Here is a 166,385-nt window from a genome sequence, read left to right on the forward strand (position 1 = left end):
CTCGAGCCCCGCCTATCAGCGGCTCTTCGGTGCCCGTGCAAGCTCGACGCTGGCGGTCTATGAGCATCGCCACGACCACACGCATCTCCCCGACGGTCGCGTGCGCCATGCGGACGGTTCGATCTCCGAGGATTGCCACCCGAACGACGGCCATCACGGGCACCACGACCAAGGCGGGGCTCACGATCATTCCCGCCCTCATGTGCAGGAAACCGCAGGCGAGACGGAGACCGGCCATGCTCGATGACTTCTTCACCAGGGCGCTTGTCGCCGGCCTCGGCGTGGCGGCGGTTACAGGTCCGCTCGGTTGCTTCGTGGTCTGGCGCAGGCTGGCCTATTTCGGCGACACGCTGTCCCACGCGGCGCTGCTCGGCGTTGCCATCGCCTTTTTGCTGGAAATCAACGTCACGCTCGCGGTCTTCGTCGTCGCGACGCTGGTGGCGTTGCTGCTGCTTCTCCTGCAGCGGCGCGCGACGCTCTCTTCCGATGCGCTTCTGGGGCTGCTCGCCCACTCGTCGCTTGCCATCGGTCTGGTGGCGCTCGGCTTCATGAGCTGGGTGCGGATCGACCTGATGGGATTCCTCTTCGGCGATATCCTGGCGGTGTCGAAGTTCGACATCCTCGTCGTTTATGTCGGCGGGGTTGCAGTTCTTGCGGTTCTGGCCGCGATCTGGACGCCGCTTTTTGCCGCGACAGTCAACCGCGACCTGGCCGAAGCAGAGGGACTGCGGCCAGACCGGGCCAATCTCATCTTCATGTTGCTCATGGCGACCGTCATCGCCATCTCCATGAAGATTGTCGGCGTGCTTCTCATCACGGCAATGCTGATCATCCCGGCGGCGACCGCGCGACGCATCGCCTTCGGGCCGGAGCAGATGGCCGTCGTCGCCGCTCTTGCCGGAATGGCGGCGGTCGCCGGCGGGCTCTTCGCCTCGCTGGAGTGGGACACGCCCTCGGGACCGTCGATTGTCGTCGCCGCGCTCGTGCTCTTCGTGCTCGCCATGTCGCCGGCCGCCGGTGTTCTCACGCGGCTGGCACGGGGCGCGCGCCCGACGCGCGGCGCGGCGCCGCAACAGGAAAGGCCGGAGCGATGAGCGCTCATCATGACCATCACCACGCCCCGACGGAGGGGCTCACCCGCAACCAGGCGCTGGTGATGCGCGCCCTGTCGCAAGCCAGGGCGCCGCTCACCGCCTACACGATCCTGGATGAATTGCGCGCCGAGGGTTTCCGCGCGCCGCCGCAGGTTTACCGGGCGCTTGAAAAGCTCGTCGAGATCGGCATGGTGCACCGGCTCGAGAGCCTCAATGCCTTTGTCGCCTGCCGTCACCCGGACTGCGACGGGCACGAAACGGTCGCCTTTGCCATCTGCGACGACTGCGGCCAGGTGGCGGAACTGAGCGACGACCGGCTCGCTGGCCACCTGAAGGCGATTGCCGGCGAGACCGGGTTTATCCTGCGCAAGTCCATGGTGGAACTGCGGGGGCGCTGCGCCGATTGCGCCCGCGCCGCTGCGGCGCCAGCCTGAACCAAGAACGCTGGAGCGTTGGTGGGGAGCGGGTTCAGCCCTTCGCGACCGCGCGCGGCGTTTCCGCCGCCGCTGCCCCGCCTGTCTGCGGAAGAATAAAGGGCATGCCCGGCGCGGGCACCGCGCCGACCCTCAAGGGATGGTCGAAGACCTTTGAAACCAGCCCGTCTGTAATCACTTCCCGGGTGCTTCCGTCGGCAAGCAGGCGGCCCGCCTTCATCGCCAGCACCTGATCGGCATAAAGCGCCGTGAGATTGAGGTCGTGCAGCACCGCGACAACACCGCCGCCGCGACGTGCGAACCCGGCGGCGATGTCCATGATCAGGATCTGGTGACGGATGTCGAGGCTCGACACCGGCTCGTCCAGAAACAGCCAGCGCGGGCCTTCTTCGGTGACCGGCTCCCAGACCTGGCACAGAACGCGGGCAAGCTGCACGCGCTGCTGCTCGCCGCCCGACAGGCTATGGTAGGGGCGCGGGGCAAAGCCGTCGAGATCCACCTTCTCCAACGCTTCCAGAACCCGTTCCCGGATATGGGCGCGGCTGGTGCGCAGGCGCAGGATGCCCAGACGCACCACCTCGGCGACGGTGAGCGGGAACGCAAGCGTCGTGTGCTGGGCAAGGACGCCGCGCTGGCGCGCCATTTCCTCCGGCGACAGATCGCTCGTTGGGCGACCGTTCATCATCACCTGTCCGCCAGCCGAAAGCTCGCCGGTGACGGCGCGCAGCAGCGAGCTCTTGCCGGAGCCGTTGGGGCCGATGATCACCGCGAGCTGGCCGGCGCGTGCGCGGAAGCTGACCCCGTCGACGACCTTGTGCGTGCCGTAGCGCACATCGAGGTCACGGATGTCGAGGCTCTCGAGGGGGAGGGGCGTTGTCATGTTCATGCCTGGGTCAGTCCCTTGCGTCCGAGAAGGATCCACAGGAAGACGGGTGCGCCGGCGATCGCCGTGACAATGCCGATGGGCAGTTCCGCCGGCGAGACGATGGTACGGCTCACCGTGTCGGCAAGGATCAAAAGGCTTGCGCCGAGCAGCGCGGATGCCGGCAGCAGATGGCGATGATCGGGCCCGATGCTCAGCCGCAGCAGGTGGGGCACCACAATGCCGACGAACCCGATGCCGCCACTGACCGCGACCGAGGCGCCGGTGGCTGCGGCGACAGCGACGATGCAGACGATTTTCAGCCGCTGCACCCTGACGCCGAGATGTCCGGCGGCGGCTTCCCCGAGCACGAGGCCGTTGAGGCCGTTGGCGAAGACAGGGATAGTCAGGAGAACGATGCCGATGATCGGCGCAACGGCGGCGAGCTTTTGCCAGGTGGAGCCGGCCAGCGAGCCGAGCAGCCAGAAATTCAGGTCGCGAAGCTGCTGGTCGTCGGCGACATAGACGAGAAGCCCGGTTGCCGCGCCCGCGAGGGCTGCCAGCGCGATGCCGGCCAGAAGCATGGTGGCGACAGACGTGAAGCCGCCGCGCGTGCCGATGCGGTAGAGAACGAAGGTCGTCAGGAGACCTCCGAAGAAGGCAGCGAGCGGCAGTGCGTAGATGCCGAGCAGCAGGTACAGCGGGGCCAGGGCGGTGCCGCCGAGCACGATCATCGACGCGGCGCCGAGGCCCGCGCCGGCGGACACGCCGACAATGCCGGGATCGGCGAGCGGGTTGCGGAAGAGCCCCTGCATCATTGCGCCCGAGACGGCAAGCGCCGCGCCGACGAGCGCCCCCAGCAGCACGCGCGGCAGGCGAACCTGCCAGAGGATGACGCTGTCGCGCAGGGCATCGGCCGCTTCCGCGCTGGCGTTGCCGAAGAGTGCGCCGATCTCCCGGGACAGGTCGATATCGAGCGGGCCGATGGCAAGCGAGAACCCTGCCACCAGAACAAGGAACACCGCGAGACAGGCAATCGCGAGCCGGGCGAGCGGCTCGCGATTGCCGAAGCGCGCCTCGGCCAGCACGCCGGAGCGTGCTGGCCGGGTTGGCAGGGTGCTGATGGCCATGACCGGCGTGTGCTCCCTCAAAGGCCGTCGGCGGCAAGCTTTGCCGAAAGGTCGCGCACGGCCTTGGCGGTGCGCGGTCCGAAGCCCAGAAGGTAGAGGCCGTCCATGCGCACCAGCCGCTTGTCGCGTCCGGCCGGGGTCTGAGCCAATGCCGGATTGGCGAAGACGGCTTCCGGTGCGACCGCATGGCCCTCGCCGCGATCGATCATCAGGATCGCGTCGGGCGCTGCGGCGATGATCGCCTCGTCGGAGATCTGCTTGTAGCCCGAAAAGCCCTCGATGGCGTTTGTCAGCCCGGCAAGCCGGAGCACGCCGGCGGCCGCCGTGCCTTCGCCGGAGGCAAGCACCCGGCCGCCCTGCAGCGACAGCACGAAGATAACCTTCGTCTTGCGGTCGAGCGCGTGCGCCTCGGCAACGGCTGCGTCCAGGTCGCCGGCAACCTCGTCGGCAAGGCTCGCGGCCTTGTCCTGCACGCCAAGCGCGCCGCCGACTGCGACGATCTTGTCAAGGATTGCCTGGCGGTCGTAGCCCTCGTGCACGCTCACCATGGACACGCCGGCCGCCTTCAGCACGTCAAGCGCCTGCGGCGGGCCGCTGCCGTCGATGGCAAGGATCCCGTCGGGCTTCACCGAGAGCACGCCCTCGGGAGAGAGCGCGCGCATGTATCCTACATCCGGGAGGTCGAGCGCCTCGGCGGGAAAGGAGCTGGTGGTGTCGCGCGCCACCAGCCGCTCGCCTTCGCCGAGCGCATAGACGATCTCGGTTACATCGCCGCCGATGGAAACGATCTTCTCCGCCTTGGCGAGCTCATCGGCCGCCAAGGCCGGCGACAGGGCGGCAAGACCGACCAGTACGGCGCCGAAAGCCGCACGGGCAATCCCCGACGCCAGGACGGGGGATGCGGTGCGCGTGCGCGTATGTGTCTTTTCCATGATCTTCGTCCGCCTCACGCCGGCTCGAGCGCGGGCTGGCTGGAGGCGGCGCGCGGCAGTCCCTCGACCAGACCGCGCCAGTCCACGAGTTCGTCGAGCCCTTCCTTGCGCTTCCCGAAGAACTGGATGATCAGATCGCCGTTGGCGTCATAGGCCTCGACCGAGGTCACATGGCCGGCTTCGCACGGCTTGCGCACGGCCCAGACCTCGACGATGTGATCGGTGCGCAGATGCAGGTGAAAGCCCGGGTCCATCACGTTGATCCAGGGGCCCATGGTGGCGATCTTGCTCACCGGGCCCGTGTGGATCTGGATGCAGCCCTTGCTGCCGACGAAACACATGATCGGCAGGCCGCTTTGCGAGGCGCGCTCCATCATCGCCGTCACCGCATCGGCCTCCAGCTTCCACGCCAGCTCATCGCCCGCCATGCCGAGCGCGTCGAGGCGATGCAGCTTCATGTCGCGCAGCAGGCCGAAGAAGTCGTGCGTGTCGTTCATTGCCTGCCAGCGGGTGCGCAGCTCGGGCGCGCGCGCCGGATCGGCCGGCACGCGCTCGTGCACTTCGCGCGGGGTCACATCCTCGAGCAGGCCCGGGTCCTGGTCGACGGCGATCAGGCTCTCGACCAGCGCATCCCAGGCGGCCATGTCGGTCGCGTCGCGGGTGTGGATCTTGTGAACGGCGTCGCCATGGGCGTCGAAGAACTGCAGGCTCTTCTTCACCGACCCGTCGTCCTGCGGCTTCTCGACCGCGAACCCGTGCTTCCAGACCGAGGGGAACATGCGCATGTCGATGTCTTCGCCGAGCATCATCGCGGCGCCTTTGCCGGGGATGAACTTGTCGTAGACGCCCGGCTTCTCGTGCACGGCGCTTTCGTTGCGGGTCAGCGCCAGAACCTCGCCGACCTCGGCCAGTCCCTTGAAGATGTCATCGAAGCGCACGTCGACGCGGCGAACGCCGTGTCCGCAGAAGGCGGCGATGAATTCGGCCTCGCTGAGCTCGAGCATGTGAGCGAGATCGCGCTCGCGCATCTTCGGGTTTTCCGAACGCATGTGGCGAACGTGGGCGAAATCCGTGGCTTCTCTTCTCATAGGTCACCTTTTCGGGAACGGATGGCGAGCACGGGACCGGGGCTTGCGCAGGCGCATCCCATGTCTGGCTGTCTCGGCACATGCCGGTTCGGACCTATGCTGGCATCCCTTTGGCCGGTCGCGTGGCACGCTGTGGCGAAAGGGAGTCGCTGGCTGGCTTCGGGGGCCGAACGCTTTGTGGACAAGATCGGCAACGCGATCTGTTACTTGACTGAATAACTCATGTTTTGTATCGAGTTCAATACCTGAGTTGAGTGCTCAAGAATTATCAACAATCGAACAGCAAGCAAGCAAGCGCCAGCTAGCCGTCGAATCAGTGTGTGTGTGAGGGCGTGAAATGGGGCTGGCTAGCTCGCGAGAATTGAATATTCGGGCACGGCATCGCGTGCTGCTGTGCAGTGGCGTGGCGCTCGGTGTGCTGATGACGGCCTCGACGGCCATGGCGCAGAGCGCCGATGGCGCGCCGGCGGGGGCTAAGGCGTCGAAGCGTGACGAGGCCACCAGGCTCGAGCGCATCGTCGTCGGCGCGGGGATCGAGAAGGTGGCCATCGACACGCCGCAGGCGGTCACCGTTCTCGACCAGGAGGCGATCGACGCCGAACAGCCGATGACCATCGGCGAGATCTTCCAGCAGGTGCCGGGCGTGACCGTCGTCGGGTCGGATCGAATCGGCGGCCAGTCCTTCAATATTCGCGGCATTGGTGACTTGTCCTCGGCGGACGAGTCCAAGATCATCGTCACTGTCGATGGGGCGCCCAAGTTCTACGAACAGTACCGTATGGGCTCTTTCTTCTCCGACCCGGAGCTCTACAAGCGCGTTGAGGTCCTGCGCGGCCCGGCGTCTTCGACGCTCTACGGATCCGGCGCGCTCGGTGGCGTCATCAACTTCACGACCAAGGATGCGTCGGATTTCATCAAGGATGGTGAAACCGGCGCGGTTCGTCTGAAGACGATGTATGATTCCAACAAGGCCGGTGCGCTTGCCTCGATCACCGCGGCGCTTGCCTTCTCCGAGCAGACCGAGATGCTGCTCAACGGCAACTTCCGCCGCGCCGACAACTACGACGCCGGCGGCGGTGTCGAGGTGACGGGTTCGGAGTTCTCCTCCTTCTCGGGCCTTGCCAAGCTGACGCACCGCTTTGGCCAGGACAACGAGCAGGTGCTGCGCGTCTCCTACGAGCGCTGGCAGAGTGACGGCGACAACACCGAATACTCGCAGACGGGCACGTTCCCCGTGTTCGGCACGATCGACCGGGACATCACGGACCAGACCTTCGTGGTCTCCTACGAGAATCCGGCGAGCGACACCCCCTGGCTTGACTTGAACGTCAATTTCTCGATCTCCGACACGCAGGTGTGGCAGGGCAATTCAAGCTCCTTCATTCCCAGCCCGCTGTTCCAGGATGGCGACTACGGATATCGGACCTATTCCGCCAGGGCCGACAACACGATCGAGCACCTTGGAGAGAACTTCACCAACCACTTCACGTTCGGCGCGCAGACGAGCTACCAGGAGCGCACGGCCGAGACGACGTCGGGCGCGATCAGCTTTCATCCGGAAGGCACCGACACGAAGTTCGGTGTCTTTTTCCAGAACGAGTTCACCTGGAACGACCGGCTGACGATCATCCCGGGCGCGCGCGTCGATTTCATCACGTTGGAACCTGACTCCTCCGTCGCCGGCGCGTCCACCCGTCACGAGACGGCTTTCTCGCCCAAGCTTGCGGTCATGTACAAGGTGACGGAGGCGTTCTCGCTGTTCGGCTCCGTCGCTCACACGGAGCGCGTTCCCACGCTTGACGAGCTGTTCTCGACCAATCCGCCCGACGGCACCTACCCGGGAGGCCGGGGAATGAGCCTTGGCCTGCAGAAGGAAAAGTCGAACGCGGCCGAAATCGGCTTCTCGATGTCCGCCTATGACCTGGTGCGTGACGGCGACAGCGTTCAGCTCAAGACCACGGCGTTTTACAACGACCTGCGCGACATGATCGTGCCGAACCCGAATACGGGTCTGGCGACGCCGGTGTCCTACTACCAGAACGTCACCCATGCCGAGATCTATGGCATCGAGGTGGAGGCAGCCTATGACGCCGACTATGCCTTCGCCAACTTCGGCTACAGCCATGTTCACGGCGAGAACAAGTCGACTGGCGCGACGCTGAACACCATTCCGGCCGATACCCTGACGGTGACCCTCGGCGGCAAGCTGCCGCAATACGACCTGTCCTTCGGCTGGCGCGGTCTTTTCGCCGGGTCGATGTCGACGGGCGCGACCACGGGCCCCTTCGCCGGATACGCGGTGCACAACCTCTTCGCCGACTGGAAGCCTGATGACGGCGCTCTGGCCGGGCTCGAGTTCCGCGCCTCGGTCGATAACCTCTTCGACAAGCACTATCGCAACAATCTGGCCGGCGACGACGGCAAGGGGCGGACGTTCAAGCTGACCCTTGCCAAGACGATCGGCTGGTAACGCCAAGCGGGAGCGGACAATGGGACGACGGATCGAAATCATGGTGGCGGCGGCTCTGACCGCCTCCGCCATCTGGGCGGGGCAGGCCCGAGCCGGGGAGGCCGAGGCGAAGCCGGCGGAGGAAAAATCCGCTTCCGAGCTGCGCATCGAGCTCAACAAGCTGGCCGACACCGGTGCCGGCGGCTGCCGTTTGACATTCGTCGTCTCCAACGCCACCGGCGGGGATATCCCGCAACCGCGCTACGAGTTCGTGCTCTTCGACGCGGACGGGCTCGTGGAGCGGCTGACCACCTTCGACTTCGGTGCACTCGAGGCCAGCAAGACCTCGGTGCGCCAGTTCGATCTCGCCGGCATCGGATGCGCCCGCCTCGGGCGCATCCTCGTCAACGGTCCGTCCCAGTGTGGTGAGGGCGCGGCGGCGCATTGCAGCGCCACCCTTGCCCTTTCGAGCCGGTCCGCCATTCCCCTCGTTCAGTAGGAAGCGCTCCCATGTCCTTCGCCGACATTCTCGCTCAAATCGTCGGTTTCCTCGAGCTTGGCGGCCCGGTTGTCGCGATCATCGGGGCGCTGTCCGTCGTGGCACTGGCGATCATTCTGATCAAGCTGGTCCAGTTCGCGCTCGAGGGCGTCGGTCGCCGCCGGCGCGCCGAGCGGGCCGTCTACCTCTGGGTGCATGGCCGGCGCGCCGAGGCGCGTCAGCTTGTTTCCGACGCGCGCGGCCCCACCGGCGCGTCTGTGGCCGTCGCGATGGCCACGGCCGAGCGGGCGAACACCGACAAGTCCCTTGCCGAAGACGAAGTGGGGCGCATCGCCGCAATCCGGCTGCACCGGCTGGGCCGTGGCCTGCGTCCGCTCGACACCATCGCCCAGATCGCGCCTCTGCTCGGCCTCTTCGGCACCGTGCTCGGCATGATCGAGGCGTTCCAGAAACTTCAGGGTGCCGGCAATGCCGTCGATCCCTCGCTGCTCGCCGGCGGTATCTGGGTCGCGCTGATGACAACGGCGGCTGGCCTCGCGCTCGCCATGCCGGTCTCCATCGTCGTCACCTTTTTCGAAGGCATGATCGACAACGAGCGCATGGCCATCGAGAGCCTGTCCTCGGCCGTGCTCATCGATAGCGCGCTGAATGCGGGAGACCTGCGCGAAGCCGCGTTCGACGCCGGCGACACGGTCAGCCCGGTGAAGCGGCTCGTCCATGCGCATTGACCTGCCGCGACCGAGCCGGCGGCGGCTTTCGCTCACGTCGCTCATCGATGTGATCTTTCTGCTGCTGCTGTTCTTCATGCTGTCCTCGACCTTCACCCGGTTCGCCAGCGTCGAGATCGCTGCGCCGGGCGGTGGCGGGGGCACCGCGCCGCGCCCGAAGATCTTCGCGACCGTCGACGCGGAAGGGCTCGCCATCAACGGCGAGCGCTTCGCCGACGCTGAGGCCGTGCGCGCCAAGATCGAGCAACTTGCCGAAAGCGGTGCGGACACCGCGCTGCTGGTTCCAAAGGAGGGCGCGCGCGCCCAGGATCTGGTCACCGCCCTGGAGCGCCTTCGGGCGGGCGACCGGCTCAAGGTCGTTGTTGCGAGGTAGGACATGATCCGTCTTCCAAGGCCCGCTGTGAAACGCCAGGCCGAGAGCACGATCTCGCTGATCAACGTTGTGTTCCTGATGCTGATCTTCTTCCTGATCGCCGGCCAGCTTTCGCCTCCGGTCGATCCTGAGGTCGACCTCGTCGAAACCGAGGACGCGCCGCCGCTTCCTCCGCCGGACGCGCTTTTCGTCGATGCGCAGGGGGCGCTGCGCTATCGCGGCGCCGTCATCACCGCCGAGGCCTATCTGGCCGAACTGGCCAGCGAGGGTGCGGCAGAACTGCCGCCGCTTCCTGCCGACACGGCGGAGGCGCAAGCCGCGACGCCCGCCGGACCGCCGGTTCTCCTGGCGGCCGACCGGGAGCTGGATGCCAGTGTGCTGCTGGAGACGGTCGACACGATTTATCGGGCGGGTGCCTCGAAGGTTTCGCTCGTCACCATGGGCGAGACGCCAGAAGCGGCAGGTGACCTGCCGGCCGACACGCCGGAGGGCACCGCGAACGCAACCCCGGATGCGGGGGTGGGAGCTGATCAATGAGGCTTAGGAGCTATCATATCGCCGGTGCGCTGGTGCTGTCGCTTGCCGCCCATGCTGGTGCCGTTGGGTGGTTTACCTCTGGCGAGGAGCCGACGCTGCTGGCCGGCGGCGGACCGGTTGTCTCGGCCGAACTCGGCCAGGTCTTCGTCGACGCGATCCAGGCCGGCAACATGGACGAGGGCGAGGAGGTCGGCGAGGTCAAGCCCGAGGAAGTGCAGCCCGTCGATGCGCCCGAGGCCGACAAGGCGAGGGAGGAGTCGACCGCGCTGGTCGAGTCGCTTGAGCCGGAAGCTTCGGACCCGACGCTGGCGCCGGAGGTCGAGGAGGCGACCGAGGTTTCCGCGGCCCGACCGGTGCAGGAGGCCACCGTGGCCGATCAGGTGCCCGCCGACATGGCCGTGCCCGAACTCACCGCGTCTGTTCCCGCCGAGATTGCCTATGCGGATGCGACGGTCAGCGAGCCGGTGAGCGAAGTCACGGAGGCGGTGCAGGCGGCCCCCGCCGAAGTCGCCGAGACCGCACCGACGGAAACTGTCGAGGCAGCGGTTGTCGAGGCGGCGCCGACGCCGCGCGGCCGGCCCAAGGATCTCAAGATCGCCGAGGTCAAACGCGAGGCCCCGGCTCGCAAGGCGAAGGAAGTCAAGCGACGCAAGGAAAAGCCGGCGCGCGCCCGCAAGGCCGGCGGACAGAAGGGGGCCGGCGGTCAGTCGAACGCCACGGCAAGCCGGGGGGGCGCATCGCGGACCGGCAGGACCAGCGAGATGGGCAACGCCGACGTCTCCAACTATCGCGGCCTCGTCCAGCGCAAGCTGGAGCGCGCGCGCCGTCGCAGCCGCGATGCCGGCAACCGCCGGGGAACGGTGACTGTCTACTTTGTCGTACAGACGTCGGGTTCGGTGTCGGCGATATCGATCCGCAGTAGCTCCGGCGATCCGGTTCTGGACCGGGTGGCGGTCAAGATGGTGCAGAAGGCTGCCCCTTTCCCGCCGATCCCGGCTGGTGCGGGACGTCGTACCTGGCCCTTCACCGTGCCGATTGCCTACAACTGATCGCACGGGAGCGACACCGAACGAAGACGCCGCCGGGAGATACCTGGCGGCGTCCTGCGTTTCAGTGGCGACCGCGCGCGGCGTGAATCGATCGCCGGGCGCGTCGGATCAACTCGGCGATGGCGGTGCGATCTTCGCGCGTATCGACGGATCTGCAGGCTCCGGATGCGATCAGCAGGAGGTGCTCGGCCAGGATCGGCGCGTGATGGCGCCGCGTCACCAGCGCCATGCGCCCGACCGCATCGACGAGACGCATGGTGACCATGACGTTGCCGCGCGTGACGCGACGCAGGGGGTGCAACGCCGTGCCGACCATGTCTTTCACCTCCAGGAGCTCAACCCAGACGCGCGGCTTTCCGTCGCTGTCGCAGATCAGCGAGGACGGCACGCCGCGCTGCAGGATGAGGGCGAGCGAGGCTGAAAGCTGGTCGATGGAACTGATCGCCGTATAAGAATCGTTGATGCCGGGAGAAAGCGCCCTGAGCGCGATCTCGAGGGTCAGATGGATGGCGAACTGCATGTCGCCGTCCGGAGTGCGGGCATCCTCGATCCGCACGGCTCTGCGCACGCGGTCGCCCTCGATCTCGCCATAGACATAGGCGATCGGCTGGCCCTGGATGACAAAATGCCCGGGCACCGCCACAATGCGGATGAAACCGTCCTTGGCGGAGGCTTCGCTGAGAAGCGGGGCGGTCCCGATAGCCGTGATGTAGCCGGAGCGGGCCGCCGGCACGGGAGCCCCGTCTTCTTTCGGAAGCGCTTCCCTATCGTCGGGTTCCTCGCGGGGTTCGTCCGACAGGAGCCGTTCGATTGTCGAACGCAGTTTGCGTTGCGTACGGGCGATCTCGTTGTCGACCATGACCCGACGTGCCGTGTCGTGAACGAAATAGACAAGCCAGAAGAAGCTTACGGTCGCCAGCACGATAGCGGTTGCCACCGCGAAGCGCGGAACGTCGTCATCGCCGACGATGTAGAGGACGATGAGCGCGTGCAGGAACGTCGCCCCGAGCAGGCCGATGGTCGTCTGGTTTACGCGGTTGTCGGTGAATGTCTCAAGAAGGCGCGGTCCGATGTTGCCGGCGGCCAGGGTGAAGACCACCAGGGTCAGCGAATAGACGAGGCTGAGCACCGTCATCATGGCGCCGGCAATGGTGCTGAGCACTGACCGGGCGCCATCGGCGCTGATGTTCAGGAAGGCGACGTAGTCGAACAGGCTGGTGGCGATGCTGCTGCGGTCGACCGCGACCGTGGCAACCGCCAGAAGCACGCCCAGAACGGCCAGCAGTCCCGGCAGGAAGAAGAAACCGCGCACCAGAACGTGTATGCGTGCCGTGAAAGCGTTGAAGTACACAATACCCCCTTTGCCGGGAAGAGCACGCAAGCGGGCTCTTCCTCCATGTGTCCCGTCTGCGGTGCACGGGCTTTGCGCAAGAGGATATACGCAAGCGCGCGCCTGTCCATCGCGTCGCCTTGCCATTGCTGCAAGGGCGCGCGAGGTTCCGAGTGCGCGCGATTGCAGGTGCTCGCGGAACAATACGACGGCGTCAGGCGTTTCCTTCAGGCGGGGCAAAGGAATGAGCAGAGCGGGCGCGCATCGGCGGTACGCTGAAATAGGAGCGGCGAGAGGAATGACTGAACGCAGGACGCGGTGCGAAGATCACGGCGGATATGGCGGCGCGATTGCCTCTCGCGCGCGGCTGCTTGTGGGCTTGTCTGCCCCATGGAGTGGATTGCTTGCTCTGGCGCTGGTCGCCGGCTGCCTGTCCGTCCTGCCGGCGGAGGCTGCCGATACGCCGCACCCGCGTGACAAGCCAGCGGAAGACGCAGTCGACAATCCTCCCGCTCTGCCCGAACCGGCTCCGGCGGAGAAACCCGCTGGAAAGCCCGCGGAAAAGCCCAGGGACAAGCCTTTGCCGCTCGGCTCCGCGGCTCCGACACCCGAGCCGGCCCCGGAAGCGGAGGCTACGAAGCCTGAAGCCGCCTCCTCATGTCTTGGCGACCTGAGGGCAAGGGGGGCCAAGGTCGTCGCCCGCCCGGATGCGGTGACACAGGCGCGCTGTGGCGTCGAGGAGCCGGTGGAGCTTTCCTCGATGGGAGCGGTGCTGTTCGATCCGGCGCCGATCCTTGCCTGCGACACGGCGCGAAAGGTTGCGGATTTCGTATCCGGAACCTTGTCGGAACTCGCCAGCAAGCACTACGGGACAGGCATCTCAACGATCCGCGTTGCTGGTGCGTATGAGTGTCGCGGGCGCAACCGGCAGCCGGGCGCCCGGCTCTCCGAGCATGCCTTTGGCCGGGCCCTCGACATGCGCGGAGTGACGCTGGCGGATGGTGGCAATTTTTCGGTGCTCCCGCGTGCGGACAAGGACATGACGGTTGACGCAAGGTTCCAGCGCGCCGTGCGCAAGGCGGCCTGCGGCCCGTTCACGACGGTTCTTGGGCCGGGAAGCGATGCCTATCACGACGACCACATGCACTTCGACACCAAGCCGAGGCGGAGCCCTTACTGCCGCTGATCCGGATGTGTCCCCCCGTAAGTGCGGGGAAACGCGTACATATTGTCGCAGTGGCGGGCGGTCGCATGGGATTGGATGCGCGTCCACGTCAAAGTTGGTTCCGCGCCCCAGGAGGGCTGGCCTGATTTCGCCTGAAGGGCGAACCGGCTGGTTGGGGCGCACGAACGCAACCAACGCAACGGACGGACAATCCAATATGACGACCCCTGCCAGTGCCGCGGCCGCGACGCCCGCGCCGGGTGGAGCAATCCGCCTTCTCGAATACGTTCCCGTCTTCGGCTTCTTTCTGAGGAGCGCCCGTCTGGGTGGTGAGATGGAGCGTTGGGCGTTCGCCGCCAACATCTTCGCCTTGTGGCTGATCGCCGTGTTCACATTCGGCTACCCGGTTCTCATTGTCACGGTTCTGGGCGCGGCCTGGCTCTATCTGCTGATGCTGGTGGTTCTTACCTCGCAGGGCCTTTGGTCCCGACGCGACGAGGAGTGATCCTGTCCGCCTGTCTCAGAACGTCGGCGGCGTGCAGGCGCTGACGACGACGCAAGGGGCCGGGCCGACAGCGCGAAAGCGATGCGGGCTTGTGCTTGCGAAGAGATAGGCATCTCCCGGGCCAAGGATCTTGCGTGTCTCGCCGACGGTGACCTCCAGCCTGCCGCTGATGACGACGCCGCCCTCTTCGCCGGCATGGGTTAGCATGACGCGACCCGTGTCGGCGCCCGGCTGGTAGGTTTCATGCAGGATCTGCAAGCTGCGGGCGAAAAGCGCGCCGCCGACCTGGCGGTAGGAAATTCCACCCTTGCCGATTTCGGTCAGTTCTTCGGCGGCGAAGAACACCTGCTCTTCCGGTTCGGGCTCATACGCGAAGAACTCGGCTATCCCGATGGGCACGCCGTCGAGCACCCGCTTCAGCGCGCTGACCGACGGGTTCATGCGCCCCGATTCGATCAGCGAGATCGTCGCGTTGGTCACGCCCGCCTTGCGCGCCAGCGCCCGTTGCGAGAGCCCGCGCGCAAGGCGGATGGCCTTGAGCTTCGGCCCGAGGGTGCGCACGAACCCGTCTTCGTCCGTCATTGCCGGCATTTGTCGATTTTCCTGTTCACGATCCTGAACGTTTGCGGCTCGTACCAAGTTATATCAATATGTTGCGCGAGAGAAGAAACAGGCTGTTTCCCGATCTCTTTGCGTGTTCATTGGTGGCAGGGGAATTTTCTGGAGGATCGATCATGGATCACATGTCTGCCGACGCCGGCCACAACCGCCCGCTCGACGCCTACTGGATGCCGTTCACGTCGAACCGGCGCTTCAAGGCCTCTCCCAAGCTCCTCGCCGAGGCGAAGGGCATGTACTACAAGGCCGCCGACGGTCGCGAGATCCTCGACGGCACCGCCGGCCTTTGGTGCTGCAACGCCGGCCACGGCCGACAGGAGATCGCTGACGCGGTCCACAAGCAGCTCATGACGATGGATTATGCGCCGTCGTTCCAGATCGGCCATCCGATCGCCTTCGAGTTCGCCGAGCGCCTGACGCATCTGGCGCCGGGCGGCTACGACCATGTCTTCTTCACCGGGTCGGGCTCGGAGTCGGCCGATACCGCGCTGAAGATCGCGCTTGCCTACCACCGCGCCCGTGGCGAAGGCACGCGCACCCGGCTGATCGGCCGCGAGCGCGGCTACCATGGCGTCGGCTTCGGCGGCACTTCGGTTGGCGGCATCGTCGGCAACAGGCGTCAGTTCGGCACGCTGCTGGGCGGCGTCGACCACATCTGCCACACCCACGATCCGGCGCGGAACGCCTTCTCCGTCGGCCAGCCGGAATACGGCGCCGAATTCGCCGATGACCTGGAGAAGCTCGTCACGCTGCATGGCGCTGACACGATCGCCGCCGTGATCGTGGAGCCGGTTGCCGGCTCCACCGGAGTTCTGCTGCCGCCGAAGGGCTATTTGGAGCGCCTGCGCGCAATCTGCGACCGCCACGGCATCCTGCTCATCTTCGATGAGGTCATCACCGGTTTCGGCCGCCTCGGCGCACCGTTCGCAGTGGACCGTTTCGGTGTTCGTCCGGACATCTTCACGACGGCGAAGGGGCTGACCAACGGCGTCCTGCCGATGGGCGCGGTCTTCACGCAGGGCCACGTCCACGATGCGCTGATGCAGGGTGACGAGGCGGCCATCGAGCTTGCCCATGGCTACACCTATTCGGGGCATCCGGTCGCCTGCGCCGCCGGCATGGCCGTTCTCGACATCTACGAGCGCGAGGGGCTTCTCACACGCGGTTCCGAGCTTGAGGAGACCTGGGCGAAGGCGATGCACGCGCTTCGTGGCAAGCCGAATGTGGTCGACATCCGCACCATCGGCCTTGTCGCCGGTGTCGAGCTTTCGGCTCGTGACAACAAGCCCGGTGCGCGTGGCTATGATGTCTTCACCCGCTGCTTCGACGAGGGTGTGATGGTTCGCTTCACCGGCGACACCATTGCCATGTCGCCGCCGCTGATCGTCGAGCCGGGGCAGATCGCCCGCATGGCCGAGACGCTTGCCGACGTGCTCGACCGGGTCGACTGATCCCGTCTGGCCGGGACTGAACGACAGAGCCCCGCGCGGTCCGTACCGCGCGGGGCTTTTGCATGCTTCTGGCGACCTGCCGACCCTGGGCGGTGACGACGGGGAGGGCTCAGGCCCCGCGTTTGCGGACAATCACGGCGTCTTCCCAGTCCGGTTCCACGCGCGGATAGAGCGTCACGACATCTGGATCGTGGCCGGGGAGGATCTCCGCTCCTTCGTCCATCATCTCGCGCAGCACGCGGTATCCCTCGACTGTCTCGAGGTAGTTGCTGAACATCGGGAAGATCTCGTCGGTTTGCAGGTATTTTCTGAGATGCACGGCGTCGGAGGCGATCACGAGTGGTGCATCACCGTCGACGACCAGGATCTGAAGTCCTTTCGAATGTCCACCGACGTGTTTTGCCTGAAGCCCCGGGAACAACCGGTAGTCGCCATCGTGGAATCGCACCCTGTCGCGATAGACCAACTCGACGGCAGTCGTGACATCCGCGACGGCAAAGGGTTTTCGCATGCGTGCGTGACACATGCAGCGCCCCGTTGCGTAGCTCATCTCGGAATCTTGAAGATGAATGGTGGCGTTCGGGAAATATTTCAGGTTTCCTGCGTGATCGTAATGCAGGTGAGTTATGAAAATGTCGGTAATGTCCGCTGCGGCAACGCCGATTCTGGCGAGCGCGTCGACGGGATGGATCTGCATGACACGGCCACGGCTTTCGCCCTCGACCCGGTCGAATCCGGTGTCGACCAGCACCGTCCGCTCGCCGTTGCGGCAGAGCCAGACGAAATAGTCGAGCTGGTGTTCGCACTCGTGTGGATCAGGGTCGAGAAGGGCGTGGCTGGCGGGAAGCTTCTTGGATGCGTAGCGCAGGGCGATGACCTCCCAGTCAGCGGACCTGGGCGAATTCTTCTGATCTGACAGGGTCATATGGGTTCAGCCTGTGTTCGTCCCGGAAGTCGTGCTAAGACATGACACATGTGCAGTTTGTCTGACAATGCGATAAATCAGACAAAATACGAAATGACATCCGAGTGGGTCCCGCCGGTGGGTTATGCCGGTGAGGGGCGGGGATGCACGGGGCGCGTGCCTCGAGACGAAGGAGTTGAGCAGTTCATGGACAAGCCGGTGCTGAAAATTTCCAAGCAACGCGCCACGATTCGGCATCTGGTTGAGGAAAAGCTGCGGGAATTGATCTCGCTCGGTCATTTCCGGCCGGGGGACCGGCTGGTTGAACGCGAGCTTTGCGAGATGTTCGATGTCGGACGCACCTCGGTTCGCGAAGCGCTGCGCCAGCTTGAGGCGGAGGGCCTGATCCAGACGGAGCCGCATCGCGGTCCCTTCGTCAGCAAGGTGACCTACGAGGAGGCGCAGCAGCTCTACACCTTCCGGGCCCTGCTTGAGGGGTTCTGCGGGGCTGAATTCGCAATCCATGGCACGGACGAGGAGCACCGCCGCTTGCAGGAGGCCTGCGACGCCTTTGCCCGCGCGGCAAAGGACAAGGCCGACACGGCGGAACTGGTCGCGCGAAAGACGGAATTCTATCGCTGCCTGATCCAGGGCGCGCGAAACACATTCGTGGAAAGCGTTCTGACCTCGCTGCACAACCGGGTGACCCTCCTGCGCTCGACAACCATGACACAGCCGGATCGGTTGCCGAAGAGTGTGCAGGAGATCCGTGAGGTGACGGCGGCAATCTGTGCGCGCGACGCCGATGCGGCGCGCCTTGCAAGCGTCCGCCATGTCGATGAGAGCAGCAAGGTCGCCCTTCATATCCTGAGCAAGCGATAGCCGCCACGACGCCGCTCCGGCGGGGTGGTTCTGTCCGCGAGACAGATTTTCAGCTTGCAAGTTTGTCAGACAATCTGCTAGCCATCCCTTGCACGCGGCCGTCGTGGCTGCTCAATGGGAGGTGCATGGATGTCCGCGCAGGTTGGCAAGCTCACTGGATCGGTCGCTTTCATCGGTCTTGGCCGGATGGGTCTGCCAATGGCCGCAAACCTGGTCGCCGCCGGGTTCGACGTCACCGGATACGATCGTTCGGAAGCGGCGCGGGCAAGCTTTGCGGCAAAGGGCGGCAAGGTGGCCGACAGCGCCAGGGCCGCTGCTGCCGGCAAGGCCATCGTCATCACGATGCTGCCGACCTCGGCCATCGTCGCCTCCTGCCTGATCGGCGATGAGCAGGCGCTCGCCGATGTCGCGCCGGGCGCGCTTGTCATCGACATGAGTTCCTCCGTTCCCGGCGATACGCTGAAACTCGCCGAGGTGCTCGAAGCGCGTGGGCTTTCCCTTGTCGACGCGCCCGTCTCCGGCGGCGTGAGCAAGGCTGTCGACGGCACTCTGGCCATCATGGCCGGCGGCGATGCTGTCGACCGGGCCATGCCCTGCCTCGAGGCGATGGGGGCTCGGGTCTTTCGCGCCGGCAAGCTCGGCGCGGGCCATGTGATCAAGGTACTGAACAACTATGTCTCCGCCGCCGGCGCGCTCGCCGCTGCGGAAGCCCTGATCGTCGGGCGGGACTTCGGCCTGGATCAGGACGTCATCACGGACATTCTCAACGCCTCCACCGGCCGCAACAACACCACCGAGAACAAGGTGAAGAGGTTCATCCTGTCGGGGGCCTTCAATTCCGGCTTCGATATGTCGTTGATGTCGAAGGACATCGGCATTGCGGCGGGACTTGCGCGGGACATGGGCCTGCAGATGGGCCTCCTGTCCCTGACTTCGCAGGAGTGGAACGCCGCAACGGAGGCGCTGGACAACGGTGCCGATCACACCGAAATCTACCGCTACGTCGATGCGATTTCCCACCGTGGCTGAGCTCTTCGATATCCTTGTCGGGCGTCTTGCCGGGATCTCGGGCGATGCCGAGCTCGAGCGGCTTTCATCGGGTCTGGATTGCACGCTTGCAATCCGTTGCGGCCCGGATCGCGCGGTTGTCGTCATTCGCGATTGTCGCTTCGGTCTCGCCGATCCGCAGGCACCTGCGGGTCTGGAGCTTGTGCTTGATCCCGACGTGCTTCGACGGATGGTGGAAACGCCGCCGCCGCCGCGCCATCAAGGGTTCACGGCGTTGCAGATCGCCAATCCGGCTGTCGCGACCAGCGGGGACGCGCTTTTGCTCGCCCAGGCGCGCGCCGCGCTGGAACGCGTCTTCGAACTCGCGCTCGCAGCCCCGGAAAAAGCCGCGCCGGTGCGTTCCCGCAGCCTCACAGGGGTCGCTGGGCGCTATCTGACGCTCGAATGTGCCGAGGGGCCGCTCGAGATCTATACGGATATTTCCGGCAAGCCGGGCGCCACGCCGCTGGTGTTCCTGCATACGGCCGGGGCGGATGCGCGCCAGTTTCAGGCCCAGCTTGCCGATACGGCGCTTGGGGCCGGCTATGAGCTTCATGCCCCCGACATGCCGTTTCACGGAAGGTCGCTTCCGCCGCTCGATTGGGACGGCGCGCCCTACCGGTTGACCGCCGCACGCTATCTCGACTGGGTGAAGGCCTATCTGGCGCAGGTCGTCGGTCGGCCGGCGATCCTTGCCGGGTGTTCCATGGGAGCGGCAGTGACGCTGCTTTGCGCCGCGCGCGCGCCGGAGTTGCTGTGCGCGGCGCTGCCAATCGAGCCGCCGTTTCGCGCCACCGGCCGGATCAACCGCGGGCAGAACGATGTCGCGGTTCATGCCGGTCTTCACAATGGCGCCTTTGTGCGCGGCTTGATGGCGCCGACTTCGCCGGAAGGCTACCGCCGCCGCGCTGGCTGGATCTACTCCCAGGCCGCGCCGGGCATCTATCAGGCGGATCTGGCGTTCTATTCGCTCGAGTTCGATGGCGCCGAGGTTGCCCCGGCCATCGATGCGCGACGGCTTCCCGTGGTTCTTCTATCGGGCGCCTACGACTATTCCGCGACGCCCGAAGATGGCGCGCGGCTCTGTGCACTGATGCCGGGTGCCCGGCAGATCGTCATGCCCGATCTCGGGCATTTCCCGATGAGCGAGCACCCCGATCTTTTCGCCAGCTACCTGGATGAAGCTCTGACGTTGCTGGCTGCCGGCCCCATCGACACACCCCTACCTGAGAGAAACTGAAGGAAATTGAGATGAGCACGACGACCAAGCGCCCTGACGGCACGCCGGCTGGCGAGAAATTCGACGCCGGCCTCAAGACCCGCCGCGAGGTGCTGGGGGAGGATTACGTCAACGCCTCCGTCAACAAGGCGACCGACTTCAACTGGCCGATGCAGCAGCTCGTGACCGAATACTGCTGGGACGAGGTCTGGAACCGCCCCGGCCTCGGACGCCGCGAGCGCTCGATCCTCAACCTCGGCATGATCTCGGCTCTCGGCCGCAGCCACGAACTGCGCCTGCACGTGCGCGGCGCGATCAACAACGGTCTCACCAAGGATGAGATCCGCGAGATCATGTTGCAGATCGCCATCTACTGCGGCGTGCCGGCCGGCATCGACAGTTTCCGTACCGCCCAGGACGTCTTCGACGAAATGGGAATCTGATTTGCGCAACGCCCGGCGCGACAGTCCGGGCAACCTATCTTGGGAGGAGACGAGATGACCAAGGACAAGTCGAAATCAGGATTCCGCCTGTCGCGCCGGCAGGTTTTGGCCGCCGGTGCCGCAACGGCCGTGGCCATGCCGTTCTATGCGCGCCGAGGGTTTGCTGCCGACACGATCAACGTCGGCGTGATTCAGCCGCTGTCGGGAGCCAATGCCCAGTTCGGCATCAACTCGCGCAATGGCATCCAGCTTGTGGCCGACGAGATCAACGCCGCCGGCGGCATCAAGTCGCTGGGCGGAGCGCAGATCAATCTGATCGTCTCCGACGCCACGTCGAACCCGACGCAGGCCGCCACGGTGGCGCAGAGAATGATGTCTCAGGACGGCGTCTGCGCCGTGCTCGGTGCGTTCGCCTCGTCGCTGACGCTGGCGATCTCCGAGGTCACCGAAAGGCGCGGCGTGCCGCTGCTGACCATGTCGTTCTCGGATCAGGTGACCGGCCGCGGCTTCCACAACATCTTCCAGGTGGTGTCCAAGGCCTCGCAGCTGGGCGACGCAACGATCACCCACACGCTGGACCTCGCCCAAAAGGCCGGTGATAAGATCACCAAGATCGCGATCATGTACGAGGACACGGCCTACGGCACGTCACAGGCCAAGGGATTGCGCAACTCGGCGGCGGCGCATGGCGTCGAGGTGGTGATGGACGAGGCCTATCCGCTCGGCATCACCGACGTCTCGCCGCTGATCAACCAGCTGCGCCGGACCGAGGCCCAGGCGGTGTTCCCGGTCTCCTATCTCAACGACAGCCTCCTGATCATCCGCAACATGCGGCAGCAGGGCATCAACCTGCCGACCATTGGCGGCGCGGCGGGCTACATCATCCCGGACTTCCGCAACGGTCTCGGCGAACTGGCGGACGACGTCCTGTCGATCTCGCCTGCCGCCTACGATCAGGCGCCGGAATACACCGACCGGTTCCGCGAGCGCTTCGGCTACTTCATGGTCCACGAGGCACAGGAACACGCGGCCTGCATGGGCGTTCTTGCCTCGGCCCTCGAGAAGTCGGCCTCGACCGACCCGCGCAAGATCCGCGATGTGATCGCCTCGGAGACCTTCGACGAGGGCTGGGCCACGGTGATGTCGGGCGGAAAGATCAAGTTCGACGAGACCGGCCTCAACATCCACGCCGTGCCGATGATGGTGCAGTGGCGTGGCAACGAGCTCGTCACCGTCGCGCCGGCCGAATACGCCAAGGCCGAGGCTGTCTGGCACAGCCTCTGATCCCGACCATCTGCGCCCCGCGCGAGCGGGTATCCAGGCTGCCGGGGAGGGGGCACCCTTCCCGGCGAACCTCGTGAGGGGATAATGGAACAATTGATCATCCTGCTACAGACATTGCTGGACGGGATCATGATCGGCGGCGTCTACGCGGTGCTGGCGATCGGTCTCAGCCTCGTTTTCGGCGTGATGCACATCGTGAACTTCGCCCACGCTGAATTCATGATGGTCGGCATGTTCATCGGTTGGCTTTGCTGGCACTTCCTTGGCATTGATCCGCTGCTCGGCGCCTTTATCGCGCTGGCGGTCACCTTCGCCTTCGGAATGCTGGTGCAGCGCGTCTTGATCCGCCCGGTTCTCGGCGCCCCGCAGGTCGCGCAGATCTTCCTGACCGTGGGAATGATGTTCGCGATGGAAAACGCCGCGCTCATGATCATGGGCGCGGAATACCGCTCGGTTACCACGGCCTATCAGACCCAGTCGCTCACGCTGTTTTCCTACGGCGGCGAGCGCGTGCTGGTCGGCATGGACAAGCTCTATGCCTTTCTGATGGCACTGCTGTCGGGCGGGTCGGTTTGGCTTTTCCTCAACAAGACACGCTTCGGCACCGCGATGCGCGCCACCTCACAGGACCCGATGGCGGCCAAGCTGATGGGGGTGAACACCGACCTGATGTATGCCGTCGCCTTTGGTCTGGGCGTTGGTACCACCGCTTTCGGCGGTTCGGTCGTTCTGCCCTATATCACCGCCTCGCCGTCCGTCGGCTCTGGCTATGCGGTGCTGATGTTCACCGTCGTGGTGCTTGGCGGGCTGGGGTCGGTCACCGGCGCGATCATCGGCGGCATCGCCGTGGGCGTCATCCAGTCCTTCTCGGCATTGTTCATGCCGATCCAGTTGCAGAACCTGGCGCTGTTCACCGTCTTCATCCTCGTGCTTGCACTGCGGCCGGAAGGCATCGTTGCCCGGAGGCGCTCATGACACGCACGAATACCCTTTCCCTGGCCGCGCTTGCAGCGGTTGTCCTGATCCTCATCGTCATGCCGCTGTCGATGGACCCCTTTGGCTACACGCTGCGTATTCTCTGCCTGATGCTGCTGTTCTGTGCCATGGGGCAGGCCTGGAACATTGTCGGCGGGCTGGCAAACCAGATCTCGCTGGGGCACGCGGCCTATTTCGGCATCGGTGCCTACAGTTCCACCATCCTGTTCAGCTCCTTCGGTGTGTCGCCGATCCTTGGCTCCCTTGTCGGCATGGTGCTCGCGGCACTGTTCGCCCTGGTTCTTTCGTTGCCGACGCTTCGGCTGAAGGGCCACTATTTCGCGCTGGCCACGCTTGCGGCCGGCGAGGTCGCCCGGGTCGTCGCCAACTCCTGGACCAGCCTGACCGGAGGGCCGGTTGGCATCTCGGTTCCCTACCGGCCGGACGCCGGCATCTGGGCGCTCCAGTTCCAGACCGTGTTGCCGAACTACTATCTGTTCCTCGGGGCGATGCTGCTGGTCTCACTTGTGTTCTGGCTGGTCCAGACATCCGCGTTCGGCTACCGCCTGCGGGCGATCAAGGAAAACGAGGTCGCCGCCGAGGTGATCGGCGTCAACACCTACCGGGTGAAGCTCTACGCCTCGATCCTTTCGGCCATCCTGACGGCGATGCTGGGCACGCTCTATGCGCAGTTCCAGTTCTTCTTCGACCCGGACACGATCTTCGGGGTTGCGACGATATCGGTGAAAATGGCGCTGATCGTCATCCTGGGCGGCGCCGGGCGGCTTTACGGCCCATGGGTTGGGGCGTTCGTGATCATCCCGCTTGAGGAGATGGCGAATTCCTATCTGGGAGCCTCCGTGGCGGGCCTGTCGCAATTCGCCTATGGCGTGCTGCTGATCGTCGTCATCCTTCTCAACCCGCATGGCCTGATCGCGATGATCGAGTCCCTGCGAGACCGGTTTGTCAGGAGGAGCCGGGCATGAGCGAATATCTTCTTGAAGTCAGGAATGTCACCCGGCGCTTCGGCGGGCTGGTGGCCAATTCCGACGTGAGCTTCTCTGTGTCGCCGGGCGAGATCATCGGCCTGATCGGTCCCAATGGCGCTGGCAAGACGACGCTCTTCAACGTGCTGGTCGGCATCTACCCGCCGAGCTCCGGCGAGGTGATCTTCGACGGACAGAGCATCGGCGGGTTGAAGCCGCACCGGGTGGCCAAGGCCGGCCTGACCAAGACATTCCAGAACGTCGCGCTTTTCGCGGAATCGACCGTTCTGGACAATGTGGTTACCGGCGGTCTCGTAAACCGCAGCCTGTCGGATGCGCGCGCCTTCGCCGCCGAAACCCTGGAAAGGGTCGGCATCGGCGCGATCTCGGACAAGCGTGCCGGGGACCTGTCCTTCCCGGAGCGTGCCCGTGTCGAGGTTGCGCGCGCGCTGTGCACCTCGCCGAAACTCCTGCTGCTGGACGAGGTGATGGCAGCGCTGACGCCGGCGGAGATGGAGGAGATCATCGAGCTGGTTCGCGGCCTGCGTGACGAGGGGATGACCTTCATCGTCGTGGAACACCACATGAAGGCCGTGATGAAGCTTTGCGAACGCCTGATCGTGCTGAACTTCGGCGAGAAGATCGCCGACGGGACGCCCGAGGAGATCGCGAGCAACAAGAAGGTGCTCGATGCCTATCTCGGCGCCAATTTCTCGACTGAAGGGGAGGGGCACTGATGCCGGCGACTGTTCAAGGGCGGGAGATCCTGCTGGAGGTGAGCGGGTTGACCGCCGGCTACGGCGCGCAACCGGTGCTTCACGGGGTGTCGCTCGAGGTGGCGCGCAACGAGTTCGTCGCCGTGATCGGGGCGAACACCGCCGGCAAGAGCACGCTTCTGCGCGCAATCTCCGGACTGCTGCCGCAATGCAGCGGCCGGATCGCCTTCGAGGGAGAGGACCTGACCAGGCTCAAGGCGCATGAGATCGCGGGTCTCGGCATCGCCCATGTGCCGGAGGGGCGTCATGTCTTCGCCGACATGACGGTCGAGGAAAACCTCAAGATGGGGGCCTATTCGCACGCGAATCCGGCCTTTGCCCATCACGCGCTGGAACGTGTCTACGAGCTCTTTCCGCGGTTGAAGGAGCGACGCGCGCAATATGCCGGCTCCATGTCGGGAGGCGAACAGCAGATGGTGGCCGTCGGCCGCGGCATGATGCTTGAGCCGAAACTTCTGATCCTCGACGAGCCGAGCCTCGGGCTTGCGCCGCTGGTCGTGGAGGAAATGCACCAGAGGTTCCTCGACATTCACCGCTCGGGCGTTACCGTATTGCTGGTGGAGCAGAACGTTTCGCTGGCGCTGCACAGTGCCGAGCGGGCCTATGTCATGGCCTCCGGCGCGATCGAGATCGAGGGCGCGGCGCGCGAGTTGCTCAACGACGACCGGATCCGGCGGGCCTATCTGGGCATCTGAGGCCGGATCGCAAGCAACAGGACTGAAACAGCAATGAGGGACGGTATGTCGACCAATCCGCTGCGTCTGAAGGATGCGAGCCTGCTGGAAACGCGCGCCTACGTGAACGGCGCATGGGTTGCCGGGGAGCGGAGCTTTCCGGTTCACAACCCGGCCTCCGGCGATCTGGTTGCCGAGGTCACCGACCTGAACCCCGGCGACGCCGCCCGTGCCATCGACGCGGCCCACGCCGCACAGCCCGGCTGGGCCGCCCGCACCGGCAAGGAACGGGCCGCTGTCCTGCGTCGCTGGTTCGACCTGATGGTGGAAAACGCCGACGATCTGGCGACCATCCTGACTGCCGAGATGGGCAAGCCCTGGCCCGAGGCGCGCGGCGAGATCCTCTACGGGGCCTCGTTCATCGAGTGGTTTTCCGAGGAGGCCAAGCGGATCTACGGCGAGACGATCCCCGGGCATCAGCCCGACAAACGTATCGTCGTTATCCGCCAACCGGTGGGGGTGGTCGGTTCGATCACACCGTGGAATTTCCCCAATGCGATGATCGCCCGCAAGGTGGCTCCGGCGCTGGCGGTGGGGTGCTCCTTCGTTGCCCGTCCGGCCGAACTGACGCCGCTTTCCGCGCTCGCGATGGCGGTTCTGGCCGAGCGCGCGGGCGTTCCCGCTGGCATCTTCAACGTCATCCCGTCATCGGATTCCGCCGCTATCGGCGCCGAGCTTTGCGCCAATCCGAAGGTGTCAAAGATCACCTTCACCGGCTCGACCCGCGTCGGCAAGATCCTGATGCGGCAGTGCGCGGACACGGTGAAGAAGATGTCGCTGGAGCTGGGAGGCAACGCGCCCTTCATAGTCTTCGACGATGCAGATATCGATGCGGCGGTCGAGGGCGCGGTGATCGCCAAGTACCGCAATGGCGGTCAGACCTGCGTTTGCGCCAATCGCATCTATGTCCAGTCTGGCGTCTACGATCAGTTTGCGGAGAAGCTTGCCGCGAAGGTGCGCGAACTGAAACTCGGCAATGGCCTTGAAGACGGTGTAAATCTGGGGCCGCTGATCAGCGAGGCTGCGCTTGCCAAGGTCGAGGATCATGTCGCCGACGCCCTGGCCAAGGGCGCGCAGGTTCTGGAGGGCGGCAGCCGTTCGAACCTTGGCGGCACCTTCTACCGCCCGACCGTGCTGGGCGGCGTCACCAGCGACATGAAGGTGGCGCGCGAGGAAACCTTTGGCCCGGTCGCCCCGCTGTTCCGCTTCGAAGACGAGGCGGAGGCGATCGCCCTGGCCAACGACACCGAGTTCGGCCTGGCATCTTACTTCTACAGCAAGGACCTGGGACGGGTCTGGCGTGTCGCCGAGGCACTCGAGTCCGGGATGGTCGGGATCAACACCGGCCTCATCTCGACCGAGGTCGCGCCGTTCGGCGGCATCAAGCAGTCAGGCCTCGGGCGCGAAGGGTCGCGGCATGGTGCCGAGGATTACCTCGAGATGAAGTACCTGTGCATGGGGATCGACTGAGCACCTCTCACCGGGCGGCTCAAGCCGCCCGGTGAGGCATCCTGCGGTGGCGGGGCTGCTCAGGCGATCAGCACCGTCGCTCCGCTCGTGCCGCCGGTCTCGAGCTGGCGATGAGCCTCGGCCGCATCCTTCAGGGCAAAGACCTGCTGGACATTCGGGCGCAGAATGCCGCTGGCGACAGCGTCGAACAGATGCGAGGAAATCGCCTCCAGCTCCGCCCGTGTCGCGGTGTAGGCGCCGAGCACGGGGCGGGTGACGTAGAGCGAGCCCTTTGCGGCCAGCGTCGCGATGTTGACGGGTGCGACCGCGCCCGTGGTGTTGCCGAAGCTGACCATCGTCCCGCGACGCCTCAGACAGTCGAGGGAGGTATCCCAGGTATCCTTGCCGACTGAATCGTACACGACCGACACGCCGTCGCCATTGGTGATCTCGCGGACCCGCTCGGCGACGTTCTCGCTCTTGTAATTGATCGTGTGGGTGCAGCCGTTCCGCTTCGCCAGAGCGGCTTTCTCCTCGGAGCTGACGGTGCCGATCGCAATCGCACCGATGCTCTTGAGCCACTGGCAGGCAAGAAGCCCGACGCCCCCGGCGGCGGCATGGAAAAGCACCGCGTCTCCCGTCTGAACCCTGAAGCATCGGTGCAGAAGAAACTCGGCGGTCATCCCCTTCAGAAGGACGCCGGCCGCATCCTTGTCGGAGATCGCGTGGGGCACCTTGAGCAGGATGGCGGCCGGCACGACGCGTTTTTCGGCATAGGCTCCCGCCGGCCCGCCGGCATAGGCGACGCGGTCGCCGACCGCGAAGTTGGTGACGCCAGGACCAATGGCCTCGACGACGCCGGCGGCTTCCGAGCCCAGTCCGCCCGGCAAGGGGATCGGATACAGGCCTGTGCGGTGATAGATGTCGATGAAGTTGACGCCGATGGCCGTTTGCCTCAGCAGGACTTCTCCGTCGCCGGGCGCGCCGGGATCGACGTTTTCCCAGCTCAGGACATCAGCGCTGCCGGTTCGTGCGAGGCGGATCGCTCTCGTCATTGCTATCTCTCTTTCGTGCTTCTTGAGGGGTAAGGCGGCCCGCGCGTGTCAGACTTCGCCTGCGGCGGCGATCGCCTTCAGGTGCTGGCGGAATCCGTAGGAGGGGGTCGCCTGCCGTTTGGCCAGATACTCGGCGAACCGTGTCTGGCTGCGGTAGCTGAGGCCTTCGCGCATTGCCTTGAGCTGGGTGGCCTCGACATCCCGGTATGTCATCGCCGCCCGGATTACGTCCTCGAGCTTGTCCTCGGCGATGAAAAGCGCGCCATTGGCGTCAGCGATGACAAAGTCGCTGCGGGTGACGTCATTGCGTCCGAATGTGGCGCGCGACAGCGCGTCGCCGGGGCGAGGTGCGGAACGCTGCGGACCGGTGGGAAGCGCCCCGAGGCTGAAGACCGGAAAGCCGATCTCTGCAAGCTCCTTGCTGTCGCGGTGACATCCCCACACGACGAAGCCGGTCGCGCCCGCGGCTTCTGCCTCAAGCAGGACGATGTCGCCGATGCAGGCTTCGTCGAGGCGCCCGCCATTGTCGATGACGACGACGTCGCCCGCCGTCATCTGCTCGAACGCCTCGAAGAAGATATCTATGCTGCCAAGGTGCTGAACCGGGAGAGCGCGGCCAAAGCAACGCATGCCCTCGACCAGAGGCCGCGTCCCCGCGGGCGCGATGCGGATCGGGTTTCCGGTGACAAGACATCCATCTGCCAGATGCGGGGTGGTCAGGTTCGCCAGTTCATCCAGTAGCGTTCTGTCCAAGATCGTTCCTCCCTGATGAGCTCCGGCGGGCAATTCTGTGCCGCCTTGCGGAGGCCCCCATGCCGGGCATCGGTTGTGTCGAACGGCTCCTGTCTAGACAGTCGAGTGGAATTGGAATAACGAATAATATGGATATTTCGCATTCGAAATGATGAAGTGATGATCTGTAATTTCGATATGGAAGCCCTGCGCACGATGGTTGAAGGTGTCGAGCAGGGCAGCTTCACCCGCGCCGCCTCGAGATTGGGCCGGTCCCAGTCGGCGATCAGCATGCAATTGAAAAAGCTGGAAGAGCGCGCCGGCGTGCCGCTTTTCGTGCGCAAGGGCAGGGGACTGGTGCCGACAGAGGCGGGCGAGGTGCTGCTGACTTTCGCGCGCAAGATCATCGCTTTGAACGACGAAGCGGCTTTGTCCCTTGGTGTCATCCAGGCCGAGGCCAGTGTGAAGCTTGGCCTGCCGCAGGATTTCTTCGAGGACATTTTGCCGGACACCATCACGGCATTCGAGGATCGCCTCGAGAATGTGCATGTCGAGGTGCGGGCGGGGCGCAATTTTCTCCTGGAGGAGGAAGTCAACGCCGGACGCCTCGACGCGGCCATCGCCTTTTTCCCGCAAGGCTCCCATGCGCACGGGGACCTGATCGCGACGCTTCCGACCTTCTGGGTGGGCGGCGACGGTTGCCGCGTTCGTCCCGGCAAGGACAGGCTTCCACTGGTGCTCTTCGATCACCCGTGCCTGTTCAGGTCGACGGCCCTGAAAGCCCTTGAGGATGGCAATCTGAACTGGCGCGTGGTTCTGACGACGCCCAGTCTTCCTGGCATCTGGGCGGCGGTGCGCGCGGGAAAGGGCATTTCGCTGCGGACACGCCACGGGATACCCGAGGGGGTGAGCGTTCTGCGAAACGACACCGGCTTTCCCAAGCCGCCGCCGGTGGAGGTGCGCCTGCTCACGGCGGCGGACATGTCCGCGTCGGGAAGGAAACTGGGCGAGATCCTGCGTGAGGTCGCGGCGTCGCACCTGGCGCCGCTTGCCCTGTCTTCGTGGATGGACTGACCGGCAAGGAGTTCCCTCCAGGCGGCGCTTGGGATATTCAGGTCGCGTTCTTGCCTGCCTGCGCGGGCGCGGGCGGCGACATGCGGGACACGAACGGGACTGCCAGAGCATCATGGAACGATCTGAAAAGACCAAGACAACAAGCCAGCTCCGTGCGCGTCGGGTTACCGTGGCGCCCATGATGGAATGGACCGACCGGTTCTGCCGCGCCTTTCACCGGAGTCTGAGCCGCGACACGCTGCTCTACACCGAAATGGTTGCCTCCGCCGCGGTGATCCACGGGGATCGCGAGCGGCTTCTCGGGTTCCGCGACCTTGAGCATCCGCTGGCCTGTCAGCTTGGCGGTTCCGATCCCGTGGAACTGGCCGAGGCCGCGCGCATCGTCGAGGATTTTGGCTACGACGAGGTCAACATCAACGTCGGCTGCCCCTCCGACCGGGTGCAGTCGGGGCGTTTCGGAGCGTGCCTGATGCGCGAACCGGGGCTTGTCGGAGAGTGCGTCGCGGCGATGAAGGATGCTGTTTCCATCCCCGTGACCGTGAAGTGCCGCATCGGCGTGGACGACCAGGACCCGGAGCCGGCGCTCGACGCCGTGGCCGATGCGGTCGTGGCGGCGGATGTCGACGCGCTTTGGGTTCACGCCCGAAAGGCCTGGCTGAAGGGGCTTTCGCCCAAGGAAAACCGCGATATTCCGCCGCTTGACTACGACCGGGTCTACAGACTCAAGCAGCGGTTGCCGGACCTCTTCATCGGCATCAACGGCGGCATAACCGATCTCGATGAGGCGGAGACGCATCTCGCCCGGGTCGATGGCGTGATGCTCGGCCGTGCCGCTTACCATGACCCCTGGGTGCTGGCGCGCGCCGACACTCGGTTTCTCGGCGCGCAAGATGATCCGGCCGCTGACCGTTTCGCCGCGGTGGAAGCCTTCCGCCCCTTTCTTCACGAGGAATTGTCGAAGGGCGTGCGCGCCAACCAGGTGATGCGCCATATGCTCGGACTGTTCCACGGCATGCCCGGCGCGCGGGCCTGGCGGCGGCGGCTCACGGTCGATGCGGTGAAGCCTGGAGCCGGCATGGAGGTGCTCGATGCGGCGCTGCGGGAGATCGCCTGCGTGGATGTCGAGACCTCGGACAGGCTGGACAAATCCGCTCCGCTGGGTCAGACAAGCGCAACGAGGGCCGCCGCGCGGTAGCTCGCCGCCCGCTTCTCCCGGTTCCTTCTGACCGCTCATCCCTTGGCGAGCCATTCGGGGGCATTCATGGATTTGTCGTCAATCAATGGCGAGGTGATCGGCCTCGTCTTCGCGCTTGTTGCGTCCGGAGCGGTGGCGGGTCTTCTCGCCGGTGTGTTCGGCATCGGGGGCGGGGCCGTGCTTGTGCCCGTCCTGTTCCAGTTCCTCACCTGGTTGGGTGTCGATGAATCCGTGCGCATGCACGTCTCCGTTGCCACGTCGCTGGGTATCATCGTTCCGACGTCTATCCGCTCCTTCATGGCGCACAAGAAGCGCGGCGCGGCTGATCTCGAACTGCTCAAGAGCTGGATCATCCCGGTTCCCGCCGGTGCGCTGGTTGCCAGCCTGGTTGCAGCGCATGTGTCTGGCGACGGGCTCAAGGGCATCTTCGCCGGCATTGCCGTCGTCGTCGGTCTCAGGATGCTTCTGAACCGCGACAGCTGGAAGCTCGGCAACGATATTCCCGGCAATCCGGTCCGCGCCATCTGCGGGATGCTGATCGGTTTCTTTTCCACGCTGATGGGAATTGGCGGCGGCGTCATGAACAACACCTTCATGACGCTCTTCGGCCGACCGATCCACCAGGCCGTTGCGACATCCTCCGGCACGGGCGTTCTGATCTCCATCCCGGGCGTTCTGGGCATGATCTGGGCCGGCTGGGGGCACCCTGATCTGCCGAACTTCTCGCTTGGCTACGTCAATCTGCTCGGCGTCGCGCTGATCATTCCGATCACCACCTTTGCTGCGCCTTTCGGCGTGAAGATCGCCCACGCGCTGCCCAAGCGCGCGCTGGAAATCTTCTTCGGCGTGTTCCTGCTCTCCGTGGCAGCACGCTTCGGCTGGAGCCTCTGGGGCGGCTGAACCACCTCCCGGCGCGCCATCGCATCGTTAAAACGCCCCGTCCATCGACGGGGCGTTTTTCGTTTCCGCGTGCGCTGTGGCGAGGCAGCCTCAGGGTTGGAGAATGAGCCTGTCGCCCTCGACCCGCCAGCTCTTCAGCCGATCAAGGACGCTCATGCCGAGCAGGCTTGTGTCCAGCGCCCCGTCGCGGGCGACGAAGGCGCGCAGGTTTCCCAGGTGCAGCGTATCGATCGTCAGATCCTGGACCCGCACCGAGGCGACCATGGTCATCCCGTTGGCTGTCGAGACCGGCGTCGTATAGGTCAGCGCATCGGGATCTATCCCCGCAGCTCGCGCGTCCTGCGCCGTCAGCGTCATGGCCGAAGCGCCGGTATCGAAGAGGAAGTCCACCGGCGCGCCGTTGACGCTGGCGCGGATGCGATAATGGCTCGACCGGTCGCGGATCACCGTGATCGTGCCTTTTTCTGTGTCGGCGATGGGATGGCCGGGAAGCAGCGTTCCAACAATCCTGCGCCCAACGACTTCAAGCTCGCCGCGATAGGCGTATCCGCCAACGAGCAGGAAACCGAGGGAAAGCCATATCACGATGTTCTTCAGCAGATCCGGCACGGCCGGTGGGGCGGCAAGCATGCCTCCGGCGACGACGATCAGGATCGCGACCAGCGAGACGATGCGCGGTGCCTTGTCCGAGGCCCATGTCTCGGCACCCGGCATGGAGTTGCCGGCGAAAAAGGCGATCACCGCGCCGATCATGGCGACGAGTAGGAGGCCGAGCACCAGGGTGCCGACAATCTGTCCACGTCTCATGCCGGTTGCTCCGGAATAAGCCGGCGGCGGGCGGGCAGGGCGGCCAGGACCTTGGCGCGTGTGGCCGCGCTCATGCCGCTCCACCCGGCAATCTCATCGAGATCGCGCAGGCATCCGATGCAAAATCCGCTGTTGTCATCGATGCGGCAGATATCGACGCAGGGGCTTTCTGTGGAAGCGGTCATGGGCTCCGTTTCGTCGCTTGTTCCCTCAGACCCGCTTCATGTGGGGCGGTCGTGCTAGCGCGACAAGGCAGTGAGCGGCGCGGTCAGGATCTTGAGCGGGAATGTTACCGCGGCCTTCGCGGTGTCGCCGATCGTGTTGTTGAAGGTGTCGACACCCGTTCGCGATCCCTGCGAGTTGCTTTCGATACGCAGCGAGCGGAGTGCCTGCTGGAGCTCGGGCGCCGCCTGGGCGAGTTGGGTGTATTTGCCGTGATTTGCTGAATCTCCGGCCTTCACCTGTGTCAGGTCAACGATGACCGCGCCGAGCCGGGCGAGCTCTTCCTCGTCCTCATAGGCGCCAAGCCGACCCTTGCCCCCGGCGAGGTAGTTGGACGCCCGCAGCGCCCGGTCGTCCTTGGACACGAGGATGACGAACGGCTTGTCCGGCTTGCCGACACGTTTCATCTGCGCCTTGAAGACCTCGACATCGACATCCGGCGCGGCCATCGCGATAAGGCCCATCTTTGCTGCGGGCAACGGTCGCCCGGAGATGCGGATCTGCCGCATCGTTTCCGTCAGCACCCAGTTCCCCATGGAGTGGGCCAGCACGTTGACCTTTTCCGCCTTGGAAGCGGTGAGCGTGCGCAGCGTTTTCTCCAGTGCATCGCGGGCGATGGTGGCGCTGTTGGTGTCATAGAGATAGTCCGACACACGGCCGGCCGACGCCCATGTGAAGAGCACCGGCACCTGCGGCAGGCCGGAATCGTGGCGAAGCTGAACGATACGGTAAAGCGCTTCCGGATAGGTCGTGTTGAAGCCGTGAACGAAGACGAAGACCTCTCGCTTGCCTTTGGGAAGCTGCATGACCTGGCGGTTGACCTCCGCAAGGAAGGCGGCATCGCTCAGAAAGCGGCTGGAGCGCAGGGTGAAATCCGTTCTCGGATCTCCAGGCGGGATCGAGGCCCATTCGATCTCGCCGGGCTTGTGCGTCGGCGGAACGGAAACGGTGGCCATCGCATGATCAAGCACATCGGCGCGCTGGCCGTTGTAGATTGTGTAGGGCGTTTCGGCACGCTCGCGCGTAGTCGCCACAAGCACGGTGTGGTCGGTCGCGCCGTCGAGCGGCTTGTCGGATACCTTCAGCATGCCGACACCCGGGCGCACCGCGCAGGCCGCGAGGAGGAGAAGCGTTGCGACCAGCGCCGTCGCCCTGCCGAGGCGGCGACAGCCGATCCGCGCAGTTTCCCGAAATTCCCCGACTGGAGCTGCGCCCATGCGCTCTTCCTCTCGATTACCGCACTTTGCGGCTTTCCTTAGCACAAGCTGGCCAGCCACGACACGCAAGAGGTTCGCGTGCTTAACCAAATGCTGCAAGCGCGAAGAGCGCCGCCAGGCCGCACAGTTGCTGGGTCGCGCCGAGCACGTCCCCGGTCTGGCCGCCGATGCGGGATGTTGCGAGCCGGGCGACGCCCAGCCCTGTAACGATTGCCGCGCCCATCGCCGTTGCCGTGGCTGTCAGGGAAAACAGCGGTGCAAGCGCCAGCATCGCGGCAAGGCCGATCAGCGCGGCAACCGATGCCGCCTTGGCCGAAGGCATGCCGCAGGCCGCTGCAAGGCCGCCCGGGCGCGCAGGCGGCAGCCGCGACCACAGCACCACCAGCGCCGAGCGGGAGCCGGCCTCGATGGCGAGGAGCGCCGCTGCCGCCGCCGGCCCGCCGTGGCGGTCGAGGAGCGCGGCGAGGAGGCTTGCCCGCGCCAGCACGGTGACGGCAAGCGCCAGCGCGCCAAAGGCGCCGATGCGGCTGTCCTTCATGATTTCCAGGCGGCGCTCGGCGCTTGCCCCGCCGAAAAAGCCGTCGACGACGTCCGCCAGCCCGTCCTCGTGCAGGGCACCGGTGAGCGCCATTGTCAGCCCCAGCGCGGTGAGCGCCACCGCAAGTGCCGGCAGCGACGTCTGGGCCAGAAGTGCCAAGGCGAGGGCGCCGGGAAGGGCTATGAAGAAGCCCGCCAGCGGCGCCACGGCGCCGGCGCGGCGGAAATCGGGGAGCGCGGCAGGGTCATCGAGAGCGTTCGCCGCCGGCACGGGAATGCGGGAGAAGAACCGCGTTACCCCGGCCGCGTCGGCGACGGTTTGCGCAAGGCCTCCGGCGGGGCTTCTGCTGGCCGTGTCCGGTGCTGTTTCCGGAGCCTGGTTCATTTTCCCGTCCCTGATGCTGTCGTCGGTCTTGCGAGGTTTGCGAGGCGAAGGCTCCCGGTTTATAGATCGACCCCCGCCTGTGGCCAATGCCTTGTGCGCCCACGCTGGCGCGCCCCATGTTGCGACCGGAGTTTCCCGAATGTCCATGTCCCCGTCCGCGCTTCCCTTCGACGACATCCGCAATCTGGTGCGCCAGATGCCCGGGCCGGACGAGGACGCCGTGGCCGAGGTTCGCGCGCGCGAGGTGCAGCTCACCAAGCCCGCCGGCTCTCTCGGACGTCTGGAGGAACTCGCCGAATGGGTGGCCGGGTGGAGCGGACACGGCCGCCCCCGTGTCGCACGCCCGGTGGTCGCGATCTTTGCCGCGAACCACGGCGTCGCCGACAAGGGGGTCTCGGCCTTTCCCGCCAGCGTGACGCGCCAGATGGTGGAAAACTTCTCGGCCGGTGGCGCGGCGATCAATCAGCTCTGCATCGCCCATGACCTGGGCCTCAAGGTGTTCGATCTGGCGCTCGATCTGCCGACGCCCGACATCACCGAGGAAGATGCGTTCGACGAGGCCAATTGCGCGGCGACCATGGCCTTCGGCATGGAGGCCGTCTCTGGCGGCACCGACCTTCTCTGCATCGGCGAGATGGGCATCGCCAACACAACGGTGGCGGCGGCGCTGCTTGCCGCGCTCCACGGCGGCGAGCCGGGCGACTGGGTTGGCCCGGGCACGGGCGTCGACGACGAGGGACTTGAGCGCAAGCGCGCCGCGGTCGCCGCCGCCGTTGCCCGCGTCAAGGGCACAAAGGATCCGCTCGAGGTGCTGCGGCGTGTCGGTGGACGCGAGATCGCCGCCATGGCTGGCGCGGTGCTCGCCGCGCGCCTTCAGCGCATTCCCGTGATCGTCGACGGCTATGTCGCCACCGCTGCCGTCGCCGTTCTTCATGCGATGGACCCGGAAGCACTCGATCATTGCCTCTTCGCCCATCTCTCCGCCGAGCCGGCGCATGGGCGCATTCTCCAGATCATGGGCAAGACACCGCTTCTCGACCTCGGCATGCGTCTTGGCGAGGGCACAGGCGCCGCGCTGGCCGCCGGCATCGTCAAGGCGGCTGTCGCCACCCATTCAGGCATGGCGACCTTCGCCGATGCTGGCGTGTCTGGAAAGGCCGACGCCTGAGCGAGACTGGTTATAGGCGGATGATTGGTGGGGCAGGGGCGGCTTGGCGGGGCGTTTTCCCTCGGTGCCCCGCTGGCGACGGGACACGCGGCTGAAACTCGACGTCGTGTTGAAGTCGCCGCTGGATCGAACTGATGGAGCGTCGGCTCTCAGGAGGCCTTGCGCAACAGGCGGGCCGAGGCGCGCCTGGCACGCGGCAGTCCGGCGTTGCCGCCCTCGTCCAGCGCGGGCATCGCTTCCAGCACGCGCGAGGCGGGGAAGGTGACAAGCGCTTCCGTGCCCTCGCGCAGGCGCGAGCGCAACTCGAACTTGCCGCCGTGCATCTGGATCAGGGCGTTGACGATGGGCAGGCCGAGGCCGGTTCCCGCTTCGGCGCTCTTGATGGCGATGGCACCCTGGCCGAAGGCCTGCATGACGATCGGGATTTCCTCTTCGGGAATGCCCGGGCCATTGTCGCGAACCGAGACATATTGTCCGCCGCCGGCCGTCCAGCCGGCCTTGATATGGACCTCGCCGCCGGTCGGGGTAAACTTCACCGCGTTGGAGACCAGGTTCAGAATCACCTGACGGATGGCGCGCTCGTCCGCCCAGAGTTTGGGCAGGCGCTCCTCCACCGTCTCGGAGATGGTGATGTTCTTCTTGCGGGCGCGGATCGACATCATTCCGCGGCACTCGGTCAGCAACTCCGAAAGCTGGATCGCCTCCTCGGAGAGCTCGTAGCGGCCGGCCTCGATGCGCGAAAGGTCGAGGATTTCGTTGATGAGGTTGAGCAGATGCTCGCCCGAGCTGTGGATGTCCCCGGCGTAGTCGCGATAGGTATCGTTCTCCATCGGCCCGAGCAACTGGCTCTTCATGACCTCGGAGAAGCCGAGGATGGCGTTGAGCGGCGTGCGCAATTCATGGCTCATGGTCGCCAGGAAACGCGACTTGGCGAGATTGGCTTCCTCGGCGCGGCGGCGGGCCTCGTCGGAGATTGCATTTGCCTGTTCCAGCTCGCTGATCAGATGGTCCTTCTCGGCACGGAAGGCGAGCATCGTCAACGTCGAGACGTGGAGCTGGTTGCCCAGCATGACGAAGAACCCCTGTGCGCCCATCGCCATGGCCATCATCGCGTAGTGGATCGCTGTCTGCTGGTTCAGGAAGGAAACGACGATGGCAATGGTGATCGGCAACGTGCCGGCGAGCAGCGCGCGCGGCAGGCTGGAGGACAGCATCGTCAGCATCGCGATGACGATCAGCATCGTCGCGAACTGGAAGATCTCGGAGCCGTCATGTCCCGGAGCGGCCGATTGGAGCAGGAAAAAGCCTGCCCAGGTCAACCCGTAGAGCAGATCGCCGATGACGAACTGACGCCGCCACACCGGGATCCGAACGCTGCCGGGGGCTTCGCGCTCGAAGCGGCGGCAGGCCATCATCAGCAGCGTGTGGGCGATGAGCGAGAAGGCGAGCCAGCCGACGATCATCGCCAGCGGCATCCACAGCAGCGATATGCCCGCCACGATGAGCGAGAACAGAGGCAGGGCGATTGCCGCGCTCAACCGGTTCTTGGTGAAGGTGAGGAGAAGCTCGTATTCGAAATTTGGCTGCACGCCGTCGACCGTCGACAACCGTTCGCGCACGGTTTTCACCGTCTTAGCGACGTCGCGTCGGCGTTGCGCCCGCTCGCTGTTGGAGGCGGTGCGCGCATCGCTGTCTCGTGTCTCCGCGCTTGCCATCTGATTCCCGGAGCAACTCTTGCCGGTCGTTTGACCCGACCGCTTGAACTTGCTCCATCATGCTCACCAACTCTTAATAAGCACCTCAGGGACGTGGTTAACGTTTTCTCATCGCGGGCTTGCAAATGCTGCAAAATGACAGGAACAGGAGCCATGGCAACGGCAGAGGACACCAACGCCGCGCGCGGAGTGCGCGATGAGGCGGACGCGGAAATCGAAAGGCTGGCTGTGGACATCGGCGCCTGCCGTGCCTGTGTCGAGGCGCCCTTGCGCTCGCCGTTGCCGCATGAGCCCCGCCCCGTCTGCGTGCTGTCGCCGACAGCGCGGATCGTCATCTGCGGACAGGCGCCAGGCACCCGCGTGCATGCCAGCGGGCGTCCCTTTACCGACCCGAGCGGAGACCGTTTGCGCGACTGGATGGGTATCGGGCCGGAGGTCTTTTACGATGCGGCGCGGATCGCCATTGTCCCGATGGGGTTCTGCTTTCCCGGCCTCGATGCCAAGGGCGGGGATCTTGCGCCGCGCCCGGAGTGCCGACGCCTATGGCATGACAAGGTATTCGCCGCCATGCCGCGGATCGAGCTCCGGCTGGTGATCGGCGGCTACGCGCAGGCCTATCACCTGGGTGCGCATCGGCATCGCACGCTCGGCGGTACCGTCGCCGACTGGCGGGCGATCCTGTCTGCAACGCGCGCCGAGGGGCGCGCGGCGCTCCCGCTGCCGCATCCGTCCTGGCGCAACAATGCCTGGTTGAAGCGTAATCCGTGGTTCGAGGCGGAGTGTCTGCCGGTGCTCAGGTCAGAGGTTGCGCGTCTTGTCGGATGAGGTCGCGCGCGCCCGCGCGCAAGCCGGCGCGCAGCGCATCGATCACGGCGCGCACAGGGGCAGCGTCCTTCATGTCGGAATGGACGACGATCCAGACGTCTCGCACCAGCGCGGTCTCATCCGGCCACACCCGTTGTAGCCGCTCATCCCCCTCGGCCAGGAACTCCGGCAGCACCGCGACCCCGCCGCCGGCCCGCGCCAGAGCGGCCTGTATCTCGATCTGGTCGGAGGCCAGGCCGATATCGCGTCCGGCCGCCTGCTTGGCAAGGATGGCCTGCTGCGGGGCTCCCGCCATCGGCCCGGCCGATCCGATGAAGCGCCACTCCTCCTCGCCGCCCGCCCGCAGATAGTCGGGGCTTGCGTAGAAGCGAAAGGGCATCTCGCCCAGCCTGGCGGTGGTGAGGTCGCCCGATTGCGGACGGCTGAGGCGGATGGCGATATCCGCCTCGCGCCGTTCCAGCGAAGCGGTGCGGGCTTCGCCAAGAAGCGTGATGCGGAGCTCGGGATGGCGGCCTCCAAGGTCCGCCAGGAGCGGCGCGAGCAGCGCCGCAGCGTAGGCTCCGGGAGCGCTGATCACCACCTCGCCACCGAGTTCCGATCGCGCGCCCCGTGCCAGCCGCGCCAGCGCCTCCTCGCCGGCCGCCATGCGTTCGGCTATCGCCGCCACGCGTTCGCCGTCCTGGGTCAGAAGCAGCCGTCGGCCCCGGCGGTCGACGAGCTTCAGTCCCAGCTTCATTTCCAGCGCCGCGATCCGGCGCGCGACGGTTGCGTGCTCGACCGCCAGAAGACGCGCCGCCCCCGACAGGCTGCCGCCGGACACGAAGGCGGCGAAATGGCGAAGGTCGTCCCAGTCCATATGTGAATTATCTCCCATTATATGAGAAAATATAGTGAATTTATAAATCATGCGCCATGGGCGAGTCTCCGCTGGAAAGTGAGGACGACATGACCATTGCCATCAAGCTTCAGCGCCCCGGGTCCCCCGATATGCTTCATGTCTCGGACTGGGATCCTGGGGAACCCGGACCCGACGAGGTCCGCATTCGCCAGCACGCCATCGGCCTGAATTTCATCGACGTCTACCAGCGGATCGGGCTTTACGGGCTGGAAGCCCCTGCCATTCCCGGCGTCGAGGGGGCCGGGGTGGTGGAGGCCGTTGGCGCGAATGTGCACGACCTCGTCGTCGGTCAGCGCGTCGCCTATGCGGGAGCCTCCGGTGCCTATGCGGCGGCCCGGCTGCTGCCCGCATGGCGCGCGGTGGCTCTGCCGGAGGCAATCTCTTTCGCCCATGCGGCTGCGACGCTGCTGCGCGGACTGACCGTGCGGATGCTGCTTGCCCGGACCTATCCCGTTTCGCGCGACAGCGTGCTCCTTGTCCATGCCGCCGCCGGCGGTCTCGGGTCGCTTCTGACCCGTGTCGCGACCCGACTTGGCGCCTGTGTGATTGCAACGACGGGATCCTCGGAAAAGGCGGAGCGGGCGCGGGAGAATGGTGCGCGTCACGTCATCGTCGGTCGCGATGCGGATCTCGAGGGTGAGGTCGCGCGCCTCACCCGGAACAGAGGCGTCGACTTCGCCGTCGACGGTATTGGCGGCGACATGCTTGCCCGGACGCTCGCCTGCGTACGCCGTTTCGGGACGGTCGCGAGCATCGGTCAGGTTGCCGGTCCGATCCCGCCGTTGGCGGTCGAGGACCTCGGCCCGCTGCGCTCGCTGACGCTGGCCCGGCCGAGCGTCATGGCGTTCGCCGCCGAACGGGAGACCTATGGCGAGGCCATGCACGATGTCTTCGCCATGATCGCCAGCGGCGACGCGGAGTCGCCGACACAAACCTATCCGCTCGCGCGCGCGGCCGACGCACACCGCGATCTGGAAGCCGGACGCACCGCCGGTGCCGCCGTGCTCATTCCCTGAAGGGACAGGAAGGACGCAGGATCATGACAGCTGCCAAGACACTGTTCGAACTCGCCGGGCATGTGCCCGAAGCGGCATCGCTGGAAGAGGCGGTGTTGGTGTTGATCGATTATCAGAATGAATACAGGGAGGGGCCGCTCGCGCTTCCAGGCGTTGAGCCCGCGCTGGAACGCGCCGGTGCATTGTTGGCGGCGGCGCGGCGCGTGGGAGCGCCGGTCGTGCATGTCGTCCACCGTGGACGGCCCGGCGGCCTGTTTGACCGCTCGCGCCAGCGCGGAGAGATTGTCGAGGCGCTGGCGCCGCGCGCCGGAGAGCCCGTGGTGGAGAAGACGCTGCCCAACGGTTTCGCGGGCACGGACCTTGCCAGCTGCATCGGCGCTGCGGGAACGCGGATAATCGTGGCGGGCTTCATGACGCACAATTGCGTGTCGTCGACGGTGCGCGCCGCGCTCGATCTCGGCTATGCGATCACGCTTGCCGGCGATGCCTGCGCGACCCGCGACCTGCCGCTGCGCGGCGGGATCGTGCCCGCCGCGCAGATCCATGAGGCGACGCTTGCCGCGCTTGCGGACCGGCATGCCCGTGTGGTTGAGGTCGCGGACCTCTTGAAGGCTCGTGTCAGCTGAAGATGTTGCTGAAGAAGGCCTTCACATCGTCCATCATCGTGCGCTCGGAGGCGATCGGCAGGCTCTCATCCTGCGACCAGCCGACCATGCTCTCGTCGTAGAGCGAGACGTTCTTGTAGCCGAGCAACTCGTGCATGACGAACCAGTTGGTTGCTGCCCAGTGGCCTGTGTTGCAATAGGAGACGATGTCGACATCCTTGTCGTCGAGCCCCTGAGGAACCAGTTTCGCGATCTCCGAAGGGGCCTTCAGTCGGCCGGCCTTGTCGTCGTAGAAGACGCCCTGGTCGAGGCTGACGGCCCCTGGAATGCGCCCGAAGCGGGTTGCCTTGGAGTGCTTGGCCTGGCCGGCGAATTGCGACGCGGGCCGACCGTCGATCAGCACGGTGGAGGTGTTCATCCGCCTGGCGACGTCGGAGGTGCCGGTGAGATAGTCGGCACGCGGTTCGGCGACGAACATGTCGCCCACCGGTGTGACCGCCCCGGTCTCGAGCGGGCGTTTCTCTTCCGTCCAGCGGCGGTGACCGCCGTCGAGAATGGAAACCTCGTCATGGCCGAGGTACTTGAGCGTCCAGTAGATCCGCGCCGCGGCGCTGAACTCCGAGCTGTTGCCGCCAGCGGGAACGATCACCACTGTTTTGCCATCGGCGACGCCGAGTTCGGACAAGGCCGCCTCGAGCTTCTCGACGGAGGGCAGGACGCCGACGACATCGCCGCGGTCCGTGCGCCAGTAGCCGGGATACTCGCTCCACAGCGCGCCGGGAATGTGTCCCTTGAGATAGGCCTCCCGGCTCGAACCGGCGAAGGGTGAGCGGATGTCGAGGACGATCGTGTCGTCGCGCTTCAGGTTCTCCGCCAGCCAGTCGGTCGAGACCAGCGGCGTTGCCGCCAGAGCGACCTGCGCCAGCGTCAGGGACAGAACGAGGGCGCCAAGGCCGGTGAGCCGCTTGAGGGCCTGCATGGGATATCTCCGAAGGTCACGTAAAGGGAGCCGCCGAATGGGTTCCTGAGCTTTGAGTTGACATCGGATATAAAAAGCGGCAAGCGGAAAGCGAAGAGATTTTGGAAGAAAAATCCAATATTCTCCAATTTAAGCACTAAGGAAGAAAACGCGCATCGTCATATCCGATTTCTTTGGAAAATGAATCCAGATGAAGTCGAGCGACCTGCCGCCAGCCGGGCCCGTTCCATGATCGACCGTATCGACCGCCGCATTCTTTCCATTCTGCAGGAGGACTGCACCATTCCCGTCGCCGAGGTTGGCCGCCGTGTCGGCCTGTCGACGACGCCGTGCTGGAGGCGCATCCAGAAGCTCGAGGAGGACGGCGTCATCAAGCGCCGCGTCGCCATTCTGGATCCGAAGAAGATCAACGTGAAGGTCACCGCCTTCGTCGCGATCACCACCTCTCGCCACAATGACGACTGGCTGCGCAAGTTCGCCGATGTGATCTCCGAGTTTCCGGAGGTGGTCGAGTTCTATCGCATGGCCGGTCAGGTGGACTATCTGCTGCGCGTCGCGGTGCCCGACATCGAGGCCTATGACGCCTTCTACAAACGCCTGATCGCCAGAATCGACATTTCCGACGTGTCGACGTCTTTCGCCATGGAGCAGATCAAGTCCACCAGTGAGTTGCCGCTCGCCTATGTTCCAACGGAAAAGCCGCGCAACGAACGCGACGACTAAGCCCGCGGTGAAAAGGGGCCGGTGGCGCGACATATTCCATGAATGGGATATGTCTTGGCGTTGGCCGGTGCGAGGCGATACGATCAGGCAAAGGCCGGTCCGCTTCGGACACAGGGCCCAGGACAACACCACGGGAGGGTGCCATGCAGCGCAGGCGGAACTGGATATTGATGCGGGGCGCGCGGGCGTTGCTGCTCGGTGGCGCGGCGCTGCTTGCCGCCGGCGCGTCCGCCTCGGCGCAGGACGGGGCGGCTCTTCCGGACGGGGCGACCGCCCTCACGGTGGAGCGAGCCTATGACGATGTGCGCTTCGACATGGAGAACGCCATCATCAACCGCGGTCTCGTCATCGACCATGTGTCGCATATCGGCGAGATGCTGGCGCGCACCGGCGCGGACGTCGGCTCCGACAAGGTGGTCTACGTCAACGCGGATGCGATGATGTTCTGCTCCGCGCGCCTGTCGCGCGCGGCGATGGAAGCCTCGCCCGGCAACATCGCCTTCTGTCCTTATGTGGTCTTTGCGTTCGAGACGCCGGATGCGCCGGGAAAGGTGACCGTCGGTTTCCGCCGGTTGGAGGAGGTCGGATCGGAGGCGTCAAAAAAGGCGCTTGCCGATGTCAACGCGCTGCTTGAGGAGATCATTTCCGAAGCGGCCGGCCGATAGTGCGATCAAGCGGGCGCCTTTGATGTGGATGGCAAAGGTGCCCGCTCTCGTCCGGTCGTTCACTCAGAGGCTGATGCCAGGGGATTACCTCCACATCTGCTGCCGAAATTCCTCGACCGTCACGTTGCCATCCTTGTTGGTGTCGGCAGCCTCGAACCGGGCCTTGCCGCTATTGATGAATTCGTCCCGGCTGACCTTGCCGTCGCCATCCTTGTCCATGGTGGCGAAACGGTCTTCCTTTGCCGCCTGGCGTTCGGACTGTCTGGCCGTGTTGAGGCCTGAGCCGGGTCCCATGCGCACAGACATGTATTCGTCCTTCGTCAGTGCGCCATTGTCGTCCGCATCCATGGCGGAATAGACGTCCTCGACGGAGGTCGCGGCCTCATCCGCCGTGACGACGCCGTTGGCGTCGGAGTCGATCGCACCGAAACGGCCCATCATCATCTGTCCGCCGCGCATTCCCTGGCCTGTTCCCATTCCCATGCCGCCACCGGCATTTTGCTGGGCAAAGACGGGCTGGGCGAGGGCAAGCGTCACGGCCAATGCCAAGATCGACACACGGTTCATCGGAGCCTCCTGTGTTGGCCCGACGCATGCTCTCCAGCCTGAACGGACAAGCGCGCGTCGAGCGCCGTCACCTGACCGGCGACGTAGCCAGTCTGGACCACTGTGAGGTTTGCGTCTTGATGAGGATCAATATTTTCGAATAAAGGAATGTTTTAAAAGAGCGCGCGCCGGATCATGTGATCTGGCCATGCCCCCGGCACCCGTCTGGGGCACCGGGGGCGGATCGTCGCCGTCGCGCTTGCGACGTTACTTGTTATCGGGCTGCTGCAGACGTGCAATCAGGCTGGAGGTGTCCCAGCGATTGCCGCCCATTCCCTGCACTTCCGCATAAAACTGGTCGACCAGCGCCGTGACGGGCAGGCGGGCACCGGTCTCGTTGGCGGTCTTCAGGCAGATTCCCAGATCCTTGCGCATCCAGTCGACGGCGAAGCCGAACTCGAACTTGTTGTCGCGCATCGTTTCCCAGCGATTTTCCATCTGCCAGGACTGAGCGGCTCCCTTCGAGATCACATCGATCACCTTAGCCACGTCGAGATCCGCTTTCTTGGCGAAATGAACCGCCTCGGAGAGTCCCTGCACGAGACCGGCGATGCAGATCTGGTTGACCATCTTGGTGAGCTGGCCGGCACCGGAGGGGCCCATCAGTCCGACCATCTTGGCAAAGCAGTCGATTGCCGGTCTGGCCTTGTCGAAATCTGCCTGGTCGCCGCCGACCATCACCGTCAGCGCGCCGTTCTCGGCGCCCGCCTGGCCGCCCGAGACCGGAGCGTCGAGGAAGCCGAAGCCCTTGGCGGATGCTGCCTGGGCAAGCTCGCGCGCGACTTCCGCGGAGGCGGTCGTGTTGTCGATGAAGATGGCGCCCGGCTTCATCGCCTGGAACGCGCCGTCGGGCCCGAGGGTGATGGCGCGCAGGTCCTCGTCGTTTCCAACGCAGGCGAAGACGAAATCGCAGTCGCGGGCGGCTTCAGCCGGGGTCGGCGCATGGGCGCCACCGTGTTCGGCAACCCATTTTTCCGCCTTCGCTGCCGTCCGGTTGTAGACCGTGACGTCGTGACCGCCCCGGTTCTTCAGGTGGCCGGCCATCGGATAGCCCATGACGCCAAGACCAATGAACGAAACTTTCGCCATCGCGCTTCTTCCCCTTTGTCGTGTCGGATTGGCTGCGCGAGGCCCGCTCCCGCGTCCCCCTGTCGCGCCGTGTCGCGGTTCCTGTGTAGCGCATCGACACGGAGCTGTCAGGGGGAGCGGAAGGATCAAAGGGGCAGCATGGCAAGCAGGCCGCGGAGCCGCCTGTGCAAGAGAGGTCCCGCCTGGCGCAGTCGCGCCGTCGACTGCCGACGCCGGCCTTCGGCGCCATCCGAACGGGTTGCGGTCATGAAAGTTTCTGCGAAAATGTCGAGCATCGATACGCCCTCCGTCTTGTGCTTGGATTGGCTGTATCGTGCGCCTCGAATGGCCTTTTCGCCACTCAGGAAAAACCTGGAAACGTAAGGCAGTATTACAGATGGACTGGACCCATATGCCCCCGCTTTCCGGGCTGCGCGCCTTTGCCGCTATGGCTGAGGAGGGCACTTTCGCTGGCGCGGGACGCAAGCTCAACGTCAGCCACGCGGCGGTCAGCCAGCAGGTGCGCGCGCTGGAGGTGTGGTTCGGTTGCCAACTGGTGCGGCGCGAGGGCCGGGGCATGGCGCTGACCGGCGAAGGGCTGCGTCTTGCCGGGCATCTCGACACCGCCTTCTCGACGATGCGGCGCGCGGTAGACGAGCTTGCCGATGCCGACCGGATGCGGCCCTTGCAGGTGACGATGACGCCGGCATTCGCGGTGAGCTGGCTGATGCCCCGTCTGTCTGAGTTTCGCCATCGCCACCCGGGCATCGAGTTGATGCTCAACCCGACGGGCGAAGTGGTGGACCTGCAGCCAGGCGGAGTCGATCTGGCCATCCGTTATGGCGGCGGGGAGTGGCCGGGACTGGCGTCGGAGCCGCTCCTGCGGGCCTCCATCGTCGTCGTCGCGGCGCGTGCGCTTGTCGGCGACGAGGCGTTCCCCGAGCCTGTGCGGCTCGTCGACTTCCCCTGGATCCAGGAATACGGAACCGCCGAGGTTTCCGCCTGGCTCGACAGCCAGGGCGTGTTGTCGCGCAAGAACCTCAACATCGTTCACATGCCGGGCTACATGGTGCTCGAAGGGCTCAGGCGCGGCGATGGCATCTCCGTCACCTCGCGGGCCTTCATCGAGCCGGAAATCCGATCCGGCGCGTTGCGGGTGCTGTTCGAGGATGCCTATCCCGGCAACGGCTATCACATGGTGACGCGCCCCGGTGTGCGCCGCGCGCCGCTCAAGGCCTTCATGTCGTGGTTGAAGACCCATCGTGTCGCGGAGACGGACGACACCGGCGCGGCATAGGCCGGCGCCGTCCGCATAAGCAAAGGGTCAGGCGCGATGGATCAGCGGATCGAGTGCGGCCGTCAGGTCGGCGATGAGGTCCTCCGCGCTTTCGATGCCGATCGAGAGGCGCAGCAGATTGACCGGGATGCCGCTCGCCTCGCCCTCGATGGTGTAGCGATGCTCCACCAGGCTTTCGACGCCGCCGAGCGAGGTGGCCCGCTTGATCAGCGACAGCCGGCCGGCGACGGCCAGCGCGTCCGCGGCGGTTCCCTTCACCAGAACCGACATCATGTAGCCGAAGCCGCCGTTCATCTGTCGCCGCGCGGCTTCATGCGCCGCGTGCGAGACGAGACCCGGATAGAGCACGGTCTCAATGGCCGGATGGGCCTCCAGCGCGGTTGCGACCGCCTGCGCGTTGGCACACATGCGCTCCATTCGCAGTGACAGGGTGCGCAGGCCGCGCAGCAGCAGATAGGCGTCGAAGGACGAGAGAACCGCGCCCGCGTCGTGGCGTTCCTCGCGCAGGAAGCGCCAGGCGTCGCTGTCCGCATCGCGGCAGGAGACGATGCCGGCGAGCACGTCGGAATGGCCGTTGAGCGCCTTGGTGGCGGAATGCACGACCAGATCCGCGCCCAGCTCCAGCGGTCGCATCAGCAGCGGGGTCGCCGCTGTGGCGTCGACGGCTACGACGGCATCGCAGTCGTGGGCCGCCTCGCTGATCGCCCTGACGTCTGCGACCTCGAGGAACGGGTTCGAGGGGACCTCCAGGAAAACGAGGGCGGGGCCGCATTCGCGCAGCGTTTCGCAGAAACGCGTGCCGTCTGCGGCATTCGCCTCGATCAGCGCGATGCCCATGTGCTGGCAGTGCTTGCGCATCCACAAGGTGGTGCCCCAGTAGATGCCGGACTGCATGAGGATCGTCTGCCCGGGCTTCACCATGCGCGCCGTTGCGGCGATGGCGGCCATGCCGGAGGCAAAGAGCCTTGCTTCCGCGCCGCCCTCCAGGTCGGCGATCAGCGCCTCGATCTGGCGCGTCAGGTCGTTGTCGTCGCGGGAGTAGAGGTGGGTGGGACTCGTCAGCCGGTAGGCCTCATCGCGGGCGAACGTGGTCGCGGTCGAGATCGGCGGCACCACGGCTCCCGTCGCCGGGTCGATCCCGCCGCCGCCATGGGCAAGCCTGGAGGCCGGGGAGAGCTTCGCATTGCGGGGAGTGTGCATGGGTCGTTCCGTCTGTTCTGTCGCACGGGCAGGGGAGCGGTGCGGATGATCCACACCGGCGAGCCGATGCGGAATGCCTGCAGGATCAAGGGTCTGGCCGGATCGCGGGCCGCGCTCCGATGCCCAGATTCCTACCGGTTTCGCGACATGTCCGCAATCGGCCTTTCGCTGCTCTATCGTTCCAGATGCCGGGTCAGGCGGAGCTCCAGGACATCCCACACCCGACGCACCGTTTCGACGACCATCAGGTAGAGCACCGCCGCCCAGATGTAGGCCTGGAAGTCGTAGGTGCGCGAATAGGCACGGCCCGTCACCCCCATCAGGTCCTGCACGGTGATGATGGAGGCGATTGCCGACCCCTTGATCATCAGCACCAGCTCATTGCCATAGGGGCGGAGCGCTACGATCATCGCCTGCGGCAGGATGATCTTGCGGAAGGTGACGACGCGCCCGAGGCCGAGCGCCGCGGCCGCCTCCCACTGCCCCTTGTTCACGTTCAGCACCGCGCCGCGCAGGATCTCGGCCTGATAGGCGGAGGTGTTGAGCGCGAACGCCAGGACCGCGCAATACCAGGCGTCGCGGAAGAACCACCACAGGCCGATGTCGTTCAGGAACGGCTGGAAGCTGCCGGACCCGTAATAGATCAGGAAAGTCTGGGCGATGAGCGGCGTACCGCGGAAGAAATAGACATAGCCGAAGGCGAGCGCCGAGATCGCCTTCACCCGCGACTGGCGAGCCATGGCAACCGGTAGCGAGAGCGCGGCGCCGATGACCATGGAGACCGCGACAAGCCTGATGGTGATGAGAACGCCGCGTTCATAGCGCTCCCAATAGGTCAGCAGGAAATCCGATCCGATGTTGAGGGCCAGATAGAAGAGGAGCCCGATGCCGGCGATGGCCCAGACCGTCATCAGCGCATGGCCTGCGATGCGTGCCTCGCTCCATCCCTGCCGGCGGGCGGGCGGGGGCGTGCGCGCCGGGATCGGCGCGTTGCGGACGAAACCCGTCATCGCCGGACCTCCCCGCGTCTGCTCCAGATCTCGATGCGCGTCAGGCCGATGGAAGAGATCATCGAGAGCGCCAGATAGATCAGGCAGGCGACGCCGAAGAACAGGAAGGGGGCCTTCTCCACCCGTGCGGCAATGCCCGACCAGCGCAGCAGGTCGTCGAGGCCGACGACGGAGACCAGGGCGGTCTCCTTGAGCAGGATCAGCCAGAGGTTGCCGAGCGCCGGCAGGGCGAGGCGGATGAGCTGGGGAAAGATCACGAGGCGCATCGTCTGCCGGCGACTGAGCCCGAGCGCCTGGCCGCCTTCGTACTGGCCGTAGGGAATGCCGCGAAACGCCGAGACGAAAGCTTCCGATGCGTAGGAGGAAAATACCAGTGACAGGGCGACCATGCCCGCGACAAAGGAGTTCACGTTGATCTGGATCAGAACGTTGAGCGCGATCTGCACGCCGTAATAGACGAGGAACAGCGTCAGCAGTTCGGGCAGGCCTCGAAAGATCGTGGTGTAGACATCTGCCGCCGCCCGCAGCGACGCCTCCTCGGATTTCTTGGCAAGCGCCAAAAGGAAGCCGATGACCAGCCCGAAGGGAAGCGAGGCGAGGGCAAGGCTGATCGTCACCAGCGTGCCACGGGCAATCTCGTCTCCCCATCCCTCGGGGCCGAAGGAAATCAGGGTCAGCGCGTCGTTCATCGTCTCGGACCGCGTCGGGGCATGTCGCGACATGGCGGCATCCCGGGAAATGTCTCACGAACGCCGGCGGGCGTCAGCGGGCGTTGCCCGCGTGTCGCCCGCCGGTTTCGTCGCGGATCCGGTCAGTCGCCGTAGACGTCGAAGTCGAAATACTGGTCCTGGATCTCGGTGTATTTGCCGTTCGCGCGGATCGCCTTGATCGCCTCGTTGAACTTTGTCTTGAGGTCGTCTTCGCCCTTGCGGATGGCGATGCCGACGCCGGGGCCGTTGATCTCCGGGTCCGGCGTCAGCGTGCCGAGCAGCTTGCAGCAGGCGCCGTCATCGGAGGCAAGCCAGTCGGACAGCACCACCACGTCGTCGATGGCCGCGTCGAGGCGGCCGGAGGACAGGTCGAGCTTGTACTCGTCCGGGGTCGGATAGAGCTTCAGCTCGGCCGAGGGCAGTTTCGCCTCGGCGTAGTTCGAATGCGTCGTCGACGACTGCGCGCCGAGGAACTTGCCGGCGAGCCCGGCGTCGGAGGCCTCGGTGATGTCTGAGTCCTTCGGAACGGCGATGCCCGGGGGCGTGTTGTAATACTTGTCGGTGAAATCGACTTCCTTGAGCCGCTCCTCCGTGATCGACATGGACGCGATCACCGCGTCGAACTTGCCGGCCTGGAGGGCGGGGATCATGCCTTTCCATTCCTGAGTGACAAACTCGCACTCGACCTTCATCTCCACGCAAAGGGCCTTGGCGATGTCGACATCAAAGCCGACGAGCTGGCCGTCGGAAGTCAGGTTGTTGAAGGGGGGGTAGGCCCCTTCGGTGGCGATGCGGACCTTGGTCCAGTCCTTGGCCTCGGCTCCTCCAACGGCAGTGAGGAAGATGGCTGCGGCTGCTGCGATTTTCATGAAACGCATGATTGCGTGTCCCCTGGTGCAATAAGGTTTATTTTCCGGAACGACTTCGCGCTCCTTTCTGGAAGGTGTCATCCTTCCATGAACCTCAAGCTGATTTCAATATTGTTGAATCGTGCCGGGGGAAATTGCCGAGGGGTGACGCAGCGTTGCCCTGTTCAACGCGGAAGCAGGCCGAGCTCCGGAAAGGGAAGGAAGTCGACGAGGTCGCCGGGGCGGATCTCAGTTGTCGCCTCGGGGATCTCGATGAGCCCGTCGGCGGCGCGCAGGCCGGAGATCAGGCCCGAGCCGTCGCGGGCGAACTTGTCGACAACCGTGCGTCCGGCCGGGTCGCTCGCCAAGGTGCCGCGGTAGAACTCGCGCCGGTCCGCCTTCTTCCTCGGCACGCCAAAGGCCGCCGGCACCTGGAAACGATGCGGATGGGCGAAGCCGGCGCCCGAAAGCGCCGAGATCACCGGGCGGGCGTAGAGCAGGAAGCAGACCATCGCCGCGACCGGGTTTCCGGGGAGGCCGAGCACCACGCAATCGCCGATCTGGCCGAAGCTCATCGGCCGCCCGGGCTTGATCGCGAGCTGCCACATGTGACGGCTGCCGAGCGCGTCGAGAGCCGCGACCATGTGGTCCTCCTCTCCGCGCGAGGCTCCGCCGGAGGTCAGCACCAGGTCGTGGGTCCTGGCGGCCTGGGCCAGCGCCTCGTGCACGACGTCTGGCTTGTCCGGCAGCACGCCGAGATCGGTGGCGGTGGCGCCGGTTCCCTCGACCAGCGCCTTCAGCAGAAAGTGGTTGGCGTCATAGACGCCGCCCGGCGGCAGCGGTTCGCCGGGGCGGCGGATCTCGTCACCGCTCGAGACCAGCGCGACACGGAGCCTGCGGAAGACATCGATTTCGGCCTGCCCGGTGGAGGCGATGGCGGCAAGGTCCTGTGGGCGCAGGCGGGTGCCGGCATCGAGAAGCGGCGCGCCCGCCCTGAGATCCTCGCCGGCGCGCCGACGGTTGGCGCCGGGCTTCAGACCGTCGGGCACGGCGACGACGGCCGCGCCGCCGGTCTCCTCGATGGCGCAGTCTTCCTGCATGGCGACCGTGTCGGCGCCCTGGGGCATGACCGCGCCGGTGAAGATCCGCGCAGCCGTGCCGGGCGGCAGGGGGGCGTTCGCGGGGTGGCCGGCTGCAATCCGCGCGGCAATCTTCAGCCGGCCGTTGCACGCGAGGTAGCTGGCGTGTGCGAAGGCATAGCCGTCGACGGCGGAATTGTCGTCCGCCGGCACATCGCGCGGCGCGCTGACCGTTTCGGCGAGAACCCGCCCGCAACCCGAGCCGAGCGGCACCCGCTCGCACCCGGTAACGCCCGTCAGCCGCGCTTCGAGGATCTCGAGCGCCTCCGCATGGCGCAGCCGGTCGCGGTCGTGCAGAAAGCAGTCATCCTTGAGCTTTCTACTGCCCGCCATCGCGCGTCCTTTCGGCGGCGTGGAGACCGCATTCGGCTAGAATGAAATTCGCCATGGCGGCCACGTCATCGAGATCGAAGACCGGCAGGCCATGGGTTTCGCACCGGTGGTCCGTGGCGATGGCCCGGATTGCCGGATCGCCGGGCGCAAGCGGCCCCTTGTCGCTGGAGGCCGACCTGCGGGCCTCGATCTTCGGATGCCCCTCGCGCTTGAATCCTTCTATCAGCACAAGATCGCAAGGCCCCAGCCTGTCGACGATTTCCGCAAGCGCCGGCTCTTCCTCGTCGCGCAATTCGTGCATCACTGCAATACGGTGGGCGGAGACGAGCGCCACCTCCCGCGCACCCGCCTCGCGGTGGCGGAAGCTGTCCGTGCCAGGCGTGTCGATGTCGACGCCATGATGGGCGTGCTTGACGGTCGAGACCGTCAGGCCACGTCCGACGATTTCGCTCACCAGCCGCTCGACGAGCGTGGTCTTGCCGGAATTCTTCCAGCCGGTGACACCGAAGAGCGGCGGGCGGGCGGGCGTCATTGCGAGCCTCCGGAGCGGGCGCGGGCGGACGCTTCGGCAAGTTCCTCCGGCGTGTTGATGTTGAAGAAGGGGTCGCCGCCCCCGGTGCTTGCGCCAAAGTCGGCAATGGCATTGTCATGGGCGTCGACGAAGGCGAGCACCTTGCGGGTCGTCGCCTCCCGCAGGAAACGCTCCAGTGCATCGGCCAGCGCCACCGGCCAGTAGCCGAAGACCGGATGCAGATGCCCGTCGGCCTTGGCCAGCACGATCCTGTCGACCTGCGCTCCGCGTGCGCTGATCAGCCGGGTGACGAGATCTGTTGGGAAGAATGGCGTGTCACCGGCGACCGAGACGACGCCCGGCACCTCCGGCCTGTTCGTTTGCGCCCACCTGAGGCCCGCCAGCACGCCGGCGAGCGGCCCGGCGAACCCTTCGACCGGATCGGCGGCGACGGGAAGCGCGAAGCTGGCGAAACGGGCGGCATCGCCATTGGCGTTCAGCACCATCGGCCCAACCTGCGGCGCGAGCCGGTCGATCACATGCGCGAGCAGAGGGCGTCCGTCCAGGGCGAGAAGCGGCTTGTCGCCGCCGCCCATGCGCCGTGCCAGTCCGCCGGCGAGAATGCAGCCCGCAAGGCCGGATTGCCCTGAGGTCGGGGCGGCCGTCCGGGTCATGCGTCCTGCGCCTTCTCGGGGAGCGTCATCGTTTCGTGCAAGGCCAATCTCCGCAGCCTTCCTTGGGGGATCCGCCCGGGCGTCGTCTCGATGCCTCGCGGTCAGGATCACAACCTAGGAAGCCCGGCCGCATCCTGGCAAGGGGGGCGAGGAGAAAGGCGCGGGAAAGTCGCAGACAGGTGGCGTGAGCGGTGACTGGAAAAAGGTGATCGACGTTTTATCTCAAGGAGATGCGGGGCATTCCGGAATCGTTTTGCAAACCATCGAGTCACGGCGCATGGAGCTAGGCGGACATGCGCCGGCCGATCTCGGGACCTCGCGAAAGGCGAGCCGATGCGAAGATCGTGACCGAGACGATATCGTCATGGGTCACCAGATCCGGTGATTGCATGATCGGCATGGAGAGGCTCGACAGAACGCCATCATGGGCGTCGAGCGCGTCGCAGAAGAAGAGCGGCAGATCAGGCAGTATGCGAGACGTCGCCGTCCGGACTTCGATGATGGTCGGCTGGTTGTGGCGCGTGTCGCGGGCGATCCGCCCATAGGCTGCCATCACCTCGGCCTCCGGTCCTTCGATCATCTGGAAGAACGAGGGGCCCGCCAGGATCAGGGCGCCGGTGACATTGTCCCGCTTGTTGTTGTGGCGCGAGCGGCTGGTGATCCGCTCGATTTCCTCTTCGAGCGAAAGCGCCATGTTGGCGAAGTTCGGTGTGCTGCGGTAGCAAAGCCGCGTGATCGACATCGTGAGCCCCAAGGGTATGTTCCTGTGATCTGGAGCTTACGGTGGACCTGTTCGAGTTCCGTAATCCGGTCCGTAAATTCTGAAATCAATTCATTAACTTGGCGGCAAGCAGTTGCGCGGATCGTAAAATACCGGATGTCATTGTGGACCCAGCGTCAAGCGCGTCCCGCACGCCGCAAAGCCGCGCGGGAAACGGTAAATGCGGCACTCAGACAAGCATCGCCTGATGGGTGAAACGCGCAGGTGCCAGCCGTTCTCCGATGGGCGCGAAGGCCTCGCGCATGGCGGCAAGCCCGGGCGCGGGCTCCTGCGCCAGCTGATCGATTCGCGCGCCGACGGCATCGGTTGCCTCGCGATAGTCGGCGAAATAGAGCCAGCAACGCGGGAAGCTTCGTGCCTCGACAGGGCCTTCGCACAGTGTCGTCAGCGCGCTCAGACGCGGATCGCGCGCGGTGCAGTCCCTGGTGTCCGAAAGGCCGGTCGGCTCGCCCTCGATCCACTGCACGATGCAATCAGGATAGAGCAGCAGTGCGCCGGTCACGCAATTGAGCCGGTTGAGCTTGCGCGCGCGCGCCAGAACGGTCTCGATTTCGGCGTCGACCGGCGCGCGCACTGCGCTCCAGTTGATCTTCGCGGTAAGGCAGACTGCGGTGAGGGGCATGACAGGCTTCTTTCACGAATGTCTCTGCTGTCATGAGCCTGACACCGGAACCTAGCGGAACCGTTAAGAGATCCCTCCGAAATCGTTAAAATGCGCCGCATCCGATCACGTTTCCTCTCCGTTTTGCAATGCAGCCGCCTGTCTGTGAATGTCGGAGGGACGCGATGTCGCGGGATTGGCGATTGACGCAAGTTGCATTCGCCTTACGTTCCGCACCCAACAGCGAACGCTAGGGGTGACGAATGTTCTGGAAATCGAAGGGGGGTGGGATGCCGACACGCGAGGATGTGCTCAAGGAGCTTTCCAAGGTCAAGGGACCGGATCTTGAGGGCGATATCGTCTCTCTCGGTCTCGTTTCCGACGTGTTCATTTCCGACGGCCGCGTCATCTTCTCGATCACCGTGCCGGCCGAGCGGGCACAGGAGCTCGAGCCCTTGCGTCAGGCTGCGGAAAAGGTCGTCTCGAAGCTGCCCGGCGTCGAGAAGGCGCTCGTTGCGCTGACGTCGGAGCGCAAAGGGGGAGGGCAGGGAGCCGCGCCGGCGCCCGTGCGCCCGGCGCCGAAGGCCGGCGATGCCGCCAGCGTGCCGCCGCCGATGCGTGCTGGCGGCGCTCAGCCCGGTGGCGCGGCGGCGAAGCCTGGCGTGCCTGGCGTCAAGGCGATCATTGCCGTCGCCTCCGGCAAGGGCGGCGTCGGCAAGTCCACGACGACCTGCAATCTGGCGCTGGCGCTTCAGGCCAACGGGTTGAAGGTCGGTGTGCTCGACGCCGACATCTACGGCCCCTCGATCCCGCGCCTCTTCCATGTCACCGGACGACCGGAGCCGGTTTCGGGGCGCATTCTCAAGCCGCTCGAGGGCTATGGCGTCAAGGTCATGTCCATGGGCTTCCTCGTCGATGAGGAGACGCCGATGATCTGGCGCGGGCCGATGGTGATCTCCGCGATCACCCAGATGCTGCGCGAGGTCGAATGGGGCGAGCTCGACGTTCTCGTCGTCGACATGCCGCCGGGCACGGGCGATGCTCAGCTCACCATGGCGCAGAACGTGCCGCTCGCCGGTGTTGTCATCGTGTCCACGCCGCAGGATCTGGCGCTGATCGACGCCCGCAAGGGGCTCAACATGTTCCGCAAGGTCGACGTGCCGCTTCTCGGCATCATCGAGAACATGAGCTACTTCCTCTGTCCCGACTGCGGCGGGCGACATGACATCTTTGGCCATGGCGGCGCCCGTGCCGAGGCCGAGCGTCTCGGCGTGCCGTTCCTTGGCGAGGTGCCGCTCGACATGGCCATTCGCGAAACCTCGGATGCAGGCACGCCGGTGACCGTCTCAGACGCAGACGGCGCGCATGCCAGGATCTACCGGGATATTGCCGAGAAGGTCTGGGCCGAGGTCGCGCGCAACCGCGACGGCGGCCATCGCGCTGCACCCAAGATCGTCCTCGAGAGCTGAGCGGGAGACAGCCCGCTTGCCCCGGCGCGAGATCGCGCCGGGGCGAATCTTTGCTTTGCCGACCAGGCGAAGAAAGATGAGTAATACAATCATGTTTCAGGGATCTACATGCGCTGAAGGCTGTTTTTCATGCCGGTGGCGTCGATATGTCACGAGAGCTTGAGGACATTGGGGATAGGCGATTGTGCATTGCACAGGCGTCGATCCGTCCCTGCCTATGTGATTTGTGTCTTTCTGTGTTTTAATTTTCTTATTTGTCTGAAAAATATGAGAAAAAGTCAAATTTAAGCTTGCGCGACGCAGCACTTAAAGCGTTTGCATCGTCGTATTCGTCATGTCTATTCTGCCGATGAGGGAGACTGCCTTGGGCTGGTGTTTGCCGGTCGAAGGCTCAACTACAGAGCATGTGCAGCAAAAGCGCGCATGCGAGGTACGAGATGACCGCTGAAAATGGCGCAAGGGCACTCATGACAATTACGGAAGAAGACCGGGACCGCGCGGCGGTTTATGATCTTCTCGCGTCCGCGCTCGCTGGCCCGGTCGGGCAGGACTGGCTTGATGTGGTTTGCGGCCTTTCGGGTGGCGACGGCGCACTCGGACAGGCGGTCGGCGACCTGGCGACCGCGGCGCACAAGGCCGACCCGGAACGGGTTGCACGCGACTACCACGATCTTTTCATCGGCGTTGGCCGGGGCGAGCTCGTTCCCTACGGCTCCTTCTATCTGACCGGTTTCCTGAACGAGAAGCCGCTGGCGCTTCTGCGTCAGGACATGCGGCGCCTGGGCATCGAGCGCGATCCCTCGGTCAGCGAGCCGGAGGACCATATCGCGGCCGAGTGCCAGATGATGGCCGGGCTCATCATCGGGGACTTCGGCAGCGGCGAGCCGGAGGCGGCGGGCCGCTTCTTCCGCGCCCATCTTTCGACCTGGGCGCCGTATTTCTTCAAGGATCTCGCAGCCTCGACCTCTGGCGATCTCTATCCGGCCATTGGCCGGCTGGGCCTCGCCTTCCTGGAGATCGAGGCGCAGCTTGACGTCATGTTCGAGGCGTCGTGACGCAACACGTGGCCCGCCCGGGCGCGGCTGACTGAGGAGAGTGGACATGAAACGCAAGGATACGGCCGTCGAGGCCGACCGTCGCAGCTTCCTGAAGCTTGCCGGCCTGGGCGTCGTGGCGGCGCCAGCGGCTCTTGTCGCCAGTGAAAAGGCGGAGGCGGCCGCGCCGACGTCGAAGACTGCCGCGGGCTACCGCGAGACCGAGCACGTCAAGCGCGTCTACGAGACGTCGAGCTTCTGAGCGGCGATGGGGTTCGGTCCGCAAGGCCGAGCCGCCGGATCCGATAACATTTCGCGAGGCGCCCGCGCCGTTCCGCATCGAGGGAACGGGAGGCGGGCAGGGAAGTGCAAAGCGCTCCCGCCGCGCGGTTCGAGGGAGAAACGAGATGCTGAGAAAGAAGACGAGCTCCGTCGCCCGTCGCACGCGGCTTGCCTCCGCGATCGAGGCCATCGGCGCGAGTGCCATGGACCGGCGCACCTTTCTGCGTCGCTCGGGCCTGGCGGCCGGCGGGCTAGCCGCTGCCGGCGCCTTCACCGGCGGCATGGTCCGCAAGGCGGAAGCCGCGGGGCCGACGAGCGCCTCGACCGAGATCAAGAAGACGATCTGCACGCATTGTTCGGTCGGCTGCACGGTTCTGGCCGAAGTGCAGGACGGTGTCTGGACGGGACAGGAGCCGGGCTTCGACAGCCCCTTCAATCTCGGCTCGCACTGCGCCAAGGGTGCTTCGGTGCGCGAGCACGCCCATGGCGAGCGGCGCCTGAAATATCCGACCAAGCTGGTTGATGGAAAATGGGTGCGCGTTTCCTGGGAAGAGGCGATCAACGAGATCGGCGACCAGATGCTGAAGATCCGCGAAGAAAGCGGACCTGACAGCGTTTATTGGCTCGGCTCGGCCAAGCACTCCAACGAGCAGGCCTATCTGGTGCGCAAGTTCGCTGCCTTCTGGGGCACGAACAACGTCGATCACCAGGCGCGTATCTGTCACTCGACCACGGTCGCGGGTGTTGCCAACACCTGGGGCTATGGCGCGATGACGAATTCCTACAACGACATTCACAATTCCAAGGCGATCCTGATCATCGGTGGCAATCCCGCCGAAGCGCACCCGGTCTCCCTCCTGCATGTGCTCAAGGCCAAGGAAGAGAACAACGCACCGCTGATCGTTTGCGATCCGCGTTTCACCCGCACGGCTGCCCATGCGAGCGAATATGTCCGCTTCCGCCCGGGCTCCGACGTCGCGCTGGTGTGGGGCATTCTCTGGCACATCCTCGAGAACGGCTGGGAAGACCGCGAGTTCATCCGCCAGCGCGTGTGGGGCATGGACGAGATCCGCGTCGAGGTGGCCAAGTGGACACCGGAAGAGGTCGAGCGCGTCACCGGCGTTCCGGGGTCTCAGCTTCGCCGGGTCGCGCGCACGCTCGCGAACAACCGGCCGGGTACGCTGATCTGGTGCATGGGCGGCACCCAGCACACCAATGGCAACAACAACACCCGCGCCTACTGCATCCTGCAGCTTGCCCTCGGAAACATGGGCAAGGCCGGCGGTGGCACCAACATCTTCCGCGGCCATGACAACGTCCAGGGCGCCACGGACCTTGGTGTGCTCGCCGACACGCTGCCCGGTTACTACGGCCTTGCCGAAGGCTCCTGGAAGCACTGGGCCCGCGTGTGGCAGGTGCCTTACGAGGACCTCGCCGCGCGGTTCGCCACGATGAAGGCGGCTGACGGCAGCGACAAACCGATGATGTTCGAGACCGGTATCCCGGTGTCGCGGTGGATCGACGGCGTGCTCGAGGAAAAGGCGAACCTTCAGCAGCCGGACAACACCCGCGCCATGGTGTTCTGGGGCCATGCGCCGAACTCGCAGACCCGTCTCCCGGACATGAAGCGGGCGATGGAGAAGCTTGATCTTCTCGTGATCGTCGATCCGTTCCCGACGATGTCGGCGGTCATGCACGACCGCAAGGACGGCGTCTACCTGCTGCCGGCGACGACGCAGTTCGAGACCTACGGCTCGGTGACCGCCTCGAACCGCTCGCTGCAGTGGCGCGAGAAGGTGGTTGAGCCGCTCTTTGAGTCCAAGCCCGACCACGTCATCGCCTACCTTCTGGCCAAGAAGTTCGGCTTCGAGGAGCCGATGTTCAAGAACATCGAGGTCAATGGCGACGAGCCGCTGATCGAGGATGTGACCCGCGAGTTCAACCGTGGCATGTGGACCATCGGCTACACCGGCCAGTCGCCGGAGCGGATGAAGAAGCACATGGCCAACCAGCACACCTTTGACCGCACGACGCTGCGCGCCAATGGCGGCCCGGCCGACGGTGATTTCTACGGCCTGCCGTGGCCGAGCTGGGGAACGGCGGAGATGAACCACCCCGGCTCCGCCGTGCTCTATGACACCTCGCTGCCGGTCGCCGAGGGCGGCATGGGCTTTCGTGCCCGCTTCGGCGTGGAGAAGGACGGCGACAACCTGCTCGCCGAAGGCTCCTGGCCGGTCGGATCGGAGATCGAGGACGGCTATCCCGAGTTCACCATGGCCATGCTGATCAAGCTGGGCTGGGACAAGGATCTGACGCCGTACGAGCGCCGGATGATCGAGTGGGTCGCCGGCATGGTCAATGACATGCCCTCCTCGGAAGAGGTCGGCGAGACCTCGCACAGCGGGGACATCCCGTCTGACTACAACGACAAGGTCGGCGGTGTGAACTGGAAGACCGACCTGTCCGGCGGCATCCAGCGTGTCGCGATCAAGCACGGCTGCGCGCCCTACGGCAACGCCAAGGCCCGCGCCGTCGTGTGGACCTTCCCGGACCCGGTGCCCCTGCACCGCGAGCCGCTCTACACGAGCCGTCGCGACCTGCTCGACAAATACGCGACCTATGAGGACAAGACGTTCTGGCGCGTGCCGACCCGCTACAAGTCGATCCAGGTGAACGACTACTCCAAGGACTTCCCGATCATCCTGACCTCGGGGCGTCTGGTCGAGTATGAAGGCGGTGGCGACGAGACCCGCTCGAACCCGTGGCTTGCCGAGCTTCAGCAGGACATGTTCATCGAGGTCAATCCGCGCGACGCCAACAACATCGGCATCCGCGACGGCGAGATGGTCTGGGTTCACGGTCCCGAAGGCGGCAAAGTCCGCGTCATGGCGATGGTGACGGAGCGCGTCGGCACCGGCGTTGCCTTTATGCCGTTCCACTTCGGCGGCTTCTTCCAGGGCGAGGATCAGCGCCACAAGTATCCCAAGGGTGCCGACCCGTATGTCCTGGGCGAGGCGACCAACACCGCCCAGACCTACGGCTACGACAGCGTCACCCAGATGCAAGAGACAAAGGCCACGCTTTGCCGCATCGAGCGCGTGGGCTGAGGAGGATAGATCATGGCACGGATGAAATTCCTCTGTGACGCCGAGCGCTGCATCGAGTGCAACGCCTGCGTCACGGCCTGCAAGAACGAGAACGAGGTGCCCTGGGGCATCAACCGCCGCCGCGTCGTCACCATCAGCGACGGCAAGCCCGGCGAACGCTCGATCTCGGTTGCCTGCATGCATTGCTCGGACGCGCCCTGCATGGCGGTGTGCCCGGTCGACTGCTTCTATCAGACCGACGAGGGCGTGGTCCTGCATTCCAAGGACCTGTGCATCGGCTGCGGCTACTGCTTCTACGCCTGTCCCTTTGGCGCGCCGCAGTATCCGCAGGCCGGCAACTTCGGCTCGCGCGGCAAGATGGACAAGTGCACCTTCTGCGCCGGTGGTCCGGAGGTCGACAATTCGTCCGCCGAATACGCCAAATACGGCCGCAACCGTCTCGCCGAGGGCAAGCTGCCGCTCTGCGCGGAGATGTGCTCGACCAAGGCGCTGTTGGCCGGCGATGGCGATGTGGTCTCCAGGATCTACCGCGAGCGCGTTGTCGCCCGCGGCTTCGGCGCCGGTGCATGGGGCTGGGGCACGGCCTACGAGAAGAAGGCCGGCACTCTTTGATGCGCTGCCGGCCGCTTTCCCTGCAAGGGGCGCTGGCCTGACCGCAGGAAGCAACGGACACACGGGAGCGGGGTGGGGATATGAGCCCCATCCCGCTTCCGCGCTTCGCGGGGAGCCGTCAAGGGTCCTGAAAATCCGGATCTTCCGGGAGCCATCTGCCCGGGCATGGAGATGAAGACGTGAAATCTCGACGGGGTGCAATCTGTGCGTTGGCCGTTTCGGCCGTGGTTCTGGCGCTGGTGCCGGGGTGTCGCGAGGAAGAGCGCGACCGTCCGCTCGTGCTCGAGAAGGGTGTCTATCAGGGCGAGCCCGATCAGCCTCTGAGCGAGGCGCAGTTGCACGAGTTGCGCCAGCGCGGGCTTCGGCAGAGCTTCTGAAGAGCGGCCGGCCACGCGGACGGGCGGCGGTCGTGTGACAATCGGGTCTGAACGAACAGGCCATCATCCCGACGGACGCGGGCGAAACCGGCGCGACAGGGAAACGAGGAGCGTGAAACGATGCGGTCAGCGCCAGACGGACGGATTTCGCGGTTCATGCGCGCATTGGTGACGGCGACCCTTTTGCTGGTCGCCTGCGGGGCGTTTGCCACGCTTGCCCCCTCCGCATGGGCCCAGCAGGGCACGGTGCGCCCGCCGCAGGATGCGTCTCCCGTCGAAGGGCATGTGCCCGGCGATGTGCTTGGCACCACCTCGGACGCCGAGATGTGGCGTGAGATCCGCCGCGGGGCTGCTGGCAACGTCTCCATCCCCGACAAGAAGTCCGCACGTCTCGTGCAGTCGGAAGGCGAGCTCTGGCGCGCGCTCAAGAATGGCCCCATCGCGCTTTATGGCGCCTGGGCGATGCTCGGCATCGTGGTGCTTCTGTGCCTGTTCTTCGCCCTGCGCGGGCGCATTCGTATCGAGCATGGGCGCAGCGACGAGACCATCACCCGCTTCATCGCGGTCGAGCGCTTCGGTCACTGGCTGACCGCCTCGTCCTTCGTGATCCTCGGCCTTACCGGCCTCAATGTCATGTATGGGCGCTATGTGCTGCTGCCGGTGGTTGGAGCGGATGCGTTTTCCGCCGTCACATGGTGGGGCAAGCATTTGCACAACTATCTGGCCTTTGCCTTCATGGCCGGCCTGGTCCTCATTTTCGTGATGTGGGTGCGCCACAACCTGCCCGACCGAACCGACATCAAATGGGTGTTGCAGGCAGGCGGCCTTTTTTCCAAGCGCCTGCATCCTCCGGCGAAGAAGTTCAACGCCGGCCAGAAAGTGATCTTCTGGCTGACGATCCTCGGTGGCGTCTCGATTTCCGTCTCGGGCTGGTCACTGCTCTTTCCCTTCACCACGCATCTGTTCTCCGACACCTTCGCGCTCGTGAACTCTCTCGTCGGCACCGACTTGCCGACGCCGCTGACCACCCTTCAGGAGCAGCAGCTTGCTTCGCTCTGGCATTCGGTCATGGGCGTCTTCCTTGTCTGTGTGATCATCGCCCACATCTACATCGGCTCCATCGGCATGGAGGGCGCCTTTGACGCGATGGGCTCCGGGGAGGTCGACCTCAACTGGGCGCGCGAGCACCACTCGCTGTGGGTCGAGGAGGTTCAGGCGCGCGAGGACGGTGGCGAGGCGAGGCCGACAACGCATCCGGCCGAGTGATCCTCCAGGCCATGTGACTTTCGCAGCGGCGCGCTGGGGAGCGGGTCGCCGGCGAGTGGATAAGGAAATGCGGAAATGAAGGCGTTCGTGAGCGCTTTGGTCGTTGCTGGTGTGATCGGAACCGGGGCTTGGGCGGTGCTGAGCTTCGGGCTCGACTATTCGTCCGCCCGCGTCTACGCCCCGAAGAACCCGGAGGCGGTGCGCCTGTCACCGGGCGACGGCCTACGCAAGGAAGACTGAGCCGCGGAATCCGCAGCGGTTTGCACTGACCCGGCAAGAGGTTGGGCCGACCGTCTGAATCGATTTCGCAAGGTCTTTTGCCGGATGGGGATCCGGTTTCGTCTGATGGGGTGAAGACGATGAATCCATATGTCCGACACGGAGCGCATCTCGTTGGCGCTCCTTGCTTTTTGCATGCCGGTGCCCGTTCCGGCGCACGAGCGTGAGATGACGTTGGCCGATGCTCCTCAACTGCCGCCGCTCTTGACCGGCCATCCCGTCGAGGCGGGGTCTTCAGTCTTCGAGCGGGCGCGCCAGGGCGCGCGTGACGGGCTGTTTCGCGCCGGCGATTTCCTCTGGTCCCGCGACCGCGAGCGGGTCGCCTTCACCCTGGTTCTGGAGCCGGAGATCGATCCGGAGCACTGCGCGCAGATGCTGTTTCTGGCCATGGTCGCGGCGGTTGATGCCATTGGCGCGCGGCTGCCGCCCGAGATCGCACTCACGCACCGCTGGCCGAACATCCTGCTTGCCAACGGCGCAGTCATTGGCGAGGGCCGCGTTGCGTGGAGCGAGACCGGTGACGCCAACGGAACGCCGGACTGGATGATCGTCGGCCTCTTCGTGCGCCTGGCGCCGATCGGGGGGGAGCTTGAGCCGGGCCAGACGCCGGAGCTGACCAGCCTCTTCGATGAAGGGGCGGGGGGGCTCGACAGCACGCAGGCGCTTGAATCCATCTCACGGCATCTGCTCACCTGGCTGAACCGCTGGGAGCACGACGGTTTCTCACATGTGGTGGAGGCGTGGCTCTACCGTGCAGACGGATACCTTGGGACCATGGCGGTGGACACCGGAGCGGGAAGAAGCTCGGGCCGGTTTCTCGGGCTGGACGAATGCGGCAATCTGCTGTTGAAGCAGGAAGGTCTGGAGGGCGGAACACGGGCGGTCATGCTCGACACCGCGCTCGCGCACGCAGAAACCGAAAAGGGACCCCGCACATGAAGCGCTTGCTCAAGGCCATCCGCCTCGATCAGTCGGACACCCGCGTCTTTCCGACGGCGGCCGAGCCCGGCGACTGGCTCATCCCCGGCACCTTCGCATTCCGCGCCTACACGCAGGAAGGGCTCTCCGGAAAGGTCGAACAGGCATTCCTTTCCGGCTTCCTGTCGCTCGGCAACTTCGGTTGGTCAACCTTCGCCACGGCGGACACGATCTCGCAGGAGGATCTGGCGGGACTGATCGACCGGCTGGCGGCTCATTTCGTCGAGGAGGAAGGCGCGCCGTCCGTCGAGGCCGCGCGTTCGGTTGCCGAGGCGGAGATCGCCGACGCCTGCGATCTTGCCGAGGGCGTCGAGGGAAGCGCGCTGTTGACCATTGAGCGGACCCTGGATGAGGAAGGCCAGTTGCACGAGCGCTTCCAGCTGTTTTCTCCCGACGACGAGGAGGGGGAGGAGCCCCACGCACGCGTGTGGGACGTGGAAGAGGACGATTGATGCCGGCGTTCTGGAGATCGTCGGGCCTGCATCTCGTGACGCGCGACGCCAATGGCTGGCTGTCGGTGAGCGGCGATTTTCTGCGCGCCTATTTCACACGCCCCGAGGTCCATCCGGTCGAGGAGTCCTGCCCGGCTGAGCATGCGCTCTTCGAGAAGCTGATGGAGGATCCCTTCGTTCGGGTGACGGAGGCGGACATCGCCGCCATTGTCGATCCGGATGCGGCGGACAATTATCGCGTCGTGCTGCGGTTTCGCGATCATCTGGCGGAAAGCGGAACAATCGAGCGCGCCTATGCGGCTCTGTTCGAGAAGGGTGGCGGCATCGCCCTCCCACCGATGTTCATCGACCAGATGGTCCATCTCGTCTTGCACAATGTCCTGCGCAAGATTGCCGACCCGCTGCGCGCGCGGGCGGGCGAGCTGTTCTTTCGCGAACAGTCGGTGACCACCGCCGACGGGCAGCTGATGCTGGCCGACGCCGAGATTGTCGAGACCTATTCGCGCACCGGCGGCCTCGGCGGGCTCGGCGCGCTGCTGGCGGAAGCCGGCACCCCGGCGCGCTCCGTTGCACTTGATGTGCTGGGTGAGGACAACCGGGAGATCTACTGGGACAGGTCCGACCGTTTCGATACGGCCATCGACTTCCGCTTCACCGAGCCCGCGCTCGATGCCTTCGCCCGGGTGCTGGAAAGCTGGATCGGTCATTTCCACGGGATTTCGGTGCGCATCCAGCCGCAGCGCTCGATCCGCGACGAGCGCTGGTCATGGCACGTTGGCCTCGACGCGGATTCGACGCGGATCCTGAACGCCCTTTACGAAGGCGCTCCGCTGGGCGAAGGTGATCTGTCACGCATCGTCGGCCTTTTCCGTCTCGATTTCGAGGATCGTGCCGATACGGTCGACACGATGCGCGGCAAACCTGTATGGCTGGGTCTGGCCATGGGCACGGACGGCATCCTGCGCATGAAACCGCAGAACCTGCTGACAAATCTGCCGCTGCGCCATCGCAACTGACGCGCTGCGGCGAAAGAAAGACATCCCGACCATGACGTCCCCACCGACACCGGCGACACTCGCCGCAGAGAACGGCCGTGCCATCGCCTTCATGCTGGTGGCCATGGTGGGCTTCATTCTCAACGACAGCCTGATCAAGATCGTCTCCGAGCGCCTGCCGCTTGGCGAGATCATGCTGTTCCGCAGCTTGTTCGCGATTCTCTTTCTTTTGATCCTGTGCATCGCCAATGGTGCGATCCGCCAGCTTCACCTGCTGTTTCATCCGCTGGTGGGGCTGCGCGTCGTTGCCGAGGTCACCGGGACGCTGCTCTATCTGACAGCGCTCTTCCAGCTCCCCATCGCCAATGCCACCGCCATTCTGCAGGTCCTGCCGTTGATGATCACGGCCGGGGGCGCGCTGTTTCTCGGCGCGCCCGTCGGCTGGCGGCGCTGGAGCGCGATCGGCGTTGGTTTCGCCGGCGTGCTTCTCATCATGCGCCCCGGCATGTCCGGGTTCGACCAGTGGTCGCTTGTCGCCCTGGCCGGTGTCGCCTGCATGGCCGTGCGCGACCTGACCACCAGCCGGCTGCCGCGCCATGTACCAACCTATGGCGTGTCGCTGGCCACGCTCGTCGGCGTTGCCTTCGCCGGCCTCAGTCTCCGGACGGTGGAAACCTGGCTGGTGCCGGAGCCCATGGACATCGTCTTTCTCGCCGGGTCCGCGGGTTTCATCCTGGTCGGCTTCGTCTTCGTGATCAATGCGATGCGGCTCGGCGACATATCCTTCGTCGCTCCCTTCCGCTATTCGATCATCGTCTGGGCAATCGTGATCGGTTATCTCGTCTGGGGAGATGTGCCGGACGCGCTGACGATTACGGGCATCGCCGTGCTCGTCGCCACGGGGCTCTACAGCCTCATGCGCGAGCGCAAGATCATGCGCAAGCCCGGGCCCGCGGCTCGCGCCGACCTGCCGGTGCGCCCGTCCGCGCTCGCCGGTCCGAAGCAGCCGGAGCGTGGGCCTTAGAACCGGTAGGTCACGCCGAACACCGGTCCGCTCATGGTCGCGTCATAGACGTGACCGCCCGAGCGGTAGTCGACGGACAGCGCCTTGTAGCCGGCCGAGACGGTCCACGCCTCGCCGAGATCGTAGTTGAGCGTGCCGAGCACCTGCCAGGTGTTGCGCGACCCCAGGCCGAAACCGCCGACGTCGGCGTGAAGCATCGCCGACAGGTCTTGCGTGAGGCGCAGGAAGGCCCGCGCCGAAACCAGCGGATCGACCCAGCCGAAGCTGCTTTTCGCCTTCAGCGTCGTTGTCGTGTAATACAGCGAAACCTCCGTATCGACATGCCAGAAGCGCGCGCCGCCAAGCAGGTCGAGTGAGAAGCGCGATGTTTCGATCACCCGGTAGCCGGCCTGGGCGGTCGCGGTGAACTGGCTCGTGTCGACGCTTGCGCTGAGGCCCGGCGTCGGTCCGATCTGCGGCAGGGCGCCGATGACCTGGCTTTCGCCTAGGTTGACGTAGAGCATGTCGCCGGAGAAGACGAACCGGTCCTGCCGGCCCCAGATCTGCACGAACCCCGCGAAATTCAGATCACTGAGGATGTCTTTGAAATCCTTGCGCACATGCGCCGCCGGCAGGCGCCGGAAGGGCGAAATCTTTCCGTCAAGGGCGGCCGCCCATCCGTAGGGCGTGATCTGAAGCACCCGATCGGGGCGGGTGAGGGCAGATGTGTCGGCCGCCTGTGCGCCCGCCGGAACGGCGTGCAGCATCAGGCCGGCGGCAGCAATGGCAGAGGCGCGAAGGGTGTTGCGAACCAGAGCCCGCGCGGCGGGTGCGGTCATCGGCATCATCCGTTTTTCCATGTTGATTGGAGGCGTGCTGCGCGGCCATGCCTCATGAGGTGAGCGTGTCCTTGTGGACACGTCCATCCTTCATGATCAGCTTCAGGTTCCGCTCCGGGTCGGCGATGAGGTTGATGTCCTCCAGCGGATTGCCGTCGATCACCAGAAGATCGGCCATCGCGCCTGCCTCGATCACGCCGAGTGCGGCCGGATAGGGATTGCGCAACCCGCAAAGGCCGAGCAGGTCCGCGTTCCGGCTGGTGCCGAGCCGCAGCACGTCGGCGGGCGAGAACCAGCGCACGATCTTGGCGAGCTGCTTGCCCTGGGTGCCTGTCTTGCCCGGGCTGAACAGGATGTCGGTGCCCCAGGCCATGTTGACGTCGTACTTCTGTCCGAGTTCGAACGCCCGCACGGTTCCTTCGGCGATCAGGCGTTGCTGGGCGCGCTGAGCCTCGGACGCGTGCGGATTGGAATCCTCATCCGCCAGGAACGGCTGCAGGCTCCACCATGCGCCCGCATCGGCCATCAGCTTCACCGTGTCCTCGTCGGCGAGCTGGCCGTGCTCGATGCAGCGCACGCCGCCATCCAGCGCGCGCTGGATGCCCTTCGGAGTGTAGACATGGGAGCAGACATAGGTGCCCCAGTCGGCGGCTGCATCCACGGCGGCGCGGATCTCGGCGACAGTGAACTGGGTTGAATCGATTGGATCGAATTGCGAACTGACGCCGCCGCCGACCATGATCTTGATCTGCGTCGCGCCGAGCAGGAGCTGCTCGCGGACCCGTCGCAGGACCTCCGGAACACCATCCGCGATGGCCGAGATGCCGGCCATTTCCGCCGTGCTCATGCTGCGCATGGCATCGCGCGGAACCTCGTTGCGCATGCGGAAGTCGCCATGGCCGGAGGTCTGCGAGATCATCGCCCCGGAGGGAAAGATGCGTGGCCCCGGCGTCACGCCCTCGTCGATGGCGCGCTTGAGCGAGAACGACGGCCCGCCCACATCGCGGATCGTCGTGAAGCCGCGCATCAGCGTACGCTCCGCCTCTTGCGCGGCGAGCAGGTGGATGTAGGGCACGTCGGCGGTCATCGCCACCATCTCCGGCACCGCGGCCAGGATCGAATGCCAGTGCGCGTCGATCATGCCGGGCATGATCACACGGCCGCCACAGTCGATCTCCAGAGCATCGGCGACACGTTCCGCCCGAGGCACCAGCGCGGTGATCGTCCGGCCCTCGACCAGCACGTTACGGCCCTCGATCAGTTGCGCCGAGCGGCCGTCGAAGATGCGCGTATTGGTGAGGAGCCTGGGGCGGGTGTCGTCCGCCGCGAGAGCGCCCCCGGCGCCAAGCGTGCCGGCTGCCAGGCCGGCGACGATGCCCTTCAGAACCGAGCGGCGCGACAGCCCTTCCGTAATCCGCGCGTTGATCCGCGCGAAGGCGGGTGTGTGACACAGGCATCCGAAGCCATGGGCCAGGTGCTGGTATTTCTCGCCGAGACTGGGCTGCATGGAGGGCCTTTCGGATGCTTGTTTTGACAGACGCGCGGCACGACCGATTCCAAGACTATGTCGGGAAGGTCGTCGTGGACAATGCGCGGTTGCGGGGGAGGGCGAACTATCCCGCCAGACAGTCTGCTTGCGGAGCCCAATCCTCCATCTTCCCCGTCAGGTCGAGATCGTGCGGGGCACACGCAGGTTGGGCTTGCCAAGCATCGCGGCGGGCCATAGGAAGTTTTGTATGACAAACAGCCTCCCGACGGTCGCACCGTCCCGGCGACCGACGCTTGCCCTCCTGGTCGCCGTTTCCGCCGTAAACCCGCTGGCTCTCAACATTTATCTGCCGTCGATGCCCGCGCTTCCGGGCACGTTCGGCACCAGCGCCGCCATGGTCCAGCTCATCTTGTCGCTGTATCTGGCCGCGGTCGCCATCGCGCAGATCGGCATCGGCCCCCTGTCGGATCGGCACGGGCGCCGGCCGGTTCTGGTCTGGGGGCTCGCCATCTTCGTGGTCGGCAGCATCGTCTGCGCCATAGCGCAGACAATCGAGTTCATGTTGGCAGGGCGCATCCTGCAGGCGGTCGGGGGCTGCTCCGGCATCGTCCTCGGGCGCGCCATCGTGCGCGATCTCTACGATCGCTCGCAGGCAGCCAGCATGATCGGCTATGTGACGATGGGCCTGGCGGTCGCGCCGATGGTCGGGCCCGCGCTTGGCGGCGTGCTCGACGAGACCTTCGGCTGGCGGATGAATTCCTGGCTGATGGTGGTGCTCGGCCTTGGCGCCTTCTTCTGGGCCTGGTTCGAGCTGCATGAGACCAACCATTCCCGCCAGCCCGCCGGCGGTGGGTTGCGCGGTCTGGCGCAAAGCTACGGCACGCTGATGCGCTCGCCGTTGTTCCTTGCCTATGCGCTCACCGCCGCCTTCACCTCGGCCGTGTTCTTCACGTTTCTCGGCGGAGCGCCCTTCATTGCGGCGCGGCTCCTGTCCATGACGCCGTCCACCTACGGCTTCTATTTCATGATGGTGGCAGCAGGATATGTCGTTGGAAACGGCATTTCGGGCCGCTATTCGTCGCGCATCGGCATCGGCCGCATGATCACCGGGGGCAACACGGTCCTCGTCGTCGCGGTCGCGGTGATCGCGCTCGCCTTCGGCGCCGGTTACATCCACCCGCTGTCGCTGTTCGCGCCGATGTTTCTCGTCGGGATCGGCAATGGCATGGCGCTGCCCAACGCGATTGCCGGGGCGGTCAGCATCCGTCCGGATCTCGCCGGAGCGGCGTCGGGCTTTTCCGGCAGTCTCCAGATCGGCGCCGGCGCGATTGCCTCGGCGCTGTGCGGCTGGCTGATCTCGGGGGTTCTGTGGCCCGGTACGATCTGGCCGATGGTGCTGGTCATGGCGGTTGCCTGCGCCATCACCGTCGTGACCGGCATCATCGCCCGGATTCTCGAGGCGCGGCAGTAGCCGCGCCTCTTTTTCTCTAAGAGACCGTTTGAGAATGGGTTTTGCCTGGGCCTGATTTATGATTCACACTCTGGATGTGGACACGCCAGACCCGAGCGAGAATGGCTTCGATCGAGCGAAAGACGAAGCGCTATCCAACTGATCTGACGGATGCGGAGTGGACGACGCTCGCGCCGTTTCTACCGAAGCCGGCGAAGCGCGGTCGCAGGCCGGGCGTCGACATGCGCGAGATCGTCAACGCGATCCGGTACATGACACGTAGTGGCGGCGGCTGGCGGATGCTTCCGAAAGACTTCCCACCGTGGCAGACGGTCTATTGGTGGTTTCGCCGCTTCGTGCGGCTGATGCTGTTCAAGACGATCCACAATGTCGCGCTGATGCTGGACCGCGAGCGGGCCGGTCGCGAAGCCAGCCCCACGGCGGGTATCGTCGACAGCCAAAGCGTCAAAGCCCCTGCTGCCGGAGCCAAGCGGGGCTTTGACGGTGGCAAGAAGATCACCGGACGCAAGCGCCACATTGCCGTCGACACGGACGGTCGGCTCCTGATGGTGAACCTGACGCCCGCCGACGTATCTGACAGCGCCGGAGCGCAGCAGATTCTGGATGCCATCCGAAAACGCTGGCCGTGGCTGAAGCACCTCTTTGCGGACGGCGCCTATGACCGTACGAAGCTGATGGACAAGGCCGCCTTTCTCGACTTCGTCGTCGAGATCGTGCGCCGGATCGACAAGGAGGAAGGCTTCAAGGTCGTGCCGCGCCGATGGGTGGTCGAAAGAACTTTCGGGTGGATGATCCGCTGGCGACGCTTCGTGCGCGACTATGAACAGCGCATCGACGTCTCGGAAGCTATGATCCACGTCGCCATGGGAAGCCTCCTACTCCGACGCATCAGCCATTGAGACCATTCTCAAACGGACTCTAAGACAGGATCTGCGCGATATAGCCGCCGATCAGGGCAAGAACCGTGGTCACCGCGTAGGAGACCGGGTAGGGCACGGCCGCGACCTGGCTTTTCGACTGGTCGAGGATGGCGTTCAGGCTCGGCGTCGAGTTGCGGCCGCCGGCGCAGGCGCCGGCATTGATGACCGAATTCATGCCCAGCAACCGGTCCCCGACGAAGAACGCCACGACGACGGGCAGCAGGGCTGCCGTCGTGCCGATCAGGGCGAGCCAGATGACGGTGTCCCCGCCAAGCGCGGTGATGATCTTCGGTCCGACATTGGCGCCGAGCGCGGCGACGAAGATATTCAACCCGATGTCCTGCATGAAGCTGCGGGCGCCTTCCGAAACAGGGCCGCCGAACTGCGGGTTCCGGCTCCTGAAATAGGCCACGAAGATACCTGCGAGCAGGCAGCCGGCGGAGGTCCCCAGGGCGAAGGGAATGCCGGCGATCGTAACGCTGAGCGTGCCGATGACGTAGCCGACCGCCATGGCGATGGCGAGATAGGTTACCTCGGTTGTCGCAAGCGTCTTGTCGGTGATCGCACGGCTGCCGAGCGCCTTGGCCGCCCGGTCGATGGAGGCGACGGTTCCCGACAGCCTCAGTACGTCGTGAAAGCGCACGTCGGTCTCGGGACCGACCGGGATCTCGTTGCCGGCGCGGAAGATCGCGGTCAGACGCAATCCGTAGGCCAGCGAGGTCTTGGCCAGCTCGCCGATGGTCTTGCCGGCAATCTCATGCGTGCCGACGACGATGTCGGCGGTCTCGATGGCCAGGTCGCGTGCGAGCGGGTCATCGACTTCCGGCCCGATTTCCTCGCCCTCCAGGATGAGTTCGCCAATGTCGGAGCGCGCCGCCACCACATCGCCCTTGCGCAGGACATGGCTTCCCAGCTCCGCGACCGCCTTTCCGTCCTCGACGACCTTGAGGATGGGTGCATGGGGGTGCGACTGCCAGAGCTGCGCGACGGTCTTGCCGACGATGTCGTCATGCTCGACCTTGAAGGCGCGGATATCGAGCCCCTCGTGCCGCAGCAGGAGCGATTGCGGCGTTCCCGGCAGGGGGTGACTGCCGGTGCCGGCGAAGGCGGCTTCGGCGGCAGCCGCATCGCGCACGGGATCGTGCCCAAACATCGACGGCAGGTAGCGCAGCAACAAGATGATACCGACGCTCGACAGGATGTAGCTGATCGCATAGCCGGCGGCCATGTTGGCGCCGATCTGCTCGGCCGTCATGCCGGGGGGAATATGGGCAGCGCCGCTCTGGATGGCCGATTGCGCAACGCCGAGCACGGCCGTGATCGTGTAGCTGCCGGAGATCAGGCCGGCGGCGAAGCCGGACTCCAGGTTGAAGATCCTGGCGCCGCCGTAGCAGATGACCCAGTTGAGCGCCCAGATGATCATGCCGAGCACGATCGCCTTCAAACCGGCCGACTTCAGGCCCGCGAAGAACTTCGGGCCGGTTCCCAGCCCGAGCGCATACATGAACAGCGTCAGGAAGATCGTCGAGACGATCCCCGGCACCGAGTAGGTGATGTCGAAGACGGCCTGCGCGGTCATCGACATGAGCACGGCGGCGAGCAGGACGCTGGCCGTCGAGCCGAGCGAGATGGAGGCGATCTTCAGCTTGCCGACGGGATAGCCGATCGCCAGCGCCACCAGAATGAACACCCAGGGCTGGGCGTCGAGAAACGCCGCGACACCCCGGAAGCCCTCTTCGGCGACGGGCTCGAAGAACTGGAGGACATTGCCGCCAACCTGCGCGAAGGCCGGGCTCGCTGCCAGCACCGGAAGGAGGAGGCCGGTGCACAGAGCGAAAAGGCCTGCGGCGGACATCCGGCGACGATCTTGTTTCATGCCACGCTCCCTGGCGAAATGGCTGGCCGACCGGACAATTCCCGGTCGGCCCCCGGTCGTTCGGCCGTTGTTCGGCCGTCAGAGGATCAGTGGTGGAAGCCGCCGGCTTCCGCTTCGGTCAGCGGCGTCGACACCGGGTGTGCCTTGAAGAACTTCAGGCAGTTCTTCATGTCCTCGATGAAGAGCGACGCGAGGTCCTTGGTGAAGCCGTGGCGCACCAGAATGCGTTGCACGACGAGGTCCTCCCGCTTCGGCGGCATCGTGTAGGCGGCCACCTGCCAGCCGCGCATCCGCAGTCGGTCGCTGAGGTCGAAGAGCGTGTAGCCGCGCGTGTCGAAGCCCTCCTTGACGGTCCAGGAGAGAGCCGGAATGCCGTCTTCCGGCTGGCCGTCGTAGAGGATCTCGAAGGGACCCATCTTGCCGATCTCCTCGGCCAGATACTGCGCCGTGTCGTAGCAGGCGGAGTGGATCTTGCGGTAGCCCTCGCGGCCGAGGCGCAGGAAGTTGTAGTACTGTGCGATGATCTGCCCGCCCGGACGGGAGAAGCTGAGCGCCAGCGTCGGCATGTTGCCGCCCAGATAGTTGACCCAGAAGATGAGGTCGTCGGGCAGATCGGAGGCATCGCGGAAGATGCACCAGCCGGTGCCGAGCGGGGCGAGACCGAACTTGTGCCCCGAGGCATTGATCGACTTGACGCGCGGCAGACGGAAGTCCCAGACGATGTCCGGCGCGCAGAACGGGGCGAGGAAGCCGCCCGATGCGGCGTCGACATGGATCGGCACGTCCAGCCCGGTCTCTTCCTGCAGCTTGTCGAGCGCGTCGGAAACTTCCTGAACCGGCTCGTAGTTGCAGGTGAAGGTGACGCCGAAGGTCGGCACGACGCAGATCGTGTTCTCGTCGACGCGCTTGAGAACTTCCTCGGCGTTCATGATGAGCCGGTCGCCCTCGAGCGGGATCTCGCGCAGCTCGATGTCCCAGTATTTCGCGAATTTGTGCCAGCACACCTGCACCGGCCCGCAAACGAGGTTCGGCTTGTCCGTCGGCTTGCCCTCGGCCTTGCGCTTCTCGCGCCAGCGCCACTTGGCCGCCAGCCCGCCCAGCATGGCCGCATCCGACGAGCCGGTCGTCGAGGTGCCGAGCGTGTTGGTGCCGTCCGGCGCATTCCACAGGTCCGCGAGCATGTGGACGCAGCGCGCCTCGATCTCGGCCGTCTGCGGATATTCGTCCTTGTCGATCATGTTCTTGTCGATGCACAGATCCATGATCTTGTGGATCTCGTCGTCGAGCCAGGTCTGGCAGAATGTCGCCAGGTTCTGGCGCGCGTTGCCATCGAGCATCAGCTCGTCGCGCACGATCGACGACGCCAGGCTCGCTTCCTGCTCCTGCTCCGGCATCCGGTACTTCGGCAACGGCCGGGACACATCCGAAGTTCCATAGACGTCGTCACGCCATTCGTCGCGGATGTCGTTCTTGTTGTGGAGAGGCATTGGTGCTGTCCTTTTGCTGGTCGTCGCAATCGGCGGGGGTGTCCGGTCTTCCGCCGGAAGGCGGAGCAGGCCAAACCGGTGCGGGCCGGGTGGGGGCTGGCCCGCGGAGAGGAAACGCGACGCTGTCGCCCGATGGCGCGTGCCATCCCGGATAGCGGCGGCAGGCAATCGTGTCATTGATTCATGACAATGCCAATGCCGCGTACCCGGAAAACGGCATGCCCTTCATGGCTAGTCATACCTGCGTCTCAGGGGTATTGGTAATTTGCGCAAGTGTTTGAGTATTTTTTGTATTGGTTGCGGAAAAATAAAAGATGACGCAGGGGTAATTTGTATTTTACGAAAAAATTATACTTTGTTCCGGTCGGCGGTATTGGTGTCGGCGACCGGCGCGCGCGCTCTTGCGAGGCACGCAGCGCCGGCCAGGGATCTCAGTCTTCGCTGAGGAAGTCATCCGCCGTAAGGGGATCGCGTTCCGCCGCCAGATAATCGTCGGTGGTTACGATCCGGGGGCGGCCGCCGCCGCGCAGCGGGGTGTCCGGCATGTCCCACTGGGCGGTGATGCGACAGTCGTCGCACATCTCGATCAGCGCGATCTGGTCCGCTCGCTGGAACATCCAGTGCTTGCCCGAGAGCTTCTCGCGGATCCGCGCGATGGAGGACTTCGTGCCGAAGGGCTTGCCACAGGACACGCAGGCCGCCGGCTCCTCCTCATGCAGGACGCGCGGACGCATCGCCTCGGGTGTGGTGTCATAGCGCGCTTCGAGCGTGATCACCTTTTCCGGACAGGTCGCCGCGCAGAGCCCGCATTGCACGCAAGCCGCCTCCGTCAGGCTTACCTGCGGACGCTCGGGATTGTCGGCAAGCGCATTGGCCGGACAGGCGGAGACGCAGGCAAGGCAGAGTGTGCAGCCTGTCGCGTCGATGGCTATGCGCCCATAGGGGGCGTCGGCGGGAAGCGGGATCGCCTTCTCCACTCCCGGCGCGTCGGCCAGCAGGCGCGAGATCGCACTGCGCGCCACGTCGCGCTTGCCGCCAACGGGCGAGAAAGCTGTCGGCCTGATCGCCAGCGGCGAGGCGGGAAGCGCGAAGGAGGGCAGGAGCGCGTCGGGATCGTCCGTGACGAGGATGTCGAAGAGCCCGTCGACGGCATGCCCCATGCCACCCGCCAGCGCCTCGCACAGCGCCACCTCGCGGCGCAGCGTCTCGATCTCGTCCGCCTTCTTCGGCGAGGCGAGGAGAACCACACGCTTCGCACCGGCCAGCAGCGCGGCGAGCAGCGTGTCGTGTCCAAGCACCGTTGGCGCATGGACCGCGAAGGGCAACACGTTGCCGGGCAGCCCGTCACCGAAGCGCGCCAGCGCATTGATCAGTCCGCCGCCATGGGCCTCCTCGTGGACGAGGAGAACCGGATCGCGGCCGCCGGCTTCCAGATAGGTGCCAAGCAGCGCCTGCATCCGCAGGATCTGGGTGTCGCGCGGCGGGTAGCGGTAGCTCACGGCGCCGGTCGGGCAATGCGCGGCGCAGGAGCCGCAGCCGCCGCAAAGGCCGGGGTCGATGGCGACCGTCGTCCCCGCGCTCGAGATCGCGCCTGCCGGACAGGCATCCAGGCATTTGGTGCAGCCGGTCTTGCCCGAGCGGCCGTGGGCGCAGATCGAGGCGTCATAGGCGACATACAGCGGCTTCTCGAAGGTGCCGACCATGTCGGAGATCGCGAAAAGCGCACGCGCCACGGCCGCGGGGTCGCGCGGATCGGCGCGGAAATAGCCGTCGCGGTGATCCGGTGCGGTGATCGGCGGCGTGCCGCCCGACAGGTCGAGGATCAGGTCGCACCCCGCCTTCGCGCCGTCGCGCGGCAGGGAGAACTGCGGCGCCCCGCGCGAGGAGGGCAGCATCTGCGCATAGCCGTCGACGGTCACCGAGAAGCCGCCGAGCGCACCGGCGACCGAGCGAATGCGGCCCGCATGCACGGGAACGTCGAGCACGCTCGGCAGCAGAACCTCGTCGGTCTGCGCCAGAAGCAGCGACACGGACAGCCGCCCCTCGAGCTGAAGCGCTGCGTCGAGCGCCTCCTGGCCGGTGCCATAGACGAGGCAGACGCCTTCCGATTCGATGGAATGAAGCGCCGCCGGTTCGCGCGCCACCTGGGCCTCGGCCAGCAGTGCGGCGATCTTCGGGTGCGGATCCGTCGAGGCGGCGCACCATCCGGCCTGCTCGCGAATGTTGACGAAGGCAAGCTCCGTTTCCGAGCCCTTCTCCTCCGCCACGTCCTCAAACAGCGGCGCTTCCTGGGTGCAGGCGACGATCAGCGGCGCGCCGTCATCGAGGGCGGCCTCGAAGCGGGCGACCTCCGCACGACAGAGCTGGGTGTGGATGTGGGTGGAGGCCTCGAGGCCGGCGATACGGCCGGCATCCAGGCGCATGGTCTTTTCGCAATTGCAAAGGAGAACCCGGGGGCGGGTCGATGACATTCACTTCCTCCGTGGCGCAGGCCCGCGCCGGGCGCGCCGTCCGTCGCATTCGGTTTTGTTGCATGGAGAATACCCCCGGGTGCGCGGATTTTCATCCTTTCCGTTGCGAAAGATTGTCTTCGCGCCGCGAAAGCCCCAAAATCAGGAAACGCGCAGCTCCGGCGTCAGGCCGGTGCGCGTCGATGTATCTCTGAGCCTATGTATCTCTGATAGGGGACAACCAGCGTGGAACGCGAAATCTCCGCCCAATTCGGCATGGTCCTCGAACGCCGCCCCGCTGCCTCCGCCTGGGCGGACTGGGTCTGGCGCATCGTCGATGTCGTCCCGGATGCCCCCGCGACGGACGGGTGGCTGCTCCTGTCCGAGGAGGGCGGCGTGCGCCGCTATCTCTCCGCGCCCCATGCTTTGACCCTGCATCACAAGATGGTCGAGGCCTATGACGCGAACATCGAGACCGGATCGCCGAAGATCTGGGCGATGCTCGACGACGCAACGGCCGGCGGTGAGCCGCCGTTCCGGGTGCGCGGCGTCACCGCCGACCCCTATGAGGCGCAGGGCGTGCTCGACAGCGCCGAGGGGCTGGTGGAAAAGCTCGACATGCCCCGCGCGACGATCGCCTGGATGGCGGCCTTCCTGTCCGCGATTCCCGAGGCTCCGGCATTCCGCAAGCGCCGCCGCGACAAGGTCGAGATCGAGAAGCAGATCTTCGGCAAGGAGCCCGTCTTCACCTCCTCGCGCGATCCGGGCGGGGAGGGAGAACCGTCGTGAGCGTTGACCGGGAACAGGGCTTCCTCAGCCGGTGGGCGCGGCTGAAGCGCGAGGCACGGCTGCCCGAGGCGCAGGCTCCCGAGCCCGAGACGATCCTGCACGACGACGACGGCCGGGCGCTGTCTCCGGACGAGGCACGGCAGAAGATCGAGACGGAGAACCGCGAGCTGGCCGAAGCGGTTGACATCGAAAGCCTCGATTATTCCTCGGACTACACGCTTTTCCTCAAGAAGGGGGTGACCGATGCGCTGAAGCGCCAGGCCTTGCGCAAACTGTGGACCTCCGACCCCGTGCTTGCCTGCGTCGACGGGCTGAATGATTACGACGAGGACTACCGAACCGTGACGGCGCTTGCCGATGGCTTCAAGAGCTCCTGGCAGGTGGGCAAGGGGTTCGGGTGGATGGACGAGACGCTGGACGAGGTCCTGCCTGAAACCTCGGCGGAAGAGGCTGTGACGGCTGGCAACGCAGGCGAGGGCCGCGCCACCGTTGAGGAGGTCGTCGCGGAAGACGCCGCCGCGTCCGACCCCGGCGAGGCGGAAGACCGCGCGGCGTTGCCGGAAACCGGAGACGCCGAGCGCGATCCGCAGGCGGAGCTGGTCACGGCGGAAGCCGACGCGCGTCACGAGGGTGCGGAGAACGCGCCATCGCTCGTCCCGCGCCCGTCGCGCCGCCGCGTTCGCTTCGAGTAGGCCCGAGGCCGTCAGCGCTCGGATGGGAACTGGGTCTGGCAATAGCTCACGGCGCGGTCGCGGAAGAGCGCGTACCGCGTTGCATCGATGACGCCTTCCTCTTTCATCGTGTCGACGGCACCAATGCGTTCGTCGAGACAGGCGGCAAGCTGCGGATTGTTCGCGGCGACGGATTGGGCGGTCGCCGGGGCGATGTTCTCGAAGGGCGTCAACGCCACGCCGGCGAAGCCGACGCGGCCGATCCAGACAATCGCGGCGAGCGATGCCACGGCAAGCGCCAGCGCGCCGAGGCGTGCCGCCGGCGCGTCGAGGAGCGAGCGGCGGGCCGCGCCCATGTCAGCCGCCGGTGACGCTCATGTGGCGGGAAACCGCCGGCCGGCGACCGGTCCGGTCGATGACGAAATCATGCCCCTTGGGCTTGCGGCCAATGGCCTCATCGATGGCGTTGTTGAGCAGCTCGTCGCTCTCCGAGGCCCGCAGCGCGGCGCGCAGGTCGGCGCTGTCCTCCTGGCCAAGGCACATGTAGAGCATGCCCGTGCAGGTGACGCGCACCCGGTTGCAGCTTTCGCAGAAATTGTGGGTCATCGGCGTGATGAAGCCCATCCGGCCACCGGTTTCCTTGACCTCGACATAGCGGGCCGGGCCGCCGGTCTTGTAGGGAATGTCGACAAGCGTGTGGGTCTCGGCGAGGGCGGCGCGCACCTGGGTGAGCGGCAGATACTGGTCCGTGCGGTCCTCGTTGATCTCGCCGAGCGGCATGGTCTCGATCAGCGTCAGGTCGTAGCCATGCGCGTGGCACCACTGCATCATCGGCAGGATCTCGTGATCGTTGACGCCCTTCAGCGCGACCATGTTGATCTTGATCTTCAGCCCGGCCTCGGTGGCGGCGCGGATGCCGTCCATCACCTTGCCGAGATCGCCCCAGCGGGTCACCGTCTTGAACTTCGCCGGATCCAGCGTGTCGATGGAGACATTGATGCGACGGATGCCGCAGTCGCGCAGCTCGCTGGCGTAGCGCGCGAGCTGGGAGCCGTTGGTGGTGATCGTCAGCTCTTCCAGCTTGCCCGTGTCCAGATGGCGCGACAGGCTGCGGATCAGGCTCATGATGTTCTTGCGCACCAGCGGCTCGCCGCCGGTCAGACGCAGCTTGCGCACGCCCTTCTCGATGAAGGCCGAGCACAGGCGATCCAGCTCCTCCAGGCTCAGCACGTCGCGCTTTGGCAGGAAGGTCATGTCTTCCGCCATGCAGTAGACGCAGCGGAAATCGCAGCGGTCCGTGACGGAGACGCGGAGATAGCTGACCGTTCGCCCGAACGGGTCGATCATCGGCTGGGACATGCAAACGGGTCCTTGCTGTTGCGGAGCGTTCCTCTTCGCCCCGCCGGCCTTGCACGCTGTGTCGCGCTTGCCGCAGAAGTTCTTATTTAGTGGGAAAGGTAGCTGATTGAAGAGGTGCGTCAATCGGCTTGCCATCAAAAGATGCGTGAGCCCCTTTGCGCAGGGGCTTGCGCCGACTATCGTCCCGCCCTGTCGCTGCCGGCGACGCATGAACGAGATCATCGCGCCGACCGTGCGCAGCTGCGCGCGCGCAAGGTTGGTGTGTGAAGAAGGAGAGAGACGTGAGCGACGAAAAGCCCTGGCCGACGGAACTTCGCCTGAGCAAGGACAGGAAGACCCTCACGGTCACCTTCGACAATGGCGAGAGCAACGCCTATGAGGCGGAGTACCTGCGCGTCTGTTCGCCGTCGGCCGAGGTTCAGGGCCATTCTCCCGAGCAGCGCAAGACCGTGCCGGGCAAGCGCGCCGTCGAGATCCTGAAAATCGACCCGGTCGGCAACTACGCGGTGCGCCTGCATTTCGACGACATGCACAGTTCCGGCATTTTCTCCTGGGAGTATTTCCTCACGCTGGCCCGCGACAGGGAGACGCTGTGGGGCGGCTATCTGAAGGAACTCGAGGAGAAGGGGCTTTCGCGCGAGCGCTGAGACGGACGCGCGTCGTGCAAAAAAGCAAAAAGGGCCGGCGGAGCGCCGGCCCTTTTCGCGTTTCAGATCGGCGTTCCGCCTGGCGCGTCAGCGCTTGACCACCACCCGGGTGCCGACCTCGACGTTCTCGTAGAGGTGTTCGACATCGTCATTGGCCATGCGGATGCAGCCGGAGGACACGGCGGTGCCGATGGTCCAGGGTTCGTTCGAGCCGTGGATGCGGTACAGCGTCGAGCCGATGTACATGGCGCGCGCGCCGAGCGGGTTGTTCGGTCCGCCTTCCATATGCGCGGGAAGCTTCTGTCCCTTGGCGCGGGCGCGGGCGCGCATCTGCGGCGGCGGCGTCCAGCCCGGCCATTCGGCCTTGCGGGTGATGTGGTGGGCACCGGCCCACTGGAAGCCCTCGCGGCCGACGCCGATGCCGTATTTCATCGCCTTGCCACCCGGCAGGACGTGGTAGAGACGGCGCTCGCCGGTGTCGACGACGATGGTGCCCGGCTTGTAGGGGCCGTCATAGCTGACGCGCTTCCGAGGGATCGGCGACTTGCCGCTCGGAACGCCATAGGCGTTGTACTCGACCCACTGCCGGGTGGCAGGGTCGAACACCCGTGCCGCAAGGGCCGGCGTTGCGGCCACCACAGCGGCAACCGTCACTGCAAGCAAGCGATACATGCGCATTCTTCACTTCCCATCCGGTGATCGTCCCCGCCGGGATCCTCGCGATCTCCGGCATTCTATCAGGACATGACTATTCCCGAGCTCCCTTGCGTTGCGGTTAACGCCCGGTCGCCTCGATGAACAATATGCCGCCACAATGTCGATGGGATCGGTGATCCAGATCACAACGACGTGAGGTCAGGTCGAAAAGATCCTGAACTCACCAAAAAAGGGCCGGAGCGTCCGCCGCTCCGGCCCTTTCTCTTGTGTCCGCCCGGTTGCTGCTGTCAGCCGAGGTTCAGTTCCTTGAAGAAGTCATTGCCCTTGTCGTCGATGACGATGAAGGCCGGGAAGTCCTCGACCTCGATACGCCAGATCGCCTCCATGCCGAGTTCCTCGAACTCGACGACCTCGACCTTCTTGATGCAGTCCTGGGCAAGGCGGGCGGCCGGGCCGCCGATGGAGCCGAGGTAGAAGCCGCCATGGGCCTGGCAGGCGCGGCGCACCTGCGGCGAGCGGTTGCCCTTGGCGAGCATGACCATGGAACCGCCGGCCGCCTGGAACTGGTCCACATAGGCATCCATGCGCCCGGCCGTCGTCGGTCCGAAGGAGCCGGAGGCATAGCCTTCCGGCGTTTTCGCCGGGCCGGCATAGTAGATCGGATGGTTCTTGAAATACTCCGGCAGCGGTTCGCCCTTCTCGAGGCGTTCGCGCAGCTTGGAATGGGCGAGATCGCGGGCGACGATGAGCGGGCCGGAGAGCGACAGGCGCGTCTTGATCGGATGCTTCGACAGCTCGGCGAGGATCTCCGACATCGGCCGGGTCAGGTCGATCCTGACCACATGGTCGGTGAGGTTCTCGCTCTTCACCTCGGGCATGTACTTGTGCGGCTCGCGCTCGAGCGCCTCGAGGAAGACGCCGTCCTTGGTGATCTTGCCGAGCGCCTGGCGGTCGGCCGAGCAGGAGACACCGATGCCGATCGGCAGCGAGGCGCCGTGCCGTGGCATGCGGATCACGCGCACGTCATGGCAGAAGTACTTGCCACCGAACTGCGCGCCGACGCCCGTCTGCTGGGTCAGCTTGTGGATCTCGGCTTCCATCTCCAGGTCGCGGAAGGCGTGGCCGAGCTCGGAGCCCGCGGTCGGCAGGGCGTCGAGGTAGCGCGCCGAGGCGAGCTTGACGGCCTTGAGGTTCAGCTCCGCCGAGGTGCCGCCGATGACGACCGCCAGATGGTAGGGCGGGCAGGCCGCGGTGCCGAGCGTCAGCACCTTCTCCTTGATGAAGTCGATGAGCCGCTCCGGCGTCAGCAGCGAGGGCGTTCCCTGGAACAGGAAGGTCTTGTTGGCCGAACCGCCGCCCTTGGCCATGAACAGGAACTTGTAGGCGTCCTCGCCCTCGGAATAGATCTCCACCTGCGCCGGCATGTTGTTGGCGGTGTTCTTCTCCTCGAACATGGAGAGCGGCGCGAGCTGCGAATAGCGCAGGTTCTTGCGGAAATAGGCGTCGCGCGCGCCTTCGGCCAGCGCCGCCTCGTCGCCGCCGGACGTCCACACGCGCCGGCCCTTCTTGCCCATGATGATCGCCGTGCCGGTGTCCTGGCACATCGGCAGGATGCCATGGGCGGAGATGTTGGCATTCTTCAGCAGGTCGAAGGCGACGAACTTGTCGTTCTCTGTCGCCTCCGGATCGTCGAGGATCTTGCGCAACTGCTCCAGGTGACCCGGGCGCAGATAGTGGTTGATGTCGGCGAAGGCCTCGTCGGCCAGCACCTTCAGCGCCTCCGGCTCGACGACGAGCACTTCCTCGCCGTTGAAGGTCGCGGTGGAGACGAAGTCTGAGGTCAGCTTGCGGTAGGGCGTGGGATCCGCGCCAAGGGGGAAAAGCGGCGCGTGATTGTAGCTCGGCGGGGTTTTCGGCTCGGACATCTGCTTGCCTTGGCTGGGTTCGCGCGTGCCGGCGCGGACCGGGAAGGAATGATTGATCGCGAGCCTTTTACGCCATCGGACAGCGCCGCGCCAAGTCCGCTGCGCTGCCCTTGTTGTATTGGCGCGGCGTTTGCCTAGCGCGTGGCGGAGATGTCCAGCACCACCTTCACGTCCTCGGCGACGGTGGAGGCCGGCATGTCGCTCCCCACGCCATAGGCGAGCCTCGACAGCGGCACCTGCGCATGCGCGGTGGCAGCGTCGCCGTCGATGTCGAGCGTGAACGGCAGCGTGAAGGGCATTTCCTTGCCCTTGATCGCGAGCGTGCCCTGCGCCTCATAGGCGTTCGCGCCCGTGGCTTTGATGCTGGAGGAACTGAAGACCGCCTCCGGTGTGGCGGCGGTGTCGAACCATGCGGCGCCCGGCAGCGTCCCGTCGATCTGCGCCTGGCCGGTGGCGGCGGAACCGGTCTTCACGGTCGCGACGATACGCGCCGTCGACAGGTCGGCCGGATCGAGCGTGATCTCGGCGCTCCAGTCGGAGAAGACGCCCTCGACGGGCACGCCGTTCTGCTGGGCGACGAAGGCAAGGCGGCTGTTGGCGTGGTCGACGCTCCAGTCGGAGGCGAGGGCGCCCGGGCTCGCGGCGGCCAGGAGGGCGGCCCCAAGTACGGCGACGGACAGGCTGCGGGAAAGGAAGCGGGTCTGCATGGCGGGATCTCCAAAGCGACGCGTGATCAGGAGCGTTCGGCGGTCGAGGCGGCCTGCCGGGTCGAGAGCATGCGCGTCAGCACGCCGTCGCGGTTGATGAAATGATGCTTGAGGGCGGCGGCTGCATGCAGTGCCACCAGCACCAACAGCGCATTGCCGAGGATCTCGTGCACGTTCTTGAGCAGCGCCTCCGCCTGGGCCTTGGTGCCAAGGACGGAGGGCACGGGAAGGTGCGGTACCTGCAACGTGTCGAACAGGATGGTCGGGATCCCCCAAGGCGAGGCGGAGACCATCAGCCAGCCCGACAGCGGCAGCCCGAGCATCAGCGCATAGAGCCCGGCGTGGCCGAGGGCGGCGGCGATCCGCTCGTGGGTTGGCATGCCGTCGGGCAGCGCCGGTGCGGGATTGACGGCGCGCCAGGCAAGCCGCAGCACGGCAAGTGCCAGCACCACAAAGCCGAGCGACTTGTGCAACTGGTAGAGCGGGTAGACCCCAGGCGCGGTCGGCTCGAGCCCGGCGATGTATTTTCCAAAGAAGAAGAGGCCGATGACGAGGACGGCCATCGTCCAGTGAAAGGCGATCGCGAGCGCGCCGTAGCCCTTCCTCGTATTGCTGATCTGCATAGCACGCTCTCCTGGGCCGTGACGGCGGGCGGCGATGGCCGGGCATCCGGCGGGATCGCGCCCGCCGTCCGTCCCGGTCATCGCCGCAGGTGTTACTTGGCCGCCAGCGCCTCGGCGTTGAAGCTGATGGTGACGTCGTCGCCGACATAGGGGACATACATGTCCATGCCGTAGTCGGAGCGCTTCACGACCGCCGTGGCGTCAAGGCCGACGGCCGGCTGCTTGGCCATCGGGTGCTCGCCGATGGCGTTCACCGTGACGTCGAAGGTCACCGGCCGTGTGATGTCCTTGATGGTCAGGTCGCCGGAGACCTTGAGGGTCTTGTCGCCGGTCTTCTCGACCTTGCTGGAGACGAAAGTGGCCTTCGGGAACTTGGCGACGTCGAAGAAGTCGGCGCTCTTGAAATGCGCGTCGCGCTCGCCCCAGAAGCTGTCGAGGCTCGCGGTGTCGACGGTGAACGTGATCTTGGAGGCGGCCGGGTCGTCCTGGTCGATGACGAGATCGCCTTCCCACTCACCGAAGCGGCCCTCGGTCGTCGAATAGCCAAGATGGCTGTAGGAGAAGCCAAGGTTGGCGTGCGACTTGTCGAACTGATAGGCGACGGGCTCGGCCAGCGCCGGCGTGGCGACGACAAGCAGGGCAAGGGCGGGAACGGCGAAACGGATCATGCGCGGGCTCTCCATCGAGCGGGGGAACGGATTGCTGTCGCGCCGCATTGTGCAGCGCACTGTGACAAATTGTATGGATCGCCCCCGCCTTCAACCGCGCCCGACTGAATTCACTGTCCATAACGGGTGAACAATACCTGTTTTTCCGGTCACGATTATTTGTCTTTTGAGTGACGGATGGATGTGATCGGCCGCATTTTCCCGCGAACACGCCTGTGGTCGACCGTGCGGGACCATCGCGAAACGCTGTGCGGACATGCGCGTTCTTATCGTTGCCGACGTCGTGCGGATCGGAGAATGTGGCTGTCCGACAAATCCGGCGGAAGGCCGGCGAGCGGGGACAATGGAATGATCGATCTCTACACATGGACGACGCCCAACGGACGCAAGGTCTCCATCATGCTGGAGGAATGCGGCCTCGACTACGAGGTGTTCCCGGTGGACATCACCAACCAGCAGCAACACCGGCCGGCCTTCGTGCATATTTCGCCGAACGCCAAGATCCCGGCGATTGTCGACCGGGAAGCCGGCGTCAGCTTGATGGAATCGGGCGCGATCCTGCTCTATCTGGCCGAGAAGACGGGCAGGTTCCTGCCCTCGGGCGGGCCGGAGCGGTTGCGGGTCATCGAATGGCTGATGTGGCAGATGGGCGGCTTTGGCCCGATGCTCGGCCAGGCCCACCATTTCCATCATTTCAACCCCGGCAAGGCGCCCTATGCCGAGGAGCGCTATACCCAGGAGGCGCAGCGGCTCTACTCCGTGCTCGACAAGCAGTTGTCCGAGCACCGCTATGTCGCCGGCGACTATTCGATCGCCGATATCTCGATCTGGCCATGGACAAGCCGTTTCGAATGGCAAGGTGTCGATCTGGCGCGCTTCCCCCATGTGCGCCGGTGGTATCTGGAGGTCGCAGCCCGCCCGGCGGTGCAGCGCGGCTACGATGTGCCGGCAGTCACCAATCCGATTCCAATGCCGGGAGAATGATCGCGATCCCGATGACGGGTCGGGCCCGCTAACGCAAACGGCCGGCCGCGCGGTTCCCGCACGGCCGTCCGTTCTGTTCTCGCCTGCCTGTCCCGGCTAGCTGAGGACGACGACCTTCGCGCCGATCTCGACGCGATTGTAGAGGTCGATGACGTCCTGCTGCCACATGCGGATGCACCCGGAAGAGGCGTTGGTGCCGATGGACCGCGGCTGGTTCGTGCCGTGGATCCGGTAGAGCGTGTCCTTGTTGCCCTGCCACAGATAGAGGCCGCGGGCGCCGATGGGATTGCGCGGGCCGCCGTCCTGTCCGTCCCGGTATTTCTCGAGCTTCGGATCGCGGTCGATCATCTCCGCCGGGGGGAACCACTTCGGCCATTCGCGCTTGTGGCGGATGGTCGCCTCGCCGTTCCACGCAAAACCCGCGCGGCCGACGCCGATGCCGTAGCGGATCGCCCGACCGCCGGGCTGGACGAGATAGAGGAACTTGTTGGCGGGATCGACCACCACCGTGCCGGACGGCTGCGAGGTGATGTAGCGCACCGTCTGCCGCAGATAGCGCGGATCGACGGTCTTCCAGGGGATGGCGGGAAGGTTGAACCCGCCGTCGCGCGTGGGGCCGTAGGCGAGCGCATAGTCCGGCTTGCCCTCGGCGGTGAGGTCGAGGCCGGCGTTGCGGATCGCGCCGGTCCGTGACTGGCAGGCGGCGGCAAGCAGCGGCAGGCCGATGAGAAGCGCGCGGCGCGACATGCGTCCGGCGTCATCGGTGATGTGTTTCTTCATGGCGGGCAAGGCGTCAGGTCTCCGGTGATTCCCTGACGTGAACTATGCGCGCGAGTCTGCCTTCCTGTCATGCGGCTTTCGCCGCGTTCCCGCCCGTTTCGAGGGGGGACGGGAACGCGACTGCCTCAGGCGGGAACCCGTGTGCCGCGCTCGAAGGCCGGGCGGGCCATGCAGGTCTCGATCCAGCGCTTCAGATTGGCCATGGCGTCGAGACCGGAGATCTCGCCGGCCTCGTAGAAGCCGCCCAGCGTGCGCAGCCACGGCACGATGGCGATGTCGGCGATCGTGAGGTCGTCGCCCATGATGTAGTCGCGCCCTTCCAGCCGTTCATCGAGAACGCCGAGCAGGCGCTTCGTCTCGTTCAGGTATCGCTCGCGCGGGTAGGGATCGCTCACCTTGTCGGCGGCGAACTTGTGGAAGTGGCCGAACTGGCCGAACATCGGCCCGACGCCGCCCATCTGGAACATCAGCCACTGCAGTGTCTCGTAGCGCGCATGCGGCTCTTGCGGCAGCAGTTTTCCTGCCTTCTCAGCCAGGTAGACGAGGATGGCGCCGCTTTCGAAAAGCGCCAGCGGCTTGTCGCCCGGGCCGTGCGGATCGATGATCGCCGGGATCTTGTTGTTCGGGTTGAGCGACAGGAACTCGGGCGTCATCTGGTCGTTGGTCTCGAAGGAGACCTTGTGCGCCTCATAGGCAAGGCCGGTCTCCTCGAGCGCGATGGAGACCTTCACGCCGTTTGGGGTCGCCAGCGAGTAGAGCTGGATGTGGTCGGGATGCCGCGCCGGCCAGCGGCGGGTGATCGGAAAGTCGGAAATTGCACTCATGACAGCCTCCAGAACCCAGGGAACCTGGTCGAGGCCTAGCGAAGATTTCGGGTGCTGTCTGTTGAAATTTCTTGGCGCCCGCCTCGCGTCGGGCGCACGCGATCGGGGCCTGTTTCGGGGAGCTGTGCGTCCCTGGGTTGCTTCGCGGCGAGACTCAAGGCCCAATTCGGGCAAGGAAAATCGGGTCGTGCACCGGCCGGGGGGAAAGCTATGGAGGCAATCCGGGGCATGCTGGCGGAGCCTGGAGCGCTGCCTGTCGTGCTGACGGCCGGGCTGGGGGTGGTTGCGCTCGCGCTTGTGCTGGTGCTCTGGCGCCAGACGCGTCTGCTGTCGCGCGAGCGGGCGCGCAGCCGCGCCGCCGACAGGATTGTCGGCCTGCTTGAGGAACTCAGCGGCCGCCGCAGCGCCGAACGCGGCCTGCTCGCCGCGCTCGAGGCGCTTCCCGACGGCTTTGTCCTCTATGACGCGCAGGACAGGCTCCTGCTCTGCAACAGCCGCTACCGGGAACTCTACGCCATGAGCGCGGATGCCATCCGCCCTGGCGCGCGCTTCGAGGACATCATCCGCATCGGCGTGGCCCGCGGCCAGTACGCGGATGCGCTCGAGGACCCGGAGCGCTGGATTGCCGAACGCCTCGAGCAGCATCTCGACCCGCCGCGCAAGCCGATCGAGCAGGCGCAGGGAAACGGCCACTGGCTCAGGGTGTTCGAGCGGCGCATGCCCGATGGGCACACCGTCGGCTTTCGCGTTGACATCACCGATCTCAAGCAGCGCGAGGAGGCGTTGCGGCTGAGCGAAGGGCGGCTGGCCGCCGTCGTCAACAGCGCGCTCGACGCCATCGTCGTCATCGACGAGGACGGACGGATCGTCGAGTTCAACCCTTCCGCAGAGCGCGTCTTCGGCTACCGGCGCGACGACGTTATGGGCGGTATCGCCCGCGAACTGCTCGTGCCCCAGCGCCACCGCGCCACCTACGACCGGCGTATTGCAGACGTTATTGCCTGCCGCCCGACGGCGCGCCCCGCCGACCGCATCGAGGCGCGGTCGCTGCGCGCCGACGGCAGCGAGACCCTGACCGAGGTCACCTTCGGCAGCGTCGATGGGCACGACGGCCCGCTGGTCATCGGCTTCATTCGCGACATCACGGAGGAGCGCGCCGGCCGGGTCGCGCTGACCGATGCGCTTGCCCGTGCCGAGGAAGCCGACCGGGCGAAGTCCGACTTTCTGGCGATGATGAGCCACGAGATCCGCACGCCGCTCAACGCGGTCATCGGCCTTCTCGACATGATGCTGGAGGGCGGGCTCGATGATCCCCGGCGCGCGCAGGCGAGAACGGCGCGCGGCTCGGCCGAGGCACTGCTTCATATTCTCAACGACATCCTTGACTTCTCGCGCCTGGAGACCCGCCGCTTCGAGTTTCGCCTCATGCCCTTCGACCTGCGCGAACTCGTCGCCTCGGTCGGCGATCTCTTCGCGGCGCGGGCAAGGGAGAAGCGGCTTCTCCTGCGTGTCGAGGTGGACGAGGCGGTGCCGCCGGTGGTGGTCGGCGACGCCGGCCGCATTCGACAGGTTCTCGTCAATCTCCTTGCCAACGCGGTCAAGTTCACGCCCGAGGGCGAGGTGCTGCTTCGGCTCGAGTTGCGTGCGCCGCCCACCTTCGTCTCCCCTTCAGCGCAGGCGGAGGCGGCGGTGGAGGCGAGCGCGGCGGAGGGCGCCGCCCCGGTCTGCCCGGTCGCCACACCGCTGGCGGCCTTGCGCTTTTCGGTCGAGGACACGGGGCCCGGGATTTCCGGCGACGACCGCAGCAGGGTCTTCGAGCGGTTCCGCAGCATCTCGCCCGACGGCGGTGGCCACGGCGATGGCGTCGGGCTCGGCCTGGCCATCTGCCGCGAGCTGGTCACCGGCATGGGCGGCACGATCTCCGTCGCTGGCGCTCCGGCGGGCGGGTGCCGTTTCCTTGTCGATCTCGATCTCGCCGCCGGCGGCGCGCCGCTGCCCGAACAGGCGCGCCAGGGCATCCGTAGCGCCGATGCGCGGACCCTGCGCGGCGCCTCGATCCTTGTCGCCGAAGACAATCCGACAAACCGCATGATGGTGGCCGTGCTCCTCGATCGCTGGGGCTGCCGGCATGTCGCTGTCCACGATGGCGCGGCCGTCCTGCCGGCGCTCGAGGCGGGAGACTTCGACGCGGTGCTGATGGATGTCTCTATGCCCGGCATGAGCGGCTATGAGGCGACGACACGGCTGCGCGCCAGCGGCGCGTCCTTCGCCCGGCTGCCGGTCGTCGCGCTCACGGCGCATGCGAGGCCCGACGAATATGCCCGCGCCTTTGCCGCCGGAATGGACGCTTTCGTGACCAAGCCGATCGATTCCGGCGTGCTCGCGCGGGTTCTTGCGGCGCTGCTGCGCGGCGAGCGTCCCGAACACGGCGGCGCCGTCGAGGCGGCCGTCGATCCCTGCCAGCTCAGCGAGGCGCTGGCGGAGGTTCCGCGCGCGCGGCGGGCGGCGTTGATCGAGCGCTGCGTTGCGGATCTGCGCCACGAGGCCGCCCGCGCCGTCGGGCTTTCTTCCACGCCGGCCCGTCTTGGTGCCTGCGCCCATGTGGTCGGGGGGCTGGCCGAGACTTTCGGCGCGCCGGCGCTTGCCCGAATCGCCCGGGAGATCGAAACCGGCGCGGCGAAGCAGACGGATGCGGCACGGCTGGCCGAGCAAGCCGGTGCGATGGCGCGCGAAGCGTGCCGCGCAGCCGACGCCTTCGCCCGTCTTGCCGCCGAGCCGGACGCAGAGCCCACGGCGGCGGATGCCTCGCCAATGCGCGGCGTTTCAGGCGACTGAGACGACACGTTTTCGAAATTTTGGTCTTGGACTTGTCAAGATTAGGTGTTCCCATTGCCGCCGCGTGGCTTTGCGCCTGAAGCGTGCGCCTGGCTGGTGAGGGGAACGATCATGGTTTCAGTTCGTGCGATGCGTCCGTTCGGTTGTGCTCGCGACAGCGGGGATAGGACAACGGCAGGGACGGTTCGCGGCGGCGGGGATATCCCGGTCGCGGAACGTCGCGCGGGGCTGGCGGCGAAAGTTGCACGATTTGGCCTTGGCCTCGCCGTCGCGCTGATCGCGCTCTCGCCGGCGGCACCTGCGCGCGCCGCCGAGGACCGGCGCATCGTCACGGTCGAGGACGCCGACTATTTCGGCGCCGACTTCCAGACCATGAAGGATGTCGACCTCGACGCCTGCAAGACTGCCTGCCTCGCCAGCTCCCAGTGCCGCGCCTTCACCTACAACACCTCCGCCAAATGGTGCTTCCTCAAGGCCGACGTCGGTCGTCTCCAGAGTTTCGCCGGCGCCGTCGCCGGTCGCGTCGTCACGGTTGCCGCACAGTCGCCGGCGGAGCGCAAGGAGCGTGTCGCCGAACTCGACTTCCTGCCCCGCTCGCTGACCGAGGAGGCGGAGCGCTACGCCCGCAAGCTGCCGCGTGCCTTCCGCGCCACGGAGCAGTCGGCCGAGGAGCTCGGCTCCGTCGGCTTCGCCATGATCGGCGAGCGCCAATACAGCCAGGCCGAGGTCGCCTTCGGGCGCGGCCTGAAGCTGGAGCCGGAGCGTTTCGAGTTCTGGGCGGGCCTCTCCCGGGCGCTGGCCGGCAACAAGCCGGACGACTGGCAGGAACGCAGCCGCGTCGAACGCGACGGGATCTCCGCCTCGATCAACAGTTATTTCAATGCCGCGACCGCCGACGAGCGGGTCGAGGCGCTGCGTCTGGTCGCCGCCGCCCTGGTGCGCCGCGACCACTACAAGCCGGCGATCAAGGCTTTGCGCGCCGCGCTGGCGCTTGACGACACGCCCGGCCTGCGGGCCCGCTACGACGACCTCGTCGCCCAGCACGGCTTCCGCGTGCTCGATCACCAGGTCGATTCCGACGCGGCATCGCCGCGCGTCTGCGTCGTCTTCTCCGACACGCTGAAGCGCGCCACCGACATGAGTTCCTTCGTGCGTGTCACCGGCGAAGGCTCCACCTCGGTCGAGACCGACGGCGCGCAGATCTGCGTCGACGGCGTGCGCCACGGCGGTCGCTACCAGATCACGCTGCGCCAGGGCATCCCCTCCGCCGATGGCGAGAAGCTCGAGAAATCCGCCGATCTCACGGTTTATGTCCGCGACCGCGCTCCGGCGGTGAACTTCCTTGGCCGCGCCTATGTGCTGCCGGCCGGCGAGGGCGCGACGATCCCGATCCGCTCGGTGAACACCAAGACGGTCGAAACCGAGATCTATCGCATCGGCGAGCGCGGCCTCGCCTCGGCGCTGCGCGACGGGCGCGTGCTGTCCCAGCTCGACAACTACAAGGCCAGCCAGATCCGCGACGAATACGGCGAGTTCCTGTGGAAGGGCACCGTCGAGACCGAGATGCTGCTCAACCGCGATGTCACCACGGCAATCCCGGTGGCGGAATTTGGCCTGACCATGGCGCCCGGCATCTATGCCATGGTGGCGCGCGCGGCCAGCGACAAGGCGAACGAATGGGGCCCCTGGGCGACCCAGTGGTTCCTCGTCTCCGACCTCGGCCTCAGCGCCTATTCCGGCGATGGCGAGACGGTCGTCGCGCTGCGCAAGCTTTCCGACGCCTCCGCCGTGGAAGGCGCGTCCGTGCGTCTCGTCGCAGTCAACAATGACGTGCTCGGCGAGACGAAGAGCGATGCCGAGGGCTTTGCCCGCTTCGCCCCCGGCCTGACCCGTGGCAAGGGCGGCCGCGCCCCGGCGATGGTCGCCGTGGAGACCGCATCCGGCGACTATGCCTTCCTCGATCTCGGCAAGCCGGCCTTCGACCTGTCCGACCGCGGCGCCGAGGGACGGCCCGCGCCGGGAGCGCTCGACGCCTTCGCCTGGACCGACCGGGGCGTCTACCGGCCCGGCGAGACGGTCAACATCGGTGCCATGCTGCGTGATCCGGCGGCCTTCGCCAGCACCGGCGTGCCGCTCACCTTCATCTACATGCGTCCCGATGGCGTCGAGTTCCAGCGGGTGACGGTGCAGGACGCCGGCGCCGGCGGTCGCGCCCATGCGCTGACACTTCCCGTCTCCGCCCAGCAGGGCAGCTGGAGCGTGCGCGTCCACGCCGACCCGAAGGCCGCGCCGCTCGCCCAGCTTTCGTTCCTTGTCGAGGACTTCCAGCCTGAGCGGGTCGACTTCGATCTGGCGACGCCGGCGAAGGCGATCGACCCGGCCAATCCGCCGGAAATCTCTCTGCAGGCCAAGTTCCTCTATGGGGCGCCGGCCTCCGGTCAGCGGCTCGAGGGCGAGGTGGTCGTTTCGCCGACCCGCGCCAACGCGGCCTTCCCCGGCTATGTCTTCGGTCTCGCGGACGAGCAGATCTACCCCGAGCGCGCCAATCTGGAAGATGGCACCGCGACGGATGCCGACGGCAATGCCGGCTTCACCCCGACCTTGCCGCAACTGGCACCGACCACGGCCGGCTACACCGCGCGCATCACCGCCCGTGTCGTCGAGGCGGGCGGGCGCTATGTGGAGCGCTCGCTTGAGCTTCCCGTCGTTTCCGACGGTGTGCGCATCGGCGTCAAGCCGGCCTTCGATGGCGGTGTCGACGAGGGCGGCCCGGCCGATTTCGACGTCATCGCGGTGGATGCGGACGGCAATCGGGCAGCCCTGTCCGGGGCGAACTGGACACTCTCCAAGCTCGACACCCGCTACCAGTGGTACCGAAACGACGGACGCTGGTCCTATGAGCCGGTGACCACCACCCGCCGGGTGGCCAATGGCACCTTCGATCTGGCGCCCGGCACTCCGGCGCGCCTCAGCCTGCCCGTCGACTGGGGCCGTTACCGTCTCGAGGTGGTTGCGGCCACTGGCGGCGATGGCGTCCAGGCGGCGACGAGCACCGAATTCAGTGCCGGCTGGTACACGTCCTCCGCGTCGTCGCAGACCCCGGACCTGCTTGAGGTCGGCCTCGACAGGAAATCCTACCGCGTCGGCGACACCGCCACCTTGCGCATGAAGCCGCGCTTTGCCGGCACCGCGCTCGTCTCCGTCATGACCGACCGTCTCGTCGAGACCCGCGTCGTCAAGCTCGGGGAGGGCGAGAGCGAGGTGAAACTCACCGTCACCGATGCCTGGGGCAATGGCGCCTACGTCACGGCGACCCTGTTCCGGCCGATGGACCTGGAAGCCAAGCGCATGCCCTCGCGCGCGCTCGGCCTCGAGTGGCTGACGGTCGACCCGCAAGGGCGCAAGCATACGGTTTCCCTGGACGCGCCGGAGAAGATCCGCCCGCGTTCGACGCTCGACATCGGCGTCACCGTGTCCGGCCAGGACGCCGGCAAGCCGGCCTATCTGACGCTTGCCGCCGTCGACGTCGGCATTCTCAACCTGACGCGCTTCGAGACGCCGGATCCGGACGGCTGGTACTTCGGTCAGCGCCGCCTCGGCATGGAGATCCGCGACTATTACGGCGAGCTGATCGATCGCACCGCCGGCGATCTCGGACGGGTCCGCTCCGGCGGCGACGGCATGGGCCTGTCGCTCGACGCCCCACCGCCGCAGGAGGCGCTCGTCGCGCTCTTCTCCGGCGTTGTTGAGACCGACGTCGACGGCAAGGCCAGCGTTTCGTTCGACATTCCCGACTTTAACGGCACGGTGCGCCTGATGGCGGTGGCCTGGAGCGCCTCGGGCGTCGGTCATGCCGAGAAGGATGTCGTGGTGCGCGATCCGCTGGTGATGACCGCGACCCTTCCTCGCTTCCTCGCACCTGGCGACGAAAGCCGGCTGCTGGTCGAGGTCGACAATGTCGAAGGCGAGGCAGGCGACTATCGCATCGCGGCCGAGGTCTCGGGACCGGTGACGCTGGACGCGGCTTCGGACGGCGAGGTGCTGACGCTTGCCAAGGCCGAGCGGCGCGCGCTCAGCCTGCCGCTGCGCGCCGGCACGACGCCGGGCGATGCCTCGCTGCGGCTGACCCTGTCGGACGCCAGCGGCGTGATCGCGGAAAAGACGCTGGCGCTCGGGGTGCGTGACAACACGCCCGACATCACCCGGCGTTCCTTCGTCACCCTGTCGCCCGGCGGCAAGCTGACGCTCGACGGCGACACGCTGGCCGGCATCCGTCCGCTCGGCGCGACGGTGTCGCTGGCGGCGGGTGGTCCGGCGCGGATCGACATTCCGGGGCTTCTCGGTGCGCTCGACCGCTATCCCTACGGCTGCACGGAGCAGACGACCAGCCGCGCGCTGCCGTTGCTCTATCTCAACGAGCTGGCGCTCAGCAGCGGCATGGAGACGGATGCCGAGATCCGCGAGCGCATCGCAAAGGCGATCAACCGGGTGCTGGGCAACCAGGACAGCAGCGGCGCCTTCGGCCTCTGGTCGGCCTTCGGCGGCGCCGATCCCTGGCTCGACGCCTATGTCACCGACTTTCTCACCCGGGCGCGCGACAAGGGCTATGACGTTCCCGAACTGGCCCTGTCGCAGGCGCTGGAGAACCTCGGCAACAAGGTCGCCTATGCCTCCGACTTCTCCGACGGCGGGCAGTCGGTCGCCTATGCGCTCTATGTGCTGGCGCGCACCGGCCGGGCCTCGCTTGGCGATCTGCGCTACTACATGGACGTGAAGCTCGCCGACTTCGGCGGCCCGCTGGCCAAGGCGCAGATTGGCGCGGCGCTCGCGCTCTACGGCGAGAAGGAGCGGGCGAAGGCGGCGTTCGAGGTGGCGATTTCCGACACCAATCTGCCGGATTCCACTGCCTACCGGGAGGACTACGGCTCGTCGCTGCGCGATGCCGCCGGCGTCCTTGCCTATGTCACCCAGGCGAAACTCGACCTGCCCGAGGCGCGCGAGCTCGCACGGCAGGTGGCGGATCGACAGGACGCGGCCGAGGCGCTCTCGACCCAGGACATGGCCTGGCTGCTCGTGGCCGGGCACGAGCTGTTGAGCGCGAGCGCGGGCGACAGCTTCACCATCGACGGGGCGCCCGCGCCCGCGCCGCTGGCTCGCACGCTGGCGGGCGGCGAGCTGGCAGGAACCTCGGTCGCGGTGGAAAACGCCGGCAGCGCGTCGGCCGACGTGGTGGTGACCGTTTCGGGACGGCCGGTGAGCCCGGAGCCCGCCGGTGGCAAGGGCTACCGGATCGAACGGGCCTATTACGACCTTGACGGCAACCGGCTGGATCTCGCCGCCGTGCCGCTCAACACCCGCGTCGCCGTGGTGCTGACGGTGACGATGGAGCGGCCCGACAAGGGGCGCCTGCTCCTTGTCGACCGTTTGCCGGCGGGGCTGGTGATCGACAACCCGCGCCTCGTGCGTGCGGGCGATCTCGGTGCGCTCGAATGGCTCGACCCGGTCAGCGAGGCGGACCACACCGAGTTCCGCGACGACCGCTTCGTCGCCGCGCTCGACCGCAACCTGCCCAATGTCGACACCTTCAGCTTCGCCTATCTGGCGCGCGCCTCGATCCCCGGCCGCTTCGCCCTGCCGCCGGCGACGGTGGAGGACATGTATCGCCCGGATCTCTCCGCCCGCACGGGCTCCGGCCGGTTCGAGGTTATCGCCAACTGAGGCAAGGCAGGAGCGTCACGGGACAGGGCGGCAAAGGTGCCGTGACGCGAGCGGACGGGCGGCGGAATGACGGACAGGAATGACGAGGGCAAGGCTGGGGGCGTCGGCGGGTTCGCGCGCGCGCGCCGCACCCGCTTTGCCCGGGTGACGCTGGCCGTCTTCGCCGTCTTTGTCCTCGCGCTCGGTGCGGGGGCCGGCGTTCTTGCCGTGTCCGTTGCCCGGGTTCCGGAGGACCTCGTCTCCGGCAAGGTGGCGGTGTCGCGGGCCGTGCTCGACCGCAAGGGCGTGCTCCTGCGCGCTTTCCAGACCCCGGACGACCGCTGGCGGCTTGCAGCCGGGCCGCAGGACGTCGATCCGCTCTACCTGCGCATGTTGCTTGCCTATGAGGACCGGCGCTTCCGCGACCATGCCGGCGTCGACCCGCGCGCCCTGCTGCGCGCCGCCTTGCAGATGGTCTCAAGCGGACGGATCGTGTCCGGTGCCTCGACGCTGACGATGCAGACGGCACGCCTGCTGATGGAAGGTTCGACGCGCTCGGCTGTGGCCAAATGGCGGCAGATCGTGCTGGCGCTGGCGCTGGAGCGCCGGCTTTCCAAGGACGAGATCCTGACGCTCTATCTTACCCGCGCGCCCTTTGGCGGCAATGTCGAGGGCGTGCGCGCTGCAAGCCTCGCCTGGTTCGGCAAGGAGCCGAAGCGGCTGACACCGGCGGAATGCGCGCTTCTCGTTGCGCTGCCGCAATCGCCGGAGGCGCGCCGGCCGGACCGCTTCGCCGGAAACGCCCGCGCCGCCCGCGACCGGGTGCTCGTCGCGATGACGTTGCGCGGCGTGCTGTCCGCCGAGGAGGCCGCCGCCGCCCGGCGCGAGCCGGTGCCGACGTTGCGCCGCGACGTTCCGCTTCTTGCCGCCCATGCCGCCCGCGAGGCCCTGGCGCGAATGCAAGGGGGGGCGAGCGAGGTCCGCCTGACGCTCGACGCCGGTCTCCAGTCGCGGCTCGAGGCGCTTGCCGCCTCCCGCGCCCGCAGGCTCGGTCGGCGCATTTCGCTCGCCATTCTCGTTGCCGACCACAAGACCGGCGAGGTCCTGGCCCATGTCGGCTCGGCCGGGCTGCTCGACGAAGAGCGCCGAGGCCATGTGGACATGACCCATGCGGTGCGCTCGCCCGGGTCGACCCTGAAGCCGCTGATCTACGGACTGGCCTTCGAGGAGGGGATCGCCCATCCCGACAGCTTCATCGAGGACCGGCCGATGACGCTTGCCGGCTACAGCCCGACCAACTTCGACCGAGCCTTCCAGGGAACGGTGCGGGTGGCCGACGCCCTTCAGGCCTCGCTCAACGTGCCGGCGGTGGAACTGCTCGATGCGGTCGGCACGGCGCGCTTCATTTCGCGGCTGAAGGCGGCGGGTGCCGATCCGCGCTTTCCGCCGGGCGAGGCGCCGGGCCTTGCGGCCGCCCTTGGCGGTTTCGGCATGACGCTCGACGAGCTGGTCGAGCTCTACGGCGGCTTTGCCCGTGGCGGACGCGCCATGACGCTGAAGCGCTATGCCGACGATCCCGATCCCGCGCTGGCGATCCCGCCGAGGCGCTTTCTCTCCGAAACGGCGGCCTGGCGCATCGCCGACATCCTCTCCAGGGTGCCGCCGCCGGAGGCCGCGAACGGCGAGGGCGTCGCCTACAAGACCGGCACTTCCTACGGCTATCGCGACGCATGGGCTGTCGGCTTCGACGGGCGGCATGTGATCGGCGTCTGGGTCGGGCGCGCCGATGGTACGCCGGTGCCCGGGATCACCGGCTATCTGGCGGCCAGCCCCATTCTCTTCGACGCCTTCCAGCGCATTGGACCGGAGCGGGCGCGCCTGCCCGGGCCGCCGAAGGCGCTCGAGGGCGAGGACCGGGTGCCGGCCCCGCTGGTCCACGCGCGCACCCGCACGCCGCGCCGCGGCGGTGCGGAGGCGCTCGGGCCCGAGATTTTCTATCCGCCCGACGGCGCCATCGTGGAACTGGGCTCGCAGGCGACGGGATCCGCGCCTCTCGTCGTCAAGGCGCGGCGCGGGCGCGGCCCCTTCGTCTGGCTGGCGAACGGCAAGCCGGTGGCAAGCGGCCCCTTTGCGCGCTCGGTCAGCATCGTGCCGGACGGGCCGGGCACGTCGACGATTGCGGTCATTGATGCGGACGGACGCGCCGCCCGCGTCACGCTCGACCTGCGCTAGGTCGTCGCCCGCCTCACGACAGCGGCGCCAGAAAGTCCGCGATGGCGTCGCGGCTCGCCGCATCCCACAACAGCGGGGCATGGCCTTCGTCGGGTACGGTGAGCGTGGCAAGTCCGGGATGCGTCGCCGCCATCTCCGCGACCGTCTCGCGCGCGAGAATGTCGGAAAGCGCGCCGCGTATCACCATCACGGGAAGTCCGGCGAGACCGGCGAACACTGGGCTGAGGTCCGGCGCGGTCGCCTCCTTGCGCGTGTCGTCGAGCGTGTGGGACAGCGCCGGGTCGTGGTCGAGCAGGGGGCCGGTGTCCGTTTCACGGTAGATCTGGTGGGCGAAACGTTCCCAGTCCGCGTCGTCCATCCGCGGGAACTGGGCCGCGAGACCGGCGCGGGCGTGCGCGGCCGCGGCCGCCCAGTCGCGCACGGCAGGCTCGCCCCCCATCGCGCGCGCGATGCGGCCAAGGCCCGCCGCCTCGATCCGCGCGCCGATGTCGTTGAGCACGAGGCCGGCGAGTGCCTCGCGCCGGCGCAGGCCGAGCAGCATGCCGTGGATGCCGCCGCGCGAGGTGCCGACAACGGCGAAGCGTGTCAGATCGAGTGTGGCGAGCCCCCGGTCGATGTCGTCGGCCTCCTGCTCGATGGAATAGCTGCGCCAGTCGGCCGCATGCTGGGATGCGCCACGCCCCCGATAGTCCATGGCAACGACCCGGTGTCCGCGCGCGGCAAGTGTTTCGGCAAGAGGCGCGAAGTCTCGGGCGTTGCGCGTCAGGCCGGCGAGGCAGAGCACGTCGACGCGCCGGTCTTCGCCGCGTGGCGCGTGGACGGTCGCGGCAAGCCGCAGGCCGTCGGCGGCGGTCCAGGTGTGCTGTGCGGCGGGCGCGGTGTGGTCGGGATGAGGGGTGTTCATGGCGTGCCTTGTCGTGGTGAAGGGGCAAGTCTAGCGGGCGTTTGGGCGCGCTTGAAGGGGGGGGCGGGAGACGCGGGAGACCGCCCGCTTTAGCCTCTTTTGGTCATCCACGCCTCGCGCATCGCGGGGTGCAACGTCGTGTTGCGTCGGGCGCGAGCGCCGATTATGGTGCGCCACCCGGATGTTCGATCCGGTTCTGACCCACACTCCATGAGGACCACCATGTTCAAGGGATCGATCCCCGCACTCGTCACGCCGTTCCGCAACGGGACCGTTGATGAGAAAGCGTTCCAGGAGTTCGTGGAGTGGCAGATAAAAGAGGGCAGCCATGGTCTCGTCCCGGTCGGCACGACCGGTGAGAGCCCGACGCTGACCCACGACGAGCACAAGCGCGTCATCGACCTGTGCATCGAGGCCAACGCCGGCCGGCTGCCGGTGATGGCGGGCGCGGGCTCCAACAACACCGCCGAGGCCATCGACTTCTGCCGCCATGCCGAGACGGCGGGCGCGGATGCGCTGCTGGTGGTGACGCCTTATTACAACAAGCCGAACCAGGCTGGCCTGATCGCCCACTATCGCGCCATCGACGACGCGGTGGGGATTCCGATCTACATCTACAACATCCCCGGCCGGTCGGTGATCGACATGCTGCCCGAGACCATGGCGGAGCTGTTCCGCACCTCGCGCAACATCAAGGGCGTCAAGGACGCGACGGCGAACATGGCCCGCACCACCCGCACGCGGGTCGCCTGCGGTCCTGACTTCGTCCAGCTCTCGGGCGAGGACATCACGGCGCTCGGCTTCAACGCCCATGGCGGCACGGGCTGCATCTCTGTGACGGCGAATGTCGCTCCGGGCCTGTGTTCGCAGTTCCAGCAGGCGACGCTTTCGGGTGACTACGCCACGGCGCTCTCGATTCAGGACCGGCTCGCGCCGCTCCATGACGCGCTCTTCATCGAGCCGAATCCGACGGGCGCGAAATACGCCCTGTCGCTGCTCGGCAAGATGGAGAACGAGCTGCGCCTGCCGCTCGTCGAGGTCGCCGACACGACCAAAGTGGCCATCCGCGAGGCGATGACCCACGCCGGTCTCCTCAACTGACGTTGAATTCGGGCAGCCGACACCCCAACTGCCTGACGAGACACGGATAGAAAGCTGATGGCGGGAGGTCGCATCCTCCCGCCACGCACAAAGGCAGCACATGGCGCAGAAACGCCCTGGCGACGAGAATCGCAAGATCATCGCCGACAACCGCAAGGCACGGTTCAACTTCGAGATCGAGGACACGCTCGAGGCCGGCATCGCTCTGACCGGAACCGAGGTCAAGGCGCTGCGTCTCGGCAAGTCGATGATCGCGGAATCCTACGCCTCCTTCGAGGGCGGCGAGCTGTGGCTGATCAACTCCTATGTGCCGGAATATCTCCAGGCCAACCGCTTCAACCACGAGCCGCGCCGCCGGCGCAAGCTGCTCGTTCACAAGCGTGAAATGGCGCGTCTTTCGATCGCGGTAGCCAAGGACGGCAAAACCATCGTGCCGCTGAAGCTCTATTTCAACGAGGACGGCCGGGCCAAGGTCGAGCTCGCCCTGGCGCGCGGCAAGAAGCTGCACGACAAGCGCGAGACCGAGCGCCAGCGGGACTGGAACCGCGAGAAGTCGCGGTTGATGAAGACCGCCGGCAACAACTGATCGACCGCCCGGCCACCGTCGGGCCGCGTCGAACGCCTTCTTGCCCCCCGCCTTCTTCCCCCCTTGTGGGCCTCCTGTGGGAAGCCCTGTGCAAACCCCTTGCGCGCGGCTGTGGACAATCTGTGCGCGGCCTGTTCATGGGGCGGTGCAAATGCCTGTGGGTTTCCTGTGTGAAATCCTGTGCTTTTCCTGTGCGAAAGCCTGTGCGGAAGGTGTTCGCCTGCTGTCGATATCGTGTGTACCGGCACCGCCTTTCTTCACCCACCATCGTCACCCCCGGCCTGACCCGGGGCCCACTCGAACCTTGAGCGCTTTTTGTTTGGGCTCAGGGGCGGCGGGACGTCCGGTGGCTACAGCGGTCGCTTGGCGTTTTTGGGCCGGTGGATTAGGCCCCGGGTCAAGCCCGGGGTGACGGCCGAGGGAGGGGCGACGGTAGGGAGGTGGCCGGCCGTTGCCGGTGCGCCAAGGCGGCCTCAAGGTCTGCGGGAACATGAGAATGCCCGCACAAACCCCTGAAGGGACTCTCTCAATCGCCTGCGACGATGGAGGAGAGAAGGGTGCGCCGCGCGCCGACGATGGGGGTCGGGCGGCGGGTGCGGGCGTCGACCTGGACGTGAACGAAGCGCCCCTGCGCGCAGGCGACGTCGCCGTCGTTGCGAAACAGCGCGATGTCATAGGTGACCGAGCTGCCGCCAAGGCGGGCGACGCGCACGCCGACGGCGACGCGGTCCGGGTAGACGATTTCCGAGAAGTAGCTGCAGCCGGTCTCGACGACGAGGAAGATCTCCTCCGAACGTCTGGGATCGAGGACATGCTCCTCGATGAGCCAGCCGTTCACCGCAGTGTCGAAGAAGCTCAGGTACTGGACGTTGTTGACATGGCCATAGGTGTCCACATCCATCCAGCGCGTCGGGATGTCCCTGAACAGGCGGAAATCCTTGCGCGTGAAGGCGGAGGGGCGCGTGGTCATCGTCCGTCGTCGTTCCGTGTGTCCGCTCAGCCCTGGCGGGGCGTGAAGGTGTTGGACCGGGGGAAACCGTTCGGGGGAAGGCGGCCGGCCTGGGCACGGTCGCCCTGCCAGTCGGCCAGTTCCTCGAGCTTGCGGGTGAAGCTGCGGCTGGAGGAATCGACCCATGTCAGCCCATCGGCGGCGGAGAACACCGCCACGTCCGACACGCCGCCGTCACGGTAGCGCTGAAGCCGTACGCCGCGCCCGCGTGTCATCTCCGGGACCTGCGCCAGAGGGAAGACGAGAAGCTTGCGGTTGCGGCCTATGATGGCGACATGATCGCCCTGTGCCGGCACGCAGACGCGCGCCTCGACAGGCGCGGAGACGTTGAGCACCTGCTTGCCCTTGCGGGTGTTGGCGACAACGTCGTCCTCCTTGACCACAAAGCCGCGCGCTTCGTCGGAGACGACCAGAAGCTTGCGGCCGCCGCGATGGACGAAGACGTCGACCACGTCCTGGCCTTCCTCCATGTCGACCATCAGGCGGATCGGCTCGCCATGCCCGCGTCCGCCCGGCAGCTTGTCTGCGCCGAGCGTGAAGAACTTGCCGCCGGTCGAGAAGATCAGCAACTTGTCGGTGGTCTCGGCAAAGAGCGACAGTTTCAGCCGGTCGTCCTGCTTGAAGGACACGCTCGACAGGTCACTCTGGTGGCCCTTGAGCGCGCGAATCCAGCCCTTCTGCGAGACGATGACGGTGATCGGCTCCTTCTCGATCATCGCCTGGTGAATGTCGGTGAGGTCGAGATCGATGGCCTCGCCGAAGGTGGTGCGGCGCTTGCCAAGCGGCGTCTCCGGCCCGTAGGCCTTGGCCAGCTCGCCGATCTCCTTGCCGATCCGCGTCCACTGACGGCGGTCGGAGCCGAGCAGGGTGAGGATCTCGTCGCGCTCCTTCGACAGCTTGTCATGCTCCTTGCGGAGCTCGATTTCCTCAAGCTTGCGCAGGGACCGCAGGCGCATGTTGAGGATGGCTTCCGCCTGCACGTCGGTGAGGTCGAACGCCGCCCGCAGCGAGGCCTTGGCGTCGTCCTCCTCGCGGATGATGCGGATCACCTCGTCGATGTTGAGGAAGGCGATCATATAGCCGCCCAGCACCTCGAGCCGGTGCTCGATCTGCGCCAGCCGGTGCTGCGAACGGCGGACGAGCACCTCCTTGCGGTGATCGAGCCATTCGCGCATGACCTGCCGCAGGCCCATGACCATCGGCACGCGACCGCCCGACAGCACGTTCATGTTGAGCGAGAAGCGGTTCTCAAGGTCGGTCAGCTTGAACAGCGATTCCATCAGCAGAGCCGCGTCGACGTTCTTGCTGCGCGGCACCAGGACGACGCGCACGTCCTCCGCCGATTCGTCGCGCACGTCATCGAGCAGTGGCAGCTTGCGCGCTTGCAGGAGCTCGGCGATCTTCTCGATCAGCCGCGATTTCTGCACCTGATAGGGGATCTCGGTGATGACCACCTGCCAGGTACCGCGACCGAGGTCCTCGGTCTCCCAGCGGGCCCGGATGCGGAAACCGCCGCGCCCGGTCTCATACGCCTCCTTGAGGCCGGCGTCGTCGCGCACCATGACGCCGCCGGTCGGGAAATCCGGCCCCTGGACGAACTGCAGCAGATCCGCCGTCGTCGCCTCGGGGTTTTCGATGAGATGGCGGGCGGCGTCGCAGAGCTCGCCGATGTTGTGGGGTGGGATCGAGGTCGCCATGCCCACCGCGATGCCGGCGGCGCCATTGGCAAGCAGGTTCGGGAAACCGCCGGGCAGCACCACCGGTTCCTTGTCGAGCCCGTCGTAGGTCTCGCGGAAGTCGATGGCATCCTCGTCGAGGCCGTCCAGCGTGCGCACCGCGACATCGGTGAGCCGCGCCTCGGTGTAACGCATGGCGGCCGCGCTATCGCCGTCGATGTTGCCGAAGTTACCCTGGCCATCGATCATCGGATAGCGGACGGCGAAATCCTGGGCGAGACGCACCAGCGCGTCATAGATCGCCTGGTCGCCATGCGGGTGGTACTTACCCATCACGTCACCGACGACGCGGGCGCATTTCTTGAAGCCGGCGCTCGGGTCGAGCTTCAGCAGGCGCATCGCGTAGAGCAGCCGTCGGTGCACCGGCTTCAGCCCGTCGCGCACGTCCGGAAGGGCGCGGTGGGTGATCGTCGACAGCGCATAGGAGAGGTAGCGCTCCTCAAGAGCGGTGCGCAGGTCGATCGGCTCGATGCCACCCGGCGGAATCAGTTCTTTTCCCATGGGTCTTGGCTACAGGCATTCGCCGAATCACGCAACGGAGCGCGCCCGTGGAAAGCGCGGAAATGTGCCGATTTCAGGCCGTCCGCGGCAATCAGGACGCAGTGCGGGAAAGGTGGGCGCGCGCAAGAGCCTCGATGAAGCCTTCGCGGGCCGGCGAGACCGGGACCTGGCGCGGCTCATGCACATGCCGGCGCAGGAAGTGGCCAGTCAGGCGGAAGGCGTCGGCGAGCGCGGAAAACCCCGCTTGCGCCGCCTCCCGTGCCTCGATGCGCGCCGCGTTCGGGTCCGGGACCGGCTGGTTCGCGTGGACGTCGGCGTCGCGACGCAGAAAGGCGGGCAGGGGTAGCATGCGCTCCGCATAGGGCAGGCCGGCCTCGCGGCAGACCGCGCGCCCGGACTTCGGCGAGACGTAGACCAGATCGTCGCGTCGGCCTGTTGCGGCACACTCGGAAAGGTCGAGGCCGAAGCCCAGCTCGGCAAGCACCTGAAGCTCGAAATGCACCATCAGCACCCCGGCGATCTCCGGCTCGCCGAGATGGGCGAGGATCGCCTCCAGCCCCGCGTGGAGGCCGGGATGCGGATCGCGCTCGGGCAGGAAGTGGAGGAGGGCGGCGAGCGCCTGGATGCCGTAGACGCCCGTCGGCGTCGTCATCAGCTCCGCCGCGCGCAGGCGCAAGGGCTCGACGGCGAAAAGCCCGAGATGATTGTCGAGCCGCGCCCGCCAGACCAGGTTGACCTCATTGCCCGGCTGGAGCGCCGCCTGAAGCTTGCGGCTTCTGCCGCCGCGCACCAGACCCATGTGTCGCCCGCGCCCGCGCGTCATCACCTCGAGGATGAGGCTCGTCTCGCCGTGCCGGCGCGTCGCCAGGATGATGCCGTCTTCGCTCCATTCCATCGGGTCTGGTCTTTCATCGGGCGCACGTCCCGCGCCCACGCCCCAAGAGCTACCCGATGCGGGCGGGCAATGCCAATACCCCGCACGAGACACGCCTCGGGCGGCATGTGGCCGCGACGGGGTGTTCCGCGATGCCGGATGGCGCGCCCTACCTCGGGAACTCCAGTCCCATCTCACGATAGCGCTCGGGGTCGTCGGACCAGTTCTCGCGCACCTTGACGAAAAGGAAGAGGTGCACAGGACAGCCGGCGGCTTCGGCGATGTCGGCGCGCGCCGCCTGGGAGATCGCCTTGATGGTGCGTCCGCCCTTGCCGAGCACGATCATCTTCTGGCTGTCGCGTTCAACGTAGATCGTCTGCTCGATGCGCGCGGAGCCGTCCTTGCGCTGCTGCCACTGCTCGGTCTCGACCGTCGACATGTAGGGCAGTTCCTCGTGCAGGCGCAGGAACAGCTTCTCGCGGGTGATCTCGGCGGCCAGCATGCGCATCGGCAGGTCGGAGGCCTGGTCTTCCGGATAGAGCCAGGGACCTTCCGGCATCGCCTTTGCGAATTGCTCCATCAGGCGGTCGAGGCCGGAACCGGTCTGCGCCGAAACCATGAAGGTCTCGTCGAAGGGGACCATGGCATTGGCGGCCTCGGCCAGCGCCAGCAGCTTGTCGCGCTTGGTGACGTCGATCTTGTTGAGGATCAGGACGCGCGGCAGCTTCACGTCGGCGAGCGTCTTGAGGATGTTCTCAACCGCCTCGGTGATGCCGGTGCGCGCGTCGATCAGGAGCGCCACCACATCGGCGCCGCGCGCGCCGCCCCAGGCCGTGTCGACCATGGCGCGCTCGAGACGGCGTTTCGGGCGGAAGATGCCGGGCGTATCGACGAAGATGATCTGCGCCGCGTCGTGCATGGCGATGCCGCGCACCAGCGCGCGCGTCGTCTGCACCTTGTGGGTGACGATCGACACCTTGACGCCGACAAGCGCGTTGAGCAGCGTCGACTTACCTGCGTTGGGGGCGCCGATCAGCGCGACGTAGCCGGCCCGCGTCGGGCCGTCGCCATGGCCCTTGGTTTCGCTCGGCAGGGCGGCCGCGTCCTCGTCGTCAATCCTGTCGTCGGATTCGGGGCGATCGGTCACGTCTTGTCTGTCTCCGTCAAAAGGCCTTCGCGCTTCAATACGGTCTCTGCCGCGCGCTGCTCGGCGATGCGTTTGGATCCGCCGCTGCCCGAAGCCACGTCCTCGCCGTCGATCTCCACCTTGACGGTGAAGAGCGGCGCGTGGTCGGGACCGCTGCGGTCGGTCATCGTGTAGCGCGGGGCGGGCTTGCCGCGTCCCTGCGCCCATTCCTGGAGCATGGTCTTGGGGTCTCGCAGCGGACCGGCATAGCTGGTCATCCGCCCGCCCCAATGACGCTCGATGAGAGTTTGCGCCGCCTCGAGCCCGCCGTCCAGATAGACGGCGGCGATCACCGCCTCGCACACGTCGGCGAGGATCGCCGTCTTGCGCTTGCCGCCGGTCTGCTCCTCGCTCTCGCCAAGCACGAGCGCCTCGCCGAGCGCCAGCTCGCGGGCGACGTCGGCGCAGGTCTCGCGGCGCACGAGCTGGTTCAGCCGGCGCGCCAGCTCGCCCTCGTCCGCCTTGGGAAAGGCGTGGTGCAGCATGGTGGCGATGGCGAGCCCGAGCACGCGGTCGCCCAGGAACTCAAGCCGCTGGTAGCTGGCGTCGGGCGCGTTGTTCTTGGCCGTGGCGCTGCCATGGGTGAGCGCGCGCGTCAGCAGCATGGGGTCGTCAAAGCGGTGACGCAGCCGGTCCTGAAGTTCCGCCTGCGCCTTCTTCTGGCGAGTGTGCGAGGTCATGGTGCGCCGTCCCGGCTCACAGTGTCTTGAACAGGCGGTTCCAGCGCACCGTCCACGGCCATTCCCAGAACATCCAGGCCGAGGCGTCCTCGTCGACGGAGAAGAACAGCATCTCCGCCCGGCCGACGAAATTCTCGAACGGCACGTAGCCGACGGCCGAAAGAACGCGGCTGTCGGTGGAGTTGTCGCGGTTGTCGCCCATCATGAAGTAGTGGCCCGGCGGTACCTTGTAGACGCCGGTGTTGTCCCAGGTGCCGCGCGGCGTCAGGTCGAGCGTCTCGTAGCTGACGCCATTGGGCAGCGTTTCCCTGAAGCGCGGCACGCGGCGCACGGCGCCGAAGGTGTCGGTGGTGATGAAATCGTCGATGCGGGTGCGCTCGACGGGCGTGCCGTTGATGTTCAGCACACCGTCGATCATCTGGATCTCGTCGCCGGGAAGGCCGATCACGCGCTTGATGTAGTCGGTCGAATTGTCGGTCGGCAGCTTGAAGACGGCAACATCGCCGCGCGTGGGCTCCGTCGCCCAGACCCGCCCGTCAAAGGGTACGAGACCATAGGGGAAGGAATAGCGCGAATATCCGTAGCTGTACTTCGACACGAACAGGTAATCGCCGATCAGCAGCGTGTCCATCATCGACCCGGAGGGAATGTTGAACGGCTGAAACAGCAGGGTGCGCACAACGAGCGCGAGGAGCAGGGCCTGCACGAGCACCTTCACGGTCTCGTAGACGCCGCCTTCCTTGGCTTTCGAATTGTCGGACACGCTCATCTTTTCCTTCGCGAAGTCCCGGTCAGGCCAGGCAGTCAGGCCGGCGGCGCGCGCGCAAGGCACGCAGCCGGCAATCGGCCGCCGGTCATCCGGCGGAAGGACCCGGCCACAAGGCCGCCAGCCGGCGCGCCGAATGCTGGGCCCTGGGAGGCGGCCGACATCGTGCGCAGACAGACTTGGCTTTTAGCGGCAAGCCACTGGAGACGCAATGGCACAAGCCCCGGGAGCGGCGCGAAGCCGGGATGCGCCGTTCAGTCCGTTGCCGGATCGCCGCTCAGCGGCTCCGGCCAGTCGACCGGCCAGGCGCTGATCACCACGAAGGCCTGCGCCAGCGGATCGTCGTCGGTGATCGTCAGGTCGATGCGCGCCGCGAACCCGGTCGGCACCATCGAGGCGAGGCGGCGCGCCGCCGAGCCCGTCAGCAGCATCGTCGGCTTGCCGGACGGCAGGTTCACCACCCCCATCTCGCGCCAGTTGACACCCATGCGAATGCCGGTGCCGAGCGCCTTGGAGCAGGCCTCCTTGGCGGCGAAGCGCTTGGCGTAGGAGGCCGCGCGCATCCGGCGACGGTCGGAGCGCGCCCGCTCCTCGGCGGTGAAGACGCGGTTGACGAAGCGCTCGCCGAAGCGCCCCAGGGTCTTTTCGATGCGGCGGATGTCGATGAGGTCGGATCCGATGCCGATGATCATGGGTCAGGCGGCTCCCGCACCGGTCCTGGCCTCGTCCATCAGCCGGCGCATCTCGTGGATCGCCGCCTCGAGCCCGATGAAGATTGCCTCGCCGATGAGGAAATGGCCGATGTTGAGCTCGGCGATCTCCGGGATCGTGGCGATCTCGCCGACCGTGTCAAAGGCGAGCCCATGGCCGGCGTGGATCTCCAGCCCCATCTCGCGACCGAGCCGCGCGGCGCGGGCGATGCGGGCACGCTCCGCCGCCGCCTCGTCCAGGCGAGCGTCGTTGAAGAGATCGCAGTAGCGCCCGGTATGCAGTTCCACCACGGGCGCGCCGAGCCGGACGGCGGCCTCGAGCTGGCCCTCGTCGGCCTCGATGAAGAGCGAGACGCGGGCGCCGGCCTCGCCGAGCCGCGCCACGATCGGCCGCAGGTGCTCGATCTGGCCGCGCGCGTCGAGACCACCCTCGGTGGTGCGTTCCTCGCGCTTCTCGGGAACGATGCAGGCGGCGTGCGGGCGCGCCTTCAGTGCAATGGCGACCATTTCCGTCGTGGCCGCCATCTCGAAATTCAGCGGCAGGGCGATGTCCCGCGACAGGCGCTCGATGTCGCTGTCGATGATGTGCCGGCGGTCCTCGCGCAGATGCGCGGTGATGCCGTCAGCGCCGGCGCGCGCCGCCAGTTCCGCTGCGCGCACCGGATCGGGAACGCGCCCGCCACGCGCGTTGCGGACGGTTGCGACGTGGTCGATGTTGACGCCGAGACGCAGGCGCTGGCTCGTCATTCTTCTGGCTCCCGGGAAATGGCTGCCGCGCCGCGCGCCGGGCACGGGCGGATGATCTGCGGAAGGCCGAATATGCTGCCTTGCGGCCTAGCTGTCGAGATCGGAGCTCGATGCAGCCGCCGCCGCCAGGTCAGACTTGCGGCGCCCGGCCGCCAGCCGGTGGGCACGGGCGCGCTGATAGGTGCGCACGCTGTAGAAGACGACAAAGTAGAACAGGGTGCCGGCGATAAGCCCGAGCGGGACCGAGCCGATCAGCATCGGCTTGATCAGCGGCAGGATCACGTCGATCGATTTCTCCAGCACGCCACCGCCAAGATGCCGGTTCATGTCGCCGGTCGACAGCGTCTTCGCCTCACCATAGGCGACCCAGGTGCCGACCTTGTAGGTCGTGGCCCAGATCAGCGGGAAGGTGAGGGGATTGCCGACGGCCGTGCCAAGCGCGGCGGCGAGCATGTTGCCGCCGATGATGTAGGCGATGACGAAGCTCAGGATGAAATGCAGGCCGATGAAGGGCGTGAACGAGGCAAACGCGCCGGCGGCGAAACCGAGCGCGATGGCATGGGGGCTCGCCGTCAGCCGAAGCACGCGCTTGGAGAAATAGCGCGCCGAGCGCATGAAGCTGTGCCGGGGCCACACGGCGACACGCAGGCGTTCAAGATGGCTCGGTTTGTTGCGGCGTTTGAAGAGCATCGTGCCTTGATTCGTTCTCTGGGGCCGGTGCTGCCAGCCGATGCGGGCAGGCGTGCCTGCCACTCGTTGCGTCTCGCGGGACCCCCGCCGCGGATGGCGGGGGGCCGATCAACCGATCACCCGCGTCACCCCCGCGACATTGGACTTTGCCCTGAGCTGATTCATGATCCGCGTCAGGTGCTTCAGGTCCCATACCTCAAGATCGATGAGCATTTCATGAAAATCGCTGGCATGGCGGATCAGTTTCAGGTTGTCGATGTTGCCGTCGAGATCGGCAATCGCGCCGGCAATGGTCGCAAGCGACCCGGGTTCGTTCAGGGCGGAGACGTTGATGCGCGCGGGGAAACGGTCATGCCGGTCTCCCGCCATGTCCCAGCGCACGTCGAGCCAGCGGTCGGTTTCGTCCTCGAACGCCTGCAACGCCGTTGCCTGTATCGGGTATATGGTGACGCCAACGCCCGGTGTCAGGATGCCGACGATGCGATCTCCGGGAACCGCGCCGCCCTCGGGCGCGAAGGAGACCGGAAGATCCCCGGCCAGGCCGCGGATCGGCAAGGCCTGGCGGCCGCCGTCGCTCTCGTCTGAATCGGGCACGCGGAACTTCATGCCGCTACCGGATTCAAGGTCGAACCAGCCGGGCTCGGACCCCACCTGCGACGGCGTGACGCGGTCGTCGCGGTAGTCGGGATAGATCGCGGAGACCACCTCGTGGGCGCGCATCTCGCCACGCCCGACGGCGGCAAGCATGTCGCTTGCGTGGGTGAAGCCGAGCGGCCCCAGCGCCCCGGCGATGAGTTCGTCGGTGAGCGTGTGACCGGCGCGCAGGAAGGCGCGCTCCAGGATGTGACGACCGAGAGCGCCATACTGCTGGCGCGCCGACTCGCGCGTCGCCCGGCGGATCGCGGCGCGCGCCTTGCCGGTGACGGCGATCGTCTCCCAGGCCGGCGGCGGCGTCTGCGCCTGGCTGCGCACGATCTCCACCTCGTCGCCATTCCTCAGCTCGGTGACCAACGGCATGATCTGGCCGTTGATCTTGGCGCCGACGCAGGTGTTGCCGATGTCGGTGTGGACCGCATAGGCGAAATCGATGGGCGTGGCTCCGCGCGGCAGCGCGATCAGCCGGCCCTTGGGCGTGAAGCAGAACACCTGATCGTGGAACAGCTCCAGCTTGGTGTTCTCCAGGAACTCCTCCGGCGTGTCGCCCTGCGACAGCAGCTGGATGGTCCGGCGCAGCCAGTCGTAGGCGCGGCTTTCCTCGTTGTGCTTGGCGATGTTGCGGCCGCCGAACTCTCCGTCCTTGTAGAGCGCATGCGCGGCGATGCCGTATTCCGCCACCCGGTCCATGGCCGTCGTGCGGATCTGCAGCTCGACGCGCTGGCGGCTGGGACCGACGACCGTGGTGTGGATGGAGCGGTAGTCGTTCTGCTTCGGCGTCGACAGATAGTCCTTGAAGCGACCGGGAACCGCCGGCCAGCTCGTGTGCACGACGCCAAGCACCCGGTAGCAGGCCTCGACGGTGCCGACGACGACGCGGAAGCCGTAGATGTCGGACAGCTGCTCGAAGGCAACAGATTTCATCTGCATCTTGCGGAAGATCGAATAGGGGCGCTTCTCCCGCCCCTTGACCACGGCGGAGATGCCGCGCTCCTCAAGTCGCGTGACAAGATCGCGCTCGATGTCGCTGATGAGACTCTTGTTCTTCTCCTCCAGCGCCGAAAGCCGATCGACGATTGTCGAATAGGCTTCGGGGTAGAGCGTGCGGAAGGAAATGTCCTCCAGCTCCTCGCGCATGTCGTGCATGCCCATGCGCCCGGCCAGCGGCGCATAGATCTCCATCGTCTCCTCGGCGATGCGCCCGCGCTTGTGCTCCGGCATGTGATGGAGCGTGCGCATGTTGTGCAGCCGGTCGGCGAGCTTGACCAGAAGCACGCGCACGTCGTCGGCGATGGCCAGCAGCAGCTTGCGGAAATTCTCGGCTTGCTTGGCGCGCTTGGAAACGAGGTCGAGGCGCTTGATCTTGGTCAGCCCGTCGACGAGCTTGCCGATCTCCGGGCCGAACAGCCGGTCGATCTCGTCGCGCGTCGCGGTCGTGTCCTCGATGGTGTCGTGGAGCAGGGCGACGGCAATGGTCGCCTCGTCGAGCCTGAGGTCGGTCAGGATCGCGGCAACTTCCAGGGGATGCGAAAAGAAGGGATCACCGGACGCGCGAACCTGGCTGCCGTGCTTCTGCATGGCATAGACGTAGGCCTTGTTGAGCAAGGCCTCATCCGCGTTCGGATTGTACCGCTGGACCCGTTCGACGAGTTCGTATTGCCGCATCATCGCGGTGGCGCCTCACCCTGCGACACGGCCGGCAGAGGCTTGCCCGGCGGACCGGCGCGGCTGCGCCATCCACGAAGGTCGCCAGCCGGCCGGGCACGTTTTCAGATGCCGGATCGGGACGCTCAGATGTCGTCCTTGCGCTCCGGCGGAACGAGGCCTTCCAGGCCGCGCAGAAGATCTTCTTCCGACATGCGGTCGAATTCGACCGAGGAATCGTCGACCGAGTTCACCTCGGTTCCGCCGCGCTGAGACGCGTTCGGCACCATCGGAACGGCGTCGGCCTCGGGCTCGTCGACCTCCACGTACTTCTGGAGCGAGTGGATGAGGTCTTCCTTGAGGTCTTCGGGGCTAACGGTCTCGTCAGCGACCTCGCGCAGGGCAACGACGGGGTTCTTGTCGTTGTCGCGATCTATGGTCAGCGGCGAACCGTTGGAAATCATCCGCGCCCGATGGCTCGCAAGCAGCACCAGTTCGAAGCGGTTATCGACCTTGTCGATGCAGTCCTCGACCGTCACGCGCGCCATTGGCAGTCTCCATGTCCTAGTGATCTCGGCAAGCGGCGATATGTACTGTGTCGCACCGCGGAAGGCAACCCTGCCGCACCGCCGGACGTCAAGGTTTTTCGCCCGCAGCCCGCTCCGCGCGGCGGGCGCGGTCACGAGCCCTCCCGAGGCGGCTTTTCTGCTCCTTGGCACATGAGAACCGACCAGGCGCGAAGGGGGGGGCAGCGGTCGCCCGGCGCGGGGAGTTTCCGTCGCCGGCGAATATCCGTGGCGACCCGTAGGATTCATAGCCTTCGCCGTCATTGTTAAATCAATCACAGGTATCGGCGCAGCAAGTTCCCTACAAATATTGACTTTTTTTAGTGGAATTATCAACGCTTCGTTTACACTGTTTTCAGTGGTTACCGCATTGAACTTAACTGAAGTTCTGGGCCATGCTTGTGTTTTAGCCGGGCTCTTTCCCCATTCGCGGTCAAGTTGTGTTGCCGTCGCGACCCTGAATGGTGTAGGGGGACCCGATATCCGCATTTCCACTTGGAAACGTGGAACAACAAAAAAGAAGACGGCCCAGAAGAGGCCGTGTTCAGGGTACGTGTGGCCGGACAGTCGTTCGGGATGGCAGGTTTTCCACGTCGGATGCGAAGGCACTGGTGCGCGCTTTAAAAGCACGCGCGAACAGACTTTAGTCATGATTTGCTGGAGACTTCCCAGCGACGGATTCTGGAAGCCGACGTTACAGTGAAAGGTTTTGTACGTTATGTTCGACCCCCGCGAGAAGGTAGCGTTGTTCATTGACGGTGCGAATTTGTATTCGACCGCAAGATCTATCGGTTTCGATATTGACTACAAGATGCTGTTGCAGGAATTCCAGAAGACAGGCTACCTGCTGCGCGCTTATTACTATACTGCCCTGATCGAGGATCAGGAGTATTCGTCTATTCGTCCGCTGATCGACTGGCTTGACTACAATGGCTACAAGGTCGTTACCAAGCCGGTGAAGGAGTTCGTCGACTCCAGCGGCCGCCGCAAGATCAAGGGCAACATGGACATCGAGCTTGCCGTCGATGCCATGGAGATCGTCGAGCATGTCGATCACATTGTATTGTTCTCCGGCGACGGCGATTTCCGCTCGCTCGTCGAGGCGCTGCAGCGCAAGGGGCGCAAGGTGACGGTGGTCTCCACCCTGCAGACCCAGCCGCCGATGATCGCCGACGACCTGCGGCGCCAGGCCGACCACTTCGTCGATCTCGCGACGCTGGCCAAGAAAGTCGGCCGCGACCCCGCCGAGCGTCCCGCACGCCCGGTTGAGCGCGTGCGTCGCGCGGAGACCGAAGAGGACGACGACGACTATTGAGCGCGCCCTCCAGCATGTCCGCAGGCGCGCATCCGGCCGAGCCGGGGCGCGACTGTCCGCTCTGTCCACGCCTGGTCGCGTTTCGCGAGTTGCACCGCGAGCGCGAGCCGGGCTGGCACAACGCACCCGTGCCGACCTTCCAGGCTCGCTCGCCCCGGCTGCTGATCGTCGGGCTGGCGCCGGGCTTGCGCGGGGCGAACCGCAGCGGGCGTCCCTTCACGGGCGATTTCGCCGGCGATCTGCTCTACGAGACGCTGCTGGATTTCGGCTTCGCGACGGGCCGCTACGAGGCGCGGCCCGATGACGGGCTGAGCCTGGTCGACGCGGCGATCACCAACGCCGTGCGCTGCGTTCCTCCCGAGAACAAGCCGGTCGGCGCGGAAATCCGCGCCTGCCTGCCGTTTCTCACGGCGACCATCGAGGGCTATCAGGGGCTGGTGACGCTCGTCGCCCTCGGGCGCATCGCCCATGACGCGACGCTCTCGGCCCTCGGCCTGCGCCGTGCCGCCTATCCCTTCGGCCACAACGCGCGCCATGATCTGCCGAACGGCCTCGTGCTGTTCGACAGCTATCACTGCTCCCGCTACAACACGAACACCGGCCGGCTGACGCGGGAAATGTTCCGCAATGTCTTCGCCGATGTGCGCGCAACCGTCGACGCGGCTCCGGCGCGCGCCTGATCTGCCTGCCCTGCCTGAACGGCCGATCCTGCCTTGCTCCGACAGGGCCGGTGTCAGTCGTCGGCGGGGGCCCAGCCGTCGGGGCCCAGGTGGTCCTGCGGCTGGAAGCGGGCCTTGTAGTCCATCTTCGGCGAGCCATTGACCCAATAGCCGAGATAGACGTAGGGCAGCCCCAGCGCCCGCGCCCGCTCGATATGATCGAGGATGAGGTGCGACCCGAGGCTGCGCTCGGTCACCTCCGGATCGAAGAACGAATAGACCATCGACAGGCCGTCGCCGAGCACATCCGTCAGCGCCACGGCGAGCAGCGGGCCGTCGCCCCGCCCCGTGAGGAACGTATCCGGGCCGCGGCGGCGGTATTCGATCAGCTTCGTCTCAACATGGGTGTCCTCGATCATCATCGCGTAGTCGAGGACGCTCATGTCGGACATGCCGCCATGGGCGTGGCGTGCGTCGAGATAGCGGCGGAAGAGGCTGTACTGCTCGGAGGAGGGGGTCGGATCGAGCTCGGTCCCGACGACATCGGCGTTGCGTTTCCACACCCGGCGGAACGAGCGTGTCCAGTCGAAGTCGTCGACGCGGATGCGGATCGAGATGCAGGCTTGGCAATTCTCGCAGGCCGGACGATAGGCGATGTTCTGGCTGCGCCGGAAACCGCCCTGCGTCAGCACGTCGTTGAGCGGCTTTGCCCTCGATCCCACCAGGTGGGTGAACACCTTCCGTTCCTGCTGGTCTGGCAGGTAGGGACAGGGCGAGGGGGCCGTCAGGTAGAATTGCGGTGTATCTGTCGGGTGCCGCGTCACCGCTTTAACCTCTGCCTGTATGTCTCAAAGCATGGTGAAACCATAATACATTGGCGCAAGAAAAGTGAATGCCAACCAAAGAAGTACAGCAAGCGGCGCTCCTGCGCGAATGAAGTCGGAAAATCTGTAGTGGCCGGGACCCATGACGATCAGATTCGTCTGGTAGCCGATGGGCGTGGCGAATGAACTGTTGGCGGCGAAGATCACGCAGGTGACGAACGCCTCCGCAGGCATGCCCGTCTGGCGCGCCATATTCACCGCGATCGGGGTGAAGAGAACGGCCGTTGCGTTGTTCGACAGCAGGTTGGTGAGGCACATCACCAGCAGGTAGAGCGCCGAGAGCACCACCATGGGCGGCTGGCCCGCCAGCCTGCCGACGAGCAGGTCGGCGATGGCGCCGGCACCGCCGGTGACCTCGAGCGCCGACGCAGCCGCGATCGAGGCGCCGATCAGCATGAAGATGCGGCTGTCGACCGCGCGCAGCGCCTGGCGCACGTTGAGACAGCCGCCGGCAACCATCGCCATCGTCGCGGCCAGCGACGCGGTGACGATCGGCACCAGGCCGGTGGCGCTGGCCGACACCATCAGCAGGAAGATGACGAGCGCGCGCGGCGCCAGGCGGCGCGGCGGCAGTTCCGCCGCCGACCAGTCGAGCAGAAGCACGTCCCGGTTTGTCCTCAGTCCGGTGATTTCCGCGGCGCTGCCGGCGACGAGCAGCACGTCGCCGGGCTCCAGGCGGATCTCGGTCATCGCCATGCGCGGCATGCGCGAGCGCCGTTGCACGCCCATGACCACGCAGCCGGTCTCCGTGTGGAAGCCGCTCTGAGAGATGGTGCGGCCCGACAGACGCGAGGCCGGAGCGACGACGGTTTCCGCCAGCGTCAGCGAGCGTTGCTGGGCCGGTGGCGTTTCCGCCTCGCCCGCGTCGTCGCCATTGTTGCCCTCCGCCGCCATCAGCGGATGCCGGCGCGACAGCGCCGCCGTCAGAGCCGAGCGCGTGGCGGCGACGATCAGCGTGTCGCCGGGACGAAGCGTCACGTTCTCGAAAGGCGGCAGGATCGGCCGCTCACCGCGCTGGACGAGGCGCACGGTCATGTCCTTCAGCGCCGGGAACAGGCCCGCCATCGAGGTCTCGCCCTCGAGCGGATGACCGGCGGTGATCTGGATCTGGGCGATGAACTGCTTGCCCGACGAGGATTGCAGCTCGTCCGTCATCGAGCGCCGCGGCTTCAGCAGGAACGGCATGACGAACAGCACATAGACGCTACCGATGGCGGCGAGCGCGACGCCGAGGCCGGTGAAGCTGAAGAACGTGAGGCGCACGTCGCTGGTACGCGCGGCGACGTCGGCGACGAGGAGGTTGGTCGATGAGCCGATCAGTGTCGTCATGCCGCCGAGGATGGCAATGAAGGAGAGCGGCATCAGCAGCCGCGCCGAGGAGCGGCCCTGCGCCGCCGCCACCGCCGAGAGGATCGGCAGGAACATGACCACGACGGGCGTGTTGTTGAGGAAGCCGCTGATCACCGCGACGGCGATCAGGATCGGCACCGTGGCGAATGTGGGAAAGCGCTTCGTGGCGTTGACGATCATCTTCGCCGGCCGCTCCAGGGCGTTGGTCTGGAACAGTCCCTGGCCGACGATAAGCAGGCAGATGACGGTGATCAGCGCCGGATTGGCGAAGCCCGCCAGGATCTGCGCCGCGCCGAAGGGCGTGCCGCCCAGGTTCGCCGGAAAGGCGGTGAAGATCGCCAGGAAAGCGACGATCGATCCGAGTGCGATGGCCTCCAGCGCGAACCTTTCGGTCGCGTAAAGCACGATCGTCACGACGATCACCACGAGCGTGAGGATCATGGCTGGATCGGCTGGCATCATGCGGTCGGTCCGTATCCTCTTCCCGGCCATGCCCGAAAGGCACGGCCGCGGTGGTCGCGAACCTTAAGTTCTATCCCCCGCGCGCCGCTTCGCAAAGCCGGAATGACAGCGCAGCCTGCCGCGCGCACGGGAATGATTTTGCGCAAAACCCGTGATCAGCGCCAAACCGCGCGCCCGGATCAGCCGCGGGCGCGGTTGAGCACCACGGTGCCGAGGATGATGTCGTGCAGCAGGCGCTTCTCGATGTTGAGCAGGCTGACGATGAGAACCAGCGGCGTCAGCAGCGTCACGGAGAACCAGAACAGCAGCGCGTGGATGGCCGCGATCAGCATGTCCGGACGGCGACCGTCCATCATGCGCATGGTCAGACCCATGGCGCGCATGCCGGGGGTGGCGCTGGTCGCACCGCCGAGCGAGACCGCCACATAGACCAGCGCGACGGCGGGCCACAGGATGGGAAACAGCAGCCAGCCGAGCCCCAGAGTGAAGATGCCGAGGAAGAACACGAGCACGCAGGACAGCAATGTCACCGCGCCGATGAGAAAGGCGTCGATCACGAATGCGAAGACGCGGTTGGTGCGCACGGACGCGAAAAGGGCGGGGTCGGGCGCTGCCGTCGTCTCGTCCGGATATCCGTACTCCTGGCTCATTCTCGGTCCTTCTTGTCGCCGGGACGCATCGTCCCTGTCCCAATGAGATGGGAAGGACGGCGGGGAAATGCAAATCGCTCCGCCGCAGGGGGAAGGGGCTACAGACGCGATTCGCCAAGATCGAGCATATGGACGGAATGGCCCGCCCGCTCGAGCGCGGCGAGGATCGTGGCCGCATGGCCGGCGTCATGGGTTTCCATGGTGACGTCGAGCGTGGTGCCCTTGGCCGGCACGTTGAGGAACAGCCGGTGGTGCGAGACCTCCATGATGTTGCCGCCCTCCTGGCCGATCAGGGTGGAAATCTCTCCCAGGATGCCGGGCCGGTCTGACGTGGTGATGCGCACCGATACGAGGCGTCCGTCGCGGGCGAGCGCCCGCACCATGATGGAGGAAAGCAGCCGCGGGTCGATGTTGCCGCCGCACAGCACCAGGCCGACGCGCCGGCCGGAGAAGCGCTCCGGCGCGGCCAGCATGGCGGCAAGACCGGCGGCCCCTGCGCCTTCGGCCATGGTTTTCTGCAGCGTCATGTAGGCATTGATCGCCTGCTCCAGCGCAGCTTCGTCGACAAGGAGAATGTCGTCGACGGTGCGCCGCACGATCTCCAGCGTCAGTCGGCCGACATTCTTCACCGCGATGCCCTCGGCAAGGGTCGCCCCGCCGCAGTGGGCGGGCTTTCCCTCAAGGGCGGCGACCATCGAGGGATAGAGACGCGATTCCACTCCGATGACTTCGATGTCGGGCTTCAGCGCCTTCGCCGCCGTCGCCATGCCGGAGATAAGCCCGCCACCCCCGACCGGGACCACGAGGCAGTCGAGCTCCGGCTGGTCCTCGAGCATCTCCAGCGCGATCGTGCCCTGTCCGGCGATGATCGCCTCGTCGTCGTAGGGATGAACCCACACGAGGTCTTCCGCCGCGGCGATGCGCTCGGCCTCCGCCTGCGCATCGGCGAGCATCTCGCCGGCGAGAACCACCCGCGCGCCGTAACCGCGCGTCGCGGCGACCTTCACGATCGGCGTCGGCTCGGGCATGACGATGGTGGCTGGAATGTCGAGCCGTGCGGCGTGATAGGCCACCGCCTGGGCGTGGTTCCCCGCCGACATGGCGATGACACCGCGTGCCCGCTCGGCCTGCGAGAGCGCGAGCAGCTTGACCAGCGCGCCGCGCTCCTTGAAGGCGTTGGTGACCTGGAGGTTTTCGTATTTGACGAAGACCTCGGCGCCGGTCAGCCGCGACAGTTTGGGCGCCGGCAGGAAGGGGGTGCGCATCACCGCCCCCTCGATCAGGCGCGCGGCCTCGCGGATCGTGTCGAGGGTGACGGACATCGGGCAGGCTCCCGGCAGGAAGAAGGAAGGTCCTCCTGTGCCATCAAGCCGGGACCATTTGCAAGCTCGCGATGGTGGAGCCGACCATGAGCGCGGCAAGCGCGATGCGCAGGCCCTGCAGAAAACGCCCGTTGCCGGTGCTCTCGCGCAGCCACGACCCGCACAGCAGCCAGAGGCCGTTGAGCACGAAGCCGAGGCACAGGAAGGACAGCGACACGGTGAGCGCGTCGGCGAGATAGCGCGCCGGGGAGACGAACTGGGAGATCGCCGCCACCTGCATGGCGTAGGCCTTTGGGTTGAGCGGATGGACGATGAGGCCGCGCGGAAAGCCGGGCACCCGCGCCGCGCCCGAGGGCCCCTTGGCCGGGCTGCGGACCACGACCCAGGCCAGATAGAGAATGTACCCCATGCACGCCCAGCGCAGCACGGCGAAGACCTGCGGCGCGCTGGTCAAAAGGGCGTAGAGGCCGGCGACATTCAGCCAGAAGATGATCTGAAAGCCGCTCATGGTGCCGAGCAGGAAGGGCAGGGCGGGGCGCGCGCCAAAGGCCAGGCCACTTGCCATCAGCGCCATGTTGGCTGGCCCCGGCGAGCCGACCATGGCGAGGATGAAAAGCCCGAGCAGGGCGAACTGGGCAAGCGGCATCACGCTTTCGGGCGACATTTCGGCGACTCCGGCGGGCGACGGCCTCGACCGTCGCGACTTGTATCGAGGCGGCGAAACTTGCTTGAATCAATTCGTGGTACAATAGTAACATTGTACTCATGACAATATTCCTGAACCTTGCGGATAGCATCGACGCCCCCCCCACGGCGAGGGTGATCGATGCGCATCTGCGCGCCGCCGTCACCGACGGGGCTCTGGCCCCGGGAACCCGCCTGCCGCCGATCCGCGAGGCGGCATGGCAGTTGCGCTGCGCGCCGGGAACCGTGGCGCGCGCCTACAAGGCGCTGGTGCTGGCCGGCCTCGCCCACGGCGAGGTGGGGCGGGGAACGTTCATCGGGGGGAGCGATCCGCGCATCGCCTTTCCGCCCGGTCTTTCCGGCGAGGCGCGCGCGGACCGCGCGAGCGCCGACGCCGTGCCGGCACCCACGGTCGATCTGGCCATCAACAGTTTCGGCATGGAGGACCCCGGCGCGCTGGTCGCGGGCGGGCTCGCCCATGCCGCCGAGGTGCTCGGGCAAGGCGCGCCGGCCGGCTATCGCCCGGCCGGCGGCGGCAGCGGGGAACGGGAAGCCGTGCTGCCGTTTCTCGCCCGCTGGCGCGACGGGCTGGAGCCCGGCAACGTGGTCATCACCGGCGGCACCCAGTCGGCGCTCTTTGCCGCGCTGCTGGCGCTGCGCGACCAGGGCGGGGGGCTTGCCTGTGACCAGCTCACCTATCCAGGCGTGATCGCGGCCGCCGCCGCCATCGGCCTGCGCCTGCACGCGGTCGTCGCCGACGGGGAGGGCATGTCGCCCGATGCGCTCGACGCGCTCGCTGCCAGGGTACCGCTCGCCGGGGTCTTCGTCATGCCGGGTATCCACAATCCGACGGGGCGCGTGATGGGCGCGCGGCGGCGCGCGGCACTCGCCGAGATCGCCGCGCGGCGCGGCCTCACCGTGGTCGAGGATCAGGTCTACGGATTCCTTCTGGACGCGGACGGACCCGGCTTCTCCCATCTCGTGCCGGAGCGCACGGTGCTGGTGACGGGGCTGTCAAAATGTGTCTCGCCGATACTGCGCGTTGGCTACGCGGCGGCGAGCCCGCTGCTCGCCCGCCGTATCCTGGCGGTGCAAAACGCCATGCAGCTGATGGTGTCGCCGGTGCTGACGGAGGCTGCGTCCTGGATCCTGGGCGGGCCGGGGCTCGAGGCGCGGATCGCACGGCTGCGGGCGGGGGTTGCCCGGCGCGGTGCGCGCGCGGCGGCGCTGCTGCCCGGCGTCGACCCGGTGCGCCTCTCGGGCGGTCTTGCGTGGATGGAGCCGGGTTCGGGCTGGCGGGCGGAGGAATTCGCCGCAGAGGCGTTGCGCCTCGGGGTGCGGGTCAGCCCGGCGCGGCCCTTCGCCGTTGATCCGCGCGGCGCGCCAGAGGCGGTGCGCCTCTGCCTTGCCTGCGAGCCCGACGAAACGCGCTTCGAGACGGCGCTTGAAACGCTTGCCGGGCTCGCTGGCCAGTCGTTCCCGGCCGCGGCCATGCTGCCGTGACCGGGATGGCGTCCTCTCAGTCGCGGCCGAGCAGCTTGCGTGCCGCGTCCACCGCGAAATAGGTGAGCACGCCGTCGCAGCCAGCGCGCTTGAACGCCGTCAGGCTTTCCATCATGGCGCGCTCGCCGTCGATCCAGCCGTTGTTGGCGGCGGCCATGATCATCGCGTATTCGCCCGACACCTGATAGGCGAAGGTCGGTCGCAGGAAGCTGTCCTTCACCCGGCGGATGATGTCGAGATAGGGCATGCCGGGCTTCACCATGATCATGTCGGCGCCCTCGGCTAGGTCGAGCTCGACCTCGTGCAGTGCCTCGTCGGTGTTGGCCGGGTCCATCTGGTAGGTGCGCTTGTCGCCGACCAGCGTCGCATTGGTGCCGACCGCGTCGCGGAAGGGGCCGTAGAAGGCGGAGGCGAATTTCGCGGCATAGGACATGATCTGCACGTCCGTGTGGCCGCTCGCGTCGAGCGCGGCGCGGATCGCGCCGATGCGCCCGTCCATCATGTCGGAGGGCGCGATCACATCCGCGCCGGCGTCCGCCTGCAGCAGCGCCTGGGCGACGAGCTGCTCGACGGTCTCGTCGTTGAGCACCGTCTCGCCGTCCATCAGCCCGTCATGGCCGTGGCTGGTGTAGGGATCGAGCGCGACGTCGGTGATGATGCCGAGGGGAAGGCCGGCACCCTTGATCGCCCGACAGGCGTTGCAGATCAGGTTCTCCGGGTTGAGCGCCTCGGAGCCGTTGGGGTCGCGCAGCGAGGGATCCGTGTTGGGGAAGAGAGCAATCGCGGGAATGCCGAGCTCGGCGGCCTTTTCCACCACCCCGGCGATCCGGTCGACCGAATGGCGCGAGACGCCGGGCATGGAGGGAACCGGCTCCTCGATGTTGCTGCCGTCCGTCACGAACACCGGCCAGATCAGGTCGTCCACGCCGAGCGTATTCTCCCGCACCAGCCGGCGCGACCAGTCGGTGCGTCGGTTGCGGCGCATGCGCCGTCCCTCGAGAATGGTGTCGAGCTGGATGGCCGGGCGGCCTTCGAGAGGGCGCTGGGGGGCGGTCATGACGGGATCTCCTGCGGGCTGGTCCGAAACCGGACGTGGCGTGTGGCGGGACATTAACCGCTTGGCGCGTCGGTCGGAAGCCGGCGGCGCGCGCTTTCTGCCGACAGATTGACGCGGCCGCGGGGGGCCGGTACTTCACGAGGGAGGCGGTCCCGCGCGGACCGATGCGGGAGGAGATGCGGCGCATGGATTTCACCCTAGGCGAGGATCAGCGGGCCTTCCAGGATGTGGCGCGGGCATTTGCCCGCGACGAGATGGAGCCCTTCGCGCACGACTGGGACGAGCGGTCCGAATTCCCGGTCGCGACGCTGCGCAAGGCGGCGGAACTCGGCTTCGGCGGGATCTATGTTGGCGATGACGTCGGCGGCTCCGGGCTGACGCGCCTCGACGCGGCGGTGATCTTCGAGGAACTGGCCGCCGGCTGCACCTCCACCGCCGCCTATATCTCGATCCACAACATGGCGGCGTGGATGATCGACCGCTACGGAACGGACGCGCAGCGCCGGCGCTTCCTGCCCGAACTCTGCACCATGGCGCGCTTCGCCAGCTACTGCCTGACCGAGCCGGGCGCGGGCTCCGATGCCGCGAGCCTGCGCACCCGTGCCGTTCGCGACGGCGACCACTACGTCCTCAACGGCTCGAAGGCCTTCATCTCCGGTGGCGGTGTCTCCGACGTCTATGTCGTGATGGTGCGCACCGGCGGCGACGGCCCGAAGGGCATTTCCTGCATCGTGGTGGAAAAGGGCACGCCCGGCCTGTCCTTCGGCGCGCAGGAGGTCAAGCTCGGCTGGAAGAGCCAGCCGACCGCGCAGGTCGACTTCACCGACTGCCGCGTGCCGGTCGACAACCGCATCGGCGCGGAAGGGGAGGGCTTTCGCATCGCCATGGCAGGCCTCGACGGCGGCCGGCTCAACATCGGCGCCTGCTCGCTGGGCGCGGCGCGCGCCTGTCTCGACCGCTCGATCGTCTATCTCAAGGAGCGCCGCCAGTTTGGCCGCGCGCTCGCCGAATTCCAGGCTCTTCAGTTCCGCCTTGCCGACATGGCGACCGAACTGGAGGCGGCGCGCCTGCTGCTGCACAAGGCGGCGACGCTGGTCGACGCCAAGACCCCCGATGCCACCCGCCTGGCGGCGATGGCCAAGCGCATGGCCACGGATGTGGGTTTCTCCGTCGTCAACGAGGCGTTGCAATTGCACGGCGGTTACGGCTATCTCCGGGACTATCCTGTCGAGCGCTTCCTGCGCGACGTGCGGGTGCACCAGATCCTGGAAGGCACCAACGAGATCATGCGCGTGATCATCGCGCGCGATCTTCTGAAGGACTGAGGAGAGCGTCGCATGGCCCGCCACCCCGCAAACGGCAAGGCCTGGGGCCTTGCGGCAGGAGATCTCGGAGAATGAGGCGGGGGCTCTTCGTCGGGATCGCCGGCTGGCTGGCCGCGACCGTGCTGTTTCGCCTGTTCGGCGACATGATTCTGCCCGGACCGGGCCCCGCCTATGTTGCGGCGATGATCGTCGGCGGTGTTCTCGCCGTCGCGGTGGCGCTTGCCGCCGCGCGGCTTTTCTGCAAGCCGGGCAAGAGCGCCCGTTTCGCCGCAGGCGTCGTCATCCCCGGTCTCTTCGGCGATGCCGCGACGACGCTTGCCTTCCCGGATGTCTTTCCCGCGATCCCGGCCGCCCGCGATGCGCTTTTCGCTGCGATGATGCTGTGGGGCTACGGGCTGATTCTGGCCGGGCTGATCCTTTTTGGCGACAAGGTAGTGAGGTCTTGATGAGCGAAGCTGAAATCCTTTTCGATCGGCAGGGCCGCGCCGGCCTCGTCACGCTCAACCGCCCGAAGGCGCTCAACGCGCTGACGCACGCCATGGTGAGCGCGTTCCATCGCCAGCTCGATGCCTGGCGGGATGACGAAACCGTCGGCTGCGTGATCGTCAAGGCGGCGGGTGACAGGGCGTTCTGCGCCGGCGGCGATATCCGCCAGGTCTATGACCAGGGCAAGGCGGGCGACCCGACCCAGCGCGACTTCTTCGCCGACGAATACCGGCTCAATGTTGCCATCAAGCGCTTTCCCAAGCCCTATGTCGCGCTGATCGATGGCATCGTCATGGGCGGCGGCGTCGGCGTTTCGGTGCACGGCGGCTACCGCATCGGCACCGAGCGCACGACCTTCGCCATGCCGGAGACCGGGATCGGCTTCTTCCCCGATGTCGGCGGCAGCTACTTCCTGCCGCGCATGCCCGACGAGACCGGCATGATGGTGGCGCTCTCCGCTGGCCGGCTGAAGCAGGCCGATGCTCTGTGGAGCGGCGTGCTGACCCATGGCGTCAACGCCGAAGATCTGGCGGCGGTCGAGGCGGCGCTGTGCGAGACGCAGGACATCGACGGCACGCTCGCTCATTTCACCGCGCGCTGCGATCCCGGCCCCGCGCCGCTGGCCGGACGCGCGGGACCTGTCGCCGGGATCTTCTCGGGCGGTTCGGTCGCCGCGATCCTGGATGCGCTCGACGCTGCCACGGGCGACGATGCGGAGTGGGCGGGAAAGCTCGCCCAGCAGATCCGCGCCAAGTCGCCGATGAGCCTGGAGGTCGCGTTCGAGCAACTGCGCCGTGGCGGCGCGCTCGATTTCGAGGCGTGCATGCGCATGGAGCACCGCATCGTCAGCCGCATTCTCAAGGGGCATGATTTCTACGAGGGCGTGCGCGCGGTGATCGTCGACAAGGACAATGCGCCCGTCTGGTCGCCGGCAAGCCTGGACGAGGTGCGCCGCGAGGACGTGGAGGCGCATTTCGAGATGCCAGAGGGCGGCGATCTCGATGTCTGATTCCGCCGCCCGCCCCGCCACCGGAAGGACCCGGCCATGATCGGCGCATTGCGCGACTTCTGGAGCAACAAGCGCGACTGGAACTCGGTGCTCGTGTGGTACCTGCGCGCCATGGCGATTCTGCTCATCGGCGGCGGCCTGATCCACTGGGCCCGCATCGTCGGCATCGTGCCCTGGCGGGGCGCGTGGTTCTGGGAAATGCCGGTCGAGTGGCAGGCGGCAACGGTGTTTTTCGCCGTGCTCGATCTGGTCGCTGCCATCGGCCTGTGGCTGGCCGTGTCCTGGGGCACGGTGATGTGGCTGCTGCGGGCGCTGACGCAGGTCGTCATGCACTCGCTGTTTTCCGACATCTACGGGCGCAGGCCCTACGAGATCGCGTTCTATCTGACGACGATCGCGATCTATCTGGTGATCCTCTATCTCGCCGACAGGGAACAGCGACGATAGGGCGGTCGTCCGGGAATCTCATCTGACAATCAACGCCACTGGGGAGTGAAGGAACATGGCTACGATCGGATTTGTCGGGCTTGGCAACATGGGCGGGCCGATGGCGGCGAACCTCGTCAAGGCGGGGCACGTCGTCAACGGGTTCGACCTGTCGCAGGCCGCAAAGGACCACCTCAAGGAGGCTGGCGGCACCCCGGTGGAAACGCTGGCCGAGGTCGCATCGGGCGCTGACGTCATCGTCACCATGCTTCCCGCCGGCGCCCATGTGCGCAAGGTCTACACCGGCGAGGACGGGCTCTTTGCCCACGCCAGGGCGGGGACGCTGATGATCGACAGCTCGACCATCGACGTGGAAAGCGCCCGCGCGGTGGCGAGCGCTGCCGAGGTGGCCGGCATGGCCATGGTCGATGCGCCGGTTTCCGGCGGCGTCACCGGCGCGGCCGCCGGCACGCTCACCTTCATGGTCGGCGGACCCGACGAGGCCTTCGCCGCCGCCAAGCCCTATCTCGACATCATGGGCAAGACGATTGTCCATGCGGGCGGGGCGGGCAACGGCCAGGCTGCCAAGATCTGCAACAACATGCTGCTCGGCATCTCGATGATCGGTGTCTGCGAGGCCTTCGTTCTGGCCGAGCGCCTCGGTCTCGACCACCAGAAGCTCTATGACATCTCGTCGACCGCGTCCGGCCAGTGCTGGTCGCTGACGACCTATTGCCCGGTACCGGGCCCGGTGGAGACGTCGCCGGCGAACCGCGACTACCAGCCGGGCTTCGCCGCAGCGATGATGTTGAAGGACCTGAAGCTCGCGCAGGAGGCGGCCAGCACCTCGGGCGCCTCGACGCCGCTCGGCGCGGAGGCGGCCGCGCTCTACAACCTGTTCTGCAATGCGGGCGAGGCCGGCACCGATTTTTCCGGCATCATTCGTTTCCTGCGCGGTAACGAATAGGCGTCGGCGATCCCGGCGCGCGCGGCCTGGGACGGTTTTTCCGGGCCGTGGAGCCCTCATGGAGCGCGAGATGGGCACGATCTGTCCCTTTCGCGCTCCACGATTTGCGGTGGACGCCACGTAATCCCTTGAGAAAACATGTTCTCGGCAAGTACTGTGGTTAACGAAACGTATTTTCATTCATCCTGCAACGCATTTGCGCGTTAACCAGCGATTTAGTCTTCTTTTTAAGCGGATTTTAGAAGCCTCCAAGTACTCTGTCCTCAAGGTGACAAAAAAGGCACCGCAAACAATACATGAGGCGCAGACAATGATGACGGCGAAAAAAGCGGCCGATGCAGTGATGCAGGCCGAAGAAGGCGACGAGATCAAGCCGCTGTATCTTGAAGCACTGACGCTCGTCGAGCGACTGCATCGTCGCTTGCTGGACGTGATCAAGGACGAGTTCGACCGCGAAGGCCGGAATGACGTCAACAGTGTTCAGGCGCTGCTGCTGTTCAATATCGGCGACGCGGAGCTGACGGCAGGCGAGCTCAGGACTCGCGGCTACTATCTCGGCTCGAACGTGTCCTACAACCTGAAGAAGCTCGTCGACATGGGCTTCATTCACCACCAGCGCTCGCGCACGGACCGCCGTTCGGTTCGCGTCAGCCTGACGGACGAGGGCAAGAACATCGCCACCAAGGTGGCCGCGCTCTACGAACGGCACATGCTGTCCGTCGAGCAGGTTGGCGAGATCGGGCCCGAGGACCTCAAGGTTCTCAACCGCTCGCTGCGTCGCCTGGAGCGTTTCTGGACCGACCAGATCCTCTATCGGCTCTGACGTCGCGAGGATACCGACTGCACTGGTCTGATCGACAACGGGCCGCTCCGTACGCCGGAGCGGCCCGTCGTGCGTTTGCCCTCCGGACACGGCGGGCTGGAGCGGGTTCCGGGGCGTGCGACATGAATGCGCCACATTATCATGGATATCCAGAAGCGTTGGGGGCTTCCGTCCTCCGGTATTGCATCCGGAAGTCCTCGCACATGTGCCCCGCGCGCCCGTAAGGCCAAATTTGCCGCACGGATTGCGGCGCGGGCCATTTTGCGTGATCGTTTGTTAAGGTCATCACGCTACCCCTGAAACGACAGATCGTTTCATCGCAGGCAAGAGTGGAGTGGACGTGGTGGGAATTCGACGGGCCCGGATCATCGGATCGAGCGCCGCGCGCGGCGTCGCCAATCTCATTCCGCTTGCGCGCATGCCCCTGGCGCTGCTCGGCGCGGCGCTGGCCGTTTCGGCGATGCCGGCGGGAAGCGCATCGGCACAGACCGCGCTCCAGGGCATCATCGAACAGCAGCAGCGGGTGGAGTGGCGCGACCAGTTCGACACCACGACCATGCGCAGCCTGCAGAAGGTCGAATCCTCCTATCCGACGCTTTCGCCCGATACGGCCGCCTATGTCGAGACGGCGATCCAGCGCTACTCCGCCATCGTCCAGCAGGGCGGCTGGCAGCCGGTGACGAGCGGGCGCAAGGCGATGCGCCTGGGCGCGCGCGATGCCAACGTCGTGTCGCTGCGTCGCCGCCTGATGGTCTCCGGCGACCTCGAGCAGACCGCCGGCCTGTCCGACACCTTCGATTCCTACGTCGATGCGGCGGTGCGGCGCTTTCAGATCCGCAATGGCCTGACGCCGGACGGTGTTGTCGGCAAGGGCACGCTCGACGCGCTCAACGTGCCCGCGAACCAGCGCCTGTCACAGCTCGAGACCAACCTGGTGCGGCTGCGTTCCATGTCCGGCTTCCTGGGTGACCGCTACGTGATGGTCAACATCCCGGCCGCCGAGATCGAGGCGGTGGAGAACGGACGTGTGCGCTCGCGTCACACGGCCGTGGTCGGCAAGATCGACCGCCAGACGCCGATCCTTAATTCGTCGATCTACGAGCTCAACTTCAACCCGTACTGGACGGTGCCGGTCTCGATCATCCGCAAGGATCTGATCCCGAAGATGAAGCAGGATCCGAACTACCTCGAGAAGAACCGCATCCGCATCTTCGACTGGAAGGGCAACGAGCTTGCCTGGCAGCAGATCGACTGGAACACGGACGAGGCGACCCAGTACCAGTTCCGCCAGGAACCGGGCGAGATCAACTCGCTGGGTTCCGTGCGCATCAACTTCCACAACAAGCACCAGGTCTATCTGCACGACACGCCGTCGAAGTCGCTGTTCGGCTCCGACTACCGGTTCCATTCCTCCGGTTGCGTGCGCGTGCAGAACGTCCGCGAGCTGATCACCTGGCTTCTGGAAAGCACCACGCCGGACTGGAGCCGCGCCCGTGTCGACGAGACGATCCGCTCCGGCGCGCGCGAGGATGTGAAGCTCAGGGGCAAGATCCCGATCTACATGACCTACATCACCGCCTGGGCGACCGCCGAGGGCGTGGTGCATTTCCGCGATGACATCTACGACCGCGACGGGTTGACCCTTGGCGGTCCGGAGACGGGAGTCGCGTTGCAGTGAGCGCGCCCTCCGGCCCCGCGGGAGAGGTCTATTTCGAGTTTCACGCCGTTGGCCGCCAGGTCAAGGTAACGGCCATCGACGCCACCACGGGCGTCGAGGTGATCGTGCTCGGGCCCGTTCAGGCAAGCCGGAGCGACCTCCAGCAACTCGCGCTGCGCAAGCTCCAGCGTCGCCTGCAGGGCGACGCCGCCGGCTAGTTCGCGCAAACCGGCACGGCCGGCGGACCTTGCGGCAAGGCGCGCATGGTGTCGCATCGATGCCAAATTGCCTTGGTTCACTTCACCGCCTGTGGTATTTGCGGAGCCCTCGCAAAGGGCGGGCGCGGCCATTCCGGCAACGGCCCCCGGCAGCCGTTTTGCGGCGAAGGCGGGGGCACGCACCGGGCGTGGCGGGCGGTCCGCAGTCCCGGACAGGCGGCACGGGCCGCATCTTCTTTGTTCATGCTGTGAGAGGGGACCGACGATGTCGATGGCCGATAGCAATCTCGACTCGCCGATTTTTCCGGATTTCTTCACGCGCTCGCTCCGCGACGCCGATCCGGAAATCAATGACGCGATCACCGGCGAACTCGGCCGTCAGCGCCATGAGATCGAGCTGATCGCATCGGAAAACATCGTTTCCCGCGCGGTTCTCGAGGCGCAGGGCACGATCCTCACCAACAAGTATGCCGAAGGCTATCCGGGCAAGCGCTACTATGGCGGCTGCGAGTTCGTCGACGTCGTCGAGACGCTCGCGATCGAGCGCGCCAAGACGCTCTTCGGCGCCAATTTCGCCAATGTCCAGCCGAACTCGGGCAGCCAGATGAACCAGGCGGTGTTCCTGGCGCTGCTGCAGCCGGGCGACACCTTCATGGGGCTCGACCTCAATTCGGGCGGTCACCTGACGCATGGCTCGCCGGTCAACATGTCCGGCAAGTGGTTCAACGTCGTCTCCTACGGCGTGCGTCGGGACGACCACCTGCTCGACATGGACGACATCGCCCGCAAGGCGGAAGAGCACAAGCCCAAGCTCATTCTCGGCGGTGGCACGGCCTATTCGCGCACCTGGGACTGGAAGCGCCTGCGCGAGATCGCCGATTCGGTCGGTGCCTACCTGATGGTCGACATGGCCCATATCGCCGGTCTGGTCGCTGGTGGCGTGCATCCCTCGCCCATCCCGCATGCGCATGTGGTCACCACCACGACCCACAAGTCGCTGCGCGGTCCGCGCGGCGGCATGATCCTGACGAACGACGAGGCGATCGCCAAGAAGATCAACTCGGCCGTCTTCCCGGGTCTTCAGGGTGGTCCGCTGATGCATGTCATCGCCGCCAAGGCGGTTGCCTTCGCCGAGGCGCTGCAGCCTGACTTCAAGACCTACGCGCAGGCCGTTGTGGCCAATGCCAAGGCGCTGGCCTCCAGCCTGCAGGAGCAGGGGCTCGACATCGTTTCGGGCGGCACCGACAACCATCTGATGCTTGTCGACCTGCGGCCGAAGAATGCCACCGGCAAGCGTGCCGAGGCCTCGCTCGGCCGCGGCAACATCACCTGCAACAAGAACGGCATTCCCTTCGACCCGGAAAAGCCCTTCGTGACCTCCGGCATCCGCCTTGGCACGCCGGCCGGCACGACCCGCGGCTTCGGCGTGGCCGAGTTCCAGGAAATCGGCCGGCTGATCGGCGAAGTTCTCGACGGTCTGCGCTCGGCCAACGCCGACGAAGGCAATGCCGCCGTCGAGGCGCGGGTGAAGGAGAAGGTGCTGGCGCTTACCGGGCGCTTCCCGCTCTACTCCTACCTGGACTGAGTGCGGCGCCGGCCTTTCAAGGCCGGCACGCTCACGGCCATTTGCATCGACCCTGTCGCGCGGCGCACTATCCTGGGCGCCGCGCGTTTTTCGGCCCTGCCTTTTTTTGGGTGCGGGCCGAGCCCGTCGAGGGCGCGGAGGCGCGCCTGATTTCCCATGCGGAGCGTGACTGATGTCGCGCCCCGCGATCCAAGGCGGGCGGTCGGATGACGACCGCGCGCTGTGCAATTGCCCCTCGGCGCGCCCCCGGCGCCGCCCCGTGGTCCGGAGCCAGTACGACGCATGAAGTGTCCCTATTGCGGTTGCGACGACACGCAGGTGAAGGATTCCCGCCCGACCGAGGACAACACCGCCATCCGGCGCCGTCGGGTCTGTGGCGAGTGCGGGGGACGATTCACCACCTTCGAACGCATCCAGTTGCGCGAGCTGACCGTAGTGAAGCGCAACGGCCGGCGCGTTCCCTTTGACCGCGACAAGCTGGAGCGCTCGGTGCGGATCGCCACGCGCAAGCGGCCGGTGGATCCGGATGCGCTCGAGCGGATGGTGAGCAGCATCGTGCGACAGCTGGAAAGCTCCGGCGAGAGCGACGTGAAGGCGAGCGACATCGGCAATCTGGTGATGGAAGGGCTGAAGGACATCGACGACGTCGCCTATGTCCGCTTCGCCTCCGTCTACAAGAACTTCAGGGAGGCGCGCGACTTCGAAGCGCTTCTTGACGAAATGAGCGGGCCGGAAGCGGAACCTGCAAACGAAAGCTGAGCGGACGGATACGTGAAAGTTTCGACTTGTCGGGATGACGCCCGCTTCATGGCGGCCGCGGTGGCCTATGCCCGCAGGGGCCTGGGCAAGGTCTGGCCAAACCCGGCGGTCGGCGCGCTGATCGTGCGCGACGACGGCAACGGACCGCGCGTCGTCGGACGTGGCCACACGCAGCCTCCCGGGGGGCCTCATGCCGAGGTTGTGGCGCTGCGCCAGGCAGGCGACCTTGCCCGTGGCGCGACCTGCTACGTCACGCTCGAACCCTGTTCCCATCATGGCCGCACCGGCCCTTGCGCAGTGGCGCTCGCCCAGGCCGGCGTCGCGCGCGTCGTGATCGGCCTGCTCGATCCCAATCCGCGTGTCGCCGGGCGTGGCGTCGAGATGCTGCGTGCCGGCGGCGTCGATGTCGTTTCGGGTATCCGCGAGGATCTCTGCGCCGCGCTGCATGCCGGTCATGTGCGTCGGCTGGTCGACGGGCGGCCGCATGTGATTCTCAAGCTGGCGGTGTCGCGCGATGGCTTCATCGGTTCTCCCGGCAATGGCCAGGTGATGATCACCGGCGAGGATGTGTTCCGCCGGGTGCATGTCCTGCGTGCCGAATGCGACGGCATTCTCGTCGGCATCGGCACCGTGCTCGAGGACGATCCGGGGCTCGATTGCCGGCTGCCGGGCATGTCGCATCGTTCGCCGGTGCGCATCGTGCTCGACACCCGCGCCCGCATACCACTCGACAGCCGGCTGGTGACCACTGCCGGGGAGGTGCCGGTGTGGGTGATCGTGTCCGCCGATGTGGATCTGGAGCGCACCGATGCGCTGACCGCCGCCGGCTGCACCGTCATCCGCATCGCCACGCCCAGGAACGAGAGCCTCGATCCCCACGCCGCCCTGCGCGCGCTCGGCCAGCGCGGCATCACCCGCCTGCTGGTGGAAGGTGGCGCGGGCGTGGCGCGTGCGCTTGTCGATGCGGACCTGGCCGACGAAATCTGCGTCTCGCGCGGCAATGTGGAGATCGGGCAGGGGGGCTTGCTGCCCTTCGTCGACGAGGGTATCGAGCTGATCGAACGCGCGTCCCGCTATCGACGGGTTGCCTCCGACGCCGTTGGCGACGACATCATGACGATCTACCAGCGCGAAAGGGCCTGAGCCATGTTCACCGGCATTGTCACCGACATCGGCCGTATCGAAGCGGTGGAGAAGATCCCGGCGGGCCTGCGCACCCGCATCGAGACGGCCTATGACACCGGCTCGATCGACATCGGCGCGTCGATCGCCTGCGCCGGCGTCTGCCACACGGTGACCGCGAAGGGGGGCAATGGCTGGTTCGAGATCGAGTCGGCGGCCGAGACCCTGCGCCTGACCACCGTCGCCGACTGGAAGGCCGGCGACCGGGTGAACCTGGAACGGTCGCTTAAGATCGGCGACGAACTCGGCGGCCACATCGTTCAGGGGCATGTCGACGGCGTCGCGGAGATCCTGGAGCGTGTCGATCATCCCGACAGCGTCTTCTTCCGCTTCCGCGTGCCGGCGGAGCTTGCGCCCTTCATCGCCAAAAAGGGTGGTGTCGCGCTCGATGGTGCCTCGCTGACCGTCAATGAGGTGGAGGGCGACACCTTCACCGTCTTCCTGATCCCACACACGCTCACGGCCACGACCTTCGATGAGCGGCGCGTCGGCGACCGGGTCAATGTCGAGGTCGACATGATGGCGCGCTATGCCGCGCGGCTGGCCGAATACCGCTGAGCGGAGACGCTTCGGGAAACCATCCGCGGATGCCGCCGAGGGGGCGTGGCAATCTTGTTCTGGACAAACGGCTGGCGGCATGGTTCCTACCGGCACCTTGCCCACCGCACAGCGACGCACCCGGCGCCACCCGCGCCGTTCGTCTTGCGTTGCGGGCACCAGAAATCATCGCGCGCCGCCCCAGCGCCGGCGCCGCAACAGCAGGGATGACCTGACATGTCCGCCCCCAGAATCCTTATGATCGATGCCCGGTTCTACGGCGACCTGGCCGACGCGCTTTGCGAAGGCGCGACCGCCGTTCTCGATGCCGCCGGCGCCGACGTGACCCGCGTGTCCGTTCCCGGCGTTCTCGAAATCCCGGCCGCCCTTGCCATGGCGCTTGCTGCCATGGAGACCGGCGAGGTCGAGTTCGACGGGTTCGTTCTGCTCGGCTGCGTCATTCGCGGCGAGACCACGCATTACGACATCGTTGCCAATGAGTCCGCCCGCGCCGTGATGGAACTGACCATCGACGCCGCGCTGCCGGTGGGCAACGGCATCCTGACCGTCGAGAACGACGAGCAGGCATGGGTGCGCGCCGACCCCAAGCGCAAGAACAAGGGCGGTGCCGCCGCGCAGGCCGCCCTCGACATGATTGCCGTTCGCGACCGTTTCGAGGGTTAAGCCATGACGGACGAGACCGAAGCGCCGAAGGCGCGTGCACCCAAGCCGGCCAACAAGCGCGGAGCCGCCCGTCTTTCGGCGGTGCAGGCGCTTTACCAGATGGACATGGGCGGGGCGCAGATCGCCGATGTTCTGTCCGAGTTCGAGGCGTTCCGTCTGGGCGCGGAACTTGACGGCGAACAGTATCGCGAGGCCGATGCGGCCTGGTTCCGCGATCTGGTCAAGGGTGTGGTCGCCGAGCAGCGACAACTCGACCCGGAGATCCACCGCGCGCTCGTCGCCGGCTGGCCGCTGCGCCGCATCGACACGACGTTGCGCGCGATCCTGCGCGCCGGAGCCTTCGAGCTCATGCACATGAAGATCGTGCCGGCCCGCGTCGTCATCAGCGAGTACATCGACGTCGCCCGCGCCTTCTACGAGAGCGAGGAGCCGCGCATGGTGAACGGCGTGCTCGACCGGCTGGCCCACATGCACCGGCCGGAGGAATTCGGCGGTGTCGCGGCGCCTGAGGGATCCGCCGACACCCCGCACGACTGAGCCCCACGGGCACTCGTCCGTTCGCCAGCCATAGACTGGGGCAATGGCTCGCCCGTAGCCATTGCCCTTCTTGCGTGCCTCGCCTAGCCTGATCGCCCCGGCGCCCTGGTGAGTCCTCCCCGGACCCGCGCATGCCGGACCGCAGGTTTCCGAGGACCCCGCCCATGACCAGTACCGCCGCCTCCAGCGAGGCGATACCCTTGATCGACGACCGACTGGCCAAGCGGAATGCCGCGCTTCTCGCCGCGGCACAGGCTCTTGGCGGTGCTTCCGCCTCCATCGTCATTGCCTCTGCCTCGCTTGTCGGGGCGAGCATGCTGGGGGCTGACAAGTCGCTTGCGACGCTTCCCGTCTCCTGCTTCGTCCTCGGCACAGCCTTCGGCACCTTGCCGGCGGGCGCGGTGATGCAGCGTTACGGCCGGCGCGCCGGCTTCGTCGGCGGCGCCGCCTTTGGCATTCTCGCTGGCCTGCTGTCGGCCTGGGGGATATTTCAGGCGAGCTTTCTGATCTTCTGCCTCGGCACCATGGCCAGCGGGTTCGTCAGCGCCTTTACCCAGCAATACCGCTTTGCCGCCGCCGATACCGCCAGTGACGCCTTTCGGCCGAAGGCGATCTCCTTCGTGCTGGCCGGTGGCGTGCTGGCCGGCATTATCGGGCCGCAGACGGTGATCAACACAGCCAATCTGTTTGATCCGATCCTGTTCGCCGGCACCTATGTCGCCCAGGCTGGTCTTGCGCTTGTCACCCTGTGCATCGTTGCTTTCGTCTCGGTGCCCCGTCCGCCGCGCAGCCGGGGACCGGTCAGCGGCGTGCGTCCTCTCTCCGAGATCATGGCGCAGCCGCGCTTCATCGTCTCCGCCGCGTGCGCCATCACCACCTACGCGCTGATGAGCCTGGTGATGACCGCGACGCCGCTTGCCATGATCGGCTGTGGCCTGACCGCGGACGATGCTGCCCACGGCATCCAGTGGCATGTGCTGGCCATGTTCGGCCCGAGCTTCTTCACCGGCCATCTGATCACCCGTTTCGGTCGCGAGCGCATCGTCGCCATCGGGCTTGCGCTGCTTTCCGGTTGCGCCGCCGTGGCTCTCTCGGGCATCGATGTTGCGCATTTCTGGACGGCGCTGATCCTGCTCGGACTTGGCTGGAACTTCGGCTTTATCGGCGCCACCGCCATGCTCGCCGACGCCTACCGGCCGCAGGAACGGGCCCGAGTCCAGTCGGTGAACGACTTCCTTGTGTTCGGCTTCGTGGCGATGGCCTCGTTCTCCTCCGGCGCTTTGCTGCAGAACTTCGGGTGGGAGACGGTGAACTGGCTGGTGTTCCCCTTCACCATCGTGAGCCTGATCCTGCTGGTCTGGCTCGTGCTGAGCGAGCGGTCCCGCGCCGGAGGGCTTTGACGGGCGACGCCCGCACAGGGCAGGGGAGAGGCGCCGCCGCGTGCGGCGTGGATCGCGCCGCGCACCGGCGGTCGCTGGGGCGAGATTGCACGTAAAAAAATCCCTCGCGCGTCGGCAGGACCTGCTTGTGGAAGGCGGCGTGGGGGGCGGGGCGCCATCTCCGAGAAGGCGCGTCGCCGCGCCTCCCGGGAGATCTCCACCGTGACGCGCCGGTCTCGGGCCTTTCGGGATTCGCGTCAGGCGCGGGGCTTTGGCGCCTTGATCTCCCGCGCCGACCGTCGCGGCCCGGGCCCGCCGCGTCCCGCATGGGCGAGACGCGCGCGGGCAGCGGGTTGCTGTGGGCGTCAAGCCCGCAGGCCCTACTCTTTTCCCGGTTGCGAAAACGGAAGCGCCTCGCGTGTTCAGAAAACTTCTGTTTCGCGTGAATGACTTGCCGCAACAATGACATGTATTGCAAGAGCGACAAACCTGCTGCCTGCAGTGCCGTTCGATCGCGATTCCCTAGCGGAAGATTTGTGTCGTCTTGCCACCAGCGCGGCGAGCGCTCCGGCTGCTCTGCAAAATCGCCTGCTTGACGGCACCGACAGGCAGGATACCGTCAGGTTACAGGGACCGATAATGACAAGAAACGGCCCTTCCGCGTCCTTCAACGGGGGGAAGAATGCTCGAACTTGCTATCGTGATCGTTTGCGGGTTGCTCTCAATCGCCTATGGCGCATGGGCAGTTCAGTCCGTCATGGCTGCCGATGCGGGCAATGCCCGCATGCAGGAAATCGCCGGTGCCATCCAGGAGGGTGCGCAGGCCTATCTCAACCGCCAGTATTCGACGATTGCCGTGGTAGGCATCGTCATCTTCGCGCTCGTCGCCTGGCTTCTCGGTCTTCTGGTGGCGGTCGGTTTCGCCATCGGCGCGATCCTGTCGGCGGCCGCCGGCTACATCGGCATGCTGGTGTCCGTGCGCGCCAACGTACGCACCGCCCAGGCGGCGAGCACCTCGCTTGCCGCGGGGCTCGAGATCGCCTTTCGCTCCGGCGCGGTAACGGGCCTGCTCGTTGCCGGTCTGGCGTTGCTCGGCGTCTCCGTCTATTTCACGATCCTCACCATGGGGCTTGGATACGAGGCGCAGAGCCGCACCGTGATCGACGCGCTTGTCGCGCTCGGCTTCGGCGCGTCGCTGATCTCGATCTTTGCCCGTCTCGGCGGCGGCATCTTCACCAAGGGAGCTGATGTCGGCGGCGATCTGGTGGGCAAGGTCGAGGCGGGCATTCCCGAGGACGACCCGCGCAACCCGGCCACCATTGCCGACAACGTGGGCGATAACGTCGGCGATTGCGCCGGCATGGCCGCCGATCTGTTCGAGACCTATGCGGTGACCGTGGTCGCCACCATGGTGCTGGCGTCGATCTTCTTCACCGGCGCCGCGGCGACGTCGCTGATGCTGTTCCCGCTGCTTATCGGCGGGGTCTGCGTCGTCACCTCGATCCTCGGCACCTTCTTCGTCAAGCTCGGCGCCAGCAACTCGATCATGGGAGCCCTCTACAAGGGCTTCGTCGCCACCGCGGTTCTGTCCGCCGTGGCGCTCTTCCTGGTCGTGTTCTTCTGGCTTGGCTTCTCGACGGAGTTCACCGCCTCGAACGGCCTGACCTTCTCCGGTCGACACCTGTTCTACTGCGGCCTTGTCGGCCTCGTCGTCACCGGCCTGATCATCTGGGTGACGGAGTATTACACCGGCACGGACTATCGTCCGGTGCGCTCCATCGCCCAGGCCTCGGTGACCGGTCACGGCACCAACGTCATCCAGGGGCTGGCCATCTCTCTCGAGGCGACGGCGCTTCCCGCTCTCGTCATCATCGCCGGCATCCTGGTCGCCTACGGCCTTGCCGGTCTCTTCGGCATCGCCATCGCGGTGACGACGATGCTGGCGCTGGCCGGCATGGTGGTGGCGCTCGACGCCTTCGGTCCGGTGACCGACAACGCCGGTGGCATCGCCGAAATGGCGGGGCTGCCCAAGGAGGTGCGGGTCACCACCGACGCGCTCGACGCGGTCGGCAACACCACCAAGGCGGTGACCAAGGGCTATGCCATCGGCTCCGCCGGACTGGGCGCGCTGGTGCTCTTCGCCGCCTATACGGAGGACCTGAAGTTCTTCGCCGCGCAGGCGGCACCGGGCAGCTACTTCGACGGGGTGAACGTCGATTTCTCGCTCTCCAACCCCTATGTGGTGGTCGGTCTGCTCTTCGGCGGTCTGCTGCCCTTCCTGTTCGCCGGCATTTCGATGACGGCGGTCGGCCGCGCCGCCGGCGCGGTCGTGGAGGAGGTACGCAGGCAGTTCCGCGAGAAGCCCGGGATCATGCAGGGCACCGAGAAGCCGGACTACGGACGGGCGGTCGACATGCTGACCCGCGCCGCGATCCGCGAGATGATCGTGCCCTCGCTGATGCCGGTGCTGTCGCCCATCGTCGTGTTCTTCGCGATCACGGCGATCGCGGGCAAGTCGCAGGGCTTCGCCTCGCTCGGTGCCATGCTGCTCGGTGTCATCGTCACCGGTCTCTTCGTCGCCATCTCGATGACGGCCGGCGGCGGCGCCTGGGACAACGCCAAGAAGTCCTTCGAGGACGGCTTCGTCGACAAGGACGGAGTGCGCCACGAGAAGGGCTCAGAGGCGCATAAGGCCTCGGTGACCGGCGATACGGTCGGTGATCCCTACAAGGACACCGCCGGCCCGGCGATCAATCCGATGATCAAGATCACAAACATCATCGCGCTTCTGCTGCTCGCCGTGCTCGCGCACACCTGAGGAGCCGCCAAACGCGCGAAGGGCGCGGGAATGACCCCGCGCCCTTCTGGATTTTCCGGAATTCCCCGGAACCGCCTGTCCGGTATCGGACCCGCCCGCAGCGTCTGGCTGCGGGCTTTTTCTTTTCGAGCCCGCACGCGCTTTGCGGGGCCCGCTCCTCAGAGATTGAGGCTCGGGTTCTTGGCGCCGCGCAGGATCTGCGTCAGGAAGCCGTAGTCGCTGCCGCCGGTGCGCGTCTTGCGCGTCAGCACGTCGATGACCTTGCCGTCCTCGAGGCTGTAGTAGGCGGTGTCGCGCACGAAGCCGTCCTCGTCGAAATAGATCGCGACAACGCGGCGCTCGACCGTTTCGGGTGCGAGGAACGCCGTCGTCTCATTGGTCTGGGAGATGTAGTAATAGGCGTCACCGTTGAGGCGCGACATGGTCGAGGGCGAGCCGAGCAGAAGCTCGACCTGCTCGCGGCTGGAGCCGACCTGGATCTCGCGCACCCGGTCGGTGGACAGCACATGCCCATGCTGGAGCGTCGTGGTGAAACAGCCTCCAAGCGGAAGCGCGAGCATGCCCGCAACAAGCGCGCCGCGAACCCAGCCGGTTCGTGCCGTGCCGTTTCCGCCCCAAGTCCCGCGAACACGTGTCGTCATAAATGCCTGTCCCGTTCTTCGTGCCGCCGCCGCCGGTCCGGCGGGTTACCCCCGCCTTCCGTCCGTCGACCGGCGCGGTTTCCTCGCGCATCCTTGGCAAAGTCCCTAACCTGCGCTAGGCCACTTGGCAACCGTCGTGCAATCGAGGCAATCCATGGTATTCGGACTTTTCAGGCGACGCACGCCCGACCTTGTGACCGTCGCATACTCCGCGATCGTGGCGCAGGCGCGGCAACCGCACTTCTACGCAGAGCTTGCTGTTCCCGATACGCTCGACGGACGGTTCGAGATGGTCTCCTTGCACACGATCCTCGTTCTCAACCGCCTGCGCGGCGAAAAGGACAAGGCGGGCGAGTTCGGCCAGCAGCTTTTCGACCTCTTCTTCCTCGATATGGATGGCTCGCTGCGTGAGTTGGGGGTGGGCGACGTCTCCGTTCCCAAAAAGGTCAAGAAGATGGCTGAAGCCTTTTACGGCAGGGCGGCGGCTCTGGGGGCGGCCCTTGCCTCGGACAGCCGGGCCGAGCTGATCGAGATGATCGATCGCAACGTTCACGCTGGTGCCTCGGCGCCGGCCGCATCCGCAGCGCTTGCCGCCTATGTGCGGGCGAGCGCGGAAACGCTGGCCGCGGCACCGGTCTCAGAGATTCTCGCCGGCAGGCCCTCCTGGCCCGACCAGACGCAGTTCACCGTCAGTGGAGCGAACCGTTGACCGTAAAGCCCTTTCCCCTTCGCCATCCCGTCGAGGCGTCGCAGATCTCCGGCAAGCCGCGCAACGTCACGCTGGTTCCCTCGCAGGATGAAGTTGCGCGGATCGCGGACGCCTACGGTCTTCTCGGCCTGTCCGGCCTGCGCGGCGAGTTCGAGCTGCGGCCGTGGCGGCGCGAAGGCGTCGCCGTCAGGGGCGTGTTGCACGCGGTCGCGACGCAGGCCTGCGTGGTCACGCTCAAGCCGGTCGAGCAGGTGATCGACGAGCCTTTCGAGATGCGCTTCGATCCCAGGGTGGAAACCTCCCCCGAAGCAACTGGGGAAATCGATGTCGACGCTTTCGCCGATGACCCGCCCGACCCGCTCGACAACGGGCGCATCGACCTCGGAGCCATCCTGTGCGAGCAGTTGACGCTTGCCCTCGACCCGTTCCCGCGCGCCCCGGACGCCGAGGTTCCCGAGGAATTCCGCCCGGACGAGGACGAGAAGGCCGAGGAGCGTCCGTCGCCGTTCGCCGCGCTCGCCGGGCTTCGCAAGACCGACGACTGAGCCGATCCCGGGGCGCCGGAGCGCCTCGCGGTGAGGAGAAAGCTGTTGTCACGCCGGCCCAAAAGGGTATGTTCCCCATCGCTCGGGCGGTCTCGGAGGCCCTGGCGGCGTCGGTTTCGACGAGCGTGAGCGCTGCGGTTGCGGCAGGGGCGAGAGGCTCGTGTCGGCGCAGCCGGACGCGGCGGCTTTTGTGCAGATGCGCGAGTGCGCGGACGGGCGAAAGCGGTCAGGGTGCAGGATCGAGCGGAAGGCCGCCCTTCAGGGTGCGTGGAGCTCCAGAAAACGCGGACAATGGCGCAAAAGGTTCGAATTTCTCTCGATGCGATGGGTGGGGACCGAGGGGCTGAGGTCGTGGTGCCCGGCGCCGCGCTGGCGCTCGAGCGTCGCCCCGACATCGCCTTTTCCCTGTATGGCGACAGTGCGGTTGTCGGTCCTCTGCTGGAGCGGCACCCGGCGCTCAAGGCCGCCGCCACGCTGCACCACTGCGAAGTGTCCGTGGGAATGGACGCCAAGCCGAGCCAGGCCCTGCGGCAGGGACGCTGGAAGTCGAGCATGTGGCGCTCCATCGAGGCGGTGAAGACCGGCCATGCCGATGTGGCCGTTTCCGCCGGCAACACCGGCGCACTGATGGCCATGTCGAAGTTCTGCCTGCGCACGATGGCCAACATCGAGCGCCCGGCGATCGCGGCGATCTGGCCGACGGCGCGTGGCGAATCCATCGTGCTCGACGTTGGCGCGACCATCGGCGCGGACGCGCAGCAACTGATCGACTTCGCGCTGCTTGGCGGTGCGATGGCGCGGGTGCTGTTTTCCATCGAGCGACCGACCGTCGGCCTGCTGAACATCGGCGTCGAGGAGGTCAAGGGGCTGGAGGAGGTTCGCACTGCCGGCCGTCTGCTGCGCGAGGCCAATCTGCGCACGCTCACCTACGCCGGATTCGTCGAGGGGGACGATCTCGGCAAGGGCACCGTCGACGTGGTGGTGACGGAAGGGTTTGCCGGCAATATCGCGCTCAAGACGGCGGAAGGCACGGCCAAGCAGATCGGCGGCTATCTGCGCTCCGCCATGAACCGCACCTGGCGCGCCCGCCTCGGCTATCTGCTGGCGAAGGACGCCTTCGACCGCCTGCGGGAGAAGATGGACCCGCGCAACGTCAATGGCGGCGTTTTCCTTGGCCTCAACGGCATCGTCATCAAGAGCCATGGCGGCACGGATCCGGAAGGCTTCGCGGCCGCCGTCGAGCTTGCCTATGACATGGCTCGCAACGATCTGATGCACAAGATTCTGAATGATTTGAAGCACTACCATCGCGGGCGGTTCGGCTCGCGGGATGGCTCGGAAGGTGATCTGTGACAGTCAAGCGTTCCATAATCCTCGGGACTGGCAGCTATGTGCCCGAGCGCCGCCTCACCAACACCGACCTGGCGGCAATGGTCGACACCTCGGACGAATGGATCGTCCAGCGCACGGGCATCCGCGCCCGTCACATCGCCGCTGAAGGCGAGCTGACCTCGGATCTTGCGGTCAACGCGGCGACCCGGGCGCTCGAAGCCGCCGGCCTGGCGGCGAGCGACATCGACCTGATCATCCTGGCCACCGCGACGCCGGACAACACCTTTCCGGCTTCGGCCGTCACGGTGCAGAACAAACTCGGCATCTCCACCGGTTTCGCCTTCGACATCCACGCGGTCTGCTCCGGCTTCGTCTATGCGCTCGCCACGGCGGACGCCTACCTGCGCGGCGGCATGGCGAAGCGGGCTCTGGTGATCGGCGCGGAGACGTTCTCGCGCATTCTCGACTGGGAGGACCGCACCACCTGCGTTCTCTTTGGCGATGGCGCCGGTGCCGTCGTCATGGAGGCTTCGGACGGTGAGGGGACCACGGCCGACCGGGGCGTGCTGACCTCGCATCTGCGCTCCGACGGCGCGCACAAGGACAAGCTTTATGTGGACGGCGGGCCGTCCTCGACCCAGACCGTCGGTCACCTGCGCATGCAGGGCAAGGAAGTGTTCCGCCATGCCGTGTCGATGATCACCGACGTGGTGGAAGCGGCCTTCGAGGACACCGGCACCGACGCTGCCGCGCTCGACTGGTTCATCCCGCATCAGGCCAACCGGCGCATCATTGACGCCAGCGCCAGGAAGCTGGGCATCGACCCCGACAAGATCGTCATCACGCTCGAGGATCACGGCAACACGTCCGCCGCCTCGATTCCGCTGGCGCTGGACACCGCCGTGCGCGACGGTCGGGTGAAGCGTGGCGATCTCATCATGCTCGAGGCGATGGGCGGCGGCTTCACCTGGGGCGCCTCCCTCGTTCGTTGGTGATCCGCCAAGGGATTGACCGGCAGGGCTTTTTCGAAGCAACGTAACGTCACGTGGTTGACCCTCAACCCGGGAGCAAATAGTCTACGCGACGTAACGATAAAGCATCCCTGAGTTGCCGGGTCTTGAGCGCCGGCCTAGGAGGAGCTATGGGCGGCAGGACAATTACCCGCGCGGATCTGTGCGAGGCGGTCTACCAGAAGGTGGGACTGTCTCGCTCTGAATCGTCGGAACTGGTCGAGAAAGTGCTTTCCGAGATCGCCGATTGTCTTGTGGCGGGCGAATCTGTGAAGCTGTCGTCGTTCGGATCGTTCATGGTCCGCTCCAAGGGAGAGCGGATAGGCCGAAACCCGAAGACCGGTGAAGAGGTTCCGATCCTTCCGCGCCGGGTGATGGTTTTCAAGCCGTCGAACGTTCTGAAGAAGCGCATCAACGAGACCATGATGGGGACGTCGGACGACGCGGCGTGACCATCGCTGCCGACGATAAAGTGCCGATCAAGTGACCGTTGACAAAAGCCCTGACGCCTTTCGCACCATCAGCGAAGTCGCGGACGATCTCGACCTTCCGCAGCACGTGCTGCGGTTCTGGGAGACCCGTTTCTCACAGATCCGCCCACTGAAGCGCGGTGGTGGACGGCGCTATTATCGTCCCGAGGATATTGATCTCCTGCGCGGCATTCGCCATCTGCTTTACGGCGAGGGCTACACGATCAAGGGCGTTCAGCGCATCCTCAAGGAGCAAGGCCCGCGTTTCGTCATGCAGGTGTGGCGCGACGACGGAATTCCGCTGGCTGCCATCGCGGCCCAGGTTGCCGGCACCCAGCCCGACGCCGCCGCGGCCGCCACGGCGGGACGCAACGCGTCCGCACGGACGGCACCCGCGCCAGGCGGCCCGGCCCGCCAGCCCGCGCAAACCTCTCCCTCCGCTGCCGGTGCCGGCGTGATGACGGCCGCAAGCCATGAAGGCGAGGGCGACAGGCATTCCTCCGCCGATCTCGATGTCGAGCCCGTTCCGCGCGGCATCCTGCCCGAAGGCGTGGAGCCGCCCCAGGGGCGCGGCGGTCTGCGGTTGATGGAAAGGCTGCTCGGTGAGCGGAGCGAGCATGGCCCCGCGACGGCGTTGTCGCGCGACGACATCCGCCGTCTCCAGGCCACGCTCTTTGAGCTTCTCGAGTGCAAGCGCATCCTCGACCAGGCGCGCTGAACTCTCGCCCGTCTGATCGGGCCTCTCCTCTCGAAGCCGGATTTTCAGGACTGAAGCGGCGTCTCGCCTCGGGCTGCGCGGCCTGTCGACAGGCGGCCGGCCCCGCGAGGGTGGCGCCAAGCGCTACCCTGTCGGCGAGCGCACCTGCGTCCCGATCAGGCCACGAACGGACCGAAGCGGCAGTCCGTGGCCTGAGAGGTTTCCCGCATGGACCCTTGCCAGGGGTTAGAGGTTGCCCTTCGCCAGCTCGGAAGCGATCCGGTCCGCCTGGCGGATGGCGAGCGCGACGATTGTCAGCGTCGGGTTTTCCGTCGCGCCGGTGGTGAACTGGCTGCCGTCCGAGACGAAGAGGTTGGGCACGTCATGCGCCTTGCCCCAGCGGTCGACCACACCGTCGCGCGGCTTCTCGGACATCCGGTTGGTGCCGAGATTATGCGTCGAGGGATAGGGCGGGGTGGGGAAGGTGCGTGTCGCACCGACCGCGTCGTACAGCGCCATGGCCTGCCTGTAGGCGTGATCGCGCATGGCATTGTCGTTCGGGTGGTTGTCGAAGTTCACATTGGCGACGGGCTGGCCGAAGCGGTCCTTGAGATCATGGTTGAGGGTGATCCGGTTGGTCTCCTGCGGCATGTCCTCGCCGACGATCCAGAGGCCGGCCATGTTCTCGTAGCCGTCGAGCGCGGTGGTGAACTCGCGTCCCCAGGCACCCGGATCGAGGAAGGCGGCCATGAACGGCAACCCCAGCGACAGCGTCTCCAACTCGTAGCCACCGACGAAGCCGCGCGAGGGATCGTGGCGCGACTCGTCCTGGATGATGCCCGCCATCGTCGTTCCCCGCCACATGCGCACCGGCTTGTCGAAGATGGCGTAGACCGAGCCCGTGGTGTGGCGCATGTAGTTTCGCCCGACCTGTCCGGATGAATTCGCCAGCCCGTCGGGAAACATGCTCGACGCGGAGTTGAGCAGCAGACGCGGGCTCTCGATGGAATTGCCGGCGACGCAGACGACGCGCGCCTTCTGCAGGTGGTGGGCACCGTCCTTGTCGGCATAGACGACGCCGGTCACCTTGCCGCTCGCGTCATGCTCGATCCTGAGCGCGTGGCAGTTGTCACGCACCTCGAGATTGCCGGTGGCCTCGCCGCGTGGAATGTCGGTATAGGCCGACGACCATTTGGCGCCCCACTTGCAGCCCTGGAAGCAGAAGCCGGTCTGCTGGCAGGACACGCGCTCGTCGTAGTCCTGGCTGTTGATCGCCATGCGACCGGTATGAACTTCCTTGTAGCCGAGCTTGTGGGCGCCGGCCTCGAAGACCTTGTAGTTGTTGTTTCCCGGCAGGCCGGGGCGGCCACCGGTGCGGGTGACGCCGAGCTTGGTCTCGGCCTTTTCGTACCAGGGGTCCATCTCCGCCAGGTCGATCGGCCAGTCGAGCAGGTTGGCACCCTGGACGTTGCCATAGGTGCTGCGTGCCCGGAACTCGTGTTCCTGGAAGCGCAGCGATGCGCCGGCCCAGTGAATGCTGGTGCCGCCGACGGCCTTGACAATCCATGCCGGCAGGCCGGAGAAGTCCTTCGCCACGCGCCAGTCGCCGGAGGTCGAGCGCGGCTCGGTCCAGGCGAGCTGGCCGAAGCTCTCCCACTCGTCGTTGATGTAGTCCTCCGGCAGGTAGCGTCCGCCCGCTTCCAGTGAAACAACGGAAACGCCCTTTTGCGCCAGCTCGTTGGCAAGCACACCGCCGCCCGCGCCGGTGCCGATGATGACGACGACGCTGTCGTCGTTCAGGTCGAATGGTGCAGCCATGACAGCCCCTCCCTCAGATCCAGTTGATGTCGTCGAAGCCGCGGTGGATGTAGCCGCCCTTGGAGAAGCTTTCGCCCTCGTAGCCGAAGAGCGGCCAGAGGCCCTTCTGGTTGTAGAGCCCGGTGACGAGCCCGCCGCGGATCAACTGGAAGAAGGGGCTTTCCTCCATGCCCCTGAGGATCTCCACCCGGTCGCGTTCCCAGCCGATGGAGAGATAGTCGGCGTGGCCCTTGCCGCGCGCCGCCGCGTCGAGCCCGGCAATGCCCACCTCGACCGTTTCGGCCATGTCGGCGTTGTCGTAGCCCTTCACCGCGGTGGCGTAGAATTCATCTGCGACATGATCGTGCGGGTAGATGTCGCGTGCCATCTGGATCAGCGCCGCCATCGTCGCCGGCTTTACATGGGTCACCTCCATGGCCCATGCCGCGCCGGTCCCGGCGAGAAAGCCGGGGCCGGTGACGAAGGCGGCGCCCGCTGCCGCGCCAAGCGTCAGCAGTTGCCGTCTGGAAAGCCCTCTTGGGGATACAAGCGTTTCGGTCATAATCTCCTCCCTCCCGAAACAGCCGTCACCTAGCGGTAGCGGCCGTGCCTTTGCAGAACCTCGATCTGATAGCCGTCCGGATCCTGGACAAAGAAGAACCGTGCCAGCAGCGCGCCGTCGCGGTTGAAGTCGACGATCTTGCGCGGGGCGAGCCCGGCTGCCTCGAAGCGCGCGTGCTCTGCGTCGAGATCGTCTACGCAGACAGCGATGTGCCCATAGCCGTCGCCGAGGTCATAAGGGTCCGTGCGTCCCTTGTTGACCGTCAGCTCGACCTCGAAGTCGGCTTCGTCGTTGCGGAGATAGATGAGAATGAAGCTGTCGAACTCGAGTCGCTCCGCGATCTCCAGTTCGAAGGCAGTTCTGTAGAAGGCGATGGAGCGCGCTTCATCGAGCACGCGTATCATCGCATGAATGCATTTCGCCACGATTTACTCCCGGATCGTCTCCGCCGGCCCTCGTGCCCAGGGGCTGGCGTATCGGTCTACCGTCAAGCTGATGCGAGATTTCGCACTTGCAGCAAACGCTCGTCTTTTGACTTGCGATAACGACAGACTGGGACGGGAGACCTCGCTCCGGGTAGTATCGATTTACTACAGGACGTTTTTTACTCGGCCGCCTCGAGGTGGATCTGCGGCAGCGTCTGGCGCAGGCGCACGAGACAGGCACAGCGCAGCAGCGAGGTGAAGTTGCGGGTCTCGCCCCGCAGTTCCAGTACCTCGGAGTGCAGCTTGGAGATGAAGGCCGGGGTCGAGACGCCCTCCGCCGCCGCGATCTCGTCGACGATGTCCCAGAACGATCGCTCCAGGCGGATGCTCGTGCTCTGGCCGTTGAGGCGCATGCGGCGCGTCTCGGGTTCGTAGTCGTCCGGGTCCTGCCCGGCGAAGATGTGGCACATGGGGTCCTCCCGCGCGGTGTCCGCGTGTCTTGTCCGCCAGTCATTCCGCTGGCGCTGCCGTTCAACCATGGTAGCGCCAAGAGGCCTGCGCACAAGTGCGGATGCGGGACGGCTCAGTCCGGGTGAACATCGCCATCGGGCAGGCCGAAGCGTTCGAGGTCGCGGCGGGCGATCTTCTCGCCGAGGGAATAGGTGAAACCGGTGACCCGCTCGAGGCCCGCCGCCGCCTCGCAGACGAAGGCGAGCGCATACCAGTCCGCGCCGCCATGGATTGCGGCTCCTTGCGCGGAAAGGGTCGCTCCGTCGAACCGCAGATCGGCGCGGGCGTAGGCGTTGACGAAATCCGCGTGCAGCTTTGGTCGGGCGTGGCGAACCTGCTCCACGGCCTCGTAGTTGCAGAGCTGGACAAGGCGCTCCTGCGGGTCGAAGCCCTTCAGGTCTTCCCGTGTCTGTCGCCCGAGCGGGCTGTCCATCGCGGCGGTGGAATAGACCTTTTCGGCGCGCACCATTGGCGTTGGTCGGTCGCGGCGAGGGGGATCCGGCCGCAGGCGGGCGCTGTCCTTCGCCCTCTCCCGTGCAGGTGCCTTGTCGCGGAGGATGGGGGCTTCCGGCGCGGCCGACGGCGTCACGCGCCGGGCGGTTTCACCGGCAGGCGCTGTGGTGAAAGGGGGCGAGTGCGGTGCTTCGACCGGGGTGTTGTCGGTGCCAGCCTGCTGGCGCCGCGACCCGGTTCGCGCGGGCAGGGCCAGAAGTTCCACAGGGATCGTCTCGAGCGACGGCCTCGGCGCATCGCGCGGCACGGCGAGCGTGAGCGCCGAGAGAAGCACGGCATGCAGCAATGCGGAGATGGCAAAACCGGAGCGCATCCGGAAAGGCAGCCGGTCGTCGGTGCTCGAAAAGGTCAAGGGCGTGGCCGGAGATCGCCGAAGGGAACAAGGGAGAAACCCTGCTCGCCAAATAAGCCGAAATTCCGGCGTCTGGCGCATCATGCGGGAGTGCCGACCAGACTTGAGCAGACACCCGTTCTCCGCAGCGTCTTCAGGGCTGCAATCTGCCCTTTCGTGAACCGTGAACGCCTCGTTTTCCGTCGCCGCGATCGGCGGGCTTTACCCAAGTCCAAAGGACATTCAGAGAACAGAGAACGATGATCGACCCTGACGCAGCTGGAATATGAATTCGTAGCAATGTTTGGGTAGTACATTCTTAAACATTGGAATCTACGGCTCTAAACATTGGTGTTAGGAGGGGGATTTATGCAACCATCAGTTCGTGCCAATCGCCTGGCGATTGAAGGCGGTGAACCTGTTCGTACAAAACCGTTGCCATGGGAACTTCCAGGAGCTCATTGGATCGGCGAAGAAGAACGCGAACTTGTTGAGCGGGTTGTAAAGTCTCAAAGCCCGTTCAGGTTTTATGGTCCCAACCCACAGCATATGGTGGAAACGCTCGAGAAGGAGTGGTGCGAGACCTACGGGCATTCCAACGCGCTGGCGGTTTCATCGGGAACCGCGGCGTTGTCCATTGCCCTGTCCGCGCTTGAGGTGGGCCCTGGCGATGAAGTTCTGGTCGCCGGCTATATGTGGGTGAGTTGTATCTCGGCTATTGTCCGGGCCGGGGCGATCCCGCGGCTGGTTGATATCGACGATACCTTCTGCATGGACCCTGCGGATCTCGAGGCCAAGATAACCCCCCGCTCTCGTGCCATCTTGCTGGTTCACATGAGTGGCGCCCCTGGCAATGTTTCGAAGATTGCCGATATTGCCCGAACGCATGGTATCGGCCTGATCGAGGATTGCGCGCAGGCTGCCGGTGCCAGTCAAAACGGCACGGCAGTGGGACGTTTCGGGGACGTCGCAACGTTCAGCTTCCAGTTGAACAAGAACATGACATCGGGCGATGGCGGCATGGTTGTCAGCGACAATGATGCTTTGTTCCGCCGGATCGTGGCGTTGCATGATCTGGGCTATGCCCGCGATGAAGCTGGTCGGCTGGATCCGACGGACGAGACCTGCCAGCTGTGGGGCATCGGCGCGCGTATGTCAGACCTGGCCGGGGCGATGGCGCTGGCGCAATCGCGTAAGCTGGCCAAGATCACAGGCGCCATGCGACAGGCTAAATGGCGCATCCGCGCGGCGTTGGAGGAGATCCCCCAGATCAAGTTCCGCAATGTCATCGACCCCGACGGCGACAGCGGTCCATTCCTGATCATGTCCTTTGAGGACGAGGATATCTGCGCGCGCTTCATGGCTGCCGTCAGGGCGGAGGGCATTCATGGCCCCGAAGGATCGCTGAGCTGTTTGCCTATGCGTGAATGGGGTCTGCATTGGTATTTCAACATCCCCAGCCTGACCCGCAAGCGCTCCAACAGCCGGGATGGTTTCCCCTGGACCCATCCAGCCAACAGCTTTGCGTCGCAAATCGACTACGGACGGGGGCAATTGCCGGTCTGTGACGATATGCACGGCCGAGCCGGTCTTTTGTCCATCGCCTCCACACTCACGGATGACGATGTCGACGACATCATCCTTGCGTTCCGCAAAGTCGCCACTGCCTATTTCAATCGTTGAGGCCAGAACTCATGCAATCCCTTTCGTCTGTGCTCGCTACAGATCTGTTTTCAATCGCCAAGGCAACGACCAGCATCGACGTTCTGATCGTTGGATCGGGCACCGCCGGGGTCACCAGCGCGATCGAATTGGCCGGCAAGGGGCTGTCGGTTGTGATTTTGGAAGCCGGGCCGTTTGTGCTGACCAACCACGTCGGCTCAACGCCATTTCGCAGCCGCAGCGATCTGGCTCCTCAAGTTCACAATCTTGTACGCTACCGCACCGCCTGGACCGACCGCGAGCATTTCGACGAAGACATAGCGCCACCATTGAACAGCGACGCCTGGTCGGCCGTGGGCGGTCGCACGCTGTTCTGGGGCGGGTGTACGCCGCGGTTCTCCGAATGGGACTTTGCAGACTGGCCGGTCACGTTTGATGAATTCAAAGCCTATTATGAACATGCCGAAGACCTGATGCATGTGTCGGGAAACAGCACCGACCGACCGCCGTTCTTTCGCGGTGATGCCCAGCAGGGATTTCTGGACAGTCTGACGAATGCCGGGATCGAAGCTGAGCACGCCTCTTTGGGCGTCGACACGCAGGAGCAGCGCAACGGATACGTGTCGCGCGGATTTGACTGCGCTGCCGACCGGCTGATCAGAAGCGGCCTGTTGTCATGCGATGTGGCCCGCGGCCGGATCACCCTGGTGCCCAATACGCTTGCCGAACGCGTGGATCATGACGGTCGCCAAGTGACCGGGCTGATTGCCAAGGGGACCGAAGATGACCAGCGGTATCGTCTGGTTGCCCGGCACTACACGTTTGCAGGAGGGGCTATTCAGTCGACACGCCTGGCGCTGGCTTCGGGATTGAAGGAACTGCATCCGCATGTCGGGACGCATGTTTCCGATCATCAGTTCATTCAGGGCTTGTTCAAATTGCGTGAGCCTTTGAACGAACCGATCTATGCGTTCATCCCGTCGACGAAAGAGCGCCCTTATCACATCCAGATCCAGGGCCCGTTCAACGAGACCTGGTATACGCCGTATCATGCCACCGTCTGGCTGGATTGCGACCCTGAGGGGCTGTATCTGCTGGCCTATTGCTTTGGCGTGGGAGAATCCTCGGAAACCAACGAGGTCAAGCTGACCCAAGGCCAGAGCGATGGCCCCGGTGACCTTGGGAAATACGCGGTCATTGCCGACCGCAGCGAGAGCGACAAAGAGGTTTTGGCGCAAATGGATGCGTTTCTTCCCAAAGTCGCGGAGGCCATCAACGCAGAGCTGATCCGAACCCAGGTCAATCCGCTTGGGGCAGCCCTGCATGAAATCGGTGGCCTGCGCATGTCCGCCGAGCCTGAAGCCGGTGTGACCAACACCTATGGTCAGTTCTGGCGGCTTCCCAATCTGTCCGTCGCGGATTCGGCGGCCTGGCCCTCGCAGGGATCTGCCAACAGCTATCTGACCATCACCGCTTGGTCGCTTCGTCATGCCGAAGGCGTGCTTGCACGCCTGTCAGCCTGAAGACCCCAATAGGGAGGGGCCAAGATGCTCTTACGACTGGTTTCACTGGCTGCACTTTTCGGCCTGCTTTTTGGTTTCGATGAGGGGGTCATTGCTGGTGCTCTGCCTCTGATCACCAAGACTTTTGACATCTCGGTCACGGCCGAGGGGTTCTTGACGGCAGCGGTCCCTCTGGGAGCCGTCGCCGGGGCAATTCTGGCGGCGATGTACGCCGACAGTCTGGGCCGGCGAAAAGTCCTGATCTTGTGCTCGGTGCTCTTTGCCGCCGGCTCGGTTGCCAGCGGTCTGGCGATGCGGCAGGAAGAGCTGGTCGTCGCACGGCTGATTCTGGGCGTTGGAATTGGGGCTTCGGCCCTGGCCGCTCCCATGTTCCTGGCGGAACTTGCCCCGGCAAAATACCGTGGGGCGGTGGTCTCTGCGTTTCAGCTGATGATCACTGTGGGCATTCTGGTCTCTTATCTTCTGGATATGGCCCTTGAACCACTGGGCGCCTGGCGCTGGATGCTGGCTTTGGGGGCGGCACCTGCGGTGGTGGCCCTGGTCGGGATTTTCCTGTCACCGGAAAGCCCGCGCTGGCTGGCGATGAACGGTGCGCGCGACGAGGCCATTTCGGTTATCGGTCAGGTGCAACCTCATCTGTCCAAGGATAAGATTACCCATATTGTTGATGAAATCGAAGCGTCGAAATCTGCAGATGACAAGGTCCCGGACTGGGGTGTCTTCTTGTCCGACAAAGTGCGTCCGCTGGTGATTTTCACTATTGTCGCGTTTGTCTTGCAGCAGGTCAGCGGAATTAACGCCGTCATCTATTACGCGCCGACGATCATGAGCCACGCTGGATTTGACGGTGCAAGCACCCAGCTTGCGGCAACCGTCGGTATCGGCGTCGTGAATGTGCTCATGACTGTCGTGGCCATGTTCGTGGTTGACCGCTTCGGCCGCCGCCCCCTGTTCATCCTTGGATTTCTGGGCGCGACAGTCAGCCTGGCGGTGATCGCTTATGCGATGCAGGCCGACCGACCGGATCTGGCGCCAGTCGGCCTGGCTGGTCTGTTTGCCTATATTGCATTTTTCGCGGTTAGCCTTGGGCCCTTGCCGTGGCTCTATATGTCCGAGCTGTTTCCGCTGGCGCTGCGCAGTCGGGGAATGGCGATGGCATCGGTTGCGAACTGGAGCTGCAATTTTATCGTCGTTTTCGCGTTTCCGTTGGTTGTGGCCCAATTCGGGGCCCCGGCAACATTCTCCATCTTCTCGGCCTGCTGTGCCCTCGGCGCGGTGTTCTCCTGGTTCTATGCTCCGGAAACCAAGGGAGTCAGCCTGGAAGAAATCGAGAGACATCACAGCGGCGTGGTTGCATGAACCTTCAACCACCGGCAACGGGGATGCGACTGTATCTCGCGCTAAGCCGCGTATCGTTCCTGACAACTTGCGCTGGCCTGCTGTTTGGATACAGCACGGCCAGCCTCGCCGGCTGGCTGGATGAGATCGGCCTCGAATTCAGCCTGGGCACATCGGGCAAGGAGTCCGTCACGGTCTCGCTCGTGATCTGCTGCTTTCTGGGGGCGATTCTGGCGGGGCCACTCTCAAGGGCCTGGGGGCGTCGCGTAACTTTGCTGTGTGCCTTTGGTCTGGCTGGCGCGGGCTATGCCTTTACCCTGACGCATCCAGACTTGAGCGGATTGGTGGCGGCACGGGTCCTGATCGGGCTATCGGTCGGTCTGTCGTCGATGGCCGCGCCGATGTATGCGGGAGAAGCAACGCCCGCACGCTATCGCGGCAGTGTTGTGTCGCTGTTCCAACTGGCCGTCACGATAGGCATTCTGGCGGCGTATGCTGTTCCGCTCTGGATGGAGGACCCAGCCAAATGGTCCCTGGGGATCGGGCTGGGTGGTGTGATCGCGCTGGCAGGCCTCGTGGCGCTGGCCTTGGTGCCGGAAAGCCCGGTATGGCTGGGCATGGCAGGGCGTCCGGGGCAGGCTCAGGCCGCGGCCGCAACACTGGGGTTCGACTATCAGCCCCGGTCTGGGCAACCGGCTGGCAAGGGCGGGGTGCCGTTGCTGAAGGTCATGTGCGTGGGAACGACACCGGCCGTGCTGGGCTTATGTTGCGGGCTGTTCATCCTGCAAAATCTCAGCGGTATCGACGGTATTCTCTACTACGCTCCCGCGATCTTTGTTGAGTTGGGCTTTTCGCCGGGATCGGCAGCGCTTGGCGCGACGTTTGGCCTGGGTCTGATCAATCTGGTCGCGACAATCGTGGCGATTGCGACGGTCGACAAGCTGGGTCGCAGGCCGTTGGCCATCGGCGGGTCACTGATCATGGTGATTGGCCTGCTTGGCGTGGTTGCCGCCAAATCCTGGGACCTGCCAATCCTCGGTCTCGTTTCCCTATGCACCTATATAGGGGCGTTTGCCGTAAGCCTTGGGCCCTTGCCCTACGTCTTGATGTCCGAGTTGATACCCTCAACGATCCGGGAAACCGGGATTGCCGTCGCGTCGGCCACCAGCTGGTTGTTCAACGCGCTTGTTGCATTTGTCTTTCTGTCCGGCGTGTCGACCATAGGACTGGACGGCGTGTTCCTGGTTTTTTCCGCCGTTTGCGGTCTGGCCTTGGTCGTATCGCTGGTCTGGTTGCCGGAAACCAAGTCGCGGAACCTGAACATGATCGAAGACAATGTCCGTGCGGGCGTCGCATTGCGCCGCGTCGGTGACGTTTCCTAGGAGCAGGACCAGACGTGATTGAAATACTCGGCCCGCTGGCGGACGCACGAACCGTCGTTCAGCCAGCGGGCCGGCTGTTCTTCGGCTGAGTCTGAGGAACTTTACGCCCTCCCGTCACCGGATCCGCCCGCGCCCGCCAATGGCGGTGGAGCAGGGATCGCTTGCGTAGGGGATCGTCCGACGGTCACACCATGGCGCATGCCGGCAGGGCAATCAGGACCAGCGCCGCCGAGTGCAGGCAGCGCTCCTCGAAAGCCACCCAAGGACCATCAAACATGGGTAGAAGGAGACCGCGAGGAGGGGCTTCGCGCCGGGCCGCGGACCGCTGGTGGAAACACACCGCGAACCGTCACTAAGCTGGCCCCCGGTTCGTGAGAACAGGAGCCAACTTCACATGAATTTTCCAGGTAATTGAATTTAATGGTCGGGCAGGCCGGATTTGAACCGACGACCCCTTCACCCCCAGTGAAGTGCGCTACCAGGCTGCGCTACTGCCCGACTGTCCCTTGACGGAACCCGCTCTTCCTAACCGCTTCGCCGGTCATGCGCAAGCGCATAGCTCGTGCTTTCCACGCGCTATCGACGGCTTTCGCGCCTTGCCCGCGCGCCGGGGTGGCGCATGCCGTATTCGAGCGAGATCAGGCCCCATGCGATGCCGTAGAGCATGTAGAGATGGCGCCAGCGGTCGGTGTCGATGATGGCTGACATGATCATGTGGCCGACGAGAACCACGAAGACGCAGCGCGCCGCCCATTGCCAGGGGCGCGGCTGGAACACCACCGTCAGCATCTGCCGGAAGGTGACGATGACAAGCGCCAGATAAGCCGCCCCGCCAAGCCAGCCGTAGGTGGTGAACGCCTTCATGTAGGTGTTGTGCTCGTCCTCGGGAAAGAAGTTGCGGAACTGCAGCGGTCCGAGCCCGAAGGGGTGGTCGACGACGATCTCGAAGCCGAGCACGTAGCGTGCGAAGCGGCCGAGACGGGCCGTGTCGTAGTCCTGCACCAGCTTGGCGCGCTGGATGAGCATGGTCGAGATCGAATCGATCGAGAGCGCAACGACGAGAAGAGCGGCGAAGGCGAGGGTGCCGGCGAGCGCGAAGCCGAGCAGCCGGGCGCGCGCGTGCGCATCCCGCGTGCCGATGAAGACCAGCAGATAGACGCCAAGGCCGGAGAAGGCGGCAAGCCCCCAGGCCGCGCGCGAGAACGACAGCAGGATGGCGAGGCTGAGGATCGCCAGTGAGCCGAGACGCAGAAGCGGCCTGATCAGCGGGCGCGAGACAAGCGGCTCGCTCAGCAGCGAATGGACGAGGAAGGTCCATGGCAGCACAAGGAAGGGGCCGAAGACATTCGGGTCCTGAAAGGTTCCCTTGGCCCGGCCGTAAAGCGTGAAGGTCTCGTGGCCGAAGCCGAAATAGCCGGCGATGCCGAGCAGCGAGACGATCACCGCGCTTGCCTCATAGGCGGAGCGGATCGTGAACAGGCGCTCCGGCGCAGCGGCGATGATGGCCGCGAAGAACAGGCAGGTGATCGCCAGGAAGCCGGTGACGGCGATATACATGATCGCTTCGCCGAAATCGTCGGACATCAGCGTCGAGATCAGGCCGCCGCAGATGAAAAGCACGACGATGACCAAAAGCGGTGCCGTGGCGACGGGGAGCCTTGCGCCCGAGAGCAGCCAGCCGCCGAGGACCACGACCATCGCCAGTTCATAGGGGGCGGGCTCGCGGATGACGAAGCCGCCCAGGAAGACGACGAACCAGAGGCCGGCGGCGGCGATGCGCGACGTGTCGAGGCCGATGGGGCCGCGTCCCGCCGAAAGGCTCGCCCCGGCGCCCATCAGTAGGCGTTTTCTGTCTTGAACAGCGCCAGCGGCGTCGCCAGCAGGATGCGGATGTCGAAGAGAATCGACCAGTTCTCGATGTAATAGACATCGTACTGGACGCGCTTCTGGATCTTCTCCGGCGTGTCGACCTCACCGCGCCAGCCGTTGATCTGGGCCCAGCCGGTGACGCCGGGCTTGACCTTGTGGCGGGCGAAATAGCCGTCGACGACCTCGTCCCAGAGCTTCTCGTCGGTGTGCGCGTTGACCGCATGCGGACGCGGACCGACGAGCGAGAGATCGCCGCGCAGCACGTTGAACAACTGCGGCAGCTCATCGATGGAGGAGCGGCGGATGAAGCGGCCGACGCGGGTCACGCGCGGATCGTTTTTGGTCACGACCTTCTTCGCGGTCGGGTCCGCCATCTCGTGATACATGGAGCGGAACTTGAGGACGTCGATGACCTCGTTGTTGAAGCCGTAGCGCTTCTGGCGGAAGAGGATCGGCCCCTTGCTGTCGAGACGGATGGCGAGCGCGGCGGCGATCATCACCGGCGACAGCAGGATGATCGCTGCGGTCGCGACGACAAGGTCGAAGGCGCGCTTGGCGATCGAGTCCCAGTCGGCCATGGGCTTTTCCACCACGTCGACGAAGGGCACCGTGCCGATGAACGACGAGGCACGGTCGCGGAAGCTGACCTTGTCGGTGTGGGCGGACAGCCGGATGTCGACCGGCAGCACCCAGAGCGTCTTCAGGAACTCCAGCAGCCGCTTCTCGGCCCTGAGCGGGATCGTCACGATCAGCATGTCGATGCGGGCGATGCGCGCGAATTCGACCAGGTCGGTGACGGTTCCGAGCTTTGGATAGCCGGCGACGATATCGGGTGAGCGTGCGCTCTTGCGGTCGTCGAACAGGCCGCAGATGCGAATGTCGTTGTTCGGCTGGTTCTCGATCTCGTGGATCAGGTCGGCTGCGACCTGGCCGCCGCCGACGATCACGGCGCGTCGCTCCAGGCGGCCGGCGCGGGTCCAGCGGCGCACCAGCATCGAGGCGACCATGCGGGCGCTGAGCAGCGCGGCAAGGCCGGTGCCGTACCACAGGCTCAACACGGTCTCGTCGACGCCGCGCATGAAGTTGCCGACATTCTTGATCATGTAGAGCGTCAGGAACACCAGCGTCCAGGCGACGGCGATCCGCGTTCCGTGCGAGAGCACGTTGCGCATGACGGGGATCTGGTAGCAATCCGCCGCCTGAAAGAACGACGTCGCCAGAATCAGCGCCACCGCCAGCGGCAGCGCGAAGGTGAACGAAAACAGCGGCACGCCACCGGAGAGCATTGCCGCGGTGCCGATCAGGGCGATCAGCGCCAGGTCGACAAGGCGCACGGTGCCGCCGACGACAGCCGGCGCGATGACGGACTTGCGAAGACCGGAGGCGACTTCGAGCGCCAGCGGCGAAAGGCCCGGTGCGCGCGCGCCAAGGTCTTCCTTGTCGCCGGAACGTGCCTTGCCTGTCTCGCCGGCCGGCAGCAGGTCCTTCAGAAATTCCGTGGAATGGGGCGAGGTCATGTCACTTACTCCTCAGTCCCTTGCCCCTTTGGGACCGACATCCGGTTTGACTACGGCACGCGCGGACGCGAGCGCCGTGCTCTCTTCGCAGTGCCGGGACCGCCCCTGCTTGCGGTCCTCGCGCGCCTGAAGATAGAGCGAGGTGATGCGATCGTTCATCAGATCGACGTTGAAGGTCTCCGAAAGGCACTTTCGCTGGCCTTCCGCGCGACGGCATGCCGCCGCAGGATCGGAATGGACCATTGCCATCGCCGCTGCAAGCTCTGAAGCGGATCCGGGGGTTACGAGCTGGTCGGCGTAGCGGCCGAATATCTCGGGAATGCCGCCCACCCTTGTGGCGATGAGCGGCACCTGGGCTGCCACTGTCTCCAGGACGATGTAGGGCATAGCCTCGGCGCGCGACGGTACGACGACACAACGAGCCTTGGGAAAGGCCTCGCGCGCCGGCAGTGCGCCGGCAAAGGTAACGCGGTCCGAAAGGTTGAGTTCCGCGACCATGCGCTCGTAGCGCGGCCGGTCCTCGCCTTCTCCCACGATCAGCGCGGTCGGGTTCAGCCCGTAACCGCTCCCCAGATCGCCGAGCGCGCGGATGAAGAGATCCGGTCCCTTGAGATCACGCAGCATGCCGATGAAGAGAAAGTCGACGGCATCCGCATTGGGCTTGATGGCGGAAAATTCCTCCGGTGCCAGTCCGTTGTAGACCACCCGCGCCGGGATCCGCGGCGTGCGCACCTTCGATTCGTAAGCGGCGTATTCATAGTCGGAGACGAAGACGAGCGCGTCGGTGAAGCGCTCCTGCAGGCGCTCGAGCGCGAAATACACGCGCCCTTCGATCTTTCCGGCATCGTAGTGCAGGCTGCCGCCGTGGGGGCAATAGACCCGCGTGATCTTGCGCCCGCCGGCGCGCAGCAAGGTGCCGATGGCGCGGGCGAAGACGCCACCCTTGGCGCCGTGGCCGTGCAGCACGTCGGGCTTCAGGTCGCGGATATGGCGAAAGAGAGAGAAGGCCGCGCCGATGTCGCGGGGGGTAACCTGTCGCCGCATGGGGAAGCGCTTAATGCCGAGCGCAAGCTGCGGCGCGAGGCGCGCGATTGCCGCGTCCTCAAAGGCGCCGCCGGTCGTCGCATCGCAGACCACGCCGACTTCGTGTCCGGCGCGGGTCTGGGCAAGCGCCAGATCGGCGATGTGGCGGAAAATGCCGCCAATGGGCGCGCGTACGATATGAACGATACGCATGGGCGCGGCAGTCATTGGAACTCTCCCTGTCTGCAAGCAGCACCCGGCCGGATTATGCTTCCGGTCCAGGCAACGGCAAAGCTAGCAGGTGGCGGTGAGTCCCAGGTTAACCGCGCGCCGCGTGAAGGGCGCTCTGGCGGCGGCGTGCCGTCAGAAGAATCGCTCTCTCACATAGATCGTGTCGCCGGGGCGGATCGGATCGGTGATCGGCACGCGACCGCTCAGGATCTCGCCGTTGATCTGGCGGGTGATATCCACCGAGGATTGCTGCGCGCGGGGCGTGAAGCCGCCGGCGGTTGCGATCGCGTTCTGTGCCGTCATACCCGCCACATAGGCGTACTGGCCGGAATTCGAGACCTCTCCCATGACGAAGAGCGGGCGGTAGGTGGCGACCTCGACGGAGACGTCCGGATCGCGCAAGTAGCCGTTTTTCAGCCGATTCGTGATGGATGACTCGAGTTCGCGGAGGGTCAGTCCACGTGCCGGAACGCTGCCGATGAGGGGCATCGAGATGTAGCCCGCCTGATCGACCGTGTAGGTGTTGTTGAGGTCGCGCTGACCGAAGACGATCACCCGCAGGACATCGCTCGAATCGAGCCTGTAGGGCTTGGTCAGAATGTCGTGAAAGGCCGTCGGCGGCTGCCGGTATCCGCTGCAGGCGGCGACCATGAGGCAGAGGCAGAGGGTGGCGGCAATACGGCTGAACATCCCGATCTCCTGAAGCGATTGCGCCAGTATTTCGCCGAACGTGGTTAACTTGCGGTGAATCCCCGCGATCTCTTTCACGAGGACGCATTAAGGGCACTTGGTTCGGGATGGTTAACACTCCGCTTACCATAGCGAGGCATCATCCTTGCCAAGTATTTCCTTGGAGTAGCGAGCATGAGTGAGCCGCTGACACCTGGCATGACCCGGTCCGATGCGGAGGAGCGCGTCGAGATCGACGTTGCGTCCATCCTTGCTGCCCTGCGCCGGTCGCTGCGCTGGCTGCTGCCGCTCTGTATCGCGGTCGCCGTGTGCGCCTTTGTGGTGCTGCAGATCGTGCCGTCCCGCTACCGGGCCGAATCGAAGGTGCTGATCGAGACGTCGGACATGGTCTATCCGGGCCAGGCGCGCGGTGCGGAAGAGGAGCGCGCGCTGCTCGACAACGAGGGCGTTGCCAGTCAGGTCGAGCTGCTCATGTCGCGCGATCTCCTGCGCCGTGTTGCCAAGCGCCTGGACCTCGCGGCCGAGCCGGAGTTCGAGGCCGGCGGATCCGGCGGGCTGGTCCGCGACATGCTGGTCGCCCTTGGCGTGACCCGCGATCCCGAGCGCAATTCGGACCAGGAGCGGATGCTCAAGGTTCTCTATGAGAATCTCGACGTCTTCCGCGTCGACGGATCGCGCGTCATTTCGGTACGCTACGTGTCGCGCGATCCGGAGCTGGCCGCGCGAGTCGCCAATGCCATCGTCGAGGAATACCTGAACCTCCAGTCGTCGGTGAAGCGCGAGACCACGGATCTTGCCGCAACCGCGCTCGAGCCGCAGGTCGAGCGGCTTCGCAAGGATGTGAAGGAAGCACAGGAAAAGGTGGAGGCCTGGCGTTCGGGGCAGGGGCTTCTTCTGGGTGCCGACAACCAGACGCTCGACCAGCAGCAGCTTGGCGAGGTCAGCACCCAGCTTTCCGACGCCCGTGCGGCCCGCTCGCAGGCAGAGGCGCGCGCCGATCTCATTCGCGGCCAGCTCCGCGCCGGCGGATCTCTGGAGAGCGCCAACGAGGTTCTGAATTCGCAGTTGATCCAGCGTCTGGTCGAACGCCAGGTCGAACTGCGCGGACGAATCGCCGAGCTGTCCACCACGCTGCTCCCCAATCACCCGCAGATCCGGGCTCTGCGCTCGCAGCTTGCCGATTTCGACCGCCAGATCCGCCAGGAGGCGGCAAAGATCGCCGCCGGGCTGGAGAACGAGGCGAAGATCCAGCAGGAGCGCGTCGAATCGCTGACCCGTACGCTCGAAGAGCTCAAGACGCGGGCCGCGAAGTCCAACGAGGACCAGATCCGGTTGCGCGAGCTTGAGCGCGAGGCGCAGGTCAAGGCGACCCAGCTCGACCAGCTCATGACCCGTTACCGCGAGGCCGACACCCGGCGCAACGCACCGGTTCTCGGCGCGGATGCGCGTGTGATCTCGCGCGCCACCGTGCCGCTAGAGCCCTATTGGCCCAAGACCGGCCCGATCGTCGGCATCCTCACCTTCGTCACCTTCATTCTCGGCGCCCTCGTCGTCGTACTCGGCCAGTTTCTCTCCGGGCGTGCCTTCGCCAGCGTCCCGCTTGCCGAGGACGGCGACGACAGCGCGCCTGCCGGTCGTGACAAGGCAATGCCCGTTCCCGCATCCCTGGGGGGCAGCTATGGTGGCTATGCGTCGGCCGCGCCTTCGGCGAGCTATTCCGGCAACTGGCAGTCCCCGGCGACCGGCAATGTAACAATGGAGGATGCGGACGAGCCGCTTGAGCCGCAAGGCGAGGCCACGCCTGCCAAGCCCAAGGACCAGGATCTGATTGCCGAGACCCGTGCGCATCTCGCGGAAGCCGCGGCAGACACCGGCGCGGCGTCAGCGGCGATGCAGGGCGAGGGCGACCGCCCGCGCCGCGTCGCGGTTCTCTCGGTCGACAGCGACGAGGCCTCGCAAGGGGTGGCCTTCCGCCTCGTGCGCGAAGCCGCCGAGGACGGCGTGCTGCCGCTCTTCCTGGAGGTTCGCCCCGATCTTGCCGACCCGGAAGCCGTGCCGGGCTTCGCCGAGCTTCTGGAAGGCTCCGCCTCCTTCGCCGGCGTCATCTACCGGGACGCCGCGTCGCGGGCGCATGTGATCGAATCCGGACGCCGTGCCATCGACGACGATCTCGCCCAGGGGGGCAGGTTCGAACTGCTGATGGATGCGATCGACCACACCTACGACCAGGTTTTCTTCGACCTTGGGCTCATCGACGACGCGCTGATCAGCGCCCAGATCCTCGCCATGGCCGACAAGGTGGTGGTGGCGAGCGGCGGCTCGCCGGCCGGCCCGGAACTGGAGGCGGCACTCCGGATGCTGGCCGACCAGACGGGCGCGCCGGTTGTCGTCGAGCGTGTCTCGCGCGCACGTCCCGGCGGGAACTCGCGCTCCGACATGGCTGCCTAGGGGCGCGCGGCCTGCATTTCTTGCGGGAAAGGCAAGCGGTAACGAAAAAGGGACGCCGGCGGATGCGGGCGTCCCTTTTCGCTGTCTTGCAGAGATGAAATCCGTCAGCCGACCAGCTTGCGAAGCTGCCTGACCCTTTGCCACAGGGCGGGCGTGTTGCGGATCCGGCGCTTGGCGGAGCGCACCTGGCGGATCGCCGCCAGCATGATCCTGCCGCGCAGCGTCACTGGAACGTCGACGTCGAGCAGCACTTCCTTGTCCGCCCAGGCCGTCTTGTAGCGCTCGGCGCCAAGCCCGAAGTCGAAGCATGTCGCCCCGAGCGCGCAGGCATCGGCGATGACATGGTTGAGCAACAGGTCGCCCGGACTGCAGGCGGCCGCGTCCTCGTCGATGCTGTTGGTATAGGCGTGGAAGCGGTCGTATTGCATGCCGCAAAGATAGGTGGCGCGCACCTCGCTGCTGCACTCCAGCGCATAGATCATGAAACGGTCGTCGCCGGCCTCGAGCGAGCGCTTCAACTGCTCGCGCAGGAAGGCGCGCATGTCGGGCACGTCGAACACGTTGGGAATGCCCTGGCTCGCCTGCCGCACGCCGCGTTGTGCGATCAGGGTGTCGAGGAAGGCAAGCGCCGTTTCGAGATCGTCCGCACGGCGGAAGGTGAGGGGGCCGGCCTCCGCCAGCTTGCGCTCCTTGGTGCGCAGCTTCTTGCGGGCGCTGGAACTGCGGCGCGCCTTGTAGAGCGTGTCGAAATCCGGCTGCAGCGGGAAGGCGTGAACGGCGTTGAGGCTTTCCACCGCCTTGTTGTCGACCAGCGGATGAATGCGGGCGTCGAGCGTTGCCGGCACATACTTGAGATCGAACAGGTCGACGCCGTTCTCGGCTCCGACCCGGATCAGCGCCTTGTGCAGGCTCTTGGCGTGAATGCCGGCAAGAATGTCCCGTCGCCACAGGCCCGAATTCTGGTTGCCGTGGAAGTCGCCGAGAAAGCGGCCGACCGTGGCGAGCCCGCCGGCCCTGCGCCGGTAGGACAGCGGCAGCAGGAACGCTGGCTTGCCTTCCAGCTCGCCGACAACGATCAGCGCCTCGATGCCGCGCCCGCGTCCGACCCGGTCGTACCAGGAGGACAGCCATTCGTAGCTGGTGAAGAGCGTGCCGAAGGCGTGGTCCTGCAACTGGCGCCATTCGGCTTCGACCGCATGAGGGTCGCTGACCGCGCGGATCGCGAATTCGCCGGTTTCCAGCAGGGCGTCAAGCCTCATGGCCTCGACGTCCATGTCTTCGAAATCATGCGCCTGAAAGAGCTCGGTCGATCTCGCAAGTGCTTCCGCCATTCCTTCCCCCCGCCGCGCGACAGCGCTGGCATCCCGTACCGTTCTGCTCTTCTGAGTAGCAAGGAGTTCTAAAGAAAACGTCGATAGTGTCCGTATCGAACGGTGGCCATGGGGAATTTTGAGGAATGGATCTGCGTCGCGGATTGCTTGCAGCAGGTTGCGCGGTGCTCGACCGGAGCGGGATCGGTCGCGCGCTGATGCCCCTGACCGGCGGACGCGGTCTCATCCTGACGCTGCACAGCGTCCAGCCCGGTTGCGCGCCGCGCGGGTTCGACCCCAATGCGCATCTGCGCGTGACGCCGGAGTTCCTCGACCACACCATTCGCCAGATCCGCGCTGCCGGCATCGAACTCGTCTCGCTGGAAGAAGCCGTCACGCGCGGCATCGACGCACCCGCCGGCGGTGGCAAGCGGTTCGCCGCGCTGACCTTCGACGACGGCTATCGCGACAATCTCGTCCACGCCTATCCGGTGCTCCGACGTCACGGCGTGCCCTTCACCATCTTCGTCACCACGGGCTTCGTCGACCGGACGGCGGAGATCTGGTGGGAGGCGCTGTCGCGCATCGTTGCCAGGGCGGAAACGATCGAGGTTCCTGTCGGACGGGGAATGCAGCGCTTTCCCGCCGCGACCTGTGCGCAGAAGGCGCGCGTCTTCTGTCATGTTCTGCACTGGTTCACGCGCGAACTTGGCGAGGATTCCCAGCGTCTCGAGCTGCGTCGGCTGGCCGAGCGACACGGCGTCGACCTGACCGCGCTGGCCGAGGAGCTGATCCTGTCCTGGGAGGAACTGCGCGGGCTGATGGCCGATCCGCTGTTCACCGTCGGCGCGCACACCCACGACCATTTCGCGCTCGCCCGTCTCACCCGCGAGCGCATGCACGCGGATGTCGCGAAGGGCCTGTCGCGGCTGTCTGAGGAGCTGGGCGTTCGCCCGGCGTGTTTCGCCTATCCCTATGGCTACGAGGCCGCCGTCAACAGCGAGGCGGGCGAGGTCGTCGCCGAATTCGGGTTTCGCGCGGCGATGACCACGCGGCCGGGCATGATCTGCGCGAAATCCGACCGCATGGCGCTGCCACGTGTCTCGCTCAACGGCTATTTCCAGAACGCCGCCGTCGTCTCCCAGTATCTCACCGGCGTGCCGTTTCCCGTCTACAATCTCGTGCGGCGCGTTCGCGACGTGGTCAATCCGCATCCTGCCTGCGGCTGAGCCGGAAGCCGTGTTCCATCCACCAGATGATAGCGCCGGCGGGAACCGTCCAGGCCAGCCCGGCAATGCCGTAATAGAGCATGCGCACCGCGCCCGAGGCCTCCTGCATCGTCATGTCTCCGATCACCATCGCCACGAAGGCGTAGACGATGACGAAGGCGACCAGCAGCACCATGCCGATGAACTTGCGCAGACGGTTGGGCATATCGCGGTTCGTTCCTGTTGCCGGGCTCCGGGGGCGGAGCCGCTTCCCGCTTGAGTGAATGTGTCACAGCCGGTGCAAGGTCAAGCCCTGCGCAAAGGCCTTGTCATTCCCCGGCGCGGTCTGTAACCCCTTTGTCGCGGGCTTGCAGCGCTCGGACAGCGGCGGAGAGCCGCGCCGTTCCGCTCCCGCGAGAGCCCTTGGGATCCACTCAGCCAGAGCCAGCCATGACCGACACCACGGCCACCGCGACCCCGGTTCCGGGCACCGAACCAGCCAGGATCGCGCGCGATCGCAAGGCGATCCGCCTCTGGCTCTACGCAATCTGCCTCATGATCCTGGCCATGGTCATCGTTGGCGGCGCGACGCGGCTGACGGAGTCCGGCCTCTCCATCACGGAGTGGAAGCCGATCCACGGCGTCATTCCGCCGCTGTCGCTCGCCGAGTGGGAGGAGGAACTGGCGAAATACCGCCAGATTCCCGAGTACCAGCTCATCAACAAGGGCATGTCGCTCGAGGAGTTCAAGGTCATCTTCTGGTGGGAATGGTCCCACCGGCTGCTTGGCCGTCTCATCGGCGTTGCCTTCTTCGTGCCGCTTGTCTGGTTCTGGGCGCGCGGGCGTGTCGAGAACTGGCTGAAGCCCTGGCTTGTCGTTGGCCTCGCGCTCGGCGGTCTGCAGGGCGCCGTCGGCTGGTGGATGGTCGCCTCCGGTCTCGTCGACCGGGTCGACGTCAGCCAGTACCGTCTGGCCACCCATCTGACGCTCGCCTGTCTGATCTTCGCCTATCTCTATATGTTGGCCCGCTATCTGGCCTTCGCGCCCATCGGGCGGGCGCGTGCGCAAGCGGATGCGCGCCCCTTTGCCGGGGCGGCTGCGGGGCTTGTCGCGCTGCTCTTCGTGCAGATCTTTCTTGGCGGCCTGGTGGCGGGGCTGAAGGCCGGCCACACGTTCAACACCTGGCCGCTGATGGACGGGCAGTTCATTCCCTCCGGCCTGTGGATCCAGACCCCGGCCTGGCTCAATCACTTCGAGAACGCGCTGACCGTCCAGTTCCAGCATCGCATGGCCGGCTATGCCGTCGTCGCGCTGGCCGTCCTGCTCGCGCTCGCGGTACGCCGCCGCGCCGCTGGCAGCCAACTCGGCTGGGCGAGCGCGCTTGCCGCGCTGTGCCTGCTGGCGCAGATGACGATCGGCATCGCAACGCTTCTTGGTCAGGTGCCTTTCACGCTGGCTCTCATGCACCAGGGCTTCGCCGTCGTCGTTCTCGGTGCCTGCCTTGAATTCTGGGCACGGGCCCGGTTTGCGCCGACGCGCTGACTGAACGCCCGGGTTTCTCCTCGTCAAACAAGACGGCCGCCCGGAGGGTCCGGGCGGCCGGTTGCGTTCGTGCGCGGGGGCGACCTCAATCGGCCTTGGCGGGGGGCGGGTTCGGGCCCCCGGGCGGGCCCGGGGTCGGCCAGGCCAGGCCCAGGGGTCCGCCGCGGCTGCAGGCGCGGGGCCACATGCGCCCCCCGCCTGCTCCGCGAAGCCGCAGCGCCATCCCCGCCGTTCCGTCCCTGCGA

The 166,385-nt window shown here is 66.0% G+C and carries 158 protein-coding genes, 1 tRNA gene and 1 pseudogene (1 of these 160 cut by a window edge); 87 read left to right on the forward strand and 73 right to left on the reverse strand.

What is annotated here, in order from left to right; genetic code table 11:
• The 3 genes in view from ACN0WF_RS10095 to ACN0WF_RS10105 are tightly spaced (each overlapping or abutting the next) and all read left to right on the forward strand, a layout consistent with a single transcriptional unit that may run on beyond the window.
• Positions 1-247: the 3' end of an ATP-binding cassette domain-containing protein gene (locus ACN0WF_RS10095; RefSeq protein ID WP_417772693.1), read on the forward strand. The gene continues 647 nt to the left of window position 1, outside the view; the window shows 247 of its 894 coding nt (coding positions 648-894); the start codon falls outside the window, past its left edge; it ends in the stop codon at positions 245-247.
• Positions 237-1,094 (forward strand): metal ABC transporter permease, encoded by an 858-nt coding sequence (locus ACN0WF_RS10100; protein ID WP_417772694.1) that lies wholly within the window; start codon positions 237-239, stop codon positions 1,092-1,094. The genes ACN0WF_RS10095 and ACN0WF_RS10100 overlap by 11 nt, the downstream gene beginning before the upstream one ends.
• Positions 1,091-1,528, forward strand: a complete 438-nt coding sequence (locus tag ACN0WF_RS10105; protein WP_417772695.1) for a transcriptional repressor — start codon at positions 1,091-1,093, stop codon at positions 1,526-1,528. The genes ACN0WF_RS10100 and ACN0WF_RS10105 overlap by 4 nt, the downstream gene beginning before the upstream one ends.
• 34 nt (positions 1,529-1,562) lie before the next feature.
• Here the strand turns inward: ACN0WF_RS10105 and ACN0WF_RS10110 are convergent, their stop codons facing one another.
• From ACN0WF_RS10110 to ACN0WF_RS10125, 4 genes are read right to left on the reverse strand one after another with little or no spacing between them, the layout of a single operon-like run.
• On the reverse strand, positions 1,563-2,408 hold the full coding sequence (locus ACN0WF_RS10110; RefSeq protein WP_417772696.1) for a heme ABC transporter ATP-binding protein: 846 nt from the start codon (positions 2,406-2,408) through the stop codon (positions 1,563-1,565).
• A 2-nt stretch (positions 2,409-2,410) separates the two neighbouring features.
• Positions 2,411-3,520: a FecCD family ABC transporter permease gene (locus ACN0WF_RS10115; protein ID WP_417772697.1), complete on the reverse strand. Its 1,110-nt coding sequence runs from the start codon at positions 3,518-3,520 to the stop codon at positions 2,411-2,413.
• 17 nt (positions 3,521-3,537) lie between these two features.
• The gene (locus tag ACN0WF_RS10120; protein ID WP_417772698.1) at positions 3,538-4,452 is read right to left on the reverse strand and encodes a heme/hemin ABC transporter substrate-binding protein; all 915 of its coding nucleotides are present in this window, start codon (positions 4,450-4,452) and stop codon (positions 3,538-3,540) included.
• A 14-nt stretch (positions 4,453-4,466) separates the two neighbouring features.
• Entirely contained in the window at positions 4,467-5,540 is a 1,074-nt protein-coding gene (locus ACN0WF_RS10125) for a hemin-degrading factor (RefSeq protein WP_417772699.1), read from the reverse strand.
• Positions 5,541-5,925: 385 nt separating this feature from the next.
• Here ACN0WF_RS10125 and ACN0WF_RS10130 point away from each other — a divergent pair, with 385 nt between their 5' ends.
• From ACN0WF_RS10130 to ACN0WF_RS10155, 6 genes are read left to right on the forward strand one after another with little or no spacing between them, the layout of a single operon-like run.
• Positions 5,926-8,010, forward strand: coding sequence for a TonB-dependent receptor domain-containing protein (locus ACN0WF_RS10130; RefSeq protein WP_417772700.1), 2,085 nt, complete (start codon positions 5,926-5,928; stop codon positions 8,008-8,010).
• 19 nt (positions 8,011-8,029) lie between these two features.
• Positions 8,030-8,488: a hypothetical protein gene (locus tag ACN0WF_RS10135; protein ID WP_417772701.1), complete on the forward strand. Its 459-nt coding sequence runs from the start codon at positions 8,030-8,032 to the stop codon at positions 8,486-8,488.
• An 11-nt stretch (positions 8,489-8,499) separates the two neighbouring features.
• Positions 8,500-9,216, forward strand: coding sequence for a MotA/TolQ/ExbB proton channel family protein (locus ACN0WF_RS10140; RefSeq protein ID WP_417772702.1), 717 nt, complete (start codon positions 8,500-8,502; stop codon positions 9,214-9,216).
• Positions 9,206-9,589, forward strand: a complete 384-nt coding sequence (locus tag ACN0WF_RS10145; RefSeq protein ID WP_417772703.1) for an ExbD/TolR family protein — start codon at positions 9,206-9,208, stop codon at positions 9,587-9,589. The genes ACN0WF_RS10140 and ACN0WF_RS10145 overlap by 11 nt, the downstream gene beginning before the upstream one ends.
• Positions 9,590-9,592: 3 nt before the next feature.
• Positions 9,593-10,126 (forward strand): ExbD/TolR family protein, encoded by a 534-nt coding sequence (locus ACN0WF_RS10150; RefSeq protein ID WP_417772704.1) that lies wholly within the window; start codon positions 9,593-9,595, stop codon positions 10,124-10,126.
• Positions 10,123-11,175, forward strand: a complete 1,053-nt coding sequence (locus ACN0WF_RS10155) for a TonB family protein (RefSeq protein ID WP_417772705.1) — start codon at positions 10,123-10,125, stop codon at positions 11,173-11,175. Before ACN0WF_RS10150 ends, ACN0WF_RS10155 begins: the two co-directional genes overlap by 4 nt.
• A 61-nt stretch (positions 11,176-11,236) precedes the next feature.
• On the opposite strand, the gene ACN0WF_RS10160 is transcribed toward ACN0WF_RS10155, so the two are convergent.
• Positions 11,237-12,526 carry a DUF2254 domain-containing protein gene (locus ACN0WF_RS10160; protein ID WP_417772706.1) on the reverse strand — a complete coding sequence of 430 codons (1,290 nt, stop codon included), beginning with the start codon at positions 12,524-12,526 and terminating at the stop codon, positions 11,237-11,239.
• A 277-nt stretch (positions 12,527-12,803) separates the two neighbouring features.
• Here ACN0WF_RS10160 and ACN0WF_RS10165 point away from each other — a divergent pair, with 277 nt between their 5' ends.
• Both ACN0WF_RS10165 and ACN0WF_RS10170 read left to right on the forward strand, forming a co-directional pair.
• Complete coding sequence (locus tag ACN0WF_RS10165; RefSeq protein WP_417772707.1) at positions 12,804-13,691, forward strand: extensin family protein; 888 nt, start codon at positions 12,804-12,806, stop codon at positions 13,689-13,691.
• Positions 13,692-13,887: 196 nt separating this feature from the next.
• Complete coding sequence (locus ACN0WF_RS10170) at positions 13,888-14,175, forward strand: hypothetical protein (RefSeq protein ID WP_417772708.1); 288 nt, start codon at positions 13,888-13,890, stop codon at positions 14,173-14,175.
• Between the two features lie 15 nt (positions 14,176-14,190).
• Here the strand turns inward: ACN0WF_RS10170 and ACN0WF_RS10175 are convergent, their stop codons facing one another.
• Positions 14,191-14,757 carry a cupin domain-containing protein gene (locus tag ACN0WF_RS10175; RefSeq protein ID WP_417772837.1) on the reverse strand — a complete coding sequence of 189 codons (567 nt, stop codon included), beginning with the start codon at positions 14,755-14,757 and terminating at the stop codon, positions 14,191-14,193.
• A 161-nt stretch (positions 14,758-14,918) separates the two neighbouring features.
• On the opposite strand from ACN0WF_RS10175, the gene ACN0WF_RS10180 reads away from it, so the two are divergent.
• Positions 14,919-16,244, forward strand: coding sequence for an aspartate aminotransferase family protein (locus ACN0WF_RS10180; protein WP_417772838.1), 1,326 nt, complete (start codon positions 14,919-14,921; stop codon positions 16,242-16,244).
• Positions 16,245-16,353: 109 nt separating this feature from the next.
• Here the strand turns inward: ACN0WF_RS10180 and ACN0WF_RS10185 are convergent, their stop codons facing one another.
• Positions 16,354-17,169: an N-acyl homoserine lactonase family protein gene (locus ACN0WF_RS10185; RefSeq protein WP_417772709.1), complete on the reverse strand. Its 816-nt coding sequence runs from the start codon at positions 17,167-17,169 to the stop codon at positions 16,354-16,356.
• A 186-nt stretch (positions 17,170-17,355) separates the two neighbouring features.
• On the opposite strand from ACN0WF_RS10185, the gene ACN0WF_RS10190 reads away from it, so the two are divergent.
• The 10 genes from ACN0WF_RS10190 to ACN0WF_RS10235 all read left to right on the forward strand — a co-directional run bounded on the left by ACN0WF_RS10190 (position 17,356) and on the right by ACN0WF_RS10235 (position 26,964).
• Positions 17,356-18,030 (forward strand): GntR family transcriptional regulator, encoded by a 675-nt coding sequence (locus tag ACN0WF_RS10190; protein ID WP_417772710.1) that lies wholly within the window; start codon positions 17,356-17,358, stop codon positions 18,028-18,030.
• Positions 18,031-18,159: 129 nt separating this feature from the next.
• A complete protein-coding gene (locus tag ACN0WF_RS10195) occupies positions 18,160-19,059 on the forward strand; it encodes an NAD(P)-dependent oxidoreductase (protein WP_417772711.1) in 900 nt (299 codons plus the stop codon).
• Entirely contained in the window at positions 19,052-20,317 is a 1,266-nt protein-coding gene (locus ACN0WF_RS10200; RefSeq protein ID WP_417772712.1) for an alpha/beta fold hydrolase, read from the forward strand. The genes ACN0WF_RS10195 and ACN0WF_RS10200 overlap by 8 nt, the downstream gene beginning before the upstream one ends.
• 11 nt (positions 20,318-20,328) lie before the next feature.
• Positions 20,329-20,739, forward strand: a complete 411-nt coding sequence (locus ACN0WF_RS10205; protein ID WP_417772713.1) for a carboxymuconolactone decarboxylase family protein — start codon at positions 20,329-20,331, stop codon at positions 20,737-20,739.
• Between the two features lie 54 nt (positions 20,740-20,793).
• Entirely contained in the window at positions 20,794-22,023 is a 1,230-nt protein-coding gene (locus ACN0WF_RS10210; RefSeq protein WP_417772714.1) for an ABC transporter substrate-binding protein, read from the forward strand.
• An 84-nt stretch (positions 22,024-22,107) separates the two neighbouring features.
• The gene (locus ACN0WF_RS10215; protein ID WP_417772715.1) at positions 22,108-22,998 is read left to right on the forward strand and encodes a branched-chain amino acid ABC transporter permease; all 891 of its coding nucleotides are present in this window, start codon (positions 22,108-22,110) and stop codon (positions 22,996-22,998) included.
• Entirely contained in the window at positions 22,995-23,984 is a 990-nt protein-coding gene (locus ACN0WF_RS10220) for a branched-chain amino acid ABC transporter permease (RefSeq protein ID WP_417772716.1), read from the forward strand. The genes ACN0WF_RS10215 and ACN0WF_RS10220 overlap by 4 nt, the downstream gene beginning before the upstream one ends.
• A complete protein-coding gene (locus ACN0WF_RS10225; RefSeq protein ID WP_417772717.1) occupies positions 23,981-24,721 on the forward strand; it encodes an ABC transporter ATP-binding protein in 741 nt (246 codons plus the stop codon). Before ACN0WF_RS10220 ends, ACN0WF_RS10225 begins: the two co-directional genes overlap by 4 nt.
• A gap of 29 nt (positions 24,722-24,750) precedes the next feature.
• Complete coding sequence (locus tag ACN0WF_RS10230) at positions 24,751-25,455, forward strand: ABC transporter ATP-binding protein (protein WP_417772839.1); 705 nt, start codon at positions 24,751-24,753, stop codon at positions 25,453-25,455.
• 33 nt (positions 25,456-25,488) lie between these two features.
• The gene (locus tag ACN0WF_RS10235; RefSeq protein ID WP_417772718.1) at positions 25,489-26,964 is read left to right on the forward strand and encodes an NAD-dependent succinate-semialdehyde dehydrogenase; all 1,476 of its coding nucleotides are present in this window, start codon (positions 25,489-25,491) and stop codon (positions 26,962-26,964) included.
• A gap of 59 nt (positions 26,965-27,023) precedes the next feature.
• Here ACN0WF_RS10235 and ACN0WF_RS10240 read toward each other — a convergent pair whose 3' ends face one another.
• Both ACN0WF_RS10240 and ACN0WF_RS10245 read right to left on the reverse strand, forming a co-directional pair.
• Positions 27,024-27,998, reverse strand: a complete 975-nt coding sequence (locus ACN0WF_RS10240) for a quinone oxidoreductase family protein (RefSeq protein ID WP_417772719.1) — start codon at positions 27,996-27,998, stop codon at positions 27,024-27,026.
• 48 nt (positions 27,999-28,046) lie between these two features.
• Entirely contained in the window at positions 28,047-28,751 is a 705-nt protein-coding gene (locus ACN0WF_RS10245) for an RraA family protein (protein ID WP_417772720.1), read from the reverse strand.
• Positions 28,752-28,910: 159 nt separating this feature from the next.
• Here ACN0WF_RS10245 and ACN0WF_RS10250 point away from each other — a divergent pair, with 159 nt between their 5' ends.
• The 3 genes from ACN0WF_RS10250 to ACN0WF_RS10260 all read left to right on the forward strand — a co-directional run bounded on the left by ACN0WF_RS10250 (position 28,911) and on the right by ACN0WF_RS10260 (position 31,899).
• A complete protein-coding gene (locus ACN0WF_RS10250) occupies positions 28,911-29,804 on the forward strand; it encodes a LysR family transcriptional regulator (RefSeq protein WP_417772721.1) in 894 nt (297 codons plus the stop codon).
• A gap of 112 nt (positions 29,805-29,916) precedes the next feature.
• Positions 29,917-30,999, forward strand: a complete 1,083-nt coding sequence (gene dusA / locus ACN0WF_RS10255; RefSeq protein ID WP_417772722.1) for a tRNA dihydrouridine(20/20a) synthase DusA — start codon at positions 29,917-29,919, stop codon at positions 30,997-30,999.
• Between the two features lie 66 nt (positions 31,000-31,065).
• Positions 31,066-31,899, forward strand: a complete 834-nt coding sequence (locus ACN0WF_RS10260) for a sulfite exporter TauE/SafE family protein (RefSeq protein ID WP_417772723.1) — start codon at positions 31,066-31,068, stop codon at positions 31,897-31,899.
• Between the two features lie 90 nt (positions 31,900-31,989).
• Here the strand turns inward: ACN0WF_RS10260 and ACN0WF_RS10265 are convergent, their stop codons facing one another.
• From ACN0WF_RS10265 to cobS, 4 genes are all read right to left on the reverse strand, one after another.
• The gene (locus tag ACN0WF_RS10265; RefSeq protein WP_417772724.1) at positions 31,990-32,706 is read right to left on the reverse strand and encodes a retropepsin-like aspartic protease family protein; all 717 of its coding nucleotides are present in this window, start codon (positions 32,704-32,706) and stop codon (positions 31,990-31,992) included.
• A complete protein-coding gene (locus ACN0WF_RS10270) occupies positions 32,703-32,891 on the reverse strand; it encodes a DUF1289 domain-containing protein (RefSeq protein ID WP_417772725.1) in 189 nt (62 codons plus the stop codon). Before ACN0WF_RS10270 ends, ACN0WF_RS10265 begins: the two co-directional genes overlap by 4 nt.
• A gap of 54 nt (positions 32,892-32,945) precedes the next feature.
• Positions 32,946-34,145, reverse strand: coding sequence for an alpha/beta hydrolase (locus tag ACN0WF_RS10275; RefSeq protein WP_417772726.1), 1,200 nt, complete (start codon positions 34,143-34,145; stop codon positions 32,946-32,948).
• 82 nt (positions 34,146-34,227) lie between these two features.
• The gene (cobS, locus tag ACN0WF_RS10280) at positions 34,228-35,067 is read right to left on the reverse strand and encodes an adenosylcobinamide-GDP ribazoletransferase (RefSeq protein WP_417772727.1); all 840 of its coding nucleotides are present in this window, start codon (positions 35,065-35,067) and stop codon (positions 34,228-34,230) included.
• A 139-nt stretch (positions 35,068-35,206) separates the two neighbouring features.
• Between cobS and cobT the strand changes: the two genes are divergently transcribed.
• On the forward strand, positions 35,207-36,235 hold the full coding sequence (cobT, locus tag ACN0WF_RS10285) for a nicotinate-nucleotide--dimethylbenzimidazole phosphoribosyltransferase (RefSeq protein ID WP_417772728.1): 1,029 nt from the start codon (positions 35,207-35,209) through the stop codon (positions 36,233-36,235).
• 149 nt (positions 36,236-36,384) lie between these two features.
• Here cobT and ACN0WF_RS10290 read toward each other — a convergent pair whose 3' ends face one another.
• The gene (locus ACN0WF_RS10290) at positions 36,385-37,950 is read right to left on the reverse strand and encodes a sensor histidine kinase (protein WP_417772729.1); all 1,566 of its coding nucleotides are present in this window, start codon (positions 37,948-37,950) and stop codon (positions 36,385-36,387) included.
• Between the two features lie 153 nt (positions 37,951-38,103).
• Here ACN0WF_RS10290 and ACN0WF_RS10295 point away from each other — a divergent pair, with 153 nt between their 5' ends.
• On the forward strand, positions 38,104-38,775 hold the full coding sequence (locus tag ACN0WF_RS10295; RefSeq protein ID WP_417772730.1) for a uracil-DNA glycosylase family protein: 672 nt from the start codon (positions 38,104-38,106) through the stop codon (positions 38,773-38,775).
• Here ACN0WF_RS10295 and ACN0WF_RS10300 read toward each other — a convergent pair.
• The gene (locus tag ACN0WF_RS10300; protein WP_417772731.1) at positions 38,744-39,631 is read right to left on the reverse strand and encodes a LysR family transcriptional regulator; all 888 of its coding nucleotides are present in this window, start codon (positions 39,629-39,631) and stop codon (positions 38,744-38,746) included. The two genes, ACN0WF_RS10295 and ACN0WF_RS10300, sit on opposite strands and share 32 nt — an antisense overlap.
• A gap of 89 nt (positions 39,632-39,720) precedes the next feature.
• Between ACN0WF_RS10300 and ACN0WF_RS10305 the strand changes: the two genes are divergently transcribed.
• Positions 39,721-40,689, forward strand: coding sequence for a quinone oxidoreductase family protein (locus ACN0WF_RS10305; RefSeq protein WP_417772732.1), 969 nt, complete (start codon positions 39,721-39,723; stop codon positions 40,687-40,689).
• A 23-nt stretch (positions 40,690-40,712) separates the two neighbouring features.
• On the forward strand, positions 40,713-41,315 hold the full coding sequence (locus tag ACN0WF_RS10310; RefSeq protein WP_417772733.1) for a cysteine hydrolase family protein: 603 nt from the start codon (positions 40,713-40,715) through the stop codon (positions 41,313-41,315).
• On the opposite strand, the gene ACN0WF_RS10315 is transcribed toward ACN0WF_RS10310, so the two are convergent.
• Positions 41,308-42,273, reverse strand: a complete 966-nt coding sequence (locus ACN0WF_RS10315) for a sulfurtransferase (protein WP_417772734.1) — start codon at positions 42,271-42,273, stop codon at positions 41,308-41,310. The two genes, ACN0WF_RS10310 and ACN0WF_RS10315, sit on opposite strands and share 8 nt — an antisense overlap.
• A gap of 231 nt (positions 42,274-42,504) precedes the next feature.
• Between ACN0WF_RS10315 and ACN0WF_RS10320 the strand changes: the two genes are divergently transcribed.
• Positions 42,505-42,996: an Lrp/AsnC family transcriptional regulator gene (locus tag ACN0WF_RS10320; protein ID WP_417772840.1), complete on the forward strand. Its 492-nt coding sequence runs from the start codon at positions 42,505-42,507 to the stop codon at positions 42,994-42,996.
• A gap of 143 nt (positions 42,997-43,139) precedes the next feature.
• A complete protein-coding gene (locus ACN0WF_RS10325) occupies positions 43,140-43,661 on the forward strand; it encodes a DUF302 domain-containing protein (protein WP_417772735.1) in 522 nt (173 codons plus the stop codon).
• A gap of 84 nt (positions 43,662-43,745) precedes the next feature.
• On the opposite strand, the gene ACN0WF_RS10330 is transcribed toward ACN0WF_RS10325, so the two are convergent.
• Both ACN0WF_RS10330 and ACN0WF_RS10335 read right to left on the reverse strand, forming a co-directional pair.
• The gene (locus ACN0WF_RS10330) at positions 43,746-44,228 is read right to left on the reverse strand and encodes an EF-hand domain-containing protein (protein ID WP_417772736.1); all 483 of its coding nucleotides are present in this window, start codon (positions 44,226-44,228) and stop codon (positions 43,746-43,748) included.
• A 246-nt stretch (positions 44,229-44,474) separates the two neighbouring features.
• Positions 44,475-45,356: an NAD(P)-dependent oxidoreductase gene (locus ACN0WF_RS10335; protein ID WP_417772737.1), complete on the reverse strand. Its 882-nt coding sequence runs from the start codon at positions 45,354-45,356 to the stop codon at positions 44,475-44,477.
• Positions 45,357-45,732: 376 nt separating this feature from the next.
• Here ACN0WF_RS10335 and ACN0WF_RS10340 point away from each other — a divergent pair, with 376 nt between their 5' ends.
• Positions 45,733-46,632, forward strand: coding sequence for a LysR family transcriptional regulator (locus tag ACN0WF_RS10340; RefSeq protein WP_417772738.1), 900 nt, complete (start codon positions 45,733-45,735; stop codon positions 46,630-46,632).
• A 27-nt stretch (positions 46,633-46,659) separates the two neighbouring features.
• On the opposite strand, the gene ACN0WF_RS10345 is transcribed toward ACN0WF_RS10340, so the two are convergent.
• The 9 genes from ACN0WF_RS10345 to ACN0WF_RS10385 form a co-directional block, all read right to left on the reverse strand.
• Complete coding sequence (locus ACN0WF_RS10345) at positions 46,660-47,832, reverse strand: trans-sulfuration enzyme family protein (protein ID WP_417772739.1); 1,173 nt, start codon at positions 47,830-47,832, stop codon at positions 46,660-46,662.
• 173 nt (positions 47,833-48,005) lie between these two features.
• Positions 48,006-48,842, reverse strand: a complete 837-nt coding sequence (locus ACN0WF_RS10350) for an ABC transporter permease (RefSeq protein WP_417772740.1) — start codon at positions 48,840-48,842, stop codon at positions 48,006-48,008.
• Positions 48,839-49,531 carry an ABC transporter permease gene (locus ACN0WF_RS10355; protein ID WP_417772841.1) on the reverse strand — a complete coding sequence of 231 codons (693 nt, stop codon included), beginning with the start codon at positions 49,529-49,531 and terminating at the stop codon, positions 48,839-48,841. Before ACN0WF_RS10355 ends, ACN0WF_RS10350 begins: the two co-directional genes overlap by 4 nt.
• A 122-nt stretch (positions 49,532-49,653) precedes the next feature.
• The gene (locus ACN0WF_RS10360; RefSeq protein ID WP_417772741.1) at positions 49,654-50,430 is read right to left on the reverse strand and encodes an ABC transporter substrate-binding protein; all 777 of its coding nucleotides are present in this window, start codon (positions 50,428-50,430) and stop codon (positions 49,654-49,656) included.
• 155 nt (positions 50,431-50,585) lie between these two features.
• Entirely contained in the window at positions 50,586-51,872 is a 1,287-nt protein-coding gene (gene glp, locus ACN0WF_RS10365; RefSeq protein ID WP_417772742.1) for a gephyrin-like molybdotransferase Glp, read from the reverse strand.
• Positions 51,859-52,404: a molybdopterin-guanine dinucleotide biosynthesis protein B gene (mobB, locus tag ACN0WF_RS10370; protein ID WP_417772743.1), complete on the reverse strand. Its 546-nt coding sequence runs from the start codon at positions 52,402-52,404 to the stop codon at positions 51,859-51,861. Before mobB ends, glp begins: the two co-directional genes overlap by 14 nt.
• Positions 52,401-53,057, reverse strand: coding sequence for a molybdenum cofactor guanylyltransferase MobA (gene mobA / locus ACN0WF_RS10375; RefSeq protein WP_417772744.1), 657 nt, complete (start codon positions 53,055-53,057; stop codon positions 52,401-52,403). Before mobA ends, mobB begins: the two co-directional genes overlap by 4 nt.
• A gap of 283 nt (positions 53,058-53,340) precedes the next feature.
• Complete coding sequence (locus ACN0WF_RS10380; protein ID WP_417772745.1) at positions 53,341-53,811, reverse strand: BLUF domain-containing protein; 471 nt, start codon at positions 53,809-53,811, stop codon at positions 53,341-53,343.
• 196 nt (positions 53,812-54,007) lie between these two features.
• On the reverse strand, positions 54,008-54,460 hold the full coding sequence (locus ACN0WF_RS10385; protein WP_417772746.1) for a BLUF domain-containing protein: 453 nt from the start codon (positions 54,458-54,460) through the stop codon (positions 54,008-54,010).
• A 269-nt stretch (positions 54,461-54,729) separates the two neighbouring features.
• Here ACN0WF_RS10385 and ACN0WF_RS10390 point away from each other — a divergent pair, with 269 nt between their 5' ends.
• From ACN0WF_RS10390 to ACN0WF_RS10445, 12 genes are all read left to right on the forward strand, one after another.
• The gene (locus tag ACN0WF_RS10390; RefSeq protein WP_417772747.1) at positions 54,730-55,908 is read left to right on the forward strand and encodes an Mrp/NBP35 family ATP-binding protein; all 1,179 of its coding nucleotides are present in this window, start codon (positions 54,730-54,732) and stop codon (positions 55,906-55,908) included.
• A 467-nt stretch (positions 55,909-56,375) separates the two neighbouring features.
• Positions 56,376-56,963 (forward strand): TorD/DmsD family molecular chaperone, encoded by a 588-nt coding sequence (locus ACN0WF_RS10395; protein WP_417772748.1) that lies wholly within the window; start codon positions 56,376-56,378, stop codon positions 56,961-56,963.
• A 46-nt stretch (positions 56,964-57,009) separates the two neighbouring features.
• The gene (locus tag ACN0WF_RS10400) at positions 57,010-57,204 is read left to right on the forward strand and encodes a twin-arginine translocation signal domain-containing protein (RefSeq protein WP_417772749.1); all 195 of its coding nucleotides are present in this window, start codon (positions 57,010-57,012) and stop codon (positions 57,202-57,204) included.
• Between the two features lie 145 nt (positions 57,205-57,349).
• Positions 57,350-60,331 carry a formate dehydrogenase subunit alpha gene (locus ACN0WF_RS10405; protein ID WP_417772750.1) on the forward strand — a complete coding sequence of 994 codons (2,982 nt, stop codon included), beginning with the start codon at positions 57,350-57,352 and terminating at the stop codon, positions 60,329-60,331.
• Positions 60,332-60,343: 12 nt separating this feature from the next.
• Positions 60,344-60,943: a formate dehydrogenase FDH3 subunit beta gene (gene fdh3B, locus ACN0WF_RS10410; protein WP_417772751.1), complete on the forward strand. Its 600-nt coding sequence runs from the start codon at positions 60,344-60,346 to the stop codon at positions 60,941-60,943.
• Between the two features lie 179 nt (positions 60,944-61,122).
• The gene (locus ACN0WF_RS10415) at positions 61,123-61,320 is read left to right on the forward strand and encodes a hypothetical protein (protein ID WP_417772752.1); all 198 of its coding nucleotides are present in this window, start codon (positions 61,123-61,125) and stop codon (positions 61,318-61,320) included.
• Between the two features lie 120 nt (positions 61,321-61,440).
• Positions 61,441-62,586 (forward strand): formate dehydrogenase subunit gamma, encoded by a 1,146-nt coding sequence (locus ACN0WF_RS10420; protein WP_417772753.1) that lies wholly within the window; start codon positions 61,441-61,443, stop codon positions 62,584-62,586.
• Positions 62,587-62,673: 87 nt separating this feature from the next.
• Complete coding sequence (locus tag ACN0WF_RS10425) at positions 62,674-62,826, forward strand: hypothetical protein (RefSeq protein WP_417772754.1); 153 nt, start codon at positions 62,674-62,676, stop codon at positions 62,824-62,826.
• A gap of 207 nt (positions 62,827-63,033) precedes the next feature.
• Positions 63,034-63,804, forward strand: coding sequence for a biotin/lipoate--protein ligase family protein (locus ACN0WF_RS10430; RefSeq protein WP_417772755.1), 771 nt, complete (start codon positions 63,034-63,036; stop codon positions 63,802-63,804).
• Positions 63,801-64,295 (forward strand): DUF6505 family protein, encoded by a 495-nt coding sequence (locus ACN0WF_RS10435; RefSeq protein ID WP_417772756.1) that lies wholly within the window; start codon positions 63,801-63,803, stop codon positions 64,293-64,295. The genes ACN0WF_RS10430 and ACN0WF_RS10435 overlap by 4 nt, the downstream gene beginning before the upstream one ends.
• A complete protein-coding gene (locus ACN0WF_RS10440) occupies positions 64,295-65,311 on the forward strand; it encodes a DUF6352 family protein (protein ID WP_417772757.1) in 1,017 nt (338 codons plus the stop codon). The genes ACN0WF_RS10435 and ACN0WF_RS10440 overlap by 1 nt, the downstream gene beginning before the upstream one ends.
• 31 nt (positions 65,312-65,342) lie before the next feature.
• Positions 65,343-66,314 carry a DMT family transporter gene (locus ACN0WF_RS10445; protein WP_417772758.1) on the forward strand — a complete coding sequence of 324 codons (972 nt, stop codon included), beginning with the start codon at positions 65,343-65,345 and terminating at the stop codon, positions 66,312-66,314.
• Here ACN0WF_RS10445 and ACN0WF_RS10450 read toward each other — a convergent pair.
• Both ACN0WF_RS10450 and ACN0WF_RS10455 read right to left on the reverse strand, forming a co-directional pair.
• Entirely contained in the window at positions 66,311-67,132 is an 822-nt protein-coding gene (locus ACN0WF_RS10450; RefSeq protein ID WP_417772759.1) for a hypothetical protein, read from the reverse strand. The genes ACN0WF_RS10445 and ACN0WF_RS10450 overlap by 4 nt on opposite strands.
• Before the next feature lie 52 nt (positions 67,133-67,184).
• Complete coding sequence (locus ACN0WF_RS10455) at positions 67,185-68,639, reverse strand: amidohydrolase family protein (RefSeq protein ID WP_417772760.1); 1,455 nt, start codon at positions 68,637-68,639, stop codon at positions 67,185-67,187.
• A gap of 229 nt (positions 68,640-68,868) precedes the next feature.
• Here ACN0WF_RS10455 and ACN0WF_RS10460 point away from each other — a divergent pair, with 229 nt between their 5' ends.
• Together ACN0WF_RS10460 and ACN0WF_RS10465 are read left to right on the forward strand one after the other, a co-directional pair.
• Positions 68,869-70,092 (forward strand): multidrug effflux MFS transporter, encoded by a 1,224-nt coding sequence (locus tag ACN0WF_RS10460; RefSeq protein WP_417772761.1) that lies wholly within the window; start codon positions 68,869-68,871, stop codon positions 70,090-70,092.
• Positions 70,093-70,166: 74 nt separating this feature from the next.
• Positions 70,167-70,991: an IS5 family transposase gene (locus ACN0WF_RS10465; protein WP_417772762.1), complete on the forward strand. Its 825-nt coding sequence runs from the start codon at positions 70,167-70,169 to the stop codon at positions 70,989-70,991.
• A gap of 19 nt (positions 70,992-71,010) precedes the next feature.
• On the opposite strand, the gene ACN0WF_RS10470 is transcribed toward ACN0WF_RS10465, so the two are convergent.
• From ACN0WF_RS10470 to ACN0WF_RS10480, 3 genes are all read right to left on the reverse strand, one after another.
• Positions 71,011-72,888, reverse strand: a complete 1,878-nt coding sequence (locus ACN0WF_RS10470) for an aspartate:alanine exchanger family transporter (RefSeq protein WP_417772763.1) — start codon at positions 72,886-72,888, stop codon at positions 71,011-71,013.
• Positions 72,889-72,974: 86 nt separating this feature from the next.
• A complete protein-coding gene (locus ACN0WF_RS10475) occupies positions 72,975-74,375 on the reverse strand; it encodes a glutamate decarboxylase (protein ID WP_417772764.1) in 1,401 nt (466 codons plus the stop codon).
• Positions 74,376-74,806: 431 nt separating this feature from the next.
• Positions 74,807-76,798 (reverse strand): 4Fe-4S binding protein, encoded by a 1,992-nt coding sequence (locus ACN0WF_RS10480; RefSeq protein WP_417772765.1) that lies wholly within the window; start codon positions 76,796-76,798, stop codon positions 74,807-74,809.
• A 273-nt stretch (positions 76,799-77,071) separates the two neighbouring features.
• Here ACN0WF_RS10480 and ACN0WF_RS10485 point away from each other — a divergent pair, with 273 nt between their 5' ends.
• Entirely contained in the window at positions 77,072-77,614 is a 543-nt protein-coding gene (locus tag ACN0WF_RS10485; protein WP_417772766.1) for a DUF3305 domain-containing protein, read from the forward strand.
• Positions 77,611-78,306, forward strand: a complete 696-nt coding sequence (locus ACN0WF_RS10490) for a DUF3306 domain-containing protein (protein WP_417772767.1) — start codon at positions 77,611-77,613, stop codon at positions 78,304-78,306. The genes ACN0WF_RS10485 and ACN0WF_RS10490 overlap by 4 nt, the downstream gene beginning before the upstream one ends.
• Positions 78,307-78,317: 11 nt before the next feature.
• Here ACN0WF_RS10490 and ACN0WF_RS10495 read toward each other — a convergent pair whose 3' ends face one another.
• On the reverse strand, positions 78,318-78,641 hold the full coding sequence (locus tag ACN0WF_RS10495; RefSeq protein WP_417772768.1) for a hypothetical protein: 324 nt from the start codon (positions 78,639-78,641) through the stop codon (positions 78,318-78,320).
• Position 78,642: 1 nt separating this feature from the next.
• Entirely contained in the window at positions 78,643-79,644 is a 1,002-nt protein-coding gene (moaA, locus tag ACN0WF_RS10500) for a GTP 3',8-cyclase MoaA (RefSeq protein WP_417772769.1), read from the reverse strand.
• Positions 79,645-79,925: 281 nt separating this feature from the next.
• On the opposite strand from moaA, the gene ACN0WF_RS10505 reads away from it, so the two are divergent.
• Positions 79,926-80,291 (forward strand): gamma-butyrobetaine hydroxylase-like domain-containing protein, encoded by a 366-nt coding sequence (locus ACN0WF_RS10505; RefSeq protein ID WP_417772770.1) that lies wholly within the window; start codon positions 79,926-79,928, stop codon positions 80,289-80,291.
• An 87-nt stretch (positions 80,292-80,378) separates the two neighbouring features.
• Here the strand turns inward: ACN0WF_RS10505 and ACN0WF_RS10510 are convergent, their stop codons facing one another.
• The 5 genes from ACN0WF_RS10510 to ACN0WF_RS10530 all read right to left on the reverse strand — a co-directional run bounded on the left by ACN0WF_RS10510 (position 80,379) and on the right by ACN0WF_RS10530 (position 84,871).
• Positions 80,379-80,963: a L,D-transpeptidase gene (locus ACN0WF_RS10510; protein ID WP_417772771.1), complete on the reverse strand. Its 585-nt coding sequence runs from the start codon at positions 80,961-80,963 to the stop codon at positions 80,379-80,381.
• A gap of 272 nt (positions 80,964-81,235) precedes the next feature.
• Positions 81,236-82,873, reverse strand: a complete 1,638-nt coding sequence (locus ACN0WF_RS10515) for a fumarate hydratase (RefSeq protein ID WP_417772772.1) — start codon at positions 82,871-82,873, stop codon at positions 81,236-81,238.
• A gap of 134 nt (positions 82,874-83,007) precedes the next feature.
• Positions 83,008-83,580 (reverse strand): YceI family protein, encoded by a 573-nt coding sequence (locus ACN0WF_RS10520; protein WP_417772773.1) that lies wholly within the window; start codon positions 83,578-83,580, stop codon positions 83,008-83,010.
• 26 nt (positions 83,581-83,606) lie between these two features.
• Positions 83,607-84,203, reverse strand: a complete 597-nt coding sequence (locus ACN0WF_RS10525) for a cytochrome b (protein ID WP_417772774.1) — start codon at positions 84,201-84,203, stop codon at positions 83,607-83,609.
• Between the two features lie 92 nt (positions 84,204-84,295).
• Positions 84,296-84,871 (reverse strand): YceI family protein, encoded by a 576-nt coding sequence (locus tag ACN0WF_RS10530; protein WP_417772775.1) that lies wholly within the window; start codon positions 84,869-84,871, stop codon positions 84,296-84,298.
• Between the two features lie 348 nt (positions 84,872-85,219).
• Between ACN0WF_RS10530 and ACN0WF_RS10535 the strand changes: the two genes are divergently transcribed.
• Positions 85,220-85,855, forward strand: a complete 636-nt coding sequence (locus ACN0WF_RS10535; RefSeq protein WP_417772776.1) for a glutathione S-transferase family protein — start codon at positions 85,220-85,222, stop codon at positions 85,853-85,855.
• 96 nt (positions 85,856-85,951) lie between these two features.
• Here ACN0WF_RS10535 and ACN0WF_RS10540 read toward each other — a convergent pair whose 3' ends face one another.
• On the reverse strand, positions 85,952-86,635 hold the full coding sequence (locus ACN0WF_RS10540; protein WP_417772777.1) for a L,D-transpeptidase: 684 nt from the start codon (positions 86,633-86,635) through the stop codon (positions 85,952-85,954).
• A gap of 125 nt (positions 86,636-86,760) precedes the next feature.
• The gene (locus tag ACN0WF_RS10545; protein WP_417772778.1) at positions 86,761-87,459 is read right to left on the reverse strand and encodes a glutathione binding-like protein; all 699 of its coding nucleotides are present in this window, start codon (positions 87,457-87,459) and stop codon (positions 86,761-86,763) included.
• A 210-nt stretch (positions 87,460-87,669) separates the two neighbouring features.
• Here ACN0WF_RS10545 and ACN0WF_RS10550 point away from each other — a divergent pair, with 210 nt between their 5' ends.
• From ACN0WF_RS10550 to pbpC, 3 genes are all read left to right on the forward strand, one after another.
• Entirely contained in the window at positions 87,670-90,294 is a 2,625-nt protein-coding gene (locus tag ACN0WF_RS10550; RefSeq protein ID WP_417772779.1) for a PAS-domain containing protein, read from the forward strand.
• Between the two features lie 111 nt (positions 90,295-90,405).
• Positions 90,406-96,012, forward strand: a complete 5,607-nt coding sequence (locus ACN0WF_RS10555) for an MG2 domain-containing protein (protein ID WP_417772780.1) — start codon at positions 90,406-90,408, stop codon at positions 96,010-96,012.
• A 66-nt stretch (positions 96,013-96,078) separates the two neighbouring features.
• On the forward strand, positions 96,079-98,223 hold the full coding sequence (gene pbpC / locus ACN0WF_RS10560) for a penicillin-binding protein 1C (protein ID WP_417772781.1): 2,145 nt from the start codon (positions 96,079-96,081) through the stop codon (positions 98,221-98,223).
• 13 nt (positions 98,224-98,236) lie between these two features.
• Here pbpC and ACN0WF_RS10565 read toward each other — a convergent pair whose 3' ends face one another.
• Positions 98,237-99,127, reverse strand: a complete 891-nt coding sequence (locus ACN0WF_RS10565; RefSeq protein WP_417772782.1) for an alpha/beta fold hydrolase — start codon at positions 99,125-99,127, stop codon at positions 98,237-98,239.
• Positions 99,128-99,349: 222 nt separating this feature from the next.
• On the opposite strand from ACN0WF_RS10565, the gene dapA reads away from it, so the two are divergent.
• Together dapA and smpB are read left to right on the forward strand one after the other, a co-directional pair.
• On the forward strand, positions 99,350-100,228 hold the full coding sequence (gene dapA, locus ACN0WF_RS10570; protein WP_417772783.1) for a 4-hydroxy-tetrahydrodipicolinate synthase: 879 nt from the start codon (positions 99,350-99,352) through the stop codon (positions 100,226-100,228).
• 100 nt (positions 100,229-100,328) lie between these two features.
• Positions 100,329-100,814, forward strand: coding sequence for an SsrA-binding protein SmpB (gene smpB / locus ACN0WF_RS10575; RefSeq protein ID WP_417772784.1), 486 nt, complete (start codon positions 100,329-100,331; stop codon positions 100,812-100,814).
• Between the two features lie 526 nt (positions 100,815-101,340).
• On the opposite strand, the gene ACN0WF_RS10580 is transcribed toward smpB, so the two are convergent.
• From ACN0WF_RS10580 to rpoZ, 11 genes are all read right to left on the reverse strand, one after another.
• Positions 101,341-101,784, reverse strand: a complete 444-nt coding sequence (locus ACN0WF_RS10580; protein ID WP_417772785.1) for an acyl-CoA thioesterase — start codon at positions 101,782-101,784, stop codon at positions 101,341-101,343.
• 26 nt (positions 101,785-101,810) lie between these two features.
• Positions 101,811-104,060: a DNA topoisomerase IV subunit A gene (gene parC / locus ACN0WF_RS10585; RefSeq protein ID WP_417772786.1), complete on the reverse strand. Its 2,250-nt coding sequence runs from the start codon at positions 104,058-104,060 to the stop codon at positions 101,811-101,813.
• A gap of 91 nt (positions 104,061-104,151) precedes the next feature.
• The gene (recO, locus tag ACN0WF_RS10590; protein ID WP_417772787.1) at positions 104,152-104,955 is read right to left on the reverse strand and encodes a DNA repair protein RecO; all 804 of its coding nucleotides are present in this window, start codon (positions 104,953-104,955) and stop codon (positions 104,152-104,154) included.
• 148 nt (positions 104,956-105,103) lie between these two features.
• Positions 105,104-106,051 carry a GTPase Era gene (gene era, locus ACN0WF_RS10595; RefSeq protein WP_417772842.1) on the reverse strand — a complete coding sequence of 316 codons (948 nt, stop codon included), beginning with the start codon at positions 106,049-106,051 and terminating at the stop codon, positions 105,104-105,106.
• Positions 106,052-106,077: 26 nt separating this feature from the next.
• Positions 106,078-106,800 (reverse strand): ribonuclease III, encoded by a 723-nt coding sequence (gene rnc, locus ACN0WF_RS10600; RefSeq protein ID WP_417772788.1) that lies wholly within the window; start codon positions 106,798-106,800, stop codon positions 106,078-106,080.
• 16 nt (positions 106,801-106,816) lie between these two features.
• Positions 106,817-107,569 (reverse strand): signal peptidase I, encoded by a 753-nt coding sequence (gene lepB, locus ACN0WF_RS10605; protein ID WP_417772789.1) that lies wholly within the window; start codon positions 107,567-107,569, stop codon positions 106,817-106,819.
• Between the two features lie 251 nt (positions 107,570-107,820).
• Positions 107,821-108,258: a holo-ACP synthase gene (gene acpS, locus ACN0WF_RS10610; protein WP_417772790.1), complete on the reverse strand. Its 438-nt coding sequence runs from the start codon at positions 108,256-108,258 to the stop codon at positions 107,821-107,823.
• Between the two features lie 3 nt (positions 108,259-108,261).
• A complete protein-coding gene (locus ACN0WF_RS10615) occupies positions 108,262-109,023 on the reverse strand; it encodes a pyridoxine 5'-phosphate synthase (RefSeq protein WP_417772791.1) in 762 nt (253 codons plus the stop codon).
• A gap of 87 nt (positions 109,024-109,110) precedes the next feature.
• Positions 109,111-109,713 carry a DUF2062 domain-containing protein gene (locus ACN0WF_RS10620; protein ID WP_417772792.1) on the reverse strand — a complete coding sequence of 201 codons (603 nt, stop codon included), beginning with the start codon at positions 109,711-109,713 and terminating at the stop codon, positions 109,111-109,113.
• 108 nt (positions 109,714-109,821) lie between these two features.
• Entirely contained in the window at positions 109,822-112,035 is a 2,214-nt protein-coding gene (locus ACN0WF_RS10625) for a RelA/SpoT family protein (protein WP_417772793.1), read from the reverse strand.
• 122 nt (positions 112,036-112,157) lie between these two features.
• Entirely contained in the window at positions 112,158-112,559 is a 402-nt protein-coding gene (gene rpoZ, locus ACN0WF_RS10630; protein ID WP_417772794.1) for a DNA-directed RNA polymerase subunit omega, read from the reverse strand.
• Between the two features lie 736 nt (positions 112,560-113,295).
• On the opposite strand from rpoZ, the gene ACN0WF_RS10635 reads away from it, so the two are divergent.
• Entirely contained in the window at positions 113,296-113,892 is a 597-nt protein-coding gene (locus tag ACN0WF_RS10635; protein ID WP_417772795.1) for an NYN domain-containing protein, read from the forward strand.
• Positions 113,893-113,906: 14 nt separating this feature from the next.
• Entirely contained in the window at positions 113,907-114,572 is a 666-nt protein-coding gene (locus tag ACN0WF_RS10640; protein ID WP_417772843.1) for a uracil-DNA glycosylase, read from the forward strand.
• A 53-nt stretch (positions 114,573-114,625) separates the two neighbouring features.
• Here ACN0WF_RS10640 and ACN0WF_RS10645 read toward each other — a convergent pair whose 3' ends face one another.
• The 5 genes from ACN0WF_RS10645 to ACN0WF_RS10665 all read right to left on the reverse strand — a co-directional run bounded on the left by ACN0WF_RS10645 (position 114,626) and on the right by ACN0WF_RS10665 (position 119,883).
• Positions 114,626-115,375: an arginyltransferase gene (locus ACN0WF_RS10645; protein ID WP_417772796.1), complete on the reverse strand. Its 750-nt coding sequence runs from the start codon at positions 115,373-115,375 to the stop codon at positions 114,626-114,628.
• Positions 115,376-115,399: 24 nt separating this feature from the next.
• On the reverse strand, positions 115,400-117,247 hold the full coding sequence (locus ACN0WF_RS10650; protein WP_417772797.1) for an SLC13 family permease: 1,848 nt from the start codon (positions 117,245-117,247) through the stop codon (positions 115,400-115,402).
• Between the two features lie 179 nt (positions 117,248-117,426).
• Positions 117,427-117,897 (reverse strand): RDD family protein, encoded by a 471-nt coding sequence (locus ACN0WF_RS10655; protein WP_417772798.1) that lies wholly within the window; start codon positions 117,895-117,897, stop codon positions 117,427-117,429.
• Positions 117,898-117,995: 98 nt separating this feature from the next.
• On the reverse strand, positions 117,996-119,219 hold the full coding sequence (locus tag ACN0WF_RS10660) for a threonine ammonia-lyase (RefSeq protein WP_417772799.1): 1,224 nt from the start codon (positions 119,217-119,219) through the stop codon (positions 117,996-117,998).
• 43 nt (positions 119,220-119,262) lie between these two features.
• A complete protein-coding gene (locus ACN0WF_RS10665; protein WP_417772800.1) occupies positions 119,263-119,883 on the reverse strand; it encodes a LysE family translocator in 621 nt (206 codons plus the stop codon).
• 101 nt (positions 119,884-119,984) lie between these two features.
• Here ACN0WF_RS10665 and ACN0WF_RS10670 point away from each other — a divergent pair, with 101 nt between their 5' ends.
• The gene (locus ACN0WF_RS10670) at positions 119,985-121,406 is read left to right on the forward strand and encodes a PLP-dependent aminotransferase family protein (RefSeq protein WP_417772801.1); all 1,422 of its coding nucleotides are present in this window, start codon (positions 119,985-119,987) and stop codon (positions 121,404-121,406) included.
• 16 nt (positions 121,407-121,422) lie between these two features.
• On the opposite strand, the gene hemB is transcribed toward ACN0WF_RS10670, so the two are convergent.
• Positions 121,423-122,391, reverse strand: a complete 969-nt coding sequence (gene hemB, locus ACN0WF_RS10675) for a porphobilinogen synthase (protein WP_417772844.1) — start codon at positions 122,389-122,391, stop codon at positions 121,423-121,425.
• 257 nt (positions 122,392-122,648) lie between these two features.
• Between hemB and ACN0WF_RS10680 the strand changes: the two genes are divergently transcribed.
• The 16 genes from ACN0WF_RS10680 (at position 122,649) to ACN0WF_RS10755 (ending at position 138,855) form a co-directional block, all read left to right on the forward strand.
• Positions 122,649-123,788, forward strand: a complete 1,140-nt coding sequence (locus tag ACN0WF_RS10680) for an isobutyryl-CoA dehydrogenase (RefSeq protein ID WP_417772802.1) — start codon at positions 122,649-122,651, stop codon at positions 123,786-123,788.
• Positions 123,789-123,859: 71 nt separating this feature from the next.
• Positions 123,860-124,234 (forward strand): DUF5367 family protein, encoded by a 375-nt coding sequence (locus tag ACN0WF_RS10685; RefSeq protein ID WP_417772803.1) that lies wholly within the window; start codon positions 123,860-123,862, stop codon positions 124,232-124,234.
• Positions 124,234-125,283 (forward strand): enoyl-CoA hydratase/isomerase family protein, encoded by a 1,050-nt coding sequence (locus ACN0WF_RS10690; protein ID WP_417772804.1) that lies wholly within the window; start codon positions 124,234-124,236, stop codon positions 125,281-125,283. The genes ACN0WF_RS10685 and ACN0WF_RS10690 overlap by 1 nt, the downstream gene beginning before the upstream one ends.
• A gap of 36 nt (positions 125,284-125,319) precedes the next feature.
• Positions 125,320-125,730, forward strand: a complete 411-nt coding sequence (locus ACN0WF_RS10695; RefSeq protein WP_417772805.1) for a DUF6163 family protein — start codon at positions 125,320-125,322, stop codon at positions 125,728-125,730.
• Positions 125,731-125,785: 55 nt separating this feature from the next.
• A complete protein-coding gene (mmsB, locus tag ACN0WF_RS10700; protein WP_417772806.1) occupies positions 125,786-126,676 on the forward strand; it encodes a 3-hydroxyisobutyrate dehydrogenase in 891 nt (296 codons plus the stop codon).
• 310 nt (positions 126,677-126,986) lie between these two features.
• The gene (gene ldtR / locus ACN0WF_RS10705; protein ID WP_417772807.1) at positions 126,987-127,499 is read left to right on the forward strand and encodes a transcriptional regulator LdtR; all 513 of its coding nucleotides are present in this window, start codon (positions 126,987-126,989) and stop codon (positions 127,497-127,499) included.
• Positions 127,500-127,917: 418 nt separating this feature from the next.
• Entirely contained in the window at positions 127,918-129,177 is a 1,260-nt protein-coding gene (locus ACN0WF_RS10710; protein ID WP_417772845.1) for a L,D-transpeptidase family protein, read from the forward strand.
• A complete protein-coding gene (locus tag ACN0WF_RS10715) occupies positions 129,174-129,374 on the forward strand; it encodes a DUF6898 family protein (protein WP_417772808.1) in 201 nt (66 codons plus the stop codon). Before ACN0WF_RS10710 ends, ACN0WF_RS10715 begins: the two co-directional genes overlap by 4 nt.
• 271 nt (positions 129,375-129,645) lie before the next feature.
• Positions 129,646-130,959, forward strand: coding sequence for a serine hydroxymethyltransferase (gene glyA / locus ACN0WF_RS10720; RefSeq protein WP_417772846.1), 1,314 nt, complete (start codon positions 129,646-129,648; stop codon positions 130,957-130,959).
• Between the two features lie 282 nt (positions 130,960-131,241).
• Positions 131,242-131,718, forward strand: coding sequence for a transcriptional regulator NrdR (gene nrdR / locus ACN0WF_RS10725; protein WP_417772809.1), 477 nt, complete (start codon positions 131,242-131,244; stop codon positions 131,716-131,718).
• Between the two features lie 12 nt (positions 131,719-131,730).
• A complete protein-coding gene (gene ribD / locus ACN0WF_RS10730; RefSeq protein ID WP_417772810.1) occupies positions 131,731-132,861 on the forward strand; it encodes a bifunctional diaminohydroxyphosphoribosylaminopyrimidine deaminase/5-amino-6-(5-phosphoribosylamino)uracil reductase RibD in 1,131 nt (376 codons plus the stop codon).
• A gap of 3 nt (positions 132,862-132,864) precedes the next feature.
• On the forward strand, positions 132,865-133,458 hold the full coding sequence (locus tag ACN0WF_RS10735; protein WP_417772811.1) for a riboflavin synthase: 594 nt from the start codon (positions 132,865-132,867) through the stop codon (positions 133,456-133,458).
• Positions 133,459-133,674: 216 nt separating this feature from the next.
• Positions 133,675-134,121 carry a 6,7-dimethyl-8-ribityllumazine synthase gene (gene ribH / locus ACN0WF_RS10740; RefSeq protein WP_417772812.1) on the forward strand — a complete coding sequence of 149 codons (447 nt, stop codon included), beginning with the start codon at positions 133,675-133,677 and terminating at the stop codon, positions 134,119-134,121.
• A 3-nt stretch (positions 134,122-134,124) separates the two neighbouring features.
• Positions 134,125-134,658, forward strand: a complete 534-nt coding sequence (gene nusB, locus ACN0WF_RS10745; protein WP_417772813.1) for a transcription antitermination factor NusB — start codon at positions 134,125-134,127, stop codon at positions 134,656-134,658.
• A 164-nt stretch (positions 134,659-134,822) separates the two neighbouring features.
• Entirely contained in the window at positions 134,823-136,058 is a 1,236-nt protein-coding gene (locus ACN0WF_RS10750; RefSeq protein WP_417772814.1) for an MFS transporter, read from the forward strand.
• 661 nt (positions 136,059-136,719) lie between these two features.
• Positions 136,720-138,855 (forward strand): sodium-translocating pyrophosphatase, encoded by a 2,136-nt coding sequence (locus tag ACN0WF_RS10755; protein WP_417772815.1) that lies wholly within the window; start codon positions 136,720-136,722, stop codon positions 138,853-138,855.
• Between the two features lie 158 nt (positions 138,856-139,013).
• Here ACN0WF_RS10755 and ACN0WF_RS10760 read toward each other — a convergent pair whose 3' ends face one another.
• Positions 139,014-139,496 carry an outer membrane protein assembly factor BamE gene (locus tag ACN0WF_RS10760; protein ID WP_417772816.1) on the reverse strand — a complete coding sequence of 161 codons (483 nt, stop codon included), beginning with the start codon at positions 139,494-139,496 and terminating at the stop codon, positions 139,014-139,016.
• Positions 139,497-139,650: 154 nt separating this feature from the next.
• Between ACN0WF_RS10760 and ACN0WF_RS10765 the strand changes: the two genes are divergently transcribed.
• From ACN0WF_RS10765 to ACN0WF_RS10790, 6 genes are all read left to right on the forward strand, one after another.
• Positions 139,651-140,205 carry a ubiquinol-cytochrome C chaperone family protein gene (locus ACN0WF_RS10765; protein ID WP_417772817.1) on the forward strand — a complete coding sequence of 185 codons (555 nt, stop codon included), beginning with the start codon at positions 139,651-139,653 and terminating at the stop codon, positions 140,203-140,205.
• Positions 140,202-140,750 carry a YceD family protein gene (locus ACN0WF_RS10770; RefSeq protein WP_417772818.1) on the forward strand — a complete coding sequence of 183 codons (549 nt, stop codon included), beginning with the start codon at positions 140,202-140,204 and terminating at the stop codon, positions 140,748-140,750. The genes ACN0WF_RS10765 and ACN0WF_RS10770 overlap by 4 nt, the downstream gene beginning before the upstream one ends.
• 291 nt (positions 140,751-141,041) lie before the next feature.
• The gene (gene plsX, locus ACN0WF_RS10775) at positions 141,042-142,103 is read left to right on the forward strand and encodes a phosphate acyltransferase PlsX (RefSeq protein ID WP_417772819.1); all 1,062 of its coding nucleotides are present in this window, start codon (positions 141,042-141,044) and stop codon (positions 142,101-142,103) included.
• Positions 142,100-143,077, forward strand: a complete 978-nt coding sequence (locus tag ACN0WF_RS10780; protein ID WP_417772820.1) for a beta-ketoacyl-ACP synthase III — start codon at positions 142,100-142,102, stop codon at positions 143,075-143,077. Before plsX ends, ACN0WF_RS10780 begins: the two co-directional genes overlap by 4 nt.
• Before the next feature lie 146 nt (positions 143,078-143,223).
• Positions 143,224-143,544, forward strand: coding sequence for an integration host factor subunit alpha (locus tag ACN0WF_RS10785; protein ID WP_417772821.1), 321 nt, complete (start codon positions 143,224-143,226; stop codon positions 143,542-143,544).
• Positions 143,545-143,575: 31 nt separating this feature from the next.
• Positions 143,576-144,280, forward strand: a complete 705-nt coding sequence (locus tag ACN0WF_RS10790; protein ID WP_417772822.1) for a MerR family transcriptional regulator — start codon at positions 143,576-143,578, stop codon at positions 144,278-144,280.
• A 225-nt stretch (positions 144,281-144,505) separates the two neighbouring features.
• Here the strand turns inward: ACN0WF_RS10790 and ACN0WF_RS10795 are convergent, their stop codons facing one another.
• The 5 genes from ACN0WF_RS10795 to ACN0WF_RS10815 all read right to left on the reverse strand — a co-directional run bounded on the left by ACN0WF_RS10795 (position 144,506) and on the right by ACN0WF_RS10815 (position 148,418).
• Positions 144,506-146,077, reverse strand: a complete 1,572-nt coding sequence (locus tag ACN0WF_RS10795) for a GMC family oxidoreductase (protein ID WP_417281084.1) — start codon at positions 146,075-146,077, stop codon at positions 144,506-144,508.
• Positions 146,078-146,090: 13 nt separating this feature from the next.
• Positions 146,091-146,618 carry a Twin-arginine translocation pathway signal gene (locus ACN0WF_RS10800; RefSeq protein ID WP_417281085.1) on the reverse strand — a complete coding sequence of 176 codons (528 nt, stop codon included), beginning with the start codon at positions 146,616-146,618 and terminating at the stop codon, positions 146,091-146,093.
• Positions 146,619-146,647: 29 nt separating this feature from the next.
• Positions 146,648-147,043: a VOC family protein gene (locus ACN0WF_RS10805; RefSeq protein ID WP_417281086.1), complete on the reverse strand. Its 396-nt coding sequence runs from the start codon at positions 147,041-147,043 to the stop codon at positions 146,648-146,650.
• A 179-nt stretch (positions 147,044-147,222) separates the two neighbouring features.
• Entirely contained in the window at positions 147,223-147,513 is a 291-nt protein-coding gene (locus ACN0WF_RS10810) for a ribbon-helix-helix domain-containing protein (protein ID WP_417281087.1), read from the reverse strand.
• A gap of 113 nt (positions 147,514-147,626) precedes the next feature.
• Positions 147,627-148,418: a DUF930 domain-containing protein gene (locus ACN0WF_RS10815; RefSeq protein ID WP_417281088.1), complete on the reverse strand. Its 792-nt coding sequence runs from the start codon at positions 148,416-148,418 to the stop codon at positions 147,627-147,629.
• Positions 148,419-148,766: 348 nt separating this feature from the next.
• On the opposite strand from ACN0WF_RS10815, the gene ACN0WF_RS10820 reads away from it, so the two are divergent.
• The 4 genes from ACN0WF_RS10820 to ACN0WF_RS10835 are packed head-to-tail and all read left to right on the forward strand — an operon-like array spanning position 148,767 to position 154,302.
• On the forward strand, positions 148,767-150,080 hold the full coding sequence (locus ACN0WF_RS10820) for a DegT/DnrJ/EryC1/StrS family aminotransferase (protein ID WP_417281089.1): 1,314 nt from the start codon (positions 148,767-148,769) through the stop codon (positions 150,078-150,080).
• Positions 150,081-150,091: 11 nt separating this feature from the next.
• Complete coding sequence (locus ACN0WF_RS10825; RefSeq protein ID WP_417772823.1) at positions 150,092-151,582, forward strand: FAD-dependent oxidoreductase; 1,491 nt, start codon at positions 150,092-150,094, stop codon at positions 151,580-151,582.
• Positions 151,583-151,606: 24 nt separating this feature from the next.
• Entirely contained in the window at positions 151,607-152,941 is a 1,335-nt protein-coding gene (locus ACN0WF_RS10830; protein ID WP_417772824.1) for a sugar porter family MFS transporter, read from the forward strand.
• Between the two features lie 23 nt (positions 152,942-152,964).
• Positions 152,965-154,302 (forward strand): sugar porter family MFS transporter, encoded by a 1,338-nt coding sequence (locus ACN0WF_RS10835; RefSeq protein ID WP_417772825.1) that lies wholly within the window; start codon positions 152,965-152,967, stop codon positions 154,300-154,302.
• Between the two features lie 5 nt (positions 154,303-154,307).
• On the opposite strand, the pseudogene ACN0WF_RS10840 reads toward ACN0WF_RS10835, so the two are convergent.
• The 6 genes and pseudogenes from ACN0WF_RS10840 to ACN0WF_RS10865 form a co-directional block, all read right to left on the reverse strand.
• A pseudogene (locus ACN0WF_RS10840) lies at positions 154,308-154,453 on the reverse strand (IS3 family transposase); the annotation flags it as partial.
• 270 nt (positions 154,454-154,723) lie between these two features.
• Positions 154,724-154,800 (reverse strand) — tRNA-Pro (locus tag ACN0WF_RS10845).
• Positions 154,801-154,878: 78 nt separating this feature from the next.
• A complete protein-coding gene (locus tag ACN0WF_RS10850; RefSeq protein WP_417772826.1) occupies positions 154,879-156,138 on the reverse strand; it encodes an O-antigen ligase family protein in 1,260 nt (419 codons plus the stop codon).
• Complete coding sequence (locus ACN0WF_RS10855) at positions 156,138-157,688, reverse strand: undecaprenyl-phosphate glucose phosphotransferase (RefSeq protein WP_417772827.1); 1,551 nt, start codon at positions 157,686-157,688, stop codon at positions 156,138-156,140. The genes ACN0WF_RS10850 and ACN0WF_RS10855 overlap by 1 nt, the downstream gene beginning before the upstream one ends.
• A gap of 12 nt (positions 157,689-157,700) precedes the next feature.
• Positions 157,701-158,939: a glycosyltransferase gene (locus ACN0WF_RS10860; RefSeq protein WP_417772828.1), complete on the reverse strand. Its 1,239-nt coding sequence runs from the start codon at positions 158,937-158,939 to the stop codon at positions 157,701-157,703.
• Positions 158,940-159,074: 135 nt separating this feature from the next.
• Positions 159,075-159,632: a polysaccharide biosynthesis/export family protein gene (locus ACN0WF_RS10865; RefSeq protein WP_417772829.1), complete on the reverse strand. Its 558-nt coding sequence runs from the start codon at positions 159,630-159,632 to the stop codon at positions 159,075-159,077.
• Positions 159,633-159,806: 174 nt separating this feature from the next.
• Here ACN0WF_RS10865 and ACN0WF_RS10870 point away from each other — a divergent pair, with 174 nt between their 5' ends.
• A complete protein-coding gene (locus ACN0WF_RS10870) occupies positions 159,807-162,080 on the forward strand; it encodes an exopolysaccharide transport family protein (RefSeq protein WP_417772830.1) in 2,274 nt (757 codons plus the stop codon).
• 104 nt (positions 162,081-162,184) lie between these two features.
• Here the strand turns inward: ACN0WF_RS10870 and ACN0WF_RS10875 are convergent, their stop codons facing one another.
• The gene (locus ACN0WF_RS10875; RefSeq protein ID WP_417772831.1) at positions 162,185-163,411 is read right to left on the reverse strand and encodes a GNAT family N-acetyltransferase; all 1,227 of its coding nucleotides are present in this window, start codon (positions 163,409-163,411) and stop codon (positions 162,185-162,187) included.
• Positions 163,412-163,536: 125 nt separating this feature from the next.
• On the opposite strand from ACN0WF_RS10875, the gene ACN0WF_RS10880 reads away from it, so the two are divergent.
• Positions 163,537-164,619: a polysaccharide deacetylase family protein gene (locus ACN0WF_RS10880; RefSeq protein WP_417772832.1), complete on the forward strand. Its 1,083-nt coding sequence runs from the start codon at positions 163,537-163,539 to the stop codon at positions 164,617-164,619.
• On the opposite strand, the gene ACN0WF_RS10885 is transcribed toward ACN0WF_RS10880, so the two are convergent.
• Positions 164,594-164,824, reverse strand: a complete 231-nt coding sequence (locus tag ACN0WF_RS10885) for a DUF2842 domain-containing protein (protein ID WP_417772833.1) — start codon at positions 164,822-164,824, stop codon at positions 164,594-164,596. The two genes, ACN0WF_RS10880 and ACN0WF_RS10885, sit on opposite strands and share 26 nt — an antisense overlap.
• 224 nt (positions 164,825-165,048) lie before the next feature.
• On the opposite strand from ACN0WF_RS10885, the gene ACN0WF_RS10890 reads away from it, so the two are divergent.
• A complete protein-coding gene (locus ACN0WF_RS10890) occupies positions 165,049-166,140 on the forward strand; it encodes a COX15/CtaA family protein (protein WP_417772834.1) in 1,092 nt (363 codons plus the stop codon).
• Positions 166,141-166,385: the final 245 nt, after the last annotated feature.

The sequence above is a fragment of the Stappia sp. genome, from assembly GCF_048268045.1.
In the GTDB taxonomy this organism is placed as follows: Bacteria; Pseudomonadota; Alphaproteobacteria; order Rhizobiales; family Stappiaceae; genus Stappia.

Coding starts and splice junctions, on each gene's coding strand:
- ACN0WF_RS10205 (WP_417772713.1), top strand. CDS start 20,329: ATGAGCACGACGACCAAGCGCCCTGACGGCACGCCGGCTGGCGAGAAA.
- ACN0WF_RS10435 (WP_417772756.1), top strand. CDS start 63,801: ATGAAGCGCTTGCTCAAGGCCATCCGCCTCGATCAGTCGGACACCCGC.
- ACN0WF_RS10360 (WP_417772741.1), bottom strand. CDS start 50,430: ATGCGTTTCATGAAAATCGCAGCAGCCGCAGCCATCTTCCTCACTGCC.
- ACN0WF_RS10530 (WP_417772775.1), bottom strand. CDS start 84,871: ATGATCCGTTTCGCCGTTCCCGCCCTTGCCCTGCTTGTCGTCGCCACG.
- hemB (WP_417772844.1), bottom strand. CDS start 122,391: ATGCGCCGCAACCGACGCACCGACTGGTCGCGCCGGCTGGTGCGGGAG.
- ACN0WF_RS10865 (WP_417772829.1), bottom strand. CDS start 159,632: ATGTTCAGCCGTATTGCCGCCACCCTCTGCCTCTGCCTCATGGTCGCC.
- ACN0WF_RS10240 (WP_417772719.1), bottom strand. CDS start 27,998: ATGACGAGAGCGATCCGCCTCGCACGAACCGGCAGCGCTGATGTCCTG.
- ACN0WF_RS10265 (WP_417772724.1), bottom strand. CDS start 32,706: ATGAGACGTGGACAGATTGTCGGCACCCTGGTGCTCGGCCTCCTACTC.
- ribH (WP_417772812.1), top strand. CDS start 133,675: ATGTCCGCCCCCAGAATCCTTATGATCGATGCCCGGTTCTACGGCGAC.
- pbpC (WP_417772781.1), top strand. CDS start 96,079: ATGACGGACAGGAATGACGAGGGCAAGGCTGGGGGCGTCGGCGGGTTC.
- ACN0WF_RS10390 (WP_417772747.1), top strand. CDS start 54,730: ATGCCGACACGCGAGGATGTGCTCAAGGAGCTTTCCAAGGTCAAGGGA.
- ACN0WF_RS10470 (WP_417772763.1), bottom strand. CDS start 72,888: ATGAAACAAGATCGTCGCCGGATGTCCGCCGCAGGCCTTTTCGCTCTG.
- ACN0WF_RS10405 (WP_417772750.1), top strand. CDS start 57,350: ATGCTGAGAAAGAAGACGAGCTCCGTCGCCCGTCGCACGCGGCTTGCC.
- ACN0WF_RS10735 (WP_417772811.1), top strand. CDS start 132,865: ATGTTCACCGGCATTGTCACCGACATCGGCCGTATCGAAGCGGTGGAG.
- ACN0WF_RS10495 (WP_417772768.1), bottom strand. CDS start 78,641: ATGGGCGCGGCCCGCCGCTCGCTCCTCGACGCGCCGGCGGCACGCCTC.
- ACN0WF_RS10140 (WP_417772702.1), top strand. CDS start 8,500: ATGTCCTTCGCCGACATTCTCGCTCAAATCGTCGGTTTCCTCGAGCTT.
- ACN0WF_RS10215 (WP_417772715.1), top strand. CDS start 22,108: ATGGAACAATTGATCATCCTGCTACAGACATTGCTGGACGGGATCATG.
- ACN0WF_RS10350 (WP_417772740.1), bottom strand. CDS start 48,842: ATGACGGGTTTCGTCCGCAACGCGCCGATCCCGGCGCGCACGCCCCCG.
- ACN0WF_RS10445 (WP_417772758.1), top strand. CDS start 65,343: ATGACGTCCCCACCGACACCGGCGACACTCGCCGCAGAGAACGGCCGT.
- ACN0WF_RS10540 (WP_417772777.1), bottom strand. CDS start 86,635: ATGAAGAAACACATCACCGATGACGCCGGACGCATGTCGCGCCGCGCG.
- ACN0WF_RS10665 (WP_417772800.1), bottom strand. CDS start 119,883: ATGTCGCCCGAAAGCGTGATGCCGCTTGCCCAGTTCGCCCTGCTCGGG.
- ACN0WF_RS10400 (WP_417772749.1), top strand. CDS start 57,010: ATGAAACGCAAGGATACGGCCGTCGAGGCCGACCGTCGCAGCTTCCTG.
- ACN0WF_RS10860 (WP_417772828.1), bottom strand. CDS start 158,939: ATGACTGCCGCGCCCATGCGTATCGTTCATATCGTACGCGCGCCCATT.
- ACN0WF_RS10275 (WP_417772726.1), bottom strand. CDS start 34,145: ATGGGCGCAGCTCCAGTCGGGGAATTTCGGGAAACTGCGCGGATCGGC.
- ACN0WF_RS10165 (WP_417772707.1), top strand. CDS start 12,804: ATGACTGAACGCAGGACGCGGTGCGAAGATCACGGCGGATATGGCGGC.
- ACN0WF_RS10690 (WP_417772804.1), top strand. CDS start 124,234: ATGAGCGAAGCTGAAATCCTTTTCGATCGGCAGGGCCGCGCCGGCCTC.
- ACN0WF_RS10555 (WP_417772780.1), top strand. CDS start 90,406: ATGGTTTCAGTTCGTGCGATGCGTCCGTTCGGTTGTGCTCGCGACAGC.
- ACN0WF_RS10355 (WP_417772841.1), bottom strand. CDS start 49,531: ATGAACGACGCGCTGACCCTGATTTCCTTCGGCCCCGAGGGATGGGGA.
- ACN0WF_RS10480 (WP_417772765.1), bottom strand. CDS start 76,798: ATGCGCCTGGATGCCGGCCGTATCGCCGGCCTCGAGGCCTCCACCCAC.
- ACN0WF_RS10155 (WP_417772705.1), top strand. CDS start 10,123: ATGAGGCTTAGGAGCTATCATATCGCCGGTGCGCTGGTGCTGTCGCTT.
- dusA (WP_417772722.1), top strand. CDS start 29,917: ATGGAACGATCTGAAAAGACCAAGACAACAAGCCAGCTCCGTGCGCGT.
- ACN0WF_RS10755 (WP_417772815.1), top strand. CDS start 136,720: ATGCTCGAACTTGCTATCGTGATCGTTTGCGGGTTGCTCTCAATCGCC.
- ACN0WF_RS10180 (WP_417772838.1), top strand. CDS start 14,919: ATGTCTGCCGACGCCGGCCACAACCGCCCGCTCGACGCCTACTGGATG.
- ACN0WF_RS10620 (WP_417772792.1), bottom strand. CDS start 109,713: ATGCTCTTCAAACGCCGCAACAAACCGAGCCATCTTGAACGCCTGCGT.
- recO (WP_417772787.1), bottom strand. CDS start 104,955: ATGGAATGGAGCGAAGACGGCATCATCCTGGCGACGCGCCGGCACGGC.
- ACN0WF_RS10875 (WP_417772831.1), bottom strand. CDS start 163,411: ATGGCGGAAGCACTTGCGAGATCGACCGAGCTCTTTCAGGCGCATGAT.
- ACN0WF_RS10855 (WP_417772827.1), bottom strand. CDS start 157,688: ATGACCTCGCCCCATTCCACGGAATTTCTGAAGGACCTGCTGCCGGCC.
- ACN0WF_RS10525 (WP_417772774.1), bottom strand. CDS start 84,203: ATGCAGATCAGCAATACGAGGAAGGGCTACGGCGCGCTCGCGATCGCC.
- ACN0WF_RS10810 (WP_417281087.1), bottom strand. CDS start 147,513: ATGTGCCACATCTTCGCCGGGCAGGACCCGGACGACTACGAACCCGAG.
- smpB (WP_417772784.1), top strand. CDS start 100,329: ATGGCGCAGAAACGCCCTGGCGACGAGAATCGCAAGATCATCGCCGAC.
- ACN0WF_RS10765 (WP_417772817.1), top strand. CDS start 139,651: ATGGTATTCGGACTTTTCAGGCGACGCACGCCCGACCTTGTGACCGTC.
- ACN0WF_RS10465 (WP_417772762.1), top strand. CDS start 70,167: ATGTGGACACGCCAGACCCGAGCGAGAATGGCTTCGATCGAGCGAAAG.
- ACN0WF_RS10515 (WP_417772772.1), bottom strand. CDS start 82,873: ATGTCCGAGCCGAAAACCCCGCCGAGCTACAATCACGCGCCGCTTTTC.
- ACN0WF_RS10535 (WP_417772776.1), top strand. CDS start 85,220: ATGATCGATCTCTACACATGGACGACGCCCAACGGACGCAAGGTCTCC.
- ACN0WF_RS10105 (WP_417772695.1), top strand. CDS start 1,091: ATGAGCGCTCATCATGACCATCACCACGCCCCGACGGAGGGGCTCACC.
- ACN0WF_RS10460 (WP_417772761.1), top strand. CDS start 68,869: ATGACAAACAGCCTCCCGACGGTCGCACCGTCCCGGCGACCGACGCTT.
- ACN0WF_RS10670 (WP_417772801.1), top strand. CDS start 119,985: ATGACAATATTCCTGAACCTTGCGGATAGCATCGACGCCCCCCCCACG.
- ACN0WF_RS10420 (WP_417772753.1), top strand. CDS start 61,441: ATGCGGTCAGCGCCAGACGGACGGATTTCGCGGTTCATGCGCGCATTG.
- ACN0WF_RS10235 (WP_417772718.1), top strand. CDS start 25,489: ATGAGGGACGGTATGTCGACCAATCCGCTGCGTCTGAAGGATGCGAGC.
- acpS (WP_417772790.1), bottom strand. CDS start 108,258: ATGATCATCGGCATCGGATCCGACCTCATCGACATCCGCCGCATCGAA.
- ACN0WF_RS10850 (WP_417772826.1), bottom strand. CDS start 156,138: ATGGGCGCCGGGGCGAGCCTTTCGGCGGGACGCGGCCCCATCGGCCTC.
- rpoZ (WP_417772794.1), bottom strand. CDS start 112,559: ATGGCGCGCGTGACGGTCGAGGACTGCATCGACAAGGTCGATAACCGC.
- ACN0WF_RS10550 (WP_417772779.1), top strand. CDS start 87,670: ATGGAGGCAATCCGGGGCATGCTGGCGGAGCCTGGAGCGCTGCCTGTC.
- ACN0WF_RS10300 (WP_417772731.1), bottom strand. CDS start 39,631: ATGGACTGGGACGACCTTCGCCATTTCGCCGCCTTCGTGTCCGGCGGC.
- ACN0WF_RS10395 (WP_417772748.1), top strand. CDS start 56,376: ATGACAATTACGGAAGAAGACCGGGACCGCGCGGCGGTTTATGATCTT.
- ACN0WF_RS10680 (WP_417772802.1), top strand. CDS start 122,649: ATGGATTTCACCCTAGGCGAGGATCAGCGGGCCTTCCAGGATGTGGCG.
- ACN0WF_RS10870 (WP_417772830.1), top strand. CDS start 159,807: ATGAGTGAGCCGCTGACACCTGGCATGACCCGGTCCGATGCGGAGGAG.
- mmsB (WP_417772806.1), top strand. CDS start 125,786: ATGGCTACGATCGGATTTGTCGGGCTTGGCAACATGGGCGGGCCGATG.
- ACN0WF_RS10210 (WP_417772714.1), top strand. CDS start 20,794: ATGACCAAGGACAAGTCGAAATCAGGATTCCGCCTGTCGCGCCGGCAG.
- ACN0WF_RS10660 (WP_417772799.1), bottom strand. CDS start 119,219: ATGTCCGTCACCCTCGACACGATCCGCGAGGCCGCGCGCCTGATCGAG.
- ACN0WF_RS10190 (WP_417772710.1), top strand. CDS start 17,356: ATGGACAAGCCGGTGCTGAAAATTTCCAAGCAACGCGCCACGATTCGG.
- ACN0WF_RS10785 (WP_417772821.1), top strand. CDS start 143,224: ATGGGCGGCAGGACAATTACCCGCGCGGATCTGTGCGAGGCGGTCTAC.
- ACN0WF_RS10820 (WP_417281089.1), top strand. CDS start 148,767: ATGCAACCATCAGTTCGTGCCAATCGCCTGGCGATTGAAGGCGGTGAA.
- ACN0WF_RS10450 (WP_417772759.1), bottom strand. CDS start 67,132: ATGACCGCACCCGCCGCGCGGGCTCTGGTTCGCAACACCCTTCGCGCC.
- ACN0WF_RS10100 (WP_417772694.1), top strand. CDS start 237: ATGCTCGATGACTTCTTCACCAGGGCGCTTGTCGCCGGCCTCGGCGTG.
- ACN0WF_RS10615 (WP_417772791.1), bottom strand. CDS start 109,023: ATGACGAGCCAGCGCCTGCGTCTCGGCGTCAACATCGACCACGTCGCA.
- ACN0WF_RS10440 (WP_417772757.1), top strand. CDS start 64,295: ATGCCGGCGTTCTGGAGATCGTCGGGCCTGCATCTCGTGACGCGCGAC.
- rnc (WP_417772788.1), bottom strand. CDS start 106,800: ATGACCTCGCACACTCGCCAGAAGAAGGCGCAGGCGGAACTTCAGGAC.
- ACN0WF_RS10340 (WP_417772738.1), top strand. CDS start 45,733: ATGGACTGGACCCATATGCCCCCGCTTTCCGGGCTGCGCGCCTTTGCC.
- ACN0WF_RS10185 (WP_417772709.1), bottom strand. CDS start 17,169: ATGACCCTGTCAGATCAGAAGAATTCGCCCAGGTCCGCTGACTGGGAG.
- ACN0WF_RS10880 (WP_417772832.1), top strand. CDS start 163,537: ATGGATCTGCGTCGCGGATTGCTTGCAGCAGGTTGCGCGGTGCTCGAC.
- ACN0WF_RS10290 (WP_417772729.1), bottom strand. CDS start 37,950: ATGGCAAGCGCGGAGACACGAGACAGCGATGCGCGCACCGCCTCCAAC.
- dapA (WP_417772783.1), top strand. CDS start 99,350: ATGTTCAAGGGATCGATCCCCGCACTCGTCACGCCGTTCCGCAACGGG.
- ACN0WF_RS10175 (WP_417772837.1), bottom strand. CDS start 14,757: ATGACGGACGAAGACGGGTTCGTGCGCACCCTCGGGCCGAAGCTCAAG.
- ACN0WF_RS10220 (WP_417772716.1), top strand. CDS start 22,995: ATGACACGCACGAATACCCTTTCCCTGGCCGCGCTTGCAGCGGTTGTC.
- ACN0WF_RS10510 (WP_417772771.1), bottom strand. CDS start 80,963: ATGTATCGCTTGCTTGCAGTGACGGTTGCCGCTGTGGTGGCCGCAACG.
- nrdR (WP_417772809.1), top strand. CDS start 131,242: ATGAAGTGTCCCTATTGCGGTTGCGACGACACGCAGGTGAAGGATTCC.
- ACN0WF_RS10270 (WP_417772725.1), bottom strand. CDS start 32,891: ATGACCGCTTCCACAGAAAGCCCCTGCGTCGATATCTGCCGCATCGAT.
- ACN0WF_RS10685 (WP_417772803.1), top strand. CDS start 123,860: ATGAGGCGGGGGCTCTTCGTCGGGATCGCCGGCTGGCTGGCCGCGACC.
- ACN0WF_RS10135 (WP_417772701.1), top strand. CDS start 8,030: ATGGGACGACGGATCGAAATCATGGTGGCGGCGGCTCTGACCGCCTCC.
- ACN0WF_RS10330 (WP_417772736.1), bottom strand. CDS start 44,228: ATGAACCGTGTGTCGATCTTGGCATTGGCCGTGACGCTTGCCCTCGCC.
- ldtR (WP_417772807.1), top strand. CDS start 126,987: ATGATGACGGCGAAAAAAGCGGCCGATGCAGTGATGCAGGCCGAAGAA.
- ACN0WF_RS10455 (WP_417772760.1), bottom strand. CDS start 68,639: ATGCAGCCCAGTCTCGGCGAGAAATACCAGCACCTGGCCCATGGCTTC.
- ACN0WF_RS10625 (WP_417772793.1), bottom strand. CDS start 112,035: ATGATGCGGCAATACGAACTCGTCGAACGGGTCCAGCGGTACAATCCG.
- glyA (WP_417772846.1), top strand. CDS start 129,646: ATGGCCGATAGCAATCTCGACTCGCCGATTTTTCCGGATTTCTTCACG.
- mobA (WP_417772744.1), bottom strand. CDS start 53,057: ATGACCCGGACGGCCGCCCCGACCTCAGGGCAATCCGGCCTTGCGGGC.
- ACN0WF_RS10635 (WP_417772795.1), top strand. CDS start 113,296: ATGTTCGACCCCCGCGAGAAGGTAGCGTTGTTCATTGACGGTGCGAAT.
- ACN0WF_RS10110 (WP_417772696.1), bottom strand. CDS start 2,408: ATGACAACGCCCCTCCCCCTCGAGAGCCTCGACATCCGTGACCTCGAT.
- ACN0WF_RS10655 (WP_417772798.1), bottom strand. CDS start 117,897: ATGAGCCAGGAGTACGGATATCCGGACGAGACGACGGCAGCGCCCGAC.
- ACN0WF_RS10170 (WP_417772708.1), top strand. CDS start 13,888: ATGACGACCCCTGCCAGTGCCGCGGCCGCGACGCCCGCGCCGGGTGGA.
- ACN0WF_RS10260 (WP_417772723.1), top strand. CDS start 31,066: ATGGATTTGTCGTCAATCAATGGCGAGGTGATCGGCCTCGTCTTCGCG.
- ACN0WF_RS10325 (WP_417772735.1), top strand. CDS start 43,140: ATGCAGCGCAGGCGGAACTGGATATTGATGCGGGGCGCGCGGGCGTTG.
- ACN0WF_RS10295 (WP_417772730.1), top strand. CDS start 38,104: ATGGCAACGGCAGAGGACACCAACGCCGCGCGCGGAGTGCGCGATGAG.
- ACN0WF_RS10795 (WP_417281084.1), bottom strand. CDS start 146,077: ATGGCTGCACCATTCGACCTGAACGACGACAGCGTCGTCGTCATCATC.
- ACN0WF_RS10830 (WP_417772824.1), top strand. CDS start 151,607: ATGCTCTTACGACTGGTTTCACTGGCTGCACTTTTCGGCCTGCTTTTT.
- ACN0WF_RS10885 (WP_417772833.1), bottom strand. CDS start 164,824: ATGCCCAACCGTCTGCGCAAGTTCATCGGCATGGTGCTGCTGGTCGCC.
- ACN0WF_RS10695 (WP_417772805.1), top strand. CDS start 125,320: ATGATCGGCGCATTGCGCGACTTCTGGAGCAACAAGCGCGACTGGAAC.
- ACN0WF_RS10825 (WP_417772823.1), top strand. CDS start 150,092: ATGCAATCCCTTTCGTCTGTGCTCGCTACAGATCTGTTTTCAATCGCC.
- nusB (WP_417772813.1), top strand. CDS start 134,125: ATGACGGACGAGACCGAAGCGCCGAAGGCGCGTGCACCCAAGCCGGCC.
- mobB (WP_417772743.1), bottom strand. CDS start 52,404: ATGACGCCCGCCCGCCCGCCGCTCTTCGGTGTCACCGGCTGGAAGAAT.
- ACN0WF_RS10475 (WP_417772764.1), bottom strand. CDS start 74,375: ATGCCTCTCCACAACAAGAACGACATCCGCGACGAATGGCGTGACGAC.
- ACN0WF_RS10545 (WP_417772778.1), bottom strand. CDS start 87,459: ATGAGTGCAATTTCCGACTTTCCGATCACCCGCCGCTGGCCGGCGCGG.
- ACN0WF_RS10565 (WP_417772782.1), bottom strand. CDS start 99,127: ATGAACACCCCTCATCCCGACCACACCGCGCCCGCCGCACAGCACACC.
- ACN0WF_RS10835 (WP_417772825.1), top strand. CDS start 152,965: ATGCGACTGTATCTCGCGCTAAGCCGCGTATCGTTCCTGACAACTTGC.
- ACN0WF_RS10195 (WP_417772711.1), top strand. CDS start 18,160: ATGTCCGCGCAGGTTGGCAAGCTCACTGGATCGGTCGCTTTCATCGGT.
- moaA (WP_417772769.1), bottom strand. CDS start 79,644: ATGTCCCAGCCGATGATCGACCCGTTCGGGCGAACGGTCAGCTATCTC.
- ACN0WF_RS10305 (WP_417772732.1), top strand. CDS start 39,721: ATGACCATTGCCATCAAGCTTCAGCGCCCCGGGTCCCCCGATATGCTT.
- ACN0WF_RS10115 (WP_417772697.1), bottom strand. CDS start 3,520: ATGGCCATCAGCACCCTGCCAACCCGGCCAGCACGCTCCGGCGTGCTG.
- ACN0WF_RS10640 (WP_417772843.1), top strand. CDS start 113,907: ATGTCCGCAGGCGCGCATCCGGCCGAGCCGGGGCGCGACTGTCCGCTC.
- ACN0WF_RS10760 (WP_417772816.1), bottom strand. CDS start 139,496: ATGACGACACGTGTTCGCGGGACTTGGGGCGGAAACGGCACGGCACGA.
- ACN0WF_RS10120 (WP_417772698.1), bottom strand. CDS start 4,452: ATGGAAAAGACACATACGCGCACGCGCACCGCATCCCCCGTCCTGGCG.
- ACN0WF_RS10750 (WP_417772814.1), top strand. CDS start 134,823: ATGACCAGTACCGCCGCCTCCAGCGAGGCGATACCCTTGATCGACGAC.
- ACN0WF_RS10650 (WP_417772797.1), bottom strand. CDS start 117,247: ATGATGCCAGCCGATCCAGCCATGATCCTCACGCTCGTGGTGATCGTC.
- ACN0WF_RS10150 (WP_417772704.1), top strand. CDS start 9,593: ATGATCCGTCTTCCAAGGCCCGCTGTGAAACGCCAGGCCGAGAGCACG.
- cobS (WP_417772727.1), bottom strand. CDS start 35,067: ATGAACCAGGCTCCGGAAACAGCACCGGACACGGCCAGCAGAAGCCCC.
- ACN0WF_RS10580 (WP_417772785.1), bottom strand. CDS start 101,784: ATGACCACGCGCCCCTCCGCCTTCACGCGCAAGGATTTCCGCCTGTTC.
- ACN0WF_RS10125 (WP_417772699.1), bottom strand. CDS start 5,540: ATGAGAAGAGAAGCCACGGATTTCGCCCACGTTCGCCACATGCGTTCG.
- ACN0WF_RS10250 (WP_417772721.1), top strand. CDS start 28,911: ATGATCTGTAATTTCGATATGGAAGCCCTGCGCACGATGGTTGAAGGT.
- ACN0WF_RS10800 (WP_417281085.1), bottom strand. CDS start 146,618: ATGACCGAAACGCTTGTATCCCCAAGAGGGCTTTCCAGACGGCAACTG.
- ACN0WF_RS10430 (WP_417772755.1), top strand. CDS start 63,034: ATGACGTTGGCCGATGCTCCTCAACTGCCGCCGCTCTTGACCGGCCAT.
- ACN0WF_RS10710 (WP_417772845.1), top strand. CDS start 127,918: ATGCCCCTGGCGCTGCTCGGCGCGGCGCTGGCCGTTTCGGCGATGCCG.
- cobT (WP_417772728.1), top strand. CDS start 35,207: ATGTCCATGTCCCCGTCCGCGCTTCCCTTCGACGACATCCGCAATCTG.
- ACN0WF_RS10145 (WP_417772703.1), top strand. CDS start 9,206: ATGCGCATTGACCTGCCGCGACCGAGCCGGCGGCGGCTTTCGCTCACG.
- ACN0WF_RS10225 (WP_417772717.1), top strand. CDS start 23,981: ATGAGCGAATATCTTCTTGAAGTCAGGAATGTCACCCGGCGCTTCGGC.
- ACN0WF_RS10315 (WP_417772734.1), bottom strand. CDS start 42,273: ATGCAGGCCCTCAAGCGGCTCACCGGCCTTGGCGCCCTCGTTCTGTCC.
- ACN0WF_RS10335 (WP_417772737.1), bottom strand. CDS start 45,356: ATGGCGAAAGTTTCGTTCATTGGTCTTGGCGTCATGGGCTATCCGATG.
- plsX (WP_417772819.1), top strand. CDS start 141,042: ATGGCGCAAAAGGTTCGAATTTCTCTCGATGCGATGGGTGGGGACCGA.
- glp (WP_417772742.1), bottom strand. CDS start 51,872: ATGGCGGGCAGTAGAAAGCTCAAGGATGACTGCTTTCTGCACGACCGC.
- lepB (WP_417772789.1), bottom strand. CDS start 107,569: ATGAGCGTGTCCGACAATTCGAAAGCCAAGGAAGGCGGCGTCTACGAG.
- fdh3B (WP_417772751.1), top strand. CDS start 60,344: ATGGCACGGATGAAATTCCTCTGTGACGCCGAGCGCTGCATCGAGTGC.
- ACN0WF_RS10385 (WP_417772746.1), bottom strand. CDS start 54,460: ATGCCCCTCACCGCAGTCTGCCTTACCGCGAAGATCAACTGGAGCGCA.
- ACN0WF_RS10890 (WP_417772834.1), top strand. CDS start 165,049: ATGACCGACACCACGGCCACCGCGACCCCGGTTCCGGGCACCGAACCA.
- ACN0WF_RS10310 (WP_417772733.1), top strand. CDS start 40,713: ATGACAGCTGCCAAGACACTGTTCGAACTCGCCGGGCATGTGCCCGAA.
- parC (WP_417772786.1), bottom strand. CDS start 104,060: ATGGGAAAAGAACTGATTCCGCCGGGTGGCATCGAGCCGATCGACCTG.
- ACN0WF_RS10520 (WP_417772773.1), bottom strand. CDS start 83,580: ATGCAGACCCGCTTCCTTTCCCGCAGCCTGTCCGTCGCCGTACTTGGG.
- ACN0WF_RS10345 (WP_417772739.1), bottom strand. CDS start 47,832: ATGCACACTCCCCGCAATGCGAAGCTCTCCCCGGCCTCCAGGCTTGCC.